This is a genomic window from Pseudomonas sp. RL_15y_Pfl2_60, assembly GCF_963970595.1.
Lineage (GTDB): Bacteria > Pseudomonadota > Gammaproteobacteria > Pseudomonadales > Pseudomonadaceae > Aquipseudomonas.
On the sequence record NZ_CAXAOE010000001.1, the window covers coordinates 859,724 to 1,090,409 of the forward strand.

Consider the following 230,686-nt stretch of genomic DNA (forward strand, 5'->3'; position numbering starts at 1 on the left):
GTCGCCATGAAAGGCGCGCATTGCATGCCTGCCACTGGCGCTCGAAGAGTTGTTGCCAATCCTCAACCAGTGGACCGTCAATCTCGACCATGGTCTCGTGCCACGCATCTTCGGGCTTGTCGATGCACCAGAAATCATCGGTCACACCCGTACCACCGACAAACGCCAAGCGTCCATCAGTCAACAACAGCTTGCGGTGGTCACGATAGAAGTTGCGTATGCCCCGGCGCCAGCGTATCGGGTTGTACCAGCGCACTTCAACGCCGGCACTGGTGAGCAGCATGCGGTCAGCCTTGGTAAGCGCCTGGGCACCGTAGGCGTCAAACAAACAACGCACGGCAACGCCGCGCTGGGCGGCATCACACAATGAGCGCAGCACATGATCAGCGCAGAAGCCGCTTTCAATCAGGTAAATCTCGAACTCAACTTGCTGGCGCGCGCTGTCGATGGCGTCAATCATGCGCGGGAAGAATTCAGCGCCGTCGCTGAGCAAGGTAAAACGATTACCCTGGCGCCAATTGAAAATCAGGCCAGCCATCAGCGATGCGTAAAGATCAGGACAGCGCCAACCGGCACTGAGCGACTAATCGCCGATAACCCCGCAACCTTGCGCAAGGCATCAAGCCCTTTTAGCAGGTCGAAGTCGGCGGCGTTGATTACCAATGGCGCAAGCGTGACGACCTGGAAGCGATGATCATCAAGCCGCGTAGCCAGTAACTCCACCTGGTAACTGTGGCTTTGACCGTGCAGCGTCAGGGTCAAGGGCAAGCTCAATTCCAGTTGCGCGCCCGCTGCAAGCGTACTGATAGGCCGGATATCCAGCTGCGCGGACACCTTGGCCTGCGGAAACTTGGTGATATCGAATAAAAGTGAACGCATTCGTTCATCACGCAGCGACACTCCGGTACTGACTGACTCCAGCTCAACCCGCAAGCTGGCTTCGCCACTGTCGCTGACCGTGCCGTGCAACGTCAGAAAGCGATGGACTTCAGAGGTATCGAGGTTCTTGGTCGAGATAAATGACAGGCGTGAAGACTCGTTGTCTAGATACCACTTGGCCTGAGCCGGCAGCACAATGCCCAGACTCAGCAGTATGGCGAACAACAGGCGCATAAATCTCCGAAATCAACAGGTTACATGGCGATTGAGTGCAGCGGCTCATGCGCAACGATAGCTGCATGAGCACGCCTTGCAAACCCCTACTGATATCGACCTTAATTTTGCCGGCGTTATTCAGGCAAGTCGGCAGCCTGTGGCAATAACTGGCAACCTTGACGCGACCCGAGCCACTGCGCTGACTGGCTACTGCCCAAAGCCCGCGCTGTGACGCGTTTGTTAGCCACGTCATCGAAGAATCCGCTAAGCGGCAGATATTGCTTGGCGTAGCCCACGCAGTACTGCGCCGGGTTGTCCATTACGTAGCGGCACGAGCAATACTCCTTGGCGGTGTAGGCTCCGAGAATGCCGGGGAAAGCCTGCAAGTGCTCGCGGTTCAACCAGGCCCAGACCGCTAACAGCGCCAGCAGGATAATTAACAACCGGGTAAGCAAGCGACGGATCATGGCTGCACCTTGGCAAAGGCTGACTGCGCAAGTTTCAGCAGCTGATTGTGGTTATAACTGCCGTCACGGTCGTCGGCATAGCGCACGATGATCAGGTTTTCGCTGGGGATCACATACAGGCTTTGTCCCCAGTGACCGAGTGCGGCAAAGCTGTCTTGCGGTGCATCCGGCCAGGGTTTGGCAGCGCCATTCACGCCCAGGTTCAACCACCACTGGCCACCCGGCACCGCGGCATTGGGTTGTTGCGGATCGGGCTGAAAGTTGGCAAAGGCTGTCAGGTTGAAATCCACCCAGGCCTTGGGCAATAACTGCTGCTCGCCCCAACGCCCGTCACGCTGCATCAGCAAACCAATCCGGGCCAGGTCGCGGGCACTCATATAGGCATAGGATGAGCCGACAAATGTACCGGTTGGGTCAGTTTCCCAAACCGCGGATTCAATACCCAGCGGCTCAAACAAGGCTGTCCACGGATAATCCTTGTATTGCTTGGCATCCAGCATGCCCTTGAGCGCAGCGGCGAGCATGGTGCTATCACCGCTGGAATAACGAAAACGCTGGCCCGGTTCGGCATCGCTCGGATGGCTGGCAACAAAGGCGGCCATATCGGCTCGGCCACGGGTGTAAAGCATGGCCACTACTGATGATTTCAGCGGCGCGTACTCGTAATCTTCTTCCCAATCGAGCCCCGAAGCCCAATTGAGCAAGTGCCCCATCTTGATACCGGGATGGGCCGCCATCGGCGGGTAATAATCAGCCACCGGCGCATCCAGCTTGAAGCGCCCTTGCCCGTATGCGACACCCAGCACCGCGGCAAAGATGCTCTTGCTCACCGACCAGGTCAGGTGTGGTGTGTCGGCTTTGGTTAGTCCGGCATAGCGCTCATAAACAATCTGGCCATCGCGCACCACTAACAATGCATCGGTACGCACGCCTTTGCGGCTCTGGTCATCACGTTGCGGGAACGCATAATCTTCAAGTGCAGCGAGTGCAGACATCTGCTCAGCGCTTTGGCTGGCCGTTTGTGTCGTCCAATCAGGTATTGGCCAGTGCTCTGCGTGGGCCGTGATGCTGGCGAAGCAGAGCAGCAGCGACAAACTCAGCCTGGATGATATTGAAGCGGGCATTGGTGCGCCTCTTGTCAGTTTCGAGGCAGCACACTAGCACGGCAAATATGACCGAAGTAGCACCGAACGCGCCGTATAACATGGCAATTCGGCACATGCCTTAATCACGCGGTTCGCGAAAATCATCCTGGCTGAGCAGATCCAAGCCGCATTCGAGGTTTTCAACCCACAGCAAAAATGTATTGATCATCTCTTTACCCACAAAGGGGCGCCCGTGCTGGGGCACGATCATGTCGATATCCATTTGCCGAACCATTGCCACCCACAACCGACAGACTTTGTTGCTTGCCATGTAGCGCCGGTGGAAGCCGAGCATGTTTGGCACATGGTTCATAAAGTCACTGACCGGGTTGGCATCATCAACCAGCGAGGCGCCCATATCGCCGCTAAACAGGATCTTGCTCAATGGGTCATAGAGCTGGAAGTTGCCCACCGAATGCAGGAAATGCGCAGGAATGGCCTTCAGTTTGCTGCGACCCAGGGCAAATGTCTCACCGCGATCAGGCAAGGCAATAATCCGATCATAGGTCGATATGCCGTGGTTTATGGCCAGGTAATTGGCCGTCAGGTGCGGCAGGAAACGCGCCCACAACTTTGAGCAGATCACTTTAGCGCGGGTGTGCAGCAACCACTTGTCCAGCGAGGCGATAATGTCCGGGTCTTGATGGGAGGCGAAAATATAGGTGAGGTCTTGTACCGGTATATACTTGGACAAACCGAGCGAAAGCGGTGTGTAGGTCAGGTCACCGCCCGGGTCGAGAAGCAGGTACTGATCATCATTGATAATCAGGAACTGGTTGGACTGCACGCCTTCGCCGCTGACTAGGTCATCAAACATCAGGCATTGATGACCCTCTTTCTCAAACAACACAATTGGCTCGCGGCGCATGGATTTGTTCTCTCCCCAAACCACGCGACATTAGCCAGCTTGCGCCGGCTTGTTACTGACTTGGGTCAACTCAACTCGCGAAAACCTGGGCCGTCAGCACCTCATGCACAAACAGCTAGGGCTGGCTGGCCAATTGCGTCAGGGCTTTTTGCAAACGCGCCTGGCGAGCACTCCTGGCGATGGACATCAAGGCCTTATCACGCCGCCAAAGTGTCGCCCAGCGCGCATCACCGGCTGCCAGAGCATGGTCCAGCTCAGGACTCAAAGCCGCGAACTGGGCAAACAAGGCGCCAAGCAACACGTGCGTGGAGGACGCCTTGGCGCTTGCCCTGCTGACCTCGGCACAACCACTGAGCAACCCCAGCAAGCGTAACTGCAGATCCTCAGGCCAGGCAGACTCTTGGCCGATGCCGTACAACCAGGCACTTACCGCAGCCAGCACATGCAGGTCTTCGATACTGCGAAAGGGTTTTACATAATCATCCCAGCCATCACCCGGCAGGCGCTCACAAGCGGCCTGGTCGAGTCGCAGCCGGGCATGGCTGACATCCGGCATAAAGCCCAGCGCAGGCAATTGCTCAACTCGCACGCCTGCCGCGCCGTTAGCCACCACAGTGACCGCGACCTGTGGCGCGAGCCCATCGCCTTCCTCGCGCGCAGCCACCAGCAGCCACTGCGCGGCATCACCGGCAGTGACAAAATCCTTGTTGCCGCTTAGCTGCAACTGGCTTAACCGAGTCTGCATATCCGCAGGCCGAACGCTTTTGTTCTCGGTAACGCAGAGTGCTCCCAGCGTCCAAGGCGCCGACGGCCAGAGCGCGCGCAAGGCACCTTGGTATCCAGCCAGGAAAGCCAGCCCTGGAGTTGGCGCCAAACGCCCACCCAAAACGGCCAACTCGAAAGCTGACGGATCAGCCAGGCGCTCAAGCAGCGCGGTGTACCAGTCGTCAAGCGCCTGTCCTTCCGCCATCCGCTGACGGGGTTGCAACAATTTATCCCAGAGCATGGGTCAATCCTCTGCAGTCGTGCGTTGAGCGGGCGCTGTCACACAAGCATCACCAAAGCTTCACAGTGATGACACCCGCCCTACTTAGCCTGAGCTTGCCTAACAAGACTGATCGACTGCAAGGCATTGCGCCGGTTTTCGAACAACAAGGTTCGACAACAGCACAGGACAGTCGGCTAACGGAGAGAACGTTATGACTCAGGTAGCGCACGACAAAAGCACTGCAACTCGCCGCTTGCAAGCTGAACGACTGATTGGCAGTTCCGCGCTTAAAGAAGCTCAGGCACTGCGCTTTCGCGTATTCAGCAGTGAGTTTGATGCAAAGCTCAAGGGTGCCGAATTCGGCCTGGACATGGATGACTACGACGTTCACTGCAGCCACATTGGTGTGCGCGACCTCAGCACGGGCGAGCTTGTGGCAACCACGCGCTTGCTCGATCATCAAGCGGCTGCCAGCCTGGGCCGTTTTTACAGCGAAGAAGAGTTCAGCCTGCACGGCCTGGCGCACCTGCAAGGGCCGGTGCTTGAAATCGGTCGCACCTGCGTCGCCCCGGCCTACCGTAACGGCGGCACTATCGCCGTGCTCTGGAGCGAATTGGCGGAAGTGCTCAACCAGGGCAGCTACAGCTACCTCATGGGCTGCGCGAGTATTCCCATGCACGATGGCGGCATTCAGGCGCAGGCCATCATGCAACGTCTGCGCGAGCGCTACCTGTGCACCGAACACCTTCGCGCCGAACCCAAGACGCCGCTGCCGAGCCTGGATATACCCAGCAATATCATTGCCGAGATGCCGCCGCTGCTCAAAGCCTACATGCGCCTGGGAGCGAAGATCTGCGGTGAGCCATGCTGGGACCCGGACTTCCATGTAGCCGACGTGTTCATTCTGTTAAAACGCGATGAACTGTGCCCGCGTTATGCCCGTCACTTCAAAGCGGTGGGTTGATGCGCACAGGCGCTTGCAGCCTGTACACTTGGTCGTTTCGCCAGCCATGGGGCCCCAATGATTAAACTGCGCCTGTATTTTCGCCTGCTACGCTTACTTGCGGTCATTAGCCTTGGAGCCTTGCTGGCTGGCGTTATCAGCGTTGCCGAGCGCATCGTCAAGCATGACCTGATGAGCACTCGCCAACGCCTGACCCGCTGGTTTATGGCCCGTCTTAGTGCGGCCTTGCCGTTTCGCGTCAGGGTCAGCGGAAAGCTACCGGAAACGCCAATGATGTGGGTCAGCAACCACATTTCCTGGACCGATATTCCACTGCTCGGCATGCTTGCGCCGCTTTCGTTCCTGTCCAAAGCCGAGGTGCGCAGCTGGCCAGTGGCTGGCTGGCTGGCGCAAAAAGCCGGCACCTTGTTCATTCGCCGGGGCGCCGGTGATAGCACGGTGCTGAACCAGCAACTCAGTCGTCACTTGCAGCAATCGCGGAACCTGTTGATGTTCCCGGAAGGCACGACCACCGACGGCCAAGCCGTACGTACCTTTCACGGCCGCTTATTGAGCAGCGCGATTGAGACATCAGTGGCCCTGCAACCGGTGGCGATTCGTTATCTGCGCAACGGCAAGCGCGATGAAATCGCCCCCTTTATTGGCGATGACGACATGCTCTCCCATCTGTTGCGGCTGTTTCGCAGTGACACTGCCGACGTCGAGATCCAGTTGCTAACGCCTATTGCAAGCCGCGACCTCAACCGCAACGCCTTGGCCCGCCAAGCCCAGACGGCAATCACAGCGGCATTGTTTGGCAGCAGCACCGCGCCGGTCACCAGCGACAGCGAGCTCGAAGCGGCTTAGCCCGGGCTTGCCAACTGCTCGGCGACGTAGGCTTGCAGTTGCGGATAGAACAGTTGGAAATCATCCATCAGCGGCTCATACAGCTGTTCCAACTCACGCATTGAACCGGCCAGCCCCTCGGGGCGTGACAAGCGCCGCTGCATGCCGTAAATCACCTGTTCGAGCACAGCAAAATCGGTGTAGCTACCGAGCCAATCTTGCGCAGCCATGCGCGGCGCAATGTAGGCCAGGCGCTCGGGCAATTCAGGCTCGTCAGTCAATATTCGGTAGACCCGGGCCGTGAAGTGCGCCAGGGGCTCATCGCTAAACTGCTGCCAGTTCAAAGCCAGGCAATGGTCAAAAAACACATCCAGCAGGATTCCGGAATAACGCCTGCGCGCCTCGGGAAATCGTGCACGGGCTTGCAGTTGCAGCGGGTGGTTGTCCGTGAATACATCAATGCGCCGATGCAGGCGGATTGCTGCCTCGATATCAGCTGGCCACTGACCGGCAAGCGGCCCCTTGACGAAGTCACCATAAAGACTGCCAAGCAACTGGGCTGGCGCATTGCCGCCTAGATGAAGATGAGCAAGATAGTTCATGGCAGCAGCTTACCTGTTATTGCATCTGCGCAATATTGGCGACTCACAAAACAGGCGCTACGACATGCTCGCTGGCTGTTTATCAATGCGATCGATAAAGGCTATCGGCACAAACGATCTGTATATCGTGCAAACCCGATATAAAGTTCGCCCCAAGCCGATATAAACCTGTCAGCCGCAGACTGATCACGGAGTTAATCACATGAGCCAGCACCTACAACTCGACCTGGATGAAATAGTCAAAGCCCTGGCCCATCCGGTTCGCCGTGACATTCTGGCCTGGCTGAAAACCCCTGAGGCGTATTTTGCTGATCAGGATCATCCCCTGGAAATTGGCGTTTGTGCCGGCAAGATTGATCAACGCACCGGGCTTTCCCAATCGAGTGTATCCGCCCACCTGCGCACACTGCAGCAAGCGGGCCTGATCACCAGCAAGAAAGTTGGCCAGTGGCACTTCTTCAAACGCAACGAAGAAACCATTCAAGCCTTTCTGAGCCAACTCAGCCAACAGCTTTGATCCTCTGGTTATTCAACCCACATTATTCATAGCGGAGTCGCGGGCATGCCCATTGCGCTAATCGTTCTTGCTTTATCTGCGTTTGCCATCGGCACCACAGAGTTTGTGATCATGGGCCTGTTGCCTGAAGTTGCAACGGACCTGTCCGTTTCAATTCCTGGCGCCGGTTGGCTGGTGACAGGTTATGCGCTCGGCGTGGCGATTGGCGCCCCGATCATGGCGCTGGCGACCTCAAGTTGGCCACGCAAAGCCGCGCTGATGACCCTGATGAGTATTTTTATCGCCGGCAACCTGTTCTGCGCGCTGGCGCCGGATTATCAAATGCTGATGGCCGCACGCATCGTCACCGCACTGTGTCACGGCGCCTTCTTTGGCATTGGCTCGGTTGTCGCAGCCAGCCTGGTGCCAGCCAACCGCCGCGCCTCGGCAGTCGCCCTGATGTTTACCGGTTTGACCTTGGCCAACGTACTTGGCGTACCGCTGGGCACGGCTCTTGGCCAGACAGCGGGCTGGCGCTCGACATTCTGGGCCGTCACCCTGATTGGTGTAATCGCCCTGATTGGTTTGTGGCGCTACCTGCCAAACCAGCATGACGCTGAAAAAGCGGATCTGCGCGGTGAGATTCGAGCCCTCAACAACAGTGGTTTGTGGTTGGCGCTGAGCACCACCGTATTGTTCTCAGCTTCCATGTTCGCACTCTTCACTTATATCGCCCCGCTGCTAGGTGAAGTCACTGGTGTGTCCCCCAAAGGCATCACCTTGACGCTACTGCTGATTGGTTTGGGCCTGACCCTGGGCAATGTGCTCGGTGGCCGTTTTGCCGATCGCCAGTTGAAGCTCACCCTGATTACGGTATTCGCCGCCATGGCGACTATCTCAACCCTGTTTAGCTGGACCAGCCAGGCACTGATTCCTGCTGAGATCACTTTGTTCCTGTGGGCTGTGGCTGCCTTTGCCGCCGTGCCTGCATTGCAAGTCAACGTAGTGACCTTTGGCAGCGGTGCGCCAAACCTGGTCTCCACCCTGAATATCGGCGCATTCAACGTCGGCAACGCCCTTGGCGCCTGGCTCGGCGGCGTGGTTATAGCCCAGGGTTTCGGTCTTTCAAGTGTGCCCTTTGCCGCTGCAGGCCTGGCTGTTCTTGCCCTGTTTGCCCTGTTACTGACTTACAACACGCGTCGTCCTGACGCCGTACCTGCCACTGAACCGACTGCATCTTTTGCACTCAACGAATAAACCTGATGGAGAACCAAGCAATGACAACTCTGTTTGATCCAATCAAAATCGGCGATCTTGAACTCAGCAACCGCATCATCATGGCGCCACTCACCCGTGCCCGTGCAGATGAACGCCGTGTGCCGAATGCCCTGATGGCCGAATACTACGTGCAGCGCGCCAGCGCGGGCTTGATCATCTCGGAAGCCACCGCCGTCACGCCAATGGGCGTCGGTTATGCCAACACTCCGGGCATCTGGTCTGACGAGCAGATCCGCGGTTGGAGCAACATCACCCAGGCGGTACACGCCAATGGCGGCAAGATTGTGCTGCAACTGTGGCATGTAGGCCGCATCTCTGACCCAAGCTTCCTCAATGGCGAAGCGCCGGTTGCGCCCAGCTCAATCGCAGCTAAAGGCCATGTAAGCCTGCTCCGCCCACTGCGCGATTATCCCGTGCCACGCGCGCTGGAAACCGAAGAGCTTGATGACATTGTCGAAGCCTATCGCCAGGGTGCGGAAAACGCCAAAGCCGCAGGTTTTGATGGCGTGGAAATTCACGGCGCCAACGGCTATCTGCTCGACCAGTTCCTGCAAGACAGCACCAACAAGCGCACCGACCGTTACGGTGGCTCGATTGAAAACCGTGCGCGCTTGCTGCTCGAAGTGACTGATGCAGTCATCTCGGTCTGGGGCGCTGGCCGTGTCGGGGTCCACCTGGCCCCTCGTGCCGACTCCCACGACATGGGCGATTCACAACGCAGTGAAACCTTTACCTACGTTGCCAGTGAGCTGGGCAAGCGTGGCATCGCCTTTATCTGCGCCCGTGAAAAAGCCGCAGACGACAGCCTGGCGCCAAGTCTCAAGCAAGCCTTCGGCGGCGTATTCATCGCCAACGAACGCTTCACCAAAGAACAGTCCAACGAGTGGCTGGCAACTGGGAAAGCCGATGCTATTGCCTTCGGTGTGCCTTTTATTGCCAACCCTGACTTGCCTGCGCGCCTGCAAGCCGATGCGCCGCTCAATGAGCCGCAACCAGAGACGTTCTACGGTTCGGGCCCGGTTGGCTACATCGACTATCCACGCCTGTAATTCCCACAGGCAAACACTAAAAAACCCGCATTAGCGGGTTTTTTAGTGTTACAGCCGGCGCTTATTTGGCGTCGATCTGATCCTGAAGGTTACGGATCTGCGCCTGCAAGGTGCTGGTGGTGCGGGTTACCTGGGCACGGAAGGCATCAAACTCGGCGGTGTTGTTCTTTGGCGCCGGGCGATTATCCAAAGTGCTCTTGAGCACCAGCAACTCATCTTGCAAATCATTAATGGCCTGGGTTGGATTGCCCACCTTCTTCAGCGCCTGCACATCCGTATTGAGATCCTTGAGCTGGCCCGACAATTTGGCTTGCTCGGCCACTGCGCCTTTCAGTTCAGCCTGGGCCCCTGCCAATGTCGCTTGCTCCGCAGCTAGCGCCTTCAAGGTCTTGCTCAGCTCAGCGTTAGCCTCTTGCTGCGCCTTCAGGTCACTGCCGATTTGTTCAAGACGCTTGCTCAAATCACCTTGCTGCCCGCTGCTGCCTTGCTGCTGCTTGCTCAGCTCGGCCAACTTGCCTTCCAGCTGCTTGACTTGCAGCTTGAGCGCTTCGCTGCCGGAGGTAACGGATGACTCGGTGGCTACCACTTTGCCGGAAATATCCTTGATCCGCCCAGCTGCTTCCTCGCTGATGCGCGCAAAACTTTCCTGAGTGGCAACGAGTTGCTGCTCCATCAGGTTGATCTGCTGAAAACTCCACCAGCCCAAACCGGCGAAAGCAATCATCAATGCGCCCACCAGTGCCCACAACGGGCCGGTGCTCGCAGACTTTACCGGCGCAGCGGGAACATGCTGTGTCGAGCGGATCACCTCTGGCGCGGGTTCGCGCCGCGGCGCCACATACTCATCTTCCTCACGCGTACCGGCAGACAAGCTCGGCACATCATCAAGTTCATCATTAGCATCGTTACGCATGGTTAAACCTTCAAACAAAAAACACTGAAAGGACTGCAAAGCCTTTGAATCAAAGCGCCAGCCCAATACTTTGCTAGATGGGCTGAGCAATCAACTGCCGGGCCCTGATATGAGTGCCGCAAGCAAACGACGGTTAGTATAACGACTCGCAGAGTTGTAAGCAGTTTTGCGCCAAGCCAGTGCAAGGCGCACCGAAGCCGTTCAAATCTCCAGCAGATCGACCCGCCAGAAGCCGCACAGTTCCTCATTATGTGATCTGGTATGCACCTTGCAGAGACTCAAGCACAGCCAAACCGCCATGAACGCGGTGTCTGCCCGTACCAAGTTTCTAATCTAAAAGAATCTGACAGTTACGAGGGTGACCCTATGGAGTTGAATAAAGCTGTGCTTGATTGCATGCAAAGTTTGCGGCGGCGCCTGCGTGATGAGATGTCGATTGATATTCGGCTCAGCCAACCGGATGCCATCACCGCGATGCTCAGTGCTTGTCTCAGCTCCAGCAACGAAGACACCCGCCAACTGGGTCAGAAGCTTGCGCAGTTCAGTGATAACCCCAACATCATTATCGCTTCAAGCACTACAGTGCAAAGCGATATCGCACCGATCCAACCTAAAGCAGCAACAGGTTCATTACGGGTGTACCGCGGCCAACGTGTTTACGCCTGAGCGCTTAAATTGCCCTGTTGATGGGCTTTCCACCACTGGCAAAACTCATCGAGCGCAGTCCACAGGCTAACCTGCGGATCGTAATCCAATAGTTCTCGGGCCCGACTGATATCCAGGGAGAAGTCCTTGGCCATCACCGCAACGCCTAAGCGGAACAAACCTGGCTCTGGTTGACCTGGAATCAGCTTGCAGAGACCTTCATTCAAGGTCGCTACGCTGTAGGCAAGGCCATAGGGTATGTGCCGTGTCACTTGCTCCAAATCCATCTGGCGCAGCACATAGTTGACCGCATCCCACAGCGGCACTGGCGCGCCATTACTGATGTTGTAGACCTTCCCTAGCGCAGGCCCAGCGGCCAGCAGGCAACTGAACAAGGCATCATTGAGATTGTGCACGCTGGTGAAATCGACCTTGTTCAGGCCGTTGCCAATAATCGACAGGCGACCTTTGCTGTGCATCTTGATCAACCGCGGAAAAATACTGGTATCGCCAGCACCCGTGACGAAGCGTGGCCGCACGGCCAGCACTTCAAGACCAAACTCCTGCGCACCAAATACCTGCTGTTCTGCAAGGTATTTGGTCTTGCCGTAATGATCAGAAAAACGCTTGGGCACTTGATCTTCGTTGATATTGATGTGTGACTGGCCGTCGAAGTAAATCGACGGTGAAGATAGATGCACCAAGCGGCGCACATGCTTTTTCAAGCAGGCTTCGATGATGTTTTCAGTGACGACCACATTGGCCTGATGGAAGTGCTCATACTTGCCCCAGACGCCCACCGCGCCCGCACAATGCACAACAGCCTCGACATCATCACAGAGCGCCAAGGCTAATTGCGGGTCATTCAAGTCACCCTGAATAAATTCAGCGCCGCGCTTTATCAGATGCTCAACCCCCTCGGGCCTGCGCCCGTTAACTCTCACCTGCAAACCCTGCTCGAGGGCGAAGCGAGCAAAGCGTCCGCCAATAAAACCGCTTGCGCCAGTCACGAGAATTTTCATTGAGCACCCCGGATTATTATTATCGACAGATGCTGCACTTTAGCAGCATGGCGGGCTTGATGGCCTGTCGCAGCATGCCAGAATCACGTCTTTATAAGCCGTTTGGGTCAATGGCGATTGCCAACCCGCGGCACAGCCGTTTCGCCGTCCCACATAAAATCCAACGTATTAGCGATCACATGGCTTGTCTCTTCGTAGTACCCTCGGGATGAAAGTGCACCTGCGGCACACCAGCCGACGCGCGACCATTCAATAATCGACAGAAAGGATGCTCGAATGTCAGAGAAATTTGACGCCATTATTATTGGTGGAGGGAACGCCGGGTTTGGCGTTTCGTCGATCTTGGCCAAGGCCAACAAAACCATTGCCTTCATTGAGCAGGCTGAGTTTGGTGGCACTTGCCCGAATCGTGGCTGCACGCCAAAAAAAGTGCTGGTCGCAGCGGCCAAGTCGCTTGATGAAATTGGCAAAGCGGCGGGGCACGGCATCAGCGTTGGTAAGCCGAGCATTGACTGGAGCGCTTTGATCACGCGCAAAGACCAGATGATCGACTTTATTCCGGGCGCCATGAAAGGCGTGGCCGAGAAGCGAGGAACGGTATTCACTGGCCAAGGCAAATTTGTCGGCAAAAATCAGGTTGAAGTGAACGGCCAAGTCCTTGAAGCCGAGCACATCATCATTGCCACGGGCTCAAAAACCCGTCCGCTGCCCATTCCTGGCGCCGAACTGATGATTACCTCTGACGAAGTGCTTTCCAACAAACAGCCGCCCAAGGACGTGGTCTTTATTGGTGGGGGCGTGATCGCGCTGGAATTCAGCCACGTGTATGCCCGAGCCGGAATCAACGTGACCATTGTTGAAGCAATGCCGCAACTATTGCCGCGTCTTGATGCTGACGCCGTAGCCGCACTGCAAGCTGCCACAGAAGCGCTTGGCATCAAGGTTATAACCAGCGTCACGGTTGAGAAAATCACCCAGGATGCAGCAGGTTTAAGCGTACACATCCAGCATCAGGGCAAAGCCTTGGTACTCAAGGCAGACACCGTGGTCAACGGCGCCGGACGCATCGCCAATATCGATGGTCTCGATCTCGAAGCGGCTGGCATCCGCCATGACGGCGCCCGTATTGAGGTCAATGCAAACTTCCAGTCGAGCTCCAACCCGCATGTCTGGGTGGCCGGCGATGCCCTCGCCACCACACCGCAGTTGTCCCCCGTTGCGACCTATGAGGGGCAAATTGTCGGCAACAACATCCTCAACAATAATGGTTCAACCAGCGATTACCGGGTGCTTCCGACAGCGGTATACACCATTCCGGCATTGAGCAGCGTTGGTCTGACCGAAAAAGAAGCACGCGACTCAAAGGCCTCGATCGAGGTGGTCAGCAATGACATGGCGAACTGGTTTTCCAGCCAGAATGTGCTGGCCAAACATGCCTGGGCAAAAATCATCATCGATAAGGATAGCGACCTGATTCTTGGCGCGCACATGCTTGGCCATCAAGGTGAGGAGCTGATCAACCTGATTGCGCTGGCGATGCGTTTCAACATCACCCGCACCCAGCTAAAAGACCAAATCTACGCCTATCCGACCTTTAGCTCAGATATAAAGAACTTGCTGTAGCAGGCGCTGATCACAGGCGAAGGCCCGCAAAAGCCAGGTTGCGACCTGGCTTTTGCGCAATCTGCTAACCTGCAACTAGGTAAAACCGGCTGTAAGGAGACTGCTGCGTGATCAAGAACAAATGGATGATTTATGGCGCCAACGGCTACACCGGCCACCTGATTGCGGCGCAAGCCGTGGCCCAGGGAATGACGCCGATACTGGCTGGGCGTGACCCGGCGGCCATTCACGCACTGGGCACCCTGCACGGCCTCGAATGCAGGGTTTTCGATCCGCAACAGCATGCTCAAGCGGCCCATGCCTTGCTTGATGTGGCGGTGGTCGCTAATTGTGCCGGGCCCTTCTCCGCAACCAGCGCAGCCATGATCTCGGCGTGCCTGAGCAGCAAAAGCCATTATGTAGACATCACCGGCGAAATCAGCGTGTTCGAGGCGGCATTTGCCCGCGACCAGCAAGCACGGGAGGCTGGCGTGGTGCTTTGTCCCGGCGTTGGTTTTGATGTGATACCGACTGACTGCATCGCCGCTTGCCTGCATCAAGCCATGCCCGACGCAACGCAACTGGCGTTGGGTTTTGAAACCTCCAGCGGGCTGTCGCCCGGCACCGCCAAAACCACAATTGAAGGCTTGAGTCTGGGCGGGAAAATCCGCCGAGCCGGGATTATTACCGATGTGCCCCTGGGCTATAAACGCCGCCAAATTGACTTTGGCCGCGGCACTAAAGCGGCTGTGACCATCCCATGGGGCGATGTAGCAACCGCCTATTACTCGACGGCAATCAACAACATCGAAGTCTATCTACCGGCTCCCTCGGCCGTGGCGATTGCCATGGCATTGCTCAACCCCGTGCGCAAGCTCTTTGGCCTGAGTGCGGTTCAAAATGGCTTGAAGGGGCTGGTCGAAAAGTTCATCAAAGGCCCCAGCGAAGATCAGCGCAAACGCCAGCAAACCTGGCTTTGGGGCGAAGTGCGCAATGGCGCTGGCGAGATCAAGACCGCCTACCTGCAAACCGCCAATGGCTACGATGTGACAGTGCATGGCGTGCTCCATGCGGTGCAACACCTGCTCGACTACCAAGGCGATGGCGGCTATTTCACACCGACAAAATTGCTTGGCGATCGCGTGATCGAGCAACTGCCGGGCTCAGGCAAGATCACCATCAGCTAGGTCAATCAGTGGTTTAAGACGTAATCAGGCAAGCAGGTGCCGTGCCGAGCAAATGATCGGTGAGCTGGGTCAGCAACTCCCCCCCATTGCGCCAATGATGCCAATACAGCGGTACATCAATTGGCTGCTGCGGCTGTAGCTCCATCAACTCACCGCTGGCCAATTCATTGATCACTTGCTGCTCGGGCACCAAACCCCAACCCAAGCCCGCCTGGGCCATGCGCAGAAAACCTTCGGATGATGGGCACAGGTGATGCAAGAAGCCGCCCTCAACGCCTTGCGCAGCTAAATACCGATGCTGCAAAAAGTCATCGGGGCCAAACACAATCGCCGGCGCTTTCGCCAATCCCTGGGCGCTCACACCACCGCTGAAATGCCGACGAATAAACGCTGGGCTGGCCAAGGCCCGATAACGCATTGACCCCAACGCGACACTGCGAGCGCCAGCAACAGGTCGATCCGTGGCGCAAACGCAGGCGGCCACATCACCCGCACGCATGCGCTTGAGACCAACATCCTGATCCTCCACCACCAACTCCAGCAGCAAATGCTTTGCTGCACAGAACTGTCCAACCGCCCCCGCCCACCAAGTCGCAAGACTGTCGGCGTTCAAGGCAACCCGCAAACGCTCTGGCGCACTGTTATCACTCAAGCCAGGCACCTGCCCCTGCAAATCGCGCTCAAGTAGACGCACTTGCTGAACATGATTGAGCAAGCGCCGACCAACCTCCGTGGGTGTTGGCGGCGCTGCACGCACCAATACCGGCTGGCCGACACGAGCCTCCAGCAACTTGACCCGCTGTGACACCGCCGACTGCGACAAGCCCAGCACTTGGGCGGCGCGTTCAAAGCCTGCCTGCTCAACCACCGCGGCCAGTGCGGCAAGCAATTTGTAATCGAACAAATCAGTTTTCCTAATGACGCATGAGCAAGATTGCTTTTCCTTATACAGCCAAAGCACTCAAACTGGCTATCCCAATCAAGAGGTAGCCGCCCATGTCCGGCGAAACATCCTTGCCAACCTTGCTGCGCAGCATGACACCCCGGTTAAACCCAGGCGCCTATGTATTTTGCAGTATCGAGTCGCTGAAGCAGTTGGGTGATATCGAACCGCTAGGCAGCTTTCGTGAACACGAAGGCCACACGGTGATTATTTCCCAGGCGCAGGCGCAACAGCTCTCGCTCAAGACCGACTACATAGCAGCTTGGCTCACCCTTGAGGTTCATTCGGCATTAAGCGCCGTCGGCCTCACTGCTGCATTCGCCAGCGCGCTGGCAAAGCACGGCATCAGTTGCAATGTGATTGCCGGCTATTACCACGACCATATTTTTGTCGACAGCAGCCAAGGCCAACAGGCGTTGGAGGTTTTACAACAACTGAGTCGACGCGCTGCTACGCAGGAGTAATCGCATGTGGCAAAGCTATTCCAACGGGCTGCTGGTGGCGATCGGACTGATCATGGCCATTGGTGCACAGAACGCCTTTATCCTCGCCCAAAGCCTGCGCCGTGAGCATCACCTGCCCGCTGCCCTGTTATGCATCGCCTGCGACGCTGTTCTGGTTGCAGCCGGGGTCTTTGGCTTGGCTGCGGTTCTCAGCCAGAGCCCAACACTGATGGGGATTGCTCGCTGGGGTGGTGCAGCCTTTCTACTTTGGTATGGCAGCCAGGCCTTGCGTCGTGCCTGGCGCCCACAAGCATTGGACCAGCAAGGATCGCCCTTGCCGCGCTCGCTCAAAGCGGTGATTCTGGCAACGCTCGCAGTCACCCTCCTCAACCCCCATGTGTACCTCGATACAGTGCTGCTGATTGGCTCACTCGGCGCGCAACAAAGCATGCCCGGTGCCTATGTCATGGGTGCGGCAAGCGCTTCGCTGCTGTGGTTCCTGAGCCTTGCCCTTGGTGCCGCCTGGTTGGCGCCCTGGCTGGCCCGCCCCATTACCTGGCGCCTGATTGACCTGGGCGTGGCCCTGATGATGTTCAGTATTGCCTGGCAACTGTTAAGCGAAGTGTTCTAAGCCATCGCAACAGGCTCAAAGCGGCGTTGCAGATGCTTTCCCACACAGTTGTTGCGTGGTTATGGCGCAACGCCGGTGCTATCATCATGGGCCAGCGTCGTTGTGAGCCTGCCCATACGGTGAACAGGTTCTAAAACAGTTATCATCGACGCGAACAGTCTTAATGTGAAAATGTAGAGAGCGCAGCGAACACTGGCAGGCGGAGCTGACACCACGTCAATCTGTAGTTTCTGTCGGGTTAAGTCGACCTTGCGCCGAACGCAGTCTTTTTCACACAGTCTGTATTGTATGGCCGCCCGTGATCGGCCTTGCGCTCACCGCACATGACCTGAGTAGGAGATTAACCATGGCTTTTGAATTGCCACCGCTGCCGTACGAGAAAAACGCCCTCGAGCCGCACATTTCCGCCGAGACTCTGGATTACCACTACGGTAAGCATCACAACACCTACGTTGTGAACCTGAACAACATGGTGCCTGGCACCGAGTTTGAAGGCAAAACCCTGGAAGAAATCATCAAGACTTCTTCGGGTGGTGTTTTCAACAACGCTGCTCAAATCTGGAACCACACCTTTTACTGGAACTGCCTGAGCCCTAACGGCGGCGGCGAACCAACTGGCGCACTGGCTGACGCGATCAACTCCGCATTCGGCTCGTTCGACAAGTTCAAGGAAGAGTTCAGCAAGACTTCAATCGGCACCTTCGGTTCTGGTTGGGGCTGGCTGGTCAAGAAGGCCGACGGTTCCCTCGCCCTGGCGAGCACCATTGGCGCTGGCTGCCCGCTGACCAGCGGCGACACTCCACTGCTGACTTGCGACGTCTGGGAGCACGCTTACTACATCGACTACCGCAATGTGCGTCCGAAGTACGTAGAAGCTTTCTGGAACCTGGTGAACTGGGATTTCGTTGCGAAAAACTTCGCCGCCTAATCCAGCGTCACAACAAGCCTTGTGCTTGTTTGAAAAACCCGGCAAACGCCGGGTTTTTTTTGCACTATTTTGTAGATATCGGTAGCGTACTGAAAATATCATGGCTCAACGCCATCTCAGCCAAAGGTACTACACTAGAAAGTCTGCTTTATGGATTAAAGCCGGCGCAATTATCACCGATATACCAGTAAGCTATCGCCAACACGCCTAGCATGCGCGACATTCGATTTCAGTAGCCGTGAAGCACTCAACCAGCAATGGCTTTTTGACTGCAACCCTGAGTTTGCCAATACTCTAAGCGCCTTGCGGCAACCGGCATCACAAGGACCTATCTTTTGAAGTTGGAACTGAAAAACAGACTGTCACTGAGGTTACTCCGGGTCGTACTGCTGTCGGCATTAATAGTCGGCGTGGTCCTGAGCTGTGCGCAGATTGTCTTTGATGCGTATAAAACCAAACAGTCTGTTGCAAATGATGCCCACCGAATCCTCGGAATGTTTCGCGACCCCTCGACCCAGGCGGTGTATAGCCTTGACCGAGAAATGGGCATGCAGGTCATCGAGGGCCTGTTCCAGCACGAATCCGTGCAAACGGCTTCGATCGGCCACCCAAATGAGCCGATGCTTGCCGAGCGCGAGCGGCCACCGGCGGAAATCGCTACGCGCTGGCTGACTGACCCGATCCTTGGCAAAGCGCAGAAATTCTCAACCCAACTGGTGGGCAAAGGCCCGTACAGCGAGTATTACGGCGACCTTAACATCACCCTCGATACTGCGGCCTATGGCGAAAACTTCATCACCAATTCGGTGATTATCTTTATCTCCGGGGTGCTGCGCGCGCTGGCAATGGGCTTGGTGCTGTATTTGGTTTATCACTGGCTTCTGACCAAGCCGCTCGCCAAAATCATTGAACACCTGAGCGACATCAACCCGGATCGCCCGAGCGCCTTCAAGCTGCCGATGATCAAGGGCAATGAGCACAACGAGCTGGGTGTGTGGGTCAATACCGCCAACCAACTACTGGAATCCATAGAGCGCAATACCAGCCTGCGCCACGAAGCAGAAAACAGCCTGCAACGCATGGCCCAGTATGACTTCCTCACCGGTCTGCCCAACCGCCAGCAGCTGCAACATCAACTTGATCAGATTTTGAATGACGCAGGCCGCCTGCAACGTCGGGTCGCGGTACTTTGCGTAGGCCTGGATGACTTCAAAGGCGTCAATGAACAGTACAGCTACCAAGCGGGGGACCAGTTATTGCTGGCCTTGTCTGACCGCCTGCGAGGCCATGGCGGACGGCTCGGCGTCCTGGCGCGCCTGGGGGGCGACCAGTTCGCCCTGGTCCAAGCCGACATAGAACAGCCCTATGAAGCAGCCGAGCTGGCGCAAAGCGTTCTGGATGACATAAGCAACCCCTTCACCCTCGATGACCAGCTGGTGCACCTGCGCGCAACCATCGGCATCACTCTGTTCCCGGAAGACGGTGACAGCACGGAAAAACTCCTGCAAAAAGCGGAGCAAACCATGACGCTGGCGAAAAGTCGCTCGCGCAACCGTTATCAGTTCTACATCGCCAGCGTAGACAGCGAAATGCGCCGTCTACGGGAGCTGGAGAAAGACCTGCGCGTCGCCCTCGAGGGCAACCAGCTGCACCTGGTCTACCAGCCACAAATCAGTTATCAGGCCAAGCATGTCGTCGGCGTCGAGGCCCTGCTGCGTTGGGAGCATCCGCAACTTGGCTGGATTCCACCCGACCAGTTCATCCCGCTGGCAGAACAAAACGGCAGCATCATTGCAATTGGCGAGTGGGTGCTCGATCAAGCCTGCCGGCAACTGCGTGACTGGCACGATCAAGGCTTCAACCATTTACGCATGGCGATCAACCTTTCAACCGTGCAACTGCATCACGCCGAATTGCCAAGAATGGTTAATAACCTGCTGCAAATGCACCGCTTGCCTGCGCGCAGCCTTGAGCTGGAAGTTACCGAGACCGGCCTGATGGAAGATATCAGCACCGCCGCTCAGCACTTGCTCAGCCTGCGCCGCGCCGGAGCACTGATCGCGATTGACGACTTCGGTACCGGTTATTCGTCATTGAGTTATCTGAAGAGCCTGCCGCTGGACAAGATCAAGATTGATAAAAGCTTTGTTCAGGACCTGCTCGAAGATGAAGACGACGCAACCATCGTCCGCGCCATCATCCAGCTGGGTAAGAGCCTGGGCATGCAAGTCATCGCCGAGGGCGTCGAAACTGCCGGCCAGGAAGCCTACATCATCAGCGAAGGCTGCCACGAAGGTCAGGGCTACTTTTACAGCAAGCCATTACCGGCTCGCGAACTGACCCTGTACCTGAAACAAGCGCGGCGCACACATGCAGCATCTGACTCGGCAGCCTTATAACTGCCGGCGGATCTACAGCTTGGGCTCAGTGTTGAAGCCCAAGCTGCCATGCAAGGCTCAGCGCACCGACCAAGCAGAGCGCCGCACCGCCAGCCGCTCGCCAGTAGAATCCTCGCGCCAGCTCATCTTCACCTGTAGTTGAGAGCACGAAGGGTTGCGCTTCTCTCGGCTTGGCCAAATGATGCTGAACCGGCTTGCGGCTTTGAAGCCTATGACGATCCTCGGCCTCCAACTGCGCAGCCAAGCGCACACGAGCCCATTCCTGGTCATCAAGCTGGCCGTTGTTATCACTGTCGAAGCGCTGCAACAGACCAGAAAAATCAGACTTCCACTCGCGAATCACCGCACCTTGCTGCGCGGCCAAATCCAAGCCCTGGCGACCGCCGCCGGAACTGCGAAAATCACCAATCGCATACAGCGGCTGGCCGACCTGCAAACGCTCTTCGGTGTAGCGATAGTGTTTGCCAATACTAAGAAACCCCAGCATGCCGTTCTTTCTCGGCAGCCGCGGATGACGCTGATTGCCGCTCCAAACTTCCCGAGTGGTCGTGCGCACCTGTGCGCCCTTGGGGTTGATCAAGCATTCCCCGGTACCATCGCTCAGCGCCAGCAAAGCATCACTGACGCCTGACTCCAGCGAACGCCAGCTGCGCTTGTTGTCTTCTTGCACATGCTCTTCGATGCGAAAGCGCCACCACACGCACGGCTTACCGGTTAGCGGCCCGACCATGGCGCTGCCGGGCTGTGCGGTAATGACGCCATAAAACTCAACATAACCTTGCGCGGCAGAACGGATCTTGGAGGTTGGCGTGTCCAATAAATGCCGGGCTTGTGAAATGCAGCGCAGGCACCACCACGCGCCTGCCGCCGCCGCACCGGCACTCACCAGCAGACTCAGCCAGTACGCGTGCATAGCCAAGACTCAGTTGAACAACGACTTGATATTCACATCAGCCTTTTCAGCTTCACTGAACTGCAACAGTTCACCAGCCTTGAACCCCATCGACCGGGCGATCAGCAAGTCCGGAAATTGTTCAATGCGCACATTGTTCAGGTTGACCGCCTCGTTATACAGCTCACGGCGATCAGCAATACCGCTCTCCAAACCGCTGATTCGCTGCTGCAGGTGCTGGAAGCTCTCATTAGCTTTAAGCTCGGGATAGTTCTCGGCCAAGGCAAACAACTGCCCCAAGCCTGAACGCAGCCCCGTCTCGGCCTTGCCCAGGGCATTTACATCGCCCCGCTCGCGCGCGCTGGATACCGCCTGGCGGGCAGCCACGACTTGCTCAAGCGTGGTGCGCTCGTGCTGCATGTACTGCTTGCAGGTATCGACCAGCTTGGGCAGTTCCTCATGACGCTGCTTGAGCATCACATCGATATTGGCCCACGCTTTACTGATGCTGTGTTTCAAGCGCACCAAAGCGTTATACAAGATCACTGCGTAACCCGCGAGCAACACGAGGATAACGATCAGCACAATACTGGTGATGCTCATAAAGGGTTCTCCGGAACACCGCAAAGGCGCGAGTAGTGGCATTCTAGCGGCATCGAGTTACCAACACAGTGACTCAGTGCATGAGTTTTTTATAAGAATTAATCGCAACGCTCTTTACACGGAATGCAAATCTTTCGCATTATGTTACGAACTTAGAAGTGCAAACACTCACTATTCTTAACCAACTGCAAAGGATTTTGTCATGATTCGTATGCCCCTGGCCTCCGCCAGCCTCCTGGCCATCGCTATCTCTCTCGCTGGCTGTGGCGAAGAAAAGGCGCCTACCACTCAGGCAGCTGCCCCTGCTGCTGAATCTGAACAAGCAACCCCAGCGGCCGCTGCAGAAAAAACCGATAACACCAATGCATATGATGAAGCGGCTGCCAAAGCAGTGGTTTCTCACTATGCAGATATTGCCTTGGCCGTGTTCAGCGACGCTGCCAGCACCGGCAAAGCTTTGCACAAAGCAATCGACACCTTTCTCGCCACGCCAAACGACGCCAACCTGAAAGCCGCTCGCGAAGCCTGGATCGCTGCACGCACCCCTTACATGCAAAGCGAAGTGTTCCGCTTTGGTAACGCAGTCGTGGACGACTGGGAAGGTCAACTCAATGCCTGGCCTCTCGACGAGGGCCTGATCGACTACGTTGCCAAGGACTACCAGCATGCGCTGGGCAACCCAGGTGCAACAGCCAATATCGTGGCTAATACTGAAATCCAGGTTGGCGAAGATAAAGTCGACGTCAGCAAAATCACCCCAGAAGTACTGGCCAGCCTGAACGAACTGGGCGGTTCCGAAGCCAACGTTGCCACTGGCTACCACGCCATTGAATTCCTGCTTTGGGGCCAAGACCTCAATGGCACCAACCCGGGTGCAGGTGAGCGTCCAGCCACTGACTTCGTTGTTGGCGAAGGCGCAACTGGCGGCCACAACGAGCGTCGTCGTGAATACCTCAAGGCGGCTGCCGACCTGCTGGTAAGCGACCTCGATGAAATGGTTGGCCAATGGCAAGCTGGCGTTGCTGATAACTATCGCGCCAGCCTTGAAAAAGACAATGCCAAAAACGGCATGCGTAAAATGTTCTTCGGCATGGGCAGCTTGTCGCTGGGCGAACTGGCTGGCGAGCGCATGAAGGTTTCCCTGGAAGCCAACTCGACTGAAGACGAGCAGGATTGCTTCAGCGACAACACCCACAACGCACACTTCTACGATGCCAAAGGTGTTCGCAACATCTACCTGGGCGAGTACAAGAAAGTTGATGGCACCATGCTGACCGGCCCAAGCCTGTCTTCGCTGGTTGCCAAGGCTGACGCGAAAACTGACGAGACCCTGAAGGCTGACCTGGCTGATACCGAAGCCAAATTGCAGGTCATGGTCGACAGCGCCAACAATGGCGAGCACTACGACCAACTGATCGCGGCTGACAACGCCAAAGGCAATCAGATCGTACGTGACTCAATCGCCGCGCTGGTCAAGCAGACCGGTGCTATCGAGCAAGCTGCTGGCAAGCTCGGCATCAGCGACCTCAACCCAGACAACGCCGATCACGAGTTCTAAGCGAGACGCTTGTCGACCAAGCCGGTGCGTTAACAGCGCACCGGCTTTTTTATGCCCGGCAGCAGCGTTTTCCAGCTGAATCTCGCCCAGCACCCTGCGACCGAGTGGCGCAGGAGCGGCCAAATCGTGCTGATAACGCAAATCGCTCTTATTTAAATAGCCTTGCACTGGTACTATTGCGCGCAGTTTTTCTTGGATAGCTGCTGATGTCTGCGCTGCTACAACGCACTCTCCCACTGGCTGGCCTGGTTTTAGCCTTGGCCTTGAGCGGGTGTGATAAGCCCCCACAATTCACCCAGGCAGAACCCGGTGAAGCGCTTTCCGGCGGCAGCACCAGCGTGTCCAAGGCAGATCACAATGCCTTTTCTCAACCCTCGGCGAACCTGTCGCCGCTGCGGCGCCTGGATTTCAGTGTTGGCAACAGCTTCTTCCGTAATCCATGGGTCATCGCCCCTGCCACCACAATTGCGCGTGACGGGCTTGGCCCGCTGTTCAATACCAACGCCTGCCAAAACTGTCATATCAAGGACGGCCGCGGACATCCTCCCAAGCCAGACGCCGTTACCGCCACCTCAATGCTGGTGCGTTTGTCGATCCCGGCAACCACGGAGGAACAAGCGAAAATCATTGAAAAACTCGGTGTAGTTCCCGAGCCAACCTACGGCGGCCAATTGCAGGACATGGCCAACCCCGGCGTTGCCCCGGAAGGCAAGGTACGCATGAGCTATACCTTGAGCAGCGTCGAGCTAAAAGATGGCAGTAAAATTGAGCTGCGCAAACCGACATTGGCGATCACCCAACTCGGCTACGGCCCCATGCACCCTGACACCCTGTTCTCAGCGCGTATCGCCCCGCCCATGATTGGCCTGGGCCTACTCGAAGCCATCCCTGAGGCTGACATCCTGGCCAACGCCGACGCGGACGACAGCAATGGTGATGGCATTTCGGGCCGGCCCAATCAGGTTTGGGATGATGAGTTAGGGCAAAGCGTGCTGGGCCGTTTCGGCTGGAAAGCCGGTCAGCCCACCCTGAACCAACAAAATGCCCATGCTTTTTCCGGCGACATGGGCCTCACCACCAGCTTGTTGAAACATGACGACTGCACAGCGGCACAGGTTGATTGCCTGAAAGCCCCCAATGGTGGCGAGCCCGAAGTCAGTGACAAGTTGCTTGGCAGTATTCTGTTTTACAGCCGTAATCTGGCGGTGCCTGTGCGCCGTAATGTCGCCAGCCCTGAAGTACTCAAAGGCAAGAACCTGTTTTACCAGGCACAGTGCAATGCCTGTCATGTGGAGAAGTTCACCACCGCTGCCGATGCAGCCGAGCCAGAGTTGGCGAATCAAGCTATCCGCCCATTCACCGACCTGTTGCTACATGACATGGGGCCTGGTTTGTCTGACAATCGTCCGGAGTTTGCTGCCACTGCACAAGAATGGCGTACCCCGCCGCTGTGGGGCATTGGCTTGACCCAAGCGGTCAATGGCCACACCCAGTTTTTACACGACGGTCGAGCACGCAACCTGCTCGAAGCTATTGCCTGGCACGGAGGCGAGGCCGAAGCGGCCAAACAACGCGTTTTTGCCTTTAACGCCGAGGAGCGCAAAGCGCTGCTGGCCTTTCTGAATTCGCTATAGGAGCTGCACATGAATCGCTCACCTTTAACCCTCGCACTGTTGAGCGTTTTACTCAGCGCTTGTACGCCTGCTGATCCACAGCAGAAAGTCACCTCAGCCCTCGCCGATGGGGTGATTCTCCCCGCCTACAGTTCCTGGGCTGAAGCCGACCAAAAACTAGCCGCAAGTGGCCAGGCGTTTTGCGCAGGCAAACAAGACCTGCCGCAAGCTCGTGAGGCGTTTCTGGCTGCGCAAAGCGCATGGGCAGGCCTGCAAACCGCTCTGGTCGGGCCAATTACCGAAGGCAACAGGGCCTGGCAAGTTCAGTTCTGGCCAGACAAAAAGAACCTTGTCGCACGTCAAGTACAAGGTCTGCTGAAGAAGTACCCACAGCTCAGCGCTGCCGAGCTCGAGAAATCCAGCGTAGTCGTCCAGGGTTTGACCGCCTACGAATACATCCTGTACGACGAATCAATCGACCTGACTGACGCGCAACAGAAAGACCGCTATTGCCCGTTGATCAGTGCCATCGGCAAGCACCAGCAAAAACTTTCGGCCGAGGTACTGGCTGACTGGCAGGCTAAAGACGGTGTTGCCAGCCAATTCAAGGAATTCCCCAACCAGCGCTACGCTGAAGCACCAGAGGCGTTGGCCGACATACTGCGTAGCCAGGTGACCGCCATTGATGTGCTCAAGAAAAAGCTAGGCACACCACTGGGCCGCCAAAGCAAAGGCCAGCCACAGCCCTATCAGGCTGAAGCCTGGCGCAGCAATGCAAGCCTGGCCAACATCGCCGCCACCCTGGCCAGCGCCGAACGCCTGTGGCACGGCGCCAATCAGGATGGCATGCAAAGCTTGCTCGGCAGCGATCAAGACGCACTGAAAAAACGCATCGACGCCGCTTATCTCGACACTCGTCAACGTCTGGCAGCACTGCAACGCCCACTGTCTGAATTACTCAAGGAAGAAGACGGCCGCGCCGTTCTCAATGAGTTCTACGATAGCCTCAATGTGTTGCACCGTTTGCACGAAGGTGAGCTGGCAAGAACCCTGGGCATCCAACTCGGATTTAATGCCAATGACGGAGACTGAATGAAACGCAGAGCATTCCTCGGCCTAGCCGGCACCGCACTTGCAGCTAGCGCCTTCGGCGGCTGGACACTGGTCAACAACACCTCGCAGCCATTACTGGTCTCGGCCCGTGATGGCAGCGATGGCCAGCACTACGCAGTTGGTTACCACCTCGATGGCAGCCAGGCATTCGCGACCCAGGTCAAAGAACGTTGCCACGACGTCGTACCGCACCCTAGCCTGCCAATGGCCCTGTTTGTTGGTCGTCGCCCAAGTACAGAGAGTTACTTGATCGACACCCGCGACGGCAAGCTGCTGCAAACGCTGACCTCGCCTGCCGACCGACACTTCTATGGTCATGGCGCCTTCCACAAAGATGGCGACTGGCTTTATGCGACTGAGAACGACACGTCAGAACCCGGCCGTGGCGTCATCAGCGTATATCGCGTGCAAGGCACCAAGCTTGAGCGCGACCATGAGCTGTCGACCCATGGCGTCGGGCCACACCAATTATTGTGGCTGCCTGACGGCGAGACGCTGGTTGTAGCCAACGGCGGCATTCGAACCGAGGCCGAGAGCCGGGTCGAAATGAATCTCGACGCCATGGAACCGAGCCTGGTTCTGCTCAAGCGCGACGGCAGCCTGATCAGCAAGGAACAGCTCCCCGAACGCATGAACAGCGTCCGCCATCTAGCGATTGCCAGCGACGGCACAATTGTCAGCGGCCAGCAATACATGGGCGACATGGCGGATAAAGTGCCGTTGCTGGCGATCAAACGCCCAGGCAAGCCATTCGAGCATTTCCCCCTGGCCGAAGAGCAACGCCAAGCCATGCGCCAGTACACCGCAAGCGTGGCGATCAACAGCGAGCTACGCCTGCTGGCCATGACCGCGCCACGGGGCAACCGGGTATTTATCTGGGATCTAGACAGCGGCGCGGTAAGACTCGACGCCCCGCTGCCCGATTGCGCAGGCGTTGGTGCTGTCGAGCAGGGCTTTGTGGTCAGCTCCGGTCAGGGCCGCTGCCGACTGTACGACTGCCGTGAAGAGAAAATCGCCATGCAGCCCCTGCAATTGCCCGCTGGCTTATGGGACAACCACCTGCGTATCGCCTGAATAGCACCGCCTGCCTAATAGGTGGGCGGTCGCCTCTTTAAGACGGAAACACTCAAGAATTGACTGCTGCAGCCGAAAGAGCCCACAGCAAGCTTTTTATGTGCTGATTGCAGAACAAGGATGTTACACCACCTCATAAAATGGAGCGCACAAAGCTGCTGCAAACTCCCTGAATTGAGGTGACCCCAATGTTGTTAAAACACTCTCTGCGCGCCCAGATCCTTGCGTTGTTAAGTGGCAGCCTAGTATTGATCGTGCTTATTGCCCTGCTGTGCTTTGCATTCATGTCCAGCGGCATGCAGTCCTACCGCAACCTGATTGATGGCCCAATCCTTTCATCTCGACTGGTCAATGAAGCCAATGTTGAATTCAAGATTCAGGTGCAGGAATGGAAAAACGTATTGCTGCGGGGCAAAAATCCAGCTGACCGAGACAAATACTGGCAGCAATTTCAACACCAAGAAGCTCGCGTCCAGCAAATACTGAAAAGCCTGGCGCAAAACGCCGCGCAAACCGATAACCAGGCACTGCAAAGCCAAACGGACGCATTGATTAGCGAACACTTGGCAATGGGCAATGCTTACCGCAAAGGTTTCCAGGCATTTGTTGACGCCGATGCCGATGCCGCAGCAGGTGATGCGGCGGTCAAAGGTATCGATCGCGGCGCCAGCCAAAAGATGGAAGAACTGGTCAGCCAACTGGCCAAGCAAAGCAAAGAGCAATCGTTAATGATCGGCGAGCAAGCCAGCCAGACCTTGAGCTTGGGCATTGGCTTTATGCTGGTTTCCAGCGCCCTTGTTGGACTTGTAAGCTTGTGGTTGCTCAATCGCAACCTGATCACGCCAATCCAGCAACTGATTGAGTACATTGCTCAACTGAGTCATGGCAACTTTGCCAAACACACTCAAATCAATCGCCAGGACGAACTGGGTCGCTTGGCTAAAGCAGCCAATACCTTGCGCGACTTCCTCGCCGAAACCTTCAACCAACTGCAACGCAGCACAATAGAGCTCGACAGCGCCAGCGGCGAACTGAGTGTCATCGCCAAGGTTATGGCGCAAGGCAGTCGTGACCAGTTTTCCCGCACAGACCAGGTCGCCACCGCCATGCATGAAATGTCAGCTACCGCGCAAGAGGTAGCCAATCACGCAGGCGAGGCAGCCAATGCAGCCGATGATGCTGATCGCTCAGCACAACAAGGTGAGCAGGTGATGCAGGCGACCATCGAAACCATCACCCATATGAGCCAGGAAATAATCACCACCGCCGAGGTCATCCGCCAGCTCGAAGGCGACAGCAGCCGCATCAGCAAAGTGCTTGAAGTGATTCGAGGGATTGCCGAACAGACCAACCTGCTCGCACTCAACGCAGCGATTGAAGCGGCCCGTGCAGGTGAAGCTGGCCGGGGCTTTGCTGTAGTGGCCGATGAGGTACGCACCCTGGCCCAGCGCACAGCTGAATCCACTGCTGAAATCAACCAGATCATCAGCACCGTCCAAACGGGTGCCAGTAATGCCGTGCGTGCTATCGACAGCGGTCAAAACCTGAGCAATAAAGGCCTTGAACAAGTCACTCAAGCCGGTGTTACCTTGCAGCAAATTACAGCTGCGGTTGAGGCCATTCGCGACATGAATCGGCAGATAGCAACGGCGGCTGAAGAGCAAACCGCAGTTGCCGAGGATATTTCACGCAACCTGACCGAAATCACAACCATTGCCAGCGAAAATGAAAAGAACGTGCAGCGCACTGAAAGCGCCAGTAAAAACCTGCACAGCCTGTCAACTGGCCTCAGCGATGTAACCCAGCGTTTGAGCGCCTAAACTGACTGCGCAGCAGGCATGTACTGGCGGCATGCCTGCTGCCTTTTTCAGCTCCAAAGATGCTGGCAACACCGTCAAAACAGGTGAACTTGCCAGTTTGCGCACACACCGAAATCATTTGTTAATTGCAGTCTTTGACTTGCCCACGCAAGGGCACTAATGTTCGTCTTTGGCCAAAATTTAGGCCTTCCTTTATCTGCCAAGGATATGCAACATGTTGCTTCGCCGGATGCTAATAATGATAGGCGTGGTTGTGCTTGTGGTGCTCGCGCTGGGCGGCTACAAGGGCTACACCATCTACCAGCAAATACAAATGTTCTCAGCACCCAAGCCGGCGATCAGTGTTAGCGCCAGCCCTGTGGAAGAACTTCCCTGGCAGCAGCGGATTCCCGCGATTGGCACGCTCAAGGCAATTCAAGGCGTTGACCTGACCGTTGAAGTCAGCGGCATTGTGCAGGACGTATTGTTTAACTCAGGCGAACAGGTCAAGCAGGGCCAGGCGCTTGTGCAGATGAATAGCGATGTCGAGACTGCAAACCTGGCTACCGCCAAAGCAGACCTTGATCTGGCGCGCGTGGAGTTTGCACGCGGGAAAAAACTGGTCGCGCAACAGAACCTGTCGAAAAGCGAGTACGACCGGCTCGCGGCTGAGAACGCCAAGGCCAGTGCCAGTGTCGCTCAGCTCGAAGCCTTGCTGGCAAAAAAACGCATCCTTGCCCCGTTTAGCGGCACCATTGGTATCCGCCAGGTGGATGTCGGCGACTTCCTTTCCTCCGGTACTTATATCGCCACCTTGCAGAACACCTCGCGGCTGTACTTGGACTTCTTTCTCCCCGAGCAGGATGTTCCCGAGGTTGCGCTTGGGCAAACGATCAATTTCAAGGTCGCGGCATACCCAGAGCAGGAGTTCAGTGCAAGCATTTCCGCCATCAACCCTAAAGTCGAAGACAGCACGCGCAACGTGCAAGTCCGGGCAACCCTGAACAATCCGGACAACAAACTGCTGCCGGGTATGTTCGCCAACCTGCAACTGCTGTTGGCGGACAACAGCGCGCAAAAAGTCATTCCTGAAACAGCCGTCACCTACACCCTCTACGGTAATTCGGTGTACGTGGTCACTGAAAAGAAAGACGAACAGGGCAACTTGGTCAAAGAAGAGGATGGCAAGCCCCAACTGGTTGCCCAGCGCCGCGTAGTTGAAACTGGTGAACGGCGCGATGGAAAGGTCATCATTCTCAAAGGCCTGCAGGCCGGTGAACGGGTGGTGACCTCAGGCCAGCTCAAGCTCGATAACGACGCGCACATAAAAATCGTCGACCCTTCCCCAGTTGCGGCCAGCACGTCTGGCGCCGAACAATAAGCGGCGCCTAGCCCAAGGAATAGACATGGCTTTTACTGACCCCTTTATTCGGCGCCCGGTGTTGGCGACCGTGGTCAGTTTGTTGATCATCCTGCTCGGTTTGCAGGCCTTCAATAAACTGACCATTCGTGAATATCCGCAGCTCGAGAACGCGCTGATCACAGTCACCACCTCGTATCCCGGGGCGAATGCCGAGACGATCCAGGGCTACATCACCCAGCCCTTGCAACAGAGCCTGGCCAGCGCTGAGGGTATTGACTACATGACCTCGGTAAGTCGCCAGAACTTCTCGGTGATTTCGATTTACGCGCGTATTGGTTCCGACAGCGACCGTTTGTTTACCGAGTTGCTGGCCAAGGCCAACGAGGTCAAGAACCAGTTGCCGCAAGACGCCGAAGACCCGGTGCTGTCCAAGGAGGCGGCTGACGCCTCGGCGCTGATGTACGTGAGTTTCTACAGTGATGAGCTGACCAACCCGCAAATCACCGATTACCTGTCACGCGTCATCCAGCCAAAGCTGGCGACGCTGCCGGGCATGGCCGAAGCCGAAATTCTCGGCAACCAGGTGTTTGCCATGCGCTTGTGGCTCGACCCGGTAAAAATGGCGGCTTATGGCATCACCGCCGGTGATGTGAACACGGCAGTGCGCAGGTACAACTTCCTGTCCGCCGCTGGCGAGGTCAAGGGCGAATACGTGGTCACCAGCATTAATGCTGAGACTGACCTGAAAACGGTCGAAGGCTTTTCTAAAATCCCCCTGAAAACCGTTGGCGATAGCCGGGTCCTGATCGGTGATGTAGCACGTGTTGAGATGGGCGCTGAAAACTACGATTCGATCAGCTCATTCGATGGCATTCCCTCGGTCTACATCGGCATCAAAGGCACGCCAAGCGCCAACCCGCTGGACGTGATCAAGGAAGTGCGCAAGATCATGCCGTCGCTTGAGGCGCAGTTGCCACCCAACCTCAAGGTCTCGATCGCCTACGACGCCACGCTGTTTATCCAGGCCTCGATCGACGAAGTGGTTAAGACCCTTGGCGAAGCCATCCTGATCGTCATCATCGTGGTATTCCTGTTCCTCGGCGCGCTGCGTTCAGTGTTGATTCCGGTGATCACCATCCCGCTGTCGATGATTGGCGTGTTGTTTTTCATGCAGATCATGGGCTACTCGATCAACCTGCTGACGTTACTGGCGATGGTGCTTGCAATTGGCCTGGTGGTCGACGATGCAATCGTCGTGGTGGAAAACATCCACAGGCATATCGAAGAAGGTAAAACCCCGTTCGATGCAGCGATTGAAGGCGCGCGCGAGATTGCGGTGCCAGTGGTCTCAATGACCATCACCCTGGCGGCGGTCTATGCACCTATCGGCTTCCTCACTGGGCTTACAGGGGCGCTATTTAAAGAATTTGCCCTGACCCTGGCAGGCGCGGTCATCATCTCCGGTATCGTCGCCCTGACGCTGTCGCCGATGATGTGCTCGAAACTGCTGCGTCATGAAGAAAAGCCCAGCGGCCTGACCCACAAGCTGGACAGGATCTTCGATGCACTGAAAAACCGTTACCAGCGCAGCTTGCACAGCACCCTTGAAACCCGCGCTGTGGTGCTGGTGTTTGCGATCATCGTCATGTGCCTGATTCCAGTGCTGCTCAAGTTCACCAAAAACGAGCTGGCGCCCGAGGAAGACCAAAGCATCATCTTCATGTTTTCCAATGCCCCGCAACCGACCAACCTCGATTACCTGAACAAATACACCGATCAATTCCTGCCGATCTTCAAGGACATTCCGGAGTACAACTCCTGGTTCCAGATCAACGGCTTTAATGGTGTGCAGTCGGGTATTGGCGGCTTTCAATTGAAGCCCTGGGACCAACGCTCACGCACCCAAATGGAGTTGCTGCCCGAAGTACAGGCCAAGCTCGACCAGATCCCGGGCTTGCAGGTGTTTGCCTTCAACCTGCCTTCATTGCCGGGCACGGGGGAAGGATTGCCCTTCCAGTTCGTGGTCAACACGCCGAATGATTACGAGTCGCTGCTGGCGGTGACTGACAAGATCAAAAAGCGTGCGGAGGAATCCGGCAAGTTTGCCTTTCTCGATGTTGACTTGGCCTTCGACAAGCCAGAAGTTGTGGTCGATATCGACCGCGAAAAAGCCGCGCAGATGGGCGTATCGATGGAGGACATCGGCACGGCCCTTTCCAGTTTGCTCGGCGAGGGCGAGATCAACCGCTTTACCATCGAGGGCCGCAGCTACAAGGTTATCGCTCAAGTCGAGCGGGCTTACCGCGATAACGCCAACTGGCTGAACAGCTACTACGTGAAAAGTGAAAGTGGCGAGCTGTTACCGCTGTCGACACTGATTAAAGTCAGTGATCGTGCACGGCCAACCCAACTCAACCAGTTCCAACAGCTCAACTCGGCCATCATCCAGGGTTTCCCGATTGTCAGCATGGGCGAAGCCATCGACACGGTCCGCCAGATCGCCGAGGAAGAAGCCCCCGTAGGCTACTCATTCGACTATGCCGGCTCTGCACGACAGTACATTCAGGAAGGCACTGCGCTCTATGCAACCTTCGGCATCGCCCTGGCGCTGATCTTCCTGGTTCTGGCGGCGCAATTCGAGAGCTTCCGCGACCCGCTGGTGATCATGGTCACGGTACCGCTGTCGATTTGTGGCGCATTGATACCGCTGTTTCTCGGGCTCTCGAGTATGAATATCTATACGCAGGTTGGCTTGGTGACCTTGATCGGACTCATCACCAAGCACGGTATTCTGATCGTCGAGTTTGCCAACCAGTTGCGCCGCGAAAAAGGGATGTCGCGCCGCCAGGCGATTGAAGAAGCTGCCTCGATTCGCCTGCGGCCAGTGTTGATGACCACCGCTGCCATGGTCTTCGGCATGGTGCCACTGATTCTGGCAACAGGTGCAGGCGCAGTGAGCCGGTTTGATATCGGCCTGGTGATTGCCACGGGCATGACCGTAGGCACCCTCTTCACCTTGTTCGTACTGCCTTGCGTCTATACCTTGATTGCGCACCCCGACACAAAACCTGAAACCGCTGGCGAGCAAGCGCCAGTAACAGCCTAAGCCCAGCCATTAGGTCCAAGCATGCAAAAGCCCTGCACTCGCAGGGCTTTTTGTTGAACACTGATCCTGCTTTCGGACGGTTTAGCGCATGCCTTGTGACATACCAAACATAAACAGCAGCAGGTCGCCGTCAGGTTTTTCCGGCGTATCCGTCCGCTGACTGGCCGGCAGCGGGCAATAGCCCTGGCTGAAGCCGGTGATGACTTGCGGGGTATTTTCATTCCAGGCGGCGAATGCCACGGACGTCACACCCAGGGCGCCGACCAAGAACAAACTTCGAGCAAATTCTAACTTCATTACTGCAACCTCTTGATAGCGCTGCCAAACGCTGTTTTCTTACCCTAGAACACCTGGCGAAATCTTGTCAGCTTATGCGACAAGCGGTCGACACAAGATTGCAGCATCTACAGGCTCACTCAAGCCAGGGTTCGAGCCTCACAGCCTGTGATTGGTTCCATCTGATTGATATTCACCGATGGCTCGTGAAAAACCTGTCAATTTCGGGGCCTGAAACTTCACTTCCTCAATTTATCGATCAATGGTTAAGGAATTGCAGGCAAAAAAAACCCCGCGACAAGCGCGGGGTTTTTGGTGCGGGGCTGGATTACATCATGCCGCCCATGCCACCCATACCACCCATGCCGCCCATGTCAGGCATTGCAGGGGCTTTGTCGTCAGCTACTTCAGCGATCATCGCTTCGGTAGTGATCATCAGGCTGCCGATAGAGGAAGCCGCTTGCAGCGCCGAGCGAGTCACTTTAGCTGGATCGAGGATACCCATTTCGATCATGTCGCCGTACACGCCAGTCGCAGCGTTGTAACCGTAGTTACCTTCGCCTTGCTTGACCTTGTCGACTACAACGCTTGGCTCGTCACCAGCGTTAGCAACGATCTGACGCAGTGGCGCTTCAACCGCACGACGCAGCAGAGCGATACCAACGTTCTGGTCATCGTTGTCGCCTTTGAGGTCAACGATAGCCTGCAGAGCGCGAACCAGTGCCACACCACCGCCAGGAACCACGCCTTCTTCAACCGCAGCACGGGTAGCGTGCAGGGCGTCTTCAACGCGGGCTTTCTTCTCTTTCATTTCAACTTCGGTACCAGCGCCGACCTTGATTACCGCAACACCGCCAGCCAATTTGGCCAGACGCTCTTGCAGCTTCTCTTTGTCGTAGTCCGAAGAAGTGTCTTCAACCTGCTTGCGGATCTGAGCAACGCGGGCTTCGATATCAACCTGCTGACCAGCACCGTCGATGATGGTGGTGTTTTCTTTGCTCAGGATTACGCGCTTGGCGTTACCCAGGTGCTCAAGGGTAGTGCCTTCAAGGCTCAGGCCCACTTCTTCAGAGATCACGGTACCGCCAGTCAGGATCGCGATGTCCTGCAGCATGGCTTTACGACGGTCACCGAAGCCTGGCGCCTTAACAGCAGCAACCTTCACGATACCGCGCATGTTGTTCACAACCAGAGTCGCCAGGGCTTCGCCTTCAACGTCTTCAGCAACGATCAGCAGCGGACGACCGGCTTTGGCAACAGCTTCCAGCACCGGCAGCATTTCGCGGATGTTGGAGATTTTCTTGTCGACCAGCAGGATCAGCGGGGTTTCAAGCTCAGCAACCATGGTGTCTGGCTTGTTGATGAAGTATGGCGACAGGTAGCCGCGGTCAAACTGCATGCCTTCTACAACAGACAGTTCGTTTTCCAGGCCCGAGCCTTCTTCAACGGTGATCACGCCTTCTTTACCGACTTTTTCCATGGCTTCGGCAATGATGTCGCCGATGGAGTTGTCGGAGTTGGCCGAAATAGTACCAACCTGGGCAATGGCTTTGGTGTCAGCGCAAGGCTTGGACAGGTTCTTCAGCTCTTTGACAATAGCGATGGTCGCCTTGTCGATGCCGCGCTTCAGGTCCATTGGGTTCATGCCAGCAGCGACAGCCTTGAGGCCTTCGTTGACGATAGCCTGAGCCAGAACAGTAGCGGTAGTTGTACCGTCGCCTGCTGCGTCATTCGCCTTGGAGGCAACGTCTTTAACCAGCTGAGCGCCCATGTTCTCAAAGCGATCTTTCAGCTCGATTTCTTTAGCAACAGAAACGCCGTCTTTGGTGATGGTTGGAGCACCGAAGCTCTTTTCCAGAACCACGTTACGGCCTTTAGGGCCCAGTGTTGCTTTTACAGCGTCAGCCAGGACGTTTACACCGGCGAGCATTTTTTTACGAGCGGAGTCGCCGAACTTAACTTCTTTAGCAGCCATGGAAATGGTTCCTCAATTCTTGACGGTTAAACGGAGATTCGTGGAAATCAGGCTTCAACAACAGCCAGGATTTCGCTTTCACCCATTACCAACAGGTCTTCGCCATCAACTTTGACGGTGTTGCTACCGGAGTAAGGGCCGAACACAACCTTGTCACCAACCTTGACGGCCAGTGCACGAACTTCGCCGTTGTCCAGTACGCGACCAGTGCCGACGGCAACGATCTCGCCTTGATTAGGCTTTTCTGCAGCGGAACCTGGCAGCACGATACCGCCAGCGGTCTTGGTTTCTTCTTCGCTGCGGCGAATCACTACGCGGTCATGCAGAGGACGAAGCTTCATTGTCGATCTCTCCCAATAGATTGTTTTATCAGCCGGTGTCTTCACCGACGGTTAGCAAAGTCCGGCGTTGCCGGTAGCGTTGCGCGATGCGCAACGCTGAAGTCTGTTCTGTCTAAATGACAGAAAACCTTGCGGTGTCTGGTACATGTGGGCGCAAAAGAGGATTTCAAGGGCGATCAGTAATTTTTTTTACAATAAACCCGGCACTTACAGGCCTCAGCAGGCGCCTGTGGCCTGCTTGATAGACAGCTGGATCGCGCCCAATAAAAACCCGCGCTGGGCGCGGGCTGGTTTTAGGGTCAAAGCACTGAGTTAATCGCGACGTTCGTATTCGCCTTCAAGCACATTGGGGCGCGAATCCCCTGGGCGCCGCGCCGCAGCCAGGTCATCAGCAAATGCACGCTGGCGCGCAGCTTGCTCAGCTGTCCGGGCGCGTATTTTTCCAACGAAAATACGGCGAGTGAACGGAATCAAGCAAAGCAGGCCGAAAATGTCGCTGATAAAACCAGGCAGCAGCAGCAAACCACCACCGACGGCAATCATTAAACCTTCAAGGACTTCCTGCTCCGGCAATTCACCACGAGCCAGTCGTTCACGGGCGCGGAATGCCGTGGCGATCCCGGCTACACGCAGAAGAATGCTACCCAGTACGGCAGAGCCGACTACCAGCAAAATGGTCGGTATCGCACCAATTGCGCCACCTACCTTGATCAATACGGCCAGCTCGATGAGCGGGAACAAAAGAAATAAAAACAAAAAAGCACGCATCAGAATTTCCTTAACGGAAGAACAGCTTCCTGTGAGGATGAAGTATGGGTTCGCGCACTTAATTCAAGCTTAAGCAGGATTATTTCCCGGCCATTCATCGGCGTGAGCCAGTGCCACCAAGGCCTGGCGCACCGCTCCAGGAGTGTTACAAATTGTTGGAAAGGCCAACCAATAGATACTTTTAGCGATACGCAGGTGAAAACCTTCGCTATCAATACCCACCAACTGGGCCGGTGGGCTGGCTGGCAAACCCGCGAGTTCGACATAGTGGGCGATAGCCTTGCTGTGATCGGCATTCATATGCTCAACCATGCTCATCTCGGCTTCGCCAGCAAACTCGTTAGCCAGCGTAACCTGGTCAATCCAGTGAATAGCGCCAAAGCCACCGATGTAACGACTTCTCACGGGGTCAAGGCGCCAGAAGTCAAAATCATGGGCCCTATGATAGTCCGCTGACTCTGGGAAATACCGGTAATAGCGTTCGGCTGCAGCCTCGATCGATTGGGGATCTTCCAGTCGGTGCGCCTCGGCCAAAATGGTCAAGCGCCCGGCAGCCTGAACATCTTCAGCCGCACGTTCGCCGACGAGGATCGAGCATTTCGGGTCACGCTGCAGATTATGAGTGTGCTGGGCAATGCGACTGATAAGAATCAGCGGGCAGCCCTGCGCATCCAGGCAATAAGGCACCACTGAGCCGAAAGGAAAGCCTGGCATGCTCTTGGAGTGCGTCGAAAGTACGCCACGGTATTCCTTGAGCAGCAATTCTCGGGCATGCTTAGCCGCGCTAACGCTCATTTAATGACTCCCTGCAGAATAATCGTCACAAAAAAGAAATTTGAATGACTGCTGACAACCCGCTCGCGCGAGACTGAATGCTTAAAACCAATAGAAGCACCCGCTGAAAATGAGCAGTTTACGCGCTGCTGATATTTTTGTTCAGCAGGTTTCGCCTCTCTTTTGAATGAAGCAGTGAATCGCTGAGCACTGAATGGCTGCCGCAGGGGGCATACATACATTTTGGATAGGAAACTTTCATGCAACTGCAAGACAAAGTCATCATTATCACCGGCGGCTGCCAAGGCCTGGGCCGCGCCATGGGTGAATATTTGGCAAGCAAGGGTGCCAAACTGGCACTGGTCGACCTCAATCAAGAGCGCCTCGACGAGGCCGTGGCTGCATGCAAGGCATTAGGCGCAGAGGCCCGCGCCTACCTGTGCAACGTTGCCAATGAAGAGCAGGTCACGCATATGGTCAGCCAAGTGGCTGAAGACTTCGGCGCCATCAACGGCTTGGTTAACAACGCCGGAATCTTGCGCGACGGCCTGACCGTCAAAGTCAAAGACGGCGAGATGAGCAAAATGAGCCTGGCGCAGTGGCAAGCCGTTATCGACGTCAACCTGACGGGCGTGTTCCTCTGCACCCGTGAAGTCGCAGCCAAGATGATTGAGCTGAAGAATCAAGGCGCGATCATCAACATTTCGTCAATTTCACGCGCAGGCAACATGGGCCAGGCCAACTACTCAGCAGCCAAGGCTGGTGTGGCTGCTGACACCGTAGTCTGGGCCAAAGAACTGGCGCGTTACGGTATCCGCGTTGCGGGCGTTGCCCCTGGCTTTATCGAAACAGAGATGGTTGCCAGCATGAAGCCAGAAGCACTGGAGAAAATGACTTCGGGCATTCCGCTGCGCCGTCTGGGCAAGCCAGATGAAATCGCCCACTCGGTGGCCTACATTCTCGAAAACGATTACTACACAGGTCGGATTCTCGAGCTTGATGGCGGCCTGCGCCTGTAATCGCCCTTGCCGCAGCGATTATAGAAAAGCCCCGCATGCGGGGCTTTTCTGCTTACATCAGGCGATAATTACCAACCAACACCAAACCCCAGGCTGTAGCGGGTTTCATCCAGTTCGTTGTCGGAGTCGCCGCCACTGACCAAATCCTTCTCGGCCTTCATATTGAGCGAGGCCCAGTCGGTCACCTTGTAGCGCAAGCCAACTTCGGCATCGAAGGTATATTCCGCGACGTTATCAAGCGGTTTACCGACCTCACCCGTAGTGAAGAACTCAACAGCCTTACCCAGCAAATAGCGGTTGTAATCCCACTTGCCGCTAATTGCGTAGAAGTTTGTCTCGTCGCCGTTGGCATACTCGTAATCAGTCCGGTTGATCAGCCCGGCGATAGAGAAAGCACCCAGCTCATCATCCCAGAACTGGTAACCGGGACCGGTACCGACAGTGCGCTGACGCTCCAGGTCTTCGACCTTGTCGCGCTTGTACTCAAGGCGCCCCTGCCAGAACCAGTGCTCATCGAGGAAGCGGTCAAGTGCATACTCGGCATCCCAGTTGTCGGTTGTCACTACATGATCCGACAGCTCCCGGTTATAGCCAGCTGTTGCATTGTGCCGCCAACGGCCGTGGCGGGCCTGGGTCTTCAGATCGAGGTCGTAATCATCGGTATCGGTTTCAGAGCGCTTGAAATCAAAAGCTGCGTCGATATTACCGCGCCACGTCAAGTCTTCGACAACCGGCTTGGGTTTCATTATCTGGCTAATGCTCGCCAACTCAATGGTGCGAGGCGCCTCACCATTGACCAGCACGACTTGCCCCTCCTCGCCAGCACGCAATGATTTTGCGCGTTCGCCAGTCGAGTCATCTTCTTTGACCAACAATTCGCGATCGCTTTCCAGCGTCTTGACCTTGCTCCAGGCCAACGGAATCGCTCCACCATAATCGGTTTGCAGGAGTAATTTGTTGCCGTCGAAGAATTTGATTGTCCCGGTTAGGCGATCGCCATTTTTTAGCCAGACGGTATCGGCCAAAAGTGGGGATGCGACCAATGACAAGCTGAGGCTCAATAAGGTACGGAAAATTCGTTGTGAAAACATAGTTGGACTATGACTGCTCGGATTCTAGAAAAGTCGCGCATTATCTACATCCACGACGCCTGAACAAGCACTGACCGGGCTTTTACAGTCAAGTTCAGGATTTTCCGATCAAACGACTCAGGTATTGCCTACCAACCCACGCCCACACCAATCAGAAAGCTCTCATCGCTGTTATCTCCAACTTGCGCTTCGATTCGGTCAAGCTCATACAAAATCGACAACCGGGCCCAGTCATTGAGCCGGTAGCGCAGGCCCACTTCGCTTTCTGAGACATAGTCAATTTCACTGATTTCAGGAAAATGGATTTCTGCGTTGGTGTAGAACTCCAGACGAGTGCCCCACAACAAACGCTTGTAATCCCAAACCAGCGAATAAGTGCGAAAACTCAAATCGCCACCCGGATAATCAAACCTGATCCGATTGACCTGCCCAATCAAATCAAACCGCCCCAACGAATCATCCCAGAATCGGTAGCCGGGACCGGTGCCGATGATTTGCTGCTTTTCGACGAATTCAATGTGATCGACTTGCTGTTCACCACCGAAACGCCAAAACCAATGTTCGGTCAGAAATCGGTCAATATCGTATTCAAGGTCCCAGTTGTCATCGGTCACTCGATCATTTTTAGTCTCGCGCTGAAACTCACCACTCATGACCTGCCGCCAGCGGCCTTGCTCGATCCGGGTATTGCCCTTGAGCCTGAACTCATCGGAATTATCGTCTTTGCGCTGCAGGTCAAGCTTGGCGTCCAGATTGCCCTCCCAGGTAAAGTCTTGGAGGAACTCACGAGGCGGAACCAAACGCGTCACACTGGCCAGAGGCACGGTTTCAGTGGTGCCATCAGTGATACGCACCATTCCTTTGCCAGCGGCGGCTAGGCGCTCGCTGTGCTTGCTGTCCAAGCCATGGCGGCGAATTAACAGCGGCTGCTCGGAACTCAGAGTTTCGATATCAGACCAGTTGATTAATACTTGGCCTGCATACTTGGTCTTTAACGACAATTTCCCGCCCTCAAGCAGGATAATTTCGCCGCTGAGGCGGTCACCATTATTCAGCCAGACCGTATCAGCCATAAGCGGCGCAGCAACCCCCAATGAGATTAAGAGCAAACAGGTACGCAGCCACATGATTGATCACCCAGACATTGGACAGGTTAAATCAGCCAAGGATGCCGCCTTGCTATCATCCAAAGCAAGCCAACAAGAGCGTCGAACTGCGCTGTATACCGTGTTGGCACAGATTCCTGAGGGATGTGTTGTCAGCTACGGCCAACTGGCCGAGCTCGCCGGTTTAGGCCGCGCTGCGCGCTGGGTTGGCAGCACCTTGAGCAAACTGCCGGACGGCAGCACTTTACCCTGGCACCGCGTGGTGGCAGCCGGAGGCAGGCTGAGCTTGAGTGCAGGTAGCCATAGCGGTGCAGAGCAACGCGCCAGATTGCGCTCAGAAGGCATAACAATTCGAGGGGAAAAGGTGGATATCCGACGGCACGGCTGGCGTCCAATGGAGCACAGCGGTTAGAGTGCGCCCTTTGTTAAGTATTTCTCTAGGCTGAAACCTGCCCAATGCCTCAAAAAAGCTGGCGCGAAGCCCTCGCCGCCTACTCTAGCCCCTCGACCCTGGTACTGCTGCTACTTGGATTCGCTGCCGGCATGCCTTACATGCTGGTATTTTCCACGCTTTCAGTATGGCTGCGTGAAGCTGGTGTTGCGCGTGAAACCATCGGCTTTGCTAGCCTGATCGGCCTTGCATACGCCTTCAAATGGGTCTGGTCACCCTTGCTCGACCAGTGGAGTCTGCCGTTGCTGGGGAGACTCGGGCGACGCCGCTCGTGGTTGGTGCTCTCACAGTTATTGATTGTGATCGGCATGGCTGGCATGGCCATGTGCGACCCGCAAACCCGCCTGACCTGGTTGATTGCACTTGCGGTATTGGTCGCATTCGCCTCCGCCACCCAAGACATTGCAGTCGATGCCTACCGCCTGGAGATCGTTGACGACAGCCGCCAAGCTGCGCTGGCGGCCAGCTACATGGCCGGCTACCGCATCGCCGCACTGCTGGCCACGGCCGGCGCCCTGTACTTTGCAGAAGGTTTCGGCTCAACCACGCAGCTTTACCAATTCAGTGCCTGGTCGAGCACCTACTTGGTATTTGCCCTGCTGATGGTGCCTGCGCTGATTACCAGCCTGTGGATGCGTGAACCCGATGTGCCGATCCGCACGCAAATGGCTGCCGCACGCTACGGTTTTAGCCATCAGATTGCCTCGGTACTGGTGCTGATTGTCCTGCTGGTTTCAGTACCGGCGATGTTTACCCAACTCTATAACACCGACTTCGCCAGCGTTATATCGGGCCAGATGAGCATGCTCGACTTGCTGCTGACCGACCGGGCATTTCTGCGCGCCTTGCTCTACACCATTCTCACCACCCTGTGCCTGTCGAACATGGGGCGGCGCAGCCTGGCACCGGTGCTGACCCCTATTAACGACTTCGCCATGCGCTACCGTTGGCAAGCCTTCGTGTTGCTCGGCCTGATTGCCACCTACCGCATGTCCGATACCGTGATGGGCGTGATGGCTAACGTGTTCTACATCGATCAGGGCTTCACCAAAGACCAGATCGCCAGCGTCAGCAAATTGTTCGGCCTGGTCATGACCCTGATGGGCGCAGGCTTTGGCGGACTATTGATCGTACGCTTCGGGATCCTGCCTATCCTGTTTATCGGCGGAGCCGCATCGGCAGCGACCAACATACTGTTCCTCATGCTTGCAGGCATGGGCGCAAACCTGAATATGCTGATCATTACCATATCAGCGGATAACTTCAGTGCCGGCCTCGCCACTGCGGCGTTCGTTGCCTATTTATCCAGCCTGACCAACCTCAAGTTCTCAGCGACTCAATACGCCCTGCTCAGTTCGATCATGCTGCTCTTGCCGCGACTGATTGGCGGTTACTCCGGGGTTATGGTCGAAAAATTTGGTTACCCGCACTTCTTCCTGATCACCGCTCTACTGGGCGTACCAACGCTATTCCTGATCCTCATCCAATGGCGCCGCGAGGGCTCACAACCTCACGGCGATCCCCATTCGCCTGCTCAAACGCCCCAAGCGCCCGGTTCGACCAAGCAAGCCTGACCCCCTCCCCCCGAAGTGTGGCTGCCGAATAAGCAGATGCACTTTAAGTAACAAATAAAGGGTTAACTACGGCGATATCACCCAAAAGTGGTGGTATCGTTGGCGGCTTGCTTAGACTTTTACCAGGGTTATCAAGCCCAAATAATAATGAAACCAGCACCATGCTTAACGAAGCCGCAGCCAACCTGATGTTGCTGCACGGCAGAAGGTGACTGGTTTTTGCTACGGAGCACATATGCAATCAGTGCAACATTCAGCCTCCAGTGCCGAAGACAATATGTTTGAAGCCTGGTGGGCAAAACAAGGTGAATGGGTTGAAGAACCCAATGTCAGGCGCGGCGGCGAAAGCGGTGTCCAGCGCATTTATGACGACAATGGCAACCTGCTCTACTCCAAGCGCCAGACCGGGCATATACATCGCAGCTGGCGGCATCCATTTGGCCGCCTGACAGTTCTACGTGAGCGTGATGCGCTTACTGGCGCAAGCCAGGCTGGGGTCAATGTACCCAAGATTGTTTACTGCGCTACCAGCGGTGAGCGCGGCCTGTTGGTTACGGCGGCACTAGAAGGCTATCAAACCATTGAAGACTGGTACGCTGGTGGCGGTCGCGAGCAATATAGCGAGGCCCTGCACAGCCAGTTGCTGCAGACTGTCGGCGTCAACATCGCTCGCCTGAACCGCGCGCGCTGGCAACATGGCTGCATCTACGCCAAGCACGTGTTTGTTTATGTCGAGGGAGAAGGCGCTTCGGCCAAGGCCCACGCAGCGCTATTGGATCTGGAAAAGTGCCGTCAACGCCTGACCAGCAAACAAGCCGCATTGCACGACATGAAGCAGTTGCGCCGCCATTCCAACTGGAGCGCAGCCGACTGGAAAATCCTTAAAGATGCTTACGAACAGGAATTTGGTCGCACGTTGAGCGAACTGCCCGACTGATCAAGCCTTAAAGCCCCCCGCCAGGCGGCCTGGCGGGGCTCTATCCGTCACACTTGAAGCCTTAGGCCTTGGGCGCCTGGACCATGTGCATGACACGCTGTGGGAACGGAATGCCAATACCCGCCTCAGTCAACTCCACCTTGGTTCTTTCGGTGAAATCAAACGTCACCGGCCAATAATCCCCCGTCGCGACCCAAACACGCAGCACCAGATTTACCGAGCTTTCACCCAACCCCGTCACATACACCACAGGCTCTGGCGAAGTATGCACCCGCGGGTCCTGGGCGATTTTGAGCAACACTTCACGGGCTGTTTTGATGTCGCTGGAATAATCGATACCCACAGCGATATCAGCACGCCGCTTGGGCTCTCGCGAGTAATTGGTGATATTGCCGTTCGACAGACTGCCATTCGGCACGATAATGACCTTGTTATCGGCCGTTTTCAGTGTGGTGTGGAAGATCTGAATGGTGTCGACTGTACCGCCCACGCCTTGACCTTCGATCCAGTCACCGACGCGAAACGGGCGGAACATCATGATCAGCACGCCACCCGCAAAGTTAGCCAGGCTGCCTTGCAGGGCCAAGCCAATAGCCAGGCCAGCAGCACCAATCACGGCGATGAATGAAGTGGTTTCAACACCAATCATCGAAGCAACGCTGATCACCAGCAATATTTTCAGGATGATATTGGCCAGGCTGCCAATAAAGCCATTGAGCGCCGGGTCAAACTTGCGCGCACTGAGCATGTTCGAAACGCGGCGGGTCAATGAATTGATCAACCACCAGCCAATGCACAGGGTCAATAAGGCCAAACCGAACTTCAAGCTATAACTCACGATAATCGGCAACCATGCCTCGGACATCGTGAGAATTTGATCGACAGTTATATCCATGGAGCACTCCCTTTATAAACAATCACGCACCAAACCCAATGCGTAAAACGAAATCGCCACGGCAAGCCATGGCGATTGAATTGCAATTACACCTTTTTGCGACGGCAAAGCGCCAGCAAGGTTCAATCCCCTTGGGCTTAATCGCGGAAATTGTTGAATTGCAGCGGCATTCCTAACTCTTTGGCACGCAATACAGCGATTGCCTCTTGCAAGTCATCGCGCTTCTTGCCGGTTACGCGCACCTGTTCGCCTTGAATGGCAGCCTGCACCTTAAGCTTGGCATCCTTGATGTGAGCGACAATTTTTTTCGCCAGCTCCTTATCAATACCTTCACGCAGGATAACTTCCTGCTTCATGGATTTACCTGAGGCGTAGGCATCCTTGAACTCAAGGCATTGCACATCAATCTTGCGCTTGACCAGGCTGAGCTTGAGAATTTCAGCCATTTGCTCCAGCTGGAAATCTGCATCAGCGGTCAAGGTAACGGTTAAATCCTTGGCTTCGAAACTGCCTTTACCGCGAAGGTCATAACGACGCTCCAGCTCTTTCATGGCATTGTCGATGGCATTGGTCACTTCGTGTTTATCCAGCTCGGACACCACGTCGAACGAAGGCATGGGTTTCCTCCTGTATTTGGCGCGACCCACATCACGAATGGACCGCAGATTGCTTGACGAGAAAAAATCTTAGCCATTATATATCCTCAGCGGCATCGAGTGCCCAGCGGTGTCCCCGTTCACGCCACCTTTTGTGAGTTTCAAATGCCCAACCCACACCTCAGTATCATGGTGGTGGACGATGCCAAGTTCTCCAGTGCAATTATCGGTCGCACGCTGAGTCAGGCCGGATACGTCGACATCCGCTTCGCCAACAGCGCCAGCGAGGCACTCAAGCAGCTTGAGGCACGCCCCGCGAGCGTGGTCCTGGCTGACTGGCTGATGCCCGAAACAGATGGTTTGATACTCACCTCCCAAATTCGCCAACTGGATGAAACCTCGGATCATTACACCTACGTGATCTTGCTTACGGGCAAGGAAGGTGAAAATGTCCTGAGCGAAGCCTTTGACAGCGGCGTGGACGACTTTATCAACAAATCAGTGATGAATGAGCAACTGGTGCCACGTGTGTTCGCGGCCGACCGACTCTGCAACACACTGCAGCGCCTACTGATCGAGAATCGCCTGCTGACCGACAATATCGCCAGCCTTGAGCAGCGTAACCTGGTCGATTCCCTTACCGGACTGGGCAACTCGCGTTACCTGGAGCGAAAGCTTGAAACAGGCCTACGCAATGTCGAGTCACGCGGCGGAGCCCTGGGTTACCTGTTGATTGGCCTGCAAGAGGCCAACGAACTGCGTAGCCAATACGGGGAGCCCCTCTATAACGAGCTGTTACACAGCGTTGGCAGGCGTCTGCAACAACTGGTGCGCCCGCTGGATGTGCTGACCCGCCTGGATGACAATCACTTTGGCTTGATTACCTTGTTGTCCAACCTGCAAGAGTGCTCGCCGAGTAGCTTCAAACGCCTGCATGAGGGCCTCAACCTCAAGGCCTTCAAAACCAGTGAGGGCTTTATCAGCCTCAAGGCTGGGGTTTGCTTGGTCGGCTTGGATAACCGCAACTTGCCGGTCAGCCCTGCCGAGCTGATCAGCAGCGCCAAGCAACTTCTGCCTGAAGCCTATGCCAGCGGCCGCGTCGCAGCGATGCGACTGCCCGAGGCGGTGTGAGCAGTCGCTGGCATGTGCTCGGCGCAGGCTCGCTAGGCAGCCTGTGGGCCGCGCGACTGTTTCGCAGCGGTTGCGATGTCGAGTTGATTTTGCGCAGCCGGCAACGCCTTGCGCAATACCAGCAAGCGGGCGGATTGACGCTGACCGAAAACGAACAGGTTCAGCGCTACCCGATACCTGCTGTCAGCATCGATACCTGCGGCCCGGTGTCGAGATTACTGCTGGCCTGCAAGGCCTACGATGCATCAGTAGCCATCAGCCAGGTGGCGCCACTGCTCACAGCCGATGCAGAGGTTATCCTGCTGCAAAATGGCTTGGGCAGCCAGGATCAGGTCGCGACGCTTATCCCGCAGGCACGCTGTATTTTGGCTTCGAGCACTGAAGGCGCATTTCGCCAGGCAGATTTTTCCACAGTGTTTGCCGGCCAGGGCCATACCTGGCTTGGTGATCCGCTGCAGCCAAGCCCGCCACGCTGGCTTGAGGATCTACTGCGCAGCCAGATCAATCACAACTGGACGGACGACATTACCAGCCGACTGTGGCGCAAACTGGCACTCAACTGCGCAATTAACCCACTCACAGTGTTGTATGACTGCCGCAACGGCGGGCTGCTGGAGCATCAGGCTGAAGTGGCCAGCCTGTGCAATGAACTCAGCCTGTTACTCCAGGCTTACACCACTCCATCGGCAGCAGCAGGCCTGCATGAGGACGTGTTGCGCGTGATAAACGCCACGGCGGCTAACTATTCATCGATGCATCAGGATGTTGCGCAGAAGCGCCGCACCGAGATTGCCTACCTGATCGGCTACGCTTGCGCTGGCGCAGAGCGCAAACACCTGCAATTGCCTGAGTTGAGAGCCTTGAACGATAGGCTTGGCAACTACCTTGCCGCACACGGATTGCCCCGCCACTAGCACCACGCTACCCTCATAGCACTTTAGTCATCGCGATCTGTGCTGCCATGTCCTTGCGCCAACACCTAGAAAACCTGCCAGTTGGCCGGAAAATGCTCGCAGCGCTGCTGGTGCTCGTCATCGCTGTGTTGCTGGTTGCCAACCTGGCCTTTATCAGCGCTGCTTACTGGATTTCCCAGCAAAGCATGGCGCCGCAAGCCATGCACACCCTTGGCCGGATTATCGCCAGCCCTGCGCTGAGCAAAAAAGCCTTGAGCTCTGCCGAAGAGGCCCAGGCCGTGCTCAAGCGACTGGATGACTACCCTCCGCTGCGTGGCGCGGTGATCTACGGTAGTGATGGGCGCAGCCTCGCGCAATTACAGCGCGGTGAAAAACTCGATATGCCCGAGCGCCTGGACAAGCTCGACTCCTGGCGCGTCACCGAGTTTCGCAGCAACCAACTGATTGAACTGCCTCAGTCCAACGGGCAACCCGGCCACCTGCTGCTGGTCGCTTCCAGCGAGCTTGCGGGCGCGTTCTATACCGGCACCTGGACCGCCAGCCTGGTTATCTTGATCATCAGCGCCATGCTCTGGTTTCTGGTCGCACGCCAAATTCGGCGCCTGATCACCAAGCCGATTCGCAAGCTCGAGGAACTGTCTCGGCAAGTGACCCGTGAAGAAAATTACTCACTGCGCGCCAAACGCGGCAATAAAGACGAAATTGGCAGCCTTGCGGATGCCTTCAACACCATGCTGATGCGCATCGAGGCCCGTGAGCAACAACTAAAACGTGCCCGCGACGAATCACAAACAGCCTTCGGTCAGGCCCAACAACTGGCTGAAGAAACCCGTCATTCGAACCGCAAACTTGAGTTGGAAGTGCAGTTTCGCAGCAAGATAGAAAAGAAACTCACAGGCTTTCAGAACTACCTCAACAGCATCATCGACTCAATGCCCTCTGCGCTCATTGCCCTGGATGACGAGTTGTATGTGACCCAATGGAACCAGGAGGCGAGCGCCCTCTCGGGCACCACGCTGGATGAAGCACTGAACCAGCCCGTATTTTTAGCCTTCCCCCACCTCAAGCTCTATCTCAATCAACTCAAGCGCACGATCGACAGGCATCAGGTAGAAAAGATCGAACGCATCACTTGGAGTCGAGATGGCCAGCCGCACCATTTTGCCCTGACCTTCTACCCGTTGACGGGCGTTAGCGGACGCGGCGTCGTCATCAGAATTGACGACATTACCCAGCGCCTCAATCTTGAGGAAGTCATGGTGCAATCCGAAAAGATGCTTTCCGTCGGTGGTTTAGCGGCGGGCATGGCCCATGAGATCAACAATCCGCTTGGCGCTATCTTGCATAACGTGCAAAACATTCGTCGGCGCTTGTCTCCCGAGCTTGAGCGAAACCGCGAGATAGCCACTCAAGAAAATATTTCACTGGAAGCCATCGACCGCTACTTGCAGGCCAGGGATATTCCCCAGCTACTCTGTGGGATCCAGCAAGCGGGCACCCGGGCCGCCAAGATCGTCAGCCACATGCTCAACTTCAGCCGCCTGAGCAACCGCCAGTTGATCCCTTGTAACCTGCCCGGTCTCATCGACCAGGCGCTTGAAATCGCCAGCAATGACTTTGACCTGACTGAGCGCTTCGACTTCAAGAGCCTGATTATCGAGCGCGAATTCGACCCCATGCTCGGCCCGGTTCCGGCAACCGCGAATGAGCTGGAGCAGGTTCTGCTCAACTTGCTGAAAAACGCAGCACAGGCGATCCACCAACGTGATGATCAACGCACGCCAGGGAAGATCAGCTTGCGCACCCGCCTGAACCCACCATGGGCAATCATTGAGGTTGAAGACAACGGGATTGGTATGCCTGAATCCGTGCGCAAACGCATATTCGAACCCTTTTTCACCACCAAGGAAGTCGGCCAAGGTACAGGCCTGGGTTTATCGGTGTCTTACTTCATTATCACCAACAACCACAAAGGCCAGATGGAAGTGCAAGCCAACAAGAATAAAGGCACCTGCTTTATCCTGCGCCTCCCCCTGACAGCACCAGCTCAGACCACAGGTTTATAAACATGGGATTTCGACTCTCGAAGATTTACACACGTACTGGCGACGCTGGCGAAACGGGCCTGGCCGATGGGCGGCGAGTGGCTAAAGATCACCCCCGCGTTGAAGCCATGGGGGAAATAGACACGCTTAACAGCCATATCGGCCTGCTGATTGCCGAGCTACAGGAGCTAGCAGAGCAACACCCTGGGTTTGGCGATGTGATTGCGGTTCTCGAACCTTGCCAGCATCGTTTGTTTGACCTGGGCGGCGAGTTGGCGATGCCCGACTATCAAGCCTTGCAAACGGTTGAGGTTGAGCGCTTGGAGCAGGCGATTGATCGCTGGAATGAGGTCCTGGGTCCGCTGGAAAACTTCATCCTGCCGGGCGGTTCGAAACTCGTCGCCCAAGCCCATATTTGCCGAAGCCTGGCCCGCAGTGCCGAGCGGCGCTGCCAGCAACTGAACGCAGAAGAACCCATACGCAAGGTTGGCCTGACTTATATCAACCGCATGTCTGACCTGCTGTTTGTTGCAGCAAGAATCATTGCGCGGCACCAACATGTCAGCGAGGTGCTCTGGCAAGCGGCGCCCAAACAGGCTTAGTAAATAGCGTCAGCAACGTCCAAGTGAATTCCGTCGTGTACTGGATGCTTTCAGCCACCAGTTGTGGCAACAGATATTGGCTGTATTGGCTAAACCATGATGGGCAAGCTTGCATTGCCTCACCCGACGCATTGCTTAAAGCAAACTCAACTGGCTTTCGAAGCAACGCTCCTTACCCGTTACCGGGTCAGTAAAACCCAAGCCTTGGGCCAATAGCTTCAGTGGTTTGCTGTAGTCATCGGGATCATCCGGGGTATCGATCACATCCGGGTAGAAGGGATCATTGCAGATTGGCGCGCCCAAGGAAGCGAGATGCACGCGCAATTGATGCTTTTTACCTGTCACCGGATACAAGGCATACAACCAATGTTCCCCCAGTTTCTGGGCGACTTCGATACGCGTCTCGGTGTTCGGCGCGCCCTCAACTTCCTGCATGCGAAAGAATGGCTCGCCGGGCGCAAAGCGAGTTTTGCGCAGCAAGGGAAAGCTCAGATCAGGCAATGCCTTGGCGAGCGCTTCGTAGCGCTTGAACATTTTTCGTTCACGAAACAAGGCTTGATATAGACCACGGGTTTGCACATTGGTCGAAAACAGCACAAGCCCCGCCGTATGCCGGTCGATACGGTGTAGCGGCACGATATCGGGATTGGCAAAGCGTTTGGTCAGGCGCGCCTGCAGGGTCTGCTCTACATAACCACCGGATGGCATGACCGGCAGGAAATGCGGCTTATCGACCACCATCAAATGCTCATCGATGTGCAATACGACTTCTTCAAAGGGAATCGGCAGTTCAACCGGTACTTCCCGAAAGTAATGCACGCGCAACCCGGCTTTATAGGGATGCTGCAACCCCAGCGCCGCACCATCGGCATCCAGTACGCGCCCACGCTGAAAACGATCAATCCAGACATCCCGGGCAATCCCTGGAAAGTGCGCGCACAAGCAATCCAGCACCGTTGACCACTGGCCTTGCGGCAAATGGACGGTGCTGGGACGCATATTGGATGGAGAACGGGCTTGAACAGGCATTTAGACTCTCGGCGACGAACTACAAGAAGCAACGGCTTATTAGGCCGTAGTCGCGCCGAGCACCGCAACTGTTAAGGTTGCCTAAGTGTTCTGGGTTGTTAATCGAGCTTACGCAGGACGTATATGCGCCACAGGGCATAGCCCGGGATGAAGTCCTTGTGGCCAACGATCTTAAAACCGGCCTGCTTGAATTCCGCCTCGATTGTCTCGCGCGGGATCACAAAACGGTTTTGCAGCAAAGGATCACGCTCGGCAGCTGGGCGGCGAGCTTCGCTGCGCTTGCGCTTCCAGGCCTTGTAATTACCGTCCACCCACAACGAGAGCACCAGGGTATCGCGGGTTACGCGCTTGAACTCCTTGAGCATGGCCTGACGGTGATCGGCCTTGCCGATGTGGTGCATCAGCCGCATCGAGAAGATGCAGTCGACAGCGTTTTCACCCAGATCGATAGCAAAAGCCGATGTTTGAAACGGCTTGACCCGGGCAGTAACCTCGGGCGCCTGCCCGCTCATGCCGGCATCGAGCATGTCTTGCGAATTATCGGCAGCCAGAATCATGCGGTTAGGCTGCTCACAGAGCATCGGCCAGAAACGCCCTGCCCCGGATGGCAAGTCAAGCACCAGATTTGGGTCACCCGCCATTTTCAATGCGGCCCGGGCAATTTGTACTTCTCGCCAATGAGACATGCGTCGAGACAAGCCTGTCTTGTGCTTGTTCAGGTACATGTTGGCGTGCTCGCGATCGTACTTGCCGGAGAACTCGAGCTCTATTGGAGGGGGTTTAGACATTTTGTCTGATCTCAGTTGATAAACTGAAATCAAGCTAACCAGCCAGTCATCAGCCTCGCGTCAAGACAATGTGAAAAAAACGTGAAATCCGTTTGAGCGCCCGTCATACGCGGCGTGGAACTGATGCAGGATATTTCCCAATCGGTTTTAAAGTCACTTTGAACTCACTGCCACCTGATGCCAGGCTTCTCACGTTCACAGACCAGCCTTCGTGAGCACAGATGCGCTTGACCAAAGACAGGCCGAGTCCTAAGCCCTCACCACGGGCTTGCTGGCCACGCACAAAAGGCTGGAACATTTTCTCATGCTGCCCGGCCGGAATGCCCACGCCGCTGTCCTCGACACAAAAACCGTCAACCATTAACACCAGGCGCACGCCTCCCGCCTCTGTGTAGTGCAAGGCGTTACGCAACAAGTTGGACATGACGGTACGCAGGAAGGTCAGGTTGTAGCTGGTCTCATCGGCGCCCTGACCAACCATTTCAAAGTCCAAGCCCTTTGCCTTGATCAAGCCCCCCCAACGAGCCCCCTGCTCCTGCGCCAAGGCCCCTAAAGTCGTGGCTCCACCTTCGATGGAGCGATTGTTGCTGGCGCGTGCCAAGAGCAAAAATGTTTGCACCAGTTCGCTCATTTCATCCGTTGCCCGCTTGATCCGCTGGAGCGTCACGCGCTGGCGTGGTTCAAGATTAGGCGCCACCTCAAGAAGCTCGCATGATGAGTTGATCACCATCAAGGGAGTGCGCAATTCATGGCTTACATCGCTGGTAAAAAGCTGCTCGCGCTCCAGTGTCTTACGCAGCTGCCCGAGCGTGCTGTCAAAAGCCTGAGCTAGGTGACCCACTTCATCATCGGCGTAATCCGGCGCGATATTCGGCGCAAGGTGGTGCAATTGATCCCGGTGGCGTACCTGGCCCGCCAAGCGCACCACCGGCGCGACTATTCTGCGCGCCAACCACAAACCCAGTACCCAGGCTAGAACCACACTGAGAACGAAACCGGCCAGAACAGCGCGATAAAGCGCCGTCTCACGTTCTTCAAACTCATGCTGCTCTTGCACCAGAAGGTAACTCTGGCCATTAATGCTGCGCTTGAAAACGTAAACGGCATCTGTCTCATCTACCGACTCGGAAAACCCTTCTGGAGCATTTGCATACTCTGCAGGTGCTGCATAACGCGGCATGTCCGAGGCATAAAAGCGCGTTCGCGAGTCGAGCCTGGGGGGCAGGCCATTGGCGAGATCATGCTGTAAAACCCCCAGCAGCTCCTCATCCAACTCCTGTGAAACCAGGTTCGCCTCGATGAAATGCACCACCGCCACGATGCTTAACGAAAACAGACCACTGACACAAAACGTCATCAGCACAAATGCAATGACAATGCGTCGCAGGAGTGGCTGCTTAGACACCATCAGCAGACTCCGCCAGGCGGTATCCGACACCATGAATGGTGTGTAGCAAGGGGTTATCGAATGGCTTGTCCAGCACTTGGCGCAATTGATGGATATGGCTACGCAAGCTATCGCTGTCTGGGCAGTTGTCACCCCACAAGGTTTCTTCCAGCACTTCTCGCCGAACCACGGCCGGGCTTTTTTGCATCAACACTGCCAGCAGCTTCAGCCCCAATGGATTGAGCTTCAACGGCTGGTCGGCACGCGTAATAAACAGCGTATCGAGGTCATAAACCAGGTCGCCAACCTGCATCTTGCGTTGACGGCTACCGTGACTGCGACGCAGTACAGCTTCAATCCGCGCAACCAGTTCAGAGAGCGCAAATGGCTTTAACAGGTAGTCATCAGCCCCTACGCCCAAGCCTTGCAGGCGGTCATCAAGCGCATCACGTGCAGTGAGCATGATGACCGGCGTTTCACTGCGGGCATCCTCACGCAGGCGCTTGCATAACTGGTAGCCATCCATGCCTGGCAGCATGATATCCAGCACGATCAGGTCGTAATGCTCGGTGACGGCCAGGTGCAAACCACTGATACCGTCCTGCGCACAATCAACCGTATAACCTTTCAATGCCAGGTAATCCATGACATTGGCCAGGATATCCCGATTGTCTTCAACCACCAGAATACGCATCTTGCTTGTGCCTCCGGGCAATGCTGGGGAAATGCTCTGTCCCGGTATTAAACCGCAATCCTATTGCCAGGGTCGATGTGTCGCTTATTGCAGCAGTTATAGCCCAGACGACTGGCGGATTGTTTCAATCCAGTACAGGCACAGCGACAAAGTGATCAGCGAGCCTACCGTCGACAACAGGATACTACTCGAAACCACCGCCGCATCGCGCCGATAGAACTCAGCGAGCATAAAGGGGCCGGTCCCAGTCGGCAGGGCTGCCAATAGCACGGCCGACATTGCCCATAAAGGTGGAAGCTGAAATACCCAGAATGCCAGGATCCAAACCAGCAGCGGGTGCAAAAACAGCTTCAACAATACCAATGCACCACTGCCCTGGCTTTGTCCCGACTGCTTATGCGCCAGGAACAAGCCAAGGGATATAAGCGCACAGGGTGCTGTTGCATTGCTCAGCAAGGTCAAAAAGGAATGCACAGACTCGGGTAGCGGCGCCCCTGAAAATGCCCAGACGCCACCCAGAAGCGGGGAAATAACCAGAGGATTCTTGGCCAGTGCCAAGACCACCTTGCGCACGGCTCGCAACATGTTCTTTTCGCCCTGCAGCGCTACCTCAATGCACACCACAGACAATGCGAAGAGCACGCAGATCACGATCAAACTGGCTATAAGCGCAGGCTCCAAGCCATCATCCCCAAAGACCAACAGGCACAGAGGAATCCCCATGTAACCGGTGTTAGCGTATGAAGCGCTCAGTCCCTGAATGCTGGCATCAGCCAAATCCCCGGACTTACGCATGCGCCAAAACAAGGTGCCGATAAATACCAGTAAGGTGCCGAGGACATAGACCAAAATGAATCCAGGCTGCCAGATATGCGACCAAACAGCAGTAGCTGTGGCCTCAAACAACATGGCTGGCAGACAGAGCCAGACTACCATTCGATTAATTTCCGAGGCGGCATCGGGGCCCAACAGCTTCAATTTTCGACATGCGAAGCCCGCCAGAATTAACGCAAAAATTGGCAGGATGACACTCAGTACTGACGCCATAAAAAACAGATCTCTCGCGAAAAAATAAACCGCCGGATACAGAGCCCAAGGCTGCCATTCAGGCGCTACAGCTTGCCAGAAAAACCTTAGCCACGAGCTTCCAATGCGGTCCGATATAACGCCGCAACAAGGTCGGTCTGGGTCACAATGCCCAACAAGACTTTATCCTCCCCCAGAATCGGCATCCGATGCTCTGGCGAAGAGCCAAGGCTTTCGAGCAAATAGGACACCGGCCATTCGGCTTTGCAGGTCAGTACATTGCGCTGCATGATCTGTTCGCACTCGCCATGGGCATCGGCTGTTGCCAAAAGATCATGCAAGTTCAACATACCTTGCAGCTGTCGGTTTTGATTGACCACCGGCAGCGCATTGAGGCGATGCTCAAGCAAAATAGTCCAGGCCTCGCTGATGGGCGTTTGCGGACTCACGCTGAGGACATCTGTCGACATGATGTCGACGCAGCGTATTTCGCCAAACCTGCGGCGGTAGGCGCGCTCCTCGGTTTGCCGAAGGATCTCTTCAAGGTCATCACGGGCAATGTCCAACAACTCGCCGCGCGCATTGAGCACCGCATCGAGGTCATCGGGTGTGAACCCGACCCGGTCACGCGGCACTGCATCAGCGGTCTTGTGTGGGTTTTGATGCTCAGCCGGACGCTGTGGATAACGCCGCTGCAGCAGGTTGTTGAACACCAAGGCAATCAACAACATCATCGCGGCATTTATCGCCACCGGAAAAACCACAAAGTGATACCCCAACTGAGCGACAGGCTCACCCGCCAAGACCGCCGACAAGGCCACGGCGCCGCCAGGTGGATGCAAACAACGCAGGGCAAACATCACGCCTATCGCCAGGCCACCAGCCAATCCTGCAACCCAGCCGGCATGCCCCAGCCAGCGCGCACAACTGACGCCAACCAGGGCCGAGACAATACAGCCTCCGAGAATCGACCATGGCTGCGCCAGCGGACTTGAGGGCACGGCAAACAGCAACACCGCAGAGGCGCCCATCGGGGCTATCAGCCATAGACTGGATTGGCCGAGGACTGAATGACAAAACCAGGCAGTAAAGGACAGTCCGCAAAAAGCACCGAGACAACTGACTGCCTGCTGGCTCTTGCTGATTGCAATCGGCGCGGGCCAGAAAGATCGCAGCCACATTCTTGTACGACTCAACTCAAGATTCCCCAGCGGTAAAAGCTCTTTGACTGGCGCAGCATCGACAGAGAACCCTGCAAATGGCTTGATGCTGCCTCGGTCAAATGGTTACTGCGGCCAGAATGCCCGAATCCCGGCCACTCCCTGAGCGCCAAGCAGGCGCGCCCGTGATGCGTCTTGCGGACCTACACCGCCAAGCAGATAGACCGGCAGTTGTGCGCCTTCAAGCAGCGTCTCAGCCTGCTGCCAGCCCAAGGGTTGTGCTTCTGGATGTGTTTGCGTTGCGAGAAGCGGTGACAGGGTGACGAAATCGACTTTCAGCTGTTGGGCCAACAACAGCTCTTGCGCCGAATGACAGGATGCGGCCAGCCAGCGCTCCGCCGGGATAGGCCGCTCACCAGAAGCCAACTGATGCAGTTGTTTGGAGGTTAAGTGCCAGCCTGCTGCTGGAAAATCACTGAGCCACTCCAGAGGGCCTTTAAGCATCAACTGAGCGCGACCAGCACACAGCCCCACAGCGTCGAGAGCCAGGTCACGATACTGCGGGTCAAACATGGCTGGCGCCCGTAGTTGCAGCAAGCGTACGCCACCATCGACGGCGCGCTTGATTCCTCGCAAAAGATCCCCTGCATCGAGATCTTGCGGGGTAATCAAATACTGCTCAGGCAAGCGTGCGGCGGCCACAATGGGCCGGTTCGCCGCCGGAAACTCATATTCCAGCAGTTGGCGGTTATTGACCCACTTCAAGGGCTGGCCTTCCGCGCCGTGCGGTTGCCCCTCAAACGCAGTCACGTCCCAGACATCGAGCAGAATTTGCTTGTCTGGGTAATCGTGGCGGATCTGGATCAGCGGCTGTGCAGCTGTTGGAACTATGCCCAGCTCCTCGTTTAATTCGCGTGCGAGCGCAGCTTCAACCGCCTCGCCCGCCTCAACCTTGCCGCCGGGAAACTCCCACAAGCCACCTTGATGTTGATCATCCGCGCGCTTGGCGATAAGAATCCGGCCATCGCTTCCACGGATGACTGCAGCTACAACATGTACTCGTCTCACCCCAACTGTTCCTCTTGTGCAGCCTTGTACCAGCGTTGAAATGCTGGCCAGTTATAAATGGCTTCAACATAAGCATTCGCCTCGGGCGGCAACGTCACCTGATAACTGCGCAGACGGCTGGCCACTGGCGCATAAAACGCATCTGCAGCGCTTGGCTGGCCAAACAGGAACGGACCTTGTTGGCCGAACTTGGCGCGACACTCAGCCCACAACCGACACACCTGCTCGATGTCGCCAGCAACGTCCGCTGGTACGTTGCCCAGCGGCTGGGTACGCTGCAGATCCATCGGCATATGCGTACGCAAGCTCACGAAACCGCTGTGCATTTGCGCGCAAACACTGCGCGCCACCGCTCGGGCGTACAGATCCTGTGGCCAGAGAGAGGGATGCTGCTCAGCAAGGTATTCGACAATCGCCAAGGAGTCCCAAACCGGTCCATCGGCTGTTTTCAGCAGCGGCACCTTACCGCTTGGTGAGTGCTGGGCGATGAGCTGGGCGGTATCGGGCTTGTTCAGGGCGATCAAGATCTCATCGTAATCGACGCCAGCGATTTCAAGTGCCAGCGCCGCACGTAAAGACCAGGATGAATAGCGTTTATCACCGATGACGAGTTGCAGGGCCATTGCAGTTCTCCGGTAAATCATTGATGACTTACTCTAAACCGAGGAGCAACCGACTACCCCTCAGCCAAGCGTGGGCGTTGTATCAAGTGCGATATTCGGCATTGATCTTAACGTACTCGTGCGACAAGTCAGTGGTCCAGATCGTCTCGCTGCTCGCGCCACGCCCCAGCTCAATGCGAATAGTGATTTCTTCTTCAGCCATCACCGCTGCACCCTGCTCTTCGGTGTAAGTTTCAGCCCGACAGCCTTTGCTGGCGATGCAGATATCACCGAGAAATACGTCGATCTTGCTTACATCCAGCTGAGCCACACCGGCACGCCCAACGGCGGCGAGAATGCGCCCCCAATTAGGATCGGACGCAAAGAGTGCGGTTTTGATCAGTGGCGAATGTGCGACCGCGTAGCCAACATCCAGGCACTCTTGATGGGTCGCGCCGCCGTTTACAACAACGGTCACGAACTTGGTTGCACCTTCGCCATCACGGACGATAGCCTGCGCAACTTCCATGCATACCTCGAACACAGCCTGCTTCAAGGCTGCAAAATAAGCACCGCTGGCTTGGCTGATCTCGTCCAGATCGGCCTTGCCCGTTGCCACGAGCATGCAGCAATCATTGGTCGAGGTATCGCCATCGATGGTGATGCGATTAAACGACTTGTTGGCCGCATCACGCAGCAAATCCTGGAGCACGCCTTGGGCGACCTTGGCATCTGTGGCGATATAACCGAGCATGGTCGCCATGTTGGGCTTGATCATGCCCGCGCCCTTACTGATACCAGTGACAGTAACGGTTACACCTTCGTGCACGAACTGGCGGCTGGCGCCTTTGGGCAAGGTGTCGGTGGTCATGATGCCGGTTGCAGCATCTGCCCAGTTATTCTCCGACAGATTATCCAGCGCTGCCTGCAGGGCGCTTTCGATCTTCTCGACCGGAAGCGGCTCGCCGATCACACCCGTTGAAAATGGCAACACCGACTGCTCATCGACACCTGCAAGCTCGGCCAACCTGGCGCAGGTGCGCGCAGCATTAACCAGCCCGGGTTCGCCAGTGCCCGCATTGGCATTCCCGGTATTGGTCAACAGGTAACGTACAGGCCCCAGCACGCGCTTCTTCGCAAGGATTACAGGCGCTGCGCAAAATGAGTTCAGGGTAAATACACCCGCAACGCTTGAGCCTTCAGCGCAGCGCATGACGACAACATCCTTTCGCCCTGGTCGCTTGATACCAGCGCTCGCGATTCCCAGTTCAAAGCCTGCAACCGGATGCAGGGTAGACAGCGGGCCAAGACCTACAGCCATGAATAAACTCCTTGAGATGTTGCGGCGTCACGCCATTAATTGGATGGTAAAACGCCGCGATCGGTTCAACCGGTCGCGGCGTTTACGGGTCAGTCGAGCCTGACTACTGGTAATCACCCTGGGCAGCCAGCGGCTAACCAGGGTTATATCAACTAGCCCAACTGCCCGTGGCAATGCTTGTATTTCTTGCCCGAGCCGCAAGGGCAAGGCTCGTTACGCCCGATCTTCTGCTCCGCTCGCACGGGTGCGGTCGCCACAGCTGTGTCGTCTTGCGACTCAGTCTCTGGCTGCTCCAAGGCGGAAGCATCTGCATGCTGGAACTGCATGCGCGCAGCCATGGCTTCAGCTTCACGGCGCAGACGCTCTTCCTCTTCAACCGGATCTTCACGACGAACCTGCACATGCGAAAGCACGCGAATGGTGTCGCGCTTGATCGAGTCAAGCAGCTCCTGGAACAGAGTGAACGACTCGCGCTTGTATTCTTGCTTCGGGTTCTTCTGCGCATAACCACGCAGGTGAATACCGTGACGTAGGTGATCCATGGTCGACAGGTGATCTTTCCACAGGTCATCAAGAACACGCAGCAGGATCTGCTTCTCGAAGGTGCGCAGCGCTTCAGCACTGGCCTGTTCTTCTTTCTCGTTGTATGCCTCGATCAGGGCCTGAAGAATGCGCTCGCGCAGGGTTTCTTCATAGAGCTTGTGGTCATCATCCAGCCATTGCTGAATCGGCAGGTTGATGCCGAAACCCGTATAGATCGCCGATTCAAGACCGGTCACATCCCACTGTTCTGGCAGCGACTGCGGTGGAATATGCTCATTGATGGTGCTTTCGACAACTTCCTTGCGGAACTCCTCGATGGTTTCACCAATTTCTTCCGAAGCCAGCAAGGTGTTGCGCATGTGATAAATCACTTTACGCTGCTCGTTGGCCACGTCATCAAACTCGAGCAGTTGCTTACGCATGTCGAAGTTACGGCCTTCAACCTTGCGCTGCGCCTTCTCAATGGCGTTGCTCACCATGCGGTGTTCAATCGCCTCGCCCTGCTGCATGCCCAGCGCCTTCATGAAGTTCTTCACCCGGTCAGAGGCGAAGATGCGCATCAGGCTGTCTTCCAGCGACAGGTAGAAACGGCTCGAACCCGGGTCACCTTGACGACCGGAACGACCGCGCAACTGGTTGTCGATACGGCGTGATTCGTGGCGTTCGGAGGCAATTACATGCAAGCCGCCCGACTCGATCACCGCCTGATGGCGCTTTTGCCAGTCAGCTTTGACCTGGGCAACCTGCTCATCGGTTGGGTTCTCAAGGGCTGCGACTTCAACTTCCCAGTTACCGCCCAACAGGATGTCAGTACCACGACCTGCCATGTTGGTGGCGATAGTCAGCGCACCCGGACGGCCAGCCTGGGCAATGATTTCAGCTTCTTTTTCATGGAACTTGGCGTTGAGCACCTTATGCTCGATACCTTGCTTGTTGAGCAAGGCCGACATGTACTCAGAAGTTTCGATCGAAGCAGTACCAACCAGAACCGGGCGACCTTGCGCCTGGCATTCCTGGATGTCCGCGACGATGGCGGCGTACTTCTCTTCCTGGGTCAGGTAGACCAAGTCATTGAAGTCTTTACGCGCCAGCGCACGGTTGGTCGGGATCACCATGACCTCGAGGCCGTAGATCTGGTGGAACTCGAACGCTTCAGTGTCAGCCGTACCGGTCATACCGGACAACTTGCTGTACAGGCGGAAATAGTTCTGGAAGGTAGTCGATGCAAGCGTCTGGCTTTCAGCCTGGATATTCAGGCCTTCCTTCGCTTCGATAGCCTGATGCAAGCCTTCGGACAAGCGACGGCCCGGCATGGTACGACCCGTGTGCTCATCAATGAGCAACACTTGATCGTTCTGCACTATGTATTCGACGTTGCGATGGAACAGCTTGTGCGCACGCAGACCGGCATAGACGTGAGTCAGCAGGCCAAGGTTGTGTGCCGAGTAAAGGCTCTCACCTTCAGCGAGCAAACCCGCCTGGGTCAGAAGATCCTCAATGAATTGGTGACCCTGCTCATTAAGCTCAACCTGGCGCGTTTTCTCATCAACACTGTAGTGACCTTCTTTGGTCACTACGCCTTCTTCTTCCTCGACATGCAACTCAAGCCGCGGGATCAGGTTGTTGATTTCAACGTACATCTTCGAGCTGTCTTCAGCCTGACCCGAGATGATCAGCGGGGTACGGGCTTCGTCGATCAGGATCGAGTCGACTTCGTCGATTACGGCGAAGTTAAGTTCACGCTGGAACTTGTCGTCAAGGCTAAACGCCATGTTGTCGCGCAGGTAATCGAAACCGAACTCGTTGTTGGTACCGTAGGTGATGTCGGCAGCGTAGGCGGCGCGCTTTTCTTCAGGCGGCATAAACGGGGTGACGATGCCGACGGACATACCGAGGAATTCGTACAGCGGACGCATCCAGTTGGCGTCACGGCGGGCCAGGTAGTCGTTGACCGTGACCACGTGCACGCCTTTACCGGCCAATGCATTGAGATAAACAGCCAGGGTTGCGACCAGAGTCTTACCCTCACCGGTGCGCATTTCGGCAATTTTGCCTTCATGCAAGGTCATACCACCGATCAACTGTACATCGAAGTGGCGCATGCCCATTACCCGCTTGCCAGCCTCACGGGCTACGGCAAAGGCTTCAGGCAACAGCTGATCAAGCGTTTCGCCCTTGGCTAAACGAGCTTTGAACTCATCGGTTTTGGCACGCAGTTGCTCATCCGTGAGTGCAATCATCTGCTCCTCAAAGCCATTAACGGACTGAACCGCCTTGAGCATGCGTTTAACCTCACGCTCATTCTTGCTTCCAAAGAGTTTTTTCAACAAAGGCGCAAACATATCGACAGGTTCTTCCCACACGTATGGATGGAGGGCGGCCCAAAAGTCGCCCATGCAGCCCTAATGGCTGCGTGCGAAGGGGGCATTCTACCCGGAAATGAAGATGATGAAAGCGACGTTATTTTTCGTCGCTTACACGAGCTATGTAGCTGGAAGGGTTTACCACTCGACCAAGCTTGGTTACTTCAAAGTGCACATGATACCCCGTAGAGCGTCCTGTGCTGCCGACTAGAGCAATTGTTTGCCCACGTTTGACCAGATCACCGACTTGTACCTCGTTACGCTTATTGTGCCCGTAAAGGGTTACGTAGCCATCGGCATGACTGATCTCGACTACATTACCATAACCGTTCTTGCGCCCGGAAAAGGTCACAACACCTGCGGCAACAGACACCACAGGGCTACCAGCCTTGGCAGCGAAGTCGACGCCCTTGTGCACACTGGCACGACCGGTCAGCGGGTCGGTACGCCTGCCAAAGGGGGAAGAGACATAACCTTGCAACACAGGACGACCCGCAAGGTATTCGGCTTCATTGAGGCGACGCTCAGCCAATAGCTGCTCAAGCACCTCCAATTGTTGCTCTCGACTATCGAGTTGCAAGGCCAGTTCATCAAGGGTGCTCATGAACGCCGGTGGTGCATAGGCGTCGGTGCCGTATGGTTCTTCGGGGCCGCCCTGCCCTACATTAAGCGAGAAATCAAACTCACTTGAGTCGATATCAGCCAACTCGGTCAGGCGCTCACCCAAGGCGTCCAGGCGTGTCAGGCGCGCCTGCAAATCGGCTACATGGGCGGCGAAAGCATCCAGTTGACGCTGCGCATCCACCCGCACAGCCCCCACTTCGGCACGCTGTTCATCCAGCGCCTGAGTAATTATTTGACTGTCATCGTGATCGACTACCTGAGCATCAGGTGACATCCACACACCGACAAAAGTACCGAGGCTAAGCGAGCCAGCCACCAGGATGAACAATCCCGCCACCAGCCATCTTAAATCGAGACTCAAGGTACGAGCGGCGCCATGACGCCGACTTAATAAAATTATTTGCACGACTTCCCCTTTTGGTAGAGCCCAAGTTGGCAGCAGCATTTCTGCTACCATGGCGGCTCCACAATCGTAGGCGTCCAGCCATGTCTTTTCGTCCTTTGCCAGCCAAAGCACCTGCCGCGCTATTGCGCGAGGCAAAGCCCCTGCAAGCCTTGTTCAATGAGGCCCAGCGACTTGAACAACTGCAGCGTTTGCTTGAAAGCCAGCTTCAACCTGCTGCCAGAGAACACTGTCATGTTGCGACCTGGCGTGCGGGTTGCTTGCTTCTTATTGTCACTGATGGCCATTGGGCCACCCGTCTGCGTTATCAGCAAAAGCGCCTACTCAAACAACTGCAGGCACTCGAAGCGTTCGCGACATTAACCAAGATCCACTTCAAGGTGCAACCATCAACAGCCGAAAGGCGTGCGGGACGTCGCACAATTATCCTTTCGGATAGTGCAGCAGAGAACATTCAAGCCACGGCTGACGGCATTAGCGACCCGACGCTGCGCGCCGCCCTGGAGCGACTGGCCAAGCACACCAAGCCAGCCGATTGAATTGCGCCGGCGCTGCAAAATCAGCGTTTTCCGATGCAAAAAACTGAAACGCCGCTCAAGACCTGCAGACCAATAAAAAAGGCCACCATACGGTGGCCTTAAGCGTAAAGCGGAGAGTGTTCGGTTTAACCCGCAGCCACTGGACGCATATAGGAAATCGGTGCGTTCTTGGGATCGTCAAAGGTCACGGTTTCCCAAGCATCCGGCTGCGCGATCAACTCACGCAGCAAACGGTTGTTCAGGGCGTGTCCGGATTTGAAACCACGGAACTCACCAATCAAGCTGTTACCCAGCAAATAAAGATCGCCGATCGCATCGAGAATCTTGTGCTTAACGAACTCGTCTTCATAACGCAGACCGTCTTCGTTCAACACGCGATTTTCATCAACCACAATCGCGTTATCTACACTGCCGCCGAGTGCCAGGTTCTGTGAACGCAGGAACTCGATGTCGCGCATAAAACCAAATGTGCGCGCTCGACTGACTTCCTTGACGAAGGAAGTACTGGAGAAGTCAACGCTTGCCATTTGCGTACGGTCACGGAAAACAGGGTGATCGAAATCGATCTCGAAACTCACCTTGAATCCTTCAAAAGGGACGAAGGTGGCGCGCTTGTCGCCCTCCTCCACAGTCACTTCGCGAATGATCCGGATGAATTTCTTGGCCGCTTCCTGCTCTTGCAGGCCAGCGGATTGAATCAGGAATACAAAAGGTCCCGCACTGCCGTCCATGATCGGTACTTCGGATGCAGAGAGTTCGACGTAGGCGTTATCGATGCCCAGGCCTGCCATGGCCGAAAGCAAGTGCTCTACCGTATCCACCTTGACGTCACCATTAACCAAGGTGGTTGACATGGTGGTTTCACCGACATTGCTCGCCCGCGCAGCAATTTCTACGACGGGGTCCAAATCGGTACGTCTGAACACGATACCGGTGTCCACAGGTGCCGGCTTCAGGGTCAGGTAAACCTTTTCCCCCGAATGCAGGCCGACGCCAGTGGCGCGGATGATGTTCTTTAAGGTGCGTTGTCTGATCATGTCTCTGGCCGCTATAGCGCTAGTTGCGAATTGTTTTCAACAATGGCCGGCGATGATAGCAGAACCGGCCTTTGCTGAATACCAATCACCCTAATGCTCCTGATACATTTCATTAATCGGCCTGACGGCGCAGAAAGGCAGGGATGTCCAGATAATCCAGATCGTCCTGCGGATTCATTTTTGCTGCAGTCGCAGCGCCGGCGTGGCTCTGACGTTGAACGGTTGGACGCTCATAGTCTTTGTAGTTAACGCTTTGCTCGCTACGCGGTGCTGCAGAGGCCGCAGGTGCCTGTTGAGCGGTCGATGGTGCCGAAACCGGCGCAGAGCTGACCTGAACAGTGTTGTCGATCACCTTGACTGGCTTCTCGATTTTCGCACCCAGGCCCGTTGCAACAACGGTGACGTGCAATTCATCGCGCATATCCGGGTCGATCACTGTGCCAACCTTGACAGTGGCGTGCTCGGAAGCGAATTGCTCGATGATGTTACCGACGTCGGAGTACTCACCCAGCGACAGGTCAGGGCCGGCAGTGATGTTAACCAGGATGCCACGCGCGCCCTGCAGGTTTACATCTTCCAGCAGTGGGTTGCGGATAGCCGCTTCGGTCGCTTCACGGGCGCGGTTCGGACCACTGGCGCAACCAGTGCCCATCATCGCCATGCCCATTTCGCTCATGACAGTCTTAACGTCGGCAAAGTCGACGTTGATCATGCCTGGACGCTTGATGATGTCGGAAATACCGCGTACTGCACCGGCAAGAACATCGTCAGCCTTGGCGAAAGCCGACAGCAGGCTGGCGTCTTTACCGAGGATAGTCAGCAGTTTTTCGTTAGGGATGGTGATCAGCGAGTCAACGCTTTGCGACAGAGCACGGATGCCTTCTTCGGCGATCTGCATGCGCTTGCGGCCTTCGAACGGGAACGGACGCGTGACCACTGCAACGGTCAGGATGCCCATCTCTTTGGCGACTTCAGCAATCACAGGCGCAGCGCCGGTACCGGTACCGCCGCCCATGCCCGTGGTGATGAAGACCATATCCGTGCCTTGCAGCACTTCGGCGATGCGCTCGCGATCTTCCATGGCCGCCTGACGGCCAACTTCTGGATTGGCACCAGCACCCAGGCCCTTGGTCACGCCAGTGCCGAGTTGCAGCACGGTGCGCGCACCAATGTTCTTCAACGCTTGAGCGTCGGTGTTGGCGCAAATAAATTCAACGCCCTCAATGTTACTGACGCACATGTGGTTTACGGCATTGCCGCCACCGCCACCGACGCCGATAACTTTGATAACTGCGCTCTGCGGGATGTTATCTACGAGTTCGAACATTTTCCCTCTCCTATATTTCTAGTTTTGTAACGCCTACTGCACACGCTTAAACAACTTCTGATAAATCAGAAATTGCCCTGTACCCAACGCTTCAAGCGCTCAAGTACCGGTTCTTTTTTGTCTTCACTGAAGCCATTGCTGCCAACTGAAGACATCGAAATTCCATCGGCCTGCTTTTGCAGTCCGTAGAGCAACAGGCCAACGCCTGTCGAATAAATCGGGTTACGCACCACATCACCAAGGCCTTTAACGCCCTGAGCGACGCCCAGGCGCACCGGCATGTGGAAAATTTCCTCTGCCAGCTCGACCGCCCCTTCCATCTTCGAAGTACCGCCGGTCAGCACGACACCGGCAGGAATCAGGTCTTCATAACCACTGCGACGCAACTCGGCCTGAATCAGGGTGAACAGCTCGTCATAACGCGGCTCAACCACCTCGGCCAGGGTTTGGCGAGACAGGTCGCGCGGAGCACGATCGCCGACGCTCGGCACCTTGATGGTTTCACCTGGGCCGGCCAGCTTGGCCAGTGCGCAGGCATAACGAATCTTGATTTCTTCGGCGTACTGGGTCGGCGTACGCAGCGCCATGGCGATGTCGTTGGTGACTTGATCGCCCGCAATAGGGATCACTGCGGTGTGGCGAATCGCGCCTTCGGTGAAGATGCAGATGTCGGTGGTACCACCGCCGATATCAACCAGGCACACGCCCAGCTCTTTCTCGTCGTCGGTCAGCACGGCATAGGCCGAAGCCAGTTGCTCGAGAATGATGTCGTCGACTTCAAGTCCGCAGCGGCGCACGCATTTCTCGATGTTCTGCGCGGCATTTACAGCGCAGGTGACCACATGAACCTTGGCCTCCAGACGCACGCCAGACATGCCCAGCGGCTCACGAACGCCTTCCTGGTTATCGATCACGTAGTCTTGCGGCAAGGTGTGTAGCACACGCTGATCTGCGGGAATGGCAACCGCCTGGGCAGCGTCAAGCACACGCTCGAGATCGGCGCGGCTGACTTCGCGATCACGGATCGCAACAATCCCGTGGGAGTTGAGGCTGCGGATGTGATTCCCCGCCACACCGACGAATGCCGAGTGAATCCGGCAGCCCGCCATCAACTGCGCCTCTTCGACGGCACGCTGGATCGACAGCACCGTTGACTCGATATTCACCACCACGCCCTTCTTCAGGCCACGCGACGGATGCGTACCGATGCCGACGATCTCCAATTGACCATCTGGCGTAACTTCGCCCACCAGCGCCACCACCTTGGATGTGCCAATGTCGAGGCCAACGATCATCTTGCCACTCTCAACGTTTGCCATGTGTCTTGCCTTCTCCTGATTCACTGCACAGCAGCGGTTTCAGCCGCCGTGGGCGCTACCGGCTGACGCCACGCAACGGCCAGGCCGTTGGAGTAACGCAGATCGATACGCGCGATATTCGCGATTTGCTCTTTCAATTCTTTGTCGTAAATGGCAATGAAACGGCGCATTTTTTCGACCAGATGATCACGCCCCAACAGCAGCTCGACCCCCTGCGATGTCACTAAAAACCAGCTTCCGCGCTCACGCAGTTCAAGCCGTGCAACCGAGAAACCCATTGGCCGCAACATCTGGCTCAGCACTTGGTATTGCTGCATCACCCGCTGTTGCGCACGCTTAGGACCATACAACTGCGGTAAATGTTCGTAATGGGCCAACTCTTCTGGCGCAAATGCCTGACCCTGGTTATTGAGCAGCGAACCATCTCCCCAGCGGGCGATCGGCATTTGCTCTTCCAGGCTGACCACAATCTGGTCTGGCCACACGCGACGCACCGCTGCACTGGCGATCCAGGGCATTTGTTCAAGCTCGTGGCGCATACCCGTCAAGTCGACACTGAAGAACTTCGACTTGATAAATGGCGCGATCCGTTGCTGCACCGCTTGCTGGCTGACGTAGCTCAAGTCACCTTCAACGCTGACCTTGGCAATCGGCCGGTCGGCGTAAGGCATCAGGCGCACTGACAATTCATATGCACCAAAACCCAATGCCAACAGCAGCAGCGGCCACGCCAGGCGTTTGAGGAACTTCAGGTCGGGTTTGCGCAAGCGCGAACCAAGCGGTTCCTTATCCACCAAACGACTGGCGCCACGCTGCACAGGCTTACCGCGCACGGGGGTACGGGTCGCTCCTGGCTGATGGCGGGCAATGGCGTTCATGACTTAACCCCGAGCCTCGATACTGTCGGCCAAAATCGCCAACACCAGTTGTTGAAAATCCAGACCAGCGGCTTTCGCAGCCATTGGTACCAGGCTGTGATCTGTCATACCCGGAACCGTGTTGACTTCAAGCAGCCAGAAAGCGCCATTGGCGTCCTGCATCACATCGGCCCGCGCCCAGCCCTGCACACCAACGGCATCACAGGCACGCTCGGTGAGCGTCTTGAGCTCTTGCTCCTTGGCAGCATCCAGGCCGCTGGGAATGCGGTACTGGGTGTCATTGGCCAGGTACTTGGCGTCGTAGTCGTAAAAGCTGTGTGGGGTACCCAGGCCGATCGGCGGGAGCACTTGGCCACGCAAGGTCGCAACTGTGTATTCAGGCCCCTGGATCCACTGCTCGACCAGCACCTGGCTGTCGTACTTACTCGCGTCTTGCCAGGCGGCAATCAGCTCATTGGCACTGTTGACCTTGGCCATGCCGATGCTCGAACCTTCATGGGCAGGCTTGACGATCAACGGAAAGCCCAGGTCATCAGCCGCAACCCGGCAGTCTTCAACACTGGCCAACACGGCATGACGCGGTGTCGGCAAGCCAAGGCTCTGCCACACCTGCTTGGTGCGCAGTTTGTCCATTGCCAAGGCCGAAGCCAGAATCCCGCTACCGGTGTAAGGAATACCGGCGCACTCAAGCAAGCCCTGCATGCTGCCGTCTTCACCACCACGGCCGTGCAGGACAATAAAGGCCCGATCAATTTTTTCGTTGAGCAAGCGTTGCAGCAAGTCATCACCGGCATCGATCCCAAAGGCATCAACACCCGCCGCCTGCAGCGCGCTAAGTACTGCATTGCCTGATTTCAGGGAAACTTCGCGCTCGGCACTTTTGCCGCCAAACAACACGGCCACGCGACCGAAGGCACTGACGGGCAACTCTGACTTCAAACCGGAAAACACTTGATCACTCATTTCGACTTACCTGCCGGCGCGCTAAACAGCGGGCTTTGCAACAGTTGAGGGGCCAAACCACCGATATCGCCCGCGCCTTGGCACAGCAGGATGTCACCGGCACGCAGCAGTGGCTTGATCAGCGGCGCCAGGTCGACACCGCGCTCGATATAAATAGGGTCCAGCTGACCGCGCTGACGAATGCTGTGGCACAGCTGGCGGCTATCGGCGCCCGGAATTGGCTCCTCGCCCGCTGGATACACTTCCATCAACAGCAACACATTGGTTTCACCGAGCACCTGCACGAAATCGTCGTACAGATCGCGGGTACGGCTGAAACGGTGCGGCTGGTAAACCATGACCAAGCGGCGCTCTGGCCAACCACCACGTACCGCCTTGATCACCGCCGCCACCTCGCGCGGGTGATGGCCGTAGTCATCGACCAGCATCACCTCACCGCCTTCAACAGGCAGCTCGCCGTAGACTTGGAAGCGGCGACCCACACCTTGGAAGCCTGACAAGCCCTGGACTATGGCTTCGTCGGAGATGCCTTCGTCCGTTGCAATGGCGATAGTCGCCAAGGCATTGAGCACATTGTGGTTGCCGGGCATGTTGACCGAGACATCCAGTGGCTCGCTGTCGCGGCGCAATACGGTGAAGAAGGTTTGCATGCCTTGCTGGCGGACATTGATCGCGCGCACGTCGGCGCCTTCGTCAAAACCGTAGGTCATGGTCGGGCGTGCCACCTGCGGCAGAATTTCACGCACCACCGGATCATCGACGCACATCACCGCCAGGCCATAGAACGGCAGGTTGTGGAGGAACTCGATGAAGGTCTTCTTCAAGCGATTGAAGTCCCCTTCATAAGTGCTCATGTGGTCCATGTCGATATTGGTAACCACCGCAACCATGGGCTGCAGGTGCAAGAAGCTGGCGTCGCTTTCATCCGCTTCGGCGATCAGGTAGCGGCTGGTTCCCAACTGGGCATTGGTGCCTGCTGCATTGAGGCGTCCACCAATGACAAAGGTCGGATCAAGGCCACCTGCGGCAAATACCGAGGCCAGCAGGCTGGTCGTGGTGGTTTTGCCGTGAGTACCGGCAACCGCAACGCCATGCCGGTAGCGCATCAGTTCAGCGAGCATCTCGGCACGCGGCACCACCGGAATACGTCGCTCAAGGGCAACGGCAACTTCCGGGTTTGAAGTGTTGATCGCACTCGACACCACCAGCACATCGGCGCTTTCGGCATTTTCAGCGCGATGGCCAATAAAGATCTGGGCACCAAAGGTTTTCAGACGTTCGGTTACGGCTGAATCTTTAAGGTCGGAGCCAGAAACCTGATACCCCAGGTTCAGCAGCACCTCGGCAATACCGCACATACCCGCGCCACCAATGCCAACGAAGTGGATACGGCGTATACGGCGCATCTCCGGCTGCGGATAAGCTTTTTGATTCTCAACCACGGGCCACCTCCAGGCAGATATCGACGACAGTGCGGGTTGCATCAGGTTTCGCCAATTGGCGTGCCTTGGCGGCCATAGCGGTCAGTTGTTCGGAGTGCATCAAAACCTCGGTCAGCTGTGCAGCGAGCGCGGCTGCATCAGTGGAGCGTTGTGGCAGGAGGACAGCGGCGCCCTCACTCACCAGATAATCGGCATTGCGGCTTTGGTGATCATCAATGGCATGGGGCAGCGGGACCAGGAAGGCAGCCAGCCCGGCAGCCGCCAGCTCACTGATGGTCAGCGCGCCAGCACGGCAAATCACTAAATCAGCCCAGGCGTAGGCCTGCGCCATGTCCTTGATGAAAGGCGCGACCTGCGCTTCGACGCCCGCTTCGCGATAACGTTCGCCAGTAATTTCGGCGTGTTGCTTGCCTGCCTGATGGAACACTTCAGGCCGCAGCTCGACAGCCACTTGAGCCAAGGCCGCTGGCAGTAATTTATTAAGGGGTTCGGCGCCCAGACTGCCGCCCATCACCAACAACCGTGGCTTACGCCCCTGCAAGCTGTCGCGTGGGGTTTCGAGAAACAGTTCCTCACGCACAGGGTTACCGGTTGTGCGGCGTTTAGCGGAGGCCGCAAAGGTATTTGGGAAGGCTTCGCACACGCGGCTGGCGAAAGGCACCAGGCTGCGGTTAGCCGTACCCGCGACAGCATTCTGTTCGTGGATGATCAACGGCGCGCCAGCCAGCTTGGCAGCCAAGCCGCCAGGACCTGTGACATAACCGCCCATGCCCAGTACGCAAACCGGCTTGAGCTCGCGCATCACCTTGCGCGCCTGGAACAAGGCCTTAAGCAGTTGCAAAGGTGCCTTGAGCAGCGACAGCTTGCCCTTGCCGCGCAGACCAGACACATCAATGAGGTGCAGCGGCAAACCGGCGGCAGGCACCAATTCGTTTTCGATGCCACGCGGCGTACCCAGCCAGTGCACACTGTAGCCACGGGCCTTGAATTCAGCCGCACAGGCCAATGCCGGGAACACATGCCCGCCGGTCCCACCGGCCATAATCAGCACATTACCGCGCATGACTGGCCTCCTTGGCAGGAATCGGTTTGATCGGCGCTTCTTCGGCAAAATCCGACTCATCGAAGTCGGCATCTTCACTGCCGAATTGGTTGCGGCACTCCCACTCGATACGTAGCAACAGCGCCAGGCTGATGCAGCAGATAACCAGCGAGCTGCCGCCGTAGCTCAGGAATGGCAAGGTCAAGCCTTTGGTCGGCAACAGGCCGATGTTCACCCCGATATTGATCAGGAATTGACCAATCCACAGGAATGCCAGGCCGTAGGCGGTGTAGGCAGCAAAGAACTGCTTGGCACGCTCAGCCCACAAACCGATGTACAGCGCACGCACACAAACGAATACGAACAAAGCAACCGTCGCCAGCGCGCCAACCATACCCAGCTCTTCGGCAAGTACCGAGAACACAAAGTCAGTGTGCGCTTCTGGCAAATAAAACTGCTTCTGGATGCTGTTACCCAGGCCAACCCCAAACCATTCGCCACGACCGAAGGCAATCAGTGCCTGGCTGAGCTGGTAGCCTGCGCCGAACTGATCAGCCCACGGGTCGGCAAAGTTAGTCATACGCGCCCAGCGATACGGGTCTTGTACCAGCACGGCGACTGCGCCAACGGCCAGCAACACCATAAGACCAAAGCGGAACAGACCAACCCCACCGAGAAACAGCATTGCAGCCGCCGCGCCGAACATCACCACGGTGGCACCAAAATCTGGCTCAGCCAGCAGTAATGCGGCCATCGGCAGCAGCACGACAAAAGGCTTGAAGAAACCGGCCCAGCTTTCGCGAACTTCCTCTTGGCGTCGAACCAGGTATCCAGCCAGATAGATCACCGCAAAGACCTTGGCGATTTCAGAGGGCTGGACGTTAAAGGCGCCAAAGCCGATCCAGCGCATCGAACCATTGACCTCGCGACCGACGCCCGGAATCAGCACCATGACCAGCAACCCCATCGCGGCGATCAGCAAGATCCAGCCGCAACGCTGCCAGGTAGCCAGCGGAATCATCACCACAACTGCCGCTGCACCAAGCCCGATCAACAGGTAAACCAGATGACGGATCATGTAGTACAGCGGGTTGCCGGTATTGACCGCAGCCACTTCGGTTGAAGCCGATGAAATCATCACCAAGCCCAGTCCAAGCAATGCCAGGCAACCGGCAAGCATGCCGAAATCCATGTCAAAGCCGCGGCGGCTGAACAATGGCGAAGGATAAGGACGCAGGAAGGACAACATCAGTTGAGACCCTCCACTGCCTGGCTGAACAAACGTCCGCGCTCTTCAAAGTTCTTGAACATGTCAAGACTGGCGCAAGCTGGCGACAGCAATACCGCATCGCCCGGTTCAGCCAGTTCAGCGCAGCGCTGTACGGCTTCTTCCAAGGTTTTAACCTGGATCAACGGCGCAGCATCACCCAGCGCCTGTGCCAGGCGTTCGGCATCACGCCCCAGCAACACCACAGCGCGACAGAAACGGGCGACGGGTTTACGTAGCGCCGAGAAATCAGCACCTTTGCCATCACCGCCGGCAATCAACACCAATTTGCCCTGAATATCAGCCCCCAAGCCTTCGATAGCCGCTAACGCAGCACCAACGTTGGTTGCCTTGGAATCATCGTAATAAGCGACTTCATTGCGCTCACCCACCCATTGGCAGCGATGGACCAGGCCAGGGAAATCTTTGAGCGTGTCCAGCATGACCTGCATCGGCAAGCCGACAGCGTGGCCCAGGGCCAATGCCGCCAATGCGTTGGACTGGTTGTGCGCGCCACGAATCTTCAATTCGCGCACGGGCATCAGGCGATCGAACTTGAAGCCCAGGAATTTCTCACCCTGCTCCTCGATCAGGCCAAAACGCTGGAAGTCCGGTTTGCCCAAGCCAAAGCTCCAGCAAGGCACTTGATCGGCAATCAGCGGGCGCGACAAGGCATCATCACGGTTAACCACAACCTGTTTAGCGCCACGGAAGATCCGATGCTTGGCCAGGTGATAAGCCGGCAAACCGCTGTAGCGATCCATGTGGTCTTCGCTGATGTTCAGGCATGTCGCCACTTCAGCATCAAGCTGGTCGGTTGTTTCCAACTGGAAGCTCGACAACTCCATGACGTACAGCTCAACCTCATCGTTGAGCAGATCCAGCGCTGGCGTCCCCAGGTTGCCGCCGACCGCCACCTTCTTACCCGCCGCCATGGCCATTTCACCGACCAGGGTGGTTACCGTGCTTTTCGCATTGGAACCGGTGATCGCGATGATTGGCGCCTTCGCGTTGCGCGCAAACAACTCGATATCGCCGGAAATTTTCACCCCACGGCTCGCTGCTTCTTGCAGCGCCGGGGTTGCAACCGCAATGCCCGGACTCACCAGTAATTCACTGGCACGGCAGAGGAACTCGACGTCCAGATCACCACAACGCACTTCAACCTGCGGGAACTGTTCACGCAAGGTGCTCAGCTCCGGCGGATTCGCACGCGTATCAACCACGGCAAAGCGCACACCCTGACGCGCGAGGAAGCGCACCAGGGACATGCCGCTCTTGCCGAGGCCGACAATAATGCGGAAGTGGTCAGAAGCAATCAGACTCATCTCGTCCTCAGCGCAGTTTAAGAGTGGCAAGGCCGATCAACACCAAAATCACGGTGATGATCCAGAAGCGAACGATGACGCGTGGTTCAGGCCAGCCCTTGAGTTCAAAGTGGTGATGGATCGGTGCCATGCGGAAAACCCGCTTGCCGGTCAATTTGAAGGATGCAACCTGGATGATCACCGACAGGGTTTCCATCACGAACACACCGCCCATGATGAACAGCACTACTTCCTGGCGCACGATCACGGCAATGGTGCCCAGCGCAGCGCCCAGCGCCAGCGCGCCAACGTCGCCCATGAAGACTTGCGCCGGATAGGTGTTGAACCAGAGAAAGCCCAGGCCAGCACCGACCAATGCGGCGCAGAACACGATCAGCTCGCCAGCCCCCGGTACATAGGGAATCAATAGGTAATCGGCAAACTTGATGTTGCCCGACAGGTAGCAAAAGATGCCCAGCGCGCCGCCGACCATCACGGTTGGCAGAATGGCCAGGCCGTCGAGGCCGTCGGTCAGGTTGACTGCGTTGCTTGAGCCGACAATAACCAGATACGTCAGGATCACGAAGCCAGCGCCCAAAGGAATGCTGACATCTTTAAGCAGTGGCAGGATCAGTGTGGTTTCGACCGGCGTTTGCGCAGTCATAAACAGAAAGACCGCCGCGCCAAGACCAAACACCGACTGCCAGAAATACTTCCAGCGGCTCGGCAAGCCTCGGGAGTTCTTCTCGATCACCTTGCGGTAGTCATCGACCCAGCCAATGGCGCCGAACAGCAGGGTCACGGCCAACACCACCCAGACATAACGGTTGCTCAGATCGGCCCAAAGCAAGGTGCTGACGGCAATCGCAGAGAGAATCAGCGCGCCACCCATTGTTGGCGTGCCTTTCTTCGACAGGTGCGACTGCGGGCCATCATTGCGCACCGACTGGCCAATCTGACGGATTTGCAGGGTGCGGATCATCCACGGTCCCAGGCACAGCGACAACGCCAGCGCCGTGAGCACACCAAGGATGCCGCGCAGTGTCAGGTATTGGAACACCGCGAAACCTGTGTGGAACTGTTGCAGGTACTCAGCCAGCAGCAGCAGCATTAGTGTTTCTCCCCAGATATGCCACAAAGCGCCGCCACGATGTTTTCCATCGCGGCGCTGCGTGAACCTTTAATTAGAATTGTGGTGTCGCTGCTCTCGGCCTTTAAGGCTTCGATCAGACTGGCTTGATCGGCAAAGTGCCGGCCATTGCTTGCAAATTCTTCTACCGCGTAAGCCATCAGCGGGCCAACGGCGAACAGCGCATCAACCTTACCCTTGGCGTATTTGCCTACATCGCGATGGCTCTGCTCGGCCCAGCCGCCCAGCTCACCCATGTCACCCAGCACCAGTACTTTGTGCCCGGAGAATCCAGCGAGGATGTCAATCGCTGCACAAATTGAGGCCGGATTGGCGTTGTAGCTGTCATCGATTACGCGCATGCCATTGGCGGTCAATTGCGCAACAGCGCGCCCCTTGACCGGAAGCAGCGCTTCAAGCCCGGCCTTGATATCAACCAGCGGCACTGACAATGCACTTGCCGCAGCAGCTGCAGCCAAGGCATTGCCGACATTATGTTCACCCAGTACGTTGAGCTGGATACGTGCTTGCCCTTGCTCGCTGTGCAGGTGGAAGTTCGTGCAACCACGGGAGTCGCGCGCGATCTCGCTGGCGAAGAAGTCTGCCGCACTGTTGCCTACAGAGAAGCTCAACAACTGCTTGCCCTTGACCTTTTCAGCCCATATTGCGAAGGCTTTATCATCGCGATTAAGCACCGCAACGCCATCATCCCCCAGGCCTTGCAGAATCTCGCCCTTGGCCTCGACGATTTTTTCAGGCCCGCCAAACTCGCCCACATGGGCGGTGCCAGCATTGGTGATAATCGCAACCTGCGGCTTGGCCAGGGACACGGTGTAAGCAATCTCGCCCACCCCGGATGCACCCAGCTCGATCACCGCAGCCTTATGCTCCGGCCCCAGTTCAAGCAGGGTCAGCGGCGCGCCCAACTCGTTGTTCAGGTTGCCGCGAGTGGCCAATACTGCATCACCATGCTCAACAAAAGCTTCGCGCAGGATGCTGGCAAGCATTTCCTTAACAGTGGTTTTACCGCTGGAACCTGTCACGGCAACCAACGGCCCACCAAATGCCTGGCGATTAAGCGCGCCCAGTTGGCCCAAGGCACGACGTGTATCGGCAACGAGCAACTGTGGCAGCGGCGCATTTGCAACTTCACGCTCGACCAATGCGGCGACAGCCCCTTTGCCACTCACTTCGGCCAGATAATTGTGGCCATCGAAATTCGGCCCGCTCAGGGCGATAAACAATTGCCCCGGTTTGATCGAGCGGCTATCGGTGCCCACTGCAGCAAATGCGCAATCTTTGCCAATCAGGCGTGCATTCAAGGCGTCAGCAATTTCGCTTAGTCGCAAGGCCTTAAGCATGAGCCACCTCCCATGCAGACAAAGCCTTGGCCGCTTCTTGCAAATCGGAGAATGGCTGACGCAAACCGTTGATTTCCTGGTAATCCTCGTGTCCTTTACCTGCAAGCACCACCACGTCATCAGCCTTGGCAACGCTTATCGCCTGGGCGATGGCAACGCCGCGACCGGCAATAAATTGTGCGCTATCGGCATTCACCAAACCGTCACGAATATCGGCGAAGATTTGCTCAGGTTTCTCGCTACGCGGATTGTCATCAGTGACGATGACCTGATCAGCCAAGCGCTCAACCACCGCGGCCATCAGCGGGCGCTTACCGCGGTCACGGTCGCCGCCACAGCCAAACACGCAGAGCAGCTTGCCCTTGACGTGAGGGCGCAGGGCTTCGAGAACTTTTTCCAGGGCGTCCGGCGTGTGGGCGTAGTCGACTACAACCAGCGGTTGCTTGACCCCAGCGACTTCCACACCACCCAGGCGCTGCATGCGACCAATTGGGCCCTGCAGGCTTGGCAGCACTTTAAGAATTTCATCCAGCGCATAGTCCAGTCCGAGCAAGGCGCCAACCACTGCGAGCAGATTGCTCAGATTGAAGCGGCCCAGCAACGCGCTGCGCAGGCTGCCTTCGCCGCGCGGTGTAACCAGCGTCGCGCGCACACCGTGATCGTCAAACTGCACGTCGCGGCAATGCAGATAAGCATCCGCATTATCCAGGCTGTAGCTGATCAGACGCGACTCATGATCTTGCGCGGCCAGTTGCTTGCCGAACCCATCATCGAGGTTAATCACCCGGCAACGCAGGTTCGGCCAGGCAAACAGCTTGGCCTTGGCCGCGGCATAGTTTTCCATGGTGCCGTGGTAGTCGAGATGATCACGGGACAGGTTGGTAAACACCGCAACATTGAAATCAAGTGCAGCAACCCGGCCTTGATCCAGCCCGTGGGATGAGACTTCCATCGCCAGTGCGCGGGCGCCGGACTTTTTCAGGTCAGCCAGTACTGCCTGTACGCCAATCGGATCAGGCGTGGTATGCAGGCCTTGGGCAAGGCCGTTATAAAAACCATTGCCGAGGGTGCCTACAATCCCACAACGCTCGCCAAGCATATCCAGCGCCTGGGCCAACAACTGGCTGACACTGGTTTTACCGTTGGTGCCGGTGATGCCGACCATATGCAAGCCACGGCTTGGTTCGCCATAAAAGCGTCCGGCAATCGCCGACAACTGGCCTGCCAAATCCTTGATTGCCACCAGTTCGGCCTTATCGACGCTCATGTCGAAGGCTCCGCCCGCTTCATAGGCCACCGCAGCGGCACCACGCTCAAGCGCATCGGCGATATGCTCGCGACCGTCCTGGCTCAGGCCCGGCACCGCCAAAAACAGATCACCCGGCCTCACCTTGCGGCTGTCAAGTGTCAGCTCGCGGATCAAAACACTGCTGCTCGCTTTAGGTAACAGCTGATTAAGAGGCATTGGCATCAGCCGCGCCCTCCTTTATTCGATGTTGCATCAACTGTTTTCACATCTTCTTCAGATGGCAAATTGTCAGGTGTCACGTTCATCAAGCGCAGGCCACCGGCCATCACACGGCTGTACACCGGCGCCGAAACCAGACCGCCGTAGTAGCCATCTTTAGTGGGCTCATCAATCACCACGGCCAAGGCAATTCGCGGGTTATGCGAAGGAGCAAAACCGGCGAACAACGAGCGGTAGGAATGAGGGGTATAGCCCTTTGTGCCGGCTGTGGTCTTACGCGCCGTGCCGCTCTTGCCGGCCACGTGATAGCCAGGCACCTTGGCACGGTAAACGCCGCCCGGCGCTTCAATAACTTGCTGCAACATGCCCTGCACTGTCTTGGCGATATCTTCTGGAATAACCTGGACGCTGTCGGGTGTTTTATCGACGCGGATCAGCGACAAAGGCACCGAACGGCCGTTGTTTGCCAGCACTGAATAGGCATGGGCAAGCTGTACAGCGGTTACCGACAGGCCATAACCATAAGCCAGGGTTGCAGTCTCGGCCTGCCCCCACTTGCGATGGTTCGGCAGGTTACCGACTCGCTCGCCCGGGAAGCTCAGGCCAGTATCCTGACCAAAACCCACTTGCTGCATAACGCTGTAGATTGCTTCTGCGCCGATGTCGAAGGCGACCTTGCTGACCCCGACGTTGCTCGACTTGATCAGGATGCCGGTCAGGTCGAGCACACCGCTGTTACGCGATACATCGCGAATGGTGTACTTACCAATACGCAGCCAACCCGGCGCCACATTAACTGTATCGGTTGGCTTCCAGCGCCCTGTCTCCAAGGCAGCACTGATCGAAAACGGCTTGACCGTCGAGCCCGGCTCGAACACGTCGGTCATGGCCCGGTTACGCATGGCCGCCGGATGAATGGTGCGGCGGTTATTCGGGTTGTAGGTAGGCTGGTTGACCATGGCCAGGATTTCCCCGGTCTTAACATCAACCATTACCAGGCTGCCTGCCTTGGCGCCGAACTCAACCAGTGCATTGCGCAGCTCTCGATGCGCCAGGTATTGCAGGCGCAGGTCAATAGACAACGCCAATGCCTTGCCGGCCTTGGCGTTCTGGGTGACCTGCACATCCTTGATCAACCGGCCGCGCCTATCCTTGAGCACCTGACGCTTGCCCGGCACACCCGCCAGCCACTCGTCGAACGCCAGTTCCATGCCTTCACGTCCGCGATCATCGACATCGGTGAAACCGACCACGTGGGCAGCCACTTCCCCGGCTGGATAGAAACGGCGGAATTCTTCGATCGAATAAACCCCAGGCACCTTGAGATCGAGAATTTTTTGACCTTGCTCCGGCGTCAGGCCACGCACCAGGTACATAAACTCGCGCTTGGCGTTAGCTTGCAGGCGCTTGGCGAAATCATCCGGCTTTTGCCCCAGGGCTTCAGCCAAGGTCGGCCACATGCTTTTGGCGCCTTGCAACTCCTTACCATTGGCCCAAAGGGTGGTCACCGGCGTACTCACCGCCAACGGCTCGCCATTGCGATCAGTCATCAGGCCGCGATGGGCAGGAATTGGGATATGGCGAACGCTGCGCGCATCACCGTGCGCCTGCAAGAAGTCGTGATCGAAAATCTGCAGGTCAACGATGCGCCAAACAATTGCACAGACCATCGCGGCCAAGAGCAACAGCACAAGGCGAAACCGCCATGGATAAAGAGCGCCTTCGAGCTTGATCATGGCTTCACCATGCGCACTTCTGCGGCGTCGGGGATGCGCATGTTCAGCTGTTCGCTGGCCAGGGTTTCAATACGATTGTGTGCAGTCCAGGTGCTTTGCTCAAGGATCAAGCGCCCCCACTCGGCCTGAGCCTTGTCGCGCACACTCAACTCAGCATAAAGCTCGTTGAGCAGTTGGCGATTCCAATGCGCGCAATACGACACCGCCAGTGATGAAGCCAGCACTGCGATAAACAGCACCAGCATCAACAGGCTGCCGCGCGGAAAGGATTTCGCCACGCGCAGGTTCATCGCAGCTTCTCCGCGATACGCATGACCGCGCTGCGTGAGCGCGGGTTCGCCTTGAGTTCGGCTTCAGAAGCAAATACCGGCTTACCGATCAGTTTCAAGCGTGGCTCGAAGGCTTTAGGAATAATGGGCAGATCACGGGGCAGCTTGTCCTGCTCGCCCTTGGCGTGTTTACGCATGAACTGCTTAACAATCCTGTCTTCCAGCGAGTGGAAGCTGATCACAACCAAGCGCCCACCGACTTCTAGAGCGTCCAAAGCAGCGTCAAGCCCGAGCTCCAAGTCACCCAACTCGTTATTGATATAGATGCGCAAGCCTTGGAACGCACGAGTCGCCGGATTCTTACCTTTCTCCCATGCGGGATTGGCAACAGTCAGCACCTGCGCCAGATCAGCGGTGCGTTCAAAAGGCTGCTCCGCGCGACGCATGACCACGGCGCGCGCCATGCGCTTGGCGAACCGTTCTTCGCCGTACTCTTTGAAAACGCGAGCAATTTCTTCTTCGCTGGCACTGGCAATCCACTGCGCCGCACTGACGCCACGCGATGGATCCATGCGCATATCCAGCGGGCCATCGTTGAGGAAGCTGAAGCCACGACTGGCATCGTCCAACTGAGGCGAGGAAACACCGAGATCGAGAAGAATGCCGCTGACCTTACCCGACAGGCCGCGGACAGCGGCCTCGGCAGAAAGTTCCGCAAAACTTCTCTGTACAACGACAAAGCGGCCGTCTTCGGCCGCTAGCGCTTTCCCCGTGGCTATTGCCAGGGGGTCCTTATCAAACCCCAGCAATTGGCCATCAGGGCCGAGCGAGTCAAGGATAAGCCGGCTGTGCCCACCCCTGCCGAAGGTGCCATCGATATAGCGACCACCCGCGCGCACAGCCAGCCCCGCGACAGCCTCGTCGAGCAGCACTGTTATATGGCGAAAATCGCTATTCATAGTCACAGGATCAAGTCACGTAGATCGTCAGACAAAGCACCCGGTTGCTTGATGGCTGCCAAATCGGCATCTGCCACTGCATTCCAGGAGTCTTCATCCCACAATTGAAATTTATTGAGTTGGCCGACCAACATGGCGCGCTTGTCCAGCTTGGCGTATTCGCGCAAGCGGGGTGGCACCAGAAAGCGACCGCTGGCATCGAGCTCAAGGTCAACCGCATTACCGATCAACAAGCGTTGCAAACGACGGTTTTCTTCACGAAAGGAGGCAAGCTCACGAAGTTTGGCTTCGATCAGCTCCCACTCGGTCAGTGGATACACACATAAGCAAGGGTCAATCGCATCAATCGTGATAATTAACTGGCCAGCACAGCGCGACACGAGCTCGTCGCGATACCGGCTTGGCATCGCGAGTCGACCTTTTGCGTCGAGACTTATGGTGTTGGCTCCACGAAACACGATTGCGTTTCCCCTTGTTATTTAGCTATCCATGCCCAAAAAACCCACTTTTCGCCACTTCTTACCACCTGCGCACACTATAGGAACGCGCATGCCCCACCGTCAAGGTGCTTAAACAGGGAAAAACCCTTATAGAACGGAGATTTAGCGAATTTTACGAAGGTGGGAGAACAGCTTAAGTCGACATTCAAAGACTAAATGCCAGCGCATACACGCCACTGCGCTTCAAACTTAAAGTAGTTTGTTAAGAGTAAGATTATTTAGGTATTAGAACCGCCAGGAAGGACACCAAGCGTACTACCAGGAAGAAAGGTGGAGAGTCGATCTGTAAGCCGGGTTCTGTCGAGGACAGTCATTCCTCTACGACGCACATCACTGTACGCCTTTAGCAACCTACCCGGTTTCAGCGCGGGCCACGCCAATGAAACCCTATTTGGTCTTGCTCCGAGTGGGGTTTGCCTAGCCACGGACTGTTACCAGCCGTGCGGTGCGCTCTTACCGCACCTTTTCACCCTTACCGGCGCCGAAGCGCTTAGGCGGTTATTTTCTGTGGCACTTTCCGTAGGCTCACGCCTCCCAGGCATTACCTGGCACTCCGCCCTATGGAGCCCGGACTTTCCTCCCCCGCACCTTGTAAACAAAGCGCAGCAGCGACTGTCCGATCGACTCTCCGCCGACTAGGGTAATTGCACTTGCACATTAGAACAAGCGTAACCGAGCACTGGCGCGGTAAAAACCCGATATTCACGACTCAAACCACGGCGCACAAACTGAACACAAGCCGCAAAATCAACGCCATTTTGCAATTACTTCGCCGATTGACGCTCCAGCGCCAACTGATAGAGCAGGTTTTTGCGCACGCCGGTGATTTCAGCCGCCAAAGCTGCCGCGCGCTTCAATGGCATCTCCTTTAACAACAGGTCGAGCACGCGAATCGCTTCAGCACTGACCGCGGCCTCACCTTCCGGTGCTTGCCAGCCAGCGACCAGCACAACACATTCGCCACGCTGCTGGTTACTGTCCGCCGCCACCCACGCACTCAGCTCAGCCAGCGGCGAGCCCTTGAGGGTTTCGAAGGTCTTGGTCAGCTCACGCGCCAACAGTGCCGGGCGCTCATCGCCAAAAATCGAGCGCATATCCTCAAGACACTCGGCAATACGGTGTGGCGCCTCATAAAAGATCAGCGTGCGCGGCTCCTCTTTCACTTGTTCAAGGCGTGAGCGACGGCCCACCGACTTAGCCGGCAAGAAGCCCTCGAAGATAAAGCGATCCGACGGCAAGCCCGCAGCCGACAGCGCAGCGATCAATGCACAGGCCCCGGGCACCGGCACCACGGCGACACCGGCGGCACGCGCCTGGCGCACCAGGTGATAGCCAGGATCGGAAATCAACGGCGTACCGGCATCGGAAATCAACGCAACATCTTCCCCCGCCTGCAAGCGCTGCAAAAACTTACCGCCATGATCCCGCTCATTGTGCTCATGACAGGCCGCCAATGGCGTAGATAGACCAAAGTGCTGCATCAGGCGCGCCGAATGCCGGGTATCCTCTGCAGCAATAAGCGTCACATCGGCCAGCACCTTCAAGGCACGGGCACTCATGTCATCCAAGTTACCAATCGGCGTGGCAACCACATAAAGCGTGCCCAAACCTGAACTCAACGCATCTGTAGAAGTCACTGCACAGGCCTTATTTATCACTAAAACGCGCATTGTAGCCCGTTTAGGGAATCTTCTGAAAAAAGTAGCGAGCGCCGGGAGTGCAAGGCGAAAAGGTGCGAAAAGCGCAGTTTAGTGGCCCTAAATGAGCATTTTGAGCATTTTTTTCAACGCAGCAATACCTAGCGCAGTCGTTTTTAAGAGATTCCTTAGCGCTGCCGAGATCGCACCTTCGGCATAGCTTGGGTACAATTCACCCCTCATTTGATCAAGTATCAGGAACGCTTACATGATCGCCCGCCTGCGCCCGCTTCTCCTCCTTTGCCTTGTCGGCTTGCTTGCCGCCTGTGCCAGCTCATCAAACTCTGTCGGTGAACTACCGCGCACACCTCAAGCCAGCATTGAGCAATTGCTCCAGCAGGCTGGAGATGCGCAGACCGAGGAAGCCAACTTATTGCGCCTGTCTGCAGCAGACCAGGCCTATAAACAAAAGGATATTGGCCGCTCCAGCAGCATTCTTGAACAAGTTCAGCTTGAAACGCTCAAGCCAGCCCAACAGATATTCGCCAGCACCCTTGCTGCCGAGTTGGCATTGGCGCGGAAAAACCCCAAGGCCGCCCTTCAAGCGCTTAGCCACCCAAGCTTCGAGCGGCTTGGTGAACTGCCGGTCGAGCAACAGGTGCGCAGCCAACTGACCCGCGCCAAAGCACTGGAGCAAGACGGCCAACTGCTTGCCGCAGCCCGCGAACGCATCTACATCGCCCCTCTGCTCAGCGATGCGACGGCTGCAAGCAACCACGAAGCGATCTGGGCGCTGGTTTCACGCCTGCCTGCCGACCAACTGCAAACCACCGGCGATGCCGACCTGACTGGTTGGCTGGCACTTGCCAGCGCATCGAAAAGCGCAGTGACCCTTGAACAGCAGCAAGCCGCCATTGATAACTGGGTCGCCACTCACCCAGCCCACCCTGCAGCCGCGCAATTACCCAAGCCCCTGCAAGACCTGAAACAGCTGTCGAGCGAACCCATTGGCCAAATTGCCCTGCTCCTGCCCCAAGAAGGCAAGCTTTCCAGTGTTGGCCGTGCTCTACGCGATGGTTTTATGGCCGCGTACTACCAGGCCCAGCAAGCGGGTGAAACCCTGCCTGACGTGCAGATCTACGACAGCTCACGCATCAGCTCCATGGACAGTTTTTACCAGCAAGCGCAAAGCGCTGGTGCGCAACTGGTGGTTGGCCCACTTGAAAAAGAACTGGTAACTCAACTCAGCAGCCGCGAACAACTGCCCATCACCACCCTGGCCCTGAACTACAGCCAAAGCGAACAAGAAGGCCCAGCGCAGCTGTTCCAATTTGGTCTTGCCGCTGAAGATGAAGCACGCGAAGCAGCACGGCGCGCCTGGTCTGACGGCATGCGTCGCGCAATCGCGCTAGCACCGAGCGGCGACTGGGGCAATCGCGTCCTGGCTGCGTTCCGCCAGAGCTGGGAAGCCCAGGGCGGCGAACTGCTTGCAGCACAGAGCATCGCCCAACCCGTTGAGCTAGCCCAGCAAATCGGCAAGTTGCTACAACTGCGCCAAAGTGAAGCGCGCAGCAAAAGCATCGAGGAAAAACTTGGCACCGAAGTCGCTGCACAACCTTCGCGCCGCCAGGATGTTGACTTCATGTTCCTTGCCGCCACGCCGCAGCAAGCACAGCAAATAAAGCCAACATTGGTGTTCCAGTACGCAGGAGACATGCCGGTCTACGCCACATCCACCCTCAATAGTGGCGTATACAACCAGGCCCAGTACCTGGACATGGAAGGCATCCAGTTCGCTGAAACCCCATGGATGCTCAACACTGACGATCCAACTCGCCAACTTGTAGTCAACCAATGGCCTCAAGCAGGCGGCAGCCTCGGCCGTCTCTACGCAATGGGCGCTGACGCCTTTATCCTGGCACCGCGCCTGGAGCAACTAAAGGCGCTGCCTAGCACACGAATCGACGGCCTTACCGGCAGCCTCAGCCTGGACGCCCAGCAACGGGTTGTGCGCCAACTGCCTTGGGCACAATTCACTGGCGGCCAGATCCAGCGCCTGCCCGACACCCCGCTTGATTGATCGCACCAGCAGCCAAAGCAGCGGCAACGCTGCCGAGGCGATGGCTTGCCAATACCTCGAGAAACACCGCCTGCGCCTCATCGCAAAAAACTGGAGGTGCAGGAGCGGTGAGCTTGATCTGGTCATGCTCGACATCGATACAGTAGTATTTGTCGAAGTTCGCTATCGCCACCACAACGCCTGGGGCGGCGCGACAGAAAGCGTTGATAGGCGCAAGCGCGGTAAACTCACGCAAGCGGCCATGACCTTTTTGCAACAAGAATCACGCTGGAACCAACACCCCTGCCGCTTTGATGTTGTCGCCATAAACCCCGACAGCAAAGGCAAGTTGCAATTGAATTGGATTAAAAATGCGTTTGATACCTGAACAACTTAGCCATTCATTGTCACAATAAGGCAGCCCCAACTCGCTTAAACCTCTGCACCCGCAAAACTTAAGGTGACATCTTCGATGGATATGCAAGCCCGTATTCACCAGTTATTCCAAGCCAGCATCGACACTAAACAGCAGGCAATGGAAGTCCTTGCACCACTCATCGAGCAAGGCAGCATGGCGATGGTTAACGCCCTGCTGAACGAGGGCAAGATTCTCGCCTGTGGCAATGGCGGCTCGGCTGGCGATGCACAGCACTTTTCTTCGGAGCTGCTCAACCGCTTCGAACGTGAGCGTCCAAGCCTGCCAGCCATCGCATTGACCACCGACAGCTCGACAATCACCTCGATTGCCAATGACTACAGCTACAACGAGATTTTCTCCAAGCAGATACGTGCACTGGGCCAACCTGGCGACGTACTCCTGGCAATTTCCACCAGCGGCAACTCAGCCAACGTCATTCAGGCCATTCAGGCCGCGCATGATCGTGAAATGACTGTGGTTGCGCTCACCGGCCGCGATGGCGGCAACATGGCCTCGCTGCTGTTACCCGAGGATGTGGAAATCCGCGTTCCGGCAAAATCCACCGCACGCATACAAGAAGTTCACCTTCTGACCATTCACTGCTTGTGCGACCTAATCGACAGCCTACTATTTGGGAGTGAAGAATGATCCGTTCACCACTGGCTATTGCAGCACTCGCGCTAACCCTTCTGGTTAGTGGCTGCAGCAACCGCAGCATCGGCAATTCGATTGACGACAAACTGCTCGACCCTGACGTGCGCAGCGCCGTGCAAAACGCCAGCCCAGACCTGACCAGCCCGACGTCGCATATCGTTGTCAGTAGCTATAACGGCATCGTACTGCTGGCCGGCCAAACCCCGCGCGAAGAACTCAAGCAAACTGCCGAAAAAGCAGCCAACAGCGTTCAAGGCGTGAAGAAGGTCTACAACGAACTGCAAATCCTGCCACCGACTTCATTGATCGCACGCAGTAACGATTCGCTGCTGACGGCGCAAATCAAAACTGAAATGCTTGCCAACAGCAACGTACCCAGCACCAACATCAAGGTGATAACCGAGAACGGCATTGTTTACATGCTGGGCCTGGTAACGCGCCAGGAGGCCCAGAGCGCCGCGCAAGTAGTACAAGGCGTGTCTGGTGTGCAGAAGATCATAAAACTGTTCCAGTACATCAACTAGCACCTTGCAGGCACAAAAAAGGCGATCTTCGGATCGCCTTTTTTATTGATACCTTGAACCTACTTCACGACCTTCAAGCTTGGCCGGCCACTTGGACGTGGCGGATCGGTCTCGGGCGGGCCCTGATCATCAGGAGCCTGCGCTTCTTCTTCATCAACCGCAGGCGGCTCTATGTCAAAGACCATGCCCTGGCCATTTTCACGCGCATAAACAGCAAGAATCGACGGTCCCGGCACGTACAGGGTGTGCGCCACACCACCAAAGCGGCCCTCGAAGCTCACCGCCTCGTTGTCCATATGCAAGTGACGAACAGCACTGGGCGATACGTTAAGCACTATCTGCCCATCATTGGCGAAGCCTGCTGGCACTTGCACGCCCGGATACTCGGCATTGACCAACAAGTGTGGCGTGCAGTCGTTATCAACAATCCACTCATACAGAGCACGAACCAGGTAGGGACGACTCGAGTTCATAGGTCTCTCCTCGCGCGTTAACGCATATCACGTTCAACCGTGGACAAACTGGCCTGGAAGGCCTCACGGGCGAACTGCCGCTCCATGTATTCGAGCAGCGGTTTAGCGGGTTTTGGCAGCTCAATACCCAAAACTGGCAGACGCCAGAGAATCGGCAACAAGCAGCAGTCTACCAAGCTCAACTCTTCACTGAGAAAGTAGGGTTTGTCGACAAATAATGGCGATACGCCCGTCAGGCTCTCACGCAGTTCCTTGCGCGCTTGCACGCGGGCTGGCTCTTTACTACGCGGATCGAGAATCAGGTCGACCAAGGCACACCAGTCACGCTGGATACGATGGATCAACAAACGGCTGTTCGCACGAGCTACCGGGTAAACCGGCAACAGCGGCGGGTGTGGATAACGCTCATCCAGGTATTCCATCACCACAGTCGACTCATACAACGCCAAGTCACGATCAACCAACGTCGGCAAGCTGGCATAAGGATTTACCTCTAGCAGCTTTGGCGGGTAACGACCCGGCTCGACAGTAATGATCTCAGCGCTGACACCCTTCTCGGCGAGCACAATACGTACGCGGTGGGAATAGTGGTCGGCGGGGTCGGAGTAACAGGCCAACCGATTGGTCACGCCCATGGCGGTCCTCCTCGCTTATAAAGTTATATGAAGCAGAAAAACCTGCGCGCCCAGTAGGGCGCGCAGGTCAACAACAGAGCGCTACAGATTAATGCACGTCCTTCCAGTATTCACGCTTCAACAAGTAAGCAAATACGAAGAAGAAGGCAAGATACAGCAGAACGTAGGTACCGATGCGCTGGCTTTCCAGTTTTACCGGGTTTGCCGAGTAAGCCAGGAAGGTCACCAGATTCTTGACCTTCTCATCAAACTCTTCTTCAGTCAGCGAACCGGTCTTAGGCTCGACAACCAACTGATCACAGGCTTTGTGGGTAATAGGCGTGCCCGTCAGCGGGTCATATTGCTTCTTACCGTCTTCAACAACCTGGACCTGCTTGCAACCCATGTATTGACGACCCTGCAATCCAACCAAAACGTTAGGCATGCCCACGTTATGGAATACAGTGTTGTTCGCACCCAATGGACGGGCTGGATCTTCGTAGAAGCTAAGCAGATAGCTGTACAACCAATCGTTGCCACGAACACGAGCGACCAGAGTCAGATCAGGAGGCGCGGCACCAAACCAGCCCTTGGCATCTTCAGAGCGCATGCTGCTCTGCATGTGATCACCGATCTTACCACCAGTGAAAACCAGGTTATCAAGCATGATTTCGTGCGGAACACCGAGATCATCGGCAACACGCTCATAACGCTGGAACTTGGCACCGTGGCAACCCATGCAATAGTTTGCAAAGGTACGCGCACCGTCCTGCATAGCGGCCTTGTCTGTCAGATCGACATCGATCTTGTGCGGCAGATCACCTCCAGTATTAGCGAAAGCGAATACCGGCAGAACCGCCACAATCATTGCTGCAAATAGCTTTTTCATCAGCCAGTCACCCTTTCCGGAACCGGTTTGGTTTTTTCCATCCTGGTGTAGAACGGCATCAGGATGAAGTACGCGAAATACAGGAAAGTACAAATCTGCGAGATCAACGTACGCGTTGGGTTCGGCGCCAACACACCCAAAACACCGAGGATGACGAAGGAGATGCAGAACACCAGCAGCCAAATCTTGCTTAGCCAGCCTTTGTAACGCATCGATTTGACCGGACTGCGATCCAACCAAGGCAACACAAACAACACGGCAATAGCTGCACCCATGGCGATTACGCCCAGGAGCTTGTCAGGAACGGCTCGAAGAATTGCGTAGAACGGCGTGAAGTACCAAACCGGGGCAATGTGCTCTGGCGTCTTGAATGCGTTTGCAACTTCAAAGTTAGGCTTCTCGAGGAAGTAACCACCCATTTCAGGGAAGAAGAAGATAATCGCGCAGAAGACAAACAGGAACACCACCACACCCACGATATCTTTTACGGTGTAGTACGGATGGAACGGGATGCCATCGAGCGGAATGCCGTTTTCATCTTTCTTTTTCTTGATGTCAACGCCATCCGGGTTGTTCGAACCCACTTCGTGCAGCGCCAGGATATGCAAGACCACCAAGCCAAGAATGACGATTGGCAGGGCCACGACATGCAAGGCGAAGAAACGGTTCAGGGTAATCCCGGAAATCAGGTAGTCACCACGAATCCACTGAGTCAGGTCATCACCGATAACTGGGATTGCACCGAACAGCGAGATAATTACCTGGGCGCCCCAGTAGGACATCTGGCCCCACGGCAGGAGGTAACCCATGAAGGCTTCAGCCATCAGCGCCAGGTAAATCAGCATGCCGAAGACCCAAACCAGCTCGCGAGGCTTCTGGTATGAGCCGTACAGCAGGCCGCGGAACATATGCAGATAGACTACAACGAAGAATGCCGAAGCACCGGTTGAGTGCATCAGACGGATGATCCAACCATAGTCGACATCACGCATGATGTATTCGACCGAAGCAAACGCTTCTTCAGCTGACGGCGTGTAGCTCATGGTCAGCCAAACACCCGTCAGGATCTGGTTTACCAGAACCAACAGGGCCAGCGAGCCAAAAAAGTAGAAGAAGTTGAAGTTCTTCGGTGCGTAGTACTTGCTGAGGTGGTCTTCCCACATTTTTGTGGCGGGAAAGCGGGCGTCAACCCATTCCATGAACTTGCTCATCAAGCTTTCTCCTGATCCACGCCAACGGTGACAATGTCATCCGAGTCATATGAATATGGCGGCACTGGCAGATTCAACGGAGCAGGCTGCGACTTGTATACGCGACCCGCCAAGTCATAGTGCGAACCATGGCAAGGGCAGAAATAGCCGCCCAGCCAATCTGGCCCCAAATCTGCCGGAGCAACTTCTGGACGGAAAGTCGGCGAGCAACCCAAGTGAGTACAGATACCAACAAGGATCAGTATTTCCGGCTTGATCGAACGAGTCACCGGATCCACATACTCAGGCTGTACAGAGGCCTTCGACTCAGGGTCCGCTACACGGTCATTGAGTTTGGTCAGGTTACCGAGAATTTCCTCAGTGCGGCGCACGATAAACACCGGCTGCCCCCGCCATTCAGCAATCATCTGCTGCCCCGGCTCGACCTTGCTTACGTTCACCTTCACAGGTGCACCGGCAGCCTTGGCCTTAGCGCTTGGGAACCATGACCCCACGAACGGGACCGCGGCACCCACCGCTCCTGCAGCGCCCACCACAGAGGTGGCCGCTACGAGGAAGCGACGCCGGCCTGCATTCACGCCGTCATTGCTCATTCAGTCGTCTCCCATCAGCTTTGTGGCCTGTTATTCAGGCCTATACTAAGTAAAATTCTGGTCGCGCAAAAAATTCGCCAAATGGTAAAGAAAAGCCCCTTTTGTGACAAGGTTAATTACCCCAGCAAAAGCTCTAAACACCTTAGCACGCGCGCAATCTATGTATGCGTCACGATGTCGCAGACTAGTTTAGCACCCATAAAAAACGCCCAGCTCCGAAAGGAAACTGGGCGCTTTTGAACGCAGGTCGCGAATTAACGCTTCGAGTACTGCGGACGCTTACGCGCTTTACGCAGACCAACCTTCTTACGTTCAACTTCACGAGCATCACGAGTCACGTAGCCTGCTTTACGCAGAGCTGGACGCAGAGTTTCGTCATAATCCATCAACGCACGAGTGATACCGTGGCGGATTGCGCCAGCTTGACCACTTACACCACCGCCAACAACGGTAACGAAGATATCAAACTTTTCGGTCATCTCGGTCAGTTCCAGCGGCTGACGAACTACCATGCGGGCAGTTTCGCGACCGAAGAACACGTCCAGAGTGCGGTTATTGATAGAGATACTGCCGTTACCCGGACGCAGGAAAACGCGTGCGGTTGCAGTTTTGCGACGGCCAGTGCCGTAATTTTGAGTCGCCGACATAATGAACTATTCCGTTAAATCTTCAGTTCTTGGGGCTGCTGAGCAGTATGAGGGTGAGCAGCGCCCGCATAGACTTTCAGCTTACGGTACATGTCGCGACCCAGCGGGTTCTTAGGCAGCATGCCTTTAACCGCGGTCTCGATCACGCGCTCTGGCGCCTTGGCGATCAGTTTTTCAAAGTTGATCGACTTGATGCCACCCGGGAAACCGGAGTGAGAGTAATACATTTTATCGGTAGTCTTGGCACCGGTAACACGTACCTGCTCAGCATTGATTACGACGATGTAGTCGCCAGTATCAACGTGCGGAGTGTATTCAGGCTTGTGCTTGCCACGCAGACGGGTAGCGATTTCGGTAGCCAGACGACCCAGGGTCTGACCAGCAGCGTCGACGACAAACCAGTCGCGCTTTACTGTTTCTGGTTTAGCAGTAAAAGTTTTCATTCTTTATAGCCTCAGGGGCCGCCCTGATAAATAAGACGGCGGATCTTACTGAATAGTGCGTACTTTGACAAGGTCAAAGGCAGCCGGAGACAGACGCTATCGGGGGCTCGGGTCAGCGCGTCCGTTACACGGCAAGATTTCTTCGGCAGACGGCGCATCACTTCCACTGCAGAAAGAGCTGCGCAATTATGCAGATTGCGAAAAAATTAGCAACCTGATTGTATAACTCTTTTTCCAGAGGACGAAGTAATGGATTTTCGCAAACTAGGCAAAACAGACATCTCAGTTAGCGCCATATGCCTAGGAACCATGACATGGGGCGAACAGAACACCCGCGAAGAAGGTTTCGCCCAGATTGAGCGAGCCAAGGCTTATGGCGTCAACTTTATCGACACCGCGGAAATGTACCCCGTGCCGCCGCGCGCGGAAACCTACACCAAGACCGAACAAATCATCGGTGAATACTTCGCCAAGAGCGGCGACCGTGCCGACTGGGTGCTGGCAAGCAAGATCGCCGGACCAGGCAACGGCATCGACTACATTCGCGACGGCAAGCTTAAACACAACCGCACGCACATTACTGCCGCACTCGACGCCAGCCTCAAGCGCCTGAAGACAGACTGGATCGATCTCTATCAACTGCATTGGCCTGAGCGCCCAACCAACTTTTTCGGCCAACTTGACTACAAGCATCAAGACACTGAGTTCACGCCGATTGAAGAAGTGCTCGAAGCGCTCGACGAACAGGTCAAAGCCGGCAAGATCCGCCACATTGGCCTGTCCAATGAAACACCATGGGGCACCATGAAGTTTCTCGAACTGGCCGAAAGCCGTGGCTGGCCACGCAGTGTGTCGATCCAAAACCCCTACAACCTGCTCAACCGCAGCTTTGAAGTGGGCCTGGCTGAAATTGCAATTCGCGAACAGTGCGGCCTGCTGGCTTATTCGCCACTGGCCTTCGGCATGCTTTCAGGCAAATACGCCGACGGCGCACGCCCTGAAGGCGCGCGCCTGAGCCTGTTCAGTCGCTTTGCGCGCTACAGCAGCCCTGAATCGGAATCAGCCTGTGCACGCTACGTCGCCCTGGCTCAGGAGCACGGTTTGGATCCGGCGCAAATGGCCTTGGCATTTGTCACCAGCCGCCCATTCGTCACCAGCAACATCATAGGTGCAACCACGATCGAGCAACTTGAAAGTAACCTCAAAAGCAGCGAACTGACGCTAACAAGCGACTTACTCGCAGCAATTGATGCCATCCACAAGACCCAACCTAACCCAGCACCTTAAACACCCGCCGCCTACAAAAATCCCGGCATGAGCCGGGATTTTTTGTTTATTGACGCTCCAGGCTTAAAGCGAACGCGCAATGATCTCCTTCATGATTTCATTGGTACCCGCGTAAATCCGCTGCACGCGCGCATCAGCCCACGCCCTCGCGACCGGGTATTCCCACATGAATCCGTAACCCCCATGCAATTGCACGCACTCATCGAGCACCTTGCACTGCAAGTCCGTCCCCCAATACTTGAGCATGGCCGCTGTAGGCACATCGAGCTTGCCTTGCAAATGCAGCTCCAGACAGCGATCAACAAACACCTTGCCGATCTGAATTTCGGTGGCCATTTCCGCCAACTTGAAACGGGTATTCTGAAAATCTGCCACAGCCTTGCCAAACGCCTTGCGCTCACGCGTGTACTCAAGCGTCCACTGCAGGGCTGCCTCAGCTGAAGCCAGGGCACCAACACCGACGGTCAAACGCTCCTGCGGCAACTCCTGCATCAGATAGGCAAACCCCATCCCCGCCTGCCCCAAGAGGTTTTCCTTGGGGACACGCACATCCTGGAAAAACAGCTCGGAGGTGTCCTGTGCCTTCATCCCGACTTTTTCCAGGCGCTTGCCCTTGGCAAAACCAGGCGTATTGGCCTCAACCAGGAACAGGCTCGTGCCCTTGGCGCCCGCCGTCGGATCGGTCTTGGCCACCACAATCACTAAGTCAGCCAGAAAACCGTTAGTGATAAAGGTTTTCGAACCATTGATAACGTATTCGTCCCCATCGAGCACCGCCGTCGTCTTCACGCCCTGCAAATCCGAGCCCGCACCGGGTTCAGTCATGGCAATGGCCGTGACCATCTCGCCACTGACCATCTTCGGCAGGTACTTTTGCTTCAGCTCCTGTGAGCCGTAATGCAGGATGTAAGGTGCAACAATGTCCGAATGCAGTGAAAACCCGATCCCGGTCAACCCCAATCGGCCCACCTCCTCGATCACCACGGTGCTGTACAGGAAATCGGCGCCAATACCGCCATATTCCTCAGGAATGTGCGAACAAAGCATTCCAGCCTCGCCAGCCTTGTTCCACAGCGCTCGATCTATGTGACCGTCTTTTTCCCACTGCGCATGGAAGGGTACGGCGTGCTGCTCAAGAAACTTGCGCACGCTGTCGCGGAAAAGTTCGTGATCAGAGCTGAATATTGTTCTTGGAATCATGCCTTCACCTGGATAATCAGTTTTCAAACCTGGTGTGACTGTAGGGCAGTAGCATGAATAGTCACACTGGACACAAGCGCCAAAAAATAAGACGATCAGGCCGCACCTTGACCAAATCGCCCCTACAACTGAGCTAATGCTCGGCTAGCAGCGCCGATTCAACAAGAAATATTCGGACCGACGATCCAGCAATCTAACCCATTGCAGCCTTGATCAAACGCCACACTCAATAAGAATAAATAGATCATGACCATCCCACATCCAGCCCCGCTCAAGCGCGTGTGCATTTTGGCAACCACAGGTGTATTTGCCTCAACCGTCCTGCAAGCCAAAGACTTCTTCCACATGGCCAGCTTGCGCCACGGCAAGCAGCAAGGCCTGGGCCTGACCCCGACCATTGAAATCAATATAGTCAGCCCCGACGGAATGCCTGTACGCAGCTTCAGCGACGTAATAATCCCTGTCGATAGCGATCTGGAACCGGCGGACGTGATCATCCTTCCAGCGTTCTGGGATGACTTTGATGCCCTGCGCCATCGCCACCCCAACGTGCTCACCTGGCTGCAAGAGTGCCACGCAGCCGGCAGCGCCATTTGCGGAGAAGCCACCGGGGTTTTCTGGATGGCCCAGGCCGGACTGCTAGACGGCAAGGAAGCCACCACCTATTGGCGCTTTTTTAACGAGTTCAGCGAACGGTTTCCCAAGGTAATCCTCAACCAGGACAAACACCTGTCGGATGCGGACAACCTCTACTGCGCAGGCGGCGTTACATCGGCATGCGACCTGTTTATCTACCTGATCGAACAATTCTGCGGGGCGAGCGTCGCCCAGGGTGTGGCCCGCGACATCCTGTTTGAAGTGCAACGCAACTACACCCCGGGACGTATTGGTTTTGGCGGCCAGAAGCTGCATCACGACCTGACAATCCTGCAAATCCAGCAGTGGCTTGAAGAACATTACGCCGACAAGTTCCGCTTTGAAGACGTCGCTCGCGAGCACGGCATGAGCATTCGCAACTTCATGCGCCGCTTCCAGAGTGCGACCGGTGATAAACCCCTGCACTACCTGCAAAGGTTACGCATAGAAACAGCAAAGAGCCTGCTAAGCGCGACCCGAAAAAGCATCAAGACCATCAGCTATGAAGTGGGCTACGACGACGCCAGTTTTTTTGCCCGACTGTTTCGCCAGCACACTGAGCTGTCACCCAACCTTTACCGTCGCCAGTTCCAACACAAGAACGGTCCTGTCTAGGCTGACCGCAAACACAACGCAAACCCTTGGATAGGTAGGCGTTAAAACACAGCGTCCTATGATCGGAGACAGCCCTTGCAAGGCCTCCAATAACAACAATAGGACGCCCCCATGCGCAGCCTGCTTTTCGCTCTGCTTACCACCCTCAGTTTCTGCGCCAGCGCGCAGGATGCCTGGAAACCCTTCCCATACGACCAATCGGCTTTCGACTACGCCGACGACAAGCTGCGCCAGGCGTGGCCACGACTTACCCGCGGTTTCGGTACGGATTACCCCTTCCCTGACGATACCTGGGTACTGAACATGGCCAAGCAGCACCCGCAAATCCTCGCCGCCCCCATTACCGCCTCGCTGCCTCAAGGCACGCCCGAAGAGCTCGCCAGCGCTTATGCCGCAAAACTCCAGGATGCTTGGCGCAGTGTATTTCGAGGCGATTTTGCCAAAGCCAAAGAGCAAGGCATGGCTCTTGGTTTTGGCGGACAGATACCGGCGATGTTCTCGCAAGTCATCTATGCAATGTTTCTCGAAACCGATCAAGACGAAAAACATCGCCTGCTTGAGCAAGTGATTGAGCTGACAGATAAAGCCGGCGACCTGATCAAGCTCGATATAGTGGCGCAATTCGGCCGAACCTACGCAAAAGCCCGGCTCGGCGAAGAATTGCCTATTCCTGTATCACTCAAGCGTGGCTATTCCTCACAAATACCTGATGAACTGGACGCCATGCTCAAGCAAAAACCACTGCAACCCTATGCCCTAACTTTGTATGGCGGCTATCAGGCAGGGGTGATTCGCAAGGTGGGCGCCATGCTTGGCGGCCTCACTTACGGGGTCAGCGCAGAAAAAATGGAAGCCTATTTCTCACGTGCCTTTGCCGTTAGCAATGACCTGCCCATCGGCCATTATGAATATGCCAACGCGCTGAGCTACGTCTACGACGACGATCAAGCCAACAAAGTATTGCAACACCTGCAACAAGCGGCGTCATTCACACCCATCAGCGCCATGGAGTCGCTGGAAATTGCCAAGGCCAGGCAGTTGCTGGCAAGTTTCAAGAAACGCCTGGCGAACAACTGAGCTCTAGACATGCAAAAAGGGCTGCACATTGGCAGCCCTTTAAATAGCAATTTACGGTTTGTGGGCTCGCGACAGGAACTCATGCGACTGCATTTCCAGCAAGCGGCTGAGCGTACGCTGGAACTCAAAGGTCAGGCGACCACCGGTATAGAGATCCTTCAACTCAACTTCTGCCGAAATGATCAGCTTGACGTTGCGGTCGTAGAACTCATCGACAAGGTTGATAAAGCGCCGCGCCATATCGTCAGTGGCAACGCCCATCTGCTCGACATTGGCCAGCAACACCGCGTGAAACACCTTACCCAATTCGATGTAGTCGTTCTGGCTACGCGGGCCATCACACAACTCACGAAACTCGAACCAAGCCACGTCTTCACAGACCCGCACTGCAGTGATCTGCCGGTTCTCGATACTGATCGACTCGTTCTCAACCGCGTGCGTGCAATCGGGCAGCAAACTCTTGAAGCTCTTGTGCAGGCTGGCATCAGCCTCAGCGCCTAGCGGCCAATGAAACAACTCGGCCTGCTCAAGGGCACGCAAACGATAATCAACGCCACTGTCGACGTTAACGATATCGGTATGCTCTTTAAGCAAGGCAATGGCCGGCAAGAAGCGCGCACGCTGCAAGCCATCTTTGTACAGGCCGTCGGGCACAATATTCGAAGTAGCAACCAGGCTAACGCCGTTTTTGAACAACTCTTCGAGCAAGGTCGCCAGAATCATTGCATCGGTAATATCCGAAACAAAAAACTCATCGAAGCAAATAACCCGCGCCTCATCGGCAAATTTCTTACCGATAATGGTCAATGGATTCTTCTCGCCCTTGAGGCCACGCATCTCTTCATGCACGCGCTTCATGAAGCGGTGGAAGTGAGTACGCACCTTTTGCTCGAAAGGCAAGGCATCGAAAAAGGTATCGACCAAGTAAGTCTTGCCGCGCCCTACGCCACCCCAAAAATACAGGCCCTTGATTGGCGCCTGGTTTTTCTTGGCGAACAGTTTGCCAAACAAACCCGGCTTGCTGTTTTGCGCATCCGCGACCAAATCGTCATACAGGCGCTGCAGATGGCGCACAGCCACTTCCTGCGCCGCATCATGAAAGAAGTCTGGACGTTTGAGATCGGCTTGATAGCGTTCTAGCGGAGTCATATTCGTTAGCTGAGCAACAAAAACGGGGCAGGTACTTTAGGCCCTGCCCCGCAGATAATCAATCAGCTATCGATGCAAAACGCCGACTTGTCAGGCTTGCTCTGGCGCCAAAACCTCGCGCAAGCGCTCAACGGCAGCCTTCAAAGCCTCAGCATTCGCAAATTCAGGGCTGGTTGCAACACACTCGCCATCGAGCCAAACAGCAAAGCCATTGCCCTGCTCACGCACATCAAGCGACTCTCCGGACTGCAGGTACTTATTGACCATGCCCGCCGACTTGCCGTCAGCAAACGACTTCGAAAGCAGCAATTGTTCACCCGCGGCGTCGAGCAAACGAAAGCGGAAGCTGCCGTCCTCATCACGGAAGCTGACAAAGCGCGCACGCTTGCTGGCTTTCTTCTTCGACGATTCGGTGCTGCTGGCAACCGAGCGGAATGAGCGCAAGCCAACGGCTTCACGCAGTTGGATAAGGAAGGGAGTGGCGATCTTGCGCGCTTTGGCTGCGCCGTCCAGAAGAATGTCTTCAAGGTCAGCAGGACGTTCAATCAAGGCCTGGTATTTCTCCCGCGACTCACCCAGCTCAGTGTTCAGCAGGTCATTAAGCCGCTGCTTGGCATCCCCCCAACCCATGCCATCGATCAGCTCGGCACGGAACTGAGCCTGCTGCTCAGGTGTAGCAAAAGCCTGGTAGAGGGTGAAAAGGTGCGAGCTATCCGGGTCCTTGGCTTCGCCCGGCAACTTGGAGTCAGTCACGATGCGCGCCACCGCGTCGCTCATTTGTTTGGCGCTACTAAACAACGGGATGGTGTTGTCATAGCTTTTTGACATTTTGCGGCCATCAAGGCCAGGCAAAGTCGCTACATCTTCCTCGATCACTGCCTCGGGCAAGGTAAAAAGCTCTTTACCCTGACCAAACAGGTGATTGAAGCGCTGGGCAATGTCTCGCGCCATTTCGACATGCTGGATCTGGTCGCGCCCAACTGGCACCTTGTGCGCGTTGAACATCAAGATATCTGCGGCCATCAACACCGGATAGCTGAACAGGCCCATGGTCACGCCCGCATCCGGGTCTTCACCAAGCTCGACATTCCGATCGACAGAGGCTTTGTAGGCGTGCGCACGATTGAGCAGGCCCTTGCCCGCAACGCAGGTCAGCAGCCAGCAAAGCTCAGGGATTTCTGGAATATCCGACTGGCGATAGAAGGTAGCCCTGCTGACATCAAGGCCGCAGGCCAGCCAAGTCGCAGCGATTTCCAAGCGTGAACGCTGAATACGCAGTGGGTCATCACACTTGATCAGCGCATGGTAGTCCGCCAAGAAATAAAACGAGTCCACATTGGCGTCGCGGCTAGCAACAATCGCGGGCCGAATTGCCCCTGCGTAATTGCCAAGGTGCGGCGTGCCTGTGGTGGTGATACCGGTGAGAATACGAGTGGTCATGTGCTTTCGCTTACTAATTAGAGGCGCGGCAATAACAAATCTTTAAGATCGGTCAGTTTGCCATGAAAAAAGTGCCCACATTCTGCCACGGTCAACAACTCATGTGGGCGCTCAAGCGCACTTGACCAGTCATAAACCAGTTGCGGCTCAACCACCTCATCAGCCTCTGGCTGTATAACGATCATCTTGCAACGCTGCGCCAGCGGCGTTTGCTCCAGGCGCATCACTGCAGGCGCGATCATAAACAGCTGCCGCACCTCGATACCTTGCGCCTCCAGTCGTCCGGCGAGAGAGGCCGCCACAAAGCCACCAAACGAAAAGCCCATCAAGGTCAGCGGCATATTCGGGTATTGTTCACCCAGCCACTGTGCTATAGCCTCAGCATCATCAACTTCGCCGGTGCCCATGTCATGCGTACCCTCGCTAGTGCCGACACCGCGATAGTTAAAGCGTAGAGTGTGTAGGCCTGAGTCCCGCGCAGTACGCTGCAAGGTCGAGACGACCTTATTGAGCATCGTGCCGCCCTGCACTGGATTCGGGTGACATATAAGCGCAACGCCGCGTGCATCGGGCACTTCAAGAGAAAGGGCTTCAAGCTGGCCGCTCGGACCTTGAATAAATAAAGCAGTTTCACGGGTAAGCAAAAGTGAACTCCGTGACCCATCGCAGGGTCGATTCGTCTAGGCTGTCAGCCTGCGCCAAAAACATATCGGCTCGCATTACGCTATACAGCGCAGGCGCCAACCGCTAACGTAAAGCAAAGCCGTTTAGAGAGGAAGGACTCGTGGAACAGACGCTAACAGCCTGGCTGATACCGGCCATAGCCCTGGTTGCAGGTATCGCAATAGGATTTCTAGTTGCGCGCTTGGCGCCCAATGCAGTTCCTGGCCGGACTCAACGCCAGCTGGACGATCTGCAAGAACGTTTTGACAACTATCAAAGTGATGTCGTCACCCATTTCAACACCACTGCAAACCTGGTTAAAAAATTAACCCTGAGCTATCAAGACGTCCAAGAGCATCTTACCGAAGGTACCAGCAAGTTGGCCCTCGATGAGCTGACTCGGCAACGCCTGATGGCCGCACTGCATGCAGACGAAGGCAGCGATAAACGCGACAAACGTGAACGCCTGACGCCACCAAGGGATCACGAAACTCCCAAGGATTATGCGCCGAAAATGGAGAATATCCCCGGCATGCTCGACGAAAACTACGGTTTGAAGAGCAAGCGCTAGACCAACCTTTTCGTAGGCATAAAAAACCCGCATTGCGCGGGTTTTTTTATGCCTTGCGGTTAGATCACACCACGCTCGCGCAGTGCAGCCAGAACCATTTTGACACCTTCATCCACCGAGACGGTCTGCGTATCAATGACCACGTCGGCATCGAGAGGCACGTCGTAGGGGAATGACTCACCCGGGATGTTGTCGCCATTAGCTGCGTACAATCCCTGCGGATCACGCTCGCGACAAGCCTGCGGCGAAGCCTGGACATAGACCGTGATCAAGCGCTCAGCACCGATCAGCGTCCTGGCCTGCTCACGTCCTTCTGCATCCGGCGCAACAAAAGCGGCCAAGGTCAGCAAACCAGCCTCATTGAACTGACGCGCTACATGAGCGGCTCGGCGCCAGTTTTCGGTGCGCCCCGAACGATCCTGTGCCAGCCCCCTGTTGAGGTCATGACGCAGGTTCTGGCCATCCAGCACATAGACCCCACGCCCCATGTCGAACAGCTTGCGCTCAACCGCGTAGGCCAAGGTACTTTTGCCGGCACCCGACAAGCCGCTGAACAACACTGTGGCTGGCTTCTGGCCCAGTCTTGCTGCACGTTCCTCTACCGAGACATGTGCCAGCTTGCCGTGATGACCCGAGCCCTGCGACCCAACAGCTTCAGCGATAATCATGCCCGCGCCAACAGTGCCGTTGGTCAGGCGATCAATCACGATAAACGAACCCGTGGTGCGGTTGTGGGCGTAGCCATCCAATGCAATAGCGGAATCCAGTGCAATACGCACCTTGCCGATCTCGTTGAGCTGCAGACTGCTCGCTGCGCCCTCTTCCAAGGTATTTACATCGACCCGGTGGGTAATGCTGGCAATCGAGCCCGGCACATAGCTGGTGGCGCGCTTGATGTCGTATTTTTTGCCCGGCAGCATGGGCTCATCGGCCATCCATACCAGCATGGCATCAAAGCTATCGGTAACCTGCGGTTTGCTGTCGGCGTGAACCAGCATGTCCCCACGGGATACATCGATCTCATCTTCAAGGGTCAGAGTTATCGCCTGCCCCGGCCCCGCCTGCTCCAGCTCGCCTTCATAGGTCACGATCGACTTGACGCGGCTACCTTTGCCCGACGGCAAGACAATCACATCATCGCCCTTGTGCACGATGCCGCTGGCAAGGGTGCCGGCGAAGCCACGGAAATTCAGGTTCGGACGGTTTACGTATTGAACCGGGAAACGCAAGTCATCGAAATTGCGATCACCAGAAATTTCAACAGTTTCAAGAATTTCCATAAGCGACTGGCCGTCATACCAAGGCGAGCGCTCGCTCTTGCTGACGACATTGTCGCCCTTGAGCGCCGACATTGGCACGAAATGCAGTGAAGTCGGTTTCAGCGCAATACCTTCAGCAAACTTCAGGTAGTCGGCCTTGATCTGCTCGAAGACGCCTTGATCGAAGTCTTTGAGATCCATCTTGTTGATGGCGACAACGATGTGCTTGATGCCGAGCAAAGAGGTAATGAAACTGTGGCGCTTGGTCTGCGTCTGCACGCCGTAGCGCGCGTCAATCAGGATGATCGCCAGGTCACAAGTAGAAGCACCTGTCGCCATGTTGCGGGTGTACTGCTCGTGACCCGGTGTATCGGCAATGATGAACTTGCGTTTGGCAGTCGAGAAATAACGGTACGCCACATCGATGGTAATACCTTGCTCGCGCTCGGCTTGCAGGCCATCAACCAGCAGAGCCAGATCGACTTCCTCGCCAGTGGTGCCGCTTTTTTTCGAATCCCGGGTGATGGCTTCGAGGTGATCTTCGTAGATCATCTTCGAGTCATGCAGCAGGCGCCCGATCAGGGTGCTCTTGCCGTCATCGACGTTGCCACAGGTCAGGAACCGCAGCAGTTCCTTGCGCTCATGCTGCGCCAGGTAAGCGAGAATGTCCTCGCTGATCAATTCAGATTGGTGCGACATCTTAAAAGTACCCCTGACGTTTTTTCTCTTCCATCGAACCCGCGCCATCATGGTCAATTACACGACCTTGGCGCTCAGAGGTACGTGTCAGCAGCATTTCCTGGATGATGTCGGCCAGCGTAGTCGCCTGCGACTCAACGGCGCCTGTCAGCGGGTAGTCACCCAGCGTACGGAAGCGCACCATCTTCTTCTGGATGCGTGATTTTTCTTCGTCGGACATGTGCTCAAGAATGCGCTCATCATCGATCATGATCAGCGTGCCATTCTTTTCAATCACTTCACGCTCGGCTGCAAAGTACAGCGGCACAATCGGGATTTGCTCCAGGTAGATGTACTGCCAGATATCCAGTTCGGTCCAGTTTGACAACGGGAAGACACGAATCGACTCGCCCTTCTTTACTTTGCCGTTGTAGACGTTCCACAGTTCTGGGCGCTGGTTTTTCGGGTCCCAGCGGTGCTTGCTGTCACGGAACGAGTACACGCGCTCTTTGGCACGGGATTTCTCTTCATCGCGACGAGCACCGCCAAAGGCCGCATCGAAACCATGCTTGTCGAGCGCCTGCTTGAGGCCTTCGGTCTTCATGATATCGGTGTGCTTGGCACTGCCGTGGGTCAGCGGGTTGATGCCCTGCGCCACACCTTCCTGGTTGACGTGGACAATCAGATCCAGGCCCATCTCAGCCTTCATCTTGTCGCGGAAGCTATACATCTCCTGAAACTTCCAGCGGGTGTCGACGTGCATAACCGGGAACGGCAGCTTGCCAGGGAAGAACGCCTTGCGTGCCAAGTGCAGCATCACGGCGGAGTCTTTACCGATGGAGTAGAGCATTACCGGATTGTCGAATTCGGCGGCCACTTCACGAATGATGTGGATACTCTCCGCCTCGAGCTCTTTCAGGTGGGTCATTTTGTCGAGCATAGCTACTCACGATTTGCTTTGTAATGGGGCCAGCGGGCCGTGGACATGGGCGCACTCTAGCACAGCGCTAGCTTCTATTCAGGCCGCCTGCTAGATCAAAACGATCTAACTTTATGCTCAGTATTTTGCTCAGGAATCGCTCAAACGAACGGCTGAAAGCAGCGAAACCTGCTTAGTAAAGCCTCAAATCGGGTTGGCGCAATCAATGAATATGTGCTCGATAGCGAAGCGTTTTGCCAGGTACTCACCCAGCGCCTGCACACCATAGCGCTCAGTGGCGTGATGCCCGGCAGCAATAAAACTGATGCCATTTTCCTGGGCGCTGTGGAAAGTCTGCTCCGAAGCCTCGCCCGTCAGGTACAGATCCACCCCTGCAGCAACAGCCTCATCGATATAACCCTGCCCGCCTCCTGTGCACCAACCAACCCGGCGAATCATCTGTGCCCCCTCGACCAGCAGCGGTTCACGACCGAGCACTTGATGCACGCGTTGCGCAAAGTCACGAGCGCTTTGCGGCTCATCCAAAGAGCCTACCAAGCCAACGGTGCGTGGATTATCCGGATTGAGCGGCCCCTCGACGGTGATGCCTAGCTGCGCTGCAAGCTGCACGTTATTGCCCACGTCAGGATGGACATCGAGCGGTAAGTGGTAGGCAAGCAGGCTTATATCATTGGCCAGCAGCGCCTTGAGACGACGCTGCTTCATTCCGGTAACGCATGGATCCTCACCCTTCCAGAAATAACCATGGTGAACCAGGATAACGTCCGCCTCAGCCTCAATCGCAGCATCGATCAGCGCCTGACTGGCCGTAACACCTGTCACCAAGCGCTGCACATTGGGCCGCCCCTCAACCTGCAAGCCATTGGGACAGTAGTCGTTGATACTGTCCGCATTCAAATATTGCTGAGCCTCTGCAACCAGAGTCGTCAGGGCAATCGCCATTTTGTTTCCTCTTTGATTGATACTGGCCAATGCAATGTTCGCACTAGGGCCTTTATAATGATCCACCTTAAGGGGCTCAGTTGCCCCTCGCAACTCTCAGGACTTCTTTGATGCTCAAAGCAGTGCGTTACTTTGGCTGGCCCTTGCTCGTTGGCGTATTGGTCGCCTTGCTGTTTATCCAGCAATATCCAGAATGGGTTGGTCTGCCTAGCCATGATGTAGAAGTTCGCCAGGCGCCAAACAACAGGCGTAGCGTATCTGCTGGCCCGGCCTCCTATGCAAACGCGGTGAACCTGGCATCGCCTGCGGTCGCCAACCTGTACACCACCAAGTACGTGAACAAACCCGCGTTGCCACTGTTTGAAGACCCTCAATTCAAGAAGTTCTTTGGCGACAACCTGCCAAGGCAACGCCGCATGGAATCGAGTCTGGGTTCGGCGGTGATCATGAGCTCGGAAGGTTATCTGCTGACCAACAATCACGTGACCGCTGGTGCCGATCAAATCGTAGTAGCGCTCAGAGATGGCCGCGAAACATTGGCCCGGGTGATTGGCAGCGACCCGGAGACCGATCTTGCGGTACTCAAGATTGACCTTGATAACATGCCCGCAATCACCTTGGGCCGCTCGGACAACATCAAGGTTGGTGACGTAACCCTGGCCATTGGTAACCCATTCGGAGTCGGTCAGACCGTCACCATGGGCATCATCAGTGCCACAGGCCGCAATCAGCTTGGACTCAATACCTACGAAGACTTTATCCAGACGGACGCCGCCATCAACCCCGGCAACTCGGGTGGCGCGCTGGTTGACGCCGATGGCAACCTGGTCGGCATCAACACCGCGATCTTCTCCAAATCAGGCGGCTCGCAAGGGATCGGCTTTGCCATCCCGGTCAAGCTGGCGCTTGAAGTAATGCAGGCTATTATCGAGCACGGCCAGGTGATCCGTGGCTGGCTGGGCATTGAAGTACAGCCACTAACCCCAGAACTGGCGGAGTCATTCGGCCTAGAAGGTCGCCCAGGCATTGTTGTCGCGGGAATTTATCGCGATGGCCCTGCTCAGCGGGCAGGCCTGCAACCCGGTGATTTAATCATGAACATCGACGGCGAACCGGCAGGCGATGGCCGTCGCTCGATGAACCAAGTGGCCCGCACCAAGCCCGGCGACAAGATTCGCATAGAAATTCTACGTAATGGCAAGCCGATGGATCTCACCGCAGAAGTGGGTGTGCGACCACCGGCCTCAATCAAGACTGACGAGAACCAGTAGCGTCCCAGCTGATATGCAGCCGCCTCTCAATCGAGGCGGCTGCAACACATTGTTCAGCAAATGGCTTGCAAGGCGTCCAGTAATGCTCGGTTTTGCTCTGGCGTGCCAATACTTATGCGCAAGAACTGGGCAATACGCGTCTGCTTGAAGTGACGCACTATGACCCCTTGCTCACGCAACTGTGCCGCCACCTGCGCGGCGTCGCGCTCCGCGTGGCGGGCAAAGACGAAGTTGGCTGCAGAAGGAAGCACTTCAAAGCCCAAGCCGTTCAACCCCGCGACCACCTCCTCACGGCTGTTGATGACCGCTTGGCAGGTCTGCTCGAAATACGCGGTATCAGCAAACGCTGCAGCTGCACCGGCAATCGCAATGCGATCCAGTGGATAGGAGTTAAAGCTGTTCTTGATCCGCTCCAACGCCTCGATCAGGTCGGCATGCCCTACCGCGAACCCCACACGCAGGCCCGCCAGGGAACGGGATTTCGACAGGGTCTGGGTCACCAGCAAGTTCGGGTACTTATCCACCAGGCTAATCGCCGACTCGCCACCGAAGTCGATATAGGCCTCATCCACCACCACAACGCTTTCAGTGTTGAGTCTCAACAACCGCTCGATAGCCTCAAGTGGCAACAAGCAACCTGTCGGCGCATTAGGGTTGGGAAAGATGATGCCGCCATTCGGGCGGGCATAGTCTTCGACCCGGATATTAAACTGCTCATCAAGCTCGACAATCCCGGGCTCTATCCCGTACAAGCCGCAATAGACGGGGTAGAAGCTATAGCTGATGTCCGGAAACAGCAGCGGCTTGCCGTGCTGGAACAACCCATGAAATGCATGGGCGAGCACTTCATCCGAGCCGTTACCGACGAACACTTGTGCGCTTTGCACGCCATGGAACTGCGCGATCGCCTGTTTTAGGCGATCACTGTTCGGATCGGGGTACAGGCGCAGTTGGTCATTAACCTCTGCTTGCATGGCCGCAATCGCCTGCGGCGAAGGCCCATAAGGGTTCTCGTTGGTATTGAGCTTGACCAGCTTTGCCAGCTTCGGCTGCTCGCCCGGCACATAGGGCACCAGCTGCTTGACAAAGGGGCTCCAGAATTTGCTCATTGCCCTGCTCTCCTAAAATCCGACGGGGTGCCGACCTGAAGCCGCGCACCTAAACATTGACTGAATCAGTCTTTAATCCGGTACTCGGCGCTGCGTGCGTGAGCCGTCAGCGACTCACCGCGAGCCAGCACTGAGGCGGTTTTACCCAATTCAGATGCACCCTCGGCTGAGCAATGGATAATGGAAGAGCGTTTCTGGAAGTCATAGACGCCCAGAGGCGATGAAAAGCGAGCAGTGCCCGATGTCGGCAACACGTGATTCGGCCCAGCGCAGTAGTCGCCCAAGGCTTCTGCCGTGTAGCGACCCATAAAGATCGCGCCCGCATGGCGAATCTGCGGCAACCACTGCTCGGGCTCTGCCACCGACAACTCCAGGTGTTCCGGGGCAATCCGGTTCGCCACTTCAATGGCTTGAGCCATGTCGCTCACATGAATCAAGGCGCCGCGCGCTTCCAGCGAGGTGCGGATAATTTCAGCCCGCTCCATGGTTGGTAGCAGCTTGGCGATGGATGCCGCGACCTTATCGAGGAACTGGGCGTCCGGGCTGACCAGGATCGACTGGGCATCTTCATCGTGCTCAGCTTGGGAGAACAGGTCCATGGCGATCCAGTCAGGATCGGTCTGGCCGTCGCACACCACCAGAATTTCGGAAGGACCGGCAATCATATCGATACCCACCTTGCCGAATACATGACGCTTTGCGGTTGCCACATAGATGTTGCCGGGGCCGACGATCTTGTCGACTGGCGGCACACTCTCTGTGCCATAGGCCAGCGCTGCTACAGCCTGGGCGCCACCAATGGTGAAGACGCGATCGACACCTGCAATTGCAGCGGCCGCCAGTACAATCTCATTGATCTCGCCACGCGGGGTCGGCACGACCATGACCACCTCGGCCACACCAGCAACCTTTGCCGGGATGGCGTTCATCAGCACCGATGACGGGTAGGTTGCCTTGCCGCCTGGAACATACAAGCCCGCACGATCCAGCGGCGTGACTTGCTGACCCAGCACAGTGCCATCAGCTTCGGTGTAGCGCCATGAGTCCTGCTTTTGCTTCTCGTGATAGCTGCGCACGCGCTGTGCAGCGACTTCCAATGCTTCACGCTGAGCCGGGGTAATACGGGTCAGCGCCAGCTCCAGGCGCTCACGCGGCAAGATCAGGTCAGCCATGCTGGCCACTTCCAGGCCATCAAAACGCTGGGTGTATTCAACCAGTGCGGCATCGCCCCGGCTGCGTACCGCGGCGATAATCTCAAGCACCCGCTGGTTTACGCCGTCATCAGACACACTCTCCCAGCTCAGCAAATGATCAAGGTCATGGGCAAAACCTTGATCAGTGGCGTTGAGTCGGCGTATAGCGATGGGAGTGGTCATATCGGGCCTCTTGAATTAGCAAATGCTCAAGCGCCCGTAGAATACCAGCCGCTCCGCGCGGGCACCTGAGAATTCTGGCTATGACACGGATAGGCGGACGCAGCACTGGGCTGCGTGTAGGTATTAGCTGGGGTGTCGGGACTCGACGGCCTCGCGCAAGGTGTCGATCAATGCCTGGATTCGCGCATGCTGCATTTTCATCGAAGCCTTGTTGACCACCAGACGTGAGCTGATGGTGGCGATCAGTTCCTGTGCTTCAAGCCCGTTGGCGCGCAGGGTATTACCGGTGTCGACAACATCGATAATCTTGTCTGCCAAACCGACCAGCGGCGCCAGCTCCATGGAGCCGTAGAGCTTGATCACATCAACCTGGCGACCCTGCTCTGCATAGTAACGCTTGGCTACGTTGACGAACTTGGTCGCCACGCGCAGCCGGCCTTTGGGCTCGGCAGCACCCACCACACCTGCGGTCATCAGCTTGCACTTGGCAATACGCAGGTCCAGCGGCTCATACAAGCCTTGGCCACCGTACTCCATCAGCACGTCTTTACCGGCAACGCCCAAATCAGCAGCACCATGCTCAACATAGGTTGGCACATCGGTCGCACGGACAATCAGCAAGCGCACATCATCCTGAGTGGTCGGGATGATCAGTTTGCGGCTTTTTTCAGGGTTCTCGGTCGGCACAATCCCCGCTGCGGCAAGCAACGGCAGTGTGTCATCAAGAATGCGGCCTTTCGACAGCGCGATGGTGAGCATGATGGTTGTAAATCCTTAAAAGCTAAACGTCGCGAACTTGAAGCACCAAGGCATTCCAAGTTCGCGTTACCCGCCGCCTTGTTGACGGACGGGACATGCGTTGCAACTTAGCCCGGAACGCGGCGAATCTTGGCGCCCAACAGCTGCAGTTTCTCTTCGATGCACTCATAACCACGGTCGATGTGGTAAATGCGGTCGATCAAGGTATCGCCCTCAGCCACCAATGCCGCGATAACCAGGCTTGCCGAAGCACGCAAGTCGGTCGCCATTACAGGCGCACCCTTGAGCTTATCGGTGCCCGTTACAACAGCAGTGTTGCCCTCAACCAGGATCTGCGCGCCCATGCGGATCATCTCGTGGACGTGCATAAAGCGGTTTTCGAAAACGGTTTCGATCACAGCGCCACTGCCTTCGGCAATTGCATTGAGCGCAATGAACTGAGCCTGCATATCAGTTGGGAACGCAGGATAAGGCGCGGTACGCAAGGTCACAGCCTTGGGACGCTTACCCTTCATGTCCAGCTCGATCCAGTCTGGACCCGAGGTGATTTCAGCACCCGCTTCTTCAAGCTTGGAAATCACCGACTCCAGCGTTGAGGCATCGGTGTCCTTAAGCTTGACCCGACCACCGGTCGCAGCAGCGGCAACCAGGTAAGTACCGGTTTCGATGCGGTCAGGCATTACGCTAAAGCGTGCACCGCCGAGACGTTCAACACCATCAATGGTGATGGTGTCGGTGCCAGCGCCCTGGATCTTGGCGCCCATGGCGATCAGGCAGTTTGCCAGATCAACCACTTCAGGCTCGCGAGCAGCGTTTTCAAGTACGCTGCGGCCCTTGGCCAGGGTGGCGGCCATCATGATGTTTTCAGTGCCGGTGACACTGACGGTATCGAAGAAGAAACGGGCGCCGCGCAAACCACCTTCCGGTGCCTTGGCCTTGATGTAGCCGCCTTCAACATCGATCACTGCGCCCATGGCTTCAAGGCCACGAATATGCAGGTCGACCGGACGCGAGCCAATGGCACAGCCGCCAGGCAGGGCGACTTCAGCTTCGCCGAAACGCGCAACCATCGGCCCCAGCACCAGAATCGAAGCGCGCATGGTTTTAACCAGCTCGTAAGGCGCCACCAGGGTCTTGATCGCCCGCGCATCCACTTCGACAGAAAGCTTCTCGTCGATAATCGGTTCTATACCCATGCGCCCGAACAGCTCGATCATCGTCGTGATGTCGTGCAGGTGCGGCAAGTTGCAGATCGTAACCGGGGCATCACCGAGCAAGGTCGCGGCCAGAATCGGCAGTGCGGAGTTCTTTGCACCAGAAATGCGGATTTCGCCATCAAGACGAACACCGCCGGTAATAATTAATTTATCCATTACTGTCTCGCTGCCTCTAGGAACGCGCGGCCCATGCGGCACGGCTGAAGAATTTCATAGTCACAGCATGAATACTGCCATCGGCAATCCATGGATTCAGGTGTGCATAGACCTGCTGCTGACGCTTAACGGGGCTCAGGGCAGCCACCTCATCGCCGATCACATTCAACTGGAAGTTGCAGCCTTCGCCTTCAACTTCGACTTGTGTATTCGGCAGTTTAGCCTCCAGGAGACTTTTTACTTCTAGGGCCTGCATGATCAACCTCAATCAGCGTATTCATTAGCGACAGCGGAGCCTGAGCTCTCGGGTCGCGCATCATACAAAAAAAGCCAGGAACCTGCGAATCCACAAGCATTCGCAGATGAAAGTGCGGCTCTACTACTCGACCGAAGGTGCAGTTGAGCGAGTCGCTTCAGGGTTCTGCTGGCCAGACAGTATTTCCAACAGCTCGGAAACCTTGGCAATTTCTTGCATATCTTTAGGCAGGTTGCGCACTTCCAGGCTTTTGCCTTTGCTCTGCGCATCACGCATAAAGGCCAATAATAGCGAAAGCCCGACACTGCTGGATTTCTCTACCGCGCCGCAGTCAATCACGCAGGTGCTGGCATTGCATGCCTTGAGCAACTTGCCGCCGTCTTTACGCAACTGCGGCCCGGAGCTGTAATCAATCACGCCCGCGAGCTGGAATACCCCGGGCGATAGCTCATCAATACTTGCCTGACTCACGACTCACCCTTGGCCTGGCGTGCTTTGGCAACGGTTTCAGGCCAGGTATCGATCACCTTGTCCAAGTCATTGCCATTTTTCTGCATCGACTCCGAGAACTGGTCACGGAACAGCTTACCGACGTTGATGCCATTGATGATCATGTTGCGCATCACCCAGGCCCCATCTTTATTGACCATGGTGTAGGCCAATGGATAAATGCTGCCGTTACCGTCCTTGATTTCCATATTGACCGTGGCCCGCTCAGGATCCTGAGCACCACTGGCCGGCAGGACACGGATGTCCTGGTTGTTGTACTCAAGTAGCGCGTTGCCGTAGAACTGCATCAGGCTTTGCTTGAAGTTGGTCTGGAAACGTTCCATTTGCGCCGGGCTTGCCTTGCGCGAATAACGCACCGTCATGACCCCGCGCGAGATGCCATCAACGTCGACGACCGGGCCCAGGATTGAGTCCAGGGCGCTATAGAAGGCATCAGGATCGCTACGATATTGCGCTTTGTTGGCTTTCAAATCATCGAGCAGTTTGGTGGTGGTTTGCTGAACCACCTCGTTTGCGCTTGGCGCAGCAACGGCGAGCAATGGCAACGTCGCCAGCAACACGACTAGGCTGTTACGAATTACTTTGAACATTATCAGTCCCCGTTATTTGGATTCGTCTTTGTTTACGGAATTAAGCAAGAACTTACCAATCAGGTCTTCAAGGACCAACGACGACTGGGTGTCATGAATGGTGCCGCCATCTTTGAGCACCTCTTCTTCTCCCCCCACGCTGATACCAATGTATTTCTCACCCAACAGGCCAGCCGTCAGAATTGAGGCGGTCGAGTCTTCCGGCAGGTTATTGACCTCCTTGTCGACGGACATGGTGACGCGCCCGGTGTAGCTATCACGATCCAGGTCAATCGCCACGACCTTACCAATGGTCACCCCCGCCATCGTCACTTTGGAACGCACGGTCAGACCGGCGATATTGTCAAAGTACGCATAGACCTTGTAGGTATCTTCAGAGCTACCCATTGCCAGACCGCTGACGCGCAGAGCCAGTAGCATCAATGCCAGCAATCCGGCCAGCAAGAACAGGCCGACACCAACTTCCAGTGTGCGGTTTTGCATCAGAAATCTCCAAACATCAAAGCAGTCAGAATAAAGTCCAGGCCCAATACAGCTAAAGAGGCATAGACCACTGTTCGAGTAGTGGCTTGACTGATGCCTTCCGAAGTCGGCTCACAATCATAGCCCTGAAACACGGCAATCCAGGTCACAACAAATCCAAAAACGATGCTCTTGATCACACCATTGAGCACGTCATCGGTAAAAGACACGCTACTTTGCATGTTCGACCAGAACGATCCTTCATAAACACCCAGCCAGTCGACCGCGACCATCGCCCCGCCCCAGATACCGACCACGCTGAAGATCATCGCCAGCAAGGGCATCGAGATAAAGCCGGCCCACAGCCTTGGCGCGACAATATGCTTGAGCGGATCAACACCGATCATGGCCAGGCTCGAAAGCTGCTCGGTGGACTTCATGTTACCGATCTCAGCGGTTAATGCTGAGCCAGCACGCCCGGCAAATAACAGCGCGGCAACCACCGGTCCCAACTCGCGCAACAGGGTCAAGGCAACCATTTGCCCAACCGCCTGCTCCGAGCCATAGCTGGAAAGAATATTGAAGCCCTGCAGCGACAAGACCATACCGATAAACAGACCGGAAACCACAATGATCGCCAGGGACATAACCCCAACCGAGTGCAGTTGTTTGACCAGTAAATGAAATGAGTTGCCAGAAGTGCCGCGCCCTAACAGAGCACGCAGCAGGAACATTGATGAGCGCCCCAGGGTTGCGACCACATCAATACCGGCGCGCCCCAGCAAGGCCACCCGTTCGATTGGCGTTCTTTTGCGCATTAGCGCGCTCCCAGTAAATCGTCGCGGTAGCTAGCCGCCGGAAAGTGAAATGGCACCGGACCATCGGCTGCGCCCTGCATAAACTGCTGAATTCGCGGACTGTCCGACTTCATCAACTCACTGGGCGTACCTTGTCCCAACACCTGGGTGTTGCCCACGACATAGATGTAGTCAGCAATACTGGCGGTTTCAGCCAGGTCATGGGAAACCACGATACTGGTAATACCCAGTGCGTCGTTGAGCAGGCGAATCAATCGAACCAAGACCCCCATCGCAATGGGGTCCTGGCCAACAAAAGGCTCATCATAAATCAAAATCTGCGGGTCCAAGGCAATGGCCCGGGCCAGCGCCACACGACGTTTCATGCCACCCGACAGTTCATCCGGCATCAGCTCAATTGCACCGCGCAGGCCTACAGCTTGCAGCTTCATCAGCACAATATCGCGAATCATTTCTTCTGGAAGCTGGGTATGCACACGCAACGGGAAGGCTACGTTCTCGAATACATCGAGATCGGTAAACAGCGCGCCGCTTTGAAACAGCACGCCCATCTGCTTGCGCATGTCGAACAATTCACTGCGCGACAAGGTCGGCAGATTGACCCCATTGACCCACACTTCCCCGGCTGAGGGCTTCAACTCAGCTGCTATCAGCCTCAACAGGGTCGTCTTTCCGCTTCCGGAAGGCCCCATGATGCCGATCACTTTGCCGCGCGGGATGCACACATCGATATTTTTGAAAATATCTCGGTTACCGCGCTTAAAACTGACGTTTTTAAGCTCAACCGCGTAATGACTATCGGCGCCCATCTAAACTCCTTACAAACAACTCCCTTGGTAGACGCACGGCGTTAAACCGAAGACACCACGCCAACCATCAGGGCCGAATTAGGGGCGCAGCATACCACCACCCCAGAAGCGCTCCCAATATTAGCAAACACGACTAAGCGCTCATACTCGTAACGAACGCACATGAGCAACACAATTCTAAGATGAGCCGGCAACGCTTTCGGGCTATAATCGCTGGCTTTTACAGAGCATGACCTGGCCGACCGCTATGAACCAGTCAAACGACCTGATCAAATCCGCACAGCGCACCATTCGCCTAGAGCTCGAAGCAGTTGAAGAGCTGCTGCCCCGGATTGATGACAATTTTATCCGCGCCTGCGAACTGATCCTTTCGAGCAAAGGCCGGGTCGTTGTGGTCGGCATGGGCAAGTCAGGTCACGTCGGCAATAAGATTGCAGCTACTTTAGCCAGCACCGGCACCACGGCTTTTTTTGTCCACCCAGCCGAAGCCAGCCACGGTGACATGGGCATGATCACCCGCGACGACGTGGTGCTCGCACTCTCCAACTCGGGCTCGACCGCTGAAATCGTGACACTGCTGCCACTGATCAAGCGCCTGGGCATCAAGCTGATCAGCATGACTGGCAACCCCGAGTCGGCTTTGGCCAAGGCCGCCGAAGTCAATCTCGATGCCAGCGTATCGAAAGAGGCTTGCCCGCTTAACCTGGCACCCACCTCATCGACCACCGCATCACTGGTGCTGGGCGATGCATTGGCGATCGCCCTGCTGGAGGCTCGCGGCTTTACCGCTGAAGACTTCGCCTTCTCGCATCCCGGCGGCGCACTCGGCAGACGCTTATTGCTGAAAGTGGAAAACGTCATGCACACCGGCGACGGCTTGCCTACAGTCAAACGAGGCACCTCGCTTCGCGAAGCATTGTTGGTCATGACCCAGAAAGGCCTGGGCATGACCGTCATCATCGACGAGAACGGCTTGCTGGCTGGAATCTTTACAGATGGTGACCTGCGCAGAACTCTGGACCGAGAAATTGATCTACGAGAAGCAACCATCGATCAAGTGATGACCGCCCGTGGCAAAACTGCCCGTGCCGAAATGCTCGCCGCAGAGGCATTGAAGATCATGGAAGACCATAAAATCAGCTCGCTGGTGGTCGTTGACGACAACGATCGCCCAATTGGCGCGCTGAACATGCACGACCTACTGCGTGCCGGAGTAATGTAATGACCCCAGATTTCAAAGAACGAGCGCGCGCGATCAAACTGGCCATTTTTGACGTTGACGGCGTGCTGACGGACGGCAAGTTATACTTTCTGGTCGACGGCAGCGAATTCAAGACGTTCAACACCCTTGATGGCCAAGGCATTAAGATGCTGATCAACTCGGGCGTACGCACCGCAATTATTACCGGACGTAAAACCCCCGTGGTTGAGCGCCGCGCACAAAACCTGGGGATTCAACACCTTTACCAAGGGCGCGAAGACAAACTGGCAGTGCTCGACGAACTACTCGGCGAACTCGGCCTAAACTATGATCAAGTCGCCTATTTGGGCGATGACTTGCCCGACCTGCCCGTTATTCGTCGAGTAGGCTTGGGAATTGCTGTCGCCAACGCTGATCCATTTGTACGTCAACATGCGTTCGCTGTGACCCAGGCCAAGGGCGGAGAAGGTGCGGCTCGCGAATTCTGCGAATCGATTATGCTCGCCCAAGGCACCCTTGAAGCTGCTCAAGCGGCCTACCTGTAGAACTGCAAACCATGCGTAAACCACTGAACATATTGCTCCTCATACTCGGCGTACTGCTCGTGGCAGCTGCCGGGTATTGGAATATCAACCCGGACAGTTTTGCTGACAAACCGGCAAAGACCACTGCGCAAAACACAATTGACTTTTATGTGGTCAACTCCAAAACCGTGCAATATCAACCGGACGGGAAATTACATTACGAGCTGACTGCCGACAAAGTCGAGCACGCCAAAGCCTCGGATATCTCTTACCTGACACAGCCCGACCTGCTGCTATACCGTGGAACAGAGCTTCCTTGGCATGTGCAAAGTGAAAAAGGCGAAGTTTCCCCAGGCGGCAAGGAAGTCGAACTGATTGACAAGGTTCGAGTTAAACGCACCGACGCCAAGGGGCGTCCAACACTGCTTACGACCAGTCGCCTAACGGTAATTCCAGATAAGGAATATGCGCAGACGCAGCAAGCCGTTAGAATCGACGCAGCCAATGGGGTGACCACGGCGCAAGGAATGAAAGCGTATTTAAATGACAGCAGGATGCTCTTGCTGTCCAACGTAAGAGGCCAGCATGAGGTTCGTTAAAACCCTCCCCCTTCTGCTCAGCTTGGGTGCATCGCTAGGAAGCGTTCACGCCTGGGCTTTGCCAACTGACCGCGATCAACCGATCCGCGTGCAGGCAGACAGCGCAGAGCTCGACGACAAACAAGGTGTTGCAGTTTATCGCGGCGATGTCGTCATCACTCAAGGCACCATGATAATCAAGGGTGACACAGTCACCATTACCCAGAACGCCAAAGGCGAGATCGACGTTTTCACCTCGGTCGGACGCCCTGCCTACTATGAGCAGAAACCCGCTGCAGACAAAGAAATCGTCAAGGCCTACGGCCTGACCATTCAATACTTTGCCGCCAACGAGCGTATTGTCCTGATTGACCAAGCCAAGGTTATTCAAGAGGGAAATACCTTCGAAGGCGAGAAAATTGTCTACGATACGCAGCGCCAAATCGTCAACGCAGGCCGCGCAACAGGCACCAAGGTGACCTCGCCGCGCCCACGCATCGATATGGTGATCCAGCCGAAGAACAAACCCACCCAAGGGCAGTAATTAATGGCTACATTGAAAGCCCAACACCTGGCTAAAAGCTACAAAAGCCGCCAGGTTGTCCGTGACGTTAGCCTGAGCATCGACAGCGGCCAGATCGTCGGCCTGCTTGGCCCTAACGGTGCAGGTAAAACCACCTGCTTCTACATGATCGTGGGCTTAGTGCAGGCTGATCAGGGGCGCATCCTGATTGACGACCTCGACGTCAGCCATCAGCCCATGCACGGCCGCGCACGCGCCGGCATTGGCTACCTGCCTCAAGAAGCATCGATTTTCCGCAAGCTCAGCGTTGCCGACAACATCATGGCAATTCTCGAGACGCGTAAAGAGCTTGACCGTGCAGGCCGCGAAGCTGAACTGGAAAACCTCCTTGAGGAATTCCATATTCACCATATTCGCGACAACCTGGGCATGAGCCTGTCCGGCGGTGAGCGACGCCGGGTTGAAATTGCCCGCGCCCTGGCAACCGCACCGAAATTCATCTTGCTCGATGAACCATTTGCCGGTGTCGACCCGATCTCGGTTGGTGATATCAAGCAAATCATCCACCATTTGAAAGCCAAGGGTATCGGCGTACTGATCACTGACCACAACGTGCGCGAAACGCTGGATATTTGCGAGACCGCCTATATCGTCAGCGACGGCCAACTCATTGCGGAAGGTGATTCAGAAGCGATTCTGTCCAACCAGACGGTTAAAGAAGTCTACCTGGGCCATGAATTCCGCCTTTAACCCAGTTTTTCTCAACCGATTAGCGTCAACAGCTAGGCAAAGCACTGCAATTCGGGCATATAATTTGCTTCCTTGAGGCGCCCATCCGGCGCCCTGTAGTGGATTGCGCAAAGACGCCGGTAAATAAGGTCTGCAATGAAACCATCGCTAGTCCTGAAGATGGGCCAGCAGCTGACGATGACTCCTCAGCTGCAACAAGCCATTCGCTTACTCCAACTGTCGACCCTGGATCTCCAGCAAGAAATCCAAGAGGCACTGGAGTCAAACCCAATGCTCGAACGCCAAGAAGACGGCGAAGACTTCGATAACTCGGACCCCATGGCCGACGGCGCAGAGACCGCGACCACCGAGCAGCCTGTACAACAGGACAGCTACCAAGAAACCAGCTTCCAGGATACCCCGCAAACCGTGGACAACCTGGAAGATGGCGAGTGGAACGAGCGTATCCCCAACGAGCTTCCGGTGGATACAGCCTGGGAAGATGTCTACCAAACCAGCGCCAGCAGCCTGCCCAGCAGCAGCGATGACGACGAATGGGACTTCACCACACGCACCTCGACCGGTGAAAGCCTGCAGAGCCACATGCTCTGGCAGCTCAACCTGTCCCCCATGTCCGATAAGGACCGCTTGATTGCAGTCACCCTGATCGACTGCATCAACGTCCAGGGCTATCTCGAAGAAACCCTGCAAGAGATTCTCGAAGCCTTCGACCCTGAACTGGACATCGAACTGGACGAAATAGAAGCCGTCCTGCACCGCATCCAGCAGTTTGAGCCTTCTGGTATTGCCGCGCGCGACCTGCGCGAATGCCTGACCCTGCAACTGCGCCAACTGCCCGCCAAAACCCCTTGGCTTGCCGAAGCACAGCGACTTGCCAATGACTATCTGGATCTGCTGGGCAACCGCGATTACAGCCAACTGATGCGGCGCATGAAGCTCAAAGAAGATGAGCTGCGCCAAGTCATTGAACTGATCCAAAGCCTCAACCCACGTCCGGGCTCGCAGATTGAATCAAGCGAACCCGAATACGTGGTACCCGATGTCATTGTGCGCAAACACAACGAGCGCTGGCTGGTTGAACTCAATCAGGAAGCCATGCCCCGGCTGCGCGTCAATGCGCAATACGCAGGTTTTGTACGTCGCGCCGACTCTAGCGCCGACAACACCTTTATGCGCAACCAGCTGCAAGAAGCCCGCTGGTTTATCAAAAGCCTGCAGAGCCGCAACGAAACGCTGATGAAGGTTGCGACCCAGATCGTTGAACATCAACGCGGCTTCCTTGACTACGGCGACGAGGCGATGAAACCCCTTGTGCTGCACGATATCGCCGAAGCGGTTGGCATGCACGAGTCGACCATTTCCCGGGTGACCACCCAGAAATTCATGCACACCCCCCGCGGCATTTACGAGTTGAAATACTTCTTCTCCAGCCACGTCAGTACCTCCGAAGGCGGAGAATGCTCGTCTACAGCGATCCGCGCGATCATCAAAAAACTGGTTGCAGCGGAAAATGCAAAAAAGCCGTTGAGTGACAGCAAGATCGCTGGTTTACTGGAGACACAAGGCATTCAAGTAGCTCGACGCACAGTTGCTAAATATCGAGAGTCTCTCGGTATCGCGCCTTCAAGTGAACGCAAGCGACTGATGTAACAGCTGATGAACAGGAAGATCGTCTCAATCACTATCGAACTGACCCGCTCTTAGCTAAAAGCAGCCATACTAAGGGCGTAAAGGTGTCAGACTCGATTTCTGGGGGTCTTACGCGCCACAGTGTTCCGGCGGCAGGCAACTCAGCCTGTCTCTTACACACGGCAACAAGGAGAAAGCGGTATGCAAGTCAACATCAGTGGACACCAGCTGGATGTGACCGACGCCCTGCGCGACTACATCGACGAAAAATTCAGTCGACTAGAGCGCCACTTCGACAAGATTACCAATGTGCAAGTCATTATGGAGGTCGAGAAGCTCAAGCAGAAAATCGAAGCCACCTTACACATTGCTGGCGGCGAAATTGTCGCCAACGCCGAACATGATGACATGTATGCAGCAATCGATTTACTGACCGACAAACTCGATAGACAACTTATCAAGCACAAGGAAAAGCAGCTCGACCGTCAACAGGGCGCAATGGCCCGTTGATATCGCCCAACTCCTATGATCCGACTTGAAAATATCCTGACCCCCGGCCGTTCCTTGGTGAATGTGCCGGGCGGCAGTAAAAAACGTGTTCTCGAACAGATTGCCAACTTGGTTGCGCGCGAATTGCCCGACCTCGATGGACAAGACATTTTCGAAAGCCTTATCGCCCGCGAAAAACTTGGGTCCACTGGTTTTGGTAATGGCATCGCCATTCCACACTGCCGTTTGCCTGCGTGCAATGCACCCATCAGCGCCTTGCTCAAGCTCGAATCGGCTGTCGATTTTGACGCGATTGATGGCGCCCCGGTTGACTTGCTGTTCGTGCTATTGGTGCCTGAGGCCGCGACGGATGAACACCTTGAGCTGCTTCGTCAAATAGCGAGCATGCTTGACCGCAGCGATGTCCGTGAGCGACTGCGCCAGGCGCAAAGCAATGACGCCCTGTATCAGGTTGTTGTCGACGTACAGAACAACAGCTAAACGACAGGGAACCTACATGCGCTTGATAATAGTCAGCGGGCGTTCAGGATCAGGTAAAAGTACCGCCCTTGATGTACTTGAGGACAACGGCTTTTACTGCATAGACAACCTGCCGGCCAGCTTGCTGCCTCAGCTAGCTGAACGAGCGTTTCAGCAAAAAGATTCAGTTCACCCTAACGTCGCGGTGTCGATTGACGCACGCAACCTGCCAAGCGACTTGAACATGTTTCCCGAGTTGCTTGAGCAAGTCCGTGCGCGCAATGTTCAGTGCGACCTGCTGTATCTGGACGCCAACGAAGAAACCTTGCTCAAGCGCTTCTCTGAAACGCGTCGGCGTCACCCCCTGACTAACGACAATCGTTCGTTGGCAGAAGCTATTACCGATGAAACCCTGCTGCTCGAGCCAATTATTGATCTGGCCGACCTGAAGATCGACACCACCCACCTGAATCTCTACCAACTGCGCGATACCCTCGCCTTGCGCCTGCTGAACAAGCCGGATCCGGGCACTGCATTTTTGGTTGAATCCTTTGGCTTCAAGCGCGGCATGCCGGTTGATGCAGACGTGGTGTTTGATGTGCGTTGCCTGCCAAACCCATACTGGCGCCCTGAGCTACGTGACTTCTCGGGGCTTGAAAAACCCGTTACGGACTACCTTGACAGTCAGGCGGACGTCCAGGACATGTACCAGGACATCCATGACTACCTGAGCAAATGGTTGCCACGTTTCGCGGCCAGCAATCGCGCTTATGTGACGATCGCCATTGGCTGCACAGGTGGGCATCACCGCTCGGTGTATATCGCCAACCGCCTGGGCAAAGCACTCAAGGCCCAGCTCAAAAACGTCCAGACCCGCCACCGCGACCTCAGTTAAGGAATTGCCGCGATGCCCGCCTGCGAAGTAACCATTATCAACAAGCTCGGCTTGCACGCACGGGCTGCCGCCAAGTTTGTCGGCGTTGCCACACAATACCCTTGCAGCATCAAGGTTGGCCGCACGCCAGAGAGCATGGTCGACGGAAAAAGCATCATGTCGGTTATGATGCTGGCAGCCGGTAAAGGCACCTCAGTTCAACTACTTACCGAAGGCGAACAGGATGAACAGGCGCTCGACGCCCTGCTCGAGCTGATCAACAACTACTTCGATGAAGGCGAGTAGCGAGATTGCGGCAAACCAATGGGCGGATGACAAACCATCACCCGCCCTGCCTGATCAGCTACCAGCAACGGTCATCCGCTCGATCAGCACCGAACCGGTGCGGATACTGCTGCGCAACTCCAGATCATTACCCACAGCAACAATTTGCTTGAACATATCCCGCATGTTGCCGGCTATGGTCACTTCCTGGACCGGGAACTGGATCTCACCGTTTTCAACCCAATAACCGCCTGCGCCGCGCGAGTAATCACCGGTCACCATATTCAGGCCGTGGCCCATTAACTCGGTCACCAACAGGCCACGCCCCATGCGCTTGATCAGCGCTTGCTGGTCTTCATCGCCGTGGGTGACAAACAGGTTATGCACGCCACCCGCATTCGCGGTGCTTGGCATGCCCAGCTTGCGCCCGGAATAAGTGCTGAGCACATAGGACAACAGCTCGCCGTTCTCAACAAAGGATTTGGCATAGGTCGCCAGGCCGTCGCCGTCGAACGACGCGCTGCCCATTGCCCTCGGAATATGCGGACGTTCATCGAGGCTCAGCCATTGTGGGAAAAGCTGCTGGCCGATAGCCCCTTCAAGGAACGATGACTTGCGATAAATACTGCCGCCAGAGATCGCCCCGAGGAAGCTGCTGAACAAGCCTGTAGCCAACTCAGCGGCGAACAACACCGGCACTTCACAGGTTGGCACTGGCCGTGCACCAAGCCGGCTGACAGCGCGCATGGCCGCACGCGCACCAATGGCTTCAGGGCTGGCCAGCAATTCGCCCTGACGATTCACGTCATACCAGTAATCGCGCTGCATAAGCCCGTTATCTTCAGCAATCATCACGCAGCTCAAGCTGTGCCGGGTGCTCGCGTAACCGCCAATGAAACCATTGCTATTGCCATAGACGCGACAACCCTGATGCGTACTCAAGGAGGTGCCATCGGCGTTCTTGATTCGCTTGTCGGCCTCGAATGCGGCGCTTTCGCAGCGCAATGCATGCTCAATCGACTGCTCGGGGGTAATCGCCCAGCCATGGTATAGATCCAGGTCCGGCAGCTCACGCGCCATCAGCGCAGCATCTGCAAGGCCCGCGCTTTCATCTTCTGAGGCATGCTTGGCAATCGCCAGCGCGGCCGCTACTGTCTCGCGAATAGCCGCATCACCTGTCGCCGAAGTACTTGCCGACCCTTTGCGCTGCCCCAGATACAAGGTGATGCCAAAGCCTTGGTCACGATTGAATTCAACGGTTTCGACCTCACGCTGGCGCACCGTGGTCGACAAGCCCTGCTCAACAGAAACCGCGACTTCACAGGCACTCGCGCCCTGTTTTTTGGCTTCGGCTATGATCTGCTCCACCTGAGCCTGTAACTGCGGCACCGCTTGTGGGCCAACGACGTCTACTGAACTCATACTTACTCCTGAAATTATTTTCGTTGTGAGCTGCACCCTGTCGGGCCCAACCGCTTACAACTCAGAACTAACTGCTATCATGACGACGTTTTCCAATGGATCGCCCCCATGTCTGAATACCTTGACGACTTCTCCACAGAGAAGAGTAAAACCCAGGTCAAACGCGAACTGCATGCCTTGCAAGATCTCGGTCAACGCCTGGCGGCCCTCAAGCCTGACCTGCTAAACAAACTCCCGCTTACCGAAGAGCTGCGTACTGCGTTGGCTGAAGCGCCCAAGCACACGGCTAATTCGGCGAAAAAACGTCACACCCAGTTTATCGGCCGGTTGATGCGCGATCAGGACACTGACGCAATTCTGACCCTGCTCGATCAACTTGACGCCTCGACACGCCAATACAACGAACGCTTTCACAGCCTTGAGCGCTGGCGCGACCGCCTGCTCAACGGCAACGATGAAACCCTTGAAAGCTTCGTCAGCGAATACCCTGAAGCCGATCGTCAGCACCTGCGCCAGCTCATCCGCCAGGGCCAACATGAAACTGCGCAAAACAAAGCGCCTACGGCTTCGCGTAAAATCTTCAAATACATCCGCGAACTGGACGAGAGCAAGCGCGGCCTGCGCTGATCTGTCGAAACCACTGCACGGGATCCCTCCCGTGCCTGAAAGCTGCAACGGCTCGCCTTGCAGCTTTTTGCATTCAAGATCCCAACTGGCTTTGCAGCCTTTAATCTCAAGCGCCAGTCCCACCGACGGTAATAGCATCAATTTTCAAAGTTGGCTGGCCCACCCCGACCGGGACAGATTGGCCATCTTTACCGCAAGTGCCTACGCCGCTGTCCAGCGCGAGATCATTACCCACCATCGAAACCCGGCTCATGGCTTCAGGGCCGTTACCGATCAGGGTTGCGCCTTTGACGGGCGCGGTGATCTTGCCATCTTCAATCAGATAGGCTTCGCTGGTTGAAAAGACGAACTTGCCGCTGGTGATATCGACCTGTCCGCCGCCCAGGTTGGCGCAATAGATGCCCTTCTTCACCGAGCGAATAATCTCTTGCGGATCACTTTCGCCTGCCAGCATGTAGGTGTTGGTCATACGCGGCATGGGCAGGTGCGCATAGGATTCACGACGGCCGTTACCCGTGGGGCGAACGCCCATCAGGCGGGCATTGAGCTTGTCCTGCATGTAGCCCTTAAGCACGCCGTTTTCGATCAACGTGGTGCACTGCGTCGGCGTTCCTTCGTCGTCCATGCTTAGCGATCCACGCCGCTCAGCCAGGGTGCCGTCATCGACGATAGTGCACAGGCTCGATGCGACTTTTTCGCCCATGCGGCCGCTGTACGCAGAACTGCCTTTACGATTGAAGTCACCTTCCAGGCCGTGGCCAACGGCCTCGTGCAGCAGCACACCCGACCAGCCTGCGCCCATTACCACCGGCATGCTGCCAGCCGGTGCAGCAATGGCTTCGAGATTGACCAATGCCTGACGCAAGGCTTCACGGGCGTATCCCATGGCGCGGTCTTCATTGAGAAAATAGCGATAATCAGTGCGTCCGCCGCCGCCATGCCCGCCACGTTCACGACGTCCATTTTGCTCAACAATAACGCTGACGTTAAAGCGCACCAAAGGGCGAATATCGGCTCCCAGAGCGCCATCGGTCGAAGCGACCATGACTCTATCCCACACGCCAGCCAGGCTGACGGTGACTTGCTTGATCCTCGAATCGAGCGCTCGGGTTGCCTGATCAACCTGTTTCAGCAGCTCAACTTTCTCAGCACGACTCATCACATCAAGCGGATTATTCGGCGCATACAACGCCGTAACATCGGCACTGCTAAAGGCGCGAACACAGCCATTTTGTCCGGAGCGAACAATAGAGCGTGCAGCCAGAGCCGCTTGGCTCAACGCCTCGGCGGTAATCGCATTGCTGTAGGCAAAGCCCGTTTTCTCGCCGGATTGAGCACGTACGCCAACACCTTGATCAAGATTGAAGCTGCCCTCTTTGACGATGCCATCTTCAAGCACCCAGGTTTCAGACACCTGGCTTTGAAAGTACAAGTCAGCCGCATCAATTCCAGGACCAGCCAATTCGCCCAGAACGCCGGGTAAACTATCGATAGTCAGGCCGCCCGGGCCTAACAGGTGATCGCTCACCGACACCAACATATCGCTCATAACTACTCCAAACCTGGCAGCCGCAGTTCGGCCGCTGCAAAAAATCGTTTATGCCCCATCACTGGCATGCGTTGACGAATCGAAGCCTGCTCGACAGCGTCTCGCGGTGCAACCAGAGCACCTTCGCCTTGCGCCTGGCTTATACAAATACTGCCCCATGGATCAACAATGGCTGAGTGGCCATAGGTTTCTCGACCACCCGGATGAACACCGCCCTGCCCAGCCGCCAGCAGGTAACATTGCGTCTCAATGGCGCGTGCACGTATAAGCACCTGCCAATGGGCGGCGCCGGTCACTGTGGTAAATGCAGACGGCGCTGTTATCAGTTCAGCCCCTGCGTCACGCAGAGCACTATAAAGCTCAGGAAACCGCAGATCGTAGCAAACCGTCAATCCAAGACGCCCGACGGGCGTGTCGGCGACGACCACATGGGTGCCAAATTCATAGTCATCCGACTCTCGGTAGCGCCCGCGATTATCTGCGACATCAACATCAAACAAGTGCAATTTGTCATAGCGCGCAACACGTTCGCCATCCGCATCAATCAATAAAGAACAGGCATTTGGCTTGGCGTCTGGCTGACCATCTGCAGGCAATGGAATAGTGCCAGCCACTATCCATAACTTGAGGTCACGCGCGGCCTGTTTCAACCATGGCAGGATAGGTCCTTGCCCTTGCGCCTCTTGACGACCAATCTGGCTATAGTCGCGACGCCCCATTGCGGCAAAATTTTCCGGCAATACAGCAAGGCGGGCGCCTTGCTCGGCAGCATTTTCAAGCAGCCTGCGCGCTTGCTGCAGGTTGGCCTGAATATCATCCTGGCTAACCATCTGAATAACTGAGAGGCTCATGATCTGTCCCCGGCGATAAGGCTATTTCTCGTCAGTCTACGCCCCTGGCAATATTCTGGCAGGCCGGGCGAGCCACTCATTTGGGCTTTTCAAAGGGTTTATCAAAGTCAATCTTGGGTGACTGGATCGGCCCTTTGACATCGTACTGCACACTGGCAAAGCGAGCGAAATGATCGCCAAGCAGCTTATCGACGACAAACAATGCACCACCGATTGCCGGTGCACCAACGATCAGCGCGGCGATAGGCAAATTGTTGGTAACAGGCAGTGTCACCAGTAATTTGGCATCGATTGACTCATCAACCATGTTCAGCGTGCCATTTAGCTCCAGGTCACTCGATGGCCCTTTGAGCGTGATCGGCCGGCTTGTTACATACACGCCGTTGGTGGCACGCAGGTCACCCTTGACCCGGTCGTAACTCAATCCTTCGCCCAGCAAGTCTGAAAAATCCAAACGCAGGCGCCTGCCAATGGAGTTGAAGTTGAGCAAACCAAAGACCCGCAGTGCCGATGCCGACCCCTGTACCTCAACAAACTGACCCTTGCGCAACGAGGCATTCATAGCGCCACTAAACCGCGCCAGGCTAAGATTCAAGGGCGAGCCGGGCCAGTTGCCATCAACGTCGAGGCGGAAATGCTCGCTGGTTGCCGTTGGCGCAAAGCCCCAGGCCTTCAAGACATCTTCCAGCTTCTCGCCCTCAAAGCGGCCCCTGTACCAACTTTTGGCGCGACTCCCCTCACCTTCCCAACCAGCAGTACCGTTGACCCTCAAGCCCGCGAGGTTGATATTCAGGTCACTGAACTGGACACCGTTGGTCACTGGACGAGCCTTAAAAGACGACGCCCCCAACGACTGCTCACCCAGCTTGACTTCAGCCACCTTGAGGTCAATCGACGGAATCTTGCGCGGGTCAACATCCGCCAGTGGGTCCGGCCCCTCTTCTTTGGCTACCGCGCTTTGCTCATGCTTGGGCAGGTGAATATACGCAAGATCTGCGCTGATTGGCCGTGATGAGGCGTCAGGAAACAGCACATTGCCCTTGGCCAGCGAGCTGTCGACTGACAAGGCCCAGGCCGCACCCGAACGCCTCACGCCCAGGCCAACGTCGCTGACCGTTTTACCAAAACCGACAAAACGCCCGATATCAAGCTGCGCATCGCTGAATGCCTGCAAGGCCGAGCCCTTCGATGAATTCATGTACGGGTTGATCGCCCGTTGCCAATCGGCCAAATCCAGTTCCGTAACCGAGCCACGTAAGCGATAACCCTTTTGCGACGGCAGTTGCGCCAATCCGCCGCCCAAGCGCAGCTCACCACGGCCTTGAAGAAAATCACTAGCGGGAGCGACACCATTGAAGCTCAGCAGGTTTGCATAACCCAGCTTGTAGCTACGCAGATCGCCGCCAAGCCCCAGTTCCAGTGTCGCATTGCGTTGTTCCTCAGCAGACTTGCCAAAAGGAGCCGGCAGGTCGATTGCCAGGCCTTTTAGCCCGGAGTCGATCTGCAAGCCGGTTTGCGCACCATCAATGTTCAAGCGCAACCGATACGGCAAACTGCCATTGGCAGGGATAGGCTGGGTAACCGCCAGCCACTGGGTCAGTCTCTGCAACGGGACTTGCCCGCTGACATCAATCAGACTGGTCGCCCGACCGTTTACCGCTTGCGCAATAGCCTTGCCTTTGGCTTTATGGCCCAGCAACTGCGCCTCAATGCTCGGCGCGCTCAGGCCTTTGGTCGTGTCATAGCGGAACGCACCCGAAACATGGCTGAGATCAAGCTTGGGATTGCCGATTTTGACCTCGGCATCTTTCGCGGTGAAATCCACAATCACCTTTGGGGGCGCGCCTTTGTGCAGCGGAATATCCAAGTCCAGCGCACCGGTTAAATCACCCTTGCCCTGCCAACCGGCAAATATATCGGCGGTGCCAATCGGTGCTTCTTTAAGAATCTTCAGGGCATCGCCCACACTGCTTTCCAGGTCGGCGGTCAACAGCAGGTTTGGCGGCGTGTCCGGACGTTCAAGTGGAATGGTGACTTGGACGTTCTTCGCCGTGCTGTTCAACACCTGGCCTTGCGGGACACGTATGCGCACCTGGTCATCTTCAATCAGCACTTCACCCCGGGCATTTTTGAGTTCAGGCCAGCCCGGCTGATAGGCCAACTCCGCATCATGCACGGCAAAGTACAGGCTGATGCTGTGAGATGCCTTGCTGGAGCCCTTGTTGAGCGAGCCTTGAAACTGGAAATAGCCTTGATCGACAGCACCAGCCTTGATCGAGGTCTTCAACCAATTGGCCAGTTCCGGGCTGAACTCGGGCACCCGTGTCGGCAGGTATTTTTCTGTGAAGCGTGCATCGCCTTCGGTAATGCCAACACGTAGATCCATGTAATCCTCGACCTCAGGATCACCAGTCAAGCGAATAAGAAAGTCAGCCGCAGCTTTGCCTTCATCGCCAGTGGCCTGCACATAGGGGCTGCGCAGCGTCAGGCCTTGCTCATTGATCCGCCAGTCAACCTGGCCGCGGGCGGTGTGATACAGCCAGGCCTTGGGAAACAAGGTCGCCAGGTCGAGCGAAAACTCCTTGGCATCGAGCAGAATAGTGCCCGAACCCAGGTCACCGGTGACGCTGCCAGTGATATTTTCTATGCCCGGCACATGGTCATAGGCCGAGAAGCTGATTGCATCGGTATTGGTTGCAAATTGTACCCGCTTATCACCCTCGGCAGCAGGATGAAAACCAAGCGTGGCGTTGGTCAAGGCACCGCGAGGATTAAGCGTGGCCAGTGCCGTCAGCCCTTCGTCCGGCATGGGCGCCAGTGATTCCACCAGCGGCAGCAAGGGCGCAACCTCAAGGCGATCAAAGCTCAGCGCCCAGAACTCGGCAACATCCCCCTGCTTGGCATGTTGTTGCAAGGTAAAGTTCATGGGGCCGATTTGTTGCTCACCCGCACGCGCAGTGAAGTTGGACAGCTGGGCTTGCAAGCCACCGGCGTCACGCTCGAAGTAACTGTTGAGCTGCATGTCCGTCAGGATTGCCGGTTTGCGTTCAGCGTACTGCCCCTCAAGCTTGGCCACTTTGGCTTGAGTGACCGCGCGCTGCAGAGCACCGTCAGCCCAGGACAACCAGAATTGCCCGCCAAGCTGCAAATGACTCAAGGTCCACTTTTGCGTCAAGCCCTGTGGCAACCAGCTGGCCCAGTCGGTCTCGGGTAATTGCAGGTACACTTCAGCTTGCAGGTCGCGCCATTTCTTGACGTTCATCTGCGTACGCACCTGCAACTCCATAGGCTTGCCATCCGGCAGTTGCAAACGCCCATCGAGGCGCTGATGACCGCCAGCAAAACCCAATGTCAGATTCACGTAACGCAAGGTATGTGCGGGCTGGCCAGCGGCAGCCAGAGTCACCTGACTGTTGAGCAACGACAGGTGTCGCACCATTTTCAGCTGGGCCAGCAGTTTTTCGACATCGACCTTCGTATCGTCCTGCGGCTTGGGCAGGCCTTCGACCTGCCATTGACCGGTGTCGCTCTGCACCACACTGAGCTGCAAACCATCGATCGCCAGTAACTCGGCGCGAGGCTGCATGGCCATTGCACTGGCGACCAGATCAGGAATCAGGCGAATTTGATCAAGACGTACGGCATTGGCACCTTTGCCCAAGGTTACGTCATGGGCAACCAGCACCGGGGCCAGGCCATGCCAACTACCTTCCAGCGAACCTATTGATACAGGCAGACCCAAGGCTGCCTGCGCCTTGTCTTCGGCCTGAATACGGTATTCGGCAACCAGCGGGGTGAACAGCCGGCCAAGACTGACCAGCAGCGCCGTGACGATTAACACCAACGCACAGAGCCCTAGGCTCCAACGCAGAACCCTTGCCAGCCAGCCTCCAGAGCGAGCCAACTAACTCAAACCTGTGCGGCGGACAAGTACATCACAACAGCACCACATCGTATTGTTCCTGAGAGTACATGGTCTCCACTTGGAACTTGATGGTACGGCCGATGAACGCCTCTAGATCTGCAACGTTGCCTGACTCTTCGTCGAGCAGACGATCTACCACTTTTTGATTGGCCAACACCCTGTATCCCTCTGGCTGATAGGCTCTTGCTTCACGCAATATTTCCCGAAAAATCTCATAGCAAGTCGTTTCCGGGGTTTTTAACTTGCCGCGTCCCTGACAACAAGCGCAAGGTTCACAGAGCACTTGCTCAAGACTCTCGCGCGTACGCTTGCGGGTCATCTGCACCAGACCCAGCTCGGTAATCCCAATGATATTGGTCTTTGCGTGATCGCGCTCTAATTGTTTTTCCAGGGTCCGCAAAACCTGGCGCTGATGTTCTTCATCTTCCATGTCGATGAAGTCGATGATGATAATCCCGCCCAGGTTGCGCAAACGCAGTTGCCGGGCAATGGCTGTAGCAGCTTCGAGATTGGTCTTGAAAATGGTTTCTTCGAGCGTGCGATGGCCGACAAAAGCGCCTGTATTGACGTCAATGGTGCTCATCGCCTCAGCCGGGTCGACTACCAGATAGCCCCCGGACTTCAGCGGCACCTTGCGATCCAAGGCTTTCTGGATTTCATCTTCGACGCCATAGAGGTCGAAAATCGGTCGCTCACCCGGGTAATGCTCAAGGCGATCGGAAATCTCCGGCATCAACTCACTGACAAAGTGGGTGATCTTCTGAAACGTCTCACGCGAATCAATACGGATTTTCTCGGTACGCGGGCTAACCAGGTCACGCAATGTACGCAAGGCCAGGCTCAGGTCTTCGTAGATCACCGAAGGCGAAGGTGCCGACTTCATCTGCCCGGCGATTTGCCCCCACAAACGACGCACATAACGGATATCCACCAGGATTTCATCCGCACCCGCACCTTCGGCAGCAGTGCGCAAGATAAAACCACCGGCCTCTTCACCGCCCTCTGCACCGACACAATCGGCGACCACCTGCTTGAGGCGTTCACGCTCGGCTTCATCTTCGATCTTCAGGGAAATGCCAACGTGGCTGGTGCGCGGCATATACACAAGGTAACGCGACGGCAAGGATAGCTGCGTGGTCAGCCGCGCCCCCTTGCTGGCAATCGGGTCCTTGGTGACCTGCACCACCAGGCTCTGCCCCTCATGCACCAAAGCGCTGATGGATTCGACGGCCGTACCTTCGCGACTGGAAATTTCAGACGCATGAATAAAAGCGGCGCGCTCAAGGCCAATATCAACAAAAGCGGCCTGCATCCCTGGCAGCACGCGAACCACTTTGCCCTTGTAGATGTTGCCGACAATCCCACGGCGCTGTGTACGCTCGACATGGACTTCCTGCAACACACCGTTTTCGACTACTGCCACGCGCGATTCCATCGGCGTGATGTTGATCAGGATTTCTTCACTCATGCGTCCATCTCTTTTGAGATGAAGCTGCAAACTCGGGGAGCCCGCTCGCCCGTGACCTACAACTTCCTTAAGTGTGGACTGGCAAGGTTTGCCAGCACGGAACTGCAAATTCTGCGAGTAACTCAGCTGTTTCACACAGGGGCAGACCCACCACTGCCGAATAACTGCCCTGCAATTGGCTGACGAACACAGCCGCCAACCCCTGGATACCGTAGCTACCCGCTTTGTCTTGCGGTTCACCGCTAGCCCAGTATGCCTGTGCTTCAGCCTCTGAAATACATCTAAAGGTTACCTGACTTGTCACCACCAGGGTTTTGGTTTTATCGCGCGCCACCAGCGCTACCGCAGTCAATACCTGATGCTCGCGCCCAGACAACGCCTGCAAGGTCGCCAGCGCCTCGTCCCGGCTGGCCGGTTTGCCGAGGATAGTACCGTCGAGCACAACCGCTGTATCCGACCCGAGCACGACAGCCTCGGCGGGTGAGTCAAGGGAATCGAAGACCGCCTGCGCCTTTGCCCGGGCCAGGCGTTCTACATAAAGGTCTGGCTGCTCATCGGGCAACACGGTTTCATCTATCGAGCTGACTTGCGTGATGAAAGGCACGCCAATCTGGGTGAGCAACTCACGCCGACGCGACGAACCTGACGCCAGATACAACGTGGCCATGCAGAATTCTCCTTGTCGAATATGGATACCGGGCAAACGTCGGTTTAATTGACGCCCAAGCGCTGCTGAATACTACGCAGGATAACGCTGACCCACGGCCAAAGCAGCACACTGATCACCGCAGGAAGGATAAAAGTAAGGGTCGGTGGACGGCTGCCGGTGAGTGCGTTAAGCCACAGTTGCACCAACTGCGCCAAGCCAAATACAACCATCAACACCAGACACTGCTGCCACATCGGGAACATGCGTAAGCGCTGGTGCAGGCTTAATACCAGAAAGGTAATCAGGCTGAGGATCAGCGCATTCTGGCCGAGCAAGGTGCCATTGAGTACATCCGCCAACAGGCCAAATACCCAGGCGGTTGCCATGCCAACCCGGTGTGGCAGCGCCAGCACCCAATAGGTCAGAAATAGCGCAAGCCACAGCGGCCGACCAATTTCCATAAACGCGGGCAAACTCGAAACACTGAGCAACAGGGCAAACATCAAGCTCAGCCAAACGACCCAGGTATTGCGCGCACGCACACCACTCATTGTTGCGTTCCTTGTGGTTGCGCGGGCGCCGGTGCAGCTGGGCTGGGAGCGGCGGGAGCGGCGGCCGGCGCCTGCTCTTCAGCAGGTGGCGCAGCGCGTGAACCAGGTTCAGTTGACTCGCGGTCCTTGGCCTCCTGCGCTTCAGCCGATTCAGTCGCGCGCTGCTCTGGCGAGCGCGGGTCAGTAAACACCAGCAACATATAACGACTGCGATTGAGATTAGCCGTTGGAATCGCCCTGACAATCGCAAAAGGCTGGCCCGAGTCGTGAATCACCTGCGACACCGTTGCCACCGGATAACCCGCCGGAAAGCGCTGACCCAAGCCAGAACTGACCAACAGGTCGCCCTCTTTGATATCTGCGGTATCAGCAACATGGCGCAACTCAAGGCGCTCAGGATTACCGGTGCCGCTGGCAATCGCACGCAAACCGTTACGGTTCACCTGAACAGGAATACTGTGATTGGTATCTGTAAGCAGCAACACTCGCGCCGAATAGGGCATGACTTCGACCACCTGCCCCATCAAGCCGCGCGCATCAAGCACCGGCTGGCCAATGACCACGCCGTCCTTGGAGCCTTTATCAATCAGGATGCGATGGGTGAACGGGTTCGGGTCAATACCGATCAACTCGGTCGCCAGCACATCGTCATCAACCAGTGCAGCCGAGTTGAGCAACTCACGCAAACGCACGTTCTGCTCGGTCAACGCCGCTAACTTCTGCAGGCGTCGCTGCATCAGCAGGCGCTCGGTCTTGAGTTTTTCGTTCTCGGCCACCAATTCAGTACGCGAACTCAGCTCCTGGGTGGTGTTTTCCCACAGCGTCACAGGCAAGCTGCCCAACCAATACACCGGTTCGACAATCACGCCCAACTGGCTGCGCACAGGCTTGAGCACATCAAAACGCGCATCTACCACCATCAAGGCAGCCGAAAGCACAGCCAGCACCAGCAGGCGCACACCGAGCGAAGGTCCTTTGGCAAATAGCGGTTTGATAGGCGGGTCCTCGTAGCATCAGACATTAACAAAAAGCTGCAAGTGAGCCCGGGGCCCGCCTTGCAGCTTTTGTTTAAGGAAACCCTGAGAAACTACTGCGCTCGATATTACGGCGTTAAAAACTGCTCAAAATGCTCATTTAGGCCACTAAACTCCGCTTTTTCGCATCTTTCTGCCTTGTACTATCTACGCTCGCTACCTTTTCAGAGAATCCCTAAAACGGAAGGCTTTACTCCGTGGACAGCAAGTCCATGGTGTGGCGATCCATCATATCTAACGCTTTACCGCCGCCACGTGCAACACAGGTGAGCGGATCTTCGGCAACAATCACCGGCAGCCCGGTTTCTTGAGCGAGGAGCTTGTCGAGGTCACGCAGCAGCGCACCACCACCAGTCAACACCAGGCCACGCTCGGCAATATCCGAAGCCAGCTCTGGAGGCGATTGCTCCAGCGCGCTCTTGACTGCCTGAACAATAGTCGCCAGCGACTCTTGCAGCGCTTCGAGCACTTCGTTGGAATTGAGCGTGAAGCTACGCGGCACACCTTCAGCCAGGTTGCGACCACGTACATCGACTTCGCGCACTTCGCCACCCGCATAAGCGGTACCGATTTCCTGCTTGATACGCTCAGCAGTCGATTCACCGATCAGGCTGCCGTAGTTACGACGCACGTAGGTGATGATGGCTTCGTCGAAACGGTCGCCGCCAACACGCACGGATTCAGCGTAAACCACGCCGTTAAGAGAGATCAGGGCGATTTCAGTGGTACCACCACCGATGTCCACGACCATCGAACCGCGCGCTTCTTCAACCGGCAGGCCAGCACCAATCGCAGCAGCCATTGGCTCTTCGATCAGAAACACTTCACGGGCACCGGCACCAATGGCCGACTCACGGATGGCACGGCGCTCAACCTGGGTTGATTTGCACGGCACGCAGATCAGGACGCGTGGGCTTGGCTGCAGAAAGCTGTTTTCGTGAACCTTGTTGATAAAGTACTGCAGCATCTTTTCACAGACACTAAAGTCGGCAATGACGCCGTCTTTCATCGGGCGAATTGCGGCAATGTTGCCCGGTGTACGACCCAGCATGCGCTTGGCCTCTGTACCGACAGCAACGACGCTCTTCTGGTTACCGTGGGTACGGATAGCAACGACGGAAGGCTCATTGAGAACAATTCCGCGCTCGCGAACATAAATAAGGGTATTGGCAGTGCCCAGGTCAATAGAGAGATCGCTGGAAAACATGCCACGCAGTTTTTTGAACATGGGATATAGGACCCTAGGAAACGCGTGGGTAAAAAAAGTGCGGCAAACTCTAACAATGGAAGGGATTTTGAGCAAGGCACCAATGTGTTAGATTGCCTGTTTTTCCGGGCTTATGCCCCACCATCGCGGCCTTTGACCACTGGTTTGCGTAATACGTTCCCTGCATATCACATGCATGACGACTCAATCACACTTTCAGGCGGCCTGTTTAAAGGCGGCTTAACACAGGGAAATCCAATGGCGCTTGAACGCTCCGAAGTGGAAAAAATCGCCCATTTGGCTCGACTAGGCCTGAATGACAGCGAAATCCCACAAACTACCGAGACCCTCAACAACATCCTCGGCCTAATTGACCACATGCAGTCGGTCGATACCAGCGGTATCGAGCCTTTGGCTCATCCCTTGGAGGCGACACAACGCCTGCGAGCCGACGAAGTGACTGAAACAAATCATCGCGACGACTACCAAGCAATTGCCCCGGCTGTCGAAAGCGGACTTTATCTTGTTCCAAAAGTTATCGAGTAAGGGAAAGAGCCTAGCATGCATCCACTGACTCTGGCCGAGATCGCCCGCGGACTCGCCGACAAGACATTCTCATCCGAAGAACTGACCCGCACCTTGCTGGCGCGCATTCAGCAACTCGATCCACAACTCAATAGCTTTATCAGCGTCACCGAAGACCTCGCGATCCAGCAATCCAAAGCCGCTGACGCACGCCGTGCCGCTGGCGAGACTGGCGCTTTGCTCGGCGCCCCTATAGGTCATAAAGACTTGTTTTGCACCCTCCACATTCGCACCAGCTGCGGCTCGAAGATGCTCGACAACTTCAAGGCGCCCTACAACGCCACCGTGGTTGAAAAACTGGCGTCAGCTGGCGCGGTAACCCTGGGCAAGCTGAACATGGACGAATTCGCCATGGGTTCGGCCAACGAGTCCAGCCACTATGGCGCGGTGAAAAACCCATGGAACCTTGAACGTGTACCTGGCGGCTCGTCTGGCGGCTCAGCGGCCGCTGTGGCGGCACGCCTGCTGCCTGCAGCCACCGGCACGGACACTGGCGGTTCGATTCGCCAACCGGCCGCGTTGACCAACCTCACCGGGATCAAGCCGACCTATGGCCGCGTCTCGCGCTGGGGCATGATCGCCTATGCATCCAGTCTCGATCAGGGCGGTCCATTGGCCCGCACCGCCGAAGACTGTGCCTTGATGCTGCAAGCCATGGCTGGCTTCGACCCGAAAGACTCCACCAGTGTCGATCAGCCGGTTGATGATTACCTGGCCGCTCTGACCAAGCCGCTGACCGGTTTGCGTATTGGCTTGCCGAAGGAATACTTCAGCGCCGGCCTCGACAGCCGTATCGCTGACGCGGTGATGGCAGTGGTTGAGCAACTGAAAGCCCTGGGCGCCACGGTTAAAGACATCAGCTTGCCCAACACCCAGAACGCGATTGCCGCTTACTACGTCATCGCCCCGGCCGAAGCCTCATCCAACCTGTCACGCTTCGACGGCGTGCGCTTTGGCTATCGCTGCGAGAACCCGGTCAACCTTGAAGACCTTTACAAGCGTTCGCGCGGTGAAGGCTTCGGCGCAGAAGTTAAGCGTCGGATCATGGTTGGCGCCTACGCCCTGTCTGCCGGTTATTACGATGCCTACTACATCAAGGCCCAGCAAATCCGCCGCCTGATCAAGAACGACTTCGTGGCTGCATTCAACGATGTCGATGTAATTCTTGGCCCAACCACGCCAAACCCGGCGTGGAAACTTGGCGAGAAGAGCAACGATCCTGTCGCTGCCTACCTTGAAGACATCTACACCATCACCGCCAACCTGGCCGGTATCCCCGGTTTGTCGATGCCCGCTGGTTTCGTTGACGGTTTGCCGGTCGGCGTGCAACTGCTCGCCCCTTATTTCGAGGAAGGTCGCCTGCTCAACGTGGCGCACCAATATCAACAAGTCACTGATTGGCACACTCGCGTGCCAGCCGGATTTTAAGGATCACTCAGATGCAATGGGAAACCGTGATCGGGCTGGAAATTCACGCACAGCTCGCGACTCAGTCGAAAATCTTCTCGGCCAGCGCCACCACGTTCGGCGCCGAGCCTAACACCCAAGCCAGCCTGGTTGACCTGGGCATGCCCGGCACACTGCCGGTGCTCAATGCTGAAGCCGTGCGCATGGCGTGCATGTTTGGCCTGGCCATTGATGCACATATCGCCCCGCGCAATATTTTTGCGCGTAAAAACTACTTCTACCCGGACCTGCCAAAAGGCTACCAGACCAGCCAGATGGACGACCCAATCGTCGGCATCGGCCACCTGGATATCACCTTGGAAGACGGCACTGTCAAGCGCATCGGCATCACCCGTGCACACCTTGAGGAAGACGCCGGCAAAAGCCTGCACGAAGACTTCCAGGGCATGAGCGGAATCGACCTTAACCGCGCCGGTACGCCACTGCTGGAAATCGTCTCGGAACCAGATATCCGCAGCGCCAAGGAAGCCGTGGCCTACGTCAAGGCGATCCATGCGTTGGTGCGTTACCTGGGCATTTGCGACGGCAACATGGCTGAAGGCTCACTGCGCTGCGACTGCAACGTATCGGTGCGACCAAAAGGCCAAGCTGAATATGGCACCCGCGCCGAGATCAAGAACGTCAACTCGTTCCGCTTTATCGAAAAAGCCATTAACCATGAAGTCCAGCGCCAGATCGAGTTGATCGAAGACGGCGGCAAGGTTGTTCAGGAAACCCGCCTGTACGACCCGAACAAAGACCAGACCCGCTCAATGCGCAGCAAAGAGGAAGCCAACGACTACCGTTACTTCCCCTGCCCTGATTTGCTGCCGGTGGTTATCGAGCCGAGCTACCTCGAACAACTGCGCGCCACCCTGCCTGAACTGCCCGTGCAAAAGCGCGAGCGTTTCGAAGCCCAGTTTGCTTTGTCCGCCTACGACGCCAGCGTGCTGGCAGCCAGCCGCGAGATGGCCGACTACTTTGAGGCGGTTGAGAAAACCTGTGGCGACGCCAAGCTGGCTGCCAACTGGGTGATGGGCGAGCTTTCCAGCCTGCTCAACAAAGACAACCTCGATATCGAGCAGTCTCCGGTCAGCGCTGAGCAACTGGGCGGTATGATCCTGCGCATCAAGGACAACACCATCTCCGGCAAGATCGCCAAGATGGTCTTTGAAGCCATGGCGGCCGGTGAAGGCTCTGCCGATCAGGTCATCGAAGCCAAAGGCCTCAAGCAAGTCACCGACAGCGGTGCAATCGAGGCCATGCTTGATGAGGTGCTCGCCGCCAACGCCGAGCAGGTTGAACAGTACCGTGCAGCTGAAGAAGCCAAGCGCGGCAAGATGTTCGGTTTCTTCGTCGGCCAGGCCATGAAAGCCTCCAAAGGCAAAGCCAACCCGCAACAAGTGAACGAACTGCTGAAAAAGAAGCTCGAAGGCTGAGAAGTCATCGCACGGAGAGCGAACTGATCACTTCGCGGCGCCACGCCCAACAAGCCAGAGTTCCTGACTTTGTAGGGTGAGTGGCGCCTTTTTCATCCACCATGAGTAGCTGCTGGTAGTTATAACCGACGCCGCTCGTAAGAAAATGCACACCTTGGTATTTGAGCGGCACATGGAGGGCAAGTCGCGCATTGCACCAACCTAGGTTTTTCGGAGCCCGCATGCAACGTTCACTGTTGATCCTCGGACTGTTCGGCCTACTGGCCGGTTGCGCCAGCAACACCATCGACAGGCCTGGCTCCGCGACTACTGGCGTGGGCTACACCGCAACAGGCAACGCCTCCTATTACGGTGCACAACATCACGGCAACAAAACCGCCAGTGGCGAGCGTTTCGACCAGAACGCACTCACTGCGGCGCACCGCAGCTTGCCGTTCGGCAGCCGTGTACAGGTCACCAACTTACGCAATGATAAAACCGTGATAGTGCGCATTAATGACCGCGGCCCGTTTGTGCGCGGACGGATCATCGATGTCTCGAGAAAGGCTGCCGAACAACTCGACATGATCCGTGACGGCGTCGCTCCGGTGAGCATCAAACAGTTGCGCCCATAGCCAAGCCACGACAGGTAAAGTCTGGTTACCAATCACCCGATTTATTTATAGCGCCAAATCTGCGGCTGGCTAAACTAGCCGCATCTTTCTGGAGCCCCGTATGACGTTACTGACATTTGTGTATTTAATTGCTGGCTTGGTGCTATTGGTGGCTGGAGCTGAGGTTTTGGTGCGCGGCGCCGCCAAGCTGGCAGCGCAATTCGGCATTCCGCCGCTGGTGATCGGCCTGACCGTGGTTGCCTTTGGTACCAGTGCCCCAGAAACCGCTGTCAGCGTACAGTCAGCAATCAACGGCAGTGGCGACCTGGCCATTGGTAACGTGGTCGGCAGCAACATCGCCAACGTATTGCTGGTACTGGGTGCGACCGCGCTGATTGCACCGCTGATTGTTTCGCGCCAGTTGATCCGCATGGATGTGCCCTTGATGATCGGTGCCAGCCTGCTTACCTTTGGCCTCGCCTATGACGGCGACCTGAGCCGCATTGACGGCGCAATATTGTTCACCGGCATCGTGGCCTACACCTTCTTCCTGGTGCGCAGCAGCCGCAAGCAAGGCGCCGACCAAGCCAACGATGAATTTACCGAAGAATTTGGCCTCGACCAACCGGCCAAACCCAATGCATGGCTGATCAACCTGCTGCTGATTGTTGTTGGCCTGGTGCTGCTGGTCGGCGGCTCGCACTTCCTTGTTGAAGGCGCAGTAACGCTGGCCCGCGCCTTGGGCCTGTCTGAATTGGTCATCGGCTTGACGGTGATCGCCGTTGGTACATCCTTGCCAGAGCTGGCGACGTCGATTCTTGCAGCGTTCAAGGGCGAGCGAGATATCGCCGTGGGCAATATCGTCGGTAGCAACCTGTTCAACCTGCTCAGCGTGCTTGGCCTGGCGGCACTGGTTTCGCCAAACCCTATTTCGGTATCGCCCAACGCACTGGCGTTCGACTTCCCGGTGATGATTGCCGTCGCAGTGGCTTGCCTGCCGATTTTCTTTACCGGCTACCGAATCAATCGCTGGGAAGGCTTGCTGTTTCTGGCTTATTACGGCGCCTACACCCTGTATCTCGTGCTATTCGCCACCGGCCGGCCGATTGTTGAAACCTTTGGCCACGCCATGATCGGCTATGTCATTCCGCTGACGGTGGTCACCTTGGTCATTATCAGCGTGCGCAGCTGGCAGAAACAGCGACTGACTTGATACTCAAATCACGGGAGCAGGCAAACATGAGCAAAAAACCTCTAGACGGCGAACAGGTGCGCCGCGAAGTCATGGGCGATGCCTACGTCGATCGTGCCCTGGGCAATGCCACAGCCTTCACCCAGCCGCTGCAGGATTATGTCAACGACCATGCCTGGGGCGGGGTTTGGAACCGTGAAGGGCTGGAGCGCAAAACCCGCAGCCTGATCACCCTTGCAGCACTCACCGCGCTGAAATGCCCGCAGGAGCTAAAGGGCCATGTGCGCGGCGCCTTGAACAATGGCTGCACCGTCGAGGAAATCCGCGAAACCCTGCTGCATTGCGCTGCATATGCTGGGGCTCCAGCTGCAATCGATGCATTCCGCGCCGCCCAGGAAATCATCGACGAGCATCAGCAACAAAATGGATGTGCCCCCTAGCAGATACACCTGTGTAGTTCTGTGGCTTGTTGCCCACCACACTCAATAGCGCACTCAGTGCCTTTGGCTAATGATTACGCCCTAGGCATTCCTGGCCGCATCAAGCGACTTGCCCAGTTCATCAGCCTCTTTACCAAGCGCCGCTAAAGCCTCCTCACTCTTTTTGGCCTCGGGCGACAGCTCGTCTTTGCCCCGCAGCACAAACTGAATCAGACGGTCTTTTGATACCCATGTACTTTTCTCCGGGCAAAGAAAAACCCGCCGAAGCGGGTTTTAGATGAAGACTCATAAGTCTGAGGAGCTAATGTCAGTTACTACTCAGACAAACCAATGTGTGGTTGCAACCTTATCTAGGCTGTACAGGACAACTGAAAGAGATACCCCGGATCATTGAATGCCTTGCCAGTTAGGGCTTCCAGATGACTAATCTGTTCAGCAGACAAGTCATATTCATAGATTGCATCTTCCGGGTCTTGCCAAGTCATTATCTCGGCCAGTTGCTCAAGGTGGCCCTCGGGTATATCGACACGAAAAGCTAATTGCTCACTGTTTTTGTCGAAAGCCAGGATGGAGTGTTTCATTTCTCAACCTTTCGTTTAGGGTTTGCAGGTTTCGTCTGTTCACCGGTTTCTGGATTGTACTCGCCGAGATGTTTACCTTGTTTGTCGTACATTTCGACAGTGCCGTGCTGATAGTCCCATTCAAAGATTCTGCCGGTTTTCTCTTTCCAACGTTTTCTCTTCTGGCCTCCCCCTTTCACAAAAGTTTTTGAGGGACTAAGCACAGCGTTTGGAAATGCCTTCAGCTCACCAGGCGCTGGGTAATACTTCTGATCAGCAAATCCTGCTGGCTTAGCAAACACCACATACAACGGCGGCACACCCGTTTCAACCGGCAGCACCAGAATGTAGTCCTGCCAGGTCACATCATCCGCAGCGGGATAGATTTCGATCTGGCTGTCGCCGTTTTCAGCGACCGGATGTACCAGAATGTTTTCCAGCTCATCGGTAACGCCCGGATACGTTGTTGGGGCTTGTACCACTGGACCGTTATTGGGCGACCAAGTGACAGTCACACCGTTTAGCCTGGCCTCAAAGACACTGCCCACTTTGCTCCATTCGGTGACTACCGGCACGCTGTCCATACCCGAAAGCTCACTGGTATGCAGGCCATACACGCGCATGATGCCTTCAGCATCCCGACGGAACTGAAAGCGCACGCGGGTTGGCGCCATGCTCATTCCGCGCAGCTGTTCCTCGGTTAAGGTCGAGTCACCCATTTGCGTTGGCCACAGTGCGAGTAACAAGGTACTGGCTGCTGTTCCTGCCGCAGCAGCTACGCCACGCAAACTCCAACTGCCGAGAGTTTCAAATGCAGCCTGCCCGGCGACCCGGCCAAGAGTTGCAGTACCCTCTGTGCTTGCGACTGCCGTTGAGCCCAACACAACGGTTTGACCAAAGTTGCTCGCAGGCTCGACCTGAGTACCAGCCTCAGTAGACTCAGTTGGCACGGTACAGGTCTTGGCGAACACGCAATCATTGATTGGCGCCAGCCCACGTACATCATTGAGCGGAATACCCGCCGTGTGTTGGCTGCTGTAGCTGCCATCGCCTATAGCACGGGCCCAAACCTGAGTGGCAGCATTGGCCCTGACAGCCAGACCGGGATCAATACCAACAGCGGTATCAGTCCCTGCATGAATAGTACCTTGGGTAGCAATTAGCCGGTTGCTACCGTACGCACAACCGCATTTAACCGCATGTCCATGGGTGGCCACGGCTAAATTTTCATCAATGAATGTCGGATTACCTTCAGCGATATAGCCCATGCTTTTGCAGGCTGGACACCATACCGGGTCAGATATTCGAGCCAGTTGGCGGTGTTCGGCGATAAATGTAGAAGAACCCGCAACCACTTTGCCGCCTGTGGTTGTCGGGTCACCTTCCCTGATGACAAGAGCCATTGCGATCCCTCGTAGGCATTAAAGGCCCGAGCCTAGCAAAGGTTTACCCGGCAAGACAGCACAAGCTCATCAAACCTGACAATCACTCGCCACTCACATCAGCGATGTTTTCTTAGGAGCTAAATCCAACCAAGCATCTTCAATATCAGCAGGCCAATGTTGATTGAAACCACTGCGCCGAGCGTGGTTATCACGATAATCGCGGCGGCCAGTTCATGGTTGCCGTTGGCAGCCCGTGCCATGACATAGCTCGCCGCCGCGGTTGGGCTGGCGAAGTAGAGAAACAGCACCGCCAGATCAGCATCGCGAAAACCACATAGCCAGGCGCCAAGCGTTGCCAGAATGGGTAGCCACACCAGCTTCATCATGCTTGAGCCAAGGGCAATATCGCTGCTCTGGCGCATGGATGCCAGGGACAAGGTGCCGCCAATACAGATCAGAGCCAAAGGCAGCGTCATGTGCGCAAAGTACTCGGCTGAAGCCAACAACCACTGCGGCAGCTTTATCTGCCAATAGGCAAATGGCACCGCCAATGCCACGCCGATGATAAGCGGGTTGGTCAGGATGCTTTTGCACAATGTTCGTGGATCGGTCTTGGCGCCGGGGCTATAGATCGCCAGCACCAGCACGGAGAGGATGTTGTAGCAAAAGATCACCACCCCAGCGAGCACGCTGCCTACCGCCAAGCCATAGTCACCGTACATGCTGGCCGCCAAGGCCAGGCCGACGACGCCATTGTTCCCGCGAAACGCACCTTGAGTGTAAATACCGCGCTCAATCTCAGGACAACGCAGAATCGCCCAACCCCAAGCCACACAGAAGGTCACTATTGTGGCGAGTACGAAATAGATAATCAGCCCAGGCTTGAAGGCCTGACTCATGTCGGCGTTGACGATACCGAGAAACAGCAAGGTCGGCATGGTGCCGCGAAATACCAGCTCGGATGCCGTACCAATGAAGTTATCGTCGATCCAGCGCAAACGCTTGAGCACCACACCGAGAAACAGCATGGCAAATACCGGTGCGGTAATACTGACGGTTTGCAGAACGATTTCGAACACAGCTGCCTCAGTCCAATTCCAAGCGTCTAGGTATCTAGGTACGTTTTGATCTGGAGAACAAGACAAGTCCGTAGCCTGCTAACAATAATAGCAAGCTTGCCGAACAAAAGGTTTGAGTCATGCTGGACATGTTCTGCGTTGTCGGCCAGTCCCATAAGGCGCGAGGCAAGGCAACGCGTTCATGGACTGCTTAGCGACGCACCGGACGCTTCTGCAATTTGCGCTGCAAGGTCCGCCGATGCATGCCAAGGGCACGGGCAGTCGCCGAAATATTGCCTTCGTGTTCAGCCAATACTCGTTGAATGTGCTCCCATTGCAGGCGATCCACCGACATCGGGTTTTCCGGGACCAGACTGTCGAGGTCGGCGTGCTGCGTCAGCAAGGCGGCCAACACGTCATCTGCATCGGCCGGTTTGCACAGGTAATTGCAGGCACCGCGCTTGATCGCCTCTACAGCAGTGGCAATGCTCGAATAACCGGTGAGTATCACCACGCGCATCTCAGCATCGAGTTCAAGTAGCTTGGGCAGAAGCACCAAGCCAGAATCGCCGTCCATTTTGAGATCGACTACGGCGTACTCCGGTAAATCCTGCTCAGCCAGCAACAAGCCTTCTTCGGCAGAACCGGCGGTCGATACACGCAGGCCGCGACGGCTCATTGCCCGCGCCATCACCCGGGTAAAGGTAGGGTCGTCATCGACCAGCAACAAATGCGGCTGTTCGTCGCCTTCAAATAGTGCTTCTTCAGACATGCTTTACTCCTTGGGGGCCTCTGAAAAACTACTGCGCTAGGTATTACTGCGTTAAAAAACTGCTCACAGCCTTCAGGCTGAACGCACTTCAGTGCGGCCCGAAGGGGTGAGCAACGCGAATCAAATGCGCATTTACTGCAGTAAACTCCGCTTTTTCACACTTTTTTGCCTTGTACTTCCGTCGCTCGCTACCTTTTTCAGAAGCTCCCTTACTGGTCGCGTTTATGCACGGCCATAGGCACGCGGCAGTTTCAATTCAGTGAGCGTGCCACCCTCTTCATGGTTATACAGTTTAACCGTACCACCGGCTCGCGTAACGCTGGCTTGGCTTAAAAACAAGCCCAGGCCAAAACCTTTGCCCTTTGTGGTGAAAAAGGGGCGCCCCAACTGCTCGGCAATCGCCAGCGGAACACCTGCACCAAAATCGCGGATGGTCAGGTACAGCCACTGATGGTCCCAGTCCAGGCGGATATCCAACTTATCGGGGTGTGCATCAGCAGCGTTATTCAACAGGTTAAGCAAGGCCTGGGTCAGATCTGCTGGCGGCATCAGGCGCGGCGGGGTACCTCGGCCCAGACACTGATAACGATAGCTTGCTTCGGGGCGCATCAGGTGCCAGCGATTGAGCGTAACTTCAAGCCATTCAACACTCGACTGCTCGACAACTGCCAGGCGGCGATCTGCCTCGGCGGCGCGCACCAACTGTTGCAGCGTGTCTTTACACAGCTTCACTTGCTCTTGCAGCACGGCTAGATCCTCCTGCAACAGAGGCTCAGGATGCTCACGGCGCAACTCTTTGATCAGCACACTCATGGTCGCCAACGGCGTACCCAGCTCATGTGCCGCGCCCGCAGCCTGAGTGGCAACCGCGAGCAGTTGCTGATCACGCAGGTTCTCTTCGCGGCGTTCGGCGCGCTGTTGATCCTGGCCACGCAGCTCCTCGGCCATTTTCGCCACAAAGAAGGTGATCAATCCGGCGGCCATGGCAAAACTCAGCCACATACCGTAGATCAGCAAGCTCTGACGTTGCTCTTGCGGCACATCAATTGAATGCGACCACACCAGCAGCAAGGTGTAACCGGTTAGCGCCAGCCCTGACAAGGTCACGGTGTAGAGCCACGGCAATGTCGCGGCCGCAATGGTCAAGGGCACCAGGTAATAAGACACAAAGGGGTTGCTGGAGCCGCCGGAGTAGAACAGCAAGACGCTGTGGATAATCAAGTCGAAACTCAGCTGCAGTGCATACTCCTGCTCGGTCACCGGCCAAGGCCCCCGTAAACGCAGGGCGGTAAGCAAGCACAGGATCAGAGACAGGCCCAGGGTGACGCTCAGTTCAAACCAAGGCAGCACCAGCAAGCCTGATTTATAAACCAGCCCCACCGCGCCCGCCTGAGCGGCGAGCACCAAAAAGCGGATCAGGATCAAACGCCTGAGGTTTTGCCGACTGGCCGACAACAACTGCACCGGTGCGAGCATAAGCTCTCCAAGAACGCCTGTAACAAGTTCTGGCGAGTATAACCAAGCCACCGAACGGCTTAGTGCGTCAACACGCCGCAGCCGAAGCTTTTTGCAACGGCTCGCGGCTGAACAACGCCGGGCTGGAACACTCAAAGTCGTTTAAGGGCGCCAGATAGCCACGTTACCAACCCTGGTCAACAAGCCTTGAGGCTGCGCTGTTACTGTTTAAGCAAGCTGGCGTTGGTCGATTTATTTTTTATTTTGTTTAACCCGGATCGGCGACAAGCACCGTCTACCCTTTTGAACCCAGTGCGCATGCTGTGCGCCAACTCGACAACTAAGGAAGTCTCCATGCAACCAATGTCACGTTTCCCACGCTTTGCCACCGCTCTGTTACTCACAGCCGGCAGCCTGCTGAGCCTCTCGGCACAGGCTGAAGATGCCCACTACAACCAAGTGGCGCTGCGCGCAGAAGTCAGCGAAGAAATCGCCCATGATCTGATGCACGTGACCTTCTATACCGAGTCGCAAAATACTGACCCAGCAGCGCTTGCTGCAGAAACCACCCAAACCCTCAATGCGGCGCTGAAACAAGCGCGCGCCGTGGAAGGTGTCAGCGTGGCGACCGGCAGCCGCAACAGCTATCCGGTGTATGACGACAAAGGCAAGAAGATCATCGCCTGGCGCGAGCGCGCCGAAGTGCGCCTTGAGAGTGCGGACTTTGCCAAGTTATCCAAGCTCACCGGTGACATGCTGAAAACCATGCAGATGGGCTCAATGAGCTTCAGCATTGCCGACAACACACGCAAGAGCAAGGAAGACGCCATGCTCAAGGATGCGGTGGAAGCCTTCAAAGCCCGCGCAGACCTGGCCACTCAAGCCCTGGGTGGCAAAGGCTATAAGCTGGTGAGCCTGAACATCAACAGCGGTGGTTTCCAGCCACCAATGCCCATTCGCATGGCGCGCGGCTCAAGCATGAAAATGATGATGGACTCGGCACCACCCGAAGTTGAGGCGGGCACCAGCCAGGTCACAGTTAATGCCGATGGCGTCATCGAGGTGCAGATGCCCTAAAAGGTAACACTTCACGGCACCACAATTGCTCAGCGCCGCTATGCTTCTGTAGCGGCGTTTAGCCATAACTGAGCCTAAAGTTTGTCTAAATGCGACAGCAAGTTACACCACACCCACTGATAGCCCTATTTATGACTTAACGCACTTGTCTCCGGCATGTGCCCTGCATAGTTTGACCCAAGGTCTCCACAAGGGGCCCCTCAACATAACCACAACAACCATGAGGTTCCTATGCGTAAGAATGCCGTCATCCAGGCAATGCTCGTAGCTGGACTACTCGCCAGCGCGCCATTTGCCCAGGCCGCAAGCAATCTAGTGTTTTGTTCAGAAGGCAGTCCCGCAGGCTTTGACCCTGCGCTCTACACCACAGGCACCGACTTTGATGCGGCCGCAGAGACCGTATTCAATCGCCTGACTCAGTTTGAACGGGGCGGTACCGCGGTCATTCCTGGCCTTGCCGAAAAGTGGGATATTTCCGATGACGGCCTGACGTACACCTTCCACCTGCGTCCCGGCGTCAAGTTCCACACCACCGATTACTTCAAGCCAAGCCGCGACTTTGATGCAGATGACGTGCTGTTCACCTTCCACCGCATGCTCAACAAAGACGATCCATTTCGCAAAGCCTACCCAACAGAATTCCCCTACTTCACCGACATGGGCATGGATCAAAACATTGCCAAAATCGATAAAGTCGATGACATGACGGTGCGTTTCACCCTCAACACCGTAGACGCTGCGTTCATCCAGAACCTGGCCATGAGCTTCGCCTCCATCCAGTCCGCTGAATATGCGGCCCAACTGTTGAAAGAAGGCAAAGCCAGCGACATCAACCAAAAGCCAATCGGCACTGGTCCGTTCGTGTTCAAGCGCTATCAGAAAGATGCGCAGATTCGCTTCACCGGCAACAAGCAATACTGGAACCCGGACGATGTGAAGATCGACAACCTGATCTTCGCCATCAACACCGACGCCTCGGTGCGGATGCAAAAGCTCAAGGCCGGTGAATGCCAGGTCAGCGTGTTCCCACGCCCCGCAGACCTCGAATCGCTCAAGGCCGATGCCAAGCTGCAACTGCCTGATCAGGCAGGCTTCAACCTTGGCTATATCGCCTACAACATCGAGCACCCGCCGTTCGACAAGCTCGAAGTGCGTCAGGCGCTGGATATGGCGGTCAACAAAAAAGCCATTATCAATGCGGTCTACCAAGGTGCGGGCCAACTGGCCGTCAACAGCTTGCCGCCGACCCAATGGTCTTATGACGACAGCATCAAGGACGCTCCCTTCGATCCTGAAAAAGCCAAGCAGCTGCTCAAGGACGCGGGTGTAAAAGAAGGCACAGAAATCACCCTATGGGCCATGCCGGTACAACGCCCGTACAACCCGAATGCCAAGCTGATGGCTGAAATGCTGCAAGCAGACTGGGCCAAGATCGGGATCAAGGCCAGGATCGTCAGCTATGAGTGGGGCGAGTACAACAAACGCGCCAAGGCAGGTGAACACGATGCGCTCCTGATCGGCTGGACCGGCGACAATGGTGACCCGGATAACTGGCTGGGCGTGCTCTACGGTTGCGATGCAATCGGTGGCAACAACTACAGCCGCTGGTGCGACAAGGACTTCGACGGCTTGGTCAAGAAAGCCAAAACGCTTAACGACAAGGATGAGCGCAGCAAGCTCTATATGCAGGCGCAGCACATCCTCAAGGACAACGTGCCTATTACCCCAGTGGCCCACTCAACCGTGTTCCAGCCAATGAGCAAGTCGGTCAAGGGCTTCAAAATCAGCCCGTTCGGCCTTAACTCGTTCTACGGCGTAAGCGTCGAGAAATAACCCTGGCAGCTGTTATCCAGCCGAGCAACCCTCGGCTGGATAACCGGGCGCCGGCACCCTACACGGCTGCTGCTCGCATTCCGAATACGCATCAGGGATTACTCAATGCCCAAACCCAAATCACTTGTATTGTTGAGCCTGCTGTTGCTCGGCACTGGCCTTGGCAACACAGCTGCTGAAGCCGCGAACGAAGACAGCTTGATTGCCTGCACCGAAGCCAGCCCCGAAGGCTTTGATGTGGTGCAGTACAGCGCGGCAGTCACTGCTGATGCTTCCGCGGAGACAGTGCTTGAACGACTGGTCCGGTTCACCCCGGGCACCACCGATATTGAACCTGCACTGGCCGAACGCTGGGATATTTCCGATGACGGCCTGAACTACACCTTCCACCTGCGCCAGAACGTCAAGTTCCACCATTCCAAGACATTTACCCCAACCCGCGACTTCAATGCCGACGATGTACTCTGGAGTTTCAACCGCCAGCTTGACTCCAAGCACCCATGGCACGACCAAGCGCTGCGCGGCTATCCCTACGCAGAGTCGATGGGCATGGCCAGCATCATTAAACACATCGACAAGCTTGACGACCACACAGTGCGCTTCACCCTGAATCACCCAGAGTCGCCCTTTCTTGCCGATATGGCGATGGGGTTTGCCTCTATCTATTCCGCCGAGTACGCCGACCAGCTACTGGCCCAAAACAACAGCAAGCAGCTCAACAGCCATCCGATTGGCACTGGGCCATTTGTCTTTGATCGCTACAGCAAAGATGCCCAAGTTCGCTTTCACGCCAACCCGGATTATTGGGACGGTGTGCCCGCCATCAAGAAACTACTCTTCGCCATCACCCCAGATCCGAACGTACGCATCCAGCAACTCAAGGCCAACGCCTGCCAGATAGCGCTGTATCCACGACCCACCGATATTGCGGCGCTCAAGAGCAGCAACGGGATCAAGATCCAGGCGCTGGACTCATTGCTGACCGCCTACATCGCGATCAACACCCGGCGTCCGCCGCTGGATGACGTGCGTGTACGCCGGGCGCTGAACATGGCCTTCGACAAAGCCGCCTATGTGCGTGCTCAGTATGGTGAAGAAGGTGCAACACCCGCCGTTGCGCCTTATCCACCGACGCTCTGGGGCCATGACACACAATTGCTTGGCTGGCCCCATGATGTAAAACGCGCGCAGCAATTACTTGAAGAGTCCGGCCACGCCGATGGTTTCAAGCTGTCGATCTGGACGCGCCCCGGTGGCGGCCCGACTAACCCCAACCCTGGGATTGGCGCACAAATGCTACAGGCTGACCTCGCCGCCATTGGCATCACCGCCGATATTCGCGTGTTTGAATGGGGCGAGTTGATCAAGCGCGCCAAGAATGGCGAGCACGACTTGGTGTTCATGGGTTGGGCAGGCGACAACGGCGACCCAGACAACTTCCTCACCCCAAACCTGTCATGCGCCGCCGCAACCTCGGGTGAAAACATGTCCGGTTGGTGTAACAAAGACTTCAACAGCTTACTCAATGAAGCACGCCGGGTGAGCCAACGTTCACAACGTGCCGCGTTGTATCGCGAGGCGTTGTCGATATTCCAGGACCAGGCGCCCTGGATCGCCCTCGCCTATCCAAAGCAATTCACCGCCATGCGCACCAATGTGCAGGGCTTTGTACAGAGCCCTATGGGCTCAAATAACTACGCGCGCGTGAGCATCAAGCCTTAATAGCCGAGGCTGACCGAATGCAGACACTGTATTGGGCCATGTTGCGCACGCGTTATAACAACATCGCCGGGCCACGCAGCCGGGTGAACTGAAAATTGCTGGAGTGTTAAAACCCTATGTTGTCTTTTATTGCCAGACGCTTGGGACTACTGATCCCGACTTTCTTCGGCGTTACCTTACTGACCTTCGCGTTGATCCGGATGATTCCCGGTGACCCGGTCGAAGTGATGATGGGCGAGCGCCGTGTCGACCCAGCCATGCACGCTGAAGCCCTGCATCGCCTGGGCCTGGACAAACCGCTGTACGCCCAGTACTTCGACTATATTGGCAACCTTGCACAAGGCGACCTGGGTGAATCCCTGCGTACCCGCGAAAGCGTCTGGCATGAGTTCATCACCCTCTTTCCGGCGACCCTTGAGCTGTCGCTGGCAGCCTTGTTGTTTGCTGGCACTATCGGCTTGATTGCCGGTGTGATCGCCGCGCTGAAACGAGGCTCGTTGTTCGATCACGGCGTCATGGGCATCTCATTGGCCGGTTACTCCATGCCGATTTTCTGGTGGGGCCTGCTGCTGATCATGTTCTTCTCGGTCTGGCTCGGCTGGACACCCGTGTCCGGGCGCATCGACCTGCTCTACGACATAGAGCCGCGCACCGGTTTTATGCTGATCGACACCCTGCTCTCGGATGAAGAAGGCGCCTTTGTCGACGCCCTGCAACACCTGATCTTGCCGGCGATTGTGCTCGGCACCATTCCGTTGGCCGTCATCGCCCGCATGACCCGTTCGGCAATGCTCGAAGTCCTGCGTGAAGACTATGTACGCACCGCCCGCGCCAAAGGCCTGTCGCCAGCCCGAGTGGTCTTCGTTCACGGCCTGCGCAACGCGCTGATCCCGGTACTCACGGTGATCGGCTTGCAGGTCGGCACACTGCTGGCTGGCGCGGTGCTGACTGAAACTATTTTCTCTTGGCCCGGGGTGGGCAAATGGCTGATCGAGTCGATTGGCGCTCGTGACTACCCGGTGGTGCAAAACGGCATCCTGCTCATCGCCTGCCTGGTCATCATGGTCAACTTCGTCGTGGATATTCTCTACGGCCTGGCCAACCCACGCATTCGCCATCAGCGCTAAGGAGGCCTGAAATGACTACAACAAACTCCCTCCCGGCGGTTGATCAGAGCTTGCTCTACCCCTCGCCGCTAAAAGAATTCTGGCAAGCCTTCGCCCATAACAAAGGTGCAGTGGCGGGCCTGATGTTTATGATCCTGATTGTGTTCTGTGCGCTGTTCGCACCCTGGGTCGCGCCCTATAACCCGAGCGAGCAATTTCGCGATTTCCTGCTGACGCCACCGGCATGGCTCGAAGGCGGTCAGTGGCAGTTCTTGCTGGGCACCGATGAACTCGGTCGCGATCTGCTTTCGCGATTGATCCACGGGGCACGGCTGTCGTTGATGATCGGCATGGCATCGGTACTGATGTCGCTGATCCCCGGCATTTTCCTCGGGCTGGTTGCGGGCTTCTTTCCACGGGTAATGGGCCCGGGAATCATGCGCTTGATGGACGTGATGCTGGCCTTGCCATCGCTGCTATTGGCCGTGGCGATTGTGGCCATCCTTGGCCCGGGCCTGATCAATACCGTGATCGCCATCGCCATTGTCTCGCTGCCATCTTATGTGCGCCTGACTCGCGCAGCTGTCATGGGTGAACTCAATCGTGACTACGTAACAGCGGCACGCTTGGCCGGTGCCAGCCTGCCCCGCCTGATGTTCGTTACGGTGCTGCCCAACTGCATGGCGCCCCTGATTGTGCAGGCCACCTTGAGCTTCTCCTCGGCAATTCTCGATGCAGCAGCGCTGGGCTTCCTTGGCCTTGGCGTACAACCGCCAACCCCGGAGTGGGGCACCATGCTGGCATCCGCGCGTGACTACATCGAGCGCGCATGGTGGGTTGTAACCCTGCCCGGCTTGACCATTTTGCTCAGCGTGCTGGCAATCAACCTGATGGGCGACGGTTTGCGTGATGCGCTAGACCCGAAACTCAAGAACGCAGTGTGAGGAGCCCACAATGAGCTTGCTTGATATTAAAAATCTCAACGTGCGCTTCGGCGACGCGAATGCCGTTCCGGTTGTGGATGGCCTCGACATCAGTGTCGACAAAGGCGAAGTGCTGGCGATTGTTGGTGAGTCTGGTTCAGGTAAATCAGTCACCATGATGGCGCTGATGGGGTTGATCGAAGCACCGGGCAGAGTTAACGCTGACAGCCTGCAGTTTGACGGCACCGACATGCTGCGCCTCAAGGGCAAGCAACGTCGAAACATCATCGGCAAGGATCTATCGATGATCTTCCAGGACCCGATGACCGCACTCAACCCGAGCTTCACCGTTGGCTTCCAGATTGAAGAAGTGCTGCGCCAGCACATGGGCCTCAAAGGCAAAGCCGCGCGCCAACGGGCGCTGGAATTACTGGAGAAAGTCGAAATACCGGGAGCGTCCAGCCGGCTCGAAGCTTATCCACATCAACTCTCTGGCGGTATGAGCCAGCGGGTTGCGATTGCCATGGCGATTGCCGCCGAACCGAAACTGCTGATCGCCGACGAACCGACCACCGCACTCGATGTAACCATTCAAGCGCAGATCATGGAGCTGCTGGTCAACCTGCAGCGTGAGCAAGACATGGCGCTGGTACTGATCACCCACGACCTTGCCGTGGTTGCCGAAACCGCACAGCGCGTATGCGTCATGTACGCAGGCCAAGCAGTTGAAGTCGGCACAGTGCCTGAGTTGTTCAACAGCCCAACCCATCCTTACACCGAGGCGTTGCTCAAGGCGATCCCCGAACACTCACTCGGCGCAGAACGTTTATCGACATTGCCGGGCATCGTTCCCGGTCGCTACGACCGGCCACAAGGCTGCCTGCTGTCGCCGCGCTGCCCCTACGTGCAGGAGCAATGTCGCCAACAACGGCCACAACTTGAGGCGCACGCCCAAGGTGCTGTGCGCTGCTTCTTCCCGCTTAACCTGACTTCGGAGGTGGCTTGATGAGCACGCCTACAACTAACAGCGTGTTGTCTGCCCGCGACCTAACCCGTCATTATTCGGTGTCCACCGGCCTGTTCCAGCCCAACGCCACGGTGCAGGCACTCAATGGTGTCTCGTTCGAATTGGCCGCAGGCAAGACCCTCGCGGTGGTTGGTGAATCCGGCTGCGGTAAATCAACCCTGGCGCGAGCCTTGACCTTGATTGAGGAACCGAGCTCAGGTTCGCTGCAAATTGCCGGTCAGGAAGTTACTGACGCCAGCAAAGCCCAGCGCAAACAGCTGCGCCGCGATGTGCAGATGGTGTTTCAAAACCCTTATGCATCGCTCAATCCCCGGCAGAAAATCGGCGATCAACTGGCCGAGCCGCTGGTGATCAACACATCACTGTCGAAGATCGAGCGCCGCGAAAAGGTCCAGGCCATGATGCAACAGGTCGGGTTGCGCCCAGAACATTACCAGCGCTATCCGCATATGTTTTCCGGTGGTCAACGTCAACGTATCGCTTTGGCCCGCGCCATGATGCTAACGCCCAAGGTTTTGGTTGCGGATGAGCCGACCTCGGCGCTGGACGTGTCGATCCAGGCTCAGGTGCTCAACCTGTTCATGGACCTGCAAGAAGAGCTCAATACCGGTTACGTCTTTATCTCGCACAACCTCTCGGTGGTGCGCCATGTCGCCGACGATGTATTGGTGATGTACCTCGGCAGACCCGCGGAGATGGGCCCCAGCGAGCAGATTTACCAGCGTCCGCTGCACCCGTACACCAAGGCGCTGCTGTCCGCCACGCCAGCCATTCATCCAGACCCGAGCAAGCCCAAGATCAAGATCAGTGGCGAGCTGCCCAACCCACTCGACCCGCCAACAGGTTGCGCCTTCCACAAGCGCTGCCCGTATGCGACCGAGCAATGTGAAGTCGAACGCCCTGAATTGCGCCTGATCGATTCACGGCAAGTGGCTTGCCATCACGCCGAAACCATCAACAGTTAAGCGGCGCAGCAGTTGTCAGGCGCATAAACGCCATTGACGATTTCACAACACCGAAAACGCAAAAGCCCGCCAATTGGCGGGCTTTTGCGTTGCTGTATTGCTTAGAGGTAAAAGGCTTTCAGCGGTGGAAAACCGTTGAATTCCACGGCGCTGTAGCTGGTGGTATAGGCGCCGGTTGAGAGCCAGTACAGGCGATCGCCACTGGCCAGGTTCAGTGGCAGGCCGTACTTGTAGTTTTCGTACATGATGTCGGCGCTGTCACAGGTTGGACCGGCGATCACCACTTCTTCCATCTCGCCGTTCTTTTCGGTCCAAATCGGGAACTTGATCGCCTCGTCCATGGTTTCGATCAGGCCGGAGAACTTACCGACATCAGTAAACACCCAGCGCTCGACAGCGGTGCGCGATTTGCGCGAAACCAACACCACTTCGCTGACCAGGATACCTGCGTTGGAGATCAACGAACGGCCTGGCTCAAGAATGATTTCTGGCAAATCATCGCCGAAGTCATCCTTGAGGAAACGGATGATTTCTTCAGCGTAGGTTTCCAGGCTGTTGGTGCGCTGAATATAGTTGGCCGGGAAGCCGCCGCCCATGTTGATCATGCGCAGGACAATGCCGTCTTCTTCTTTCAAGCGCTCGAAAATCACTTTGACCTTGGCGATTGCCGCGTCCCACACGTCGATATCGCGCTGCTGCGAACCCACATGGAACGACACGCCGTACGGGTCCAGGCCCAGTTGCTTGGCCAGGATCAGCAAGTCCAGCGCCATGTCGGTCTGGCAGCCGAATTTGCGCGACAGCGGCCAGTCAGCCGAGGTCGAGCCTTCAGTAAGAATACGCACGTAAATCTTCGAGCCAGGCGCGGCCTTGGCAATATTGCGCAGATCCGCCTCGGAGTCGGTGGAGTACATGCGCACGCCCTTCTCGTAGAAGTAGCGGATGTCCTTGGCTTTCTTGATGGTGTTGCCGTAGCTGATACGGTCGGCGCTCACGCCGCAGGCCATCACCTTGTCCAGCTCATAGATGGAGGCGATGTCGAAATTCGAGCCTTTATTCTTGAGCAACTCGATAATTTCCACGGCCGGGTTGGCTTTGACCGCGTAATAAATCTTGGCAAATTCAAACCCTGCGCTCAGGTCGTCATAGGCCTTGCTGATGATTTGGGTATCAATCACCACGAACGGCGTTTCTTGCTTGTCGGCAAACGCCTTCATCTTCTGGAAAGTAGCGGGTGCGTAGTAATCATCAACATTGATCGACATGCGTGGACTCCATTTGGCTAAACCGGAATGCATAAATTTCGAGTAACTGAGCCCACGAGGGTTCAATTATTCGGCGGGGCCGGTTGTTTCAACTCAAAGCACCTGGGCCTCATTCAATTGAAACAACGCAAATTGGCGCACAGCGCATGCACCAACCTTGAACGCCTGATCAGTCTCCCCACTTTGGTCGCCTACTTCCCAAGGCATTTCGCCGAGAATCACCCCTGTGCTGTTTGAGCAAAAGGGCGACCTCTCGTCGTCTGTACTTGAGCCGGATGGATCGTTGCCAGCATGGACGTTCGGGGCGGAACTTTAGGGCCATGCGCCCTGTAGATCAATCACCAATAAGCGCTTTTTTAGTGCTAATTAATGCTTTGATGGTTGATCGTTTTAGATTCAAAACAAAACGTGTTTTATGCTGCACGAATTAAGCATTTAGACAACTATCAGCGCTTGCCATGACTGCAAGATGACAGCCTTCGAGCCCCGGTAAATTATCGGCATCAACCCGCTGTACAGGATCGCCACAAGCCTGAACCGACCTGAGCGTGACTACTGATCAGGTCATTTACCAAAACCAGCTGCTTTTGACGTTATAATAGGCGGTTTTACGGGCTGGCTGTCGTTCGCCCGCCCGCAACCGCATTTAGTCAGGCAATCACCCATGACCACTCAGGCCGCCGAAGTCGCGAAACGTCGCACGTTCGCCATTATTTCTCACCCCGACGCCGGTAAGACCACCATTACCGAAAAACTGCTGCTGATGGGTAAAGCCATTGCAGTGGCGGGCACCGTTAAATCGCGAAAATCCGACCGCCATGCGACCTCCGACTGGATGGAAATGGAAAAGCAGCGTGGTATCTCGATTACCACCTCGGTGATGCAATTCCCCTATCGCGAGCACATGATCAACCTGCTCGACACCCCCGGCCACGAAGACTTTTCGGAAGATACCTACCGCACGCTGACCGCGGTGGACAGTGCGCTGATGGTGCTTGACGGCGGTAAAGGGGTTGAGCCACGGACCATTGCCCTGATGGATGTTTGCCGCCTGCGCGACACACCGATTGTCAGCTTCGTCAACAAACTCGACCGCGACATTCGTGACCCGATCGAGCTGCTTGACGAGATTGAAGCCGTGCTCAAGATCAAAGCCGCGCCCATCACCTGGCCGATTGGCTGCTACCGCGACTTCAAGGGTGTTTACCACCTCAGCGAAGACTACATCATCGTCTACACCGCCGGTCACGGCCACGAGCGCACTGAAACCAAGATCATCAAGCACCTTGATTCAGACGAAGCACGCGCGCACCTCGGCGATGAGTACGATCGCTTTGTCGAGCAACTTGAGCTGGTCCAAGGCGCCTGCCACGAATTCAACCAAGAAGAGTTCCTGAGCGGTCAATTGACCCCGGTCTTCTTCGGCACCGCGTTGGGCAACTTTGGTGTTGATCACGTGCTCGACGCCGTCGTTGACTGGGCGCCGAAACCGTTGCCGCGTGCAGCCCACGAGCGGCTGGTTGAACCCACTGAAGAGAAATTCAGCGGCTTTGTGTTCAAGATCCAGGCAAACATGGATCCCAAACACCGTGACCGTATCGCCTTTATGCGTATCTGCTCAGGCAAGTACGAAAAAGGCATGAAGATGCGTCACGCGCGCCTGGGCAAAGATGTTCGCGTGCCGGATGCACTGACCTTTTTCTCCTCCGAACGTGAACAACTGGAAGAAGCCTACGCGGGCGACATTATCGGCTTGCACAACCACGGCACTATCCAGATTGGCGACACCTTCACCGAAGGCGAGTCCATCGGCTTTACCGGTATTCCGCACTTCGCCCCAGAGTTGTTCCGTCGCGTTCGCCTGAAAGACCCGCTCAAATCCAAGCAACTGCGCCAAGGTTTGCAGGAATTGGCCGAAGAAGGCGCAACGCAGGTGTTCTTCCCCGAGCGCAGTAACGACATCATTCTCGGTGCGGTCGGTGTGCTGCAGTTTGATGTGGTCGCCAGCCGCCTGAAGGGCGAATACAAGGTCGAATGCGCTTACGAGCCGATCACCGTATGGTCGGCGCGCTGGATCGAATGCAGCGACAAGAAAAAGCTCGAAGACTTCAAGAACAAAGCCCATGAGAACCTGGCCATTGATGGTGGCGGTCACCTCACCTACCTGGCGCCAACCCGCGTCAACCTGGCGCTGATGGAAGAGCGCTGGCCGGATATCAAGTTCCGCGCCACTCGCGAGCACCATTAAACGAGCGGTTCTCAAGGGTGGATGAGGCTTTCGTCATCCACCCTTGGCGCCGTTGCAGATACCAGAACTATTGACGCATGTTCTAGCATGCTCGCGGCTTGATCCAGGTGGACAAGCTTCGCGCTGTCGCACCCTGCATGTTCAGTTGTTGTGCCTAGGCTTCTACCGGCTGGGCGAAAATCATCACGCAAAGCCCAACCAAGACCGCGAGCGCAAATAATCCCGCCCGCAGTTTGTGACCTTTACTCCAGGACATCAGCGTGGCTTGCAGCGACTGCAAGGTGTAATAGGCCACAAACATTTTCGAGGCATAGGTGATGATCTCGTAAATATTGGCAAACCAGGTGATGCCGATTGCGACCAAAGCCGTTAACAGGTTGCCAATACGCACCGGAAAGCGGCGCCCCGAGGCTTCAGCCAACAGGCCGCCTGCACCATTCATGTCAGCAACCGCGGCTGACAACTGCGACGACAATGCAGTGAGAATCAATAAAGGCCCGAGCAAAGTACCTATCGGCCTGAGCAAATCAATAATCGCTGTTTCGCCACCCTGCTTTGGCAGGCCACCACCGAATTGGCTGGTAATCAGTAACAGGAAAGCGATGTAGATCACGGTGGCAATCCACTGCGCCCAACGCATGCTGCGCACCCGAACTTCAGCACTGTATTTCGATCCAAGGTAGCGCGACGTTTCAAAGCCCTGAACCAAAATCACCAGTCCCAGCAACACCGTAAGCGACTGCATGCCCTGATCGTGATGCTTAACCGCCCAAACCAGTTCGCCAGCTTGCCACTCACGGAAATTCGCCAATGCCAGCGCGACCAGAAGGCCGCCAATCAACGTCATTTTCAGTGAAACAACCCATACCTCAAGTCGCTCCAGACCCGCCAGGCCGCGCAATGCCCCCAAAAGACCAATAGCCGCGATGACCACCGTGGACACAATGCGGATCCACAGCGGGTCAAGCACCTCGCCGATGCGCAAACCGAACGCGGCAAACAAATTGAGGTAGTACGCCACCGAGACGAAATAAGCCAGGGCCAAGGCTAATTCAGAGAGTCGCTCAAGCCAGACATGATAAGCCGCCGGATTATCATCCAGATGCGTTTCAAGGTGAGAGATGTTGTAGCGAATCGCCGCGCCAAACCAATACGCCAACAGGCACAGTGCCAGCATTGCCAGCCAAGCCCAGGCACCTGCCGCGTGTGCAAGGATAGGCCCGGCAACCAAAAAGCCCGAACCGATGATCGAAGCCAGGGGTGTAACCGTTGCCCGCCAAAGGTTGGCACGGACTAGGCGCGGATAAAAGAATACGGCTGCAAAAACCACACAGGCGATGACCAGCACAACATTCGGTGTCAGCACATTCATAGGCTTACTCGAAGTACTACAGAACTGAAATCAACCCAAGGCGCAATGCACATGGCGCAGGTCTACCCCGGTTTGCCTTGCAATATCAACCGCTGTGAACGCTTATCAGCCTAGACCATGGGGCATCATAGGGCGATGTGTGGCAAAATATTACAACAAGCCCGGTTATGGACTTGCCTGACCTCTTCCTGATGCGGTCCAGCGCCTTATGCCCAGCAACTCTGAAAGCCAGAAAAAACCCACTGCCCGCCAACGCTTTCGCGCCCGGCGCCGCTACCTGCGCGTGTTGCGACAGCGTCTAGCGTTTTGGGTCGGGGCGCTGCTGGTAGGCTTGGTTGCACTGGCATTTGCCTGGCTGGCGGATGAGGCAAATGTCTATTTCCAACGGATGCTCGACCACAGCAATTACTGGCCATGGCTGGTCACCCCGCTGGGTTTCGCCGCATTGGCATGGGCCACTCAAGGCTGGTTCAGCAACGCCAAGGGCAGCGGTATCCCACAGGTTATTGCCACGCTTGAACGTCCCTCCAGCCGTTTCCGCAACCGCGTGTTGTCACTGCCTATTGCGGCGGTAAAGATGGTGCTGTCAGTGGCGGGCTTGCTGGTGGGCGCATCGATCGGCCGCGAAGGCCCGACCGTCCATGTCGGCGCAGCATTGATGTACACCTTCGGCAGGCGCCTGGGCTTGCAGGCACGCAGTGCGGGCTCGGGGTTGATTATCGCAGGTGGCGCAGCGGGTATCGCCGCGGCATTCAATACACCGCTGGCCGGGGTCGTTTTCGCGATTGAGGAGCTTAGCCACCGCTTCGAGCAAAGCCTCAATGGCCTGGTGCTCACGGCTGTTTTGATTGGCGGCATGGTCACCCTTGGCTTGATGGGGCATTACAGTTATTTTGGCCAGCTCAGTGCCGAGTTACCGCTGAGTCGCGACTGGCTTGCGGTGTTGGTTTGCGGGGCTGCAGGCGGCTTGGCAGGCGGTTTGTACTGTCGCCTGGTATTGCCAGCCAAACTAGGCCCGTTGGCGCTGATGGCTGCATGGCGGGCAAAGCGTCCGGTGATCTTCGCGGGTATCTGCGGCTTGATCATGGCGCTGCTCGGGCTGATCTCCGGGCAACATGTCTTCGGCACCGGCTATGCCGAAACCCGGGCCATTCTTGAAGGCCAGCCAGTCACCGATGCCAGTTTTATCATCTGGAAATTCCTCGCCAACGTGGTTTCCTATCTGGCGGGTATTCCCGGCGGGCTGTTTTCACCTTCATTAGCGGTGGGCGCCAGCTTCGCTCCCTGGGTGACCGACTGGATACCCGGCATCAGCCTGCAGGCAGCTGGCTTGATTGGCATGGCGGCGTACCTTGCTGGTGTCACTCGCACACCGCTGACCGCCACGGTTATCACCATCGAGCTCTCGCACAGCCAAGACATGGCCTTGCCCATTCTGGCCGCCAGCCTGCTGGCCAGTGCAATCTCAGGCCGCATTTCCCCTGTACCGCTGTACCGCGCCTTGGCCATGCAGGTCTTGGATGTCGAGCGTGAATCCATTGCCAAGCGGCGCAGCAAAAGACAGCAGGACAGCGCAACCGCAGCCGCAGCCGCCTCAGCGCAAACAAAACAGGCACCGGAACCAGGCAACCCTGAATAGGCCCAGGCTTGAAAGTGGCGCTTCAGGGTAAAATCGTCGATGCTAGGCAGACGACCTTAAACACCGTTGCAGACTATGCGCCTGATCGACACACACACTCACCTCGACTTCCCAGACTTCGACGCCGACCGCGCTGAAGTGCTGGCACGCAGCCACAAGCTGGGCGTTGAGCGCCTGGTGATTCTAGGCGTGCATCAAGCCAACTGGCAGCGTGTGTGGCAAATGGTTGAGGGCAACAAAAGCCTGTATGCCGCCTTGGGGTTACACCCAATCTACCTGGCAGATCATCGTGACACCCATTTGCAAGAATTACGCGAGTGGCTGCAACGCCTGCACGGACATCCGCAACTCTGTGCCGTTGGCGAGATTGGTCTCGACTATTTTATTGAGACCCTTGACCGGCAACAGCAACAACACTGGTTCAAAGCACAATTGCAGCTGGCGGCTGAGTTTGAGCTTCCGGCATTGATTCATGTGCGGCGCTCGCACGCAGAGGTTATCGCCACACTCAAGCGCATCAGGCTAAAGCGTGGCGGTATTATTCATGCGTTTGCTGGCAGTTATGAACAAGCCAGCGAATACATCAAGCTCGGCTTCAAGCTCGGCATTGGTGGTGCGCCGACCTGGCCACAAGCATTGCGCATGCACCGCGTATTGCTGCGACTTCCCCTCGACACCATAGTGCTGGAAACCGACTCGCCGGATATGCCGCCGGCAATGTATCCGCAACAGCGCAACAGCCCTGAACACTTGCCGGATATTTGTCGCGCACTGGCCGAGCACTTCAAAGTCGACGCCGAACAGCTTGCGTCAATTACCAGCGCCAACGCCGAGGCATTATTCGGCTGGTCGAGCTAAACGCGCCAGCCTTCCCGGCAGCCAATAAGCACAAACCCGCGTCATTGCGGGCTTGGGCCATATGTTTTAGACGCGGAATGCGCCAATCAATTGCTTGAGTTGCGACACCTGCGCAGACAGCTCACGACTGGCTTGCTCGGTATCGCTGGCGCCTTCTGCAGTGCGCTCGCCCGCCTGGTTGATCTGCACGATATTCTGGTCGATGTCATGGGCAACGGCAGTCTGCTGCTCGGCGGCGGCGGCGATTTGTTGGTTCTGATCAACAATCATGCCCACTGCGCCCAGTATATTTTCCAAAGCAGCTTGCACTTTGCTCGACTCGCTCACCGTGTCATCCGCCATTTTATGGCTCACACCCATGGTTTTGACCGCCGCGCCCACGCCACCTTGCAACTTGGAAATCATCACTTCAATTTCTTCAGTTGATTGCTGCGTGCGCTTGGCCAGATTGCGCACCTCATCTGCAACCACGGCAAAGCCCCGCCCCTGTTCGCCGGCGCGTGCAGCTTCAATCGCCGCATTGAGTGCAAGCAGATTGGTCTGCTCAGCCACGCCCTTGATCACATCCAGTACCTGGGAAATCGACGCACTGTCGCTGGCCAATTGATTGATGACCAACACCGATTGATCAATCTCGCCGGCAAGTCGCTGGATACTGCTGACTTGCGACTCAAGCAAGGCACGGCCGTTGATGGTTTCATCATTGACACTGTTGGCACTGCCCACTGCGGCCGCGGCGCTACTTGCCACCTCCTGCGCAGTTGCTGACATCTGGTTCATCGCCGTGGCGACCTGCTCGATCTGTCCCAATTGCCCTGCAACCGCCTGGTTACTCTGCGCAGATACAGACTCAACCCGCCCGGCTTGGCGCTCGACCTCGACAACCGTTTGCCCCACGCGATTGATCAACTCGCGGATTTTCACCACAGTGCCGTTGAACACCAGCCCCAGCTCCCCGACCTCGTCCTGGCTGCTGGCCTTGAAACTGACGGTCATGTCGCCTGTGGCAACTTGATTCATGGTCAAGCCAAGCTGCTTGAGGCTGGTACGAACCGACACATAGAAGCCGCTGTAAAGATAGAAAATCAGCAGCAAAACCAGGCCCAGCGCAACAGCCATCAGCACCATTCGGTTTTGACTGGCCTGCACACGCGTCTCAAGCCGCTGATCAAGCAGGCTGACCACCGCATCGCTTAAAGCATAGGTCTTGGCGATCAAAGCCGTGGTGTCGGTAAAAAAGGCGCGCCATGGCGCATCCAGCGAATCGGCAACTACGACTCGATCCTCGAACAAACGGATCGCCTCAGGCAGCGACTTCTGGCTGGCGTCGGCCAATCCCGCCAGTGCCATGCGCACATCCTCGCTGGCGCTCAATGCCTGCTGAACATCAACCGAATAAGCAGCGCCCAGGGTTTCCAAAGACTCAAGCAAATCCGCGAAAGTATTACTGTCGGCCGAGTTCAACAACCCCTGACCCAGCGTAGCGGCCCCCAACTCGCGGCCCTGGCCCAGGGCCTGAGTCACCTGGGGCATGCTGCTGATCAGCAGATTGGTCAGTTGGCGCACAGCCCGTTCACTGTCCTGGATCAAGCCCGCCTGACTGGCAATCAACTTGCTGAATACACCAGCCCGGCTTAGCAATTCACGGCCTAGATTGACTTTACTGCGCAGCGATGGCTCTGCCTCAATCGCCTGCAGCGCCGCCTTTACCTGCTCGTATTGGGCATTGAACTCCGCAAGATCCGCCTCGGCACTGACAGCTGGCTGCAGGCCCGCCAGAATATTCTCGATCGAGCTCTTGGTCGCGCTCAGCTCGTCAGCCAAGCCGCTGCCAGCGCTATTACTACCAAGTTCGGCATCAACACTGAGTAAGTTGGCGTAAAGCTCGGCGTCTCGACGTAATTTCAGCGAGCCTGATAGCAGCTCAATGCTGTTGCGCGCAGACTCGCTCACCTGATACTGACGATAAGCGTCATGCATCAGGAAATAATTGGTCACCAGCATGGGCAGGAAAAACAAGATACTGATCAAACCAAACTTCATGCCGAAGCTGAGGCGGTTCATCAGGGCGATGGCCGGATACAACGCAGTCTTCACAAGACATCTCCAGATCGAATTATTTTTATTAATTGGCGGTTCTCAGACGGACCACCTTTTACTTCACGCAGCAGAACAGGACGATTGACCAGGCAGCACAATCCATCGCATCTGCGAGGGACAATGTATACCTGTTATCGACCTGATTCTCTGTAACTTAAGGTAAGTGACGGACTGAATATCGCCCAATAAGCCCCGCCTACCGAGCGCTATTTATCAAGGAACATGGCCTGACTATCAGAGCAGCAAGGTCCAGAGTGCGAAGACCGCGTACCAAAGAATTGCGCAGCGCACCAGCAACTGCCAGAGCTCATCAAGGCTATTGACGCCAGCCTCCCCCAGCACTGGTGCAGACACTTCACTGGCGGCCCTGGCGACATTGGCGACAAGCCGTGCTGCGCTGATATCCCAGCTTAGCAACTCATGCAGCAACGCCCGGCTAACCCCCACAAAGTTACCAACCAGGCCGAAACTGATGCAGAGCAAGCGAGCGGGTAACCAGTCAAATGCATGGCGTAACTGGCTGGCCCGTGATTGCAACGCCGGTTGCTGCGAATGTTCCTCGATCAATGCCAACAATCGATACGCCAGCGCAACCAGCGGGCCAAGCAAGGCGTACCAGAAGATCACCGCGAAGAAACTTTGATAGGCCTGCCAGACCAGATACTGCTGCACATTGGTCAATAGGGTTTCAGGGTCCTGGGCATCAATGTCCAGATCGCGCCGTGCCACAAGATAAGCCGACTCACTGTCACTGCGCCGCCAACTGTCGCGAAAAGGCCCAAGTGCGACCCACAGGTCGCCACGCCCAAGGCTGTAGACCACAACCAGCAAATGAACAGGCAAGGCCAGCCAGCCATAGGCGACGGACGACAATACAGTGAGAACCAGCGCCAGGATAACCAGCGGCAAAGCCAGCATGCCAAGCAGCGTCAGCCATGGCGTAGCCGGTTGCTTTTTGCTGCGTTCAACCTTGGCCAGCAGCCGCAACCAGGGGCCATCCTGCTGGACGGCGCTGCGCCAGGACGAAAATTTCTCTACCCAGAGCACCAGCAGCAACACCAAAAAATTCATATAAGCCTCTATTGTTCAGTCAAACCAGAGCGCAAACGTTGCCAGTCAAACGCCGGGCCCGGGTCGGTTTTACGTCCAGGTGCAATATCACTGTGACCAAGCATGCGCTCCAGAGTGATCTGCGGATAAGCACGTTGCAAGGCTAAAGTGAGGGTTTTCAATGCATGATATTGCGCATCGCTAAACGGCAGTTCATCGGTGCCTTCAAGCTCGATACCCAAGGAAAAATCATTACAGTTTTCTCGACCGTCAAAGCACGAAACGCCCGCATGCCAGGCTCGATCCAAACAGGAGACAAATTGAGTGATCAACCCGTCACGCTCAATCAAAAAATGCGCGGACACAGTCAGCGCGGCAATTTCAGCAAAATACGGGTGTTGGTCGACATCGAGTTGGTTCTGGAAAAAAGCCTGAACGTGGCCGCCACCAAATTCGCCTGGCGGCAGGCTTATATTGTGTATCACCAACAACGAGACCTCCCCCGCCGGGCGCTCATTGCAGTTAGGTGAAGGACAGTGGCGAATCCCTTGAAACCAACCTGTACGAGAATCCAGTTGCATACACATTCCTCTAAACAGGCGACTACTCTAGAGCAGCAAGGTGACAGGGCCAAGCGGAAAACCGCTCTAAACCTTGCCCAACATAAATGGCGGACAGAAAAGCGCTGGGATAAACATCACCTGTAGGGTGCGACAACGCGAAGCTTGTCCACCAAAAACCGCCAAGCAACCATGTGTCGCGCCATAAACGGCGGACAGAAAAGCGCTGTCCTCCCTACGAGATAAACACCAACCGTAGGGTGCGACAACGCGAAGCTTGTCCACCAAGAACCACCAAGCAACCATGTGTCGCGCCATAAACGGCGGACAGAAAAGCGCTGTCCTCCCTACGAGATAAACACCAGCCGTAGGGTGCGACAACGCGAAGCTTGTCCACCACGACCACACAATCACCAAGACCCGGACAGCAAAACGCCCAGCACTAGGCTGGGCGTTCGTTTGAAGATCCCCTGAAAAATCAGCTGTTCTTCAAGCGGCGCAAATTACCGATGACCGACTCAAGCGCACGATCAAACAACAACGCATCATCGAGCAAACGTATGGCATTGCGCCGGAATTCGATGGCCAGAGCCATACGCGTTTTCTCCAGAACCTTCATGCCGGTACGGTTTACGAAGATGTACTTGCCTGTTGGCTTGATGATCGCCGCCAACTTGCAGCGCAGCTTGTGCTCATCGTCCTCAACAAATTCAACCCAACTGCCCACGCGCAACGCATCAACCTTGGGCAGCATCTCATCATCGTCTGGCAAGGCGACTTCCGCCTGCGGCGCCTCGGTCTCACCCGGGGCCAACAGCACGATCTCTTCGACCACTTCGACCATAGGCGCTACGTCTGGCTCATCAGCGGGCGGCACTTCCAGCAACGGCACTTCGATCCCGGCATCAAGCAACGCTTGGTTTTGCTCGCTAACCTTCTCAGCCACCGGCCCGGCCATGATCCGCTTGAAACGCTGGAATGCATGAACGTGCAGGCTCTCGAGCTGACTGAAAAACTCGCTGGTGGCAAATGGATCAAAGGCTGCACTGCTCATGCCTTCGCGTAATGCCTTGAGCAAGCCTGGTACCAATTCCAACAAGCGCAGGCGCGCTTGCGGATCATCATGGGGTTCAACGCTCCAGATCAAATCATCCATGGTCGCCAGCGCAGCATTCCACTCGTCTGACTCAACCCCATGCTTGAGGCAAGTCAAGGTCAGCACATTGCTCCAACCCTCTTGCAGCAAACGCACCACGACTTCAGGCAGCTTCTTTCCCAACAAGCGCTGATTAAGCGCCTGTTCAACCTGCTTGCGCGCCAGCTCAGAGCGGGCGCTGCCCTCTTCTGCATCACGGGTGCGCTGCTCAAGCAACTCGCTGCGGCGGCGCTCATCGACGGTAAACGCCATAAAGTCGCTGAGCAACTCGGAGAAAATCTGTGGATCATCTACAAAGTCATTGAGCAGACGCTGCACGATCTGCTCAATCTTCTGGAACAGGCTGTCGCGCTGCGCATTGTCCTGATCGCCCCAACCCAAGGAGGCGGCTGCGATTTCATTGAGCAAGCGGCGGGCCGGGTGACTGCCGCGGCTGAAAAATGTTTTGTCGAGTACCGCGACCTTGAGCATCGGAATCTGCAAGCGCGCAATCAGCGCTTTTAACGAATCCGGCAAGGTGCGGTCATCAAGGATAAATTCAAACAGCATCGACACCAGGTTGATGACGTCCTCATCGACTTCACCCACAACCCGTGTCTTACCGCTCTTGGCGCTGGCACGGCTGAGCAGTTGCTCAAGCTGATCGCGCAAATCGAACTCGGCGCTGACCTGCACTGGCGCACGCTGCTGCATATGTGACAGCAGCCGCATCAGGTCATTACTGGTAATAGGCATGGCATCGGCAGGCGCCTGACGCTGAGTGAGCGAGCCGCGAGCCTGGGATAGCAAACCCTGCAGTGCGCTGAAAACCTCTTGTACATCCTGTTCGGCAAACTCGCCAGCCACAGCCGAATGCTGCCCCGCTTCACCGGTGGTGTTGCGGTTTACAGCCTGGCCCTGCGCCGGGGCACGACGAACAGGCGCCGATTTCAACTCAGGCAGGATACCTGCTGCGACCAATTGCTGATTGGCCTCGGCATAAAGCTGATCAAGATCAGCCAGGACAAATTTTTCGAACAGCTTAAGGATGATCAGCTTGACGCGAATATCGACACCCAAGCTGGCGCAGGCGCTCAAGAAGTCAGCACACAAGGAAGCTGGCCCCAAGGGATTGCTCTTGTCATCAAGCTTGCGGCTGATCACAGCATTCAAGCGCGTAGTCAGATGGCCCAGCGCCTGGCTGTCGCGGCTGAGCACCTTGGCGACCATGGCATCTGTGGCAACTGTTTCCTCAAGCTCATCGTTCTGTACCAGTGACAAACTGTCGAACGAAACGGTGTCGAGGGTTGGCGCTTTGCCAATGGTGTATTGATTAAGGTTGGAGAAAGACTCGAAGATGGCTTGCAGAAACTCGCGTTCGACGTTCTTTCGCTTCAAGCGCAGATCACGCATGGCCTCAAAAAAGGCATTCTGCTCGCCATTGCTGGTAGCGCGATCAGCCATTTCAAACAGCGTGTCGTCAGCATTATCAAACAAGGCCTGCAAAGCCTGCTTCAGCTGCTGGGCAGCTTTGTCGCGCAACTGAATCAAGGCGGCAGGCAGCCTCACCGCAGAGGCAGCGTTGTTCTGCTCCGCAGTCAGAGGATTAAGGTGAACCACCTTAGCGTCAGTTGTCATAGTTGTCCGTCTCCTGCAGATCGCCCTCCATGGCTACTATATCTGCATGCACTCAATCGCCATCAGTGAATGTCAATCTAATGGCGTCAATAATTTTATATATGAACGCATTATAGCCATGTAGCACAACTTACCAAGCCTTCAACAGCATCAGGCATGACTCAGGTCACACATGGCCGCCCCAACTGACGAGCGGTATAGATCGCCAGCCTGTTAGGTTCTAAGAGCCTCAAATCATCAAATGATTCACTCTAAGGAGCCTCTGCCATACGCGAACGCCGGACTAATCCAGCTAACTCCGGCCGCACTCAAACTCAACCAGCCCATGCTGCAAAGAGGCATTTATAGCTGCAGAGCAGCGAAGTCTGCTTTTATAATCGCGGTTCACCGAAAATGGAGCGCACCATGCCTAACCTAATCCTCGCCGACCTAACCGCCGAAATTGAGGCCAACGTTCGCCGAGCACTGGCAGAAGACATGGGCAGCGGTGATATTACCGCCCAACTGATCCCCGCCGAACGGCTGGCCCACGCGACCGTCATCAGCCGCGATGCAGCGGTTATCTGTGGCACAGCCTGGGTGGATGCCGTTTTTCGCCAGGTTGATGACCGCGTGGCCGTGCACTGGCAAGTGGCCGACGGCGATCGCGTCGAGCCCAATCAGGCGCTATTTCATCTCGAAGGCCCGGCACGCGCCCTGCTCACCGGCGAGCGCAGCGCGCTGAACTTCCTGCAAACCCTGTCTGCCGTGGCCACCCGCTGCCAGCACTACGCTGATATGGTGCAAGGCACCCAGATCAAAATCCTCGACACACGCAAAACCCTGCCGGGCCTGCGCCTCGCCCAGAAATACGCCGTCACCTGCGGCGGTTGCCACAACCACCGCATCGGCCTGTTCGACGCCTTCCTTATTAAGGAAAACCATATCGCCGCCTGCGGCAATATCGACGCCGCCGTAAAAGCCGCACACAAGATCGCCCCCGGCAAGCCGGTGGAAGTCGAAGTAGAAAGTCTGGAAGAACTACAGCATGCATTAGACGCTGGCGCCGATATCATCATGCTCGATGAACTGTCACTGGATGACATGCGCCAAGCCGTCGCCATCACCCAAGGCAAAGCCAAACTCGAAGCCTCAGGCGGCGTCAACGAATCCACCCTAAGAGCCATCGCCGAAACAGGCGTGGACTATGTATCGATTGGCACACTGACTAAAGATGTGAAGGCGGTGGATCTTTCTATGCGGTTGGGGTTGTGATTAACATTCAATAATTCACCTAATGGAACTTGCTTCCATAAAGTTTCAATGACAAGAGCACTAACTAACATCTAAAGACAATTTAAAACAATTAAAAAAGCCTGCTAAATAAGCAGGCTTTTTTGAGGCGATTGCCTATTAAGAAATAGGCAATCTACCCATCCATTATGGCGTTGCAGCTTGCGGGCAAGTTTTAGGAGCCAAGGTAGCGTCGCCAGCACCTGTAGTAGAGCAAGTCCAGACGCCTGCAGAGGTACGTTGCCAAGTCAAAGTAGCGGACGAAACCTGCGAAGGAGCGTTTGCAACGGCGCATGCGATACTACCAGCACCAGCGGTGAATGACGCAGTCATTGCGCAGTTGCCAGTAGTAGCTTGCAAACCGATATCGCCCACTGCGGTCACTGCTTCACCATTGTTAATGCGTTCTTCAGCAGCAGTTTTACCTGCGGATATTTCAGCCAGACCAGCGGTCAGCTTAGCTTTGGACTGATAGTTACTGTAAGCAGGCAGTGCGATTGCAGCCAAGATACCAATGATCGCAACTACGATCATCAGCTCGATTAATGTAAAACCTTTTTGAGCTTTCATGTAACTCTCCTAGAAATGAATAGGCCCAACGACCTGACCGGATCAATGCATTCACTATGCCAACTTCCTAAACGCCACCAATTCCGGCCTGAAGACGACCATACAATCAAAGTGCATTCTGATTAGTGACAACATGTGACATAATTTGTCAGTCACGGAATGTCAGTTTGGTTCTGCCCTTCAACTAGGCTATAACGCAGGCATAGTTTATGGAGCCTGCAATGAATGACGTCGTCTCTCTCACTGGCCTAGCCAAGCAAATGGTCATCGCTGAACTGCTTGATGAGAAAGCAGCCCAGCAAGCTCAGCAACAAGCCACGCGCAACAAAATGTCGCTGGTCACCTACCTTGTGCAAAACAAACTGGTTAAAAGCCGGGCGCTGGCAGAGCTTGCCTCTGATCAGTTTGGCGTGTCATTCGTTGACCTCGGCTCAATTGACAAAGAAAGTCAGCCTCGCGAATTGATTAGCGAGAAACTGGTGCGTCAGCACCGCGTGATTCCCCTGTGGAAGCGCGGCAACAAGCTTTTTATTGGCGTATCCGACCCGACCAATCACCAAGCAGTCACCGATATCCAGTTCAGCACCGGCCTCAACACCGAAGCCATCCTGGTTGAAGATGACAAGCTTGGCGATGCCATCGAGAAGTTCTTCGACTCTGGCACCAGCGGCATGGAAGACCTTGCCGATGTTGACCTGGACGGGCTGGATGTTGAGGCCGTAGACGACGAACCACGCGGCGGAGATGGCGGCCAGGATGCTGACGACGCGCCGGTTGTTCGCTTTGTTAACAAGATGCTTTTAGATGCGATTAAGGGTGGCTCTTCCGACCTGCACTTTGAGCCTTACGAGAAGACCTACCGCGTACGCCTGCGTACGGACGGCATTCTGCACGAAGTGGCGCGACCGCCTATTCAGCTTGCACCAAGAATTTCCGCACGCCTTAAAGTGATGGCCTCGCTGGATATTTCCGAGCGGCGCAAACCACAGGATGGGCGCATCAAAATGCGCATCTCCAAGAGCAAATCCATCGACTTCCGGGTCAATACCTTGCCTACGCTGTGGGGCGAAAAGATTGTGATGCGGATTCTCGACCCAACCAGCGCACAAATGGGTATTGACGCCCTCGGCTATGAGGAAGATCAGAAAAACCTGTATATGACTGCCCTTAAGCAGCCACAAGGGATGATTTTAGTTACCGGCCCTACGGGCTCAGGCAAAACCGTGTCGCTATACACCGGTCTGAATATTCTTAATACGCCAGATGTAAATATTTCCACAGCGGAAGACCCGGTTGAAATCAACCTTGAAGGCATTAACCAGGTCAACGTCAATCCCAAGCAGGGTATGGACTTTACTCAGGCGTTGCGTGCCTTTCTGCGTCAAGACCCGGACATCATCATGGTCGGCGAGATCCGTGACCTCGATACCGCTTCTATCGCAGTAAAAGCCGCGCAAACTGGCCATATGGTGATGTCGACCCTGCACACCAACAGCGCCGCAGAAACCCTGACCCGCCTGCGCAATATGGGCGTGCCTTCATTTAACATCGCCACCTCGGTCAACCTGATCATCGCTCAGCGCTTGGCACGCAAACTCTGCAGCAGCTGCAAAAAAGAAATTGATGTGCCGCGTGAGACGCTTTTGGAAGAAGGTTTCCCAGAAGCAAAAATCGGCACTTTCAAGATTTTCGGCCCCGTGGGATGTGAAAATTGCAAAGGCGGTTACAAAGGTCGTGTCGGAATATATGAAGTGGTTAAAAACACGCCTAACCTGCAACGGATTATCATGGAGGAAGGCAACTCCATCGACATTTCCGCGCAGATGCGCAAAGACGGCTTCAATGATCTACGCACCTCGGCACTGGTGAAGGCGATGCAAGGCGTCACCAGCCTTGAGGAAGTCAACCGCGTAACCAAGGATTAACCATGGCGGCAAAAGCATTAAAAACCAGCGTATTCGCCTGGGAAGGTAAAGATAAGAAAGGCACAACCGTCAAAGGCGAGCTAAGTGGTCAGAACCAAGCCTTGGTCAAAGCCCAATTGCGCAAGCAAGGTATCAACCCAACCAAGGTACGCAAAAAATCTGCCTCAATCTTTAGCGCTGGCAAAAAAATCAAGCCGATGGATATCGCTTTGTTTACAAGGCAAATGGCGACCATGATGAAAGCAGGAGTTCCACTTCTGCAATCGTTCGATATTATTGCTGAGGGTGTCGACAACCCCAACATGCGCAAACTGATAGATGAAGTTAAACAAGATGTAGCAGCTGGTAATAGCTTCGCGGACTCTCTGCGCAAAAGACCTAAATACTTTGATGAGCTTTATTGCAATCTTGTCGACTCGGGCGAACAGTCGGGGGCGTTGGAAACCCTATTAGATCGTGTAGCAACGTACAAAGAAAAAACAGAAGCACTAAAAGCAAAAATCAAGAAAGCAATGAATTATCCGATTGCCGTTGTAGTAGTTGCAATGATTGTTTCTGCAATACTATTGATAAAAGTAGTACCTCAATTTGAATCTGTTTTCTCGGGCTTTGGCGCTGAACTACCTGCCTTCACACTCTTTGTGATAGCTATTTCTGAAGCACTACAGAAATGGTGGATACTTATCCTTGTCGGACTATTTTTAGCTATTCTTGCCTTCAAAGAAACCCACAAACGCTCTGAAAAGTTCAGAAACGCGCTAGACCGCTCAGTTTTAAAGCTCCCAGTTGTTGGGGACATTCTATACAAATCAGCTGTAGCTCGATTCGCACGAACACTTGCAACCACGTTTGCTGCGGGCGTTCCGCTAGTTGATGCACTTGACTCAGTTGCAGGCGCCACAGGAAATGTTGTCTTTAAAAACGCAACTAACAAAATTAAAGCAGATGTCTCAACAGGTATGCAGCTTAACTTCTCTATGCGCTCTACCAATACCTTCCCATCTATGGCCATCCAAATGACCGCTATTGGCGAGGAGTCTGGGGCACTAGACGAAATGCTCGATAAAGTTGCCAGTTTCTATGAAGAGGAAGTCGACAATATGGTCGATGGCCTTACCAGCCTGATGGAGCCTATTATCATGTCAGTCTTAGGCGTGGTAGTTGGCGGCCTAGTTATCGCCATGTACCTCCCCATCTTCCAGCTTGGTCAAGTCGTCTAGCCCATGCAAACACTCGACTTTCTGGCCAGCTCTGCGCTGGCCTTTTCTTTATGCGTGCTGGTTATCGGCTTGCTGGTTGGTAGCTTCTTGAATGTTGTGGTCTATCGCCTACCAATCATGATGCAACGCGACTGGCAGGCTCAGGCGCGTGAAGCACTGGGGTTGCCTGCCGAAGCCCCTAAACAAAGCTTCAATCTGATTCTGCCCAACTCCACATGCCCTTCGTGCAAGCATGAGATCAGACCTTGGGAGAATATCCCGGTCGTCAGTTACTTGGCTCTGCGCGGCAAATGCTCCAGCTGTAAAACCCCGATCAGCAAGCGCTACCCTTTGGTGGAATTGGCCTGCGGGGCGCTGTCATTCTTTATCGCTTGGCACTTTGGCTTTACTTGGCAAACCGGCTTGATGCTTCTGCTGACCTGGGGCTTGCTGGCAATGAGCCTGATTGATGCCGACCACCAACTGCTGCCCGATGTGCTGGTGCTGCCGCTGCTCTGGCTGGGCTTGATTGCCAACTACTTTGGGCTGTTTACCAGCCTGGGCGATGCGCTTTGGGGAGCGGTTGCCGGCTACCTGAGCCTGTGGACGGTGTTTTGGCTGTTCAAACTAATAACCGGCAAGGAAGGCATGGGTTACGGCGACTTCAAGCTGCTGGCCATGCTGGGCGCATGGGGCGGCTGGCAAATTCTGCCGCTGACTATTTTGCTGTCGTCGCTGGTTGGCGCAGTCCTTGGCGTGATTATGCTGCGCCTGCGCAATGCCGAAACCAGCACACCCATACCTTTTGGCCCTTACCTGGCTATCGCTGGCTGGATAGCGCTGATCTGGGGCGACCAGATCACCTCGAGCTACCTGCAATTTGCCGGTATGAAATAGGCCCGTGTTGGACCAGGGTCGCCAGTTGCAAGTGCTCTGCTCTACAATCTGCATTCTGTTTGATTGATTAGAGCCACTGCACGCGCATGAAACCTTGGATTTTGGGCCTCACCGGCGGTATCGGCAGCGGTAAAAGCGCGGTTGCGCAATGCTTTATCGACCTTGGCGTGCATTTGGTCGACGCCGACCAAGCAGCGCGCTGGGTGGTTGAGCCTGGCCGCCCCGCCCTCAAACAGATAACCGAGCACTTTGGCGAAGCTATCCTGCAAGCAGATGGCCAGCTTGATCGCACGGCGCTGCGCAAGCTGATTTTTCAGGATGCCGAACAGCGGCGCTGGCTCGAAGCTTTACTGCATCCGCTGATCAACCAAGAGATCATCCAGTATCTGGCGCAAGCAACCTCGCCATATGCAATCCTGGTCACACCCTTGCTGGTAGAAACTGGCCAGCACGCATTAACCCAGCGCGTATTGGTGATCGATGCACCTGAAACGCTGCAGATTGAACGCACGCTGATGCGCGACAATACTTCACTGGAACAAGTGCAGGCGATTCTTAACGCCCAGGCTACACGCCAGCAGCGCCTACAAATTGCCGATGATGTCTTGGTAAACGACCGCGACCTGATTTGGCTGCGCAGCGAAGTTGAACGCCTGCATACTTTTTACCTGACTTTACGTGGAGGCCAACCATGACCACACCCACCCTCGTCGCCTGCCCTACTTGCGCAGCGCCTGTTGAATGGGGTCCACAAAGCCCTAGTCGGCCATTTTGCTCGGAGCGCTGCAAACTGATCGACCTGGGCGCCTGGGCATCCGAGGAACACGCGATCCCCGGCAATGAACTGGAAGATGATGTGTTTTCCGAAGAAATCCCGCCGCGCACCCACTGATCAAGGGCGCATCGCGCCGATATTTCGCAAGCCATTTGGTCGACAAGCTTCGCGTTGTCGCACCCTACGGGCGATGCGTATCCCGTAGGGAGGACAGCGCCTTTCTGTCCGCCGTTTGTGCGCACAGGTGTTGGTCCGCCTGGCGATTTGTCGTGGACAAGCTTCGCGTTGTCACACCCTACGGGCAATGAGTATCCCGTAGGGAGGACAGCGCCTTTCTGTCCGCCGTTTGTGCGCACAGGTGTTGGTCTGTTTGGCGATTTGTGGTGGGCAAGCTTCGCGTTGTCGCACCCTACGAATCTGGCGGGCGTTTGTCGTTTTTCCAGGGTGCCGACAAATAGCGGCTGCGGTTGAAGGTTTCCAGCCAGTCTGGGTAAAACACCACCAACGCACTCACCACCAAGCCGTTGATAAAGGCCTCGGGGAATATCACCAGCCACAAATAGCCGACGTAGTCTTCGATCCAGGGCGGCATCTCGAACACGCCATCCAGCCACAACAGGCCGAATGCCGAGAGTATGACCAGCAAGGTCGCCAGCGCCGCCGGAAAAAAGCCGCAAAAGAAGATATACACGAACAAGTTTTCCGGCTGCTCACGCTCGACACGTAGCGCACACAACTCCGTCACCAGCACCGGCAACGCCACCAACAACACGCCGTTTACACCAAGTGCCGAAAAGTCCTGCAGCCCCAGCGCCAGCAACCCAAGTTGTGCCAGCAGGCCTACCAGCACCGCCAGCGGCCAGTCGAGGAGCAAGGTTACAGCGGTCATGCCGATAAAGTGATAAGACAGGCCCGACTCGAAATCACGCCGCACCAGCCATAACAAAAACAACGCCATAGCCGTTGCAAACACCAGGTGCTGACGGCGCAGGTCGCTGATCAGCGCCACCCAAGGCGCACGAAAAACAGCCCAGATCACGACAGGCGCATACAGTAGCCAACCAGCCAGCGCGCTAGTGGTCGTGAGTAACTCAGCACCAATCATCTCGCCACACCTCAACTACAAACAGGTAGGCAGCAGTCTACACCCCTGACTAATCACCCTGAATCCCTGCCTGATCGTCGTCCGGGCATATCCATTTACCAAGCGACGCAGCTAAGCTAAACAAATGGATGACTCTGATTACCTGCGCCTGCTCACAGATCACGCCGAGCAAGCCAATGCATTTCTATCGAATGCGCGCAAATGGGAACGCGAGCGCTGGGTATGCCAGCGGCTGCTGCAGGCGTTCAACCTGCGCCACCGGCTTGAAGAGTTCATTGCGCCCGGCAATGAGCCGCCTGACGTATTGTTTCGCGATGCCAATTTCGAGGTGTTCTTTGTGCTCGACGAAGGCCGCCGCCTGAATGATGAATGGCGCGCCGAACTCGAACGCCGTCGCCGTGCGTTTTCCTTGAGTCAGCTTGTGCGACGCGAGGCAAAACCCAAGCGCATCCCCGCCAAGGATATGCTCGCCCGCCTGGCACCGACACTGAGCAAAAAAGCCCATAACTACCGGGAGCGCGATATTGATCTTGGTGAATTGGATTTGCTTGCTTACATCAATCTCAAGCGCTCGGTGCTGGACTTCAACAGCCACTTCCCTCCGCCCACCGAGTTCCTGCGCCAAGGCTGGCGCTCGCTTTCAGTGGTTGCTCCGACCTTCGCCCGAGTAATTTTTGCTCACGCCGATGCCCCCGATTTTTTACGCAATAATCTTGGTCGCAGCGTCATTTTCGACGCAGGCATGAGCCTGTAAACGTAATATCTGCCAATAATCGCAGTCATTAAAGCGCGGATAAAATACCCTCACCCGCCCAAACGAAGCGATCCCCGTAGGGTGCGACAACGCGAAGCTTGTCCACCATGAACAAATCAAACTCGGACCATTCAATGAGCCCGCTCAAAGCATTACTCGCAGCAGTTCCGCAACAGGGTCAGGTACGCTGGATTGGTGTACGCCCCGCATCGCGCGCGCCAATGATCGAACTGGATGCCGTGGAAGCGCGACGCGATGAAGGACTGACCGGCGATCACAGCCGCCCTGGCCCGCGCAATGCACGCCAAGTCACTTTTATTCAGTGGGAACACCTCGCAGTCGTCAGCGCACTATTGAGCCGCGACGCTGACAACCTGATTCGCCTCGAAGACTTGCGGCGCAATATCGCGATCAGCGGTATCAACCTATTCAGTCTCAAGGGCCGACGCTTCAGAATCGGGCAAGCCGTGTTCGAAACAACCGGCTGGTGCCAACCCTGTGCACGCCTGGAAGAACGCCTTGGGTTAGGCACATTCCAGGCGATGAGAGGTCACGGCGGCATTACCGCCAGAGTCCTGCACAGTGGCATCATTCGTTGCGGCGACAGCTTAATTGTCGAGCCACTGACAGATACAGACTAGGAAGCGATCGTTGATCAATCACGCCTTATCCTGCTAATTGCGCTAGGCTTGGATGCACAAGAGCCTGTAAGCAGTTGGGAAGTTTTCTATAATCAGGCCAATGATGCACTCGACCATCGAGGTTTCCATGACCAGCCGCCTTAAGCCTATCGACCAACAACGTGTTGATCAGTATCTAAGCGCTCCACAGCACCAAGTCGAGCGCCAACCTTTTAAGGTCTGGCGCCTGTTATTGATAGTGCTCGGTATCGTCATCGTCCTTGGGTTACTCAGCCGATTTCTTGGGAGTTTGGTGCTATGAGCTGCTTAGCGCTTGCCCTCTCGCCCCATCGTTTTTCTATTCAAAGCCTTGCGAGTCTATTAAATGAGCCATCAAATCGTGATCGTCGGTGGTGGCGCCGGCGGCTTGGAGCTTGCTACCCGCCTGGGTAAATCCCTGGGCAAACGCGGCAAAGCCAAAATCACCCTTGTCGACGCCAATCTCACCCATATCTGGAAGCCATTGCTGCACGAAGTGGCAGCAGGCTCACTCAACTCATCAGGCGACGAGCTGAATTATGTCGCCCAGGCAAAATGGAATCATTTTGAGTTTCAACTCGGGCGCATGTCCGGACTGGATCGCAACAACAAGCGGATCAGCCTAGACGCGACCTTGGATGAGCACGGCCAAGTTCTGGTGCCGGAACGCGACCTGCACTACGACAGCCTGGTTATCGCCGTGGGCAGTACAACCAATGATTTCGGCACACCTGGCGCTGCGCAACATTGCCTATTCCTCGACACCCGTGAGCAAGCAGAGCGCTTTCATAACCAACTGCTGAATCATTACCTGCGCGCCCATGCCAGCCAGAGTGAAAACATCGAGCAAATCAGCGTGGCGATTGTGGGTGCCGGCGCCACCGGTGTTGAGCTGGCGGCCGAGCTCCACCACGCCGCACACGAACTGGCCGCTTATGGCCTTAACCGTATCCTGCCTGAAAACATGCGCATCACCTTGATTGAAGCTGGGCCACGAGTGCTTCCCGCCCTACCTGAGCGCATCAGCCAGCCGGTACATAAGACCCTGGAAAAACTCGGGGTCAAGGTACTGACCAACTCAGCGGTTAGCGAAGTCACCGCCGATGGACTGGTTACCGCGAATGGCGAAACCATCACTGCCAGCCTGAAAATCTGGGCGGCAGGCATTCGTGCACCCGCATTTCTAAAAGATATCGCCGGCCTGGAGACCAATCGCATCAACCAACTGGTGGTGCGCCCGACACTGCAAACCACGCAAGATAACGACATTTTCGCCTTTGGCGACTGCGCCGCCTGCCCACAACCCGGCGCAGAAGGCCGCAACGTACCACCACGCGCTCAAGCCGCACACCAACAGGCATCACTGCTGGCGAAAACCTTGAAAATGCGCGTGCTAGGCTCCGACAAAGAGCTCCCCGTATATCTGTATCGTGATTACGGCTCACTGATTTCGCTGTCGAGTTTTTCTGCCGTGGGTAACTTGATGGGCAACCTGACCGGCAGCGTGATGCTCGAAGGCTGGCTGGCACGGATGTTTTATGTGTCGCTCTATCGCATGCACCAAATGGCGCTGTACGGTTTCTTCCGCACTGCGCTCTTGATGCTAAGCGACAGAATCGGCCGCAGCACAGAGCCACGGCTCAAGCTTCATTAAACGCCCGTCATATCACCCGTAGGGTGTGACAACGCGAAGCTTGTCCACCAGAAATCACCAAGCAACCATGCTCCGTGCCGCATGCGGCGGACAGAAAAGCGCTGTCCGCCCTACGGAGCATCGAAATGCACACTCCAACCGAACGCCAGGGTGAACAACGCAAAGCTTGTCCACCATTGTTTAGGCACCTAACCACTCAAGGTTGAGTTGCCGTGCCTAATTACCGCCGCGCCTGTGTTCGGGGTGCTACTTATTTCTTTACCGTTAACCTGCATGATCGAAAAAGCGATCTGCTGATCCGTGAAGTCGATTTATTGCGCGATACAGTCCGCGCAACAAGGGCTCGTCACCCATTCCATATCGATGCTTGGGTGGTATTACCCGAACACATGCACTGCATGTGGACACTGCCACCGAACGACAACGAGTTTGCCCTTCGCTGGAAAGTCATTAAACGAGCCTTCAGCAAACGCCTACCTCCAACCGAACCACTAACAGCCAACCAACTTCACCGCAGAGAGCGCGGCGTCTGGCAACGCCGTTATTGGGAGCACTTGATTCGCGACCCGAGGGACTACCAACTGCATTTCGATTACATTCACTACAACCCAGTGAAGCATAACCATGTTCAAAGGCTGGCTGACTGGCCTTATTCGAGCTTTCACCGATCAGTTGCAATGTGGGTTTACCCCGAAGACTGGTGCGCGGGCCCTGCGCATGAGCAGGGTAATTTCGGAGAGTAATATTAGACGAGGCTTATCCAGTGATTTGAGGTAATTTACCCAGCTATCAACAACCGCAAATGGCGGACAGAAAAGCGCTGTCCTCCCTACGGGACAAACACCATCCGTAGGGTGTGACAACGCGAAGCTTGTCCACCAGAAGTCGCCAGACAGACCAACACCTGTGCGCACAAATGGTGGACACAAAAGCGCTGTGCGGCCCTACAAGACACGTATCACCCCCGTTGGGTTTGCTCCAGGCTCGCCGGTGAATTTTGGGCATAAAAAAAGCGCCTTATCGGCGCTTTCTTTACTGGATCAGAGTGAATGACTCTGCTCCTAAGATTCAACTCTTATCAACAGCAAGAGCGAAAATGGTGGGTCGTGTGGGATTCGAACCTACGACCAATTGGTTAAAAGCCAACTGCTCTACCAACTGAGCTAACGACCCAAAAATGGTCGGGGTAGGGGGATTCGAACTCCCGACATCCTGCTCCCAAAGCAGGCGCGCTACCGGACTGCGCTATACCCCGATATTGAAAGTTTGGCTCCGCGACCAGGACTCGAACCTGGGACCCAATGATTAACAGTCATTTGCTCTACCGACTGAGCTATCGCGGAACTACATACCTTCAAGCCTCAAATATGTGTCTGGACTTAAGTCCTTTCCCGTATCTGAGGCGCGCCATTTTACGGTTTACGGCCGTACTGTCAACCCCCTTTTTTGCTTTTATGACAATGCTTTGCACGGCGCCCAGCGCCTGCTATATCTTCTATTAATAAAGCCGGCGCTGGATGCAAAGGCTGGAAGCACTTTTGCTAGGAAAGTACATGAGCAACCCAGGCCCACCGAACGTTCCCCCAATCTCTGGACGCACACTTGCCAGCCGCGGCATTCAACCGCGCTTCGGCGGGCTGGTACAGCATTGCAGGCAATTAGTGATGAACCGGCTGGCGGAACACCTAACCGGTGTATTTGGCCAGGTAGACGACACGCTATTTGAGTGTGCTGAAAAGGCTGAAAACAATCAGGTGCAAACGCTGTTTTTTGACAATATGCGCGAGATCCGCAAGCAGCGGCCGCAAATCGAGCGTATGTACCACCAGAAAATAGCGCACAACTTCTCTGACTTTCTTGAAGGCAAGCTCAAGCCCGTCGACGCGGTCAGCGAGATTAAGGCAGATGCGCTTAGCCTGATCCAAAACGAGGAATATGAAGAAAGCCTGCAAGTGACCAATATGGTAAGCCGGGTCAAAGCTCGCTGCGCTCAGCCGCTATTTGCCCTGGAACAGCGGCTTGCATTGCTCAATAACGGCGTAAAGCTGGTGGAGGACAATAATCCGTTCGGGCCCCAGATGATTGCCATGGCCTTTCGTGAAGCCCTGCACCCCTGCCCTTTTCCACTGCGCATCAAGGTCATCCTCTACACCTTATTCGACCAGCATGTGATGAGCAGCCTCGACAACCTATATGACGGGCTCAACCAGCGCCTGATTGACGGCGGCATCCTGCCCAACCTGAAATACACAGCGCCGCGCAACAGCAATCCAGCCAGCAAACCGGCACAAGAGCAAAGCTCGCCCGAACAACCCCGAAACAGAGAGCAGCCAGGCACTGGCTGGAGCATGTCGAGCGCAGAACACGGCTACGCGCCACCTCCCGCGGCGGATGCACCGCTACCCAGCGATCCCACGGCACTGCTTAACAGCCTGGCTTCATTGCTCAATGAACATCGACGACGCGCTCCGAATACGCCTCTGCAAGGCAATACACGCAGCATCAGCAGTTTTGCCCCGGCCGAGGCCACCCGGACCTACAGCGCGAACGAGCTGCTTGACGCCTTGAACAGGATGCAACGTCAATCAGCGGATGACTTTGCCCAGCGTCTGCATCAGCCGCAACAGGTCGATGGCTTGAAAGCCGACTTGCAAAGCCAGCTTGAAGAACACAGCGAACTGCCAGGACAGCAAAAAGTCTCGGATCAAGAAGCCGACATTATCGACTTGGTCGGCATGCTGTTTGATTTCATCCTTGATGACGACAACCTCCCTGATAACTGCAAAACCGCACTGTCCCACCTGCATACGCCTTACCTTAAAGTCGCACTGCTTGATAAAGCGCTGTTCACCCAACATCACCACCCGGCTCGCAAGCTGCTCAACAGCATGGCGCAAGCTGGCGTGCTCTATGGCACAGAAGGTGACGAGCGTGGCCTGCTGGCCAAAATGCATTGGGTTGTCGAGCGTGTCATCCATGGTTTCAGCGGTGATCTAGAGCTATTCGATAGCCTGCTCGAGGAATTCAATGAGTTTGCCGCCACCCTCAAGCACAAAGTGGATTTGCGCGAACGCCGCGCAGTAGAAGCCGCCAAGGGCCGCGACAAACTACTCGGCGCCCGCCAGCAAGCCATTGAGGTGATCAATGCGTCGCTGAGCAATCGCCAGCCACCGGCAATCATTCGCAACTTTCTTGAGCTCACCTGGGCCGATGTATTGGTCTTTGTACTCCTGCGCCACGGCGACACAAGCGCGGAATGGCTGCGCTCCTGCGAGATTGCCGAACAACTGGCTTGGAGCGGCACACTGCTTGATGAAGCAGGCGCCAGCCACCTGCAAAACATACGCGTTCCTTTACTTGAGGACTTGAGCAAAGGGTTGCAACTGCTCGGCGGTTATCACGAGGACGGTATCCGCCGCCTGCTCCAAGACCTGGTCACCTGCCAGCATGCTGTGCAGGCCAACCAGCCCCAGGTCGCCGCCAAGCTCAGCCCCCAGCTACCGGAAAGCCAGCTGGGCGCCATGCTTGGAGAGGATGCGGCGTTGGCCAACCAGGTGCCATCCATTTCCGGGCTGTCACCACGGGCTCAAGCCATCGCCAAGGAGCTCAGCCAGATCGACTTTGACACCTGGTTTGAATTTTTCAGCAACGGGCAGACACAGCGCCTCAAGCTTTCGTGGTTTAGTCCGACAACCCGTAACTACATGTTTGTTGATCACAGCGGCCAGCGCGTTGCGATCAAACCTTTAGCGACTCTCGCCACAGAAATGGAGCAAGGACTCGCCAGGGTCATTCCAGCAGAGCGCAACGTGCCCTTGGTCGATCGGGCCCTGTCTTCAATTTATCGTGTGCTGCAGCGCTTTACAGGGCGTGCAGCCGAAACAACCTAAGGAGCTCACATGGAGGATCGTCGTCAGCACAACCGGCTAAATACCGAATTGCAGCTGGAAGTCTTCGACTTACATTCAGGACAACGCCTGGGCCGAGTTGTAGACCTTTCCAGCGAAGGGTTCATGCTGTTTAGCGATACACCGCTGGCGGTCGATGCGCTTATTGAGTGCCGGATTGTCAGCGAGCAATTGATTGAGGGTATCGGAGAAGCGCAGCTGGGTGCGGATTGCCTGTGGAGCCGCCCTGGCGCAGACGGCCAGCATAGCTGGGCCGGTTTTCATATCATTGATATCGCCGACGATCAGGCGGTATTGCTCGAAACCCTGCTCAAGCACCTATAAATCACGCCATGCCACATGTGGCGGACAGAAAGGCGCTGTCCTCCCTACGGAATACGCATCACCCGTAGGGTGCGACAACGCGAAGCTTGTCCACCACAAATCACCAAGCCAATAAAAAAGCCCTGCAACAATGCAGGGCTTAAAGGTCAGGGCTCAGGCTTAGCTGAAGCTGATCTGGTCGTCGACAACAGTACCGGTGACTGTGGTTCCCGGTGCGAACTTGCCTGACAGAATCAACTGCGCCAATGGGTTCTCGATCCAACGTTGCACCGCACGCTTGAGCGGCCGCGCACCGTAAACCGGGTCGTAGCCCACGGCGATAAGCTTATCCAGCGCCTCATCACTCAACTCAAGGCTCAACTCACGCTCTGCCAGACGCTGATGCAAACGGCCCAGTTGAATCTTGGCGATACCCGCGATTTGCTCACGCGCCAATGGCTCAAACACCACAACCTCATCAATACGGTTGATGAACTCTGGCCGGAAGTGCGTGGTTACCGCATCCATCACCGCAGCGTGTTGCGCTTCACGATCCCCCACCAACTCCTGAATCTGTGCCGAGCCCAGGTTCGAGGTCATCACCACGACCGTGTTTTTGAAGTCAACGGTACGGCCATGGCTATCGGTCAGGCGACCATCTTCAAGCACCTGCAGCAGCACGTTGAAGACATCCGGATGAGCCTTCTCAACTTCGTCGAGCAGGATCACCGAATACGGCTTGCGACGCACAGCCTCGGTCAAGTAACCGCCTTCCTCGTAGCCAACATAGCCTGGCGGCGCACCAATCAGGCGAGCAACCGAGTGCTTCTCCATGAACTCGGACATATCAATGCGCACCAAGGCTTCTTCGGTATCGAACAAGAACTCGGCCAGCGCCTTGCACAGCTCGGTTTTACCCACCCCGGTTGGGCCGAGGAACAAGAACGAGCCGCTCGGCCGGTTCGGGTCGGACAAACCAGCACGCGAGCGCCGCACTGCGTTTGAGACCGCAACCACGGCTTCATTCTGGCCTATCACCCGCTGATGCAGCAGATCTTCCATTTTCAGCAACTTGTCGCGCTCACCTTCGAGCATTTTCGACACGGGAATGCCGGTCCATTTGGACACCACTTCAGCAATCTCTTCCTCGGTCACCTTGCTGCGTAGCAATTGATTCTCGGTCTTGCCGTGCTGATCAACCATTTGCAGGCTGCGCTCGAGATCAGGAATCACGCTGTATTGCAGCTTGGCCATGGCCTCAAGATCACTCTTGCGTCGCGCCGCTTCAAGCTCTTGGCGTGCCTGTTCAATTTTCTGCTGAATCTGTGCAGAGCCCTGAACCTCGGCTTTTTCCGACTTCCAGATATCCTCCAAGTCCGCGTACTCGCGCTCCAGACGAGCAATGTCGTCCTTGAGCTTTTCCAAGCGCTTGAGGGTTGCTTCGTCGTCCTCTTTCTTCAGCGCTTCGCGTTCAACTTTAAGTTGAATCAAGCGCCGTTCAAGGCGATCAAGCACCTCTGGCTTGGAGTCAATTTCCATACGAATGCGGCTGGCCGCTTCGTCGATCAGGTCGATGGCCTTATCAGGCAATTGCCGATCGGTAATGTAGCGATGGCTAAGTTTGGCCGCCGCGATAATCGCGCTATCGGTAATGGCTACGCGGTGATGCACCTCATAGCGCTCTTTCAAGCCACGCAAGATCGCGATGGTGTCTTCCTCGCTCGGTTCATCGACCAGCACTTTCTGGAAGCGTCGCTCAAGGGCTGCATCTTTCTCGATGTACTGGCGATATTCATCAAGCGTGGTTGCACCGACACAATGCAACTCGCCACGGGCCAGCGACGGCTTGAGCATATTGCCCGCATCCATCGCACCTTCGGCCTTACCGGCGCCGACCATGGTGTGCAGTTCGTCAATAAACAGGATCACCCGGCCTTCTTGCTTGGAAAGTTCGTTGAGTACGGCTTTGAGGCGCTCCTCGAACTCGCCCCGGAACTTGGCACCAGCAATCAATGCCCCCATATCCAGCGACAGCAGGCGCTTGTCCTTCAAGCCATCCGGCACTTCGCCATTGATGATTCGCTGCGCCAAGCCTTCGGCAATGGCGGTTTTACCCACACCGGGCTCACCAATGAGCACCGGATTGTTTTTCGTCCGGCGCTGCAGCACCTGAATGGTTCGGCGGATTTCGTCGTCGCGGCCGATGACCGGGTCGAGCTTGCCCTCTTCGGCACGTTTGGTCAGGTCAACCGTGTATTTATCCAGCGCTTGGCGTGACTCCTCAATATTGGGGTCGTTGACTGCATCGCCGCCGCGCAGGTTATTCACCGCGTTTTCCAGAGCTTTTTTACTCACGCCCTGGCCCAGCAACAGCTTGCCGAGCTTGGTGTTGTCGTCCAGCGCAGCCAACAGCACCAGTTCGCTGGAGATGAACTGGTCACCTTTCTGCTGCGACAAGCGGTCAGCCTGATTAAGCAGGCGCGCCAGATCCTGCGACATATTCACATCGCCGGTTGGGTTTTGAATTTTACCGAGATGATCAAGCTCTTTGCTCAGCGCCTGGCGCAAGCTATTGACGTCAAAACCGACCTGCATCAGCAGCGGCTTGATCGAACCACCCTGCTGATCCAGCAGCGCTTGCATCAGGTGCAGCGGCTCGATTGAGGCGTGGTCAAGGCCGACGGCCAGAGATTGGGCATCGGACAGCGCGAGTTGTAACTTACTGGTTAAACGATCTATTCGCATGGCGTCATCCTTCCTTTTAAAAAGCAGGCCGCGCTGTAAATCGCGCTAGTGAGCACTTGATCAGTATTTAATCAAGGAAGCCTGCTGAGATGGATATTAGATGAGGCTGTCAAGGCCACTTTTCAAGTCAGCCTGACAAATGCTTTTAGTCAGCCAACCAGACTAAAGAGGCAAAGCGCCCGGTGCGCGATGCCTGGCGGTAGGAATAGAAGCGCGGATCGCTGAAGGTGCAAAATCCGCCGCCATACACCGCAGTCACACCCCGCGCAGCCAGTCGAATTCGCGCCAGCTGATAAATATCAGCCATAAAGCGTCCGGCATTGCGACTTGGCACAAAGGCCTCGGCGGCTTGCGGATGTTGACTGACAAAGGCTTCACGCACTTCCGGGCCAACTTCAAATGCATCAGGCCCAATTGCCGGACCGAGCCAGACTAGGGTCTGATCGGGTTCAAAACCAAGTGTATCCAGCGTAGCTTCCAGCACGCCACTGGCTAGGCCACGCCAACCGGCATGCGCCGCACCCACACGAGTGGCTGCAAGATCGCAGAACAATACAGGCAGGCAATCGGCAGTCATTACAGCACAGGCAACGCCCGGCGTTTGCGTCCAGCTGGCATCCGCCTCGATCACACGACTGGTATCCGCCTCGGCCACTGCAACGCCGTGCACTTGGCTCAACCATGCAGGTTGGCAACCAACTTGGCTCATCAGCCGCTGACGATTTTTCTCTACGGCAACCGGGTCGTCATCAACGTGCAAGCCCAGATTAAGGCTGGCAAAGGGTTCCTGGCTGATACCGCCGCGGCGGGTTGTGACACAGGCATTGACTCGCACGGGTGCCGGCCAGTCAGGAATCAACCAATCATGAGCAACGCGTTTCACCCGACAAACGCCTCGCGATCTTGACGCAGCAGGGTCAGCAACCAAACCAGGTCATCGGGCAACGCCGACTCCCACTTCATGCGCTTACCGGTCACCGGATGATCCAGCTCGAGAAAACGCGCATGCAGGGCCTGACGCGGGAACTCTTTGAGGCTTTGCACCAGTGTCGGGCTCGCAGCCGGCGGAATGCGGAAGCGTCCGGCATAGACCGGATCACCGATCAGCGGAAAGCCAACATGACTCATGTGCACGCGAATCTGGTGAGTACGCCCGGTTTCGAGCTTGACCCGGGCATGGGTATGCGAGCGGAAACGCTCAAGCACCCGGTAATGGCTGATTGCCTGCTTACCGCCGTCTGTCACCGTCATACGCTGGCGCTGCGACGAGCTGCGACCAATGGGCGCATCAATTTTGCCGCCCGCGGTGATGACACCGATCACAACGCACTCATAAATTCGACTAACGGTACGTTTTTGCAACTGGTCGACCAATTGCGTCTGCGCCTGAATGTTTTTTGCGACGACCATCAAACCGGTCGTGTCTTTATCCAGACGGTGAACAATCCCGGCACGCGGCACGTTGACTATATCTGGAACATGGTGCAACAAAGCATTGAGCAAGGTGCCATCGGCATGACCCGCCGCCGGATGCACCACCAGGCCTGCTGGTTTGTTGATCACCAAAATATCGTCGTCTTCGTAAACGATATCCAAGGCGATGTCTTGCGCAACCCACTCGCCCTGGGCCTCTTGCTCGGCATTTAGCTCAAGCTGGGCGCCACCGTGAACGATATCGCGCGGGCGAATGACCTTGCCATCAACCGTCAGCAAGCCCTCTTTTATCCACGCAGTCAGGCGCGAACGCGAGTGCTCCGCAAAGAGCTGCGCGGCGATTTGGTCGAGCCTTTGACCGCCTAAATCACTCGGTACTTCGGCACTTAATTGTATGGATTGCTTATTTATAGATGACATGCTCTGCAACGGCGGGGGCATAGCCTTTGGTTTCAGCTACGCGCTTGTGGTTAAATACGGCGTCTTTGCCCCCGGGAGTGCCAGGGGCGCCCATCATAACAGGACGGCTTTGTTCAAGACAGCCGCCGTCACAGGGACGCAAGCCGCCATGCAAGTGAAACACCTGCTGCTGATCGCCATTCTCGCCGTTACCGCCGCCTGCTCATCCAATGAAACCGTGGATGACAACCTCAGCGAGTCTGAGCTGTACCAGCAGGCCCAAACGGATCTCGACAATAATAGCTACACCAGCGCGGTGACCAAGCTCAAGACGCTCGAGTCACGCTACCCCTTCGGCCGTTATGCCGAACAGGCGCAGCTGGAGCTGATTTACGCCTATTACAAGAACGCCGAGCCAGAAGCCGCGCGCTCTGCCGCCGAGCGTTTTATCCGCCTGCACCCGCAGCATGCCAACGTTGACTACGCCTACTACATGAAGGGCTTGGCATCCTTTGACCAGGATCGTGGCCTGCTTGCGCGTTTTCTTCCGCTCGACATGACCAAGCGCGACCCGGGTGCCGCACGCGACTCATATAACGAGTTCGCCCAGCTGACCAGCCGCTACCCGAACAGCCGCTATTCGCCAGACGCCAAGCAGCGCATGATTTACCTGCGCAACCTGCTGGCGGCCTACGAAATTCACGTTGCCCACTATTACATGAGCCGCCAGGCTTACGTCGCAGCCGCCAACCGTGGCCGCTATGTGGTGGAAAACTTCCAGGAAACCCCTTCAGTCGGCGACGGTCTGGCGGTGATGGTCGAGTCCTACCAGCACCTGACGCTCAATGACCTGGCGCAAAGCAGCCTGGAGACCCTGAAGCTCAACTACCCGGACAACGCCAGCCTCGAAGACGGCGAATTCGTACCGCTGCGCCAGGATGACGATGACCGGACCTGGCTGAGTAAAGTCACCCTGGGCCTGATCGAAAACGACGCGCCACTGCCGCCAGGCGAGACCCGCGCCAGCCAAGACGTTATCCGTCAGTACGAAGAAGCTGAAGACGAGATTCCGGACGAGCTCAAAGATGTTGACCAGCAGCTTGATGAAGCCGAAGGCAAAGACCGCTCATGGTTCAGCTACATGACATTCGGCCTGTTCGACTGATGTAACCTTCACCTATGCGTGACCGAAAGGGAGGCCAGCACTGGCCTCCCTTTTTTATTGCCGGTGAAAGCCAAGCCTGTCCGAATCCAGACAAGCTTCACTCAAAAACCGAAAAAACAGGGCAATCGACAGAGCAGTTGCTCGTTGCGTGACATAACGACTGTGCCGCACGCGCGCGCTTGGTTAAACTGCCGCTATCAATCAAGAAGAGTCTGTTATGGGCCTATTTCGTCTGTTACTTGTGCTGGCAATCGCCGCGACTGTTTACTGGCTGTGGCGACGCTATATTCGTGCCCGCAACGCTGCCAAACCAGTAGCGCCGGGCAAGCCAGAACCCATGGTGCGTTGCGCGCATTGCGGCGTGCACCTGCCTCGCGAACATGCAAAGAACAATGGACCGCAGTGGTTTTGCAGTACTGAGCACCTAAAGCAAGGCCCTCAACAAGGTGACCAGTGACATTCTGGCCTTGGGTGGCACCCAGGGCATACGAATTCTCAAGCTGTATCACCTATATAGGCTGATCATTGGCCTGCTGCTTGTACTTCTGATCTCAAGCGAGATGGACGTGCAGTTGCTGGAGATGAGCCACGCAACGCTGTTTCGTAACATCAGCTGGTTCTACCTGATATTCAACGTGCTGGTCACGCTTGCTGTCCAACAGCCAAAGCGGTCGATGCAGGTAGTCAGCCTGGCGATGGTCGACGTTATTCTGCTGTCTTGCCTGTTTTATGCAGCGGGGGGCACGCCCAGCGGTATTGGCAATCTGCTGATCGTCGCAGTCGCCATCTCGAATATCCTGTTGCGCGGACGCATCGGTATCTTTATTGCCGCCACCGCCGCCGTCGGCCTGATCTACCTGACGTTCTACCTGAGCCTAAGCCGCCCCGCCGCTGCCAGCCAATATATCCAGGCTGGAGCCCTTGGCGCCCTTTGTTTCGCAGCAGCACTGTTCGTCCAAGGAATTACCCGACGCCTGCACGACAGCGAACAGTTAGCCAGCGAGCGGGCTGCGGACGTTGCCAGCCTGGAAACCCTCAACGCCCTGATCATTGAACGCATGCGCACCGGCATTCTGGTGCTGGACAACATGCACCGGGTACTGCTGGCCAACCAAGGTGCCCTGACCTTGCTCGGCGCTGACGCCCTGGCGGGCAAGATTCTTGACCCGCATACACCCGAACTGGTGAAACGCCTTCAGCAGTGGCGGCAAAATCCGGCCATGCGCCCGGCCAGCCTGCAAGCGGTTGCAGACGGTCCTATAGTGCAGCCGAGCTTTATTGCTCTGCAGCGTGGCCAGCAACGTCATATATTGGTTTTCCTGGACGACGTCTCGCAGATCGCCCAGCAGGCCCAGCAGCTCAAACTCGCATCGCTTGGCCGCCTGACAGCCGGTATTGCCCATGAAATTCGCAACCCGCTTGGTGCAATCAGCCATGCCGCGCAGTTGCTTCAAGAGTCTGAAGAACTAACCCAGCCAGACCAACGATTGGCACAAATCATTCACGATCACACACGGCGCATGAACCTGGTGATTGAGAACGTTCTACAGCTTTCTAGGCGGCGCCAGGCTGAACCCCAGCTGCTCGATCTCAAGTACTGGCTGCACCGTTTTGCCAGCGAGTTCCGCAACAACATGCCCGCCAATCAAACCCTGCACCTGGACACGCAAGTGGGCAGTATCCAAACCCGCATGGACCCCAACCAGCTCACTCAAGTGCTGACTAACCTGGTCGAAAATGGCTTGCGCTACAGTTCGCAAAAGAACCCGCGAGGCCAGGTTTGGTTGCAGCTGTTCCGCGAACCTGAGCGCGATCTGCCGGTGCTGGAGATCTTTGATGACGGCCCCGGTGTCCCGACAGAGCAGAGCCAAAACATCTTTGAGCCCTTCTTCACCACTGAAGCTAAAGGCACCGGCCTGGGCCTGTATATTTCTCGTGAACTGTGCGAGAGCAATCAGGCACACCTTGACTATAAACCCCGCGAAGAGGGAGGCAGTTGCTTTCGCATCACCTTCGCCCACGCCAGCAAACTGAGCCTACAATGACCCGCCAGAGAGCCCTGATCGTCGACGATGAACCCGATATCCGCGAACTTCTGGAAATAACCCTAGGCCGGATGAAGCTCGACACACGCTGCGCACGCAACGTGAAAGAAGCGCGCGAGTGGCTGGCCAAAGAGCCCTTCGACCTATGCCTGACCGACATGCGCCTGCCTGACGGCACGGGCATGGACCTGGTGCAATACATCGCCCAGCGTCACCCGCAAATGCCCGTCGCGATGATTACCGCCTATGGCAGCCTTGATACTGCGATTAATGCGCTGAAATCCGGCGCCTTTGACTTTCTGACCAAGCCGGTCGACCTCGGGCGCCTACGCGAACTCGTCGCCACTGCACTGCGCATTCAGGCTGCTGACGGCAAGGAAATCCCGGTAGACAGCCGCCTGCTCGGTGACTCCCCCCCAATGCGCACGCTGCGCAAACAGATTCACAAGCTTGCGCGTAGCCAAGCGCCTGTGTACATCAGCGGCGAGTCAGGCAGTGGCAAAGAACTCGTGGCGCGACTGATTCACGAGCAAGGCCCGCGCGCGGAACAGCCTTTTGTCCCGGTCAACTGCGGAGCGATCCCATCCGAGCTGATGGAAAGTGAGTTTTTCGGTCACAAAAAGGGCAGCTTTACTGGCGCGGTGGAAGATAAACAAGGGCTGTTCCAGGCAGCCAATGGCGGCACCCTGTTTCTCGATGAGGTAGCAGATTTGCCGCTGGCAATGCAGGTCAAACTGCTGCGGGCGATCCAGGAAAAAGCCGTGCGCACTGTTGGTGGCCAGCATGAAGTGGTGGTTGATGTACGCATACTTTGCGCGACCCACAAGGATCTCGGTGCCGAAGTGGCTGCCGAGCGTTTCCGCCAAGACTTGTTCTACCGACTGAACGTGATCGAACTAAGGGTGCCTGCCCTGCGTGAACGCCGCGAAGACATCGCCGAACTCGCAGAGACCATGCTCAAGCGCCTGTCCAATGGTGATGGTACGAACGCTGCAGCACTACAACCAGACGCACTGGAAAAGCTCAAGAGCTACCGCTTTCCCGGTAATGTTCGCGAACTGGAAAACATGCTCGAACGCGCCTACACCCTCTGTGAAAACGACCAGATAACAGCGGGCGATCTGCGCCTTGCAGATGCAGGCTCAGCTGCCGAGCAAGGCGAAACCAGCCTGGCGCAAATCGATAACCTGGAAGACTATCTCGAAGATATCGAACGCAAGCTTATCGTCCAGGCCTTGGAAGAAACCCGCTGGAACCGAACAGCAGCCGCGCAACGCCTCGGCTTGAGCTTTCGCTCGATGCGCTACAGGCTGAAAAAACTCGGAATTGACTGACCAGCTTGGTGGACAAGCTTCGCGTTGTCACACCCTACACAGCGATTCCATCTGTAGGGCGGGCAACGCTTTTCTGCCCGCCATTTGCGGCGCAGAGATTGGTTGTTTTACGACGTCCGGTGGGCAAGCTTCGCGTGGCCGCACCCTACGCGGCTTGGCGGATTAAATCCTGCCTTCTGGCGCATAAGGCGCTGGATCGATTATCGGTGTGCGGCCCTGTATCAAATCAGCCAGCAATTGGCAGGATGCAGGCGCCAATACCAAGCCATTGCGGTAATGGCCGCAATTTAGCCACAACCCGTCAAATCCAGGCAGCGGGCCAATAAAGGGTATCCCCTCAGGCGAACTAGGACGCAAACCAGCCCAGTGCCCAACCACTTGCGCATCTGCCAGAGCAGGCAAAAGCTCCTCGGCTGAGGCCTTAAGGCTTTCTAGTGCGACATCAGTAGGCGTTTTATCAAAACCTTCATGCTCCAGGGTACTGCCAATCAGGATATGCCCATCACGGCGCGGTATTGCGTATCGCCCCTTGGCCAGCACCATGCTCTGTAAAAAGTCATCAGCGCATTTGTACAGGATCATCTGCCCTTTAACCGGCTCGACCGGAAGCTCAATACCAAGTGGCCGGAGCAGCTCGGCACTCCACGCACCGGCCGCCAGCACAACCTGATCAGCCATGATCGCGCCCGAAGCTGTCTGCACACCAACCACCCGCTGACCGTCTCTTATAAAACCGCTAACTGGACTGTGTTCTTTGAGGCTGACATTTGGCAGTTTCAGCAAGGCCGCTCGCAATGCCTTGACCAACCGGGGATTACGCACATTGGCGACACCCGGCATATGAATCGCCCGCTGATAGCCCATCCCTAAAGCTGGTACTTGCGCCTGTACATCGGTGATATCCACAGCCTTGAGATTTTTCTGCGCCGCGCGGGCCCAAGCCAATGCCTCGGATTCATCGTCCAGATCCAACCAATACAAACCGGTTGAGTGCACCTCCGGATCAATGCCCGTGGTCTCAAGCAGTTGCGCCCCCAAACCTGGATAAAAGTCCTGCGACCACTGCGCCAGAGCTGTTACCGCATCGCTGTACCGCCACGGATAAAGCGGCGAGACGATACCACCACCCGCCCAGGACGCCTCAGTGCCAACGGCCGCAGACTCAAGCAAAACCACATTGCAGTGCTTTGCCAAATTCAACGCAGACAACAGACCGATAACACCACCACCAACGATTACAGCGACCACGTCTAACTCCCTAAAACAGCTACGGCAAGATTCCAAGGAAGGGAAATTGCAATATGAACATTAAACAACAGCAAGGGCTCAGCTTACTTGAACTGCTCATAACACTCGCCGTTTTAGCAATTGCGCTGAGCCTTAGCCTTCCTGGGCTGCAACGTATGCAGCAAGCCAACGCACTGTCTTCGTTCAGTGCTGAGCTAGTCCATTTTATACGTTTCACCCGCCATCAAGCCTTGGCCAAGGGCAAACGAATAACAATGTGTCCGCTTGATGAGTCACAGACTTGCACCAAGGTCTGGGCAAAACAAATAAGCGTGTTCGAAGACCTCGATGGCAATCGTAAACTAGATCCTAAGGATACGCTGATGAAGGTGCTTGATATTCCAGCTCGCATCGAGCTGAAGTGGCGCGGAGTGGGCGCAGGCAAATCACTACATTTCAACGGTCGAGGAATCACATCAATCAGCAATGGCACGTTTCGTCTTGGAGTGACAGGAAGCGAGCAAATGCGCCACGTAATCGTTAGTCGACTCGGCAAAGTAAAAACCCGAAAAGTGACTCAGCCGACAAAATAATTCTGTGCGAAACCACTCATCCCTTTGCAACAGCCAGTCAGTAAACTACTGATTGTAGCTATGATTGCGACTGATTAAGTTGCAGGCTCGGCAAAGGGGATACTCATGCAACGCGAACGCGGTTTTACCCTCATAGAACTTTTGGTCACGATTGTAGTGCTTGCAATCGTAGTCGCTATTGCGGCGCCTAACATGAGTACATTCATTGTTTCCCAAAGTGTGAGCAGCCAATCCAGTGAATTACTGAATGCCCTAGCCTTTGCCCGTACCGAGGCAACCAAACTTAACGCCAATGTCTCCGTAATCCCCGCAACCAACAGCTCGTCAGGCTGGAGCAATGGCTGGTGTGTTGGCCCCAGCGATATGGCCAACTGCACCAGCGCTACCGTCATCCGTAACTTTCAGTCGGCCAGTAGCGGCGTTCAGATCACAGCGCCATACCTGCAGTCTGCTAACCGTTTGACCTTTCGCCGTGACGGCACCCTGCTTTCCGGGGTCAGCGCACAGGCATTCAAAATAACCTCACCGAAACTCGAGGCCACGGGTTCAAAAGCACGCTGCATATATATAGGCGCGATCGGCAAGGCCTCTTACAAAAAGGTAAATCGTGATGATGACTGCTGAGATGCGGCGCTTTCAGAACGGCACATCGCTGATTGAAGCACTGGTAACTTTATTGATATTTACTGTGGGCCTGCTGGGTTTTGCAGCTCTTCAGTTGAGCGCATTGCAGAGTTCAAGCGACAGTGGCTTCCGCACTCAGGCTACCTGGGTGGTGCAGGAGCTGGCTGAGCGGATGCGCGCAAACCCTGATGCAGATGTTGCCGACTACACCGCAGCGGTAGACTGTGCAGCCTTACCTCCCCAGCGTTGCAGCGACTATTTTGATCCGGTATCAGGCGCGAAAGTAAATGCCAGCAATTGCTCTGCGGCGCAGATGGCCGCATTCGATCGCTGGGAAGCGCAGTGTACGTACGGTGCAACCGCCGCTTATGCAGCAAATGCAAATGCGAGAGACGCTCGCTACACCAGCCGCGATTTCCTGGGGCCCGCTGCGGCAGGGCTTGCACCTTTAGACATTGGCGCGAATGGCAACGTATTTACCATTACCGCGAACTGGCAAAGCAAATCCACAAACACCAGCGGCGCAACCCCAGAAAACATGTCCGGCACCGTGCAGGTTGAACGATGAGAAACTCACTAAAATATGCAGCCAAGAAATGGCAATCCGGTCTCAGCCTGGTTGAGCTGATGATTGGCATGGCCCTGGGCCTTATTCTGTTGCTGGGCGTGATTCAAGTATTCCTCTCCAGCCGACAGACACTGGCCGTTAATGACGCCATGTCAAAGCTGCAGGAAAACGGCCGCTTTGGTCTGGAGTTCATCTCCCAGAGCGCGCGTATTGCTGGCTATATATCGCCCGGCGCCCCGCAGGGCAAACCTTTCCCTATCGAACCTCGAAACTGCGCACTCAACAGTGGAGCAGCCTGCTCTGCCAATGGTGGAGGCAATGCCTCTGACACTGTCAGCTTCACTTTTGAACCTCCTGTGATCGACGGTTCAAAGCGTGACTGCGCGGGCGTGATAATTCCTGACAACCAGATCATCATTAACACCTACTTTATTGCTGCAGCGGATGCCAACAACCCTTCGCCAGCTCTAGCCTGCCGCTCCTTTAACCGCACGACCAATCAACCCGTCAGCCCGACTTCACGCTTGATTGATGGGATTGAGAATATGCAGGTGCTGTATGGGGTTGATGCAGGCGGCGACTCAACCAGCGTCAATCAATTTGTGTCCGCTGATCGTGTAACCAGCTGGGGCAAGGTGCTTTCTGTGCGTATCGCATTACTGGCGACCTCCATCGACACAATCAGCCCTCCCCCTCCTGCTCGTAACTTTTACCTGCTCGACGCGCCACCTATTGCACCTGATGACGGTTTAGCCCGGCAGATCTTCACCACCACTATTCAGCTTAAAAACATCTAGAGATATCACTATGAAAACGACTCAACACTCTCTAGAGCAACAGCAAGGCGCAACCTTATTGGTAGCGCTTATTTTTCTGGTAGTACTTACAGTTGCCGGTATCACGGCTGCCCGCTTTGCGACCAATGAAGAGCGCATGGCCAGCAGCAATCAGTTTCGCAATGCCGCCTTCCAGTTAGCGCAGACTGAAATAAGGTCGCAAATGGCATTTTTTGGTAACCAAGCCAACCGGGGACTATTACAAACGGCAATCGACCTCACAAAGGCCAATGCGGCAGCAGAACCGAATGCAACATTAAGGCAGCGATTCCCAGACCTGAGAGTGTTCACGGACTTAACGGCATTAACCACCGCGCCGGGGCTAACCCAAACAAATCAGTTGCGCAGCATGGGTAAACTCGACTGCGCAACCTTCGGCGAAGGTTACTCTTTTGATTCCTACACCTGCCGACAATACGAAATGAAAACACGTTCAACAATAGCCGACAGCGCTTACTCTGATCAGACTCAGGGTTTTGTTTTCTTCAACCTTAAATAAGGACAAGACCCTAATGAAAAAGTTAACAGCGCTTATCTGCATGCTAGTTGCAACTGTAATGCTACCCGCTCCTGCCATCGCTGACGACGCAGAACCAGAACCGCTCTATATCGAAAGCGCCGTTTTTATTTTAAATATTAAAAACTCAGCACCTGGAACCATAGACGGCACAGTGCTAGCTACCCCCTGCACAGGTTGTGCGCCGGTAACACTAAAACTGGATGACGACACAGTAGTTTATTTAAACGGCAAACCAGTCGAATACAAGCAGCTAGGCCTTAAAATCGACTGGGAAGGCTCTGTGTTTTACACCCCATCTCGTATCCCGGTTGCCACTGAACTTTTTTTGAATCAAAACTGAGGACTCGACCATGAGCCTGACCCGTAAACTCGCAATTGGCGCCTCAGCCTTTACCTATTTAGCGTTGTCATTAAGCACCGCACTGGCCGATGACACCGAAATCTATACCACTCGTGATTTACCAGCTGATCAACGGGTCAGGCCAAATATTTTATTTGTTATTGATACATCAGGCTCAATGCAGAACGGTGTCCCAGGCACCGATTGCAAGTCACTGGAACCTCTTGAAAACAGTAGCAGAGGCATGCCCAGAAACTGGTGTACGAGTACAGAGGGGCGAAATAACAGAACCAACAATGGCCAACTCACTCGTATCCAAGTCGTCAAGCAGGTCGTCAATCAATTAGTCGACGAATTAGCGATAACCAATGATTCAAACATCGGCCTTGCTCGCTTTAGCTCTGACGACGAAGGCGGGTTTATCAATAACCCGGTCCAACAAGCCAGTATGGTTGCTAACTCCTTCAAGTCAAACCTTAGTAGTTACTATGCAAGCGGCTCTACTCCGTTGCTTGAGAGCTACCATGAAGCTGTTCAGTATATGCGCGGCAGCAGCCTCATTTACGGCAATAGCTCACGTGGTGTGTATGAGGATGAAACAGGCTCGAGAACACGAAACCCTTGGAACAGTGACAATGGTTCTCGTAGTGGCAATACCTATACATCACCCATAACCAACTCATGCCAAAAATCCAACATCATTGTTCTAACCGACGGTCTGCCTAACAATGACAGTAGCAGTAACAATACAATTTCGAGCTTAACGCGTACCGGCAAATCTAATACCCAATACACATCATGCAACCAGAACTACCCCACAGATGGCGAGCGTAATGCTGGCTGCTGGATGCCGGGCCTAGCAGAGTGGATGGCCAATAATGACAGTGGCCCCGCCTCCTTGGCTGGCACGCAAACGGTTTCTACCTACACCATTGGTTTCGGTAATATCAGCGACACGCGACTGCTGGAGGACACTGCAACCCTTGGCCAGGGGAAGTTCTTTGTCACCTCGGACACATCTGGTCTTGTCAGCTCCTTAAAGTCTATCGTTACCGACATTCTGGCTGAGAACACCACCTTCACCACGCCTACAGTTTCGGTAAGTGCTTACAGTAACTTCGGTTACCGCAATGACCTTTACTACGCTCTGTTCCGCCCTGCCAAAGGTGCTCGCTGGGTTGGCAACGTTAAAAAGTATAAAGCTACTACCACCGTCGATGGCGACCTCATCGTCACAGACAGCCGGGGATTGAATGCCATTGACTCCAGCACAGGCTTTTTTAGCGATAGCGCACAAAGCTTTTGGAGCCCGTCCGCCGATGGCAAAAATGCTGAAGCTGGTGGCGCAGCCAGCCGCTTACCTAACCCCGCGACACGGGTCATCTATACTTATACAGGCACCAATATTGAACCAAGCGCTAACCCGGCACCTGTCAATTTAGCGAGCGGAAACGACAACAAGCTGGTGACCAATAACGCTGCCGTGACCAAAGCATTGCTTGGCAGTGCGTCAATGACCGATACACAAAGATCCAACATCATTACATGGGCGCGAGGCACCAATCCGGCAGACAACTCTAACCGTTATCAAATTGGCGATATTCTGCACAACACCCCCAAAGTTGTCGCTTACACCAGTGATGAAGACCTGACCCGGGCCAATACCAATAACAGTCAAGATAAGCTGGCGCTCTTCTATGGCACCAACGAGGGCTTCATTGGTGCAATCAATCCAGATACTGGCGCTGAGTACTTTTCATTTATACCTAAAGAACTGCTCGGTAACTTAAAAGCTTATTACGAAGACCCGCAGGGCAGCGTTAATAAAAAATACGGTATGGATGGCCAGTTTGACCTAAACGTCAGCTATGGCGATGTAAATCAATCGACCAAGTTGCGTACTGTAACTGCAGTCAATTTATATGCAGGCATGGGCCGTGGTGGCAGAAACTACTACTCGCTGGACGTGACACCGAGCACCGCTGGTAACCCATCGTCCATCAGCCCAAAACTAAAATGGGTAATACGAGGCGGTGCAAGCACCGGTTTCGCACGCTTAGGCCAAACCTGGTCGACACCCAAAGTCGCCAAGGTCAACTGGAATGGCACTGCTACAGACGTACTGATTTTTACCGGTGGCTATGATCCTATCCAAGACAACGACACCACACCGGATCTGCCCAAAACAGATACTTACGGCAATGCGCTTTATGTGGTTAACGCCGCTACGGGGCAAAAACTGTGGATGGCAGGACCTAGCGGTGATACCGACGCCAACCTGAAGTTAGCAACCATGACCAACAGCATGCCCGCTGACCCAACCTTGGTTGACTTAGGCGGCGATGGGCTGATTGATACCATCTTCACCTCCGATACCCGCGGTCAAATCTTCCGCTTCGACATCAAGTCCAACAACACTGGCGCCGGCAACTTTGCAACCGGTGGTCGAATTGCCAATATTGCTGGCACTGATCAACTGAACAACCGCCGTTTCTATAACAAACCAGACGTGTCGCTAATCAAAGAACGCGGCGGCAAAACCTATTACACCATCAGCATTGGCTCGGGTTACCGTGGCCACCCGCTGAGTGAAGCAACTGTTGATCGTTTTTATATGATTAAAGACGCTAACGTCTATGCGGCTCCGGCAACCTACACCTCGATTACCGAAAGCAATCTAACCGACGTTAGTAGCGTTAACCTGTCATCCAGCCAAGCCGCTGAAGTCCAGAGCAATATTAATGATGTACGCGCTGAAATTGATGCCCTTACCGCAAGCGAGACAGCAGCACGGGAAAACTTCAGTAACTATCAGAGCTCTATCGGTTATACCGCTAAGGCAGAAGAGTTGCTGGCAGCCAATGCCAGCATCAACCAGAAACAAAGTGCGATCGATGCAATTCTGACCAACGATCCATATGTTACAGCGCACGCTGATGAGGCGAGCCAACAAACCCAGTTGCATAGCCTGACCGTAGTGGCTCAGGATGGCTTGAAACAAGTTACTGAGTTACAGCCAACCACTGCCGAGGCCTCGGCCTTTAAAGCGGCTCAGCTGCAGAATGATGATGCGACCGACTGGGGAGCGCTCCAGGCGCGAATCACCGCGCTGGCAAACTCTCCAGTCCAAGAGAACGACTACAACGCGATTACCGCAAAAGAACAAGAGATCATCGCTGCTCGCGAAGTGGATGCGGATACCACAGCACTTGAAGCTGAGCTGGACAGCCTTAACGACAACTACCAAAGCTCTGCAGATGTCACTGCCCGCGCGGGTATCGTTGACCAGATCAGCGAAATCAATACTGCAATGGCCGAGGTCAAATCCCTGCAGCTCGAAACCTTTAATGCTTATAACTCAAGTGACACAGCGACAGGCGATGCAAAGAAAGCTCAGCTAGCCTCCAAGCAAGCAGAGCTTGAGACTTTGCTCGCAGGCCTTCCCCCCGCACCGGGCGGCATTGACAATGCCGAGCTGCTTGCAGCGACTACAGCAGCAGATCAAACAGCACTGGAAGGCGTAAGCTCACCACTAGAAACTCAGGCCGCGCTGCTGCAGACCCTCCAAACCGAGCGTCTGGCACTTGCTGGTGTAGCATCTGGGCTTCAGGCAGATATCCAGGCACTCGCTGACCGGGCTTATGATCCATCCAGCAATCTGCTGACGGCTACCGAGCTGGCTGACGCAACCGCCAAAGATGCAGATGCTCCATTGACTATGTTTGATGCCCATAACTACTTGATCAATAAAGCTCAAGCGGAGGCGGCAGCACAAATTCCGGGCAAGCGTACAGAGATCAACGACTTGTATGCCCAACTCACCCCCGGCGATGAGTACACTCCGGACCCAACCACGCTAGCCAACAGCAGCGGCTGGTTTATACGCTTCCCAGCGGGCGAGAAGGTGTTGGCCAACTCAGTAACATTTGCGGGCGCTGTATTGTTCACCACCTTCCGGCCTAACGGTTCGCAAGTGACAACCTGCGGCCCTGACGTTGGGAGCGGCCGCTTCTACGCCCTGAATATCACTGACGCCAGTGCCGTATTTACCCAGAACATATCTGGAACAAAAACACCCAAGCGCAGCTTTGACCTGACCCATGGCGGTATCCCTTCAAGTCCTGCACCGATAGTAAGCGATGACAATCCCGTAGGCTTACTTTGCGGTGCAGAGGGCTGCATTAAAGACGAGGATAATGTCGAATGCGCCGAGGGCCAAAAAATCTGCGAAATCAAGAACCCAATTCGCGGTCTGTATTGGAGAGAGAATTAATGTTTAGGCAAAAGGGTTTCACCCTGATGGAACTGATGATCGTCGTCGCGATTATCGGAATTTTGGGCGCGATTGCTTACCCTAGCTATCAGAACTATGTTCTGCGCGCAGGGCGCTCAGATGGGCACGCATGGCTGATGCGCATCATGCAGGCTCAGGAGCGGTTCTACTCACAAAACCAGACCTACACTGCGAATCTAGGCGCAGGTGGTTTGGCAATGACCGGTAACGCAAACGCTGCAGTAATCTCAGAAGACCAGCGCTACAGCATTACTGCTGCGGCCTGTGCCGGTGCTACTATCGCCACCTGCGTGATGCTAAGCGCTGCGCCTCAGGGTGCTCAAGCCCGAGATAACGAGTGTGGCACGCTAACCCTGAACAGTCGTGGCACCAAAGGTGAAGGTGGCACAGCAGCGAGCTTCCAAGACTGCTGGTAAGCGCAAAACTACCAATAAAAAAACCGCACACTGTGCGGTTTTTTATTGGCGAAATTAGCGGAACAACTATACCTGCTTCACCCGCAGCTCTTTAGGCATCGAGAAGGTTACATTCTCGGGTCGGCCGAGGAGTTCGCTTTCGCCGGTTGCGCCCCAGGCGTGTAGCTGGGAGATAACGCCACGCACCAGAACTTCTGGTGCGGAGGCGCCAGCAGTGATGCCGATGCCGTTTACACCGGCAAACCATTCTTGTTTGAGGTCTTCGGCGCCGTCGATCAGATAGGCTGGCGTGCCCATGCGCTCTGCAAGCTCGCGCAGGCGGTTGGAGTTGGAGCTGTTGGGGCTGCCGACGACCAAAAGCACATCGCATTCTGCGGCCAACTGTTTGACCGCATCCTGGCGGTTCTGGGTGGCGTAGCAGATGTCGTCTTTGCGCGGCCCGCCGATGGCTGGAAACTTGCTGCGCAAGGCATCGATGACTTTACTGGTGTCGTCCATCGACAGCGTGGTTTGGGTAACAAACGCCAGCGCTTCAGGGTTACGGACTTCCAGCTTTTCGACGTCTTTCTCGTCTTCGACCAGATAAATAGCGCCGCCATTACTGGTGTCGTACTGACCCATGGTGCCTTCGACTTCTGGATGGCCCGCGTGGCCGATAAGCACGCATTCGCGCCCTTCCCGGCTGTAACGCACCACTTCCATATGCACTTTGGTCACCAGCGGGCAAGTCGCGTCAAACACCTTCAGCCCGCGGCGGTCAGCTTCAGTCCGTACGGCCTGGGAAACACCGTGGGCACTAAAGATAACGATGACATCGTCCGGCACCTGATCCAGCTCTTCGACGAAGACCGCGCCCCGCGCACGTAAATCTTCGACCACAAACTTGTTATGCACCACCTCATGGCGCACATAGATTGGCGGCGAGAACACTTCCAGCGCACGGTTAACAATCTCAATTGCGCGATCAACGCCGGCACAGAAGCCACGTGGGTTTGCGAGTTTAATGTGCATACTGGCCTCGTTACGCCGTGCAATTCGAAAGATACTGGGTAATTAGCCTACATCAGGTGGCGCGCAGTGCATATCAGCCACCTGTGTACGGTCTCGTAGAAGCAGGGGCCGGCGCCCTTCTACCGCACTCGATCAGAGTGCCTTAACCTCGATGATTTCAACATCAAAGCTCAGGGTTTTACCCGCAAGAGGATGATTGAAATCGATCGTCACCTGGGTGTCATCAAACTCTTTGACCACACCCGGCAGCTCGGCGTTGGCTGCATCATTGAAAATAATCAGCAAGCCTGGGGACAAATCCATGCCCTCGAACTGGCTGCGCGGCATCACCTGCAGGTTTTGCGGGTTTGGCTGGCCAAAGCCCTGCTCCGGCAAAATTTCAATGCTGCGCTTGTCGCCAGCCTTGAATCCGAACAGCGCCGCTTCAAAGCCCGGTAACAAGTTGCCGTCACCCACCTTGAAGGTGGCTGGCTGCTTGTCGAAGGTACTGTCAACCACATCGCCGTTTTCCAGCTTTATGGCGAAATGCAGAGTCACTTGCCGGTCCGGGCCAATACGTACATCAGACATCCGCTTGCTCCTCGGACTTTTTACTTTTGAACATGTCCAGACCCAACAGAATTGCACCTACAGTGATTGCGCTGTCAGCAAAGTTGAATGCAGGGAAGTGCCAGCGGTTCTGCCAGTGCACCAGAATAAAATCGACCACATGGCCCAACACAATGCGGTCAACCAGATTACCGATAGCACCACCCAGGACCAGCGATAGCGCCACCGCAAGCAGGGTTTCATCGGCTTTCAGGCGTTTCAGCCAGACCACCAAGACAACACTCACTGCGATCGCGATTGCAGCAAAGAACCAGCGCTGCCAGCCAGACTCAGCCGCGAGAAAGCTAAAGGCCGCGCCCTTGTTGTAGGCCAGCGTCCAACTGAACAAATCAGGAATCACCACGATTTGCTGGTACATGCTCAAGGTGTTGTCGAAATAGAACTTGCTGGCCTGATCGATGACGAACACCAAGAGCGTCAACCACAGCCAGGCAAGCCGCCCAAAGCGGCTTGAGACATTAGGCATAATGGCGAACCTCGCCAGCGCCTTCGATGTTATCGACACAGCGACCGCAGATTTCCGGATGCGCCGGGTTCACACCAACGTCTTCACGGTGATGCCAGCAACGGCCGCACTTGGCATGAGTCGACTTGACCACTTTCAGCTTCAGGCCAGCCACTTCAGTCTCTACCGCATCCGCCGGAGCCGCGCTAAGCGGTGCCAGGCTTGCGGTTGAGGTGATCAGGACAAAACGCAACTCGTTGCCGAGCTTGTTCAGGTCAGCGATCAGGCTGTCTTCGCCATATACAGTCACTTCAGCTTGCAAGTTGCCGCCGATGGCTTTTTCCTTGCGCTGGTTTTCCAACTCTTTGTTGACCGCAACCTTGACCGCCATGACCCGCTCCCAGAATTCGCGGTTCATTTCGACGTCCTGCGATTGCTCGGCCAGGCCTTGATACCAGCCATTGAGCATCACCGATTCGTTACGCTCGCCCGGCAGGTACTGCCAGATTTCATCGGCGGTGAAAGCCAGGATTGGCGCAATCCAGCGAACCAGCGCTTCGGCGATGTGGAACAGTGCAGTCTGACAAGAGCGACGCGCAACACTATTGGCCGCCGTGGTGTATTGGCGATCCTTGATGATGTCGAGGTAGAAACCACCCAACTCCTGCACGCAGAAGTTATGCACCTTCTGGTACACATTCCAGAAACGGTAGCTGTCGTAGGCTTCCTCGATTTCACGTTGCAGCAGCAAGGCGCGATCCAGAGCCCAGCGATCCAGCGCAAGCATTTCATCGACAGGCAATGCGTGCTCGGCTGGCTCAAAACCGCTGAGGTTTGAAAGCAAGAAGCGCGCGGTGTTGCGGATACGGCGGTAAGAGTCAGCGCTGCGCTGCAGGATGACGTTCGAGACTGCCATCTCACCGGAGTAATCGGTCGACGACACCCACAGACGCATGATATCCGCGCCCAGGCTGTCGTTGACTTGCTGCGGTGCAACCACGTTACCCAGCGACTTGGACATCTTGCGGCCGTTTTCATCGACCACAAAGCCGTGTGTCAGCAATTCCTTGTATGGCGCATGCCCATCGATTGCACAACCGGTGAGCAACGATGAATGGAACCAACCACGGTGCTGGTCGGAGCCTTCCAGGTACAGGTCTGCACGCGGACCAGAAACGTGGCCCAAGGCATGGGAACCACGCAGGACGTGCCAATGCGTGGTGCCCGAGTCGAACCAGACGTCCAGCGTGTCGCTGATCTTGTCGTACTGCGCGGCTTCATCACCGAGCAACTCGCTGGCTTCGAGCTTGAACCAGGCCTCGATACCTTCGACTTCGATGCGCTTGGCGACTTCTTCCATCAGCTCAGCGGTGCGCGGGTGCAGGTCGCCGCTTTCCTTGTGCAGGAAGAACGGGATCGGCACGCCCCAGTTACGCTGACGCGAGATGCACCAGTCAGGACGGCCAGCGATCATGCTGTGCAGACGCGCCTGGCCCCAGGCTGGAACGAACTCGGTCTGCTCGATAGCACCCAGCGCACGCTCACGCAGCGTGCCACCTTCATTGGGTTGCTTGTCCATGCCGACGAACCACTGCGCAGTCGCACGGTAGATCAGCGGTGTCTTGTGGCGCCAGCAATGCATGTAGCTGTGCTGGATCGACTGATGCTTGAGCAACGCACCCACCTCATCGAGCTTGGCGACGATATTTGGGTTGGCCTTCCAGATGAACTGGCCACCAAAGAATGGCAGCGATTCAACATAGACGCCGTTGCTCTGTACAGGGCTGAGGATATCGTCGTTGCTCATGCCGTAGCCTTTGCACGAACGGAAATCGTCCTCGCCATAGGCCGGGGCGGAGTGGACGATACCGGTACCGGAACCCATCTCGACGTATTCAGCCAGATACACAGGCGATAAACGCTCGTAGAACGGATGACGGAAACGAATCAGCTCCAGCGCCTCGCCCTTGGCGGAAGCAATGACGCTGCCTTGCAGGCCGTAACGCTCAAGACTGCTTTCGACCAGCTCTTCACCGAGCAGCAACAACTTGTCGCCCACATCGACCAGCGCGTAGTTGAACTCAGGGTGAACGTTCAGCGCCTGGTTGGCCGGGATGGTCCACGGCGTGGTGGTCCAGATGACGATGCTGGCAGGCTTTGGCAGGCTGCTTAAGCCGAATGCAGCGGCCAGCTTGTCGTTGTCTTCACAGGCAAAGGCGACGTCGATGGCGTCGGACTTTTTATCCTGATATTCAACTTCAGCCTCAGCCAGAGCCGAGCCGCAATCGAAACACCAGTTGACTGGTTTCAGCCCTTTGAAGACAAAACCTTGCTTGACCATCTCAGCCAGAGCGCGCACTTCGCCAGCTTCATTGGCGAAATCCATGGTGCGGTAAGGCTTTTCCCAGTCACCAAGCACGCCGAGGCGGATGAAGTCGGCCTTCTGGCCTTCGATCTGCTCGCCCGCATAGGTGCGGCAACGCTCACGGGTGAGGTCGGCTGGCTGATTCTTGCCAAAAGTGGTCTCTACCTTGTGCTCAATCGGCAGGCCGTGGCAATCCCAACCCGGAACATATGGCGCGTCATAGCCGGCCAGAGTTTTCGAGCGGGTGATGATGTCTTTGAGAATCTTGTTGACCGCATGACCGATGTGAATGCTGCCGTTGGCGTATGGAGGACCATCGTGCAGCACGAACTTTGGACGGCCTTCGCCCAGCTCGCGCAGTTTCTGATACAGGTTGATATCGTTCCAGCGCTTCAGGGTTTCCGGCTCGCGCGTCGGCAGGCCAGCCTTCATCGGGAACTTGGTATCAGGCAGGTTTAGCGTGGCTTTATAGTCGGTCATTTCGGCTCTTCATTTAAGCGGTCGGCACTATTTATTTAAGTGCGCCAATGGGCACGGGCGGCGGCAATATCGGCAGCAATTGCCGACTTTAGCGCCTCAAGAGAGGCAAATCGCTGCTCATCACGCAGCTTGTGGTGGAACGCCACCGTCAAACGCCGGCCATAGACATCACCGGCAAAATCCAAAAGGTGCACCTCAAGATGGGCGCGACCATCACTTTTTACACTGGGCCGTACGCCAATATTAGCGACACCAGGCCAGGTCTTACCGTCAATTTCAGTGCTGACCAGATACACCCCGGTCAGCGGCACCCGACGGCGCTTGAGCTGAATATTAGCTGTAGGCGCATTCAGCTGACGTCCGAGCTTCTGGCCGTGCAACACACGCCCAGCGATTTGGAATGGGCGGCCCAGCAAATGCTCGGCAAGACTGAAGTCAGCGTTTTGCAGTGCCTCACGAACCCGGGTACTGCTGACGCGAATGCCATCGAGTTCAACGGTAGTTGCGGCCTCGACACTAAAGCCTTCGCGCTCTGCGGCAGCGGACAAAAATGCAAAGTCGCCCGCACGGTCGCAGCCAAAGCGGAAATCATCACCCACTTCCAAGTGACGCACGCCCAAGCCATCAACCAGTACTTTGTGCACAAATTCGGCGGCGCTCAGCTCACGCAACCGGCGATTGAACGCCAGGCACAATACCCGATCAACCCCCTCAGCCGCTAACAGCGCGAGCTTGTCGCGCAAACGGGTCAGCCGTGCTGGAGCTGTATCCGGGCCGAAAAACTCACGGGGTTGTGGCTCAAAAATCACCACGCAGCTGGGTACGCCAAGCTCTGCGGCTCGCTCACGCAAACGCGCCAAAATAGCCTGATGGCCACGATGGACACCGTCAAAATTACCAATTGTGGCGACACAGTCCCGATGCTGGGGGCGCAGATTGTGTAGGCCTCGTACCAGCTGCATAACGCGCTTCTTGCTCATAAAGTGGTCGATTATACGCATACACGACAGCAGACAACAGGCAACAACGTCGCAGCAGATCAGAAATCTGCGACTCAATTAACCCGGTTTCGATTCATCGAACGGATAAGCGTAAGTAAAAAAACGTTACCCGCTCCATCACTGCCAACAAACAACCTTGCTCCGCGTCCTAAGCGGCGGACAGAAAAGCGCTGTCCGCTCTACATCACCTGTAGGGTGCGACAACGCGAAGTTTGTCCACCAAAACACAACCAATATCCAAATACTCGTGCAAACAGATGGCGGGTAAAAAACCGTTACCCGCCCTACTGATTTGGGGCTGGAAAGTTAAGTTGCAAGCTAGGCAATGGCCTTACGCGAAAAATCACGCAACCTGAAGCCCATCAAAAGCAAGCTGGCGAAATAACTGAGCAAGCCTGCCGCCACCAACACACCAAGGCGCAACAAGCGCTCAAGCATGCCGCCAGAGGACCATTGCGGCATGAAATGCATAACACCAAGCAACACCCCAGCCATCACACTTACCGCCACCACCAGCTTGACCAGATACATCGCCCAGCCCGGCTGCGGCTGGAACATATCGGCCTTGCGCAATTGCCAATACAGCAAGCTCGCATTCAGGCACGCCGCCAAACCGATAGACAAGGCCAGACCCACATGGGCTAGCGGACCGATAAAGGCCAGGTTCATAAGCTGGGTTGAAAACAAAGTGAAGATCGCGATCTTAACCGGCGTCTTGATGTTCTGCTGCGCGTAAAAGCCAGGCGCCAGAATCTTCACCAGGATAATTCCGAGCAACCCCACGGCGTAGGCAATCAAAGCCTGCTGGGTCATCAAGGCATCCGTTGCGCTGAATTTACCGTACTGAAATAGCGACACGGTCAAGGGCTCAGCCAATACTGCCAAGGCAACCGCACTTGGCAACACCAGCACGAAACACAGGCGCAAGCCCCAATCGAGCAACCGCGAATAGTCTTCACGGTTGGCGCTGGCGTAGGTTTTCGACAGCGCCGGCAACAGAATGGTACCCAGCGCAACACCAAGCACACCGGATGGAAGCTCCATCAAGCGATCAGCGTAATACATCCAGGAAACTGATCCTGCGACCAAAAACGAAGCAAATATGGTGTTGATAATCAGTGAAATCTGACTGACCGATACGCCAAAAATCGCTGGCCCCATTTGCTTGAGAACGCGCCATACACCGCGATCCTTAAGGTTCAGCCGCGGCAACACCAACATCCCCACCTTTTTCAGGTGCGGCAGCTGGTAAAGCAACTGCAGCACCCCACCGACCAGCACCGCCCAGCCTAGCGCCATGATCGGCGGATCAAAGTAAGGGGTCAAAAACAAGGCAAACACTATCATGCTGACATTAAGCAACGTCGGTACGAATGCCGGCACCGAGAAGCGATTCCAGGTGTTGAGCACGGCCCCGGCAAGCGAGGACAAGGAAATCAGCAATATATAAGGAAAGGTAACCCGCAAAAGATCAGTGGTGAGCGCAAAGCGCTCAGGCTCATCGGCGAAGCCCGGCGCGGATATCCACACGATCCACGGCGCTGCCAAGACGCCAAGCAAGGTCACGAATGCAAGCACCAGGGTCAGCAACCCACTGACGAATGCAATGAAGGTTCGCGTCGCCTCCTCGCCCTGCTGGGTCTTGTATTCGGCCAGAATGGGCACAAAGGCTTGCGAAAATGCCCCTTCGGCAAAAATTCTTCGCAGCAGATTCGGCAACTTGAAGGCCACCACAAAGGCGTCCGAAGCCACGCCAGCACCGAATGTGCGGGCAATAATGGTATCGCGCACAAAACCTAAAACACGCGAGACCATGGTCAGGGAACTAACGGCGGCCAGCGACTTGAGCAAATTCATGAGATAATGATTTTTCCGCATACAAGTGAGCCAGCGGACAATCCACCGGCTCACGAAGGCGTCGAGTGTAGCGGCCTGCCACTTGTCAGGCTATAGCTGGGAATCGTCATTAGTCTTGACAGACGAATACCTTCTAGGCATGATTCGCGGCCTTATTTGTTTGTAACCCCCAATTTTCGAGGAGCTTGACGGTGGCCAATACACCTTCTGCCAAAAAACGCGCAAAACAGGCTGAGAAGCGTCGTAGCCATAACGCCAGCCTGCGCTCGATGGTCCGTACCTACATCAAAAACGTTGTTAAAGCTATCGACGCTAAAGATGCTGGCCTGGCCCAAACTGCTTACACCGCAGCTGTTCCGGTCATCGACCGCATGGCTGACAAAGGCATCCTGCACAAGAACAAAGCAGCTCGTCATAAGAGCCGCCTGAATGCCCACATCAAGGCACTCAGCACTGCTGCTTAATTAGCAGACAGTTCTTGGCGTAACGCCTTAAAAAACCGGTCTTATGACCGGTTTTTTATTGCCTTAAATTTATAGATCAGCTGCGCGAGCAAGCAAATAGCGAACAAGCGTCGCGTTGTCGCGCCCTACTTGGCTGCCGGCCAAGGCATGATTGGAATCGCTGCCATCGAGTTCTGCGGACTGCCCTCGATCACCCTGTCGCTGTACACCAGATAGATAAGCGCACTGCGCTTCTCATCGAAGAAACGCACCACCTGCATGGTTTTGAATACCAGCGAAGTACGCTGCTTGAAGACCTCTTCACCCTCTTCAAGCTTGCCTATGAAGCTAATCGGCCCGACCTGGCGACAGTCAATCGAGGCGTCAGAACGATCTTCAGCCAAACCCAGGCCACCTTTGACACCGCCGGTTTTGGCACGCGACAAATAACAGGTTACGCCCTTGACCTTGGGATCATCAAAAGCTTCGACGACAATCTTGTCATTCGGCCCCAACCACTTGAAAACGGTTGATACCTCGCCAATTTCCTCCGCCGAAACCAGCACCGGCAGCATCATTAAGACACCCAGCAATCCATTTGCCACACGCATAAAGCGCCCTCCTAGACCAGTATCAAATTATCCCGATGAATCAACTCCGGCTCATCAACATAACCCAACAAGCTTTGAATCGCATCAGAGGACTGACCAATAATCTTTTGCGCCTCAAGCGCGCTGTAGTTGGCCAGGCCACGCGCAATTTCTCGACCGTCAGCAGCAACACAAACCACCATCTCGCCACGACGGAAGCTGCCTTTTACCGCACGCACACCGACAGGCAGCAGGCTCTTGCGCCCAGTCGACAACGCCTTGACGGCACCATCATCCAGAACCAGAGTCCCACGGGTCTGCAAGTGCCCGGCAAGCCACTGCTTACGCGCCGCCAACATACCGCGCTCAGGCGCCAGCAGCGTACCCAGACGCTCGCCCGACTTGAGGCGTGCCAGCACCTGCTCGATTGCACCACCGACAATAACCGTATGCGCCCCTGAGCGTGCAGCAAGCCGTGCAGCGCGCAGCTTGGTTTGCATGCCGCCACGCCCCAGAGCACCACCAACGCCACCCGCCACCGCATCCAAGGCCGGATCATCCGCCCGCGCCTCGTAAATCAGCTTGGCATTTGGGTTGTTGCGCGGATCAGCATCGAACATCCCGTCGCGATCCGTGAGGATCACCAACAAGTCAGCCTCGACCAGGTTGGCCACCAGCGCCGCCAGGGTATCGTTGTCACCAAAGCGAATCTCATCGGTAACCACGGTGTCGTTTTCATTGATCACCGGCACCACATCGAGCTCGACCAGGGTGCGCAAGGTGCTGCGCGCATTCAGATAGCGCTTGCGATCTGACAGGTCATCATGGGTCAGCAAAATTTGCGCTGTGCGCCGGCCATGATCGGCAAAGCTAGACTCCCACGCCTGGATCAGCACCATCTGGCCAATGGCAGCAGAGGCTTGCAGCTCATGCATCGCACTCGGGCGCGAGGTCCAGCCCAAGCGACTCATGCCCGCAGCCACAGCGCCAGAAGACACCAGCACCAGCTCTACACCCTGCTCACGCAATGCGACCATTTGCTGGACCCACACAGCCATTGCGGCACGATCCAAGCCGCGACCATCTGCCGTCAGCAGTGCACTGCCTATCTTCACCACCCAGCGCCGTGCGCCAGTCACCTTGTCACGCATGATTCCTCAACCCCAGCCTTGCAGCAAACCAGTCACGAAACATACAAAAACGCCGCTATTAAGCGGCGTTGATAATGGCTTAATCCCGGACGTAAAAGATTTCCGGGCCGTCGTCGTCATCTTCATCATCAAAGTCGTCTTCATCGACATCCTCGACGCTCTTGACACCCGAACGACGCAACGCACGCTGATCATCCAACGCCTGCAGACGCGCACGCGCCTCATCTTCGATGCGCTGATCCAACTCAGCCAACTCAGAGGCAAAGGCTGGATTTTCAGCGATCTTCTCAGTACGCGCCTCAAGGTAGGTCATGATGTCCTGACACAAACGCTGCGTGCCTTCGCCAGAAATAGCCGAGACTACATAGACAGGGCCTTTCCAGTCGAGACTGGCAACGATCTCTGCCACACGCTCATCACGCTCTTCCTCGAGCATCTGATCCGACTTGTTCAACACCAACCAGCGATCACGCTCAGCCAACGCCGGGCTGAACTTGGTCAACTCATCAACGATAGTGACCGCCGACTCGCTCGGATCGGTCAGATCCAGCGGCGCCATATCGACAAGATGCAGCAACAGACGCGTACGCGCCAAGTGCTTAAGGAAGCGAATACCCAAGCCAGCACCATCAGAGGCGCCTTCAATCAAGCCTGGAATATCGGCAACCACGAAACTCTTGTAGCGATCGACACTGACAACGCCCAAATTGGGGATCAGCGTAGTAAAAGGATAATCTGCAACCTTCGGCTTGGCCGCCGATACCGCACGAATAAAGGTGCTCTTACCGGCGTTAGGCAAACCCAACAGACCGACATCAGCCAACACTTTAAGCTCAAGCTTGAGGTCACGCGACTCACCCGGCTTACCCGGCGTGGTCTGGCGCGGCGCACGGTTGGTACTGGACTTGAACCGGGTATTACCCAGACCATGCCAACCACCCTGCGCAACCATCAGGCGCTGACCCGCCTTGGTCAGGTCACCAATCACTTCCTGAGTGCCCGCATCGATCACCGTGGTACCAACCGGCACACGCAGGACCAACTCTTCACCCTTACGCCCCGTGCAATCGGTGCTACCACCGTTGGAGCCACGCTCAGCATCGAAACGCCGGGTGTAACGGTAATCGATAAGCGTGTTGAGGTTCTCATCGGCCATCAAGAACACCGAGCCACCATCACCACCATCACCGCCGTTCGGCCCACCGTTTTCGATGAACTTTTCACGACGGAAACTCATACAACCGTTACCACCGTCACCGGCTTTTACAAAAATCGATACTTCATCGACGAATTTCATGAGTACGCCTCCCGCCAATACAGCGGGTTAACAACAATCAAGGAACACAGGTGCTTGCAAAATTGACCTAAGAAATCTCTGAAAAACTACTGCGCTAGATATTACTGCGTTGAAAAACTGCTCACAGCCCTAAGGCTGAACGAACTTCAGTTCGGCCCCGAAGGGGTGAGCAAAGCGAATCAAATGCTCATTTAGGACAACTAAACTGCGCTTTTTCGCATCTTTTCGCCTTGTACTCTCGTCGCTCGCTACTTTTTTCAGAAATTTTCTATGCATAAGGGCTTAATCATAAGCCTTTTATCAGGACAGTTTGGCAAGAACCCCAAGAATACAAAAACAAAAAAGCCCCGTCGCAAGGACAGGGCTTTTAACCTTGCCGCGATTAAGCCGCGACAACGCTCACGTAACGACGACCGAAGGCGCCTTTTACTTCAAACTTGATCACGCCTTCGACTTTAGCGAAGAGAGTGTGATCTTTACCCATGCCAACGCCGTAACCAGCGTGGAATTGGGTGCCGCGCTGACGCACGATGATGTTGCCTGCTTTGATAGCCTGGCCGCCATACATCTTAACGCCTAAGCGTTTGGCTTCTGAGTCGCGACCGTTGCGGGTGGAACCGCCAGCTTTTTTGTGTGCCATGAGTCAATACTCCTATAAAGGGATCAGGCTGAAATGAATCAGGCCGAAATACCGGTGATTTTGATCTCAGTGAACCACTGACGGTGGCCCTGACGCTTCATGTGGTGCTTACGACGACGGAACTTGATGATGCGGATTTTATCGTGACGACCTTGCGCCACAACTTCTGCAACAACTTTAGCGCCATCTACAACTGGTGCGCCGATTTGAACGTCGTCACCGTTGCCGATCAACAAAACGCGATCGAAAGTGACGGATTCGCCAGTGCCGATTTCGAGCTTTTCGATCTTCAGGAATTCGCCTTCGGTGACTTTGTATTGCTTGCCACCAGTAACAATTACAGCGTACATGGTATATCTCCGTTAATCCTGCTCACCCAGCTCTTTAGAGGGATAGTTATCGGCTGGCATGGCTGCTCGGGGCCGGAAAAGACGCCCTTGCAATTGCGTAAGGCAGGGAAATGCCCAGGGGGAAGTTCAGGGTGCGCGATTGTACGCAAGCTGGTAACGCCGCGCAAGCCCCCGCAACCATCGAGGCGCAGGAGGCTCATAAGCAGTTGCGCAGTATATTGATGCGACACTGCATTTTATAACAGTAATATAGCTGCGCTCAGCCTTTGTTAAGCTGTCATCCAAACACCTTTAACGGCTCAAGCGGCTCATGCCATTACCTTGACAGCCCAGAGCCCGCCGCCTAGCATGCCGCGCAACCTTCGAGGAGCACCTGCAACTGATGCAACCCCAGGCTTTCTACCGCGTGGTGGCGGACGACTTTACCGCCGTTGACGGCATTATCCGTCAACAACTTGTCTCGCGTGTACCGCTGGTAGAGAAAATCGGCGACTACATCATTTCAGCTGGCGGCAAGCGCCTGCGTCCACTCTTGGTCCTGCTTAGCGGCAAGGCCCTTGGACTGCAGGACAATAACCTGCGCCTGCTGGCTGCGACCATTGAGTTCCTGCACACCGCCACCCTGCTGCATGACGACGTGGTTGACATGTCCGACATGCGCCGTGGCCGCAGCACCGCCAATGCCCAATGGGGTAACGCCCCCAGCGTGTTGGTCGGCGACTTCCTCTATTCGCGCTCTTTCGAGATGATGGTCGAACTGGGCTCGATGCCGGTTATGAAAATCCTCTCCAAAGCCACTCGCGTGATTGCAGAGGGTGAAGTTCTTCAACTGTCGAAGATCCGTGACGCCAGCACCACTGAAGAGACCTACATGGAAGTCATTCGCGGCAAAACCGCAATGCTTTTCGAGGCCTCAACTCACAGTGCAGCCGCATTGGCCGGCGCCACGGCAGAACAGACCGAAGCGCTGCGCACCTTTGGCGACCACCTTGGCGTTGCCTTCCAGCTGGTTGACGACCTGCTCGACTATCGCGGCGACGCAGCCACCTTGGGCAAAAACGTAGGTGACGACCTGGCGGAAGGCAAGCCGACCCTGCCGCTGATCTACACCATGCGCGAAGGCACAGCCGAACAAGCCGCACTGGTGCGCCAGGCGATCCAGAAAGGCGGTATCGAGAACCTCGAAAGCATTCGCAACGCAGTCGAGGCCGCAGGCGCATTGGACTACACCGCCAAACAGGCTCGCGACTTCGCTGAACGCGCAATTGCCTGCCTGGATGTGCTGCCCGCCAGCGAATACCGCGATGCACTGGTTGAGCTGAGCCGCTTCGCTGTCGCCCGTACGCACTAACAGACTGGCAACACCCAAAAAGCCCGTCCATGTGACGGGCTTTTTAGTGCCCGACGAATAGCACTAATTGATCCTTGCTATTGTGCGAATAGGAATTATTATCATCTAACACATCAGGGAGATGAAACATGACCTATTTAATCGACGCCTGGCTAGATCGACCACAACCTTATCTGCGCATCCTCAATCGTGACACGGGTGAAGTCTGCGTAATGCTTGAGGAAGAAGCATTGGATGAGCTGCGGGACATGGGGGATTTGGATCTACACGAGCTGAGTTCGAGCGAACCCTTGGTACTCAAAGAACTGGTGCGTAACCTGTTCCTGTTCTGCTACGCCCGGGCATTGCGCCTGGATGATCAAACCCTTGCCCTGCGCAAAAAGCGCGCAATCACGCTGCGTGAACGCTATGCCAGAACACAGCAATCACGGCACTCAGCGTTTCTGAGTCCGGCATAACCGCTGCCGGACTCAGTACAGACTGGAATTACAGGACTTCGAGCAGCTCGACGTCAAATACCAGCACGCTGTGCGGCGGGATGCTGCCAACGCCTTGAGCGCCGTAAGCCAGTTCGCTCGGCACATACAGGCGCCATTTGCTGCCAGCAGTCATCAATTGCAGTGCTTCTGTCCAACCAGCAATCACGCCGCCGACTGGGAATTCAGCAGGCTGGCCGCGATCGTAGGAGCTGTCGAAAACAGTGCCGTCGATCAGGGTACCGTGATAGTGAGCACGAATGGTGTCTTCGCGGGTCGGGGTTGCGCCGTCACCTGTGGCCAACACTTCGTACTGCAGGCCAGAAGCCAAGGTGTTAACACCTTCCCGGCCAGCATTTTCAGCCAGGAACGCGATACCAGCGCCCGCTGCCGCTTCGGCTTTGGCTTGCGCCTCTGCCTGCATGACTTCACGGATCACCTTGAAGCTTGCATTCATATCAGCTTCGCTAACGCGGCTGTCTTTGCCTGCGAAAGCGTCAGTCAAGCCAGCGAGGATCGCATCCAGGCTCACGCCCGGTGGCGGATTATCACGCAGTTGACCGCCAAGTTGACGACCAATGCCGTAGCTGACGCGTGTTTCGTCAGTAGTAAGATTAAGTTCGGACATGAACTGCTCCGCTGCGGGTTTAAAAGGCCGGCAAGCCTAGCACAAAGCAATCTCTGGCTTAACCACCGCGTATAACTGTGTTGAACACTCAGGCCAATGCGCGTTATCAGCCCGCGCAACGAAAACCGCCCGCCAAGCTTAAAGCCAGGCGGGCAGAGCGCTGCATGGCGCTGAATCAGTTCTCGTGCTTGGTCAGCTTATCCAGGTAACCCATGGCAAATGCCGAGAGCACAAAAGTCATGTGGATAATCACGTACCACATCAATTTGTTGTCCGGAATGTTCTTCGCGTCCATAAACACTTTAAGCAAATGGATGGAAGAAATGGCCACGATCGACGCCGCGACTTTCATTTTCAATGAGCCGGAGTCCATCTTGCCCAACCAGCTGAGCTTTTCTTTGCCGGCGTCGATGTCCAGTTGGGAGACAAAGTTCTCGTAGCCCGAAAGCATCACCATGACCAAAAGCCCGCCAACCAGCGCCATGTCGATCAGCGAAAGAATGACCAATACCAGGTCGGCCTCAGCCATCGAAAACACGTTGGGCAGGATATGCAAGACTTCCTGGAAGAACTTGAGCGCCAGGGCCAGTAGCCCCAATGACAAGCCAAAATAGATAGGTGCAAGTAACCAGCGCGAGCTATACATCGCATTTTCAATAAAGCGTTCCATGAAGCCTCACGAGGGATAAATTGGTTCGCGATTATACCTGCGCGCCAGCGCCGTAAAAGCCCCCTGAAACACCTTGAAGACTTATTCAGCCAACTGTGGATAACTCTGTGGAGAGGCTCGGGATTAACCGCGCAAACGCAGGAGATACAAGCCTTGCCGAAAAGACCTAGGCAGCCGTTTGATCAACTTTCGGGATGGAACTGATAGTCGCCCAGATTACGGCAACGATGGCCATTCAACTGACGCAACTCAGACTGTATGTGCAAGCGCCAGATGAGCAGTTCAGGACAGCAGCCATAACCTTGATCAGCCAGGCTTTCGGCGATTCCGGCCAATACCCCTTCTGCCACAGAAGGCCCGTAGAATGGCCCTTGCGCCTTGATTACAGAAGGTTGAGACCCGGAAATACCGGCGGCGCAGATCAGCGTCCAAAGTCCATTTTCGCCGGCCAGTGGCAACACCACGCATTCGATACGCGTGACCAGACCCAAGCATTGACGTGTGAGGCAGAGACTACGCGACATCGCGGCGACCCTCTCATGATCAGGCTTACAGCCTACACCCGAAAAGCACTCATAGGGAAGTCACAGGCTTCGCTAGGCTGCCTGTGGGTAAGTGTGTGGATGAACCCGCGCCAGGCGCTTGCCGGCCAGCGTTCGAATACCGGGCTGTTTGCTCAGTACCGAACGCTATAACGACGAGGAATTACTCAGGATTTTCTGTCTTAGGTGCAACAGGTTTGGCTGGCACAGGCTTTTTCGCAGGCGGCTTTTTGGCCGACGGCGCTGGCACCGCCTTGGCGACCTTTTCGGCAAGAGCCTCAGGCTCTTTCTCTTCTTCGCCCAGATCGATTTCGGCGATCTCGCGCAGACGTTCAACCACCCGTGCGTTGACACTGCCAGTCGGAAACTGGCCCTTGTCGTTGGGCGAGCCTACATCTTCGCCGACCAACAGGCTTAGCGCTTCATCGACCTGGCGCACCGCATAAATGTGGAACTGCCCGTCACGAACCGCTTGCAGCACACGATCATCGAGCATCAAGGTGGTGACGTTGGACTGCGGAATAATCGCGCCCTGCTCGCCTGTCAGCCCACGCGCCTCACAAAGGCGGAAGAAGCCTTCGATCTTCTCGTTTACACCGCCAACGGCCTGCACTTCACCAAACTGGTTGATCGAACCGGTAATCGCAAAGCACTGTTTTAGTGGCGTGCGCGACAAGGCTGAAATCAGCGTGCAGACCTCGCCAAGCGAGGCGCTGTCGCCATCGACATAACCGTAGGACTGCTCAAGCGCGATGCTCGCAGAGATTTCCAGCGGAAACTCCTGCGCATAACGACTGCCGAGATAACCCGTCAGAATCATCACGCCCTTGGAGTGAATCGGCTGGCCCAGGTTAACTTCACGCTCAATGTCGACAATACCGGAGCCGCCCGGATACACGGTTGCCGAGATCCGTGCAGGCACGCCGAATGCAGAATCACCGACCTGCAAAACAGTCAGGCCATTGCACTTACCCACTGCCGCACCGCTGGTGTCGATCAGGATAATCCCAGCCAGCATGTCATCGATAATCCGCGCAGAGACGCGTCCCGTGCGGGTAGCCTTGGCTTTGAGCGCGCGCTCGATGTGGCCGACATCGGTCACGGTTTCACTGGCAAGCTGACGGATAAAATCAGCCTCGCTGACCAACTGGAACAAATCACCAATGCGTGCCGACAAGCGGCCTTGATGTTCTGCCAGCCGGGCACTGAAGGTCGCCAGGCGAGCCACCGCTGCCGCAGTCAAGGGCGCCATGCCCTCTTCTGAGGTGCGGGTTTTCATCAACTGGGCGAACTGCTCCAGGCTCTCATCGGCCAAGGGAATGTCCTCGTCGAAATCGACCAGCACGCGGAACATTTCCTGGAAGTCTGGATCATGGTCCTGCAACGCGTAATACAACTGGCGCGCACCAATGATGATGACTTTGATCTGTAGCGGAATAACCTGCGGGTTAAGGCTGACGGTGGCAATCCGGCCAAGATCGCCCAGCGGCGACTCCATCTTCAGTTGCCGCGAATGCAGGGCCCGCTTCAGCGCGTCCCAGACAAAGGGCTCGCTGAGCATTTTCTCGGCTTCAAGAATCAGGAATCCACCGTTGGCGCGGTGCAACGCCCCCGGACGCAGCTGACGATAACTAGTGTACAGCGCGCCTTGGTCATTGTTGTATTCAATGCGGCCGAACAGGTTGTCGTAAGTCGGATGTGGCTCGAAAACAACCGGAGCACCGCCGTCGACGTGATGACCAACCACCAAACTTGGGCAGTATTGCTCCTCAAGCAATTTGCGGGTTTGCGCGTCAACCTTCTCAACATCAACCAGCTGCTCAACGACGGTTTTCAGCAAATTGACCTGCACTGCCTGGAGATAAGCGCAAATCTCGGCGTTTTCGGCATATTTCTCTGAAAGGGGCGATAACAGCGGCTGCAGGGCAACAGTGATGGTTTCTTCGTTCAACTGACGCAGTTGATTGCTCGACTCGCGCTTCCACTGCGGCAAACTGGCCAGTTCTTCGTTCAAGCGCTCCTCAAGCATTGCGATATCGAGGTGAAAGCGCTCGCGATCGGCTTCTGGCAGTTGCGCAAATTCGGCTTCATCCAATGCCTTACCTTCAAGCATGGGGGTGAAGGCAATGTTGCTACTGTCGCGATAAAGCGCGATGCCTTTTTCCAGTGACAGGCGTTCGATTACATCCAGCGCCTGGTCGTAACGCTTGTTGAAGGCGCGATCGATGGCGCTCTTCTTCTGCTGATACGAAGGGTGTTCGAACACTGCCGGGAATGTCGCCAGCAGGTTGTCGATCAGCAGGTTGATATCGGCAATAAACTCGCCAGCAGAACCGGCGCTTAACTCAAGCACGCGAGGCTCACGCGGCTCGTCAAAATGATTGACATACACATGGTCGGCAGGCGTATCCATGCGCTTGCCTTCAGCCTTGAGGTAACGCTGCACAAAGGAGAAGCGGCCGGTACCGGGTTCGCCCATGACAAACACGTTATAACCGGGACGCGGCATCGCCACGCCAAACTGCAGAGCTTCTACTGCACGTTCCTGGCCCAAAATACCGCGAAATGGCTCCAAGTCATCTGTGGTCGTAAAGTTAAACTGCTCAGGAGCAAAAGGACGGGTTAGAGCATCAGGCGCTAGCCGCAATTGGGTAGCAACAGAATCAGGCATTGGAGATCCTTGTACGGAGGGCACATACGATGGAAATAATCGCCGCTTCGGACGCTGATCACAAGCTAAAGCAGCGGATCGGCGCCGACTAATTTTGATCTGGGCTTATTTGCCAGGCTCAATCACCGATTGCGCTTTACTCAGCGCACGCCAGGCAATAAACAGCAGTCGGCAACACTTGCAGTCGAGCCGGCTCAATGGGCGCGGCGCACTTCAGGCACTGGCCATAGGTGCCTTCAGCCAGGCGAAGTTTGGCCAGACCGACCGCATGCCGACCCTCTTCCGCCTCTGCCAGCAAGGCCTCAAGCACCTCATCGTTCTGGCGCTGGGCAGCCTGCTCGGTAAAATCCGGCGAGTGACTGCCGGATAAAGTTGCCCGAATAGCTGCCGCCCGCGCGTTGTACTCGTTGAGTAATGCATCGAGCAACGCAGATGGATCGAAGTCGGTCATGGCAGATTCCTCGCAGATCACCTACATACAGTGTGTGTCTTTATTGGGAAACCTGCACCTTGCAATGCCCTAATTTAAATAGATCGTTGCGATCTGGATCCAGAACCTTGACACCAGCGACCAGCATCGCCAAAGCTCCTGTCTGACTTTTCGTATAAGAATCTAAACATTGAAACGGATTTTGGCAGTCTTGGCGGTGTCTTGCTGCGCAGCGCTACACGCCGCCCCGAATATTCCTGAAGCGCAGTTGCAAGCATTAGCCACGCAACCCTTCTGGATATCCCTGGGTCACTATGAAACCGGCAAGCTCGGTGGCTGGCGCAGCTATATCGATGATAAGGACTTCTTCATCGCCAGCAATGGCGATAGCGATCCTGCGGCTGAGCTCAGTGCCACCGTCAAAGCGCTGTACGCACCGGCTTCCCTGGCCGACCAGCATGCCCAGTGCAAGTACCCTGCGCGTACTCGCTGGCTGGGCGAACAGCTTGCCCTCACTGACCTGCCAAAACCGCAGTGCCAGAAATACAGCGAGTGGATGAAGGAAGTCTCGCCCAACAGCACCGTACTGGTGTTCCCAGCTGCCTATCTGAACAGCCCATCCTCAATGTTTGGCCACACATTGCTGCGCATCGACCAGGCCGACGTCGACAGCAACAACACCGCCCTGCTCAGCTACGCGCTCAACTTCGGAGCCTTTATCGAGGGCATGGACAACAGCATGCTCTACGCCTGGAAAGGTCTGATGGGCGGCTACCCTGGCTTTTTCGCAGTCGTGCCTTACCGGGAAAAACTGGCGGAATACCGCAGCCTGGAGAACCGCGACCTGTGGGAGTACCGGCTCAACCTGACCCCGGAAGAAACCCGGCGCATGATGGAGCATGTCTGGGAGCTCAAGGATATCGAGTTCGACTATTTCTTTTTCGATGAAAACTGCTCATACCGCTTGCTTGAATTACTTGAAGTTGCGCGGCCCGGTATCGAGTTGACGGATGATTTCCCAATTACAGCCATTCCAACCGACACAGTGCGGGCAGTCGAAGATGCAGGGCTGATTGAACGCATTGACTACCGCCCATCCCGTGAGCGCGAGTTGCTTGGCCGCGCCGTACAGCTCACTGATGACGAACAACAGTGGGTGCTGCGCCTGGCAGCCGATCAATCCGCACTGGATGATCCTGCATTTGCGCAACTCCCCGAAAAGCGCCGGGCATTGATTCAGGATGGCGCATTCCGCTTGCTGCGCTACCAGTCCACCAGCGGTGAACGTGACAAAACAACTGCTGCACGCAGCTTTAATCTACTCAAGGCAATTAATCAGAACCCGCCGCCGCTGCTCGACCTTGCGCGTCCCGACTTGCCAGAAGACGGACACGAGTCGCGTACCTGGCAGTTGGGTGCCGGTAGCCGCGACGATAAAGCCTTTGCCGAATATGGCTTGCGCATGGCGTATCACGACCTTAACGATAACCTCTATGGTTTTCCCATAGGCGCACAGATTGAGATCGCCCAGCTGAAGCTGCGCCAGTATGAGAATAACCACTGGCAGTTACAGCAACTCGACCTGGCCAAAATTCGCTCGCTAACGCCGCGCAATGAACTGCTGCAACCTTGGTCATGGCAGGTTTCAGGCGGCGCGGAACGCGTCTCAGGCAAGGATGACGACGAATCCCTGGCAACCTATTTGACTGGCGGCGGTGGCGGTACCTGGCAACTGACCGACAATGCCATCGGCTTTGCATTGGCCACTGCACGTGTTGAAAACAATCGCGACTTTGCCGCCTTTGTCGCCCCTGCCGCCGGATTTAATACCGGGCTGTTGTGGCGCAACCCACTGGGCAACCTGCTCCTGGAGGGCAAGGCTGACTATTTCTATAACGGTGAAATTCGTCGCAGCATCAACCTGACCCAACAGTGGGAGATATCACGCGACCTTGGCCTGCGCTTCAGCGCAGCACGTGATTTCAGCCACCTGAGCACACCGCAAAACACCCTGATGCTGGAACTCAAGTGGTACAACTATTGAGAGCCACTAGCGGGGAGATGAGGCACCTCATCCCCCCGCGAGGTTGTGTCCATCCTTAGGGGCCGCAACGCGAAGCTTGACCACCATCGCTAAGCACACAATCACATTTGCCCATGCAACTGGTGGGTGAAACCAGCAGTCCATCCTGTCGCTTACCAATAGCCCAGGATTTTCCACCAAAAGGCACCGACTCCCCCCCAGACAACCAGGTTGGCGATGCTCATGATCAGCCCAGCGATCCACCAGCGCCCAAGACTCACATAGCCTGAGCCAAAGACAATTGGCGCAGTCCCGGTCGCATAGTGGGTCAACGACATCATCAGGGATGACGAGAACGCCAAGATCAAGGCCAAGAGTAATGGCGGCGCGCCCAAGGCAATCCCTGCAGCCAGAAAAGCTGCGTACATTGCAGTGATATGCGCTGTGGTGCTGGCAAAGAAATAATGCGAGTAGAAGTACACCAGCACCAGCAAGGCGATGACTCCAACCCAGCCTAGCCCGAATGACCCAATTTCTTGCTGGATCACCCCAGAAAACCAGCCGATCAAGCCTAACTTGCCAAGAAAGCTGGCCATCATGACCAAGGCAGCAAACCAGGTAATGGTGTCCCAGGCGGTCTTTTCTTTAAGGATGTCTTCCCAGGTCAGGACGCCCGTCACCAACAATATCGAAAGCCCCAAAAGCGCAACTGTGGTGGCATCGAACTTCCAGGCATCACCAAATACCATTGCGGGCACGCCTGCCCAGAGCAACAACAGCAAGGCAAACACAGCCAGCATGATCTTCTCCGGGCCTTTAAAACCACCCAGCTCCTCCAGCTTTTGCTTGGCAAACAGCGTGGCATTCGGCGTTTGCTTTAGCTCTGGCGGGAAACAGACATAGAGAATCAGCGGCATCAGTAGAATCGCCACCAGCCCCGGCAGCAAGGCCGCCAATGCCCACATGGCCCAGGAAATCTCGATATGGCTGCCGGTGCCCTTGGCAATCAAGCTGACAATCAGGGGGTTGGGTGCCGTGGCGGTAATAAACATCGCCGAGGTAATAGGATTGGCGTTGTAGTTAACCAGGGCCAGATACTCGCCGACTTTCCTTTCAGTGCCCTGCTCCGCCGAGGAACCAAAGCTGCTGGCGATGGCGCGCATGATGGGGTGCATAATGGCCCCGCCCCTGGCCGTATTGCTTGGCGTGATTGGCGCCAGGGTCAACTCTGAAAGCGCCAGCGCGTAGCCGATGCCTAGAGTGCGCTTGCCAAATATCGAAATGAAGTAATAGGCGATACGGTTGCCCAGGCCAGTCTTGATCAGCCCCCGCGAGATCATGATGGCAATACCAATCAGCCAGATCAGCGAATTGGAAAACCCGCTCAAGGCATCTTTGATCGCAACACTTGGCTTATCACTGGTCACCCCGGTGATCGCCACCAGCATGATGCCAATCATCGCAAGCGCGCCTATCGGCATTGCCTTGCCGATAATACCGGCAATAGTGCCGATAAAGATCGCCAACAAATGCCAAGCCTCGGGCGTTACCCCTTGAGGGACAGGAATAACAAACCAAATCAACAGGGCAATGGTTAAGGCGATTAACGCCGGTATGGGTTTCATGGTTGCTCCTTAGCGGATCGAGCTGAACCTGTGGCGCGCTTGAAAATATAGCTGCTCAGGGACTGCGTGCGACAAAGCTGCTGTTGCAGAGGGTTGCAAAGCATTATCGGAGTGTTGACTGATCGCCTTAGTGCTCCAGGTCAAGTGCATACAGATCAAGCCTTTCCTGCGAACACTCACCCAAGACAGGTGGCGAGGCTGACGAAGGCGCCTATGATTAAGGCATATCCATACCCGCTAGAAGGACCCTATGCACAAACTCTTAGCTCTCAGCTCGCTGCTGACGCTGTTTCTGGTGAATTACAGCAGTGCAGCTGAAGTACCCGAGGCCGCACAAAGCTGTGTTGTCTGCCATGGCGCGCAAGGGGAAGGCACATCACAAGGCCCTAGACTTGCCGGACTCTCCAGTAATTACATGAACGCACAAATAGAACATTTCATTTCTGGTGATAGGAACAACGTGGTCATGACATTAATGGCGCAGAGTTTGGTCGACCTCAATGTCCGCCAACAAGCGTTGGACTAATACGCCAAACAGGGCACAGCGCCGAAGCTGCAAAAGCGCGGTGATGTGCTCAATCAGTCGGGGGCGGAAAAGCTCTATTACCAAGGCGACCTGCATCGTTTGCTGCCCGCCTGTTACAGCTGCCACGGCCCATCAGCGGTTGGCGGCGGTCTGTTTCCACGTTTAGCAGGGCAACAAAGCAGCTACCTGAAAGAGCAGTTGATCGCTTGGAAAAAAAATGAACGTAGCGGTGACCCGGACAACACCATGGGCCACATCGCCAGCAAGCTAAAAGACAGCGAAATTCAGGCCTTGGCCGACTATCTGTCAGCCATCAAGTAGAGGAGCAACCAATGCCTATCCAAAAAGCGTGGCTGTTCTTGTTACTGGCTGGCAGCGGCCTTGCCAACGCCGAAAGTCAAATGGCCGACATGCAGGACGAAATCCCGGCACAGCCAAAAGCCGCAAACCTGAGTTATTTCCAAACACGCGACCTGAGCAAAATCCCTGAAGGTGAGTTCGGCGATAAAATCCGCAAAGGCTACGAACTGTTCGTTAACACCCAGCAACTCAAAGGCAAATACGTAGGCAACCAGCTCAACTGCACCAATTGTCACCTGGATGCGGGCAGCAAAGCCTATGCAGCGCCAATGTGGGCGGCGTACTTGGCATACCCGGCATTTCGTAAGAAAAATAACAAGGTCAGCAATTTTGCGGAACGCATCCAAGGTTGCTTCAACTTCTCAATGAACGGTAAAGCCCCTGCAGCCGACTCACCTGAACTGGTCGCGCTCTCGGCCTACTCTTACTGGCTGCTGATGGGCGGATTGCTCGACATGTTCGGCATGCAAGACAAGCCCGTGCCCGAGATGAGTGACGCCGCCGTGCAGCAAGGCGGTAATGTGGACACATTCAAATTGCCTGGGCCCTTGACCGACAAGGTCAAGCTCGATGGACGCGGGCATATGCCAGGGCGCGCTTTTGCAGCGCTCGAAAAACCTGCACACACACCGTCACCTGAACGAGGCGCCAAGGTCTACAGCCAACACTGTGCCTTGTGTCACGGCGCTGAAGGCCAAGGCACGGTGATGGCAGATGTACCAGTTATTCCAGCATTATGGGGGGCACAGTCCTATAACTGGGGCGCGGGCATGCACCGGGTTAATACCGCGGCGACCTTTATCTTCGAGAACATGCCGCTGGGCAAGGCCGTACAGCTCACCCCTCAGCAAGCCTGGGACGTAGCGGCCTATATGAACAGCCGTGAGCGCCCGCAAGACCCGCGCTTGATCGATGATGTAGCGACAACTGCCAAACAGTTCCACGCTGATGATGACGGCTATTACGGCAAAGAACTTGATGGCAGCGTCCTGGGCAGCCAAGCCTTCCCGGCAACTACAGTTGAATAAGCCTTTGTGACAGATGCAAAAATGCCGGCGCCACTTACAGCGCCGGCATTTTATTGTGTTGCACTGAACCTGGCTTAACTACGCCGGCTGGAGCGTGAACGCAGCTTGTAGCGATCACCGGGATGTATCAACCGCGCGTAGCTGACCAAATGCTCATCCGACCAGGTGCGACGAACCATGCTCAGGCACGGCGCAGCGGTGTCGATATCCAGCCACTGGGCAGTTTGATTGTCGACCAACAAGGCTTCGACAACATGCTCAACATCTGAAATCGGGCAGTTAGCGACCAACACCTCATTGGGCGTTTTTTGCGAAAAGTCGGTTTGCAGGTAATCAGGCACCCAACGTGGGTTAACAAAACGGTCTTCGAGCTGAATCGGCACGCCACTTTCACGGTGGACCAGAATCGTGTGGAACACCTCGGTGCCAAGACGCACACCCAGACGCAGCGCCACTTCATCATCCGCCTCAATGGCTTCACAGCGGATCACATCATTGCTGTAAGCATGGCCGCGACTGATGACTTCGGTGGCGATATTGAGCACCTCATGCAGGGACGACTCAGCCTTGCGGTCGGTAACAAAGGTGCCCAGCCCGGCTTGGCGGATCAGATAACCCTTTTGCACCAGATCACGAATAGCCTTGTTCGCCGTCATTCGGCTTACGCCAAAGTCGCGGGCTAATTGCTCCTCGGGGGGAATTTGATGATGAACCGGGTATGCCCCGCTGCTGATGCGCTCCAGCAGGTGCTCCTCAATGACACGATAACGTGGGGTCTTGCTGGCCACGTAGATTCCTTTGTGTGGGGGCGTCGTCCTAATAATACAGGTCGCTACAGATTAGGACGAGCCACCTGCACCGGCCCGTCCAATCTGGAGCAACTTTTCCTCTCTAGCCTTGCGATGGCAATAGGTTAGCGGGCATCAGGCCAGACAGCACGCGCTGCTTGAGCAGTTCGTCAGCGGCGGCGATATCGGGTGCGAAAAAGCGATCCTCGACATAATAAGGCACTGCATCGCGCAACAGCTTACGCGCTTGCTCCAACACCTCGGAGCTTTTCATTCCTGCGCGGAAATCCAGGCCCTGACACGCACCCAGCCACTCAACCGCCAATACGCCACGGGTATTGGCGGCCATTTCCCACAAGCGCTTGCCAGCGGCGGGCGCCATCGACACGTGATCTTCCTGGTTGGCCGATGTTGGCAAGCTGTCGACACTGTGCGGATGGGCCAATGCCTTGTTCTCGCTGGCGAGTGCCGCAGCCGTCACCTGAGCGATCATAAAACCTGAGTTGACGCCGCCATTGGCCACCAAAAACGGCGGTAACTGCGACATATGCTTGTCCATCATCAGCGAGATGCGCCGTTCACTCAACGCACCGACTTCAGCAATGGCCAGCGCCAGGTTATCCGCCGCCATGGCCACCGGTTCAGCGTGGAAGTTACCACCCGAAATCACGTCGCCTTCGGCGGCAAACACCAGCGGATTATCCGACACTGCATTGGCCTCAACCGCCAGCACCTCGGCGGCCTGGCGCAACTGCGTCAAGCAAGCGCCCATGACCTGCGGCTGACAACGCAGCGAGTATGGGTCCTGTACTTTGTCGCAGGCCTCATGCGAACGCCCGACTTCACTGCTCGACTCAAGCAGGTAGCGATAAACCGCCGCCGCATCAATCTGCCCACGCTGGCCACGCGCCTGGTGGATTCGCGCATCAAACGGCGCACGTGAACCGAGCATCGCTTCAACACTCAAGGCGCCACACACTGAAGCCGCTGCGTACAGATCCTCTGCCTCAAACAGGCCGCGCAACGCATAAGCGGTGGAAACCTGAGTGCCATTGAGCAGCGCCAGCCCTTCTTTTGCCGCGAGCGTCAGTGGCTCCAATCCGGCAACCGCCAGCGCCTCTTTGGCTGGCAGCCATTCGCCGCGATATCGAGCCTGGCTTTCGCCCAGCAGCACCAGCGACATATGCGCCAATGGCGCGAGGTCACCGGATGCGCCCACCGAGCCCTTGAGCGGAATATGCGGATAAACCTCGGCATTGATCAGCGCCAGCAACGCATCAATGACCTTGCGCCGGATACCCGAGAAACCACGCGACAGGCTGTTGACCTTGAGCAACATGATCAAACGCACCATGGCGTCATCCAGGGGCTCCCCAATACCGGCGGCATGGGAAAGCACTAGCGAGCGCTGCAGGTTTTCCAAATCTTCAGTGGCAATGCGGGTCTGCGCCAACAAGCCAAAACCTGTGTTAATACCGTAGGCGGTGCGGCCCTGATTGAGAATGCCCTGCACGCAGGCCACGCTGTTTTCAATGTCTTGATCTGCACTGCTATCAAGCGCGACCTGTTGTGCTTGCTGACAAAATCGACGCAATTGGGCGAGGTTCAGCTGGCCCGGTACCAAGGTTAAAACAGACATAAGGGTATCCACTCAAAGATCGAAATTCGGCAGCGCCTGACGCAAGGCGAACAGCGTGTTAAGGTCGCGCAGCACTTCATAGGTATGACGAATATCCTGATACAAGGGATGTTCTTCTTCATAGCTGGCCACCAGCTCACGCAGCAAGCCCCAGGCACAACCAGTGCCTTGGCCGAATGGCCGGACTTCAATAAAGTCGAACGCCTGGGCAGCCAGCAGATACTCGATCGCCAGTATGTAAAACGCATTTTCAATGGCTTTATCCAGCTTCAACGCCGCACTTTCACCCAGGCTCAGGTGGTCTTCTTGCAGCCCGGAAGTCAGGAAGTTATCGGTCACGGCCGGCAATGCCAGGCGCTTGTTATCCGCCACCAGGGAAGCCGCGCTGTATTGCGCGATCATCATCCCGGATTTCACCCCGCCACCCTTGGTGAGAAACGGCGGTAGCTTGTTGGCCTGCGGCGTGACCAAACGGTAAGCCCGGCGCTCAGAGATGCTGCTCCACTCACACACCGCAATGGTCAAGAGATCGCACGCCATCGCGACCGATTCGCCGTGGGGGTTGGCCTGGGAAATAATCCGATATTCAGCGCCTTCCTTGACCACCAGGGGGTTGTCGGTGGCCGAGTTGAGCTCGTCACTGACCTGGCGTGCGGCATGCTCCAGCTGGTCACGGCAAGCGCCGTGTACTTGCGGGATTGCGCGCAGGCTCAAGGCATCTTGCAGGTGTGTGCCCTGGCTCTTGGCTACCACTTCGCTGCCTGCCAACAACTGGTGCAGGTTGGCCATGGTCTGCTGCATGCCAGCATGGGTTTTACGCTGGATGGCAGCAAAGCTGATCGCATCGAACTGGCAGCCCAAGGCTTCGAAACTCATCGCCGCGACCACATCTGCGCAGCTCGCCAGGTGATAAGTGTCGGCCAGGGTCAAACAGGCCAGGCCGGTCATCGCTGGCGTGCCGTTGACCAGGCACAATCCGTCCTTGGGACCCAGCTCGACGGGCTGCATGTCGATACTGGCCAATGCCTGGCTGGCCGTGACAATCTGCCCGGCAAACTCCACATCACCAATGCCCAATAGCGCCAGGCCAATGTGCGCCATGTGCGACAGGTAGCCAACCGAGCCTTGGCCCGGCACCACCGGCGTGATGCCCTGGTTGAGCAAATTCAGCAGGCCCTTGACCACATCGGCGCTCACCCCGGAATAACCGTGGCTATAGTTAACCACCGCGCAGCACATAATGGCCCGCACCTGCTCACTGCGCAGCGGTGAACTCACCCCGCAGGCGTGGCTCATCAGCGTATGCCGCGATAGTTTGCTCAGCTCGCTCGGGGCAAATACCACGTCACACAAAGCACCAAGCCCGGTGTTGATGCCGTAGTGTGGTTTGCTTGAGTTAGCAATTGCCAACACGGCTTCACGGGCCTCATTAACCCGCATCCAACGATAGGCCGACAACTCCATGCGCGCACCATGACGCGCAACGTTGACCACATCAGACCAAGTGACCGGCGCCTCGCTCAGCAATACATCAGGCAATAGGTTGTTCATTTACCACCCCTAACTGCTCGCGACTGACAGGCTCTTGGCTGTCCAGTGTTTCTTTCTTGAACACGAACACCCGAGCTGCCGAAGCCGCGATAAGGATAAACAGGAACAATACGGTGAAACCGCCCGCAGCGGCGAGGTACTTGATGCCATCGACCCCCTGCGCGCCACCACCGAATGCAACCATGATGAAAGCAATCGCACTGATCGAAAGCCCCCAGATAATTTTCTGCGACTTGGGCGACTCTTCATCCGCACGAATGTTCTTGGTGCAGATCGAGGCGATGGTCGAGGTCATGGAATCCGCTGCAGTGGCGAAAGAAATAATCAAGGTAAAGATCGCCAAAGGCACCAGCAAACCTGACATCGGCAAGTGCTGCAAGAAGCCCCACAAGCCAGCTACAGCGCCGTGATCGGTAATCACCTTGATCAAGTCGAGGCTGCCATCGAGCTGCCACTTGATCGCAGAGGCACCCCAGATTGCGAACCAGACCATGCCGAACACCGAAGGCAAGATCCAGTTGATGATCAGGAACTGGCGCAGCGTGCGACCGTATGAAATACGCGCCAGGAACAAGCCCATCAGCGGCGCATAGGCAATCCAGATTGACCAGTCGTACATGGTCCACCAGGTCACCAGCGCCTCGCCGCCAGATTCCTTGGTGTCGAACGACCAGAGGAAAAAGTTATCCAGCCAGTAACCGATCGAAGTCACCGACAGATTGAAGATATAACTCAAAGGCCCGACGATCAGCAGAATCACCACGAAGGCGTAGAAGATATAGGCGTTGATCGAGGACAAAAACTGAATGCCACGCTTGAGCCCGGACAGCGCCGAAGTGACAAACACCGCCGTAATCACTAGCGACAACAGCAACCAGGTCATGGGGCTTGATTGAATACCGTACTGCGA

At 55.9% G+C, this 230,686-nt stretch carries 215 protein-coding genes, 3 tRNA genes, 1 other RNA gene and 4 pseudogenes (2 of these 223 cut by a window edge); 99 read left to right on the forward strand and 124 right to left on the reverse strand.

All coding sequences use genetic code 11. The features are described 5' to 3' along the window. From AACY26_RS04060 to AACY26_RS04085, 6 genes are all read right to left on the reverse strand, one after another. Positions 1-538, reverse strand: partial view of a phospholipase D-like domain-containing protein gene (locus tag AACY26_RS04060; protein ID WP_339511217.1) — the beginning only. 620 nt of this gene lie to the left of the window's left edge; 538 of the gene's 1,158 nt are visible here — the first part of the coding sequence; it begins with the start codon at positions 536-538; the stop codon falls past the left edge of the window. Continuing rightward, positions 538-1,113, reverse strand: a complete 576-nt coding sequence (locus AACY26_RS04065) for a YceI family protein (protein ID WP_339511219.1) — start codon at positions 1,111-1,113, stop codon at positions 538-540. Before AACY26_RS04065 ends, AACY26_RS04060 begins: the two co-directional genes overlap by 1 nt. 116 nt (positions 1,114-1,229) lie before the next feature. After that, positions 1,230-1,562, reverse strand: coding sequence for an amidase (locus AACY26_RS04070; protein WP_339511221.1), 333 nt, complete (start codon positions 1,560-1,562; stop codon positions 1,230-1,232). Then, positions 1,559-2,686 carry a serine hydrolase domain-containing protein gene (locus tag AACY26_RS04075; RefSeq protein WP_339511222.1) on the reverse strand — a complete coding sequence of 376 codons (1,128 nt, stop codon included), beginning with the start codon at positions 2,684-2,686 and terminating at the stop codon, positions 1,559-1,561. Before AACY26_RS04075 ends, AACY26_RS04070 begins: the two co-directional genes overlap by 4 nt. Positions 2,687-2,786: 100 nt before the next feature. Beyond that, positions 2,787-3,575, reverse strand: coding sequence for an MBL fold metallo-hydrolase (locus AACY26_RS04080; RefSeq protein WP_339511223.1), 789 nt, complete (start codon positions 3,573-3,575; stop codon positions 2,787-2,789). Between the two features lie 115 nt (positions 3,576-3,690). Continuing rightward, entirely contained in the window at positions 3,691-4,581 is an 891-nt protein-coding gene (locus tag AACY26_RS04085) for an acyl-CoA dehydrogenase (protein ID WP_339511224.1), read from the reverse strand. Positions 4,582-4,774: 193 nt separating this feature from the next. On the opposite strand from AACY26_RS04085, the gene olsB reads away from it, so the two are divergent. After that, a complete protein-coding gene (gene olsB, locus AACY26_RS04090) occupies positions 4,775-5,527 on the forward strand; it encodes an L-ornithine N(alpha)-acyltransferase (protein ID WP_339511225.1) in 753 nt (250 codons plus the stop codon). Between the two features lie 57 nt (positions 5,528-5,584). Continuing rightward, positions 5,585-6,373 carry a lysophospholipid acyltransferase family protein gene (locus AACY26_RS04095; protein WP_339511227.1) on the forward strand — a complete coding sequence of 263 codons (789 nt, stop codon included), beginning with the start codon at positions 5,585-5,587 and terminating at the stop codon, positions 6,371-6,373. Here AACY26_RS04095 and AACY26_RS04100 read toward each other — a convergent pair. Continuing rightward, positions 6,370-6,954: an acyl carrier protein phosphodiesterase gene (locus AACY26_RS04100; RefSeq protein WP_339511229.1), complete on the reverse strand. Its 585-nt coding sequence runs from the start codon at positions 6,952-6,954 to the stop codon at positions 6,370-6,372. The two genes, AACY26_RS04095 and AACY26_RS04100, sit on opposite strands and share 4 nt — an antisense overlap. 202 nt (positions 6,955-7,156) lie before the next feature. On the opposite strand from AACY26_RS04100, the gene AACY26_RS04105 reads away from it, so the two are divergent. From AACY26_RS04105 to AACY26_RS04115, 3 genes are read left to right on the forward strand one after another with little or no spacing between them, the layout of a single operon-like run. Then, complete coding sequence (locus tag AACY26_RS04105; RefSeq protein ID WP_339511231.1) at positions 7,157-7,471, forward strand: ArsR/SmtB family transcription factor; 315 nt, start codon at positions 7,157-7,159, stop codon at positions 7,469-7,471. Positions 7,472-7,516: 45 nt separating this feature from the next. Next, a complete protein-coding gene (locus tag AACY26_RS04110; RefSeq protein WP_339511233.1) occupies positions 7,517-8,707 on the forward strand; it encodes an MFS transporter in 1,191 nt (396 codons plus the stop codon). A 20-nt stretch (positions 8,708-8,727) separates the two neighbouring features. Beyond that, positions 8,728-9,777: an alkene reductase gene (locus AACY26_RS04115; protein WP_339511235.1), complete on the forward strand. Its 1,050-nt coding sequence runs from the start codon at positions 8,728-8,730 to the stop codon at positions 9,775-9,777. 61 nt (positions 9,778-9,838) lie between these two features. On the opposite strand, the gene AACY26_RS04120 is transcribed toward AACY26_RS04115, so the two are convergent. Then, complete coding sequence (locus AACY26_RS04120; RefSeq protein WP_339511237.1) at positions 9,839-10,690, reverse strand: ATPase; 852 nt, start codon at positions 10,688-10,690, stop codon at positions 9,839-9,841. A gap of 366 nt (positions 10,691-11,056) precedes the next feature. Here AACY26_RS04120 and AACY26_RS04125 point away from each other — a divergent pair, with 366 nt between their 5' ends. Continuing rightward, positions 11,057-11,356 (forward strand): hypothetical protein, encoded by a 300-nt coding sequence (locus AACY26_RS04125; protein WP_339511239.1) that lies wholly within the window; start codon positions 11,057-11,059, stop codon positions 11,354-11,356. Here the strand turns inward: AACY26_RS04125 and AACY26_RS04130 are convergent. Beyond that, entirely contained in the window at positions 11,347-12,357 is a 1,011-nt protein-coding gene (locus AACY26_RS04130) for an NAD-dependent epimerase/dehydratase family protein (protein ID WP_339511241.1), read from the reverse strand. The two genes, AACY26_RS04125 and AACY26_RS04130, sit on opposite strands and share 10 nt — an antisense overlap. Before the next feature lie 276 nt (positions 12,358-12,633). Between AACY26_RS04130 and AACY26_RS04135 the strand changes: the two genes are divergently transcribed. Together AACY26_RS04135 and AACY26_RS04140 are read left to right on the forward strand one after the other, a co-directional pair. Further along, a complete protein-coding gene (locus tag AACY26_RS04135; RefSeq protein WP_339511242.1) occupies positions 12,634-13,980 on the forward strand; it encodes a dihydrolipoyl dehydrogenase family protein in 1,347 nt (448 codons plus the stop codon). Between the two features lie 110 nt (positions 13,981-14,090). Next, positions 14,091-15,146 (forward strand): saccharopine dehydrogenase family protein, encoded by a 1,056-nt coding sequence (locus AACY26_RS04140; RefSeq protein WP_339511720.1) that lies wholly within the window; start codon positions 14,091-14,093, stop codon positions 15,144-15,146. 13 nt (positions 15,147-15,159) lie between these two features. Here the strand turns inward: AACY26_RS04140 and AACY26_RS04145 are convergent, their stop codons facing one another. Then, positions 15,160-16,050, reverse strand: a complete 891-nt coding sequence (locus AACY26_RS04145; protein WP_339511243.1) for a LysR family transcriptional regulator ArgP — start codon at positions 16,048-16,050, stop codon at positions 15,160-15,162. 92 nt (positions 16,051-16,142) lie between these two features. Between AACY26_RS04145 and AACY26_RS04150 the strand changes: the two genes are divergently transcribed. The 4 genes from AACY26_RS04150 (at position 16,143) to AACY26_RS04165 (ending at position 20,490) form a co-directional block, all read left to right on the forward strand. After that, positions 16,143-16,553 carry an ACT domain-containing protein gene (locus AACY26_RS04150; protein ID WP_339511244.1) on the forward strand — a complete coding sequence of 137 codons (411 nt, stop codon included), beginning with the start codon at positions 16,143-16,145 and terminating at the stop codon, positions 16,551-16,553. A gap of 4 nt (positions 16,554-16,557) precedes the next feature. Then, on the forward strand, positions 16,558-17,163 hold the full coding sequence (locus AACY26_RS04155) for a LysE/ArgO family amino acid transporter (protein ID WP_339511245.1): 606 nt from the start codon (positions 16,558-16,560) through the stop codon (positions 17,161-17,163). A 346-nt stretch (positions 17,164-17,509) separates the two neighbouring features. Next, positions 17,510-18,091: a superoxide dismutase [Fe] gene (gene sodB, locus AACY26_RS04160; RefSeq protein ID WP_339511246.1), complete on the forward strand. Its 582-nt coding sequence runs from the start codon at positions 17,510-17,512 to the stop codon at positions 18,089-18,091. Positions 18,092-18,426: 335 nt separating this feature from the next. Continuing rightward, complete coding sequence (locus AACY26_RS04165) at positions 18,427-20,490, forward strand: putative bifunctional diguanylate cyclase/phosphodiesterase (RefSeq protein ID WP_339511247.1); 2,064 nt, start codon at positions 18,427-18,429, stop codon at positions 20,488-20,490. 25 nt (positions 20,491-20,515) lie between these two features. Here AACY26_RS04165 and AACY26_RS04170 read toward each other — a convergent pair whose 3' ends face one another. After that, entirely contained in the window at positions 20,516-21,403 is an 888-nt protein-coding gene (locus AACY26_RS04170) for a GIDE domain-containing protein (RefSeq protein ID WP_339511248.1), read from the reverse strand. 9 nt (positions 21,404-21,412) lie between these two features. Beyond that, positions 21,413-21,985 carry a LemA family protein gene (locus AACY26_RS04175; protein WP_339511250.1) on the reverse strand — a complete coding sequence of 191 codons (573 nt, stop codon included), beginning with the start codon at positions 21,983-21,985 and terminating at the stop codon, positions 21,413-21,415. A gap of 202 nt (positions 21,986-22,187) precedes the next feature. Between AACY26_RS04175 and AACY26_RS04180 the strand changes: the two genes are divergently transcribed. The 8 genes and pseudogenes from AACY26_RS04180 to AACY26_RS04210 all read left to right on the forward strand — a co-directional run bounded on the left by AACY26_RS04180 (position 22,188) and on the right by AACY26_RS04210 (position 33,611). Continuing rightward, entirely contained in the window at positions 22,188-23,543 is a 1,356-nt protein-coding gene (locus AACY26_RS04180) for an imelysin family protein (RefSeq protein WP_339511252.1), read from the forward strand. A 206-nt stretch (positions 23,544-23,749) separates the two neighbouring features. After that, positions 23,750-25,177, forward strand: a complete 1,428-nt coding sequence (locus AACY26_RS04185; RefSeq protein ID WP_339511254.1) for a di-heme oxidoreductase family protein — start codon at positions 23,750-23,752, stop codon at positions 25,175-25,177. Between the two features lie 9 nt (positions 25,178-25,186). Continuing rightward, positions 25,187-26,248, forward strand: coding sequence for an imelysin family protein (locus tag AACY26_RS04190; RefSeq protein ID WP_339511256.1), 1,062 nt, complete (start codon positions 25,187-25,189; stop codon positions 26,246-26,248). Next, on the forward strand, positions 26,249-27,343 hold the full coding sequence (locus AACY26_RS04195; RefSeq protein ID WP_339511258.1) for a DUF1513 domain-containing protein: 1,095 nt from the start codon (positions 26,249-26,251) through the stop codon (positions 27,341-27,343). Positions 27,344-28,119: 776 nt separating this feature from the next. Next, positions 28,120-28,278 (forward strand): annotated as a pseudogene (locus tag AACY26_RS21330) (HAMP domain-containing protein); the annotation flags it as partial. A gap of 117 nt (positions 28,279-28,395) precedes the next feature. Continuing rightward, complete coding sequence (locus AACY26_RS21335; RefSeq protein WP_445261278.1) at positions 28,396-29,163, forward strand: methyl-accepting chemotaxis protein; 768 nt, start codon at positions 28,396-28,398, stop codon at positions 29,161-29,163. 214 nt (positions 29,164-29,377) lie between these two features. After that, positions 29,378-30,523: an efflux RND transporter periplasmic adaptor subunit gene (locus tag AACY26_RS04205; protein WP_339511261.1), complete on the forward strand. Its 1,146-nt coding sequence runs from the start codon at positions 29,378-29,380 to the stop codon at positions 30,521-30,523. A 25-nt stretch (positions 30,524-30,548) separates the two neighbouring features. Continuing rightward, the gene (locus AACY26_RS04210; protein ID WP_339511263.1) at positions 30,549-33,611 is read left to right on the forward strand and encodes a multidrug efflux RND transporter permease subunit; all 3,063 of its coding nucleotides are present in this window, start codon (positions 30,549-30,551) and stop codon (positions 33,609-33,611) included. Positions 33,612-33,692: 81 nt separating this feature from the next. On the opposite strand, the gene AACY26_RS04215 is transcribed toward AACY26_RS04210, so the two are convergent. The 5 genes from AACY26_RS04215 to AACY26_RS04235 form a co-directional block, all read right to left on the reverse strand. Beyond that, complete coding sequence (locus AACY26_RS04215; RefSeq protein ID WP_339511265.1) at positions 33,693-33,908, reverse strand: hypothetical protein; 216 nt, start codon at positions 33,906-33,908, stop codon at positions 33,693-33,695. A gap of 307 nt (positions 33,909-34,215) precedes the next feature. Continuing rightward, positions 34,216-35,862, reverse strand: a complete 1,647-nt coding sequence (groL, locus tag AACY26_RS04220; protein WP_339511267.1) for a chaperonin GroEL — start codon at positions 35,860-35,862, stop codon at positions 34,216-34,218. 47 nt (positions 35,863-35,909) lie between these two features. Continuing rightward, positions 35,910-36,203: a co-chaperone GroES gene (locus AACY26_RS04225; protein ID WP_010486228.1), complete on the reverse strand. Its 294-nt coding sequence runs from the start codon at positions 36,201-36,203 to the stop codon at positions 35,910-35,912. 312 nt (positions 36,204-36,515) lie between these two features. Next, positions 36,516-36,971: an FxsA family protein gene (locus AACY26_RS04230; RefSeq protein ID WP_339511269.1), complete on the reverse strand. Its 456-nt coding sequence runs from the start codon at positions 36,969-36,971 to the stop codon at positions 36,516-36,518. 69 nt (positions 36,972-37,040) lie between these two features. After that, positions 37,041-37,766: a HugZ family pyridoxamine 5'-phosphate oxidase gene (locus tag AACY26_RS04235; protein ID WP_339511271.1), complete on the reverse strand. Its 726-nt coding sequence runs from the start codon at positions 37,764-37,766 to the stop codon at positions 37,041-37,043. A 239-nt stretch (positions 37,767-38,005) separates the two neighbouring features. On the opposite strand from AACY26_RS04235, the gene AACY26_RS04240 reads away from it, so the two are divergent. Then, entirely contained in the window at positions 38,006-38,764 is a 759-nt protein-coding gene (locus AACY26_RS04240; RefSeq protein WP_339511273.1) for an SDR family oxidoreductase, read from the forward strand. Positions 38,765-38,832: 68 nt separating this feature from the next. Here the strand turns inward: AACY26_RS04240 and AACY26_RS04245 are convergent, their stop codons facing one another. Together AACY26_RS04245 and AACY26_RS04250 are read right to left on the reverse strand one after the other, a co-directional pair. Continuing rightward, positions 38,833-39,855 carry a DUF481 domain-containing protein gene (locus AACY26_RS04245; protein ID WP_339511275.1) on the reverse strand — a complete coding sequence of 341 codons (1,023 nt, stop codon included), beginning with the start codon at positions 39,853-39,855 and terminating at the stop codon, positions 38,833-38,835. A gap of 128 nt (positions 39,856-39,983) precedes the next feature. Further along, positions 39,984-40,982, reverse strand: a complete 999-nt coding sequence (locus AACY26_RS04250) for a DUF481 domain-containing protein (protein ID WP_339511276.1) — start codon at positions 40,980-40,982, stop codon at positions 39,984-39,986. Here AACY26_RS04250 and AACY26_RS04255 point away from each other — a divergent pair. The 3 genes from AACY26_RS04255 to AACY26_RS04265 all read left to right on the forward strand — a co-directional run bounded on the left by AACY26_RS04255 (position 40,981) and on the right by AACY26_RS04265 (position 43,923). Next, positions 40,981-41,373 carry an MGMT family protein gene (locus AACY26_RS04255; RefSeq protein ID WP_339511278.1) on the forward strand — a complete coding sequence of 131 codons (393 nt, stop codon included), beginning with the start codon at positions 40,981-40,983 and terminating at the stop codon, positions 41,371-41,373. The genes AACY26_RS04250 and AACY26_RS04255 overlap by 2 nt on opposite strands. 44 nt (positions 41,374-41,417) lie before the next feature. After that, complete coding sequence (locus tag AACY26_RS04260) at positions 41,418-42,986, forward strand: AmpG family muropeptide MFS transporter (protein ID WP_339511280.1); 1,569 nt, start codon at positions 41,418-41,420, stop codon at positions 42,984-42,986. 235 nt (positions 42,987-43,221) lie between these two features. Then, positions 43,222-43,923, forward strand: coding sequence for a lipopolysaccharide kinase InaA family protein (locus AACY26_RS04265; protein ID WP_339511282.1), 702 nt, complete (start codon positions 43,222-43,224; stop codon positions 43,921-43,923). Between the two features lie 61 nt (positions 43,924-43,984). Here AACY26_RS04265 and AACY26_RS04270 read toward each other — a convergent pair whose 3' ends face one another. After that, complete coding sequence (locus tag AACY26_RS04270) at positions 43,985-44,818, reverse strand: mechanosensitive ion channel family protein (RefSeq protein WP_339511284.1); 834 nt, start codon at positions 44,816-44,818, stop codon at positions 43,985-43,987. A 137-nt stretch (positions 44,819-44,955) separates the two neighbouring features. Continuing rightward, on the reverse strand, positions 44,956-45,435 hold the full coding sequence (locus tag AACY26_RS04275; protein ID WP_339511286.1) for a YajQ family cyclic di-GMP-binding protein: 480 nt from the start codon (positions 45,433-45,435) through the stop codon (positions 44,956-44,958). Positions 45,436-45,579: 144 nt separating this feature from the next. On the opposite strand from AACY26_RS04275, the gene AACY26_RS04280 reads away from it, so the two are divergent. From AACY26_RS04280 to AACY26_RS04295, 4 genes are read left to right on the forward strand one after another with little or no spacing between them, the layout of a single operon-like run. Then, complete coding sequence (locus AACY26_RS04280; RefSeq protein ID WP_339511288.1) at positions 45,580-46,545, forward strand: response regulator; 966 nt, start codon at positions 45,580-45,582, stop codon at positions 46,543-46,545. Beyond that, on the forward strand, positions 46,542-47,459 hold the full coding sequence (locus AACY26_RS04285; RefSeq protein WP_339511290.1) for a putative 2-dehydropantoate 2-reductase: 918 nt from the start codon (positions 46,542-46,544) through the stop codon (positions 47,457-47,459). The genes AACY26_RS04280 and AACY26_RS04285 overlap by 4 nt, the downstream gene beginning before the upstream one ends. A gap of 47 nt (positions 47,460-47,506) precedes the next feature. Continuing rightward, positions 47,507-49,525 carry an ATP-binding protein gene (locus AACY26_RS04290; RefSeq protein WP_339511292.1) on the forward strand — a complete coding sequence of 673 codons (2,019 nt, stop codon included), beginning with the start codon at positions 47,507-47,509 and terminating at the stop codon, positions 49,523-49,525. 2 nt (positions 49,526-49,527) lie between these two features. Beyond that, positions 49,528-50,106 carry a cob(I)yrinic acid a,c-diamide adenosyltransferase gene (locus tag AACY26_RS04295; RefSeq protein WP_339511294.1) on the forward strand — a complete coding sequence of 193 codons (579 nt, stop codon included), beginning with the start codon at positions 49,528-49,530 and terminating at the stop codon, positions 50,104-50,106. Between the two features lie 135 nt (positions 50,107-50,241). On the opposite strand, the gene AACY26_RS04300 is transcribed toward AACY26_RS04295, so the two are convergent. The 11 genes from AACY26_RS04300 to AACY26_RS04350 form a co-directional block, all read right to left on the reverse strand. Further along, on the reverse strand, positions 50,242-51,135 hold the full coding sequence (locus AACY26_RS04300; RefSeq protein ID WP_339511296.1) for a pseudouridine synthase: 894 nt from the start codon (positions 51,133-51,135) through the stop codon (positions 50,242-50,244). A 98-nt stretch (positions 51,136-51,233) separates the two neighbouring features. Beyond that, positions 51,234-51,923 carry a class I SAM-dependent methyltransferase gene (locus AACY26_RS04305; protein ID WP_339511298.1) on the reverse strand — a complete coding sequence of 230 codons (690 nt, stop codon included), beginning with the start codon at positions 51,921-51,923 and terminating at the stop codon, positions 51,234-51,236. 103 nt (positions 51,924-52,026) lie between these two features. Next, on the reverse strand, positions 52,027-53,331 hold the full coding sequence (locus AACY26_RS04310) for a sensor histidine kinase (protein ID WP_339511299.1): 1,305 nt from the start codon (positions 53,329-53,331) through the stop codon (positions 52,027-52,029). After that, entirely contained in the window at positions 53,321-54,004 is a 684-nt protein-coding gene (locus AACY26_RS04315) for a response regulator transcription factor (RefSeq protein WP_339511300.1), read from the reverse strand. Before AACY26_RS04315 ends, AACY26_RS04310 begins: the two co-directional genes overlap by 11 nt. 96 nt (positions 54,005-54,100) lie before the next feature. After that, positions 54,101-55,051 (reverse strand): AEC family transporter, encoded by a 951-nt coding sequence (locus AACY26_RS04320; RefSeq protein WP_339511302.1) that lies wholly within the window; start codon positions 55,049-55,051, stop codon positions 54,101-54,103. Between the two features lie 86 nt (positions 55,052-55,137). Next, on the reverse strand, positions 55,138-56,211 hold the full coding sequence (locus AACY26_RS04325) for an HPP family protein (protein WP_445261270.1): 1,074 nt from the start codon (positions 56,209-56,211) through the stop codon (positions 55,138-55,140). A gap of 105 nt (positions 56,212-56,316) precedes the next feature. Further along, positions 56,317-57,258 carry a Nudix family hydrolase gene (locus tag AACY26_RS04330; protein WP_339511306.1) on the reverse strand — a complete coding sequence of 314 codons (942 nt, stop codon included), beginning with the start codon at positions 57,256-57,258 and terminating at the stop codon, positions 56,317-56,319. Next, entirely contained in the window at positions 57,255-57,881 is a 627-nt protein-coding gene (locus AACY26_RS04335) for a glutathione S-transferase family protein (protein ID WP_339511308.1), read from the reverse strand. The genes AACY26_RS04330 and AACY26_RS04335 overlap by 4 nt, the downstream gene beginning before the upstream one ends. Positions 57,882-57,963: 82 nt before the next feature. After that, positions 57,964-59,181 (reverse strand): bifunctional glutamate N-acetyltransferase/amino-acid acetyltransferase ArgJ, encoded by a 1,218-nt coding sequence (gene argJ / locus AACY26_RS04340; RefSeq protein ID WP_339511310.1) that lies wholly within the window; start codon positions 59,179-59,181, stop codon positions 57,964-57,966. Between the two features lie 152 nt (positions 59,182-59,333). Further along, entirely contained in the window at positions 59,334-62,066 is a 2,733-nt protein-coding gene (gene secA, locus AACY26_RS04345) for a preprotein translocase subunit SecA (RefSeq protein WP_339511312.1), read from the reverse strand. Between the two features lie 118 nt (positions 62,067-62,184). Then, on the reverse strand, positions 62,185-63,117 hold the full coding sequence (locus AACY26_RS04350; RefSeq protein WP_339511722.1) for a M23 family metallopeptidase: 933 nt from the start codon (positions 63,115-63,117) through the stop codon (positions 62,185-62,187). Between the two features lie 80 nt (positions 63,118-63,197). Here AACY26_RS04350 and AACY26_RS04355 point away from each other — a divergent pair, with 80 nt between their 5' ends. Continuing rightward, positions 63,198-63,653 carry a DUF721 domain-containing protein gene (locus AACY26_RS04355; protein WP_339511314.1) on the forward strand — a complete coding sequence of 152 codons (456 nt, stop codon included), beginning with the start codon at positions 63,198-63,200 and terminating at the stop codon, positions 63,651-63,653. 125 nt (positions 63,654-63,778) lie between these two features. On the opposite strand, the gene lpxC is transcribed toward AACY26_RS04355, so the two are convergent. The 18 genes from lpxC to rsmI all read right to left on the reverse strand — a co-directional run bounded on the left by lpxC (position 63,779) and on the right by rsmI (position 83,327). Then, positions 63,779-64,690 carry a UDP-3-O-acyl-N-acetylglucosamine deacetylase gene (lpxC, locus tag AACY26_RS04360; RefSeq protein ID WP_089359589.1) on the reverse strand — a complete coding sequence of 304 codons (912 nt, stop codon included), beginning with the start codon at positions 64,688-64,690 and terminating at the stop codon, positions 63,779-63,781. Positions 64,691-64,802: 112 nt separating this feature from the next. Further along, positions 64,803-66,017, reverse strand: a complete 1,215-nt coding sequence (gene ftsZ / locus AACY26_RS04365) for a cell division protein FtsZ (RefSeq protein WP_010489904.1) — start codon at positions 66,015-66,017, stop codon at positions 64,803-64,805. Between the two features lie 65 nt (positions 66,018-66,082). Then, complete coding sequence (gene ftsA, locus AACY26_RS04370; RefSeq protein ID WP_339511319.1) at positions 66,083-67,336, reverse strand: cell division protein FtsA; 1,254 nt, start codon at positions 67,334-67,336, stop codon at positions 66,083-66,085. Positions 67,337-67,356: 20 nt separating this feature from the next. Continuing rightward, entirely contained in the window at positions 67,357-68,214 is an 858-nt protein-coding gene (locus tag AACY26_RS04375) for a cell division protein FtsQ/DivIB (protein WP_339511321.1), read from the reverse strand. Positions 68,215-68,217: 3 nt separating this feature from the next. Then, complete coding sequence (locus tag AACY26_RS04380; protein ID WP_339511323.1) at positions 68,218-69,177, reverse strand: D-alanine--D-alanine ligase; 960 nt, start codon at positions 69,175-69,177, stop codon at positions 68,218-68,220. Continuing rightward, positions 69,174-70,583: a UDP-N-acetylmuramate--L-alanine ligase gene (murC, locus tag AACY26_RS04385; RefSeq protein ID WP_339511723.1), complete on the reverse strand. Its 1,410-nt coding sequence runs from the start codon at positions 70,581-70,583 to the stop codon at positions 69,174-69,176. Before murC ends, AACY26_RS04380 begins: the two co-directional genes overlap by 4 nt. A gap of 28 nt (positions 70,584-70,611) precedes the next feature. Beyond that, entirely contained in the window at positions 70,612-71,682 is a 1,071-nt protein-coding gene (murG, locus tag AACY26_RS04390; RefSeq protein WP_339511325.1) for an undecaprenyldiphospho-muramoylpentapeptide beta-N-acetylglucosaminyltransferase, read from the reverse strand. Then, positions 71,672-72,910: a putative lipid II flippase FtsW gene (gene ftsW / locus AACY26_RS04395; RefSeq protein WP_339511326.1), complete on the reverse strand. Its 1,239-nt coding sequence runs from the start codon at positions 72,908-72,910 to the stop codon at positions 71,672-71,674. The genes murG and ftsW overlap by 11 nt, the downstream gene beginning before the upstream one ends. Next, positions 72,910-74,256, reverse strand: coding sequence for a UDP-N-acetylmuramoyl-L-alanine--D-glutamate ligase (gene murD, locus AACY26_RS04400; protein ID WP_339511328.1), 1,347 nt, complete (start codon positions 74,254-74,256; stop codon positions 72,910-72,912). Before murD ends, ftsW begins: the two co-directional genes overlap by 1 nt. Before the next feature lie 7 nt (positions 74,257-74,263). Next, on the reverse strand, positions 74,264-75,346 hold the full coding sequence (gene mraY / locus AACY26_RS04405; protein ID WP_339511330.1) for a phospho-N-acetylmuramoyl-pentapeptide-transferase: 1,083 nt from the start codon (positions 75,344-75,346) through the stop codon (positions 74,264-74,266). After that, positions 75,346-76,725 (reverse strand): UDP-N-acetylmuramoyl-tripeptide--D-alanyl-D-alanine ligase, encoded by a 1,380-nt coding sequence (locus tag AACY26_RS04410; protein WP_339511332.1) that lies wholly within the window; start codon positions 76,723-76,725, stop codon positions 75,346-75,348. Before AACY26_RS04410 ends, mraY begins: the two co-directional genes overlap by 1 nt. Next, positions 76,718-78,196 carry a UDP-N-acetylmuramoyl-L-alanyl-D-glutamate--2,6-diaminopimelate ligase gene (locus AACY26_RS04415; protein ID WP_339511334.1) on the reverse strand — a complete coding sequence of 493 codons (1,479 nt, stop codon included), beginning with the start codon at positions 78,194-78,196 and terminating at the stop codon, positions 76,718-76,720. The genes AACY26_RS04410 and AACY26_RS04415 overlap by 8 nt, the downstream gene beginning before the upstream one ends. Next, the gene (locus AACY26_RS04420) at positions 78,196-79,929 is read right to left on the reverse strand and encodes a peptidoglycan D,D-transpeptidase FtsI family protein (protein ID WP_445261271.1); all 1,734 of its coding nucleotides are present in this window, start codon (positions 79,927-79,929) and stop codon (positions 78,196-78,198) included. Before AACY26_RS04420 ends, AACY26_RS04415 begins: the two co-directional genes overlap by 1 nt. Continuing rightward, complete coding sequence (gene ftsL, locus AACY26_RS04425) at positions 79,926-80,219, reverse strand: cell division protein FtsL (RefSeq protein WP_339511336.1); 294 nt, start codon at positions 80,217-80,219, stop codon at positions 79,926-79,928. The genes AACY26_RS04420 and ftsL overlap by 4 nt, the downstream gene beginning before the upstream one ends. Next, positions 80,216-81,157: a 16S rRNA (cytosine(1402)-N(4))-methyltransferase RsmH gene (gene rsmH, locus AACY26_RS04430; protein ID WP_339511338.1), complete on the reverse strand. Its 942-nt coding sequence runs from the start codon at positions 81,155-81,157 to the stop codon at positions 80,216-80,218. The genes ftsL and rsmH overlap by 4 nt, the downstream gene beginning before the upstream one ends. 2 nt (positions 81,158-81,159) lie before the next feature. Then, positions 81,160-81,615, reverse strand: a complete 456-nt coding sequence (gene mraZ, locus AACY26_RS04435; RefSeq protein WP_010489877.1) for a division/cell wall cluster transcriptional repressor MraZ — start codon at positions 81,613-81,615, stop codon at positions 81,160-81,162. Between the two features lie 312 nt (positions 81,616-81,927). Continuing rightward, positions 81,928-82,285: RNase P RNA component class A (gene rnpB, locus AACY26_RS04440), an RNA gene on the reverse strand. Positions 82,286-82,421: 136 nt separating this feature from the next. Then, positions 82,422-83,327, reverse strand: a complete 906-nt coding sequence (gene rsmI, locus AACY26_RS04445) for a 16S rRNA (cytidine(1402)-2'-O)-methyltransferase (RefSeq protein ID WP_339511341.1) — start codon at positions 83,325-83,327, stop codon at positions 82,422-82,424. Between the two features lie 235 nt (positions 83,328-83,562). Here rsmI and AACY26_RS04450 point away from each other — a divergent pair, with 235 nt between their 5' ends. From AACY26_RS04450 to AACY26_RS04465, 4 genes are all read left to right on the forward strand, one after another. Beyond that, the gene (locus AACY26_RS04450; RefSeq protein WP_339511343.1) at positions 83,563-85,374 is read left to right on the forward strand and encodes a penicillin-binding protein activator; all 1,812 of its coding nucleotides are present in this window, start codon (positions 83,563-83,565) and stop codon (positions 85,372-85,374) included. Next, entirely contained in the window at positions 85,367-85,741 is a 375-nt protein-coding gene (locus AACY26_RS04455) for a YraN family protein (RefSeq protein WP_339511345.1), read from the forward strand. The genes AACY26_RS04450 and AACY26_RS04455 overlap by 8 nt, the downstream gene beginning before the upstream one ends. An 84-nt stretch (positions 85,742-85,825) precedes the next feature. Continuing rightward, a complete protein-coding gene (locus AACY26_RS04460; protein ID WP_029529668.1) occupies positions 85,826-86,419 on the forward strand; it encodes a phosphoheptose isomerase in 594 nt (197 codons plus the stop codon). Then, positions 86,416-86,949, forward strand: a complete 534-nt coding sequence (locus AACY26_RS04465; RefSeq protein ID WP_339511353.1) for a BON domain-containing protein — start codon at positions 86,416-86,418, stop codon at positions 86,947-86,949. The genes AACY26_RS04460 and AACY26_RS04465 overlap by 4 nt, the downstream gene beginning before the upstream one ends. A gap of 59 nt (positions 86,950-87,008) precedes the next feature. Here AACY26_RS04465 and AACY26_RS04470 read toward each other — a convergent pair whose 3' ends face one another. The 7 genes from AACY26_RS04470 to rplM all read right to left on the reverse strand — a co-directional run bounded on the left by AACY26_RS04470 (position 87,009) and on the right by rplM (position 91,819). Next, on the reverse strand, positions 87,009-87,422 hold the full coding sequence (locus AACY26_RS04470) for a ClpXP protease specificity-enhancing factor (RefSeq protein ID WP_339511355.1): 414 nt from the start codon (positions 87,420-87,422) through the stop codon (positions 87,009-87,011). Positions 87,423-87,439: 17 nt separating this feature from the next. Then, a complete protein-coding gene (locus AACY26_RS04475; RefSeq protein WP_339511357.1) occupies positions 87,440-88,057 on the reverse strand; it encodes a glutathione S-transferase N-terminal domain-containing protein in 618 nt (205 codons plus the stop codon). Positions 88,058-88,145: 88 nt separating this feature from the next. Continuing rightward, positions 88,146-88,925, reverse strand: coding sequence for a cytochrome c1 (locus AACY26_RS04480; RefSeq protein WP_339511359.1), 780 nt, complete (start codon positions 88,923-88,925; stop codon positions 88,146-88,148). After that, the gene (locus AACY26_RS04485) at positions 88,925-90,136 is read right to left on the reverse strand and encodes a cytochrome b (protein ID WP_339511361.1); all 1,212 of its coding nucleotides are present in this window, start codon (positions 90,134-90,136) and stop codon (positions 88,925-88,927) included. Before AACY26_RS04485 ends, AACY26_RS04480 begins: the two co-directional genes overlap by 1 nt. Further along, positions 90,136-90,729 (reverse strand): ubiquinol-cytochrome c reductase iron-sulfur subunit, encoded by a 594-nt coding sequence (gene petA, locus AACY26_RS04490; protein ID WP_339511363.1) that lies wholly within the window; start codon positions 90,727-90,729, stop codon positions 90,136-90,138. The genes AACY26_RS04485 and petA overlap by 1 nt, the downstream gene beginning before the upstream one ends. Before the next feature lie 254 nt (positions 90,730-90,983). Then, entirely contained in the window at positions 90,984-91,376 is a 393-nt protein-coding gene (rpsI, locus tag AACY26_RS04495; protein WP_010489856.1) for a 30S ribosomal protein S9, read from the reverse strand. A 14-nt stretch (positions 91,377-91,390) separates the two neighbouring features. Further along, positions 91,391-91,819 carry a 50S ribosomal protein L13 gene (rplM, locus tag AACY26_RS04500; protein ID WP_069897891.1) on the reverse strand — a complete coding sequence of 143 codons (429 nt, stop codon included), beginning with the start codon at positions 91,817-91,819 and terminating at the stop codon, positions 91,391-91,393. Positions 91,820-92,068: 249 nt separating this feature from the next. Here rplM and AACY26_RS04505 point away from each other — a divergent pair, with 249 nt between their 5' ends. Further along, entirely contained in the window at positions 92,069-93,106 is a 1,038-nt protein-coding gene (locus tag AACY26_RS04505) for an NADP(H)-dependent aldo-keto reductase (protein ID WP_339511365.1), read from the forward strand. Positions 93,107-93,169: 63 nt separating this feature from the next. On the opposite strand, the gene AACY26_RS04510 is transcribed toward AACY26_RS04505, so the two are convergent. Next, positions 93,170-94,306 carry an acyl-CoA dehydrogenase family protein gene (locus AACY26_RS04510; RefSeq protein WP_339511367.1) on the reverse strand — a complete coding sequence of 379 codons (1,137 nt, stop codon included), beginning with the start codon at positions 94,304-94,306 and terminating at the stop codon, positions 93,170-93,172. Positions 94,307-94,651: 345 nt separating this feature from the next. On the opposite strand from AACY26_RS04510, the gene AACY26_RS04515 reads away from it, so the two are divergent. Both AACY26_RS04515 and AACY26_RS04520 read left to right on the forward strand, forming a co-directional pair. Continuing rightward, positions 94,652-95,557, forward strand: coding sequence for a GlxA family transcriptional regulator (locus tag AACY26_RS04515; RefSeq protein ID WP_339511727.1), 906 nt, complete (start codon positions 94,652-94,654; stop codon positions 95,555-95,557). Between the two features lie 111 nt (positions 95,558-95,668). After that, complete coding sequence (locus AACY26_RS04520) at positions 95,669-96,634, forward strand: hypothetical protein (protein WP_339511369.1); 966 nt, start codon at positions 95,669-95,671, stop codon at positions 96,632-96,634. 51 nt (positions 96,635-96,685) lie between these two features. Here the strand turns inward: AACY26_RS04520 and zapE are convergent, their stop codons facing one another. The 3 genes from zapE to AACY26_RS04535 form a co-directional block, all read right to left on the reverse strand. After that, on the reverse strand, positions 96,686-97,783 hold the full coding sequence (zapE, locus tag AACY26_RS04525) for a cell division protein ZapE (RefSeq protein ID WP_339511371.1): 1,098 nt from the start codon (positions 97,781-97,783) through the stop codon (positions 96,686-96,688). Positions 97,784-97,873: 90 nt separating this feature from the next. Continuing rightward, positions 97,874-99,223, reverse strand: coding sequence for a tryptophan--tRNA ligase (locus tag AACY26_RS04530; protein ID WP_339511374.1), 1,350 nt, complete (start codon positions 99,221-99,223; stop codon positions 97,874-97,876). A 17-nt stretch (positions 99,224-99,240) separates the two neighbouring features. Further along, positions 99,241-99,867, reverse strand: a complete 627-nt coding sequence (locus AACY26_RS04535) for an alpha/beta hydrolase (RefSeq protein WP_339511377.1) — start codon at positions 99,865-99,867, stop codon at positions 99,241-99,243. A 140-nt stretch (positions 99,868-100,007) separates the two neighbouring features. On the opposite strand from AACY26_RS04535, the gene AACY26_RS04540 reads away from it, so the two are divergent. Next, positions 100,008-100,457 carry a YhcB family protein gene (locus tag AACY26_RS04540; protein ID WP_339511379.1) on the forward strand — a complete coding sequence of 150 codons (450 nt, stop codon included), beginning with the start codon at positions 100,008-100,010 and terminating at the stop codon, positions 100,455-100,457. Positions 100,458-100,516: 59 nt separating this feature from the next. On the opposite strand, the gene cysN is transcribed toward AACY26_RS04540, so the two are convergent. The 3 genes from cysN to AACY26_RS04555 form a co-directional block, all read right to left on the reverse strand. Then, the gene (cysN, locus tag AACY26_RS04545; RefSeq protein WP_339511381.1) at positions 100,517-102,415 is read right to left on the reverse strand and encodes a sulfate adenylyltransferase subunit CysN; all 1,899 of its coding nucleotides are present in this window, start codon (positions 102,413-102,415) and stop codon (positions 100,517-100,519) included. Position 102,416: 1 nt separating this feature from the next. Beyond that, complete coding sequence (cysD, locus tag AACY26_RS04550; RefSeq protein ID WP_339486498.1) at positions 102,417-103,334, reverse strand: sulfate adenylyltransferase subunit CysD; 918 nt, start codon at positions 103,332-103,334, stop codon at positions 102,417-102,419. 183 nt (positions 103,335-103,517) lie between these two features. Beyond that, positions 103,518-104,276 carry a Nif3-like dinuclear metal center hexameric protein gene (locus AACY26_RS04555; protein ID WP_339511383.1) on the reverse strand — a complete coding sequence of 253 codons (759 nt, stop codon included), beginning with the start codon at positions 104,274-104,276 and terminating at the stop codon, positions 103,518-103,520. A gap of 110 nt (positions 104,277-104,386) precedes the next feature. On the opposite strand from AACY26_RS04555, the gene algW reads away from it, so the two are divergent. Next, the gene (algW, locus tag AACY26_RS04560) at positions 104,387-105,547 is read left to right on the forward strand and encodes a Do family serine endopeptidase AlgW (protein WP_339511385.1); all 1,161 of its coding nucleotides are present in this window, start codon (positions 104,387-104,389) and stop codon (positions 105,545-105,547) included. Between the two features lie 53 nt (positions 105,548-105,600). On the opposite strand, the gene hisC is transcribed toward algW, so the two are convergent. From hisC to AACY26_RS04610, 10 genes are all read right to left on the reverse strand, one after another. After that, a complete protein-coding gene (gene hisC / locus AACY26_RS04565) occupies positions 105,601-106,656 on the reverse strand; it encodes a histidinol-phosphate transaminase (protein ID WP_339511387.1) in 1,056 nt (351 codons plus the stop codon). Positions 106,657-106,721: 65 nt separating this feature from the next. Next, entirely contained in the window at positions 106,722-108,032 is a 1,311-nt protein-coding gene (gene hisD, locus AACY26_RS04570) for a histidinol dehydrogenase (RefSeq protein WP_339511389.1), read from the reverse strand. Positions 108,033-108,155: 123 nt separating this feature from the next. Next, positions 108,156-108,791: an ATP phosphoribosyltransferase gene (hisG, locus tag AACY26_RS04575; protein ID WP_339511391.1), complete on the reverse strand. Its 636-nt coding sequence runs from the start codon at positions 108,789-108,791 to the stop codon at positions 108,156-108,158. Positions 108,792-108,898: 107 nt separating this feature from the next. Then, complete coding sequence (murA, locus tag AACY26_RS04580) at positions 108,899-110,164, reverse strand: UDP-N-acetylglucosamine 1-carboxyvinyltransferase (RefSeq protein ID WP_010489832.1); 1,266 nt, start codon at positions 110,162-110,164, stop codon at positions 108,899-108,901. Positions 110,165-110,180: 16 nt separating this feature from the next. Beyond that, complete coding sequence (locus tag AACY26_RS04585) at positions 110,181-110,420, reverse strand: BolA family protein (protein WP_339511395.1); 240 nt, start codon at positions 110,418-110,420, stop codon at positions 110,181-110,183. A 123-nt stretch (positions 110,421-110,543) separates the two neighbouring features. Continuing rightward, a complete protein-coding gene (locus tag AACY26_RS04590; protein ID WP_339511397.1) occupies positions 110,544-110,891 on the reverse strand; it encodes an STAS domain-containing protein in 348 nt (115 codons plus the stop codon). Further along, positions 110,888-111,520 (reverse strand): MlaC/ttg2D family ABC transporter substrate-binding protein, encoded by a 633-nt coding sequence (locus AACY26_RS04595; protein WP_339511399.1) that lies wholly within the window; start codon positions 111,518-111,520, stop codon positions 110,888-110,890. Before AACY26_RS04595 ends, AACY26_RS04590 begins: the two co-directional genes overlap by 4 nt. Positions 111,521-111,532: 12 nt before the next feature. Beyond that, on the reverse strand, positions 111,533-112,003 hold the full coding sequence (mlaD, locus tag AACY26_RS04600; protein WP_339511401.1) for an outer membrane lipid asymmetry maintenance protein MlaD: 471 nt from the start codon (positions 112,001-112,003) through the stop codon (positions 111,533-111,535). Then, positions 112,003-112,800: a lipid asymmetry maintenance ABC transporter permease subunit MlaE gene (gene mlaE, locus AACY26_RS04605; RefSeq protein WP_339511403.1), complete on the reverse strand. Its 798-nt coding sequence runs from the start codon at positions 112,798-112,800 to the stop codon at positions 112,003-112,005. Before mlaE ends, mlaD begins: the two co-directional genes overlap by 1 nt. Continuing rightward, the gene (locus AACY26_RS04610; protein WP_339511405.1) at positions 112,800-113,609 is read right to left on the reverse strand and encodes an ATP-binding cassette domain-containing protein; all 810 of its coding nucleotides are present in this window, start codon (positions 113,607-113,609) and stop codon (positions 112,800-112,802) included. The genes mlaE and AACY26_RS04610 overlap by 1 nt, the downstream gene beginning before the upstream one ends. Before the next feature lie 247 nt (positions 113,610-113,856). On the opposite strand from AACY26_RS04610, the gene AACY26_RS04615 reads away from it, so the two are divergent. The 10 genes from AACY26_RS04615 (at position 113,857) to AACY26_RS04660 (ending at position 120,963) form a co-directional block, all read left to right on the forward strand. Next, complete coding sequence (locus AACY26_RS04615; RefSeq protein ID WP_339511407.1) at positions 113,857-114,831, forward strand: KpsF/GutQ family sugar-phosphate isomerase; 975 nt, start codon at positions 113,857-113,859, stop codon at positions 114,829-114,831. Further along, entirely contained in the window at positions 114,831-115,355 is a 525-nt protein-coding gene (locus tag AACY26_RS04620; RefSeq protein WP_339511409.1) for a KdsC family phosphatase, read from the forward strand. Before AACY26_RS04615 ends, AACY26_RS04620 begins: the two co-directional genes overlap by 1 nt. A gap of 11 nt (positions 115,356-115,366) precedes the next feature. Next, entirely contained in the window at positions 115,367-115,933 is a 567-nt protein-coding gene (lptC, locus tag AACY26_RS04625; protein WP_339511411.1) for an LPS export ABC transporter periplasmic protein LptC, read from the forward strand. Further along, the gene (gene lptA / locus AACY26_RS04630) at positions 115,920-116,456 is read left to right on the forward strand and encodes a lipopolysaccharide transport periplasmic protein LptA (RefSeq protein ID WP_339511413.1); all 537 of its coding nucleotides are present in this window, start codon (positions 115,920-115,922) and stop codon (positions 116,454-116,456) included. Before lptC ends, lptA begins: the two co-directional genes overlap by 14 nt. A 3-nt stretch (positions 116,457-116,459) precedes the next feature. Then, complete coding sequence (gene lptB / locus AACY26_RS04635) at positions 116,460-117,185, forward strand: LPS export ABC transporter ATP-binding protein (RefSeq protein WP_339511415.1); 726 nt, start codon at positions 116,460-116,462, stop codon at positions 117,183-117,185. A gap of 135 nt (positions 117,186-117,320) precedes the next feature. Further along, positions 117,321-118,835 (forward strand): RNA polymerase factor sigma-54, encoded by a 1,515-nt coding sequence (locus AACY26_RS04640; RefSeq protein ID WP_339511417.1) that lies wholly within the window; start codon positions 117,321-117,323, stop codon positions 118,833-118,835. Between the two features lie 180 nt (positions 118,836-119,015). After that, positions 119,016-119,324: a ribosome hibernation-promoting factor, HPF/YfiA family gene (hpf, locus tag AACY26_RS04645; RefSeq protein WP_339486518.1), complete on the forward strand. Its 309-nt coding sequence runs from the start codon at positions 119,016-119,018 to the stop codon at positions 119,322-119,324. 15 nt (positions 119,325-119,339) lie between these two features. Next, positions 119,340-119,804: a PTS IIA-like nitrogen regulatory protein PtsN gene (gene ptsN / locus AACY26_RS04650; RefSeq protein ID WP_339511419.1), complete on the forward strand. Its 465-nt coding sequence runs from the start codon at positions 119,340-119,342 to the stop codon at positions 119,802-119,804. A gap of 16 nt (positions 119,805-119,820) precedes the next feature. Further along, complete coding sequence (gene rapZ, locus AACY26_RS04655; protein ID WP_339511421.1) at positions 119,821-120,678, forward strand: RNase adapter RapZ; 858 nt, start codon at positions 119,821-119,823, stop codon at positions 120,676-120,678. A 12-nt stretch (positions 120,679-120,690) separates the two neighbouring features. Beyond that, the gene (locus AACY26_RS04660) at positions 120,691-120,963 is read left to right on the forward strand and encodes an HPr family phosphocarrier protein (protein WP_339511424.1); all 273 of its coding nucleotides are present in this window, start codon (positions 120,691-120,693) and stop codon (positions 120,961-120,963) included. Positions 120,964-121,017: 54 nt separating this feature from the next. Here the strand turns inward: AACY26_RS04660 and pmbA are convergent, their stop codons facing one another. Then, positions 121,018-122,364: a metalloprotease PmbA gene (gene pmbA, locus AACY26_RS04665; protein ID WP_339511426.1), complete on the reverse strand. Its 1,347-nt coding sequence runs from the start codon at positions 122,362-122,364 to the stop codon at positions 121,018-121,020. 108 nt (positions 122,365-122,472) lie between these two features. Between pmbA and yjgA the strand changes: the two genes are divergently transcribed. Then, entirely contained in the window at positions 122,473-122,991 is a 519-nt protein-coding gene (yjgA, locus tag AACY26_RS04670) for a ribosome biogenesis factor YjgA (protein ID WP_339511429.1), read from the forward strand. 106 nt (positions 122,992-123,097) lie between these two features. On the opposite strand, the gene tldD is transcribed toward yjgA, so the two are convergent. The 8 genes from tldD to mreB form a co-directional block, all read right to left on the reverse strand. Next, positions 123,098-124,540, reverse strand: a complete 1,443-nt coding sequence (tldD, locus tag AACY26_RS04675) for a metalloprotease TldD (RefSeq protein WP_339511431.1) — start codon at positions 124,538-124,540, stop codon at positions 123,098-123,100. Positions 124,541-124,542: 2 nt separating this feature from the next. After that, a complete protein-coding gene (locus tag AACY26_RS04680) occupies positions 124,543-125,391 on the reverse strand; it encodes a carbon-nitrogen hydrolase family protein (RefSeq protein WP_339511433.1) in 849 nt (282 codons plus the stop codon). A gap of 76 nt (positions 125,392-125,467) precedes the next feature. Next, on the reverse strand, positions 125,468-129,295 hold the full coding sequence (locus tag AACY26_RS04685; RefSeq protein WP_339511435.1) for a YhdP family protein: 3,828 nt from the start codon (positions 129,293-129,295) through the stop codon (positions 125,468-125,470). Positions 129,296-129,326: 31 nt separating this feature from the next. Continuing rightward, positions 129,327-130,784, reverse strand: coding sequence for a ribonuclease G (rng, locus tag AACY26_RS04690; protein ID WP_339511437.1), 1,458 nt, complete (start codon positions 130,782-130,784; stop codon positions 129,327-129,329). Between the two features lie 67 nt (positions 130,785-130,851). Then, positions 130,852-131,451 carry a Maf family protein gene (locus AACY26_RS04695; protein WP_339511439.1) on the reverse strand — a complete coding sequence of 200 codons (600 nt, stop codon included), beginning with the start codon at positions 131,449-131,451 and terminating at the stop codon, positions 130,852-130,854. A gap of 44 nt (positions 131,452-131,495) precedes the next feature. Further along, positions 131,496-131,984, reverse strand: a complete 489-nt coding sequence (gene mreD / locus AACY26_RS04700; protein WP_339511442.1) for a rod shape-determining protein MreD — start codon at positions 131,982-131,984, stop codon at positions 131,496-131,498. Continuing rightward, positions 131,981-132,943, reverse strand: coding sequence for a rod shape-determining protein MreC (gene mreC / locus AACY26_RS04705; RefSeq protein ID WP_445261272.1), 963 nt, complete (start codon positions 132,941-132,943; stop codon positions 131,981-131,983). Before mreC ends, mreD begins: the two co-directional genes overlap by 4 nt. A gap of 265 nt (positions 132,944-133,208) precedes the next feature. Continuing rightward, entirely contained in the window at positions 133,209-134,246 is a 1,038-nt protein-coding gene (mreB, locus tag AACY26_RS04710; RefSeq protein WP_010489781.1) for a rod shape-determining protein MreB, read from the reverse strand. Positions 134,247-134,483: 237 nt separating this feature from the next. On the opposite strand from mreB, the gene gatC reads away from it, so the two are divergent. The 6 genes from gatC (at position 134,484) to AACY26_RS04740 (ending at position 139,920) form a co-directional block, all read left to right on the forward strand. Next, positions 134,484-134,771, forward strand: a complete 288-nt coding sequence (gatC, locus tag AACY26_RS04715) for an Asp-tRNA(Asn)/Glu-tRNA(Gln) amidotransferase subunit GatC (protein WP_087518118.1) — start codon at positions 134,484-134,486, stop codon at positions 134,769-134,771. 15 nt (positions 134,772-134,786) lie between these two features. Further along, on the forward strand, positions 134,787-136,238 hold the full coding sequence (gatA, locus tag AACY26_RS04720) for an Asp-tRNA(Asn)/Glu-tRNA(Gln) amidotransferase subunit GatA (RefSeq protein ID WP_339511443.1): 1,452 nt from the start codon (positions 134,787-134,789) through the stop codon (positions 136,236-136,238). An 11-nt stretch (positions 136,239-136,249) separates the two neighbouring features. Further along, a complete protein-coding gene (gene gatB / locus AACY26_RS04725; protein ID WP_339511445.1) occupies positions 136,250-137,695 on the forward strand; it encodes an Asp-tRNA(Asn)/Glu-tRNA(Gln) amidotransferase subunit GatB in 1,446 nt (481 codons plus the stop codon). A 221-nt stretch (positions 137,696-137,916) separates the two neighbouring features. Next, a complete protein-coding gene (locus AACY26_RS04730; RefSeq protein WP_339511448.1) occupies positions 137,917-138,309 on the forward strand; it encodes a septal ring lytic transglycosylase RlpA family protein in 393 nt (130 codons plus the stop codon). 100 nt (positions 138,310-138,409) lie between these two features. Continuing rightward, positions 138,410-139,501 carry a calcium/sodium antiporter gene (locus AACY26_RS04735; protein WP_339511450.1) on the forward strand — a complete coding sequence of 364 codons (1,092 nt, stop codon included), beginning with the start codon at positions 138,410-138,412 and terminating at the stop codon, positions 139,499-139,501. A gap of 26 nt (positions 139,502-139,527) precedes the next feature. Beyond that, positions 139,528-139,920: a carboxymuconolactone decarboxylase family protein gene (locus AACY26_RS04740; RefSeq protein WP_339511451.1), complete on the forward strand. Its 393-nt coding sequence runs from the start codon at positions 139,528-139,530 to the stop codon at positions 139,918-139,920. Between the two features lie 350 nt (positions 139,921-140,270). On the opposite strand, the gene AACY26_RS04745 is transcribed toward AACY26_RS04740, so the two are convergent. The 5 genes from AACY26_RS04745 to AACY26_RS04765 all read right to left on the reverse strand — a co-directional run bounded on the left by AACY26_RS04745 (position 140,271) and on the right by AACY26_RS04765 (position 145,171). Beyond that, positions 140,271-140,501, reverse strand: coding sequence for a DUF7683 domain-containing protein (locus tag AACY26_RS04745; RefSeq protein ID WP_339511453.1), 231 nt, complete (start codon positions 140,499-140,501; stop codon positions 140,271-140,273). Beyond that, positions 140,498-141,883 (reverse strand): S-type pyocin domain-containing protein, encoded by a 1,386-nt coding sequence (locus AACY26_RS04750; protein WP_339511455.1) that lies wholly within the window; start codon positions 141,881-141,883, stop codon positions 140,498-140,500. Before AACY26_RS04750 ends, AACY26_RS04745 begins: the two co-directional genes overlap by 4 nt. A 119-nt stretch (positions 141,884-142,002) precedes the next feature. Continuing rightward, positions 142,003-142,944 (reverse strand): AEC family transporter, encoded by a 942-nt coding sequence (locus tag AACY26_RS04755; RefSeq protein ID WP_339511457.1) that lies wholly within the window; start codon positions 142,942-142,944, stop codon positions 142,003-142,005. A 190-nt stretch (positions 142,945-143,134) separates the two neighbouring features. After that, positions 143,135-143,695 carry a response regulator transcription factor gene (locus tag AACY26_RS04760; protein ID WP_087518125.1) on the reverse strand — a complete coding sequence of 187 codons (561 nt, stop codon included), beginning with the start codon at positions 143,693-143,695 and terminating at the stop codon, positions 143,135-143,137. A 222-nt stretch (positions 143,696-143,917) separates the two neighbouring features. Further along, positions 143,918-145,171 carry an ATP-binding protein gene (locus AACY26_RS04765; RefSeq protein WP_339511461.1) on the reverse strand — a complete coding sequence of 418 codons (1,254 nt, stop codon included), beginning with the start codon at positions 145,169-145,171 and terminating at the stop codon, positions 143,918-143,920. A gap of 342 nt (positions 145,172-145,513) precedes the next feature. On the opposite strand from AACY26_RS04765, the gene AACY26_RS04770 reads away from it, so the two are divergent. The 7 genes from AACY26_RS04770 (at position 145,514) to AACY26_RS04800 (ending at position 153,803) form a co-directional block, all read left to right on the forward strand. Continuing rightward, on the forward strand, positions 145,514-146,227 hold the full coding sequence (locus AACY26_RS04770) for an SIMPL domain-containing protein (RefSeq protein WP_339511746.1): 714 nt from the start codon (positions 145,514-145,516) through the stop codon (positions 146,225-146,227). Positions 146,228-146,458: 231 nt separating this feature from the next. Then, positions 146,459-148,060: an ABC transporter substrate-binding protein gene (locus AACY26_RS04775; RefSeq protein WP_339511463.1), complete on the forward strand. Its 1,602-nt coding sequence runs from the start codon at positions 146,459-146,461 to the stop codon at positions 148,058-148,060. 105 nt (positions 148,061-148,165) lie between these two features. Continuing rightward, complete coding sequence (locus AACY26_RS04780) at positions 148,166-149,782, forward strand: ABC transporter substrate-binding protein (protein WP_339511465.1); 1,617 nt, start codon at positions 148,166-148,168, stop codon at positions 149,780-149,782. A gap of 116 nt (positions 149,783-149,898) precedes the next feature. Further along, positions 149,899-150,909, forward strand: a complete 1,011-nt coding sequence (locus AACY26_RS04785; RefSeq protein ID WP_339511467.1) for an ABC transporter permease subunit — start codon at positions 149,899-149,901, stop codon at positions 150,907-150,909. Between the two features lie 11 nt (positions 150,910-150,920). Beyond that, positions 150,921-151,832: an ABC transporter permease subunit gene (locus tag AACY26_RS04790; protein WP_339511469.1), complete on the forward strand. Its 912-nt coding sequence runs from the start codon at positions 150,921-150,923 to the stop codon at positions 151,830-151,832. Positions 151,833-151,842: 10 nt separating this feature from the next. After that, positions 151,843-152,817, forward strand: coding sequence for an ABC transporter ATP-binding protein (locus AACY26_RS04795; RefSeq protein WP_339511471.1), 975 nt, complete (start codon positions 151,843-151,845; stop codon positions 152,815-152,817). Further along, positions 152,817-153,803 carry a peptide ABC transporter ATP-binding protein gene (locus tag AACY26_RS04800; protein WP_339511473.1) on the forward strand — a complete coding sequence of 329 codons (987 nt, stop codon included), beginning with the start codon at positions 152,817-152,819 and terminating at the stop codon, positions 153,801-153,803. Before AACY26_RS04795 ends, AACY26_RS04800 begins: the two co-directional genes overlap by 1 nt. 101 nt (positions 153,804-153,904) lie before the next feature. On the opposite strand, the gene AACY26_RS04805 is transcribed toward AACY26_RS04800, so the two are convergent. After that, positions 153,905-155,068 (reverse strand): type III PLP-dependent enzyme, encoded by a 1,164-nt coding sequence (locus AACY26_RS04805; RefSeq protein ID WP_339511475.1) that lies wholly within the window; start codon positions 155,066-155,068, stop codon positions 153,905-153,907. A gap of 664 nt (positions 155,069-155,732) precedes the next feature. Between AACY26_RS04805 and AACY26_RS04810 the strand changes: the two genes are divergently transcribed. Next, positions 155,733-157,316 carry a peptide chain release factor 3 gene (locus AACY26_RS04810; RefSeq protein WP_339511477.1) on the forward strand — a complete coding sequence of 528 codons (1,584 nt, stop codon included), beginning with the start codon at positions 155,733-155,735 and terminating at the stop codon, positions 157,314-157,316. 154 nt (positions 157,317-157,470) lie between these two features. On the opposite strand, the gene AACY26_RS04815 is transcribed toward AACY26_RS04810, so the two are convergent. Beyond that, complete coding sequence (locus AACY26_RS04815) at positions 157,471-158,688, reverse strand: hypothetical protein (RefSeq protein ID WP_339511479.1); 1,218 nt, start codon at positions 158,686-158,688, stop codon at positions 157,471-157,473. Positions 158,689-158,896: 208 nt separating this feature from the next. On the opposite strand from AACY26_RS04815, the gene AACY26_RS04820 reads away from it, so the two are divergent. Together AACY26_RS04820 and AACY26_RS04825 are read left to right on the forward strand one after the other, a co-directional pair. Continuing rightward, positions 158,897-160,327 (forward strand): chloride channel protein, encoded by a 1,431-nt coding sequence (locus AACY26_RS04820; RefSeq protein WP_339511481.1) that lies wholly within the window; start codon positions 158,897-158,899, stop codon positions 160,325-160,327. A 75-nt stretch (positions 160,328-160,402) separates the two neighbouring features. Next, on the forward strand, positions 160,403-161,185 hold the full coding sequence (locus AACY26_RS04825) for a TatD family hydrolase (RefSeq protein WP_339511483.1): 783 nt from the start codon (positions 160,403-160,405) through the stop codon (positions 161,183-161,185). Between the two features lie 66 nt (positions 161,186-161,251). On the opposite strand, the gene AACY26_RS04830 is transcribed toward AACY26_RS04825, so the two are convergent. From AACY26_RS04830 to AACY26_RS04845, 4 genes are all read right to left on the reverse strand, one after another. Then, positions 161,252-163,282 carry a methyl-accepting chemotaxis protein gene (locus AACY26_RS04830; protein ID WP_339511485.1) on the reverse strand — a complete coding sequence of 677 codons (2,031 nt, stop codon included), beginning with the start codon at positions 163,280-163,282 and terminating at the stop codon, positions 161,252-161,254. Positions 163,283-163,519: 237 nt separating this feature from the next. Beyond that, positions 163,520-164,356 (reverse strand): regulatory signaling modulator protein AmpE, encoded by an 837-nt coding sequence (gene ampE / locus AACY26_RS04835; protein ID WP_339511487.1) that lies wholly within the window; start codon positions 164,354-164,356, stop codon positions 163,520-163,522. 8 nt (positions 164,357-164,364) lie between these two features. Further along, positions 164,365-164,916 carry a 1,6-anhydro-N-acetylmuramyl-L-alanine amidase AmpD gene (gene ampD / locus AACY26_RS04840; protein ID WP_339511489.1) on the reverse strand — a complete coding sequence of 184 codons (552 nt, stop codon included), beginning with the start codon at positions 164,914-164,916 and terminating at the stop codon, positions 164,365-164,367. Positions 164,917-165,373: 457 nt separating this feature from the next. Then, entirely contained in the window at positions 165,374-167,668 is a 2,295-nt protein-coding gene (locus tag AACY26_RS04845) for a DUF1631 domain-containing protein (RefSeq protein ID WP_339511491.1), read from the reverse strand. Positions 167,669-168,073: 405 nt separating this feature from the next. On the opposite strand from AACY26_RS04845, the gene nadC reads away from it, so the two are divergent. After that, positions 168,074-168,922: a carboxylating nicotinate-nucleotide diphosphorylase gene (gene nadC / locus AACY26_RS04850; protein WP_339511493.1), complete on the forward strand. Its 849-nt coding sequence runs from the start codon at positions 168,074-168,076 to the stop codon at positions 168,920-168,922. 165 nt (positions 168,923-169,087) lie between these two features. Here nadC and AACY26_RS04855 read toward each other — a convergent pair whose 3' ends face one another. Next, positions 169,088-169,510, reverse strand: coding sequence for a pilin (locus tag AACY26_RS04855; protein ID WP_339511495.1), 423 nt, complete (start codon positions 169,508-169,510; stop codon positions 169,088-169,090). Between the two features lie 221 nt (positions 169,511-169,731). On the opposite strand from AACY26_RS04855, the gene pilB reads away from it, so the two are divergent. The 5 genes from pilB (at position 169,732) to yacG (ending at position 174,423) form a co-directional block, all read left to right on the forward strand. Further along, positions 169,732-171,435: a type IV-A pilus assembly ATPase PilB gene (gene pilB / locus AACY26_RS04860; protein WP_339511497.1), complete on the forward strand. Its 1,704-nt coding sequence runs from the start codon at positions 169,732-169,734 to the stop codon at positions 171,433-171,435. Between the two features lie 2 nt (positions 171,436-171,437). Beyond that, positions 171,438-172,655, forward strand: a complete 1,218-nt coding sequence (locus AACY26_RS04865; RefSeq protein WP_339511499.1) for a type II secretion system F family protein — start codon at positions 171,438-171,440, stop codon at positions 172,653-172,655. Positions 172,656-172,658: 3 nt separating this feature from the next. After that, positions 172,659-173,531, forward strand: a complete 873-nt coding sequence (locus tag AACY26_RS04870) for a prepilin peptidase (protein ID WP_339511501.1) — start codon at positions 172,659-172,661, stop codon at positions 173,529-173,531. Positions 173,532-173,617: 86 nt separating this feature from the next. Continuing rightward, a complete protein-coding gene (gene coaE, locus AACY26_RS04875) occupies positions 173,618-174,226 on the forward strand; it encodes a dephospho-CoA kinase (protein ID WP_339511503.1) in 609 nt (202 codons plus the stop codon). Further along, a complete protein-coding gene (gene yacG, locus AACY26_RS04880) occupies positions 174,223-174,423 on the forward strand; it encodes a DNA gyrase inhibitor YacG (protein WP_010489719.1) in 201 nt (66 codons plus the stop codon). Before coaE ends, yacG begins: the two co-directional genes overlap by 4 nt. A gap of 292 nt (positions 174,424-174,715) precedes the next feature. On the opposite strand, the gene AACY26_RS04885 is transcribed toward yacG, so the two are convergent. Next, positions 174,716-175,411, reverse strand: a complete 696-nt coding sequence (locus AACY26_RS04885; RefSeq protein WP_339511506.1) for an energy-coupling factor ABC transporter permease — start codon at positions 175,409-175,411, stop codon at positions 174,716-174,718. A gap of 124 nt (positions 175,412-175,535) precedes the next feature. On the opposite strand from AACY26_RS04885, the gene AACY26_RS04890 reads away from it, so the two are divergent. The 5 genes from AACY26_RS04890 to AACY26_RS04910 all read left to right on the forward strand — a co-directional run bounded on the left by AACY26_RS04890 (position 175,536) and on the right by AACY26_RS04910 (position 179,221). Continuing rightward, positions 175,536-176,165: a DUF1780 domain-containing protein gene (locus tag AACY26_RS04890; protein WP_339511508.1), complete on the forward strand. Its 630-nt coding sequence runs from the start codon at positions 175,536-175,538 to the stop codon at positions 176,163-176,165. A gap of 134 nt (positions 176,166-176,299) precedes the next feature. Beyond that, the gene (locus AACY26_RS04895) at positions 176,300-176,806 is read left to right on the forward strand and encodes an MOSC domain-containing protein (protein ID WP_339511510.1); all 507 of its coding nucleotides are present in this window, start codon (positions 176,300-176,302) and stop codon (positions 176,804-176,806) included. 127 nt (positions 176,807-176,933) lie between these two features. Next, positions 176,934-177,107 carry a DUF3094 family protein gene (locus AACY26_RS04900; RefSeq protein ID WP_339511512.1) on the forward strand — a complete coding sequence of 58 codons (174 nt, stop codon included), beginning with the start codon at positions 176,934-176,936 and terminating at the stop codon, positions 177,105-177,107. A gap of 63 nt (positions 177,108-177,170) precedes the next feature. Further along, a complete protein-coding gene (locus tag AACY26_RS04905) occupies positions 177,171-178,478 on the forward strand; it encodes an NAD(P)/FAD-dependent oxidoreductase (protein ID WP_339511514.1) in 1,308 nt (435 codons plus the stop codon). A 212-nt stretch (positions 178,479-178,690) separates the two neighbouring features. Beyond that, the gene (locus AACY26_RS04910; protein ID WP_339511516.1) at positions 178,691-179,221 is read left to right on the forward strand and encodes an REP-associated tyrosine transposase; all 531 of its coding nucleotides are present in this window, start codon (positions 178,691-178,693) and stop codon (positions 179,219-179,221) included. Between the two features lie 354 nt (positions 179,222-179,575). Here AACY26_RS04910 and AACY26_RS04915 read toward each other — a convergent pair. From AACY26_RS04915 to AACY26_RS04925, 3 genes are all read right to left on the reverse strand, one after another. Further along, positions 179,576-179,651 (reverse strand) — tRNA-Lys (locus tag AACY26_RS04915). A 5-nt stretch (positions 179,652-179,656) separates the two neighbouring features. Continuing rightward, positions 179,657-179,733, reverse strand: a tRNA-Pro gene (locus tag AACY26_RS04920). Positions 179,734-179,745: 12 nt separating this feature from the next. Continuing rightward, positions 179,746-179,821: transfer RNA gene (locus AACY26_RS04925), tRNA-Asn, on the reverse strand. Positions 179,822-180,031: 210 nt separating this feature from the next. Between AACY26_RS04925 and AACY26_RS04930 the strand changes: the two genes are divergently transcribed. Both AACY26_RS04930 and AACY26_RS04935 read left to right on the forward strand, forming a co-directional pair. After that, a complete protein-coding gene (locus AACY26_RS04930) occupies positions 180,032-182,368 on the forward strand; it encodes a DUF1631 domain-containing protein (protein ID WP_339511518.1) in 2,337 nt (778 codons plus the stop codon). A gap of 9 nt (positions 182,369-182,377) precedes the next feature. Continuing rightward, complete coding sequence (locus tag AACY26_RS04935) at positions 182,378-182,710, forward strand: PilZ domain-containing protein (RefSeq protein ID WP_339511520.1); 333 nt, start codon at positions 182,378-182,380, stop codon at positions 182,708-182,710. Positions 182,711-182,869: 159 nt separating this feature from the next. Here the strand turns inward: AACY26_RS04935 and clpB are convergent, their stop codons facing one another. The 3 genes from clpB to rluD all read right to left on the reverse strand — a co-directional run bounded on the left by clpB (position 182,870) and on the right by rluD (position 187,288). Beyond that, positions 182,870-185,434, reverse strand: a complete 2,565-nt coding sequence (gene clpB / locus AACY26_RS04940) for an ATP-dependent chaperone ClpB (protein WP_339511522.1) — start codon at positions 185,432-185,434, stop codon at positions 182,870-182,872. A gap of 145 nt (positions 185,435-185,579) precedes the next feature. Continuing rightward, on the reverse strand, positions 185,580-186,317 hold the full coding sequence (gene pgeF, locus AACY26_RS04945) for a peptidoglycan editing factor PgeF (protein ID WP_339511524.1): 738 nt from the start codon (positions 186,315-186,317) through the stop codon (positions 185,580-185,582). Continuing rightward, on the reverse strand, positions 186,314-187,288 hold the full coding sequence (gene rluD, locus AACY26_RS04950) for a 23S rRNA pseudouridine(1911/1915/1917) synthase RluD (RefSeq protein WP_339511526.1): 975 nt from the start codon (positions 187,286-187,288) through the stop codon (positions 186,314-186,316). Before rluD ends, pgeF begins: the two co-directional genes overlap by 4 nt. 148 nt (positions 187,289-187,436) lie before the next feature. Between rluD and AACY26_RS04955 the strand changes: the two genes are divergently transcribed. The 4 genes from AACY26_RS04955 to AACY26_RS04970 all read left to right on the forward strand — a co-directional run bounded on the left by AACY26_RS04955 (position 187,437) and on the right by AACY26_RS04970 (position 191,811). Further along, complete coding sequence (locus tag AACY26_RS04955) at positions 187,437-188,432, forward strand: outer membrane protein assembly factor BamD (RefSeq protein WP_339511528.1); 996 nt, start codon at positions 187,437-187,439, stop codon at positions 188,430-188,432. Between the two features lie 217 nt (positions 188,433-188,649). Continuing rightward, a complete protein-coding gene (locus AACY26_RS04960; protein WP_339511530.1) occupies positions 188,650-188,889 on the forward strand; it encodes a PP0621 family protein in 240 nt (79 codons plus the stop codon). Beyond that, positions 188,879-190,477 (forward strand): sensor histidine kinase, encoded by a 1,599-nt coding sequence (locus AACY26_RS04965; RefSeq protein WP_339511532.1) that lies wholly within the window; start codon positions 188,879-188,881, stop codon positions 190,475-190,477. The genes AACY26_RS04960 and AACY26_RS04965 overlap by 11 nt, the downstream gene beginning before the upstream one ends. Beyond that, positions 190,474-191,811 carry a sigma-54-dependent transcriptional regulator gene (locus AACY26_RS04970; RefSeq protein ID WP_339511534.1) on the forward strand — a complete coding sequence of 446 codons (1,338 nt, stop codon included), beginning with the start codon at positions 190,474-190,476 and terminating at the stop codon, positions 191,809-191,811. The genes AACY26_RS04965 and AACY26_RS04970 overlap by 4 nt, the downstream gene beginning before the upstream one ends. A 162-nt stretch (positions 191,812-191,973) precedes the next feature. Here AACY26_RS04970 and thiO read toward each other — a convergent pair whose 3' ends face one another. Beyond that, a complete protein-coding gene (gene thiO, locus AACY26_RS04975; RefSeq protein ID WP_339511536.1) occupies positions 191,974-193,059 on the reverse strand; it encodes a glycine oxidase ThiO in 1,086 nt (361 codons plus the stop codon). A gap of 53 nt (positions 193,060-193,112) precedes the next feature. Here thiO and AACY26_RS04980 point away from each other — a divergent pair, with 53 nt between their 5' ends. The 10 genes and pseudogenes from AACY26_RS04980 (at position 193,113) to AACY26_RS05015 (ending at position 201,229) form a co-directional block, all read left to right on the forward strand. After that, positions 193,113-193,631, forward strand: a complete 519-nt coding sequence (locus tag AACY26_RS04980; RefSeq protein WP_339511538.1) for a GspH/FimT family pseudopilin — start codon at positions 193,113-193,115, stop codon at positions 193,629-193,631. A gap of 105 nt (positions 193,632-193,736) precedes the next feature. Further along, a pseudogene (locus tag AACY26_RS21340) lies at positions 193,737-193,811 on the forward strand (prepilin-type N-terminal cleavage/methylation domain-containing protein); the annotation flags it as partial. A 12-nt stretch (positions 193,812-193,823) separates the two neighbouring features. Continuing rightward, positions 193,824-194,255, forward strand: a complete 432-nt coding sequence (locus AACY26_RS04985) for a GspH/FimT family protein (protein ID WP_339511540.1) — start codon at positions 193,824-193,826, stop codon at positions 194,253-194,255. Further along, positions 194,242-194,823, forward strand: a complete 582-nt coding sequence (gene pilV / locus AACY26_RS04990) for a type IV pilus modification protein PilV (RefSeq protein ID WP_339511542.1) — start codon at positions 194,242-194,244, stop codon at positions 194,821-194,823. Before AACY26_RS04985 ends, pilV begins: the two co-directional genes overlap by 14 nt. Next, positions 194,820-195,620 carry a PilW family protein gene (locus AACY26_RS04995; protein ID WP_339511543.1) on the forward strand — a complete coding sequence of 267 codons (801 nt, stop codon included), beginning with the start codon at positions 194,820-194,822 and terminating at the stop codon, positions 195,618-195,620. Before pilV ends, AACY26_RS04995 begins: the two co-directional genes overlap by 4 nt. Positions 195,621-195,630: 10 nt before the next feature. Beyond that, a complete protein-coding gene (locus AACY26_RS05000) occupies positions 195,631-196,158 on the forward strand; it encodes a pilus assembly PilX family protein (protein ID WP_339511545.1) in 528 nt (175 codons plus the stop codon). A gap of 13 nt (positions 196,159-196,171) precedes the next feature. After that, positions 196,172-196,519, forward strand: coding sequence for a hypothetical protein (locus AACY26_RS05005; protein ID WP_339511547.1), 348 nt, complete (start codon positions 196,172-196,174; stop codon positions 196,517-196,519). A 10-nt stretch (positions 196,520-196,529) separates the two neighbouring features. After that, entirely contained in the window at positions 196,530-200,792 is a 4,263-nt protein-coding gene (locus AACY26_RS05010; RefSeq protein ID WP_339511549.1) for a pilus assembly protein PilY, read from the forward strand. Further along, positions 200,792-200,863 (forward strand): annotated as a pseudogene (locus tag AACY26_RS21345) (prepilin-type N-terminal cleavage/methylation domain-containing protein); the annotation flags it as partial. The gene AACY26_RS05010 and the pseudogene AACY26_RS21345, both read left to right, overlap by 1 nt. Beyond that, on the forward strand, positions 200,855-201,229 hold the full coding sequence (locus tag AACY26_RS05015; RefSeq protein WP_445261279.1) for a type IV pilin protein: 375 nt from the start codon (positions 200,855-200,857) through the stop codon (positions 201,227-201,229). The pseudogene AACY26_RS21345 and the gene AACY26_RS05015, both read left to right, overlap by 9 nt. Positions 201,230-201,295: 66 nt before the next feature. Here AACY26_RS05015 and ispH read toward each other — a convergent pair whose 3' ends face one another. The 6 genes from ispH to murJ form a co-directional block, all read right to left on the reverse strand. Next, positions 201,296-202,240 (reverse strand): 4-hydroxy-3-methylbut-2-enyl diphosphate reductase, encoded by a 945-nt coding sequence (gene ispH / locus AACY26_RS05020; protein WP_339511553.1) that lies wholly within the window; start codon positions 202,238-202,240, stop codon positions 201,296-201,298. A 132-nt stretch (positions 202,241-202,372) separates the two neighbouring features. Beyond that, positions 202,373-202,810 (reverse strand): FKBP-type peptidyl-prolyl cis-trans isomerase, encoded by a 438-nt coding sequence (locus AACY26_RS05025; RefSeq protein ID WP_339511554.1) that lies wholly within the window; start codon positions 202,808-202,810, stop codon positions 202,373-202,375. Further along, positions 202,803-203,315, reverse strand: coding sequence for a signal peptidase II (gene lspA, locus AACY26_RS05030; RefSeq protein ID WP_339511556.1), 513 nt, complete (start codon positions 203,313-203,315; stop codon positions 202,803-202,805). Before lspA ends, AACY26_RS05025 begins: the two co-directional genes overlap by 8 nt. Beyond that, entirely contained in the window at positions 203,308-206,139 is a 2,832-nt protein-coding gene (gene ileS / locus AACY26_RS05035; protein WP_339511558.1) for an isoleucine--tRNA ligase, read from the reverse strand. The genes lspA and ileS overlap by 8 nt, the downstream gene beginning before the upstream one ends. A gap of 35 nt (positions 206,140-206,174) precedes the next feature. Next, on the reverse strand, positions 206,175-207,101 hold the full coding sequence (ribF, locus tag AACY26_RS05040; RefSeq protein ID WP_339511748.1) for a bifunctional riboflavin kinase/FAD synthetase: 927 nt from the start codon (positions 207,099-207,101) through the stop codon (positions 206,175-206,177). A 357-nt stretch (positions 207,102-207,458) separates the two neighbouring features. After that, entirely contained in the window at positions 207,459-208,997 is a 1,539-nt protein-coding gene (gene murJ / locus AACY26_RS05045) for a murein biosynthesis integral membrane protein MurJ (RefSeq protein WP_339511559.1), read from the reverse strand. Between the two features lie 191 nt (positions 208,998-209,188). Here murJ and rpsT point away from each other — a divergent pair, with 191 nt between their 5' ends. Next, positions 209,189-209,461 carry a 30S ribosomal protein S20 gene (rpsT, locus tag AACY26_RS05050; RefSeq protein ID WP_010489670.1) on the forward strand — a complete coding sequence of 91 codons (273 nt, stop codon included), beginning with the start codon at positions 209,189-209,191 and terminating at the stop codon, positions 209,459-209,461. Positions 209,462-209,586: 125 nt separating this feature from the next. On the opposite strand, the gene AACY26_RS05055 is transcribed toward rpsT, so the two are convergent. The 5 genes from AACY26_RS05055 to rplU form a co-directional block, all read right to left on the reverse strand. Next, positions 209,587-210,051 (reverse strand): CreA family protein, encoded by a 465-nt coding sequence (locus tag AACY26_RS05055; RefSeq protein ID WP_339511562.1) that lies wholly within the window; start codon positions 210,049-210,051, stop codon positions 209,587-209,589. A gap of 11 nt (positions 210,052-210,062) precedes the next feature. Beyond that, on the reverse strand, positions 210,063-211,181 hold the full coding sequence (gene proB, locus AACY26_RS05060) for a glutamate 5-kinase (RefSeq protein ID WP_339511564.1): 1,119 nt from the start codon (positions 211,179-211,181) through the stop codon (positions 210,063-210,065). Positions 211,182-211,260: 79 nt separating this feature from the next. Further along, positions 211,261-212,478 carry an Obg family GTPase CgtA gene (cgtA, locus tag AACY26_RS05065; protein WP_339511566.1) on the reverse strand — a complete coding sequence of 406 codons (1,218 nt, stop codon included), beginning with the start codon at positions 212,476-212,478 and terminating at the stop codon, positions 211,261-211,263. A gap of 382 nt (positions 212,479-212,860) precedes the next feature. Next, positions 212,861-213,118: a 50S ribosomal protein L27 gene (gene rpmA / locus AACY26_RS05070; RefSeq protein ID WP_003281574.1), complete on the reverse strand. Its 258-nt coding sequence runs from the start codon at positions 213,116-213,118 to the stop codon at positions 212,861-212,863. Positions 213,119-213,156: 38 nt separating this feature from the next. Next, positions 213,157-213,468 (reverse strand): 50S ribosomal protein L21, encoded by a 312-nt coding sequence (rplU, locus tag AACY26_RS05075; RefSeq protein ID WP_087518185.1) that lies wholly within the window; start codon positions 213,466-213,468, stop codon positions 213,157-213,159. 382 nt (positions 213,469-213,850) lie between these two features. On the opposite strand from rplU, the gene AACY26_RS05080 reads away from it, so the two are divergent. After that, on the forward strand, positions 213,851-214,819 hold the full coding sequence (locus AACY26_RS05080; RefSeq protein WP_339511570.1) for a polyprenyl synthetase family protein: 969 nt from the start codon (positions 213,851-213,853) through the stop codon (positions 214,817-214,819). Between the two features lie 128 nt (positions 214,820-214,947). Beyond that, positions 214,948-215,169 (forward strand): annotated as a pseudogene (locus AACY26_RS05085) (PA4570 family protein); the annotation flags it as partial. Positions 215,170-215,305: 136 nt separating this feature from the next. On the opposite strand, the gene AACY26_RS05090 reads toward AACY26_RS05085, so the two are convergent. The 5 genes from AACY26_RS05090 to AACY26_RS05110 all read right to left on the reverse strand — a co-directional run bounded on the left by AACY26_RS05090 (position 215,306) and on the right by AACY26_RS05110 (position 220,257). After that, a complete protein-coding gene (locus AACY26_RS05090) occupies positions 215,306-215,923 on the reverse strand; it encodes an FKBP-type peptidyl-prolyl cis-trans isomerase (protein ID WP_339511572.1) in 618 nt (205 codons plus the stop codon). A gap of 175 nt (positions 215,924-216,098) precedes the next feature. Next, the gene (locus AACY26_RS05095; protein WP_339511574.1) at positions 216,099-216,593 is read right to left on the reverse strand and encodes a TIGR00645 family protein; all 495 of its coding nucleotides are present in this window, start codon (positions 216,591-216,593) and stop codon (positions 216,099-216,101) included. 182 nt (positions 216,594-216,775) lie between these two features. Beyond that, positions 216,776-217,117: a PA4575 family protein gene (locus AACY26_RS05100; protein WP_339511576.1), complete on the reverse strand. Its 342-nt coding sequence runs from the start codon at positions 217,115-217,117 to the stop codon at positions 216,776-216,778. Positions 217,118-217,298: 181 nt separating this feature from the next. After that, positions 217,299-219,806 (reverse strand): Lon protease family protein, encoded by a 2,508-nt coding sequence (locus AACY26_RS05105; RefSeq protein ID WP_339511578.1) that lies wholly within the window; start codon positions 219,804-219,806, stop codon positions 217,299-217,301. Positions 219,807-219,942: 136 nt separating this feature from the next. Next, on the reverse strand, positions 219,943-220,257 hold the full coding sequence (locus tag AACY26_RS05110) for a TraR/DksA family transcriptional regulator (RefSeq protein ID WP_339511580.1): 315 nt from the start codon (positions 220,255-220,257) through the stop codon (positions 219,943-219,945). A 169-nt stretch (positions 220,258-220,426) separates the two neighbouring features. Here AACY26_RS05110 and AACY26_RS05115 point away from each other — a divergent pair, with 169 nt between their 5' ends. Further along, the gene (locus tag AACY26_RS05115; RefSeq protein WP_339511582.1) at positions 220,427-222,280 is read left to right on the forward strand and encodes an Lnb N-terminal periplasmic domain-containing protein; all 1,854 of its coding nucleotides are present in this window, start codon (positions 220,427-220,429) and stop codon (positions 222,278-222,280) included. A 152-nt stretch (positions 222,281-222,432) separates the two neighbouring features. Here the strand turns inward: AACY26_RS05115 and AACY26_RS05120 are convergent, their stop codons facing one another. Further along, entirely contained in the window at positions 222,433-223,884 is a 1,452-nt protein-coding gene (locus tag AACY26_RS05120) for a DASS family sodium-coupled anion symporter (RefSeq protein ID WP_339511584.1), read from the reverse strand. Between the two features lie 250 nt (positions 223,885-224,134). Between AACY26_RS05120 and AACY26_RS05125 the strand changes: the two genes are divergently transcribed. From AACY26_RS05125 to AACY26_RS05135, 3 genes are read left to right on the forward strand one after another with little or no spacing between them, the layout of a single operon-like run. Next, positions 224,135-224,410, forward strand: a complete 276-nt coding sequence (locus AACY26_RS05125) for a c-type cytochrome (protein ID WP_339511586.1) — start codon at positions 224,135-224,137, stop codon at positions 224,408-224,410. Between the two features lie 45 nt (positions 224,411-224,455). After that, entirely contained in the window at positions 224,456-224,731 is a 276-nt protein-coding gene (locus AACY26_RS05130; RefSeq protein WP_339511588.1) for a c-type cytochrome, read from the forward strand. An 11-nt stretch (positions 224,732-224,742) separates the two neighbouring features. Beyond that, entirely contained in the window at positions 224,743-225,798 is a 1,056-nt protein-coding gene (locus AACY26_RS05135; RefSeq protein ID WP_339511590.1) for a c-type cytochrome, read from the forward strand. Positions 225,799-225,872: 74 nt separating this feature from the next. Here AACY26_RS05135 and hutC read toward each other — a convergent pair whose 3' ends face one another. The 4 genes from hutC to AACY26_RS05155 form a co-directional block, all read right to left on the reverse strand. Continuing rightward, positions 225,873-226,586: a histidine utilization repressor gene (gene hutC / locus AACY26_RS05140; protein ID WP_339511592.1), complete on the reverse strand. Its 714-nt coding sequence runs from the start codon at positions 226,584-226,586 to the stop codon at positions 225,873-225,875. A gap of 103 nt (positions 226,587-226,689) precedes the next feature. Then, on the reverse strand, positions 226,690-228,225 hold the full coding sequence (gene hutH, locus AACY26_RS05145; RefSeq protein WP_339511594.1) for a histidine ammonia-lyase: 1,536 nt from the start codon (positions 228,223-228,225) through the stop codon (positions 226,690-226,692). A 12-nt stretch (positions 228,226-228,237) separates the two neighbouring features. After that, complete coding sequence (locus tag AACY26_RS05150; RefSeq protein WP_339511596.1) at positions 228,238-229,776, reverse strand: HAL/PAL/TAL family ammonia-lyase; 1,539 nt, start codon at positions 229,774-229,776, stop codon at positions 228,238-228,240. Further along, positions 229,757-230,686: the 3' portion of a BCCT family transporter gene (locus tag AACY26_RS05155; RefSeq protein ID WP_339511598.1), read on the reverse strand. 675 nt of this gene lie beyond the right edge of the window; only the last 930 of its 1,605 coding nucleotides appear in the window; the start codon falls outside the window, past its right edge; the stop codon is at positions 229,757-229,759. Before AACY26_RS05155 ends, AACY26_RS05150 begins: the two co-directional genes overlap by 20 nt.

Bases quoted from the DNA above. Each gene is read 5' to 3' on its own strand.
- AACY26_RS04065 (WP_339511219.1), bottom strand. From the start codon at position 1,113: ATGCGCCTGTTGTTCGCCATACTGCTGAGTCTGGGCATTGTGCTGCCG.
- AACY26_RS04070 (WP_339511221.1), bottom strand. From the start codon at position 1,562: ATGATCCGTCGCTTGCTTACCCGGTTGTTAATTATCCTGCTGGCGCTG.
- AACY26_RS04075 (WP_339511222.1), bottom strand. From the start codon at position 2,686: ATGCCCGCTTCAATATCATCCAGGCTGAGTTTGTCGCTGCTGCTCTGC.
- AACY26_RS04080 (WP_339511223.1), bottom strand. From the start codon at position 3,575: ATGCGCCGCGAGCCAATTGTGTTGTTTGAGAAAGAGGGTCATCAATGC.
- AACY26_RS04085 (WP_339511224.1), bottom strand. From the start codon at position 4,581: ATGCTCTGGGATAAATTGTTGCAACCCCGTCAGCGGATGGCGGAAGGA.
- olsB (WP_339511225.1), top strand. From the start codon at position 4,775: ATGACTCAGGTAGCGCACGACAAAAGCACTGCAACTCGCCGCTTGCAA.
- AACY26_RS04095 (WP_339511227.1), top strand. From the start codon at position 5,585: ATGATTAAACTGCGCCTGTATTTTCGCCTGCTACGCTTACTTGCGGTC.
- AACY26_RS04100 (WP_339511229.1), bottom strand. From the start codon at position 6,954: ATGAACTATCTTGCTCATCTTCATCTAGGCGGCAATGCGCCAGCCCAG.
- AACY26_RS04105 (WP_339511231.1), top strand. From the start codon at position 7,157: ATGAGCCAGCACCTACAACTCGACCTGGATGAAATAGTCAAAGCCCTG.
- AACY26_RS04110 (WP_339511233.1), top strand. From the start codon at position 7,517: ATGCCCATTGCGCTAATCGTTCTTGCTTTATCTGCGTTTGCCATCGGC.
- AACY26_RS04115 (WP_339511235.1), top strand. From the start codon at position 8,728: ATGACAACTCTGTTTGATCCAATCAAAATCGGCGATCTTGAACTCAGC.
- AACY26_RS04120 (WP_339511237.1), bottom strand. From the start codon at position 10,690: ATGCGTAACGATGCTAATGATGAACTTGATGATGTGCCGAGCTTGTCT.
- AACY26_RS04125 (WP_339511239.1), top strand. From the start codon at position 11,057: ATGGAGTTGAATAAAGCTGTGCTTGATTGCATGCAAAGTTTGCGGCGG.
- AACY26_RS04130 (WP_339511241.1), bottom strand. From the start codon at position 12,357: ATGAAAATTCTCGTGACTGGCGCAAGCGGTTTTATTGGCGGACGCTTT.
- AACY26_RS04135 (WP_339511242.1), top strand. From the start codon at position 12,634: ATGTCAGAGAAATTTGACGCCATTATTATTGGTGGAGGGAACGCCGGG.
- AACY26_RS04150 (WP_339511244.1), top strand. From the start codon at position 16,143: ATGTCCGGCGAAACATCCTTGCCAACCTTGCTGCGCAGCATGACACCC.
- AACY26_RS04155 (WP_339511245.1), top strand. From the start codon at position 16,558: ATGTGGCAAAGCTATTCCAACGGGCTGCTGGTGGCGATCGGACTGATC.
- sodB (WP_339511246.1), top strand. From the start codon at position 17,510: ATGGCTTTTGAATTGCCACCGCTGCCGTACGAGAAAAACGCCCTCGAG.
- AACY26_RS04170 (WP_339511248.1), bottom strand. From the start codon at position 21,403: ATGCACGCGTACTGGCTGAGTCTGCTGGTGAGTGCCGGTGCGGCGGCG.
- AACY26_RS04175 (WP_339511250.1), bottom strand. From the start codon at position 21,985: ATGAGCATCACCAGTATTGTGCTGATCGTTATCCTCGTGTTGCTCGCG.
- AACY26_RS04180 (WP_339511252.1), top strand. From the start codon at position 22,188: ATGATTCGTATGCCCCTGGCCTCCGCCAGCCTCCTGGCCATCGCTATC.
- AACY26_RS04185 (WP_339511254.1), top strand. From the start codon at position 23,750: ATGTCTGCGCTGCTACAACGCACTCTCCCACTGGCTGGCCTGGTTTTA.
- AACY26_RS04190 (WP_339511256.1), top strand. From the start codon at position 25,187: ATGAATCGCTCACCTTTAACCCTCGCACTGTTGAGCGTTTTACTCAGC.
- AACY26_RS04195 (WP_339511258.1), top strand. From the start codon at position 26,249: ATGAAACGCAGAGCATTCCTCGGCCTAGCCGGCACCGCACTTGCAGCT.
- AACY26_RS21335 (WP_445261278.1), top strand. From the start codon at position 28,396: ATGGCGCAAGGCAGTCGTGACCAGTTTTCCCGCACAGACCAGGTCGCC.
- AACY26_RS04205 (WP_339511261.1), top strand. From the start codon at position 29,378: ATGTTGCTTCGCCGGATGCTAATAATGATAGGCGTGGTTGTGCTTGTG.
- AACY26_RS04210 (WP_339511263.1), top strand. From the start codon at position 30,549: ATGGCTTTTACTGACCCCTTTATTCGGCGCCCGGTGTTGGCGACCGTG.
- AACY26_RS04215 (WP_339511265.1), bottom strand. From the start codon at position 33,908: ATGAAGTTAGAATTTGCTCGAAGTTTGTTCTTGGTCGGCGCCCTGGGT.
- groL (WP_339511267.1), bottom strand. From the start codon at position 35,862: ATGGCTGCTAAAGAAGTTAAGTTCGGCGACTCCGCTCGTAAAAAAATG.
- AACY26_RS04225 (WP_010486228.1), bottom strand. From the start codon at position 36,203: ATGAAGCTTCGTCCTCTGCATGACCGCGTAGTGATTCGCCGCAGCGAA.
- AACY26_RS04230 (WP_339511269.1), bottom strand. From the start codon at position 36,971: ATGCGTGCTTTTTTGTTTTTATTTCTTTTGTTCCCGCTCATCGAGCTG.
- AACY26_RS04235 (WP_339511271.1), bottom strand. From the start codon at position 37,766: ATGAGCGTTAGCGCGGCTAAGCATGCCCGAGAATTGCTGCTCAAGGAA.
- AACY26_RS04240 (WP_339511273.1), top strand. From the start codon at position 38,006: ATGCAACTGCAAGACAAAGTCATCATTATCACCGGCGGCTGCCAAGGC.
- AACY26_RS04245 (WP_339511275.1), bottom strand. From the start codon at position 39,855: ATGTTTTCACAACGAATTTTCCGTACCTTATTGAGCCTCAGCTTGTCA.
- AACY26_RS04255 (WP_339511278.1), top strand. From the start codon at position 40,981: ATGATTGATCACCCAGACATTGGACAGGTTAAATCAGCCAAGGATGCC.
- AACY26_RS04250 (WP_339511276.1), bottom strand. From the start codon at position 40,982: ATGTGGCTGCGTACCTGTTTGCTCTTAATCTCATTGGGGGTTGCTGCG.
- AACY26_RS04260 (WP_339511280.1), top strand. From the start codon at position 41,418: ATGCCTCAAAAAAGCTGGCGCGAAGCCCTCGCCGCCTACTCTAGCCCC.
- AACY26_RS04265 (WP_339511282.1), top strand. From the start codon at position 43,222: ATGCAATCAGTGCAACATTCAGCCTCCAGTGCCGAAGACAATATGTTT.
- AACY26_RS04270 (WP_339511284.1), bottom strand. From the start codon at position 44,818: ATGGATATAACTGTCGATCAAATTCTCACGATGTCCGAGGCATGGTTG.
- AACY26_RS04275 (WP_339511286.1), bottom strand. From the start codon at position 45,435: ATGCCTTCGTTCGACGTGGTGTCCGAGCTGGATAAACACGAAGTGACC.
- AACY26_RS04280 (WP_339511288.1), top strand. From the start codon at position 45,580: ATGCCCAACCCACACCTCAGTATCATGGTGGTGGACGATGCCAAGTTC.
- AACY26_RS04290 (WP_339511292.1), top strand. From the start codon at position 47,507: ATGTCCTTGCGCCAACACCTAGAAAACCTGCCAGTTGGCCGGAAAATG.
- AACY26_RS04295 (WP_339511294.1), top strand. From the start codon at position 49,528: ATGGGATTTCGACTCTCGAAGATTTACACACGTACTGGCGACGCTGGC.
- AACY26_RS04300 (WP_339511296.1), bottom strand. From the start codon at position 51,135: ATGCCTGTTCAAGCCCGTTCTCCATCCAATATGCGTCCCAGCACCGTC.
- AACY26_RS04305 (WP_339511298.1), bottom strand. From the start codon at position 51,923: ATGTCTAAACCCCCTCCAATAGAGCTCGAGTTCTCCGGCAAGTACGAT.
- AACY26_RS04310 (WP_339511299.1), bottom strand. From the start codon at position 53,331: ATGGTGTCTAAGCAGCCACTCCTGCGACGCATTGTCATTGCATTTGTG.
- AACY26_RS04315 (WP_339511300.1), bottom strand. From the start codon at position 54,004: ATGCGTATTCTGGTGGTTGAAGACAATCGGGATATCCTGGCCAATGTC.
- AACY26_RS04320 (WP_339511302.1), bottom strand. From the start codon at position 55,051: ATGGCGTCAGTACTGAGTGTCATCCTGCCAATTTTTGCGTTAATTCTG.
- AACY26_RS04325 (WP_445261270.1), bottom strand. From the start codon at position 56,211: ATGTGGCTGCGATCTTTCTGGCCCGCGCCGATTGCAATCAGCAAGAGC.
- AACY26_RS04335 (WP_339511308.1), bottom strand. From the start codon at position 57,881: ATGGCCCTGCAACTCGTCATCGGTGATAAACGCTATTCATCCTGGTCT.
- argJ (WP_339511310.1), bottom strand. From the start codon at position 59,181: ATGGCTGTAGGTCTTGGCCCGCTGTCTACCCTGCATCCGGTTGCAGGC.
- secA (WP_339511312.1), bottom strand. From the start codon at position 62,066: ATGTTTGCGCCTTTGTTGAAAAAACTCTTTGGAAGCAAGAATGAGCGT.
- AACY26_RS04355 (WP_339511314.1), top strand. From the start codon at position 63,198: ATGTCTTTTCGTCCTTTGCCAGCCAAAGCACCTGCCGCGCTATTGCGC.
- lpxC (WP_089359589.1), bottom strand. From the start codon at position 64,690: ATGATCAGACAACGCACCTTAAAGAACATCATCCGCGCCACTGGCGTC.
- ftsZ (WP_010489904.1), bottom strand. From the start codon at position 66,017: ATGTTCGAACTCGTAGATAACATCCCGCAGAGCGCAGTTATCAAAGTT.
- ftsA (WP_339511319.1), bottom strand. From the start codon at position 67,336: ATGGCAAACGTTGAGAGTGGCAAGATGATCGTTGGCCTCGACATTGGC.
- AACY26_RS04375 (WP_339511321.1), bottom strand. From the start codon at position 68,214: ATGAACGCCATTGCCCGCCATCAGCCAGGAGCGACCCGTACCCCCGTG.
- AACY26_RS04380 (WP_339511323.1), bottom strand. From the start codon at position 69,177: ATGAGTGATCAAGTGTTTTCCGGTTTGAAGTCAGAGTTGCCCGTCAGT.
- murC (WP_339511723.1), bottom strand. From the start codon at position 70,583: ATGCGCCGTATACGCCGTATCCACTTCGTTGGCATTGGTGGCGCGGGT.
- murG (WP_339511325.1), bottom strand. From the start codon at position 71,682: ATGCGCGGTAATGTGCTGATTATGGCCGGTGGGACCGGCGGGCATGTG.
- ftsW (WP_339511326.1), bottom strand. From the start codon at position 72,910: ATGTTGTCCTTCCTGCGTCCTTATCCTTCGCCATTGTTCAGCCGCCGC.
- murD (WP_339511328.1), bottom strand. From the start codon at position 74,256: ATGAGTCTGATTGCTTCTGACCACTTCCGCATTATTGTCGGCCTCGGC.
- mraY (WP_339511330.1), bottom strand. From the start codon at position 75,346: ATGCTGCTGCTGCTGGCTGAGTACCTGCAACAGTTCCACACAGGTTTC.
- AACY26_RS04410 (WP_339511332.1), bottom strand. From the start codon at position 76,725: ATGCTTAAGGCCTTGCGACTAAGCGAAATTGCTGACGCCTTGAATGCA.
- AACY26_RS04415 (WP_339511334.1), bottom strand. From the start codon at position 78,196: ATGCCAATGCCTCTTAATCAGCTGTTACCTAAAGCGAGCAGCAGTGTT.
- AACY26_RS04420 (WP_445261271.1), bottom strand. From the start codon at position 79,929: ATGATCAAGCTCGAAGGCGCTCTTTATCCATGGCGGTTTCGCCTTGTG.
- ftsL (WP_339511336.1), bottom strand. From the start codon at position 80,219: ATGAACCTGCGCGTGGCGAAATCCTTTCCGCGCGGCAGCCTGTTGATG.
- rsmH (WP_339511338.1), bottom strand. From the start codon at position 81,157: ATGAATAGCGATTTTCGCCATATAACAGTGCTGCTCGACGAGGCTGTC.
- rsmI (WP_339511341.1), bottom strand. From the start codon at position 83,327: ATGCGCGTTTTAGTGATAAATAAGGCCTGTGCAGTGACTTCTACAGAT.
- AACY26_RS04450 (WP_339511343.1), top strand. From the start codon at position 83,563: ATGATCGCCCGCCTGCGCCCGCTTCTCCTCCTTTGCCTTGTCGGCTTG.
- AACY26_RS04460 (WP_029529668.1), top strand. From the start codon at position 85,826: ATGGATATGCAAGCCCGTATTCACCAGTTATTCCAAGCCAGCATCGAC.
- AACY26_RS04465 (WP_339511353.1), top strand. From the start codon at position 86,416: ATGATCCGTTCACCACTGGCTATTGCAGCACTCGCGCTAACCCTTCTG.
- AACY26_RS04470 (WP_339511355.1), bottom strand. From the start codon at position 87,422: ATGAACTCGAGTCGTCCCTACCTGGTTCGTGCTCTGTATGAGTGGATT.
- AACY26_RS04475 (WP_339511357.1), bottom strand. From the start codon at position 88,057: ATGGGCGTGACCAATCGGTTGGCCTGTTACTCCGACCCCGCCGACCAC.
- AACY26_RS04480 (WP_339511359.1), bottom strand. From the start codon at position 88,925: ATGAAAAAGCTATTTGCAGCAATGATTGTGGCGGTTCTGCCGGTATTC.
- AACY26_RS04485 (WP_339511361.1), bottom strand. From the start codon at position 90,136: ATGAGCAAGTTCATGGAATGGGTTGACGCCCGCTTTCCCGCCACAAAA.
- petA (WP_339511363.1), bottom strand. From the start codon at position 90,729: ATGAGCAATGACGGCGTGAATGCAGGCCGGCGTCGCTTCCTCGTAGCG.
- rpsI (WP_010489856.1), bottom strand. From the start codon at position 91,376: ATGTCGGCGACTCAAAATTACGGCACTGGCCGTCGCAAAACTGCAACC.
- rplM (WP_069897891.1), bottom strand. From the start codon at position 91,819: ATGAAAACTTTTACTGCTAAACCAGAAACAGTAAAGCGCGACTGGTTT.
- AACY26_RS04505 (WP_339511365.1), top strand. From the start codon at position 92,069: ATGGATTTTCGCAAACTAGGCAAAACAGACATCTCAGTTAGCGCCATA.
- AACY26_RS04510 (WP_339511367.1), bottom strand. From the start codon at position 94,306: ATGATTCCAAGAACAATATTCAGCTCTGATCACGAACTTTTCCGCGAC.
- AACY26_RS04515 (WP_339511727.1), top strand. From the start codon at position 94,652: ATGGCCAGCTTGCGCCACGGCAAGCAGCAAGGCCTGGGCCTGACCCCG.
- AACY26_RS04520 (WP_339511369.1), top strand. From the start codon at position 95,669: ATGCGCAGCCTGCTTTTCGCTCTGCTTACCACCCTCAGTTTCTGCGCC.
- zapE (WP_339511371.1), bottom strand. From the start codon at position 97,783: ATGACTCCGCTAGAACGCTATCAAGCCGATCTCAAACGTCCAGACTTC.
- AACY26_RS04530 (WP_339511374.1), bottom strand. From the start codon at position 99,223: ATGACCACTCGTATTCTCACCGGTATCACCACCACAGGCACGCCGCAC.
- cysN (WP_339511381.1), bottom strand. From the start codon at position 102,415: ATGTCGCACCAATCTGAATTGATCAGCGAGGACATTCTCGCTTACCTG.
- cysD (WP_339486498.1), bottom strand. From the start codon at position 103,334: ATGCTCGACAAAATGACCCACCTGAAAGAGCTCGAGGCGGAGAGTATC.
- AACY26_RS04555 (WP_339511383.1), bottom strand. From the start codon at position 104,276: ATGGCGATTGCCCTGACGACTCTGGTTGCAGAGGCTCAGCAATATTTG.
- algW (WP_339511385.1), top strand. From the start codon at position 104,387: ATGCTCAAAGCAGTGCGTTACTTTGGCTGGCCCTTGCTCGTTGGCGTA.
- hisC (WP_339511387.1), bottom strand. From the start codon at position 106,656: ATGAGCAAATTCTGGAGCCCCTTTGTCAAGCAGCTGGTGCCCTATGTG.
- hisD (WP_339511389.1), bottom strand. From the start codon at position 108,032: ATGACCACTCCCATCGCTATACGCCGACTCAACGCCACTGATCAAGGT.
- hisG (WP_339511391.1), bottom strand. From the start codon at position 108,791: ATGCTCACCATCGCGCTGTCGAAAGGCCGCATTCTTGATGACACACTG.
- murA (WP_010489832.1), bottom strand. From the start codon at position 110,164: ATGGATAAATTAATTATTACCGGCGGTGTTCGTCTTGATGGCGAAATC.
- AACY26_RS04585 (WP_339511395.1), bottom strand. From the start codon at position 110,420: ATGCAGGCCCTAGAAGTAAAAAGTCTCCTGGAGGCTAAACTGCCGAAT.
- AACY26_RS04595 (WP_339511399.1), bottom strand. From the start codon at position 111,520: ATGTTCAAAGTAATTCGTAACAGCCTAGTCGTGTTGCTGGCGACGTTG.
- mlaD (WP_339511401.1), bottom strand. From the start codon at position 112,003: ATGCAAAACCGCACACTGGAAGTTGGTGTCGGCCTGTTCTTGCTGGCC.
- mlaE (WP_339511403.1), bottom strand. From the start codon at position 112,800: ATGCGCAAAAGAACGCCAATCGAACGGGTGGCCTTGCTGGGGCGCGCC.
- AACY26_RS04610 (WP_339511405.1), bottom strand. From the start codon at position 113,609: ATGGGCGCCGATAGTCATTACGCGGTTGAGCTTAAAAACGTCAGTTTT.
- AACY26_RS04615 (WP_339511407.1), top strand. From the start codon at position 113,857: ATGAACCAGTCAAACGACCTGATCAAATCCGCACAGCGCACCATTCGC.
- AACY26_RS04620 (WP_339511409.1), top strand. From the start codon at position 114,831: ATGACCCCAGATTTCAAAGAACGAGCGCGCGCGATCAAACTGGCCATT.
- lptC (WP_339511411.1), top strand. From the start codon at position 115,367: ATGCGTAAACCACTGAACATATTGCTCCTCATACTCGGCGTACTGCTC.
- lptA (WP_339511413.1), top strand. From the start codon at position 115,920: ATGAGGTTCGTTAAAACCCTCCCCCTTCTGCTCAGCTTGGGTGCATCG.
- lptB (WP_339511415.1), top strand. From the start codon at position 116,460: ATGGCTACATTGAAAGCCCAACACCTGGCTAAAAGCTACAAAAGCCGC.
- AACY26_RS04640 (WP_339511417.1), top strand. From the start codon at position 117,321: ATGAAACCATCGCTAGTCCTGAAGATGGGCCAGCAGCTGACGATGACT.
- hpf (WP_339486518.1), top strand. From the start codon at position 119,016: ATGCAAGTCAACATCAGTGGACACCAGCTGGATGTGACCGACGCCCTG.
- ptsN (WP_339511419.1), top strand. From the start codon at position 119,340: ATGATCCGACTTGAAAATATCCTGACCCCCGGCCGTTCCTTGGTGAAT.
- rapZ (WP_339511421.1), top strand. From the start codon at position 119,821: ATGCGCTTGATAATAGTCAGCGGGCGTTCAGGATCAGGTAAAAGTACC.
- AACY26_RS04660 (WP_339511424.1), top strand. From the start codon at position 120,691: ATGCCCGCCTGCGAAGTAACCATTATCAACAAGCTCGGCTTGCACGCA.
- pmbA (WP_339511426.1), bottom strand. From the start codon at position 122,364: ATGAGTTCAGTAGACGTCGTTGGCCCACAAGCGGTGCCGCAGTTACAG.
- yjgA (WP_339511429.1), top strand. From the start codon at position 122,473: ATGTCTGAATACCTTGACGACTTCTCCACAGAGAAGAGTAAAACCCAG.
- tldD (WP_339511431.1), bottom strand. From the start codon at position 124,540: ATGAGCGATATGTTGGTGTCGGTGAGCGATCACCTGTTAGGCCCGGGC.
- AACY26_RS04680 (WP_339511433.1), bottom strand. From the start codon at position 125,391: ATGAGCCTCTCAGTTATTCAGATGGTTAGCCAGGATGATATTCAGGCC.
- rng (WP_339511437.1), bottom strand. From the start codon at position 130,784: ATGAGTGAAGAAATCCTGATCAACATCACGCCGATGGAATCGCGCGTG.
- AACY26_RS04695 (WP_339511439.1), bottom strand. From the start codon at position 131,451: ATGGCCACGTTGTATCTGGCGTCAGGTTCGTCGCGTCGGCGTGAGTTG.
- mreD (WP_339511442.1), bottom strand. From the start codon at position 131,984: ATGAGTGGTGTGCGTGCGCGCAATACCTGGGTCGTTTGGCTGAGCTTG.
- mreB (WP_010489781.1), bottom strand. From the start codon at position 134,246: ATGTTCAAAAAACTGCGTGGCATGTTTTCCAGCGATCTCTCTATTGAC.
- gatC (WP_087518118.1), top strand. From the start codon at position 134,484: ATGGCGCTTGAACGCTCCGAAGTGGAAAAAATCGCCCATTTGGCTCGA.
- gatA (WP_339511443.1), top strand. From the start codon at position 134,787: ATGCATCCACTGACTCTGGCCGAGATCGCCCGCGGACTCGCCGACAAG.
- gatB (WP_339511445.1), top strand. From the start codon at position 136,250: ATGCAATGGGAAACCGTGATCGGGCTGGAAATTCACGCACAGCTCGCG.
- AACY26_RS04730 (WP_339511448.1), top strand. From the start codon at position 137,917: ATGCAACGTTCACTGTTGATCCTCGGACTGTTCGGCCTACTGGCCGGT.
- AACY26_RS04735 (WP_339511450.1), top strand. From the start codon at position 138,410: ATGACGTTACTGACATTTGTGTATTTAATTGCTGGCTTGGTGCTATTG.
- AACY26_RS04740 (WP_339511451.1), top strand. From the start codon at position 139,528: ATGAGCAAAAAACCTCTAGACGGCGAACAGGTGCGCCGCGAAGTCATG.
- AACY26_RS04745 (WP_339511453.1), bottom strand. From the start codon at position 140,501: ATGAAACACTCCATCCTGGCTTTCGACAAAAACAGTGAGCAATTAGCT.
- AACY26_RS04750 (WP_339511455.1), bottom strand. From the start codon at position 141,883: ATGGCTCTTGTCATCAGGGAAGGTGACCCGACAACCACAGGCGGCAAA.
- AACY26_RS04760 (WP_087518125.1), bottom strand. From the start codon at position 143,695: ATGTCTGAAGAAGCACTATTTGAAGGCGACGAACAGCCGCATTTGTTG.
- AACY26_RS04765 (WP_339511461.1), bottom strand. From the start codon at position 145,171: ATGCTCGCACCGGTGCAGTTGTTGTCGGCCAGTCGGCAAAACCTCAGG.
- AACY26_RS04770 (WP_339511746.1), top strand. From the start codon at position 145,514: ATGTCACGTTTCCCACGCTTTGCCACCGCTCTGTTACTCACAGCCGGC.
- AACY26_RS04775 (WP_339511463.1), top strand. From the start codon at position 146,459: ATGCGTAAGAATGCCGTCATCCAGGCAATGCTCGTAGCTGGACTACTC.
- AACY26_RS04780 (WP_339511465.1), top strand. From the start codon at position 148,166: ATGCCCAAACCCAAATCACTTGTATTGTTGAGCCTGCTGTTGCTCGGC.
- AACY26_RS04785 (WP_339511467.1), top strand. From the start codon at position 149,899: ATGTTGTCTTTTATTGCCAGACGCTTGGGACTACTGATCCCGACTTTC.
- AACY26_RS04790 (WP_339511469.1), top strand. From the start codon at position 150,921: ATGACTACAACAAACTCCCTCCCGGCGGTTGATCAGAGCTTGCTCTAC.
- AACY26_RS04795 (WP_339511471.1), top strand. From the start codon at position 151,843: ATGAGCTTGCTTGATATTAAAAATCTCAACGTGCGCTTCGGCGACGCG.
- AACY26_RS04800 (WP_339511473.1), top strand. From the start codon at position 152,817: ATGAGCACGCCTACAACTAACAGCGTGTTGTCTGCCCGCGACCTAACC.
- AACY26_RS04805 (WP_339511475.1), bottom strand. From the start codon at position 155,068: ATGTCGATCAATGTTGATGATTACTACGCACCCGCTACTTTCCAGAAG.
- AACY26_RS04810 (WP_339511477.1), top strand. From the start codon at position 155,733: ATGACCACTCAGGCCGCCGAAGTCGCGAAACGTCGCACGTTCGCCATT.
- AACY26_RS04815 (WP_339511479.1), bottom strand. From the start codon at position 158,688: ATGAATGTGCTGACACCGAATGTTGTGCTGGTCATCGCCTGTGTGGTT.
- AACY26_RS04820 (WP_339511481.1), top strand. From the start codon at position 158,897: ATGCCCAGCAACTCTGAAAGCCAGAAAAAACCCACTGCCCGCCAACGC.
- AACY26_RS04825 (WP_339511483.1), top strand. From the start codon at position 160,403: ATGCGCCTGATCGACACACACACTCACCTCGACTTCCCAGACTTCGAC.
- ampE (WP_339511487.1), bottom strand. From the start codon at position 164,356: ATGAATTTTTTGGTGTTGCTGCTGGTGCTCTGGGTAGAGAAATTTTCG.
- ampD (WP_339511489.1), bottom strand. From the start codon at position 164,916: ATGCAACTGGATTCTCGTACAGGTTGGTTTCAAGGGATTCGCCACTGT.
- AACY26_RS04845 (WP_339511491.1), bottom strand. From the start codon at position 167,668: ATGACAACTGACGCTAAGGTGGTTCACCTTAATCCTCTGACTGCGGAG.
- nadC (WP_339511493.1), top strand. From the start codon at position 168,074: ATGCCTAACCTAATCCTCGCCGACCTAACCGCCGAAATTGAGGCCAAC.
- AACY26_RS04855 (WP_339511495.1), bottom strand. From the start codon at position 169,510: ATGAAAGCTCAAAAAGGTTTTACATTAATCGAGCTGATGATCGTAGTT.
- pilB (WP_339511497.1), top strand. From the start codon at position 169,732: ATGAATGACGTCGTCTCTCTCACTGGCCTAGCCAAGCAAATGGTCATC.
- AACY26_RS04865 (WP_339511499.1), top strand. From the start codon at position 171,438: ATGGCGGCAAAAGCATTAAAAACCAGCGTATTCGCCTGGGAAGGTAAA.
- AACY26_RS04870 (WP_339511501.1), top strand. From the start codon at position 172,659: ATGCAAACACTCGACTTTCTGGCCAGCTCTGCGCTGGCCTTTTCTTTA.
- coaE (WP_339511503.1), top strand. From the start codon at position 173,618: ATGAAACCTTGGATTTTGGGCCTCACCGGCGGTATCGGCAGCGGTAAA.
- yacG (WP_010489719.1), top strand. From the start codon at position 174,223: ATGACCACACCCACCCTCGTCGCCTGCCCTACTTGCGCAGCGCCTGTT.
- AACY26_RS04885 (WP_339511506.1), bottom strand. From the start codon at position 175,411: ATGATTGGTGCTGAGTTACTCACGACCACTAGCGCGCTGGCTGGTTGG.
- AACY26_RS04890 (WP_339511508.1), top strand. From the start codon at position 175,536: ATGGATGACTCTGATTACCTGCGCCTGCTCACAGATCACGCCGAGCAA.
- AACY26_RS04895 (WP_339511510.1), top strand. From the start codon at position 176,300: ATGAGCCCGCTCAAAGCATTACTCGCAGCAGTTCCGCAACAGGGTCAG.
- AACY26_RS04900 (WP_339511512.1), top strand. From the start codon at position 176,934: ATGACCAGCCGCCTTAAGCCTATCGACCAACAACGTGTTGATCAGTAT.
- AACY26_RS04905 (WP_339511514.1), top strand. From the start codon at position 177,171: ATGAGCCATCAAATCGTGATCGTCGGTGGTGGCGCCGGCGGCTTGGAG.
- AACY26_RS04930 (WP_339511518.1), top strand. From the start codon at position 180,032: ATGAGCAACCCAGGCCCACCGAACGTTCCCCCAATCTCTGGACGCACA.
- AACY26_RS04935 (WP_339511520.1), top strand. From the start codon at position 182,378: ATGGAGGATCGTCGTCAGCACAACCGGCTAAATACCGAATTGCAGCTG.
- clpB (WP_339511522.1), bottom strand. From the start codon at position 185,434: ATGCGAATAGATCGTTTAACCAGTAAGTTACAACTCGCGCTGTCCGAT.
- rluD (WP_339511526.1), bottom strand. From the start codon at position 187,288: ATGTCATCTATAAATAAGCAATCCATACAATTAAGTGCCGAAGTACCG.
- AACY26_RS04955 (WP_339511528.1), top strand. From the start codon at position 187,437: ATGCAAGTGAAACACCTGCTGCTGATCGCCATTCTCGCCGTTACCGCC.
- AACY26_RS04960 (WP_339511530.1), top strand. From the start codon at position 188,650: ATGGGCCTATTTCGTCTGTTACTTGTGCTGGCAATCGCCGCGACTGTT.
- AACY26_RS04970 (WP_339511534.1), top strand. From the start codon at position 190,474: ATGACCCGCCAGAGAGCCCTGATCGTCGACGATGAACCCGATATCCGC.
- AACY26_RS04980 (WP_339511538.1), top strand. From the start codon at position 193,113: ATGAACATTAAACAACAGCAAGGGCTCAGCTTACTTGAACTGCTCATA.
- AACY26_RS04985 (WP_339511540.1), top strand. From the start codon at position 193,824: ATGAGTACATTCATTGTTTCCCAAAGTGTGAGCAGCCAATCCAGTGAA.
- pilV (WP_339511542.1), top strand. From the start codon at position 194,242: ATGATGACTGCTGAGATGCGGCGCTTTCAGAACGGCACATCGCTGATT.
- AACY26_RS04995 (WP_339511543.1), top strand. From the start codon at position 194,820: ATGAGAAACTCACTAAAATATGCAGCCAAGAAATGGCAATCCGGTCTC.
- AACY26_RS05000 (WP_339511545.1), top strand. From the start codon at position 195,631: ATGAAAACGACTCAACACTCTCTAGAGCAACAGCAAGGCGCAACCTTA.
- AACY26_RS05005 (WP_339511547.1), top strand. From the start codon at position 196,172: ATGAAAAAGTTAACAGCGCTTATCTGCATGCTAGTTGCAACTGTAATG.
- AACY26_RS05010 (WP_339511549.1), top strand. From the start codon at position 196,530: ATGAGCCTGACCCGTAAACTCGCAATTGGCGCCTCAGCCTTTACCTAT.
- ispH (WP_339511553.1), bottom strand. From the start codon at position 202,240: ATGCACATTAAACTCGCAAACCCACGTGGCTTCTGTGCCGGCGTTGAT.
- AACY26_RS05025 (WP_339511554.1), bottom strand. From the start codon at position 202,810: ATGTCTGATGTACGTATTGGCCCGGACCGGCAAGTGACTCTGCATTTC.
- lspA (WP_339511556.1), bottom strand. From the start codon at position 203,315: ATGCCTAATGTCTCAAGCCGCTTTGGGCGGCTTGCCTGGCTGTGGTTG.
- ileS (WP_339511558.1), bottom strand. From the start codon at position 206,139: ATGACCGACTATAAAGCCACGCTAAACCTGCCTGATACCAAGTTCCCG.
- ribF (WP_339511748.1), bottom strand. From the start codon at position 207,101: ATGCAGCTGGTACGAGGCCTACACAATCTGCGCCCCCAGCATCGGGAC.
- murJ (WP_339511559.1), bottom strand. From the start codon at position 208,997: ATGAATTTGCTCAAGTCGCTGGCCGCCGTTAGTTCCCTGACCATGGTC.
- AACY26_RS05055 (WP_339511562.1), bottom strand. From the start codon at position 210,051: ATGCGTGTGGCAAATGGATTGCTGGGTGTCTTAATGATGCTGCCGGTG.
- proB (WP_339511564.1), bottom strand. From the start codon at position 211,181: ATGCGTGACAAGGTGACTGGCGCACGGCGCTGGGTGGTGAAGATAGGC.
- cgtA (WP_339511566.1), bottom strand. From the start codon at position 212,478: ATGAAATTCGTCGATGAAGTATCGATTTTTGTAAAAGCCGGTGACGGT.
- rpmA (WP_003281574.1), bottom strand. From the start codon at position 213,118: ATGGCACACAAAAAAGCTGGCGGTTCCACCCGCAACGGTCGCGACTCA.
- rplU (WP_087518185.1), bottom strand. From the start codon at position 213,468: ATGTACGCTGTAATTGTTACTGGTGGCAAGCAATACAAAGTCACCGAA.
- AACY26_RS05080 (WP_339511570.1), top strand. From the start codon at position 213,851: ATGCAACCCCAGGCTTTCTACCGCGTGGTGGCGGACGACTTTACCGCC.
- AACY26_RS05090 (WP_339511572.1), bottom strand. From the start codon at position 215,923: ATGTCCGAACTTAATCTTACTACTGACGAAACACGCGTCAGCTACGGC.
- AACY26_RS05095 (WP_339511574.1), bottom strand. From the start codon at position 216,593: ATGGAACGCTTTATTGAAAATGCGATGTATAGCTCGCGCTGGTTACTT.
- AACY26_RS05100 (WP_339511576.1), bottom strand. From the start codon at position 217,117: ATGTCGCGTAGTCTCTGCCTCACACGTCAATGCTTGGGTCTGGTCACG.
- AACY26_RS05105 (WP_339511578.1), bottom strand. From the start codon at position 219,806: ATGCCTGATTCTGTTGCTACCCAATTGCGGCTAGCGCCTGATGCTCTA.
- AACY26_RS05110 (WP_339511580.1), bottom strand. From the start codon at position 220,257: ATGACCGACTTCGATCCATCTGCGTTGCTCGATGCATTACTCAACGAG.
- AACY26_RS05120 (WP_339511584.1), bottom strand. From the start codon at position 223,884: ATGAAACCCATACCGGCGTTAATCGCCTTAACCATTGCCCTGTTGATT.
- AACY26_RS05125 (WP_339511586.1), top strand. From the start codon at position 224,135: ATGCACAAACTCTTAGCTCTCAGCTCGCTGCTGACGCTGTTTCTGGTG.
- AACY26_RS05135 (WP_339511590.1), top strand. From the start codon at position 224,743: ATGCCTATCCAAAAAGCGTGGCTGTTCTTGTTACTGGCTGGCAGCGGC.
- hutH (WP_339511594.1), bottom strand. From the start codon at position 228,225: ATGTCTGTTTTAACCTTGGTACCGGGCCAGCTGAACCTCGCCCAATTG.
- AACY26_RS05150 (WP_339511596.1), bottom strand. From the start codon at position 229,776: ATGAACAACCTATTGCCTGATGTATTGCTGAGCGAGGCGCCGGTCACT.